The sequence below is a fragment of the Pseudomonas donghuensis genome (assembly GCF_000696345.2).
Taxonomy (GTDB): Bacteria; Pseudomonadota; Gammaproteobacteria; order Pseudomonadales; family Pseudomonadaceae; genus Aquipseudomonas; species Aquipseudomonas donghuensis.
In genome coordinates this window covers 2,713,513-2,928,537 of record NZ_CP071706.1, presented here as the reverse complement: position 1 = coordinate 2,928,537, position 215,025 = coordinate 2,713,513, and the positions used below count along the sequence as shown (strand labels likewise).

General features: G+C 60.9%; 252 protein-coding genes, 4 pseudogenes and 2 riboswitches (2 of these 258 cut by a window edge). Of the genes and pseudogenes, 126 read left to right on the top strand and 130 right to left on the bottom strand.

Features of this window, described 5'->3' with window-relative positions:
- Positions 1-166: the end of a quinoprotein ethanol dehydrogenase gene (gene exaA, locus BV82_RS13870; RefSeq protein WP_036995662.1), read on the top strand. 1,706 nt of this gene lie to the left of the window's left edge; the window shows 166 of its 1,872 coding nt (coding positions 1,707-1,872); its start codon lies off the left edge, out of view; it ends in the stop codon at positions 164-166.
- A gap of 111 nt (positions 167-277) precedes the next feature.
- Complete coding sequence (locus BV82_RS13865) at positions 278-916, top strand: pentapeptide repeat-containing protein (protein WP_010226524.1); 639 nt, start codon at positions 278-280, stop codon at positions 914-916.
- On the opposite strand, the gene BV82_RS13860 is transcribed toward BV82_RS13865, so the two are convergent.
- On the bottom strand, positions 913-1,539 hold the full coding sequence (locus BV82_RS13860) for a response regulator transcription factor (protein WP_010226522.1): 627 nt from the start codon (positions 1,537-1,539) through the stop codon (positions 913-915). The two genes, BV82_RS13865 and BV82_RS13860, sit on opposite strands and share 4 nt — an antisense overlap.
- Positions 1,540-1,701: 162 nt before the next feature.
- Here BV82_RS13860 and BV82_RS13855 point away from each other — a divergent pair, with 162 nt between their 5' ends.
- The 12 genes from BV82_RS13855 to BV82_RS13800 all read left to right on the top strand — a co-directional run bounded on the left by BV82_RS13855 (position 1,702) and on the right by BV82_RS13800 (position 15,150).
- Positions 1,702-2,367, top strand: coding sequence for a response regulator transcription factor (locus BV82_RS13855; protein ID WP_010226520.1), 666 nt, complete (start codon positions 1,702-1,704; stop codon positions 2,365-2,367).
- Between the two features lie 548 nt (positions 2,368-2,915).
- Positions 2,916-3,977 carry a 3-deoxy-7-phosphoheptulonate synthase gene (locus BV82_RS13850; RefSeq protein WP_036995664.1) on the top strand — a complete coding sequence of 354 codons (1,062 nt, stop codon included), beginning with the start codon at positions 2,916-2,918 and terminating at the stop codon, positions 3,975-3,977.
- A gap of 111 nt (positions 3,978-4,088) precedes the next feature.
- On the top strand, positions 4,089-4,370 hold the full coding sequence (locus BV82_RS13845; protein WP_010226518.1) for a peptidylprolyl isomerase: 282 nt from the start codon (positions 4,089-4,091) through the stop codon (positions 4,368-4,370).
- Between the two features lie 95 nt (positions 4,371-4,465).
- On the top strand, positions 4,466-6,319 hold the full coding sequence (locus tag BV82_RS13840) for an extracellular solute-binding protein (protein WP_036995666.1): 1,854 nt from the start codon (positions 4,466-4,468) through the stop codon (positions 6,317-6,319).
- Positions 6,316-7,374 carry a microcin C ABC transporter permease YejB gene (locus tag BV82_RS13835; protein ID WP_010226516.1) on the top strand — a complete coding sequence of 353 codons (1,059 nt, stop codon included), beginning with the start codon at positions 6,316-6,318 and terminating at the stop codon, positions 7,372-7,374. Before BV82_RS13840 ends, BV82_RS13835 begins: the two co-directional genes overlap by 4 nt.
- Complete coding sequence (locus BV82_RS13830; RefSeq protein ID WP_036995668.1) at positions 7,374-8,396, top strand: ABC transporter permease; 1,023 nt, start codon at positions 7,374-7,376, stop codon at positions 8,394-8,396. Before BV82_RS13835 ends, BV82_RS13830 begins: the two co-directional genes overlap by 1 nt.
- Positions 8,397-8,425: 29 nt before the next feature.
- Positions 8,426-9,817 (top strand): sigma-54 interaction domain-containing protein, encoded by a 1,392-nt coding sequence (locus BV82_RS13825; protein WP_010226514.1) that lies wholly within the window; start codon positions 8,426-8,428, stop codon positions 9,815-9,817.
- A 278-nt stretch (positions 9,818-10,095) separates the two neighbouring features.
- On the top strand, positions 10,096-11,487 hold the full coding sequence (locus BV82_RS13820) for a GntP family permease (RefSeq protein ID WP_036995669.1): 1,392 nt from the start codon (positions 10,096-10,098) through the stop codon (positions 11,485-11,487).
- Between the two features lie 10 nt (positions 11,488-11,497).
- Positions 11,498-12,268, top strand: a complete 771-nt coding sequence (gene hbdH / locus BV82_RS13815; protein WP_036995670.1) for a 3-hydroxybutyrate dehydrogenase — start codon at positions 11,498-11,500, stop codon at positions 12,266-12,268.
- A gap of 56 nt (positions 12,269-12,324) precedes the next feature.
- Entirely contained in the window at positions 12,325-12,804 is a 480-nt protein-coding gene (gene eco, locus BV82_RS13810) for a serine protease inhibitor ecotin (protein WP_010226508.1), read from the top strand.
- Between the two features lie 73 nt (positions 12,805-12,877).
- Positions 12,878-14,839, top strand: a complete 1,962-nt coding sequence (locus BV82_RS13805) for an acetoacetate--CoA ligase (RefSeq protein WP_036995671.1) — start codon at positions 12,878-12,880, stop codon at positions 14,837-14,839.
- 35 nt (positions 14,840-14,874) lie between these two features.
- Positions 14,875-15,150 (top strand): peptidylprolyl isomerase, encoded by a 276-nt coding sequence (locus tag BV82_RS13800; RefSeq protein WP_007932676.1) that lies wholly within the window; start codon positions 14,875-14,877, stop codon positions 15,148-15,150.
- On the opposite strand, the gene BV82_RS13795 is transcribed toward BV82_RS13800, so the two are convergent.
- Positions 15,147-15,407 (bottom strand): DUF1652 domain-containing protein, encoded by a 261-nt coding sequence (locus BV82_RS13795; RefSeq protein ID WP_036995672.1) that lies wholly within the window; start codon positions 15,405-15,407, stop codon positions 15,147-15,149. The two genes, BV82_RS13800 and BV82_RS13795, sit on opposite strands and share 4 nt — an antisense overlap.
- A gap of 274 nt (positions 15,408-15,681) precedes the next feature.
- On the opposite strand from BV82_RS13795, the gene BV82_RS13790 reads away from it, so the two are divergent.
- Complete coding sequence (locus BV82_RS13790; RefSeq protein WP_036995673.1) at positions 15,682-17,991, top strand: autotransporter family protein; 2,310 nt, start codon at positions 15,682-15,684, stop codon at positions 17,989-17,991.
- Here BV82_RS13790 and BV82_RS13785 read toward each other — a convergent pair.
- Positions 17,988-18,614 carry a LysE family translocator gene (locus BV82_RS13785; protein ID WP_036995674.1) on the bottom strand — a complete coding sequence of 209 codons (627 nt, stop codon included), beginning with the start codon at positions 18,612-18,614 and terminating at the stop codon, positions 17,988-17,990. The two genes, BV82_RS13790 and BV82_RS13785, sit on opposite strands and share 4 nt — an antisense overlap.
- A gap of 142 nt (positions 18,615-18,756) precedes the next feature.
- Here BV82_RS13785 and BV82_RS13780 point away from each other — a divergent pair, with 142 nt between their 5' ends.
- Positions 18,757-19,575 (top strand): AraC family transcriptional regulator, encoded by an 819-nt coding sequence (locus BV82_RS13780; RefSeq protein ID WP_036995675.1) that lies wholly within the window; start codon positions 18,757-18,759, stop codon positions 19,573-19,575.
- 79 nt (positions 19,576-19,654) lie between these two features.
- Positions 19,655-20,281, top strand: coding sequence for a LysE family translocator (locus tag BV82_RS13775; protein ID WP_036995677.1), 627 nt, complete (start codon positions 19,655-19,657; stop codon positions 20,279-20,281).
- Here the strand turns inward: BV82_RS13775 and BV82_RS13770 are convergent.
- On the bottom strand, positions 20,259-20,954 hold the full coding sequence (locus BV82_RS13770; RefSeq protein WP_010226490.1) for a metallophosphoesterase: 696 nt from the start codon (positions 20,952-20,954) through the stop codon (positions 20,259-20,261). The genes BV82_RS13775 and BV82_RS13770 overlap by 23 nt on opposite strands.
- Positions 20,955-21,039: 85 nt before the next feature.
- Here BV82_RS13770 and BV82_RS13765 point away from each other — a divergent pair, with 85 nt between their 5' ends.
- Positions 21,040-21,564: a DUF3016 domain-containing protein gene (locus BV82_RS13765; RefSeq protein WP_010226488.1), complete on the top strand. Its 525-nt coding sequence runs from the start codon at positions 21,040-21,042 to the stop codon at positions 21,562-21,564.
- A gap of 73 nt (positions 21,565-21,637) precedes the next feature.
- A complete protein-coding gene (locus BV82_RS13760) occupies positions 21,638-21,919 on the top strand; it encodes a hypothetical protein (protein WP_010226486.1) in 282 nt (93 codons plus the stop codon).
- Positions 21,920-21,929: 10 nt separating this feature from the next.
- Here BV82_RS13760 and BV82_RS13755 read toward each other — a convergent pair whose 3' ends face one another.
- The 7 genes from BV82_RS13755 to BV82_RS13725 form a co-directional block, all read right to left on the bottom strand.
- Positions 21,930-22,457: a DUF2867 domain-containing protein gene (locus tag BV82_RS13755; protein WP_036995678.1), complete on the bottom strand. Its 528-nt coding sequence runs from the start codon at positions 22,455-22,457 to the stop codon at positions 21,930-21,932.
- A gap of 12 nt (positions 22,458-22,469) precedes the next feature.
- Entirely contained in the window at positions 22,470-22,895 is a 426-nt protein-coding gene (locus tag BV82_RS13750) for a bleomycin resistance protein (RefSeq protein WP_010226483.1), read from the bottom strand.
- A gap of 137 nt (positions 22,896-23,032) precedes the next feature.
- Positions 23,033-24,025 (bottom strand): fimbrial protein, encoded by a 993-nt coding sequence (locus tag BV82_RS13745; protein ID WP_036995679.1) that lies wholly within the window; start codon positions 24,023-24,025, stop codon positions 23,033-23,035.
- A gap of 26 nt (positions 24,026-24,051) precedes the next feature.
- Positions 24,052-24,780, bottom strand: coding sequence for a fimbrial biogenesis chaperone (locus tag BV82_RS13740; protein ID WP_010226481.1), 729 nt, complete (start codon positions 24,778-24,780; stop codon positions 24,052-24,054).
- A gap of 114 nt (positions 24,781-24,894) precedes the next feature.
- Positions 24,895-25,101 (bottom strand): YceK/YidQ family lipoprotein, encoded by a 207-nt coding sequence (locus BV82_RS13735; protein WP_026001512.1) that lies wholly within the window; start codon positions 25,099-25,101, stop codon positions 24,895-24,897.
- A gap of 71 nt (positions 25,102-25,172) precedes the next feature.
- Positions 25,173-25,580 carry an acyl-CoA thioesterase gene (locus BV82_RS13730; RefSeq protein ID WP_010226479.1) on the bottom strand — a complete coding sequence of 136 codons (408 nt, stop codon included), beginning with the start codon at positions 25,578-25,580 and terminating at the stop codon, positions 25,173-25,175.
- Positions 25,581-25,584: 4 nt separating this feature from the next.
- Positions 25,585-26,490, bottom strand: a complete 906-nt coding sequence (locus tag BV82_RS13725; protein ID WP_036995680.1) for a LysR family transcriptional regulator — start codon at positions 26,488-26,490, stop codon at positions 25,585-25,587.
- A 116-nt stretch (positions 26,491-26,606) separates the two neighbouring features.
- Here BV82_RS13725 and BV82_RS13720 point away from each other — a divergent pair, with 116 nt between their 5' ends.
- The 4 genes from BV82_RS13720 to BV82_RS13705 all read left to right on the top strand — a co-directional run bounded on the left by BV82_RS13720 (position 26,607) and on the right by BV82_RS13705 (position 30,939).
- A complete protein-coding gene (locus BV82_RS13720; RefSeq protein ID WP_010226477.1) occupies positions 26,607-27,026 on the top strand; it encodes an ester cyclase in 420 nt (139 codons plus the stop codon).
- A gap of 3 nt (positions 27,027-27,029) precedes the next feature.
- Complete coding sequence (locus tag BV82_RS13715) at positions 27,030-28,073, top strand: SDR family oxidoreductase (protein WP_010226475.1); 1,044 nt, start codon at positions 27,030-27,032, stop codon at positions 28,071-28,073.
- Positions 28,074-28,387: 314 nt separating this feature from the next.
- Complete coding sequence (locus tag BV82_RS13710) at positions 28,388-29,764, top strand: pyridoxal-phosphate dependent enzyme (RefSeq protein WP_036995681.1); 1,377 nt, start codon at positions 28,388-28,390, stop codon at positions 29,762-29,764.
- A complete protein-coding gene (locus BV82_RS13705; protein WP_010226471.1) occupies positions 29,761-30,939 on the top strand; it encodes a cystathionine gamma-synthase in 1,179 nt (392 codons plus the stop codon). The genes BV82_RS13710 and BV82_RS13705 overlap by 4 nt, the downstream gene beginning before the upstream one ends.
- 51 nt (positions 30,940-30,990) lie before the next feature.
- On the opposite strand, the gene BV82_RS13700 is transcribed toward BV82_RS13705, so the two are convergent.
- Entirely contained in the window at positions 30,991-31,221 is a 231-nt protein-coding gene (locus BV82_RS13700) for a PLD nuclease N-terminal domain-containing protein (RefSeq protein ID WP_036995682.1), read from the bottom strand.
- A 195-nt stretch (positions 31,222-31,416) separates the two neighbouring features.
- Positions 31,417-31,830, bottom strand: coding sequence for a CBS domain-containing protein (locus BV82_RS13695; protein WP_036995683.1), 414 nt, complete (start codon positions 31,828-31,830; stop codon positions 31,417-31,419).
- Positions 31,831-32,432: 602 nt separating this feature from the next.
- Here BV82_RS13695 and BV82_RS13690 point away from each other — a divergent pair.
- Positions 32,433-32,798, top strand: a complete 366-nt coding sequence (locus BV82_RS13690; RefSeq protein ID WP_010226465.1) for a hypothetical protein — start codon at positions 32,433-32,435, stop codon at positions 32,796-32,798.
- Between the two features lie 109 nt (positions 32,799-32,907).
- Here BV82_RS13690 and BV82_RS13685 read toward each other — a convergent pair whose 3' ends face one another.
- The gene (locus BV82_RS13685) at positions 32,908-33,117 is read right to left on the bottom strand and encodes a DUF2158 domain-containing protein (RefSeq protein ID WP_010226463.1); all 210 of its coding nucleotides are present in this window, start codon (positions 33,115-33,117) and stop codon (positions 32,908-32,910) included.
- A gap of 176 nt (positions 33,118-33,293) precedes the next feature.
- On the opposite strand from BV82_RS13685, the gene BV82_RS13680 reads away from it, so the two are divergent.
- On the top strand, positions 33,294-33,722 hold the full coding sequence (locus BV82_RS13680) for a hypothetical protein (RefSeq protein ID WP_145997596.1): 429 nt from the start codon (positions 33,294-33,296) through the stop codon (positions 33,720-33,722).
- A 35-nt stretch (positions 33,723-33,757) separates the two neighbouring features.
- Here BV82_RS13680 and BV82_RS13675 read toward each other — a convergent pair whose 3' ends face one another.
- Complete coding sequence (locus tag BV82_RS13675) at positions 33,758-35,281, bottom strand: MFS transporter (RefSeq protein WP_036995687.1); 1,524 nt, start codon at positions 35,279-35,281, stop codon at positions 33,758-33,760.
- Between the two features lie 192 nt (positions 35,282-35,473).
- Between BV82_RS13675 and BV82_RS13670 the strand changes: the two genes are divergently transcribed.
- The 6 genes from BV82_RS13670 to BV82_RS26415 all read left to right on the top strand — a co-directional run bounded on the left by BV82_RS13670 (position 35,474) and on the right by BV82_RS26415 (position 39,393).
- Positions 35,474-36,355 (top strand): LysR family transcriptional regulator, encoded by an 882-nt coding sequence (locus BV82_RS13670; protein WP_036995688.1) that lies wholly within the window; start codon positions 35,474-35,476, stop codon positions 36,353-36,355.
- 133 nt (positions 36,356-36,488) lie between these two features.
- Positions 36,489-36,710 carry a hypothetical protein gene (locus BV82_RS13665; protein WP_010226457.1) on the top strand — a complete coding sequence of 74 codons (222 nt, stop codon included), beginning with the start codon at positions 36,489-36,491 and terminating at the stop codon, positions 36,708-36,710.
- 231 nt (positions 36,711-36,941) lie between these two features.
- On the top strand, positions 36,942-37,346 hold the full coding sequence (locus BV82_RS13660; RefSeq protein ID WP_036995689.1) for a hypothetical protein: 405 nt from the start codon (positions 36,942-36,944) through the stop codon (positions 37,344-37,346).
- A 91-nt stretch (positions 37,347-37,437) separates the two neighbouring features.
- A complete protein-coding gene (locus BV82_RS13655; protein WP_010226455.1) occupies positions 37,438-38,367 on the top strand; it encodes an AraC family transcriptional regulator in 930 nt (309 codons plus the stop codon).
- Positions 38,368-38,638: 271 nt separating this feature from the next.
- On the top strand, positions 38,639-39,217 hold the full coding sequence (locus BV82_RS26420; RefSeq protein WP_232531853.1) for a hypothetical protein: 579 nt from the start codon (positions 38,639-38,641) through the stop codon (positions 39,215-39,217).
- Positions 39,217-39,393 (top strand): fimbrial protein, encoded by a 177-nt coding sequence (locus tag BV82_RS26415; protein WP_232531852.1) that lies wholly within the window; start codon positions 39,217-39,219, stop codon positions 39,391-39,393. Before BV82_RS26420 ends, BV82_RS26415 begins: the two co-directional genes overlap by 1 nt.
- 79 nt (positions 39,394-39,472) lie before the next feature.
- Here BV82_RS26415 and BV82_RS13645 read toward each other — a convergent pair whose 3' ends face one another.
- Both BV82_RS13645 and BV82_RS13640 read right to left on the bottom strand, forming a co-directional pair.
- Positions 39,473-39,838, bottom strand: coding sequence for a hypothetical protein (locus BV82_RS13645; protein WP_100782734.1), 366 nt, complete (start codon positions 39,836-39,838; stop codon positions 39,473-39,475).
- A gap of 188 nt (positions 39,839-40,026) precedes the next feature.
- Positions 40,027-40,212, bottom strand: a complete 186-nt coding sequence (locus BV82_RS13640; RefSeq protein WP_036995693.1) for a hypothetical protein — start codon at positions 40,210-40,212, stop codon at positions 40,027-40,029.
- A 677-nt stretch (positions 40,213-40,889) separates the two neighbouring features.
- Between BV82_RS13640 and BV82_RS13635 the strand changes: the two genes are divergently transcribed.
- Positions 40,890-41,297, top strand: a complete 408-nt coding sequence (locus tag BV82_RS13635) for a hypothetical protein (RefSeq protein ID WP_026001487.1) — start codon at positions 40,890-40,892, stop codon at positions 41,295-41,297.
- A 196-nt stretch (positions 41,298-41,493) separates the two neighbouring features.
- Here the strand turns inward: BV82_RS13635 and BV82_RS13630 are convergent, their stop codons facing one another.
- A complete protein-coding gene (locus BV82_RS13630; protein ID WP_036995696.1) occupies positions 41,494-41,874 on the bottom strand; it encodes a hypothetical protein in 381 nt (126 codons plus the stop codon).
- Positions 41,875-42,451: 577 nt separating this feature from the next.
- Between BV82_RS13630 and BV82_RS13625 the strand changes: the two genes are divergently transcribed.
- Positions 42,452-43,018 (top strand): isochorismatase family protein, encoded by a 567-nt coding sequence (locus BV82_RS13625; protein ID WP_036995698.1) that lies wholly within the window; start codon positions 42,452-42,454, stop codon positions 43,016-43,018.
- Positions 43,019-43,067: 49 nt separating this feature from the next.
- Here the strand turns inward: BV82_RS13625 and BV82_RS13620 are convergent, their stop codons facing one another.
- Both BV82_RS13620 and BV82_RS13615 read right to left on the bottom strand, forming a co-directional pair.
- Positions 43,068-43,760 (bottom strand): formyl transferase, encoded by a 693-nt coding sequence (locus BV82_RS13620; protein ID WP_244993517.1) that lies wholly within the window; start codon positions 43,758-43,760, stop codon positions 43,068-43,070.
- Between the two features lie 137 nt (positions 43,761-43,897).
- The gene (locus BV82_RS13615; protein WP_162835462.1) at positions 43,898-44,041 is read right to left on the bottom strand and encodes a hypothetical protein; all 144 of its coding nucleotides are present in this window, start codon (positions 44,039-44,041) and stop codon (positions 43,898-43,900) included.
- Positions 44,042-44,248: 207 nt separating this feature from the next.
- Here BV82_RS13615 and BV82_RS13610 point away from each other — a divergent pair, with 207 nt between their 5' ends.
- Entirely contained in the window at positions 44,249-44,641 is a 393-nt protein-coding gene (locus BV82_RS13610) for a hypothetical protein (RefSeq protein WP_420831628.1), read from the top strand.
- Here BV82_RS13610 and BV82_RS13605 read toward each other — a convergent pair.
- From BV82_RS13605 to BV82_RS13590, 4 genes are all read right to left on the bottom strand, one after another.
- On the bottom strand, positions 44,621-45,028 hold the full coding sequence (locus BV82_RS13605) for a DUF3224 domain-containing protein (protein ID WP_036995700.1): 408 nt from the start codon (positions 45,026-45,028) through the stop codon (positions 44,621-44,623). The two genes, BV82_RS13610 and BV82_RS13605, sit on opposite strands and share 21 nt — an antisense overlap.
- A gap of 572 nt (positions 45,029-45,600) precedes the next feature.
- On the bottom strand, positions 45,601-45,990 hold the full coding sequence (locus tag BV82_RS13600) for a hypothetical protein (protein ID WP_145997597.1): 390 nt from the start codon (positions 45,988-45,990) through the stop codon (positions 45,601-45,603).
- Positions 45,991-46,349: 359 nt separating this feature from the next.
- On the bottom strand, positions 46,350-46,727 hold the full coding sequence (locus tag BV82_RS13595; protein WP_036995701.1) for a hypothetical protein: 378 nt from the start codon (positions 46,725-46,727) through the stop codon (positions 46,350-46,352).
- Positions 46,728-46,751: 24 nt separating this feature from the next.
- Positions 46,752-47,315: a hypothetical protein gene (locus BV82_RS13590; RefSeq protein WP_010226156.1), complete on the bottom strand. Its 564-nt coding sequence runs from the start codon at positions 47,313-47,315 to the stop codon at positions 46,752-46,754.
- 361 nt (positions 47,316-47,676) lie between these two features.
- Here BV82_RS13590 and BV82_RS13585 point away from each other — a divergent pair, with 361 nt between their 5' ends.
- The 3 genes from BV82_RS13585 (at position 47,677) to BV82_RS13575 (ending at position 49,636) form a co-directional block, all read left to right on the top strand.
- Positions 47,677-47,856, top strand: a complete 180-nt coding sequence (locus tag BV82_RS13585; RefSeq protein WP_036995702.1) for a hypothetical protein — start codon at positions 47,677-47,679, stop codon at positions 47,854-47,856.
- An 11-nt stretch (positions 47,857-47,867) separates the two neighbouring features.
- Entirely contained in the window at positions 47,868-49,046 is a 1,179-nt protein-coding gene (locus tag BV82_RS13580) for a tyrosine-type recombinase/integrase (protein ID WP_036995703.1), read from the top strand.
- 284 nt (positions 49,047-49,330) lie between these two features.
- Positions 49,331-49,636: a hypothetical protein gene (locus BV82_RS13575; protein WP_010226160.1), complete on the top strand. Its 306-nt coding sequence runs from the start codon at positions 49,331-49,333 to the stop codon at positions 49,634-49,636.
- Between the two features lie 3 nt (positions 49,637-49,639).
- Here the strand turns inward: BV82_RS13575 and BV82_RS13570 are convergent, their stop codons facing one another.
- Together BV82_RS13570 and BV82_RS13565 are read right to left on the bottom strand one after the other, a co-directional pair.
- Positions 49,640-49,849, bottom strand: coding sequence for a hypothetical protein (locus tag BV82_RS13570; protein ID WP_036995704.1), 210 nt, complete (start codon positions 49,847-49,849; stop codon positions 49,640-49,642).
- 370 nt (positions 49,850-50,219) lie between these two features.
- Positions 50,220-50,633, bottom strand: a complete 414-nt coding sequence (locus tag BV82_RS13565) for a hypothetical protein (RefSeq protein ID WP_145997598.1) — start codon at positions 50,631-50,633, stop codon at positions 50,220-50,222.
- Positions 50,634-51,239: 606 nt separating this feature from the next.
- Between BV82_RS13565 and BV82_RS13560 the strand changes: the two genes are divergently transcribed.
- Entirely contained in the window at positions 51,240-51,578 is a 339-nt protein-coding gene (locus BV82_RS13560) for a hypothetical protein (protein ID WP_036995705.1), read from the top strand.
- A gap of 58 nt (positions 51,579-51,636) precedes the next feature.
- Here BV82_RS13560 and BV82_RS13555 read toward each other — a convergent pair whose 3' ends face one another.
- Both BV82_RS13555 and BV82_RS13550 read right to left on the bottom strand, forming a co-directional pair.
- On the bottom strand, positions 51,637-51,846 hold the full coding sequence (locus tag BV82_RS13555; protein WP_036995706.1) for a hypothetical protein: 210 nt from the start codon (positions 51,844-51,846) through the stop codon (positions 51,637-51,639).
- Positions 51,847-51,999: 153 nt separating this feature from the next.
- Entirely contained in the window at positions 52,000-52,890 is an 891-nt protein-coding gene (locus tag BV82_RS13550) for a LysR family transcriptional regulator (protein ID WP_198421657.1), read from the bottom strand.
- Positions 52,891-52,982: 92 nt separating this feature from the next.
- Between BV82_RS13550 and BV82_RS13545 the strand changes: the two genes are divergently transcribed.
- Together BV82_RS13545 and BV82_RS13540 are read left to right on the top strand one after the other, a co-directional pair.
- Positions 52,983-53,591, top strand: a complete 609-nt coding sequence (locus BV82_RS13545) for a short chain dehydrogenase (protein ID WP_036995708.1) — start codon at positions 52,983-52,985, stop codon at positions 53,589-53,591.
- Positions 53,592-53,796: 205 nt separating this feature from the next.
- Entirely contained in the window at positions 53,797-54,012 is a 216-nt protein-coding gene (locus BV82_RS13540; protein ID WP_145997599.1) for a hypothetical protein, read from the top strand.
- 674 nt (positions 54,013-54,686) lie between these two features.
- Here BV82_RS13540 and BV82_RS13535 read toward each other — a convergent pair.
- The 5 genes and pseudogenes from BV82_RS13535 to BV82_RS13515 form a co-directional block, all read right to left on the bottom strand.
- Positions 54,687-55,298, bottom strand: coding sequence for an alpha/beta fold hydrolase (locus tag BV82_RS13535; RefSeq protein ID WP_036995710.1), 612 nt, complete (start codon positions 55,296-55,298; stop codon positions 54,687-54,689).
- A 113-nt stretch (positions 55,299-55,411) separates the two neighbouring features.
- A pseudogene (locus tag BV82_RS13530) lies at positions 55,412-55,561 on the bottom strand (lysis protein); the annotation flags it as partial.
- A 4-nt stretch (positions 55,562-55,565) separates the two neighbouring features.
- Positions 55,566-55,775, bottom strand: coding sequence for a hypothetical protein (locus BV82_RS13525; protein WP_036995711.1), 210 nt, complete (start codon positions 55,773-55,775; stop codon positions 55,566-55,568).
- Between the two features lie 248 nt (positions 55,776-56,023).
- Positions 56,024-57,160, bottom strand: a complete 1,137-nt coding sequence (locus BV82_RS13520; RefSeq protein ID WP_036995712.1) for a sensor histidine kinase — start codon at positions 57,158-57,160, stop codon at positions 56,024-56,026.
- A gap of 277 nt (positions 57,161-57,437) precedes the next feature.
- Entirely contained in the window at positions 57,438-57,647 is a 210-nt protein-coding gene (locus BV82_RS13515; protein ID WP_036995713.1) for a hypothetical protein, read from the bottom strand.
- A gap of 301 nt (positions 57,648-57,948) precedes the next feature.
- On the opposite strand from BV82_RS13515, the gene BV82_RS13510 reads away from it, so the two are divergent.
- Positions 57,949-59,403 (top strand): TrkH family potassium uptake protein, encoded by a 1,455-nt coding sequence (locus BV82_RS13510; RefSeq protein ID WP_036995715.1) that lies wholly within the window; start codon positions 57,949-57,951, stop codon positions 59,401-59,403.
- Between the two features lie 61 nt (positions 59,404-59,464).
- On the opposite strand, the pseudogene BV82_RS13505 reads toward BV82_RS13510, so the two are convergent.
- A pseudogene (locus BV82_RS13505) lies at positions 59,465-59,731 on the bottom strand (lysis system spanin subunit); the annotation flags it as partial.
- Here BV82_RS13505 and BV82_RS26410 point away from each other — a divergent pair.
- Positions 59,724-59,876: pseudogene (locus tag BV82_RS26410) on the top strand (DUF159 family protein); the annotation flags it as partial. The pseudogenes BV82_RS13505 and BV82_RS26410 sit on opposite strands and share 8 nt — an antisense overlap.
- Before the next feature lie 149 nt (positions 59,877-60,025).
- A complete protein-coding gene (locus BV82_RS13500; protein ID WP_338051123.1) occupies positions 60,026-60,343 on the top strand; it encodes a DUF2388 domain-containing protein in 318 nt (105 codons plus the stop codon).
- 17 nt (positions 60,344-60,360) lie between these two features.
- Here the strand turns inward: BV82_RS13500 and BV82_RS13495 are convergent, their stop codons facing one another.
- The 8 genes from BV82_RS13495 to BV82_RS13460 are packed head-to-tail and all read right to left on the bottom strand — an operon-like array spanning position 60,361 to position 68,375.
- Positions 60,361-60,837 (bottom strand): DUF2514 family protein, encoded by a 477-nt coding sequence (locus BV82_RS13495; RefSeq protein ID WP_103143296.1) that lies wholly within the window; start codon positions 60,835-60,837, stop codon positions 60,361-60,363.
- A gap of 26 nt (positions 60,838-60,863) precedes the next feature.
- Positions 60,864-61,487, bottom strand: a complete 624-nt coding sequence (locus BV82_RS13490) for a glycoside hydrolase family 19 protein (RefSeq protein WP_036995719.1) — start codon at positions 61,485-61,487, stop codon at positions 60,864-60,866.
- 58 nt (positions 61,488-61,545) lie between these two features.
- The gene (locus tag BV82_RS13485; protein ID WP_051636770.1) at positions 61,546-62,460 is read right to left on the bottom strand and encodes a phage tail fiber protein; all 915 of its coding nucleotides are present in this window, start codon (positions 62,458-62,460) and stop codon (positions 61,546-61,548) included.
- Positions 62,461-62,496: 36 nt separating this feature from the next.
- Complete coding sequence (locus tag BV82_RS13480; RefSeq protein ID WP_036995720.1) at positions 62,497-63,177, bottom strand: hypothetical protein; 681 nt, start codon at positions 63,175-63,177, stop codon at positions 62,497-62,499.
- Positions 63,177-63,488 carry a hypothetical protein gene (locus BV82_RS13475; RefSeq protein WP_036995721.1) on the bottom strand — a complete coding sequence of 104 codons (312 nt, stop codon included), beginning with the start codon at positions 63,486-63,488 and terminating at the stop codon, positions 63,177-63,179. Before BV82_RS13475 ends, BV82_RS13480 begins: the two co-directional genes overlap by 1 nt.
- An 11-nt stretch (positions 63,489-63,499) precedes the next feature.
- Positions 63,500-67,252, bottom strand: coding sequence for a TipJ family phage tail tip protein (locus BV82_RS13470; protein WP_036995723.1), 3,753 nt, complete (start codon positions 67,250-67,252; stop codon positions 63,500-63,502).
- Between the two features lie 56 nt (positions 67,253-67,308).
- Positions 67,309-67,911, bottom strand: coding sequence for a tail assembly protein (locus BV82_RS13465; protein ID WP_036995724.1), 603 nt, complete (start codon positions 67,909-67,911; stop codon positions 67,309-67,311).
- Positions 67,912-67,952: 41 nt separating this feature from the next.
- Entirely contained in the window at positions 67,953-68,375 is a 423-nt protein-coding gene (locus BV82_RS13460; RefSeq protein WP_036995725.1) for a hypothetical protein, read from the bottom strand.
- Between the two features lie 203 nt (positions 68,376-68,578).
- On the opposite strand from BV82_RS13460, the gene BV82_RS13455 reads away from it, so the two are divergent.
- On the top strand, positions 68,579-68,866 hold the full coding sequence (locus BV82_RS13455) for a hypothetical protein (RefSeq protein WP_036995726.1): 288 nt from the start codon (positions 68,579-68,581) through the stop codon (positions 68,864-68,866).
- A gap of 307 nt (positions 68,867-69,173) precedes the next feature.
- Here the strand turns inward: BV82_RS13455 and BV82_RS13450 are convergent, their stop codons facing one another.
- Positions 69,174-69,911 (bottom strand): DUF6338 family protein, encoded by a 738-nt coding sequence (locus BV82_RS13450; protein ID WP_244993516.1) that lies wholly within the window; start codon positions 69,909-69,911, stop codon positions 69,174-69,176.
- Between BV82_RS13450 and BV82_RS13445 the strand changes: the two genes are divergently transcribed.
- Positions 69,910-70,170 carry a hypothetical protein gene (locus BV82_RS13445; RefSeq protein WP_036995729.1) on the top strand — a complete coding sequence of 87 codons (261 nt, stop codon included), beginning with the start codon at positions 69,910-69,912 and terminating at the stop codon, positions 70,168-70,170. The two genes, BV82_RS13450 and BV82_RS13445, sit on opposite strands and share 2 nt — an antisense overlap.
- A gap of 69 nt (positions 70,171-70,239) precedes the next feature.
- Positions 70,240-70,482: a hypothetical protein gene (locus BV82_RS13440; RefSeq protein WP_036995731.1), complete on the top strand. Its 243-nt coding sequence runs from the start codon at positions 70,240-70,242 to the stop codon at positions 70,480-70,482.
- Between the two features lie 131 nt (positions 70,483-70,613).
- Here BV82_RS13440 and BV82_RS13435 read toward each other — a convergent pair whose 3' ends face one another.
- The 23 genes from BV82_RS13435 to BV82_RS13325 form a co-directional block, all read right to left on the bottom strand.
- A complete protein-coding gene (locus BV82_RS13435; protein ID WP_036995733.1) occupies positions 70,614-71,393 on the bottom strand; it encodes a C40 family peptidase in 780 nt (259 codons plus the stop codon).
- A gap of 2 nt (positions 71,394-71,395) precedes the next feature.
- On the bottom strand, positions 71,396-72,145 hold the full coding sequence (locus BV82_RS13430; RefSeq protein WP_036995735.1) for a phage minor tail protein L: 750 nt from the start codon (positions 72,143-72,145) through the stop codon (positions 71,396-71,398).
- A 9-nt stretch (positions 72,146-72,154) separates the two neighbouring features.
- Positions 72,155-72,493 (bottom strand): phage tail protein, encoded by a 339-nt coding sequence (locus BV82_RS13425; protein ID WP_036995736.1) that lies wholly within the window; start codon positions 72,491-72,493, stop codon positions 72,155-72,157.
- Positions 72,493-75,849 (bottom strand): phage tail tape measure protein, encoded by a 3,357-nt coding sequence (locus BV82_RS13420; RefSeq protein ID WP_036995737.1) that lies wholly within the window; start codon positions 75,847-75,849, stop codon positions 72,493-72,495. The genes BV82_RS13425 and BV82_RS13420 overlap by 1 nt, the downstream gene beginning before the upstream one ends.
- 70 nt (positions 75,850-75,919) lie before the next feature.
- Positions 75,920-76,363, bottom strand: coding sequence for a hypothetical protein (locus BV82_RS13415; RefSeq protein ID WP_145997601.1), 444 nt, complete (start codon positions 76,361-76,363; stop codon positions 75,920-75,922).
- A 186-nt stretch (positions 76,364-76,549) separates the two neighbouring features.
- Entirely contained in the window at positions 76,550-76,807 is a 258-nt protein-coding gene (locus tag BV82_RS13410; RefSeq protein ID WP_036995739.1) for a DUF1799 domain-containing protein, read from the bottom strand.
- Between the two features lie 56 nt (positions 76,808-76,863).
- A complete protein-coding gene (locus tag BV82_RS13405; RefSeq protein WP_036995740.1) occupies positions 76,864-77,247 on the bottom strand; it encodes a phage tail assembly chaperone in 384 nt (127 codons plus the stop codon).
- 9 nt (positions 77,248-77,256) lie between these two features.
- Positions 77,257-77,916, bottom strand: coding sequence for a phage tail protein (locus BV82_RS13400; protein WP_036995741.1), 660 nt, complete (start codon positions 77,914-77,916; stop codon positions 77,257-77,259).
- Positions 77,917-77,955: 39 nt separating this feature from the next.
- The gene (locus BV82_RS13395) at positions 77,956-78,384 is read right to left on the bottom strand and encodes a phage tail terminator-like protein (RefSeq protein WP_036995742.1); all 429 of its coding nucleotides are present in this window, start codon (positions 78,382-78,384) and stop codon (positions 77,956-77,958) included.
- Entirely contained in the window at positions 78,381-78,806 is a 426-nt protein-coding gene (locus tag BV82_RS13390) for an HK97 gp10 family phage protein (RefSeq protein WP_036995929.1), read from the bottom strand. Before BV82_RS13390 ends, BV82_RS13395 begins: the two co-directional genes overlap by 4 nt.
- Positions 78,807-78,826: 20 nt before the next feature.
- Positions 78,827-79,210, bottom strand: a complete 384-nt coding sequence (locus tag BV82_RS13385; RefSeq protein WP_036995743.1) for a hypothetical protein — start codon at positions 79,208-79,210, stop codon at positions 78,827-78,829.
- 1 nt (position 79,211) lies between these two features.
- A complete protein-coding gene (locus BV82_RS13380; RefSeq protein ID WP_036995744.1) occupies positions 79,212-79,580 on the bottom strand; it encodes a hypothetical protein in 369 nt (122 codons plus the stop codon).
- The gene (locus BV82_RS13375) at positions 79,580-79,936 is read right to left on the bottom strand and encodes a hypothetical protein (protein ID WP_036995745.1); all 357 of its coding nucleotides are present in this window, start codon (positions 79,934-79,936) and stop codon (positions 79,580-79,582) included. The genes BV82_RS13380 and BV82_RS13375 overlap by 1 nt, the downstream gene beginning before the upstream one ends.
- Before the next feature lie 49 nt (positions 79,937-79,985).
- On the bottom strand, positions 79,986-80,966 hold the full coding sequence (locus tag BV82_RS13370) for a major capsid protein (protein WP_036995746.1): 981 nt from the start codon (positions 80,964-80,966) through the stop codon (positions 79,986-79,988).
- Positions 80,967-81,068: 102 nt separating this feature from the next.
- Positions 81,069-81,857: a DUF6651 domain-containing protein gene (locus tag BV82_RS13365; RefSeq protein ID WP_036995747.1), complete on the bottom strand. Its 789-nt coding sequence runs from the start codon at positions 81,855-81,857 to the stop codon at positions 81,069-81,071.
- Positions 81,858-81,976: 119 nt separating this feature from the next.
- The gene (locus BV82_RS13360) at positions 81,977-82,243 is read right to left on the bottom strand and encodes a hypothetical protein (RefSeq protein ID WP_036995748.1); all 267 of its coding nucleotides are present in this window, start codon (positions 82,241-82,243) and stop codon (positions 81,977-81,979) included.
- 37 nt (positions 82,244-82,280) lie between these two features.
- Entirely contained in the window at positions 82,281-83,378 is a 1,098-nt protein-coding gene (locus BV82_RS13355) for a hypothetical protein (RefSeq protein ID WP_036995750.1), read from the bottom strand.
- The gene (locus BV82_RS13350) at positions 83,378-84,757 is read right to left on the bottom strand and encodes a DUF4055 domain-containing protein (protein WP_036995751.1); all 1,380 of its coding nucleotides are present in this window, start codon (positions 84,755-84,757) and stop codon (positions 83,378-83,380) included. The genes BV82_RS13355 and BV82_RS13350 overlap by 1 nt, the downstream gene beginning before the upstream one ends.
- A gap of 2 nt (positions 84,758-84,759) precedes the next feature.
- Complete coding sequence (locus BV82_RS13345; RefSeq protein ID WP_036995752.1) at positions 84,760-86,034, bottom strand: terminase large subunit domain-containing protein; 1,275 nt, start codon at positions 86,032-86,034, stop codon at positions 84,760-84,762.
- A complete protein-coding gene (locus BV82_RS13340; RefSeq protein ID WP_036995754.1) occupies positions 86,021-86,482 on the bottom strand; it encodes a DUF2280 domain-containing protein in 462 nt (153 codons plus the stop codon). Before BV82_RS13340 ends, BV82_RS13345 begins: the two co-directional genes overlap by 14 nt.
- 31 nt (positions 86,483-86,513) lie before the next feature.
- Positions 86,514-87,137 carry a putative metallopeptidase gene (locus BV82_RS13335; RefSeq protein ID WP_036995755.1) on the bottom strand — a complete coding sequence of 208 codons (624 nt, stop codon included), beginning with the start codon at positions 87,135-87,137 and terminating at the stop codon, positions 86,514-86,516.
- A 177-nt stretch (positions 87,138-87,314) separates the two neighbouring features.
- On the bottom strand, positions 87,315-87,548 hold the full coding sequence (locus BV82_RS13330) for a hypothetical protein (protein ID WP_036995756.1): 234 nt from the start codon (positions 87,546-87,548) through the stop codon (positions 87,315-87,317).
- A 68-nt stretch (positions 87,549-87,616) separates the two neighbouring features.
- Complete coding sequence (locus tag BV82_RS13325) at positions 87,617-87,805, bottom strand: hypothetical protein (protein WP_036995757.1); 189 nt, start codon at positions 87,803-87,805, stop codon at positions 87,617-87,619.
- Positions 87,806-87,917: 112 nt separating this feature from the next.
- Between BV82_RS13325 and BV82_RS26405 the strand changes: the two genes are divergently transcribed.
- Entirely contained in the window at positions 87,918-88,154 is a 237-nt protein-coding gene (locus BV82_RS26405; protein ID WP_081839662.1) for a hypothetical protein, read from the top strand.
- 39 nt (positions 88,155-88,193) lie between these two features.
- Here BV82_RS26405 and BV82_RS13320 read toward each other — a convergent pair whose 3' ends face one another.
- Positions 88,194-88,529: a phage holin, lambda family gene (locus tag BV82_RS13320; protein WP_036995758.1), complete on the bottom strand. Its 336-nt coding sequence runs from the start codon at positions 88,527-88,529 to the stop codon at positions 88,194-88,196.
- Positions 88,530-88,710: 181 nt separating this feature from the next.
- Between BV82_RS13320 and BV82_RS13315 the strand changes: the two genes are divergently transcribed.
- Positions 88,711-88,899 (top strand): ECs_2282 family putative zinc-binding protein, encoded by a 189-nt coding sequence (locus tag BV82_RS13315; protein WP_036995759.1) that lies wholly within the window; start codon positions 88,711-88,713, stop codon positions 88,897-88,899.
- A 380-nt stretch (positions 88,900-89,279) separates the two neighbouring features.
- Here the strand turns inward: BV82_RS13315 and BV82_RS13310 are convergent, their stop codons facing one another.
- From BV82_RS13310 to BV82_RS13265, 11 genes are all read right to left on the bottom strand, one after another.
- Positions 89,280-89,579: a hypothetical protein gene (locus BV82_RS13310; RefSeq protein ID WP_081839663.1), complete on the bottom strand. Its 300-nt coding sequence runs from the start codon at positions 89,577-89,579 to the stop codon at positions 89,280-89,282.
- Between the two features lie 546 nt (positions 89,580-90,125).
- Complete coding sequence (locus BV82_RS13305; protein WP_036995761.1) at positions 90,126-90,716, bottom strand: hypothetical protein; 591 nt, start codon at positions 90,714-90,716, stop codon at positions 90,126-90,128.
- Complete coding sequence (locus BV82_RS26530; protein ID WP_275959746.1) at positions 90,707-90,838, bottom strand: hypothetical protein; 132 nt, start codon at positions 90,836-90,838, stop codon at positions 90,707-90,709. Before BV82_RS26530 ends, BV82_RS13305 begins: the two co-directional genes overlap by 10 nt.
- Positions 90,835-91,434: a recombination protein NinG gene (locus BV82_RS13300; RefSeq protein ID WP_036995762.1), complete on the bottom strand. Its 600-nt coding sequence runs from the start codon at positions 91,432-91,434 to the stop codon at positions 90,835-90,837. Before BV82_RS13300 ends, BV82_RS26530 begins: the two co-directional genes overlap by 4 nt.
- Entirely contained in the window at positions 91,431-91,877 is a 447-nt protein-coding gene (locus BV82_RS13295) for a recombination protein NinB (RefSeq protein ID WP_036995764.1), read from the bottom strand. Before BV82_RS13295 ends, BV82_RS13300 begins: the two co-directional genes overlap by 4 nt.
- The gene (locus BV82_RS13290) at positions 91,870-92,211 is read right to left on the bottom strand and encodes a hypothetical protein (RefSeq protein ID WP_036995765.1); all 342 of its coding nucleotides are present in this window, start codon (positions 92,209-92,211) and stop codon (positions 91,870-91,872) included. Before BV82_RS13290 ends, BV82_RS13295 begins: the two co-directional genes overlap by 8 nt.
- The gene (locus BV82_RS13285) at positions 92,211-93,005 is read right to left on the bottom strand and encodes an ATP-binding protein (protein ID WP_036995766.1); all 795 of its coding nucleotides are present in this window, start codon (positions 93,003-93,005) and stop codon (positions 92,211-92,213) included. Before BV82_RS13285 ends, BV82_RS13290 begins: the two co-directional genes overlap by 1 nt.
- Positions 92,995-93,792, bottom strand: a complete 798-nt coding sequence (locus BV82_RS13280; RefSeq protein WP_036995930.1) for a hypothetical protein — start codon at positions 93,790-93,792, stop codon at positions 92,995-92,997. Before BV82_RS13280 ends, BV82_RS13285 begins: the two co-directional genes overlap by 11 nt.
- A complete protein-coding gene (locus tag BV82_RS13275; RefSeq protein ID WP_036995767.1) occupies positions 93,792-94,535 on the bottom strand; it encodes a phage antirepressor KilAC domain-containing protein in 744 nt (247 codons plus the stop codon). Before BV82_RS13275 ends, BV82_RS13280 begins: the two co-directional genes overlap by 1 nt.
- 188 nt (positions 94,536-94,723) lie before the next feature.
- Positions 94,724-95,146 (bottom strand): phage regulatory CII family protein, encoded by a 423-nt coding sequence (locus BV82_RS13270; protein WP_036995769.1) that lies wholly within the window; start codon positions 95,144-95,146, stop codon positions 94,724-94,726.
- A gap of 87 nt (positions 95,147-95,233) precedes the next feature.
- On the bottom strand, positions 95,234-95,437 hold the full coding sequence (locus BV82_RS13265) for a Cro/CI family transcriptional regulator (RefSeq protein WP_036995770.1): 204 nt from the start codon (positions 95,435-95,437) through the stop codon (positions 95,234-95,236).
- Positions 95,438-95,553: 116 nt separating this feature from the next.
- On the opposite strand from BV82_RS13265, the gene BV82_RS13260 reads away from it, so the two are divergent.
- The 4 genes from BV82_RS13260 to BV82_RS13245 all read left to right on the top strand — a co-directional run bounded on the left by BV82_RS13260 (position 95,554) and on the right by BV82_RS13245 (position 97,825).
- Positions 95,554-96,345: a LexA family transcriptional regulator gene (locus BV82_RS13260; RefSeq protein WP_036995771.1), complete on the top strand. Its 792-nt coding sequence runs from the start codon at positions 95,554-95,556 to the stop codon at positions 96,343-96,345.
- A gap of 19 nt (positions 96,346-96,364) precedes the next feature.
- Positions 96,365-96,601, top strand: coding sequence for a hypothetical protein (locus BV82_RS13255; RefSeq protein WP_036995772.1), 237 nt, complete (start codon positions 96,365-96,367; stop codon positions 96,599-96,601).
- A gap of 163 nt (positions 96,602-96,764) precedes the next feature.
- Positions 96,765-97,112 carry a hypothetical protein gene (locus BV82_RS13250; RefSeq protein ID WP_036995773.1) on the top strand — a complete coding sequence of 116 codons (348 nt, stop codon included), beginning with the start codon at positions 96,765-96,767 and terminating at the stop codon, positions 97,110-97,112.
- Between the two features lie 2 nt (positions 97,113-97,114).
- A complete protein-coding gene (locus tag BV82_RS13245; protein ID WP_036995774.1) occupies positions 97,115-97,825 on the top strand; it encodes a hypothetical protein in 711 nt (236 codons plus the stop codon).
- A gap of 148 nt (positions 97,826-97,973) precedes the next feature.
- On the opposite strand, the gene BV82_RS13240 is transcribed toward BV82_RS13245, so the two are convergent.
- Positions 97,974-98,408, bottom strand: coding sequence for a YceK/YidQ family lipoprotein (locus BV82_RS13240; protein ID WP_036995776.1), 435 nt, complete (start codon positions 98,406-98,408; stop codon positions 97,974-97,976).
- A 157-nt stretch (positions 98,409-98,565) separates the two neighbouring features.
- On the opposite strand from BV82_RS13240, the gene BV82_RS26400 reads away from it, so the two are divergent.
- Positions 98,566-98,982 (top strand): superinfection immunity protein, encoded by a 417-nt coding sequence (locus tag BV82_RS26400; protein ID WP_036995777.1) that lies wholly within the window; start codon positions 98,566-98,568, stop codon positions 98,980-98,982.
- A gap of 363 nt (positions 98,983-99,345) precedes the next feature.
- On the opposite strand, the gene BV82_RS13230 is transcribed toward BV82_RS26400, so the two are convergent.
- Complete coding sequence (locus tag BV82_RS13230) at positions 99,346-99,606, bottom strand: SPX domain-containing protein (protein WP_036995778.1); 261 nt, start codon at positions 99,604-99,606, stop codon at positions 99,346-99,348.
- Positions 99,607-100,417: 811 nt separating this feature from the next.
- On the opposite strand from BV82_RS13230, the gene BV82_RS13225 reads away from it, so the two are divergent.
- The 9 genes from BV82_RS13225 (at position 100,418) to BV82_RS13185 (ending at position 104,631) form a co-directional block, all read left to right on the top strand.
- On the top strand, positions 100,418-100,834 hold the full coding sequence (locus BV82_RS13225) for a hypothetical protein (protein ID WP_036995779.1): 417 nt from the start codon (positions 100,418-100,420) through the stop codon (positions 100,832-100,834).
- Positions 100,831-101,019: a hypothetical protein gene (locus tag BV82_RS13220; RefSeq protein ID WP_036995781.1), complete on the top strand. Its 189-nt coding sequence runs from the start codon at positions 100,831-100,833 to the stop codon at positions 101,017-101,019. The genes BV82_RS13225 and BV82_RS13220 overlap by 4 nt, the downstream gene beginning before the upstream one ends.
- Positions 101,016-101,237, top strand: coding sequence for a hypothetical protein (locus BV82_RS13215; protein WP_036995783.1), 222 nt, complete (start codon positions 101,016-101,018; stop codon positions 101,235-101,237). The genes BV82_RS13220 and BV82_RS13215 overlap by 4 nt, the downstream gene beginning before the upstream one ends.
- Complete coding sequence (locus tag BV82_RS13210; RefSeq protein ID WP_051636772.1) at positions 101,234-101,560, top strand: hypothetical protein; 327 nt, start codon at positions 101,234-101,236, stop codon at positions 101,558-101,560. The genes BV82_RS13215 and BV82_RS13210 overlap by 4 nt, the downstream gene beginning before the upstream one ends.
- Positions 101,561-101,717: 157 nt before the next feature.
- Complete coding sequence (locus tag BV82_RS13205) at positions 101,718-102,038, top strand: hypothetical protein (RefSeq protein ID WP_036995784.1); 321 nt, start codon at positions 101,718-101,720, stop codon at positions 102,036-102,038.
- A 180-nt stretch (positions 102,039-102,218) separates the two neighbouring features.
- Positions 102,219-102,959 carry a hypothetical protein gene (locus BV82_RS13200; RefSeq protein WP_036995785.1) on the top strand — a complete coding sequence of 247 codons (741 nt, stop codon included), beginning with the start codon at positions 102,219-102,221 and terminating at the stop codon, positions 102,957-102,959.
- A complete protein-coding gene (locus BV82_RS13195; protein WP_036995786.1) occupies positions 102,956-103,519 on the top strand; it encodes a siphovirus Gp157 family protein in 564 nt (187 codons plus the stop codon). The genes BV82_RS13200 and BV82_RS13195 overlap by 4 nt, the downstream gene beginning before the upstream one ends.
- 7 nt (positions 103,520-103,526) lie before the next feature.
- Complete coding sequence (locus BV82_RS13190; protein ID WP_051636773.1) at positions 103,527-104,075, top strand: hypothetical protein; 549 nt, start codon at positions 103,527-103,529, stop codon at positions 104,073-104,075.
- 244 nt (positions 104,076-104,319) lie between these two features.
- Positions 104,320-104,631, top strand: a complete 312-nt coding sequence (locus tag BV82_RS13185) for a hypothetical protein (protein ID WP_036995788.1) — start codon at positions 104,320-104,322, stop codon at positions 104,629-104,631.
- 12 nt (positions 104,632-104,643) lie between these two features.
- Here the strand turns inward: BV82_RS13185 and BV82_RS13180 are convergent, their stop codons facing one another.
- Positions 104,644-105,144, bottom strand: coding sequence for a hypothetical protein (locus BV82_RS13180; RefSeq protein ID WP_036995789.1), 501 nt, complete (start codon positions 105,142-105,144; stop codon positions 104,644-104,646).
- A gap of 66 nt (positions 105,145-105,210) precedes the next feature.
- Between BV82_RS13180 and BV82_RS13175 the strand changes: the two genes are divergently transcribed.
- The 8 genes from BV82_RS13175 (at position 105,211) to BV82_RS13140 (ending at position 110,194) form a co-directional block, all read left to right on the top strand.
- Positions 105,211-105,381, top strand: coding sequence for a hypothetical protein (locus tag BV82_RS13175; protein ID WP_158491192.1), 171 nt, complete (start codon positions 105,211-105,213; stop codon positions 105,379-105,381).
- 78 nt (positions 105,382-105,459) lie between these two features.
- Positions 105,460-105,825: a hypothetical protein gene (locus BV82_RS13170; RefSeq protein ID WP_036995790.1), complete on the top strand. Its 366-nt coding sequence runs from the start codon at positions 105,460-105,462 to the stop codon at positions 105,823-105,825.
- Between the two features lie 608 nt (positions 105,826-106,433).
- Positions 106,434-107,069: a hypothetical protein gene (locus BV82_RS13165; RefSeq protein WP_036995792.1), complete on the top strand. Its 636-nt coding sequence runs from the start codon at positions 106,434-106,436 to the stop codon at positions 107,067-107,069.
- A gap of 259 nt (positions 107,070-107,328) precedes the next feature.
- The gene (locus BV82_RS13160) at positions 107,329-108,108 is read left to right on the top strand and encodes a DUF2786 domain-containing protein (RefSeq protein ID WP_036995794.1); all 780 of its coding nucleotides are present in this window, start codon (positions 107,329-107,331) and stop codon (positions 108,106-108,108) included.
- 174 nt (positions 108,109-108,282) lie between these two features.
- On the top strand, positions 108,283-108,510 hold the full coding sequence (locus tag BV82_RS26395) for a hypothetical protein (RefSeq protein WP_051636774.1): 228 nt from the start codon (positions 108,283-108,285) through the stop codon (positions 108,508-108,510).
- A 348-nt stretch (positions 108,511-108,858) separates the two neighbouring features.
- Positions 108,859-109,362 (top strand): hypothetical protein, encoded by a 504-nt coding sequence (locus tag BV82_RS13150; protein WP_051636775.1) that lies wholly within the window; start codon positions 108,859-108,861, stop codon positions 109,360-109,362.
- Between the two features lie 92 nt (positions 109,363-109,454).
- Positions 109,455-109,949 (top strand): hypothetical protein, encoded by a 495-nt coding sequence (locus BV82_RS13145; RefSeq protein ID WP_036995796.1) that lies wholly within the window; start codon positions 109,455-109,457, stop codon positions 109,947-109,949.
- Positions 109,946-110,194 (top strand): hypothetical protein, encoded by a 249-nt coding sequence (locus BV82_RS13140; RefSeq protein ID WP_036995798.1) that lies wholly within the window; start codon positions 109,946-109,948, stop codon positions 110,192-110,194. The genes BV82_RS13145 and BV82_RS13140 overlap by 4 nt, the downstream gene beginning before the upstream one ends.
- A gap of 103 nt (positions 110,195-110,297) precedes the next feature.
- Here BV82_RS13140 and BV82_RS13135 read toward each other — a convergent pair whose 3' ends face one another.
- The gene (locus BV82_RS13135; protein ID WP_158491193.1) at positions 110,298-111,452 is read right to left on the bottom strand and encodes an HBL/NHE enterotoxin family protein; all 1,155 of its coding nucleotides are present in this window, start codon (positions 111,450-111,452) and stop codon (positions 110,298-110,300) included.
- Positions 111,453-111,741: 289 nt separating this feature from the next.
- Here BV82_RS13135 and BV82_RS13130 point away from each other — a divergent pair, with 289 nt between their 5' ends.
- Entirely contained in the window at positions 111,742-111,966 is a 225-nt protein-coding gene (locus BV82_RS13130; RefSeq protein ID WP_036995801.1) for a hypothetical protein, read from the top strand.
- Positions 111,963-112,151, top strand: a complete 189-nt coding sequence (locus BV82_RS13125) for a hypothetical protein (protein WP_036995803.1) — start codon at positions 111,963-111,965, stop codon at positions 112,149-112,151. Before BV82_RS13130 ends, BV82_RS13125 begins: the two co-directional genes overlap by 4 nt.
- A 19-nt stretch (positions 112,152-112,170) precedes the next feature.
- Here BV82_RS13125 and BV82_RS13120 read toward each other — a convergent pair whose 3' ends face one another.
- Positions 112,171-112,353 carry a hypothetical protein gene (locus BV82_RS13120; RefSeq protein WP_036995805.1) on the bottom strand — a complete coding sequence of 61 codons (183 nt, stop codon included), beginning with the start codon at positions 112,351-112,353 and terminating at the stop codon, positions 112,171-112,173.
- 67 nt (positions 112,354-112,420) lie between these two features.
- Here BV82_RS13120 and BV82_RS13115 point away from each other — a divergent pair, with 67 nt between their 5' ends.
- The 4 genes from BV82_RS13115 (at position 112,421) to BV82_RS13100 (ending at position 117,356) form a co-directional block, all read left to right on the top strand.
- Positions 112,421-112,924, top strand: a complete 504-nt coding sequence (locus BV82_RS13115) for a hypothetical protein (RefSeq protein ID WP_036995806.1) — start codon at positions 112,421-112,423, stop codon at positions 112,922-112,924.
- 257 nt (positions 112,925-113,181) lie between these two features.
- Complete coding sequence (locus BV82_RS13110) at positions 113,182-114,357, top strand: tyrosine-type recombinase/integrase (protein WP_036995808.1); 1,176 nt, start codon at positions 113,182-113,184, stop codon at positions 114,355-114,357.
- 71 nt (positions 114,358-114,428) lie between these two features.
- Positions 114,429-116,015 carry an ABC-F family ATPase gene (locus BV82_RS13105; protein WP_010226270.1) on the top strand — a complete coding sequence of 529 codons (1,587 nt, stop codon included), beginning with the start codon at positions 114,429-114,431 and terminating at the stop codon, positions 116,013-116,015.
- Positions 116,016-116,165: 150 nt separating this feature from the next.
- The gene (locus BV82_RS13100; protein ID WP_010222060.1) at positions 116,166-117,356 is read left to right on the top strand and encodes an MFS transporter; all 1,191 of its coding nucleotides are present in this window, start codon (positions 116,166-116,168) and stop codon (positions 117,354-117,356) included.
- Here the strand turns inward: BV82_RS13100 and BV82_RS13095 are convergent.
- Entirely contained in the window at positions 117,350-118,375 is a 1,026-nt protein-coding gene (locus BV82_RS13095) for an alpha/beta hydrolase family protein (RefSeq protein ID WP_036995811.1), read from the bottom strand. The genes BV82_RS13100 and BV82_RS13095 overlap by 7 nt on opposite strands.
- A gap of 140 nt (positions 118,376-118,515) precedes the next feature.
- Complete coding sequence (locus BV82_RS13090) at positions 118,516-119,127, bottom strand: FMN-dependent NADH-azoreductase (RefSeq protein WP_010222058.1); 612 nt, start codon at positions 119,125-119,127, stop codon at positions 118,516-118,518.
- Positions 119,128-119,255: 128 nt separating this feature from the next.
- Here BV82_RS13090 and BV82_RS13085 point away from each other — a divergent pair, with 128 nt between their 5' ends.
- Together BV82_RS13085 and BV82_RS13080 are read left to right on the top strand one after the other, a co-directional pair.
- The gene (locus BV82_RS13085; protein WP_036995812.1) at positions 119,256-120,164 is read left to right on the top strand and encodes a LysR substrate-binding domain-containing protein; all 909 of its coding nucleotides are present in this window, start codon (positions 119,256-119,258) and stop codon (positions 120,162-120,164) included.
- On the top strand, positions 120,157-120,516 hold the full coding sequence (locus BV82_RS13080; RefSeq protein WP_010222055.1) for an MmcQ/YjbR family DNA-binding protein: 360 nt from the start codon (positions 120,157-120,159) through the stop codon (positions 120,514-120,516). Before BV82_RS13085 ends, BV82_RS13080 begins: the two co-directional genes overlap by 8 nt.
- Here BV82_RS13080 and BV82_RS13075 read toward each other — a convergent pair.
- Together BV82_RS13075 and BV82_RS13070 are read right to left on the bottom strand one after the other, a co-directional pair.
- The gene (locus tag BV82_RS13075; RefSeq protein WP_036995814.1) at positions 120,509-120,955 is read right to left on the bottom strand and encodes a DUF1294 domain-containing protein; all 447 of its coding nucleotides are present in this window, start codon (positions 120,953-120,955) and stop codon (positions 120,509-120,511) included. The two genes, BV82_RS13080 and BV82_RS13075, sit on opposite strands and share 8 nt — an antisense overlap.
- A 1-nt stretch (position 120,956) precedes the next feature.
- On the bottom strand, positions 120,957-121,787 hold the full coding sequence (locus tag BV82_RS13070; protein ID WP_036995815.1) for an undecaprenyl-diphosphate phosphatase: 831 nt from the start codon (positions 121,785-121,787) through the stop codon (positions 120,957-120,959).
- A 302-nt stretch (positions 121,788-122,089) separates the two neighbouring features.
- Here BV82_RS13070 and BV82_RS26725 point away from each other — a divergent pair.
- Positions 122,090-122,866: pseudogene (locus BV82_RS26725) on the top strand (cache domain-containing protein); the annotation flags it as partial.
- A gap of 123 nt (positions 122,867-122,989) precedes the next feature.
- On the top strand, positions 122,990-123,724 hold the full coding sequence (locus tag BV82_RS26720; protein WP_374045277.1) for a methyl-accepting chemotaxis protein: 735 nt from the start codon (positions 122,990-122,992) through the stop codon (positions 123,722-123,724).
- 79 nt (positions 123,725-123,803) lie between these two features.
- Here the strand turns inward: BV82_RS26720 and BV82_RS26525 are convergent, their stop codons facing one another.
- A complete protein-coding gene (locus tag BV82_RS26525; RefSeq protein WP_258694540.1) occupies positions 123,804-123,938 on the bottom strand; it encodes a hypothetical protein in 135 nt (44 codons plus the stop codon).
- 236 nt (positions 123,939-124,174) lie between these two features.
- On the opposite strand from BV82_RS26525, the gene pnuC reads away from it, so the two are divergent.
- The 8 genes from pnuC to BV82_RS13025 all read left to right on the top strand — a co-directional run bounded on the left by pnuC (position 124,175) and on the right by BV82_RS13025 (position 131,063).
- Positions 124,175-124,741 carry a nicotinamide riboside transporter PnuC gene (gene pnuC / locus BV82_RS13060; RefSeq protein WP_036995817.1) on the top strand — a complete coding sequence of 189 codons (567 nt, stop codon included), beginning with the start codon at positions 124,175-124,177 and terminating at the stop codon, positions 124,739-124,741.
- Positions 124,738-125,262: an AAA family ATPase gene (locus BV82_RS13055; protein WP_036995818.1), complete on the top strand. Its 525-nt coding sequence runs from the start codon at positions 124,738-124,740 to the stop codon at positions 125,260-125,262. The genes pnuC and BV82_RS13055 overlap by 4 nt, the downstream gene beginning before the upstream one ends.
- Positions 125,263-125,587: 325 nt before the next feature.
- Entirely contained in the window at positions 125,588-126,025 is a 438-nt protein-coding gene (locus BV82_RS13050) for a hypothetical protein (RefSeq protein ID WP_010222048.1), read from the top strand.
- Between the two features lies 1 nt (position 126,026).
- Positions 126,027-126,599, top strand: a complete 573-nt coding sequence (locus BV82_RS13045; protein WP_010222047.1) for a hypothetical protein — start codon at positions 126,027-126,029, stop codon at positions 126,597-126,599.
- 52 nt (positions 126,600-126,651) lie between these two features.
- Complete coding sequence (locus BV82_RS13040) at positions 126,652-128,205, top strand: hypothetical protein (protein ID WP_036995819.1); 1,554 nt, start codon at positions 126,652-126,654, stop codon at positions 128,203-128,205.
- A 64-nt stretch (positions 128,206-128,269) separates the two neighbouring features.
- Positions 128,270-128,950 carry a C39 family peptidase gene (locus BV82_RS13035; RefSeq protein WP_036995820.1) on the top strand — a complete coding sequence of 227 codons (681 nt, stop codon included), beginning with the start codon at positions 128,270-128,272 and terminating at the stop codon, positions 128,948-128,950.
- 33 nt (positions 128,951-128,983) lie between these two features.
- Complete coding sequence (locus BV82_RS13030; protein ID WP_010222044.1) at positions 128,984-129,736, top strand: hypothetical protein; 753 nt, start codon at positions 128,984-128,986, stop codon at positions 129,734-129,736.
- Positions 129,737-129,782: 46 nt separating this feature from the next.
- Positions 129,783-131,063 carry a transporter gene (locus BV82_RS13025; RefSeq protein WP_010222043.1) on the top strand — a complete coding sequence of 427 codons (1,281 nt, stop codon included), beginning with the start codon at positions 129,783-129,785 and terminating at the stop codon, positions 131,061-131,063.
- A gap of 49 nt (positions 131,064-131,112) precedes the next feature.
- Here BV82_RS13025 and BV82_RS13020 read toward each other — a convergent pair whose 3' ends face one another.
- Positions 131,113-132,438 carry a sigma-54 dependent transcriptional regulator gene (locus BV82_RS13020; RefSeq protein WP_010222042.1) on the bottom strand — a complete coding sequence of 442 codons (1,326 nt, stop codon included), beginning with the start codon at positions 132,436-132,438 and terminating at the stop codon, positions 131,113-131,115.
- A 323-nt stretch (positions 132,439-132,761) separates the two neighbouring features.
- Between BV82_RS13020 and BV82_RS13015 the strand changes: the two genes are divergently transcribed.
- A complete protein-coding gene (locus tag BV82_RS13015; RefSeq protein WP_010222038.1) occupies positions 132,762-133,028 on the top strand; it encodes a hypothetical protein in 267 nt (88 codons plus the stop codon).
- Positions 133,029-133,139: 111 nt separating this feature from the next.
- Here the strand turns inward: BV82_RS13015 and BV82_RS13010 are convergent, their stop codons facing one another.
- Genes BV82_RS13010 through cobW form a run of 4 tightly spaced genes read right to left on the bottom strand, consistent with a single transcriptional unit; the run spans position 133,140 to position 139,640 of the window.
- Positions 133,140-133,880: a vWA domain-containing protein gene (locus BV82_RS13010; RefSeq protein WP_081839667.1), complete on the bottom strand. Its 741-nt coding sequence runs from the start codon at positions 133,878-133,880 to the stop codon at positions 133,140-133,142.
- The gene (locus BV82_RS13005; protein WP_036995822.1) at positions 133,805-134,806 is read right to left on the bottom strand and encodes a magnesium chelatase ATPase subunit I; all 1,002 of its coding nucleotides are present in this window, start codon (positions 134,804-134,806) and stop codon (positions 133,805-133,807) included. Before BV82_RS13005 ends, BV82_RS13010 begins: the two co-directional genes overlap by 76 nt.
- A gap of 1 nt (position 134,807) precedes the next feature.
- Positions 134,808-138,569, bottom strand: coding sequence for a cobaltochelatase subunit CobN (gene cobN / locus BV82_RS13000; RefSeq protein ID WP_036995823.1), 3,762 nt, complete (start codon positions 138,567-138,569; stop codon positions 134,808-134,810).
- A 3-nt stretch (positions 138,570-138,572) separates the two neighbouring features.
- The gene (cobW, locus tag BV82_RS12995; protein WP_036995937.1) at positions 138,573-139,640 is read right to left on the bottom strand and encodes a cobalamin biosynthesis protein CobW; all 1,068 of its coding nucleotides are present in this window, start codon (positions 139,638-139,640) and stop codon (positions 138,573-138,575) included.
- A gap of 96 nt (positions 139,641-139,736) precedes the next feature.
- Positions 139,737-139,934: riboswitch (cobalamin riboswitch) on the bottom strand.
- 59 nt (positions 139,935-139,993) lie between these two features.
- A riboswitch (cobalamin riboswitch) is annotated at positions 139,994-140,222 on the top strand.
- Between the two features lie 98 nt (positions 140,223-140,320).
- On the opposite strand from cobW, the gene BV82_RS12990 reads away from it, so the two are divergent.
- The 6 genes from BV82_RS12990 (at position 140,321) to BV82_RS12965 (ending at position 143,460) form a co-directional block, all read left to right on the top strand.
- Complete coding sequence (locus BV82_RS12990; protein ID WP_036995824.1) at positions 140,321-140,506, top strand: CbtB domain-containing protein; 186 nt, start codon at positions 140,321-140,323, stop codon at positions 140,504-140,506.
- A 12-nt stretch (positions 140,507-140,518) separates the two neighbouring features.
- The gene (locus tag BV82_RS12985; protein ID WP_036995825.1) at positions 140,519-141,211 is read left to right on the top strand and encodes a CbtA family protein; all 693 of its coding nucleotides are present in this window, start codon (positions 140,519-140,521) and stop codon (positions 141,209-141,211) included.
- Between the two features lie 2 nt (positions 141,212-141,213).
- Complete coding sequence (locus tag BV82_RS12980) at positions 141,214-141,615, top strand: cobalamin biosynthesis protein (RefSeq protein ID WP_036995826.1); 402 nt, start codon at positions 141,214-141,216, stop codon at positions 141,613-141,615.
- A 27-nt stretch (positions 141,616-141,642) separates the two neighbouring features.
- Positions 141,643-142,389, top strand: coding sequence for a precorrin-4 C(11)-methyltransferase (cobM, locus tag BV82_RS12975; protein WP_036995827.1), 747 nt, complete (start codon positions 141,643-141,645; stop codon positions 142,387-142,389).
- A gap of 43 nt (positions 142,390-142,432) precedes the next feature.
- Entirely contained in the window at positions 142,433-142,678 is a 246-nt protein-coding gene (locus BV82_RS12970) for a DUF1272 domain-containing protein (protein ID WP_036995828.1), read from the top strand.
- Between the two features lie 116 nt (positions 142,679-142,794).
- Complete coding sequence (locus tag BV82_RS12965) at positions 142,795-143,460, top strand: TenA family protein (RefSeq protein ID WP_010222026.1); 666 nt, start codon at positions 142,795-142,797, stop codon at positions 143,458-143,460.
- Positions 143,461-143,480: 20 nt separating this feature from the next.
- Here the strand turns inward: BV82_RS12965 and BV82_RS12960 are convergent, their stop codons facing one another.
- Positions 143,481-144,395: a site-specific integrase gene (locus tag BV82_RS12960; RefSeq protein WP_010222025.1), complete on the bottom strand. Its 915-nt coding sequence runs from the start codon at positions 144,393-144,395 to the stop codon at positions 143,481-143,483.
- 181 nt (positions 144,396-144,576) lie between these two features.
- A complete protein-coding gene (locus BV82_RS12955; RefSeq protein ID WP_145997602.1) occupies positions 144,577-145,380 on the bottom strand; it encodes a hypothetical protein in 804 nt (267 codons plus the stop codon).
- A gap of 120 nt (positions 145,381-145,500) precedes the next feature.
- On the opposite strand from BV82_RS12955, the gene BV82_RS12950 reads away from it, so the two are divergent.
- Positions 145,501-146,148 carry a DUF1345 domain-containing protein gene (locus tag BV82_RS12950; RefSeq protein WP_036995830.1) on the top strand — a complete coding sequence of 216 codons (648 nt, stop codon included), beginning with the start codon at positions 145,501-145,503 and terminating at the stop codon, positions 146,146-146,148.
- On the opposite strand, the gene BV82_RS12945 is transcribed toward BV82_RS12950, so the two are convergent.
- Positions 146,074-147,330: a pyridoxal phosphate-dependent aminotransferase gene (locus BV82_RS12945; RefSeq protein WP_010222022.1), complete on the bottom strand. Its 1,257-nt coding sequence runs from the start codon at positions 147,328-147,330 to the stop codon at positions 146,074-146,076. The genes BV82_RS12950 and BV82_RS12945 overlap by 75 nt on opposite strands.
- Positions 147,331-147,638: 308 nt before the next feature.
- Between BV82_RS12945 and BV82_RS12940 the strand changes: the two genes are divergently transcribed.
- The gene (locus BV82_RS12940) at positions 147,639-147,899 is read left to right on the top strand and encodes a DUF1652 domain-containing protein (protein ID WP_010222021.1); all 261 of its coding nucleotides are present in this window, start codon (positions 147,639-147,641) and stop codon (positions 147,897-147,899) included.
- Here BV82_RS12940 and BV82_RS12935 read toward each other — a convergent pair whose 3' ends face one another.
- The 9 genes from BV82_RS12935 to BV82_RS12895 all read right to left on the bottom strand — a co-directional run bounded on the left by BV82_RS12935 (position 147,900) and on the right by BV82_RS12895 (position 164,190).
- Positions 147,900-149,984, bottom strand: coding sequence for a putative bifunctional diguanylate cyclase/phosphodiesterase (locus BV82_RS12935; protein WP_036995832.1), 2,085 nt, complete (start codon positions 149,982-149,984; stop codon positions 147,900-147,902).
- A gap of 286 nt (positions 149,985-150,270) precedes the next feature.
- Positions 150,271-151,761 (bottom strand): efflux transporter outer membrane subunit, encoded by a 1,491-nt coding sequence (locus BV82_RS12930; RefSeq protein ID WP_036995834.1) that lies wholly within the window; start codon positions 151,759-151,761, stop codon positions 150,271-150,273.
- A complete protein-coding gene (locus BV82_RS12925; protein WP_036995836.1) occupies positions 151,758-154,865 on the bottom strand; it encodes an efflux RND transporter permease subunit in 3,108 nt (1,035 codons plus the stop codon). Before BV82_RS12925 ends, BV82_RS12930 begins: the two co-directional genes overlap by 4 nt.
- A gap of 118 nt (positions 154,866-154,983) precedes the next feature.
- Positions 154,984-158,079, bottom strand: a complete 3,096-nt coding sequence (locus BV82_RS12920; RefSeq protein ID WP_010222017.1) for an MdtB/MuxB family multidrug efflux RND transporter permease subunit — start codon at positions 158,077-158,079, stop codon at positions 154,984-154,986.
- Positions 158,076-159,359 (bottom strand): MdtA/MuxA family multidrug efflux RND transporter periplasmic adaptor subunit, encoded by a 1,284-nt coding sequence (locus tag BV82_RS12915; RefSeq protein WP_036995838.1) that lies wholly within the window; start codon positions 159,357-159,359, stop codon positions 158,076-158,078. The genes BV82_RS12920 and BV82_RS12915 overlap by 4 nt, the downstream gene beginning before the upstream one ends.
- A gap of 253 nt (positions 159,360-159,612) precedes the next feature.
- Entirely contained in the window at positions 159,613-160,113 is a 501-nt protein-coding gene (gene tpx, locus BV82_RS12910; RefSeq protein ID WP_010222015.1) for a thiol peroxidase, read from the bottom strand.
- Between the two features lie 160 nt (positions 160,114-160,273).
- Entirely contained in the window at positions 160,274-161,551 is a 1,278-nt protein-coding gene (locus tag BV82_RS12905) for a serine/threonine transporter (protein WP_036995839.1), read from the bottom strand.
- Positions 161,552-161,772: 221 nt separating this feature from the next.
- Positions 161,773-162,966 carry an amino acid aminotransferase gene (locus tag BV82_RS12900; protein ID WP_010222013.1) on the bottom strand — a complete coding sequence of 398 codons (1,194 nt, stop codon included), beginning with the start codon at positions 162,964-162,966 and terminating at the stop codon, positions 161,773-161,775.
- A gap of 198 nt (positions 162,967-163,164) precedes the next feature.
- Complete coding sequence (locus BV82_RS12895) at positions 163,165-164,190, bottom strand: Ldh family oxidoreductase (protein ID WP_036995840.1); 1,026 nt, start codon at positions 164,188-164,190, stop codon at positions 163,165-163,167.
- Positions 164,191-164,340: 150 nt separating this feature from the next.
- On the opposite strand from BV82_RS12895, the gene BV82_RS12890 reads away from it, so the two are divergent.
- From BV82_RS12890 to BV82_RS12860, 7 genes are all read left to right on the top strand, one after another.
- Positions 164,341-165,210: a MurR/RpiR family transcriptional regulator gene (locus tag BV82_RS12890; protein ID WP_010222011.1), complete on the top strand. Its 870-nt coding sequence runs from the start codon at positions 164,341-164,343 to the stop codon at positions 165,208-165,210.
- A gap of 31 nt (positions 165,211-165,241) precedes the next feature.
- Positions 165,242-166,000 (top strand): transporter substrate-binding domain-containing protein, encoded by a 759-nt coding sequence (locus BV82_RS12885; RefSeq protein WP_010222010.1) that lies wholly within the window; start codon positions 165,242-165,244, stop codon positions 165,998-166,000.
- Between the two features lie 104 nt (positions 166,001-166,104).
- Complete coding sequence (locus BV82_RS12880) at positions 166,105-166,824, top strand: ABC transporter permease (protein ID WP_010222009.1); 720 nt, start codon at positions 166,105-166,107, stop codon at positions 166,822-166,824.
- A complete protein-coding gene (locus tag BV82_RS12875) occupies positions 166,821-167,531 on the top strand; it encodes an ABC transporter permease (RefSeq protein ID WP_010222008.1) in 711 nt (236 codons plus the stop codon). Before BV82_RS12880 ends, BV82_RS12875 begins: the two co-directional genes overlap by 4 nt.
- Positions 167,532-167,556: 25 nt before the next feature.
- Entirely contained in the window at positions 167,557-168,798 is a 1,242-nt protein-coding gene (locus tag BV82_RS12870; protein WP_036995842.1) for an NAD(P)/FAD-dependent oxidoreductase, read from the top strand.
- 18 nt (positions 168,799-168,816) lie between these two features.
- On the top strand, positions 168,817-169,605 hold the full coding sequence (locus BV82_RS12865) for an amino acid ABC transporter ATP-binding protein (protein ID WP_036995844.1): 789 nt from the start codon (positions 168,817-168,819) through the stop codon (positions 169,603-169,605).
- Between the two features lie 198 nt (positions 169,606-169,803).
- Positions 169,804-170,958, top strand: coding sequence for an acetyltransferase domain-containing protein (locus tag BV82_RS12860; RefSeq protein WP_036995845.1), 1,155 nt, complete (start codon positions 169,804-169,806; stop codon positions 170,956-170,958).
- A gap of 38 nt (positions 170,959-170,996) precedes the next feature.
- Here BV82_RS12860 and BV82_RS12855 read toward each other — a convergent pair whose 3' ends face one another.
- Both BV82_RS12855 and hpaR read right to left on the bottom strand, forming a co-directional pair.
- Complete coding sequence (locus tag BV82_RS12855) at positions 170,997-171,290, bottom strand: hypothetical protein (protein ID WP_010222003.1); 294 nt, start codon at positions 171,288-171,290, stop codon at positions 170,997-170,999.
- A gap of 161 nt (positions 171,291-171,451) precedes the next feature.
- Complete coding sequence (gene hpaR / locus BV82_RS12850) at positions 171,452-171,874, bottom strand: homoprotocatechuate degradation operon regulator HpaR (RefSeq protein ID WP_010222002.1); 423 nt, start codon at positions 171,872-171,874, stop codon at positions 171,452-171,454.
- Positions 171,875-172,240: 366 nt separating this feature from the next.
- Between hpaR and BV82_RS12845 the strand changes: the two genes are divergently transcribed.
- A complete protein-coding gene (locus BV82_RS12845) occupies positions 172,241-173,056 on the top strand; it encodes a gamma-glutamyl-gamma-aminobutyrate hydrolase family protein (RefSeq protein WP_010222001.1) in 816 nt (271 codons plus the stop codon).
- Positions 173,057-173,140: 84 nt separating this feature from the next.
- On the opposite strand, the gene BV82_RS12840 is transcribed toward BV82_RS12845, so the two are convergent.
- A complete protein-coding gene (locus tag BV82_RS12840) occupies positions 173,141-173,845 on the bottom strand; it encodes an MOSC domain-containing protein (RefSeq protein ID WP_036995847.1) in 705 nt (234 codons plus the stop codon).
- Between the two features lie 144 nt (positions 173,846-173,989).
- Here BV82_RS12840 and BV82_RS12835 point away from each other — a divergent pair, with 144 nt between their 5' ends.
- Positions 173,990-174,376: a hypothetical protein gene (locus tag BV82_RS12835; protein ID WP_010221999.1), complete on the top strand. Its 387-nt coding sequence runs from the start codon at positions 173,990-173,992 to the stop codon at positions 174,374-174,376.
- Positions 174,377-174,406: 30 nt separating this feature from the next.
- Here the strand turns inward: BV82_RS12835 and BV82_RS12830 are convergent, their stop codons facing one another.
- Complete coding sequence (locus BV82_RS12830) at positions 174,407-175,351, bottom strand: DMT family transporter (protein ID WP_051636776.1); 945 nt, start codon at positions 175,349-175,351, stop codon at positions 174,407-174,409.
- A gap of 150 nt (positions 175,352-175,501) precedes the next feature.
- On the opposite strand from BV82_RS12830, the gene gcvA reads away from it, so the two are divergent.
- Positions 175,502-176,371 (top strand): transcriptional regulator GcvA, encoded by an 870-nt coding sequence (gene gcvA / locus BV82_RS12825; RefSeq protein WP_010221996.1) that lies wholly within the window; start codon positions 175,502-175,504, stop codon positions 176,369-176,371.
- A 39-nt stretch (positions 176,372-176,410) separates the two neighbouring features.
- Here the strand turns inward: gcvA and BV82_RS12820 are convergent, their stop codons facing one another.
- From BV82_RS12820 to BV82_RS12805, 4 genes are all read right to left on the bottom strand, one after another.
- Positions 176,411-178,852 carry a TonB-dependent siderophore receptor gene (locus BV82_RS12820; protein WP_036995939.1) on the bottom strand — a complete coding sequence of 814 codons (2,442 nt, stop codon included), beginning with the start codon at positions 178,850-178,852 and terminating at the stop codon, positions 176,411-176,413.
- A gap of 87 nt (positions 178,853-178,939) precedes the next feature.
- On the bottom strand, positions 178,940-179,914 hold the full coding sequence (locus BV82_RS12815; RefSeq protein ID WP_010221995.1) for a FecR domain-containing protein: 975 nt from the start codon (positions 179,912-179,914) through the stop codon (positions 178,940-178,942).
- Positions 179,911-180,417 carry a sigma-70 family RNA polymerase sigma factor gene (locus tag BV82_RS12810; RefSeq protein ID WP_026001245.1) on the bottom strand — a complete coding sequence of 169 codons (507 nt, stop codon included), beginning with the start codon at positions 180,415-180,417 and terminating at the stop codon, positions 179,911-179,913. Before BV82_RS12810 ends, BV82_RS12815 begins: the two co-directional genes overlap by 4 nt.
- Before the next feature lie 104 nt (positions 180,418-180,521).
- Complete coding sequence (locus BV82_RS12805; protein ID WP_010221992.1) at positions 180,522-181,883, bottom strand: M16 family metallopeptidase; 1,362 nt, start codon at positions 181,881-181,883, stop codon at positions 180,522-180,524.
- A gap of 201 nt (positions 181,884-182,084) precedes the next feature.
- On the opposite strand from BV82_RS12805, the gene BV82_RS12800 reads away from it, so the two are divergent.
- Entirely contained in the window at positions 182,085-182,363 is a 279-nt protein-coding gene (locus BV82_RS12800; protein ID WP_010221991.1) for a DUF7693 family protein, read from the top strand.
- Positions 182,364-182,436: 73 nt separating this feature from the next.
- Here the strand turns inward: BV82_RS12800 and BV82_RS12795 are convergent, their stop codons facing one another.
- The 3 genes from BV82_RS12795 to BV82_RS12785 form a co-directional block, all read right to left on the bottom strand.
- Positions 182,437-183,024 (bottom strand): hypothetical protein, encoded by a 588-nt coding sequence (locus BV82_RS12795; protein ID WP_010221990.1) that lies wholly within the window; start codon positions 183,022-183,024, stop codon positions 182,437-182,439.
- A 17-nt stretch (positions 183,025-183,041) separates the two neighbouring features.
- Complete coding sequence (locus tag BV82_RS12790) at positions 183,042-183,653, bottom strand: hypothetical protein (protein WP_010221989.1); 612 nt, start codon at positions 183,651-183,653, stop codon at positions 183,042-183,044.
- 85 nt (positions 183,654-183,738) lie between these two features.
- Positions 183,739-184,449 carry an SDR family oxidoreductase gene (locus tag BV82_RS12785; RefSeq protein WP_010221988.1) on the bottom strand — a complete coding sequence of 237 codons (711 nt, stop codon included), beginning with the start codon at positions 184,447-184,449 and terminating at the stop codon, positions 183,739-183,741.
- A 182-nt stretch (positions 184,450-184,631) separates the two neighbouring features.
- On the opposite strand from BV82_RS12785, the gene BV82_RS12780 reads away from it, so the two are divergent.
- Positions 184,632-185,219, top strand: coding sequence for a LysE family translocator (locus BV82_RS12780; protein ID WP_036995850.1), 588 nt, complete (start codon positions 184,632-184,634; stop codon positions 185,217-185,219).
- On the opposite strand, the gene BV82_RS12775 is transcribed toward BV82_RS12780, so the two are convergent.
- Positions 185,208-185,993: an AraC family transcriptional regulator gene (locus tag BV82_RS12775; protein ID WP_036995851.1), complete on the bottom strand. Its 786-nt coding sequence runs from the start codon at positions 185,991-185,993 to the stop codon at positions 185,208-185,210. The genes BV82_RS12780 and BV82_RS12775 overlap by 12 nt on opposite strands.
- 5 nt (positions 185,994-185,998) lie before the next feature.
- Positions 185,999-186,535 carry a helix-turn-helix domain-containing protein gene (locus BV82_RS12770; RefSeq protein ID WP_036995852.1) on the bottom strand — a complete coding sequence of 179 codons (537 nt, stop codon included), beginning with the start codon at positions 186,533-186,535 and terminating at the stop codon, positions 185,999-186,001.
- 159 nt (positions 186,536-186,694) lie between these two features.
- Between BV82_RS12770 and BV82_RS12765 the strand changes: the two genes are divergently transcribed.
- From BV82_RS12765 to BV82_RS12755, 3 genes are all read left to right on the top strand, one after another.
- Positions 186,695-187,477 (top strand): aldolase, encoded by a 783-nt coding sequence (locus tag BV82_RS12765; RefSeq protein WP_010221983.1) that lies wholly within the window; start codon positions 186,695-186,697, stop codon positions 187,475-187,477.
- 36 nt (positions 187,478-187,513) lie between these two features.
- On the top strand, positions 187,514-188,398 hold the full coding sequence (locus BV82_RS12760; protein ID WP_036995853.1) for a dihydrodipicolinate synthase family protein: 885 nt from the start codon (positions 187,514-187,516) through the stop codon (positions 188,396-188,398).
- Positions 188,399-188,558: 160 nt separating this feature from the next.
- On the top strand, positions 188,559-190,088 hold the full coding sequence (locus BV82_RS12755) for a catalase (protein WP_036995854.1): 1,530 nt from the start codon (positions 188,559-188,561) through the stop codon (positions 190,086-190,088).
- Here BV82_RS12755 and BV82_RS12750 read toward each other — a convergent pair.
- Positions 190,057-191,088, bottom strand: a complete 1,032-nt coding sequence (locus tag BV82_RS12750; protein ID WP_010221979.1) for an AraC family transcriptional regulator — start codon at positions 191,086-191,088, stop codon at positions 190,057-190,059. The two genes, BV82_RS12755 and BV82_RS12750, sit on opposite strands and share 32 nt — an antisense overlap.
- Before the next feature lie 170 nt (positions 191,089-191,258).
- Here BV82_RS12750 and BV82_RS12745 point away from each other — a divergent pair, with 170 nt between their 5' ends.
- Genes BV82_RS12745 through BV82_RS12735 form a run of 3 tightly spaced genes read left to right on the top strand, consistent with a single transcriptional unit; the run spans position 191,259 to position 193,911 of the window.
- The gene (locus BV82_RS12745) at positions 191,259-192,443 is read left to right on the top strand and encodes an acetyl-CoA C-acyltransferase family protein (RefSeq protein ID WP_036995856.1); all 1,185 of its coding nucleotides are present in this window, start codon (positions 191,259-191,261) and stop codon (positions 192,441-192,443) included.
- A gap of 14 nt (positions 192,444-192,457) precedes the next feature.
- Positions 192,458-193,306 (top strand): 3-hydroxybutyryl-CoA dehydrogenase, encoded by an 849-nt coding sequence (locus BV82_RS12740; protein ID WP_010221977.1) that lies wholly within the window; start codon positions 192,458-192,460, stop codon positions 193,304-193,306.
- A gap of 11 nt (positions 193,307-193,317) precedes the next feature.
- Entirely contained in the window at positions 193,318-193,911 is a 594-nt protein-coding gene (locus tag BV82_RS12735; protein ID WP_010221976.1) for a TetR/AcrR family transcriptional regulator, read from the top strand.
- A 1-nt stretch (position 193,912) separates the two neighbouring features.
- Here BV82_RS12735 and BV82_RS12730 read toward each other — a convergent pair whose 3' ends face one another.
- The 6 genes from BV82_RS12730 to BV82_RS12705 form a co-directional block, all read right to left on the bottom strand.
- Positions 193,913-194,161, bottom strand: coding sequence for a PAAR domain-containing protein (locus tag BV82_RS12730; protein WP_145997603.1), 249 nt, complete (start codon positions 194,159-194,161; stop codon positions 193,913-193,915).
- 81 nt (positions 194,162-194,242) lie between these two features.
- Complete coding sequence (locus BV82_RS12725; RefSeq protein ID WP_036995858.1) at positions 194,243-194,620, bottom strand: response regulator; 378 nt, start codon at positions 194,618-194,620, stop codon at positions 194,243-194,245.
- A gap of 53 nt (positions 194,621-194,673) precedes the next feature.
- Complete coding sequence (locus tag BV82_RS12720) at positions 194,674-195,900, bottom strand: hybrid sensor histidine kinase/response regulator (protein WP_010221974.1); 1,227 nt, start codon at positions 195,898-195,900, stop codon at positions 194,674-194,676.
- Positions 195,894-196,469 carry a chemotaxis protein CheB gene (locus tag BV82_RS12715; protein WP_036995859.1) on the bottom strand — a complete coding sequence of 192 codons (576 nt, stop codon included), beginning with the start codon at positions 196,467-196,469 and terminating at the stop codon, positions 195,894-195,896. Before BV82_RS12715 ends, BV82_RS12720 begins: the two co-directional genes overlap by 7 nt.
- Complete coding sequence (locus BV82_RS12710; protein WP_010221972.1) at positions 196,466-197,287, bottom strand: CheR family methyltransferase; 822 nt, start codon at positions 197,285-197,287, stop codon at positions 196,466-196,468. The genes BV82_RS12715 and BV82_RS12710 overlap by 4 nt, the downstream gene beginning before the upstream one ends.
- Positions 197,284-200,766 carry a response regulator gene (locus tag BV82_RS12705; RefSeq protein WP_036995860.1) on the bottom strand — a complete coding sequence of 1,161 codons (3,483 nt, stop codon included), beginning with the start codon at positions 200,764-200,766 and terminating at the stop codon, positions 197,284-197,286. The genes BV82_RS12710 and BV82_RS12705 overlap by 4 nt, the downstream gene beginning before the upstream one ends.
- 296 nt (positions 200,767-201,062) lie before the next feature.
- Between BV82_RS12705 and BV82_RS12700 the strand changes: the two genes are divergently transcribed.
- Positions 201,063-201,434, top strand: a complete 372-nt coding sequence (locus tag BV82_RS12700) for a response regulator (RefSeq protein WP_010221970.1) — start codon at positions 201,063-201,065, stop codon at positions 201,432-201,434.
- Positions 201,435-201,486: 52 nt separating this feature from the next.
- Positions 201,487-202,806, top strand: coding sequence for a glycosyltransferase (locus BV82_RS12695; RefSeq protein ID WP_036995861.1), 1,320 nt, complete (start codon positions 201,487-201,489; stop codon positions 202,804-202,806).
- Here BV82_RS12695 and cobF read toward each other — a convergent pair.
- Together cobF and BV82_RS12685 are read right to left on the bottom strand one after the other, a co-directional pair.
- A complete protein-coding gene (cobF, locus tag BV82_RS12690; RefSeq protein WP_010221968.1) occupies positions 202,772-203,521 on the bottom strand; it encodes a precorrin-6A synthase (deacetylating) in 750 nt (249 codons plus the stop codon). The two genes, BV82_RS12695 and cobF, sit on opposite strands and share 35 nt — an antisense overlap.
- Before the next feature lie 72 nt (positions 203,522-203,593).
- On the bottom strand, positions 203,594-204,883 hold the full coding sequence (locus BV82_RS12685) for an OprD family porin (protein ID WP_010221967.1): 1,290 nt from the start codon (positions 204,881-204,883) through the stop codon (positions 203,594-203,596).
- Positions 204,884-205,248: 365 nt separating this feature from the next.
- Between BV82_RS12685 and BV82_RS12680 the strand changes: the two genes are divergently transcribed.
- Both BV82_RS12680 and gloA read left to right on the top strand, forming a co-directional pair.
- Positions 205,249-205,608: a histone-like nucleoid-structuring protein, MvaT/MvaU family gene (locus BV82_RS12680; RefSeq protein ID WP_036995862.1), complete on the top strand. Its 360-nt coding sequence runs from the start codon at positions 205,249-205,251 to the stop codon at positions 205,606-205,608.
- 216 nt (positions 205,609-205,824) lie between these two features.
- Positions 205,825-206,346, top strand: a complete 522-nt coding sequence (gene gloA, locus BV82_RS12675) for a lactoylglutathione lyase (protein ID WP_010221965.1) — start codon at positions 205,825-205,827, stop codon at positions 206,344-206,346.
- A 143-nt stretch (positions 206,347-206,489) separates the two neighbouring features.
- Here the strand turns inward: gloA and BV82_RS12670 are convergent, their stop codons facing one another.
- A complete protein-coding gene (locus BV82_RS12670; protein WP_036995863.1) occupies positions 206,490-207,902 on the bottom strand; it encodes a purine-cytosine permease family protein in 1,413 nt (470 codons plus the stop codon).
- A 324-nt stretch (positions 207,903-208,226) separates the two neighbouring features.
- Here BV82_RS12670 and BV82_RS12665 point away from each other — a divergent pair, with 324 nt between their 5' ends.
- The 3 genes from BV82_RS12665 to BV82_RS12655 all read left to right on the top strand — a co-directional run bounded on the left by BV82_RS12665 (position 208,227) and on the right by BV82_RS12655 (position 210,204).
- The gene (locus BV82_RS12665; protein WP_036995864.1) at positions 208,227-208,712 is read left to right on the top strand and encodes a flavin reductase family protein; all 486 of its coding nucleotides are present in this window, start codon (positions 208,227-208,229) and stop codon (positions 208,710-208,712) included.
- Positions 208,713-208,806: 94 nt separating this feature from the next.
- Positions 208,807-209,850 carry an LLM class flavin-dependent oxidoreductase gene (locus tag BV82_RS12660; protein ID WP_010221962.1) on the top strand — a complete coding sequence of 348 codons (1,044 nt, stop codon included), beginning with the start codon at positions 208,807-208,809 and terminating at the stop codon, positions 209,848-209,850.
- Between the two features lie 105 nt (positions 209,851-209,955).
- Positions 209,956-210,204 (top strand): hypothetical protein, encoded by a 249-nt coding sequence (locus tag BV82_RS12655; protein WP_010221961.1) that lies wholly within the window; start codon positions 209,956-209,958, stop codon positions 210,202-210,204.
- A gap of 16 nt (positions 210,205-210,220) precedes the next feature.
- On the opposite strand, the gene BV82_RS12650 is transcribed toward BV82_RS12655, so the two are convergent.
- Complete coding sequence (locus tag BV82_RS12650; protein ID WP_010221960.1) at positions 210,221-210,436, bottom strand: DUF3079 domain-containing protein; 216 nt, start codon at positions 210,434-210,436, stop codon at positions 210,221-210,223.
- Positions 210,437-210,610: 174 nt separating this feature from the next.
- Between BV82_RS12650 and BV82_RS12645 the strand changes: the two genes are divergently transcribed.
- From BV82_RS12645 to BV82_RS12630, 4 genes are read left to right on the top strand one after another with little or no spacing between them, the layout of a single operon-like run.
- Complete coding sequence (locus BV82_RS12645; protein WP_010221959.1) at positions 210,611-211,141, top strand: iron transporter; 531 nt, start codon at positions 210,611-210,613, stop codon at positions 211,139-211,141.
- Complete coding sequence (locus BV82_RS12640; protein WP_036995865.1) at positions 211,142-211,462, top strand: cupredoxin domain-containing protein; 321 nt, start codon at positions 211,142-211,144, stop codon at positions 211,460-211,462.
- Positions 211,463-211,481: 19 nt separating this feature from the next.
- Positions 211,482-212,336, top strand: a complete 855-nt coding sequence (locus tag BV82_RS12635) for an FTR1 family iron permease (RefSeq protein WP_036995867.1) — start codon at positions 211,482-211,484, stop codon at positions 212,334-212,336.
- Positions 212,324-213,703, top strand: coding sequence for a 4Fe-4S binding protein (locus BV82_RS12630; RefSeq protein ID WP_036995868.1), 1,380 nt, complete (start codon positions 212,324-212,326; stop codon positions 213,701-213,703). The genes BV82_RS12635 and BV82_RS12630 overlap by 13 nt, the downstream gene beginning before the upstream one ends.
- Here the strand turns inward: BV82_RS12630 and BV82_RS12625 are convergent.
- Positions 213,700-215,025, bottom strand: the 3' portion of a protein-coding gene (locus tag BV82_RS12625) for a methyl-accepting chemotaxis protein (RefSeq protein ID WP_036995869.1). 294 nt of this gene lie beyond the right edge of the window; the window shows 1,326 of its 1,620 coding nt (coding positions 295-1,620); its start codon lies off the right edge, out of view; its stop codon occupies positions 213,700-213,702. The two genes, BV82_RS12630 and BV82_RS12625, sit on opposite strands and share 4 nt — an antisense overlap.

Sequence of the window (215,025 nt, the reverse complement as noted above, 5' to 3'; positions counted from 1 at the left end):
CTGGGAACAGGACGGTGAGCAATACATCGGCGTGACCGTCGGCTACGGCGGCGCGGTGCCGTTGTGGGGCGGCGACATGGCCGAGCTGACCAAGCCGGTGGCCCAGGGTGGCTCGTTCTGGGTGTTCAAGATCCCCGCCTGGGACACCAAGACGGCCCAGCGCTGATTTGACGCCCTCTCGCCGGCAAGGCCGGCTCCCACAGTGGATCGGTGCATACCAAACCCTGTGGGAGCTGGCTTGCCAGCGATTGCTATCGCCCAGCCCCAGGAGATCCCCATGAAATACCTCCCGCTACTGCTCACCCTGGCCTGCACCCCTGCCCTCGCCGACGACGACACGCCCTTGACCATCAACGGCTGCACCATCGCCCAGGAAAGCCAATGCCCCAATGCCAACCTGCGCAATGCCGACCTCAGCAACCAGGACCTGCGCAAGATGAACCTGGCCGGTGCCGACCTGCGCGGGGCGAACCTGCGCCATGCGCGCCTGGACCTGGCCAACCTGGAAAAAGCCCAATTGCAAGGCGCCAACCTCACCCGCGCGAGCCTGCAGCAAAGCAACCTGCGCCTGGCCGACCTGCGCGACGCCAAGCTGGTTGCGGTACAGGCCTGGGGCATGTTCGCCCAGGGCGCCAACTTCGAGAACGCCGACTTGAGCGCCGCCTACCTGGAATTCGCCCGCCTCTCCGGGGCCAAACTGCACCGCAGCAAGCTGCAGGCCGCCGACCTGGAAATGACCTGGTTGAGCAAGGCCGACCTCAAGGGCGCCAACCTTGCCGATGCCAACCTGCAAGAAGCCAAGTTCGGCGAAAGCAATCTGGAGCAGGCCGACCTGCGCGGCAGCCGCCAGCATTACGCCAACTTTCAGGACAGCAACATGGAAGGTTGCCAGGGTTGCCCGAAAACCTGGGACTAAGCGGCGATACGCAGCAGGCCCGCCTCAATCGCCAGGTGCACCATTTCGGCGTGTGAGGCGACCTGCAATTTGCTTTTGAGCAGGGTCAGGCAGTTGGATACGGTCTTGGCGCTGATGCACAACTGCTCGGCGATCAGCCGGGTCGGCATGCCCTTGGCCAGCATCAGGAAAATTTCGGTTTCGCGCAGGCTCAAGCCTTGCAGGCGCGTACTGCCCCCCTGGCAGGCCAGGTCGGTGGCCAGCGCCTGCTCGATGTAGGCATGCCCGGACAGCACCCGGCGTACCGCTTCAAGCAACACCGCAGGCCCCGCCGCCTTGGACAGAAAGCCACAGGCGCCCGCCGCCATGGCCTGACGTACCAGGCCAAGATCACTATGCTCGCTGAAAAACAGCACGCGCAGCTGCGGCCAGCGCTGGCGCAGGCGCCGGGTGGTTTCCAGGCCGCTGATGCCGGGCAGGCCGAAGTCCATCAGCACCAGCCCCGGCAACTGCTCGCCAACCTTGTGCAGGGCCTCTTCACCACTGGCCGCTTCGATGATCGGCATGCCGTCCAGGCCCTGTTGCAGCGTAGCGGCCAGCCCCAGGCGCAGCATGGGGTGATCGTCGACCAGCAAAATGGCCATGGCGTGGTGCTCCTGCAGTTTTATCCCATGCTAGAACGCACGCCTGGGCGCTCGACTACTACTTTGGTACTGTTTTACTTGTCGATGGTCGCATTCCCAAAGCGTTGCACCTGGCCTGTAATGAAGGGGTGCAGCACAACCACAACAATAAGGTGCAAAGCCATGTACAAGATTCTGATCGCCGACGACCACCCGTTGTTTCGCGAGGCCATCCACAATGTCATCAGCGATGGCTTTCCCGGCAGCGAGGTGATGGAAACCGCCGACCTCGACAGTGCCCTGGCGATCACCGGCGATCACGATGACCTCGACCTGATCCTGCTCGACCTGAACATGCCCGGCATGCACGGCCTGGGCGGGCTGATCAACCTGCGCAACGAGGCACCGACCATCCCGGTGGTGATCGTTTCGGCCGAACAGGACAAACAGGTGGTACTGCAGGCCATCACTTACGGCGCCGTCGGCTTTATCACCAAATCCTCGCCGCGCTCGCAGATGACCGAGGCCATCGAGCAGATCCTCAACGGCAACGTCTACCTGCCGCCAGACATCATCCGCACCCAGAAGAGCAGCCACCGGCGCAGCCAGGGCGAACACCAGGGCTTTGCCCCGGAACTGCTGCAGGCCCTGACCCGCAAGCAATTGCTGGTGCTCGAACGCATGACCAAGGGCGAGTCGAACAAGCAGATCGCCTACAACCTCGACATCGCCGAAACCACGGTCAAGGCTCACGTGTCGGCGATTCTGCGCAAGCTCAATGTGCACAACCGCGTGCAGGCGATCCTCAGTGCCGGCGACATCGACTTCACCGCCTACCTGCGGCGATAGCCCTGGCATATCGCATTCATGCAAATTAGCCATTGAAACCACGGTAACGCCTGAAGTAAGCTCGGGAACATCAACTGGAGAGTCACATGTCGCACACACCCCTCACTCACGCTTGCAGCACCGGTCGCTTGTCGCGCCCTGTGGCGGCTGTCGAGTGCGCGACGGCCTCACCGGCTCGATTTTATTTTGGGTATTGGTTTAGCCACAGGCGCCGCTGATACCCACACCGGCGCCCACACTCAAGGGGCCGCCGAACACGAGAATACTCAACCCCCGGTCGGCTCCCCGACCGGGGGTTTTGCGTTTCAGGCCCCCGGCAACTAGCGAATCACATTGAGGAACAGTACATGAACTACGTCACCTACCACCCTTACCCAAGCTTTAGCGCCTGGCGATTTAGCCAATCCCGTTCGGGCCAGCCTGCCGCCTCCGATCGGTCACTTGTTGGTGGCACGCACACACATGACGCCAATCCGGCCATCTGTCGAACACCTCGATAGGGCCGACAGCGCGGGCCAGACCCCGCCATCCGCCCAGGGAACCAGAACATGCAATCGTCCAACCTCGCTCTGCCGCTGTCCGAACCCACTGCTGCCAACAGCGCCGTCAGCCAACGCCTGCCGAGCCCGCTGCTGCTCAAGCAGCAAATGCCGCTTACCCCTGCCCTCACCGCCCAGGTCGAAGCCCATCGCCAGGCCGTACGTGCCATTCTCGATGGCGAAGATCAACGCCTGCTGGTGATCGTTGGCCCCTGCTCGCTCCATGACCCCCGTTCGGCCCGCGAATACGCCCAGCGCTTGGCGCGCCTGGCCATCGACGTCAGCGACCAGATGCTCCTGGTAATGCGCGCCTACGTCGAAAAGCCGCGCACCACCGTCGGCTGGAAAGGCCTGGCCTACGATCCGCACCTCGATGGCAGCGACGACATGCACGGCGGCATCGCCTTGTCCCGCGGCCTGATGCTGGCCATGCTCGAGCGCGGCCTGCCGGTTGCCACCGAGCTGCTGCACCCCATGGCCGCCGGTTACTTCGATGACCTGCTGAGCTGGGCGGCGATTGGCGCACGCACCACCGAATCGCAGATTCACCGCGAGATGGTCAGCGGCCTGGGCCTGCCGGTCGGCTTCAAGAACGGCACCGACGGCGGCGTTGGCATTGCCTGCGATGCGATCCGCAGCGCCGCGCACAGCCATCGGCATTTCGGCATGGACGTGCAAGGCTACCCGGCGATTGTCGAAACCCTGGGCAACCCTGACACCCACCTGGTGCTGCGCGGCGGCAACAAGGGCCCGAACTACGACCGCCAAAGCCTCGCCCTGGCCCGTCAGGGCCTGGCCAAGGCCGGTGTGTCGCCGCGGATCATGGTCGATTGCAGCCATGCCAACAGCGGCAAGGACCCATTGCGCCAACCGGCGGTGTTCAACGAAGTGCTCGAGCAGCGCCTGCAGGGCGACACCTCGCTGGTCGGCATGATGCTTGAAAGTCACTTGTTCGATGGCTGCCAGGCGCTGGGCGCGCAACCGCTCAAGTACGGTGTGTCGATTACCGATGGTTGCCTGGGCTGGGATTCGACCGAACGCTTGCTGCGTGAGGCGGCCGAGCGCTTGTGAGCCGCCCACAACGGTAGGAGCGGATTCATCCGCTCCCACTCCAGGCCGTCGGTGGTGCGGCGAAACCACATTTGCGTTAGGCTTGGGGTTTTACCCCAAGGAGCCACTCCCATGGCCAAAGCCACTGCCCGTCACATCCTGGTTGCCACCGAAGACAAGTGCAATGAACTGAAAGCCCAGATCGAAGCCGGCGCCGATTTCGCCGAGATCGCCAAGGCCAACTCCACCTGCCCGTCCAGCCGCCAGGGCGGTGACCTGGGCTCGTTCGGCCCGGGCCAGATGGTCAAGGAGTTCGATACCGTGGTGTTCAGCGCACCGGTCAACACCGTGCAAGGCCCGGTGAAGACCCAGTTCGGTTATCACCTGCTGGAAGTGACCAGCCGTCAGGACTGATCGCTGCTGTACAAACCGGCCCCCCCAGGGCCGGTTTGTTTGCCCAGGTGACCTGCTAAGCTTCAGCCACAGTCGTGGTTCAGGTGGTCAGGCGCATGCGAATTGCTCCCTTCCCCTTGCTGTTGTTGATCTTCGGCCTGGCCCTTGCCTGGTCGTGCGCTGCCACGTCAGCCCCTGGTCACGCCTTGACCGTCTATGATGAAGCGCCACGCTACCCGGCTGGCTTCCAGCACTTCAGCTACGCCAACCCCGACGCGCCCAAAGGCGGAAGCCTGCGCCGCTCGGCCATCGAGATCGGCCAGTTCGACCACCTCATTCCCTATATCGACAAGGGCATCGGCGTTGCCGAGGTCGATGGTTGGCTGTACTCGCCGCTGGCCGTGCGCTCGCAGGACGAGCCCTACACGGTGTATGGGCTGGTGGCGCAAAAGCTTGAGCGCGATCCCGACGGGTACTGGCTGCGCTTCTATCTTGACCCACGAGCGCGCTTTGCCGATGGCCAGCCGATCCGCGCCGAGGATGTGCGCTACACCTTCGAGCTGTTCATGCATGCGGGCAATCTCAGGTACCGTACCCAGTTCGCCGACGTTGATGGGGTCAAGGTAGAAAACCCGCGGCAGATCATCTTCCACTTCAAAAGCAACCAGAACCGTACCCTGGCCCTGGACCTGGCGACCTTGCCGGTACTGCCCGAACACTGGTGGAAAGACCGCGACTTTGCCAATGGCGCAGGCTTCGAAGCACCGCTGGGCAGCGGCCCGTACAAGGTCGGCCGGGTCGACAACGGCCGCAGCATCACCTTCGAGCGCGACAAAAGCTGGTGGGCCCGCGACCTGCCGGTCAACCGTGGCCGCTACAACTTCGACCAGTTGCGCATCGAGTACTTCGGCGACACCGAGGTGGCGCGTCAGGTGCTGCGCGGCGGCGGTTTCGATTACAACCGCGAGTTCTCCGCCACCGCCTATACCCTCGGCTACGCCAGCCCGGCGCTGGACGATGGCCGCCTGCAGCGCGCACACCTGGCCAAGGATGCACCGCAGACCGCCCAGGGTTTTGTCTTCAACCTGCAGCGGCCGGTGTTCAAGGACCGTCGGGTGCGTCAGGCGCTGGCCCTGCTGTGGGACTTCGAGTGGAGCAACCGGCAGATGATGCGCAACCTGTACATTCGCCAGCAGAGCTTTTTCGCCAACAGTGACCTGGCGGCGCGCAGCGTGCCCGATGTGCAGGAGCTCAAGTTGCTCGAACCGTTGCGCGGGCAGGTGCCCGACGAGGTCTTCAACCAGGTGTTCGAAGCGCCGCGCACCGACGGCTCGGGGCTGATTCGCGACAAGCAACTGCAAGCGCTGGCACTGCTCGAGGCGGCTGGCTGGAAACCCCAGGGCGATCAACTGGTCAACGCCCAGGGTGAACCGCTGACGTTCACCTTCCTCAATGGCCAGGCCGGTTTCGAACGCCTGCTGCTGCCGTGGAAGCGCAACCTGGCGCAGATCGGCATCACCCTGGAAATCCGCCGTATCGACGCCTCGCAGTACGTCAACCGCCTGATGGCCCGCGACTATGACCTGATCGTCAGCGGCTATCCGGTATCACCGTCGCCCGGGCTTGAGCTGTACAACTATTTTGGCTCGGCGGCGGCCAGCGACCCTGGCTCGAACAACTACATGGTCTTGCAGGACCCGGCCGTGGACCGTCTGCTCGACGGCCTGGTCAAGGCGGCGAGCAAGGCTGACATGCTGCGTCATGCCCATGCCCTGGACCGGGTGCTGAGCTGGAACTACTACTGGATTCCCAACTATTACCCACCTGGCTCATCCACCGTCTGGTGGAACCGCTTCGGCCTGCCCGAGGTGCAGCCGAGCTACGACGAAGGCCTGGACAGCTGGTGGGAAGTCAGCCCGACGCCGCTGACCAACGCACAGATGGCCGAGCGCCTGGGGAGCCCGCCGTGATCGGCTACATCCTGCGCCGTCTGCTGCTGATCATCCCGACCTTGTTGATCATCCTGCTGGTCAATTTCGTCATCGTCCAGGCCGCGCCGGGCGGCCCGGTCGAGCAGGCGGTTGCACGCCTGCAGGGGATCGGCGGCGGTGCGCCCGGGGCCAGCGCCGAAACCCTGCACACCAGCTCACGCGCCAGCCGCGGCCTGGACCCCAAACTGCTGGAAGACATCAAGCGCCAGTACGGCTTCGACAAGTCGGCGCCCGAGCGCTTATGGCTGATGCTCACGCAATACGCCCGGCTGGACTTCGGCGCCAGCTTCTTTCGCGGTGCCAAGGTCACCGATCTGATTCTGGAGAAGATGCCGGTGACCTTGTCGCTGGGCTTCTGGGCCACCCTGATCACCTACCTGGTGTCGATCCCCTTGGGGATTCGCAAGGCGGTGCGCCACGGCAGCGCCTTCGATGCCTGGAGCAGCAGCCTGATCGTCATCGGCTACGCCCTGCCCTCGTTCCTGTTCGCCCTGCTGCTGATCGTGCTGTTCGCTGGCGGCACTTCGCTGAACTGGTTTCCGGTGCGCGGGCTGGTCTCGGAAGACTTCGACCAGCTCAGCCTGCTGGGCAAGCTCGCCGACTACTTCTGGCACCTGGTGCTGCCGGTCGGCGCGCTGGTGATCGGCGGCTTTGCCACCCTGACCCTGCTGACCAAGAACGCCTTTCTCAACGAGATCACCCGCCAATACGTGATCACCGCACGGGCCAAGGGCCTGAGCGAGCAGCGAGTGCTGTACGGGCACGTGTTTCGCAATGCCATCCTGCTGGTGGTGGCCGGCATCCCCCAGGCCCTGATCAGCGTGTTCTTTGCCGGCTCCCTGCTGATCGAGGTGATCTTCTCCCTCGATGGCCTGGGGCGCATGAGCTACGAGGCGGCGGTGTCGCGGGATTATCCGGTGGTGTTCGGTTCACTGTTCATCTTCACCCTGTTTGGCCTGCTGGTACGGCTGATCGGTGACCTGTGCTACACCCTGGTCGACCCGCGTATCGATTTTGCCACGAGGGCACGCTGATGCTTCGCCTGTCGCCGGTTTCACTCAGGCGCCTGCAGCGTTTTCGGCGCAACCGTCGCGGCTGGATTTCGTTGTGGCTGTTCGGCCTGCTGTTGCTGGTGAGCCTGGGGGCCGAGCTGGTGGCCAACGACAAGCCGTTGCTGCTGGGTTATCAGGGGCAGCTGTATTTCCCGGCGTTCAAGCGCTATACCGAGCAACAGTTTGGCGGTCAGTTGCCGTTCCAGCCGGATTACCGCAGCCAGTACGTACGCCAACTGATCGAGGGCCAGAAGGGCTGGATGCTGTTTGCACCGGTGCCCTTTAGCGCCGATACGCCGAACTACGATTTGCTGGTACCCACGCCCAGCCCCCCGTCCACGGTCAATTGGCTGGGTACCGACGACCAGGCCCGGGATGTGCTGGCGCGAGTACTGTATGGCACCCGGGTGTCGATTCTGTTTGCCCTGGCGCTGACCGCCATCAGCACGCTGATCGGCATCGCCGCCGGCGCCTTGCAGGGCTATCACGGCGGTTGGGTCGACCTGATCGGCCAGCGCCTGCTGGAGGTCTGGTCGGGCCTGCCGGTGTTGTACCTGCTGATCATCCTCAGCGGTTTTGTCGAGCCGAACTTCTGGTGGCTGCTGGGGATCATGGCGCTGTTTTCCTGGCTGGCGCTGGTGGATGTGGTGCGCGCCGAGTTCCTCCGTGGGCGCAACCTCGAGTACGTGCTGGCCGCCCGCGCCCTGGGCCTGCCGGACCGCGGGGTGATCCTGCGGCACATTTTTCCCAACGCCATGAATGCCACCCTGACCTACCTGCCGTTCATTCTCACCGGTGCCATCACCACCCTCACCGCCCTGGATTTTCTCGGCTTCGGCATGCCCGCCGGCAGCGCTTCGCTGGGCGAGCTGGTCACCCAGGGCAAACAGCACCTGCAGGCCCCCTGGCTGGGCTTTACCGCGTTTTTTGCCCTGGCGCTGATCCTGTCGCTGCTGGTGTTCATTGGCGATGCCTTGCGCGAAGCCTTCGATCCACGGGCATAATCGCAGCTTTACCTCCGGCGGAGCGGCGCATGCAGGACAGTGACAGCCTCAAGGACTACCAGCAGGTGCGCCTGTTGGCGATTCGTTCGCTGTTCGAGATCATCGAGCAGTCCAGCGAAGGCACGATCATCGTCGACCGTGATGCGCGCATCGTCTGGATGAACGAGCGCTATGCCCGGCGCTTTGGCCTGGACGACGCCAGCAGTGCGATCGGCCAACCGTGCGAGAGTGTCATCCCCGGCAGCTTGATGCGCGAGGTGGTGAGCAACGGTCGGCCGATCCTGCTGGACATGCTCGACACCCCGAAAGAGCCGCTGGTGGTGATGCGCCTGCCGGTGCACGACAGCAGCGGCAAGCTGATCGGTGCCATCGGTTTTGCCCTGTTCGACGAATTGCGCAGCCTTTCGCCGCTGCTCAAGCGCTACGCCAGCATGCAGCAGGAGCTGGCCTCGACCCGCTCGTTGCTGCGCGCCCGCCAGGCCAAGTACAGCTTTGCCCAGTTCATCGGCACCAGCGCCGCCAGCCTTGAGGTCAAGCGCCGCGCCCGGCGTGGCGCCAGCAGTGATTCGCCGGTGTTGCTACTGGGTGAAACCGGCACCGGCAAAGAGCTGCTGGCCCATGCCATCCACGCGGCCTCGGCGCGGGCGCACAAAGCGTTTGTCAGCATCAACAGCGCGGCAATCCCCGAGACCCTGCTTGAAGCCGAATTTTTCGGCACCGCCCCGGGCGCCTTTACCGGCGCCGAGCGCAAGGGCCGCCCGGGCAAGTTGCAGATTGCCGAGGGCGGCACGCTGTTTCTCGACGAGATCGGCGACATGCCCTTGCCACTGCAGAGCAAACTGCTGCGCGTGTTGCAGGAGAAGGAGTACGAGCCGGTCGGTTCCAACCAGATGATCCACAGCGATGTGCGGATCATTGCCGCGACGTCCACCGACCTGCAGGCGGCGATGGCCCGTGGCGAGTTTCGTGCCGACCTGTACTACCGGCTCAATGTGCTGCCGATCCAGGTGCCGCCGTTGCGTGAGCGGCTGGACGACCTGCCGGCCTTGAGCGAGGCGATTCTTGAAGAACTGGGCAGCCAGCACGAACTGGAGGACCCGGCCCAGGCACTGCTGGCCCGGCATGCCTGGCCGGGCAATATCCGCGAGCTGCGCAATGTGCTGGAGCGGGCGACCTTGCTGGCGGATCAGCCGCGCTTGAGCGTGGGTGATGTACAGGCGGCGTTGGGCGACCTGGCGCCGCTGCAGGTCCAGCTGCCACAGCTGAGCTACAAGCAGGCCTGTGCCGATTTTGAGCGCCAGCTGCTGGAAAACACCCTGGCGCGCTGTGCCGGGAATGTGCCGGAGGCCGCGCGGCAGCTGGGGTTGGGGCGCTCGACGTTGTACAAGAAGTTGCTGGCGCTGGGCATAAAATCTCATTAAATAGAATTGTGTCTCCATATAGAGACTAACACCTCTCCCCATGGGAGCCGGCCTTGCCGGCGATGCAAGGCGCAGCCTTGCCAGGTTTTGGGCTGCTTTGCAGCCCATCGCCGGCAAGGCCGGCTCCCACAAGACCTGTCTCTATACAGAGACATACTTATTGAAACCCATTCAGAAATTAAATTTATACGTTTAAATTCAATAACTTATAAAAATGGCACGATTCCCGCTATCTCCTTCGCACCAACAAAAACAAGATGCACCCAAGGAGACACTCGATGAGTGTGATCATCGCCCTGGCAGCCCTGGCGCTGCTGATGCTGGCTGCCTACCGTGGTTATAGCGTTATCCTCTTCGCCCCCATTGCCGCCCTTGGCGCGGTGCTGTTGACCGACCCTGCGGCGGTCGCCCCGGCCTTTACCGGGGTGTTCATGGAAAAGATGGTCGGCTTTATCAAACTGTACTTTCCGGTGTTCCTGCTGGGCGCCGTGTTCGGCAAGCTGATCGAGCTGTCGGGCTTCTCGCGCTCGATCGTCGCCGCCGCGATCCGCCTGCTCGGCACCCGCCAGGCCATGCTGGTGATCGTGCTGGTCTGCGCGCTGCTCACCTACGGCGGCGTGTCGCTGTTCGTGGTGGTGTTTGCGGTGTACCCGTTTGCTGCCGAAATGTTCCGCCAGAGCAACATTCCCAAACGCCTGATCCCGGCGACCATCGCCCTGGGCGCGTTTTCCTTCACCATGGACGCCCTGCCCGGCACCCCGCAGATCCAGAACATCATCCCCAGCACCTTCTTCAACACCACCGCCTGGGCCGCGCCCTGGCTGGGCCTGATCGGCACCCTGTTCGTGTTCTGCACCGGCATGCTGTACCTGCAGCACCAGCGCAACAAGGCCCAGCGCACCGGTGAAGGCTATGGTTCGGCGCTACGCAACGAGCCGGAAACCGCCGCCGACCTGAAGCTGCCCAACCCATTGCTGGCGCTGTCGCCGCTGCTGTTGGTGGGGGTGATGAACCTGCTGTTCACCCACTGGATTCCGGCCTGGTACGGCAAGACCCATACCTTGAGCCTGGCGGGCATGAGCACGCCGGTGCAGACCGACATCGCCAAGCTCACGGCGATCTGGGCGGTGGAGGCGGCCTTGCTGCTGGGTATCCTGCTGGTGCTGGTGACAGGCTTTGGCGCGATCAGAAGCCGTCTGGCCGAAGGCAGCAGAAGCGCGGTCAGCGGCGCCTTGCTGGCAGCGATGAACACCGCCTCGGAATACGGCTTCGGTGCCGTCATCGCTTCACTGCCGGGTTTTCTCGTGCTCGCCGACGCCCTGCGCGCGATCCCCAACCCACTGGTTAACGAGGCGATTACCGTCACCCTGCTGGCCGGTATCACGGGTTCCGCCTCCGGCGGCATGAGCATTGCCCTGGCGGCGATGTCCGACAGCTTCATCGCCGCCGCCAATGCCGCCAACATTCCCCTTGAAGTGCTGCACCGGGTCGCGGCCATGGCCAGCGGCGGCATGGACACCCTGCCGCACAACGGTGCGGTGATCACCCTGCTGGCCGTCACCGGCCTGACCCACCGCGAAGCCTACAAGGATATTTTCGGCATTACCCTGATCAAGACCCTGGCGGTGTTCGTGGTGATTGCTACGTTCTATGCCACCGGTATCGTCTAAGGAGCACCCTATGCGTCTCAACGGCAAGACAGCAGTAGTCACCGGATCGACCAGCGGCATCGGCCTGGGCATTGCCCAGGCATTGGCCAAGGCCGGCGCCAACCTGATCCTCAACGGCTTTGGCGATGCCAGCGCGGCCATCGCCGAAGTGGCCCGCTTCGGTACCCGGGTCGGTCATCACCCGGCGGACCTTGGCGACGTTAAACAGCTCGAAGCGCTGTTCGCCTATGCCGAGCGCGAGTTCGGCGGCGTCGATATTCTCGTCAACAATGCCGGCATCCAGCATGTGGCGGCGGTTGAAGACTTCCCGGTGGAGCGCTGGGATTCGATCATCGCCGTCAACCTCTCGGCCGTGTTCCATGGCACCCGCCTGGTGCTGCCGGGCATGCGCGCGCGCAACTGGGGGCGGATCGTCAACATCGCGTCGGTGCACGGCCAGGTCGGCTCCACCGGCAAGGCCGCCTATGTCGCCGCCAAACACGGGGTGGTGGGCCTGACCAAGGTGGTGGGGCTGGAAACCGCCACCAGCAATGTCACCTGCAACGCCATCTGCCCGGGCTGGGTACTCACCCCGCTGGTGCAGAAACAGATCGATGACCGCGCCGCCAACGGTGTTGATCCGCAGCGGGCCCAGCATGATCTGCTGGCCGAGAAGCAGCCGTCGTTGGCCTTCGTCACTCCCGAACACCTGGGTGAGCTGGTATTGTTCCTCTGTAGCGAGGCTGGCAGTCAGGTTCGTGGCGCTGCCTGGAACATCGATGGCGGCTGGCTGGCCCAGTGAGGGGCAGCCTCAACACCTGGCTGCCGCATCGTCTTTTTTACCTGCAAGGAGGCCTTATGCGCCCACTCTCCCTCACCGCGTTGTTCACCCTGACCCTGGCTGCCGCTACTTCGCTACAGGCCGCCAGCCTCAAGGATGTTGCGCCCTACCCCGAGGCCGAAAAAGGCTTTACCCGCCAGGTGATCCAACTGCCAAAGCAGGCTGACGAGTCGGCCTACAAACTCGAAGTGCTGGCTGGCAAGCAACTGGAAGTCGACTGCAACCGTCAGCACCTGGGCGGTAACCTGGAAGAACAGACCCTGCAAGGCTGGGGCTACAACTACTACCGCCTGGAAAAAGTCTCGGGCCCGGCCTCGACCCTGATGGCCTGCCCTGACGGCAAGAAAAAACAGGCTTTCGTGCCCGTGGTCGGCGATGGCTTCCTGCTGCGTTACAACAGCAAGCTGCCGGTGGTGGTGTATGTGCCGGAAGGCGTTGAAGTGCGTTACCGCGTCTGGTCGGCTTCGAACAAAGTGAAAAAAGCTACAGTGGAATAAGGCACTGCTGATCGCTGGCAATGCCGGCGATGGGGTGCGCAGCAGCCCTGGCCAACCGCAAAAAGGAACGCCCATGAACGAAGTGCTCTGGCGCCCGAGCAAGGCGCGTATTCAGGCCAGTCGGATGGATGCCTTTCGCCGGCAGGTCAATCAGCAGTTTGGCCTGGCGCTGCGCAATTACGCCGACCTGCACCGCTGGAGCATCGAACAGCGTGCCGCGTTCTGGCAAACCCTTGCCGACTATTTCCAGGTGCGCTGGCAGCAGCCGGCCACTCAGGTGCTCGACGAAGGCCCGCAGATGCCCGATGCGCGCTGGTTCGCTGGCGCCACCCTGAACTTCGCCGAACACCTGCTACGGCGCCGCGACAACCATCCGGCGTTGATCGTGGTGCGCGAAGACGGCGAGCGACGGGTTATCAGCCATGGCGAACTGGCCGAACAGGTGGCCGGCCTGCAGCGCAGCTTCCAGGCCGCCGGCATCGGCGTCGGCGACCGGGTTGCCGCCTGCATGCCCAACACCTGGCAAACCCTGGTGGCGATGCTGGCCTGCACCAGCCTCGGCGCTATCTGGTCATGTTCTTCGCCGGAGTTCGGCACACACGGCATCATCGACCGCTTCGGCCAGATCGAGCCAAAGCTGTTGATCGTCTGTGCCGGTTACCCGTACGCCGGCAAACAGATCGACCAGGTCGACAAGATCAACCAGGTACTGGCACAACTGCCAAGCCTGCAACACCTGCTGGTGGTGCCTTACACCCGCACGCACACCGCCAGCGACGAATTCATCTGCCAGGCCCGGGTCAGCCTCTGGGACGATTTCTACCAACCCGGCGGCGAACCGCAGTTCACCCCGCTGGCGTTCAATCACCCGCTGTACATCCTCTATTCCAGCGGCACCACCGGCGTGCCCAAGTGCATCGTCCACGGCGCCGGCGGCGTATTGCTGCAGCACCTCAAGGAGCACGGCCTGCACAATGACCTGGGCTCGGACGACGTACTGTTCTACTACACCACCTGCGGCTGGATGATGTGGAACTGGCTGGCCAGCGGCCTGGCCGTGGGGGCCACCCTGGTGCTGTACGACGGCTCGCCTTTTCATCCGGGCCCCGAACGCCTGCTCGACCTGATCGACAGCGAGCGCATCAGCGCATTCGGCACCAGCGCCAAGTACCTGGCAGCCCTGGAGCAAGCCGACCTGCGCCCGCGCCTGAGCCATTCACTGGACTCGCTGAAATTGCTGCTGTCGACCGGCTCGCCGTTGTCGCCGGAAAGCTTCGACTACGTCTACCGCGAATTCAAGCGCGACCTGTGCCTGGCATCGATGTCGGGCGGTACCGATATCGTCTCCTGCTTCGTCATCGGCAACCCGCTGCTGCCGGTGCGCCGCGGCGAGATCCAGTGCAAGGGCCTGGGCATGGCCGTTGAGGTCTGGGATGACGATGGCCATGCGCTGATCGGTGAAAAAGGCGAGCTGGTCTGCACCCGGCACTTTCCGGCCATGCCCCTGGGCTTCTGGAATGACCCGCAGGGCGAGCGCTTCCAGGCGGCCTACTTCAGCCAGTTCCCCGGGGTCTGGGCCCAGGGTGATTACGCCGAGGAACGGGCCGAGGGCGGCATGCTGATCCACGGTCGCTCGGACGCGGTGCTCAACCCCGGCGGCGTGCGTATCGGCACGGCGGAAATCTACCGCCAGGTCGAGAAGGTGCATGAGGTGGTCGAAAGCGTCGCCATCGGCCAGCGCTGGCAGCATGATGTGCGGGTGGTGCTGTTCGTGCGCCTGCGCGACGGCCTGCAGCTGGACGACGCCTTGCAGGCGCGAATCCGCCAGGTGATCCGCAGCAACACCACGCCTCGGCATGTGCCGGCGGTGATCGCCGCGGTGACGGATATCCCGCGCACCATCAGCGGCAAGATCGTCGAGCTTGCGATTCGCAACGTGGTGCACGGGGAGCCGGTGAAAAATACCGACGCCCTGGCCAACCCCGAGGCCCTCGAGCAATTTCGCGACCGCCCGGAGTTGCGCAATCAGGCATAATGCGCGGTTTTAGCGCTTTACGAAGGTACGTTGAGATGAAAGCACAGGCCCGGCATATTCTGGTCAAGACCGCCGAAGAAGCCGAACAGCTCAAGCAGCGCATCGCCAAGGGCGAGGCGTTCGATGTGCTGGCCAAGAAATACTCCACCTGCCCGTCAGGCAAACGCGGCGGCGACCTGGGTGAAGTGCGCCCGGGGCAGATGGTCGGCGCCATCGACCAGGTGATTTTCAAAAAGCCGCTGCGCACCGTGCACGGCCCGATCAAGAGTAAATTCGGCTATCACCTGGTGCAGGTGTTCTACCGCGATTAAAGGCTGTCGCGGCGCCGCTGCGAGCGCAGGTTGCGCTGATCCTCCAGATCATTGCGCAGGCCGACGATCAGGTTGGAAATCGCCCGGCTGCTGGTCAGTTGCTCGGTGCTGATGCCGGTGACCAGCAGGTCGACCCGCTCGCAGCTGCGGTCGAACACCCGTACGGTCAGCGAACGGTCGGCCGCCAGGGTGCACTGGCAGCGGGTGGGTAAAAAACTGCTTTCTATGATGTTGCGCAACTCCAGGGTCGAGAGCATCGGTACGTCTCCTTGGCAGGTGGCGGACAGCGGTTCCTGTTGCCCGATCCAGCTCCAAGCCTAGGTCATATTCCTCAATTGAATCAGACCCTTTCACTATAAGCAGCGCAGGCTTTGGCCGGCCTCCGGGCAGTGGAAGCAAGTGGCCACCTAGCATTTTTGTCAGTTGTCGATATTTCTGATTGCTCTATACATCAGGGCACGACCCTCCAGTGCTCGCAGGAAAGCTGGAGCCGCAGTGGTCAATGCCCTGTATGGAAATGGAGCCCGCCTGATGCGCACCTCGCTTATCGTGGTACTCAGCGCCCTGCCTTTCACTGCCATTGCCCAGAACGTGGTGGTCGGGCCCGGCGATACCCTCGGCGCCGTGCTACAGACGCCGTTTATCGATGACTTCCTGATGACCGGCGGCACGCTGCAGTCCCTGGCCCAGGGCGATGCCCGCGATACATTCAACATGTCGGCGGGACGGATCATCGGTGCCTTCGAAGACGGTGACGTGGCGTACTTCTCCGGTGGCAGCATCGGCCGGGTCGACATGAAGCTGGACAACAACATTTTCAGCATGTCCGGCGGCACCATCGTCGGCAACCTGGTCACCGGCTTTGGCAACGACCAGATCTTCCTCAATGCCGGTACTATCGGCGGCAATATCAGCACCAGTGGCGGAACCGATGTTTTCGTGATTACCGGCGGTACGCTGCAAGGCAACCTGCTGGCCAGTTTCGGCAATGACTCGCTCAAATGGCAGGGCGGCGTTATTCGCGGCACTGTCGACATGGGCGGTGACGATGACGTGGCAGTGCTCAAAGACCTCGCCAGCCCGGTGCTGAACATCACCGTCAACGGCGGTGCCGGCGTCGACAGCCTGACCTTCGATAACAGCCAGCCGGTGGGTGGTGATCGCTATATCAACTGGGAAAGCGTCAACCTGATTAACGCCAGTGTGTTCAAGCTGGACAATAACCTGACCCTGGGCGATGCCAGCGCCGTTACCGCGCCCACCCGCCTGAACATCGACCCCAGCAGCTCGCTGGTCTCGCGCTCCGGGACGATCAGCCCCTTCACCGCCGGCCAGCCGCTGACTGTCAACAACAGCGGGCTTGTCGACCTCAGCAGTGGCGGCGACGCCCAAGGGCGGCTGACCATCAACGGCAGCTACGTAGGCAACGGCGGTACCCTGAAGCTCAACAGCGTACTGGCCGGCGACGGTGCAGCGTCCGATCGCCTGGTAGTCAGCCGGGGCACGATCTCCGGCAGCACCAACCTGCAGATCAGCAACTTCGCCGGTGCCGGTGCGGTGACCCGCCAGAACGGCATCCAAGTGGTTGAAGCAATCAACGGAGCGACCAGCAGCAACACGGCCTTCGTCCAGACCCAGACCTTGTCGGCCGGCGCTTTTGACTATCGTCTGTTCAAAGGCGGGGTGACTGCTGATAGCGTCAATAGCTGGTACTTGCGCTCCACGGTGATTGCCCCGGTACCACTGCCTGGGCCGCAGCCTGAGACGCCGGACCCGGTTACGCCTGTAGACCCGGTTGATCCTGTGGTCGCGATACCGCCCCCCACCCCGGGCCCAGCCCCCGGCCAGCCTGACTTGCCACCACCGGCGCCCGGCGTGAGTATCCCCCTGTACCGGCCGGAAGTTGCTGTTTACGCCGCCGCGCCACGGGCTGCGGCGTTGATTGCGCGCTCGGCGCTGGGCACCTTTCATCAACGCCAGGGCGACCAGAGCCTGCTGAGCGAAAACGGCGCGGTATCGGCCAGTTGGGGGCAAGCCTACGGCAACAGTTTCCATCAAAGCTGGTCGGGCACTGTCAGCCCCAGCCTGGATGGCAGCCTGTACGGCTTCAAGGTCGGCCAGGACCTGTGGGCCTGGCTCAACGATGACGGCCTGCGCCAGCATGTTGGCCTGTATGTCGGTCACAGCCGCTTGAACGGCGATGTAAAGGGCTTCGCCCTGGGCGTCGAGGACAGCAAGGTCGGCGACCTGAAACTCGACAGCGACAGCGTCGGCGCCTACTGGACCCTGATCGGCGCGCAGCAGTGGTATGTCGATGCCGTGCTGCAATACTCGGACCTCGACGGCCGGGCGAAATCCGATCGAGGCGACAAGCTCGACCTCAACGGCCACGCCTGGAGCGCGTCGCTGGAAACCGGCTACCCGATTGCCCTGTCGTCGCAATGGTTCCTGGAGCCCCAGGCACAGATCATCGCTCAGAGTGTCTCGCTGGACAGCGCCGAAGACAGCGTTGCCCATGTCAGCTACGACGCCCAGACCGAGTTGACCGGGCGCCTCGGCGTACGCCTGGAAGGCAACTTCAAATCAGGCGCAGTGCCGTTGCTGCCCTACCTGCAAGTCAATATCTGGCACGGTGACGGTGGTCGCGACACCCTGACCTTCGATGACCTTGACCAGATCAAGACCGACTACCGCTACACCTCGATGGACATCGGTACCGGCCTGGTCGCGCAGATCAACCGGAACTTCAGCGTGCATGCCGGTATCGACTACGCCAGCAACCTCGATGCCCACCAACAGGAGCGCGTCGGCGCCAACCTCGGGATACGCCTGAGCTACTAAGCCCGCCGTGCTGCCAGCAAGCCGACCCCGGCGCAGCCGAGCAGCGTGGCACTGACCCGATTGAACAGCCGCCGCGGGCCGGGCTGGTTGAACCAGCGCTGCAGGTAGGCGCCCAGCCAGCCGTAAATGGCAATGGCCAGCCATTCCAGCAACAGGAACATCCCGCCCAGCCAGGCGAACTGCTCGGCCACCGGCAACGGGCTGCCGACGCTGATGAACTGCGGCAAAAAAGCGGTGAAGATCAGAATCGCCTTGGGGTTGCCGGCCGCCACCCAGAACTCCTGGCGCGCCAGGCGCAGCGTACCGCGGCGACGCTCACTGAGCACGGCAGCCTCGGCCACTGGCGCCCGCCACAGCTGCCAGGCGATGTAGAACAGGTAGGCGGCCCCCAGCACCTTGATCACCAGGAACAGGTATTCGCTGGTGTGCAGCACCGCTGCCAGGCCCATGGCCGCCAGCACGATCATCCCGGCAAAGGCGAACAACCGGCCAATCCCCGCCACACAGGCCGTTCGCAGGCCATACCGGCTGGCATTGTTCAGCGACAACAGGTTGTTCGGCCCGGGGGCCATGTTCAGGGCAAAGCAGGCCGGGATGAACAGGGCCAGGGTGGTCAGGTCCATGGAGGCGCTCCGGTGGCGAAAAACCCAAGGTTCCCCTCGGCGCTGTACCCGCGTCAAGGTACAGCTGGGCGACAAAACTGTGCAGCCCTTGGCGGGCCGTGCAGTGATAGACTTCTGGCCACGTTTTCATCGGCCCCTGCACATGCCTCAGCCAACTGACGCCGCCCGTACAGCGTTCTGGCGCGACCCGGCCTTGCCCTATGTCGAAAGCCGCCGCGCCTGCGACAGCCGTGCCTGCTACAAGGCGCACAGCCATCCAACGTTCTCCATGGGTGCGGTCGATCAGGGCTGCAGTGTGTTCAGCGGTGCGAGCAAAGCGCAAACACGCCTTCACCCTGGCACCCTGGTGTTCGTTCCGGCGCACTGCGTGCATGCCTGCAACCCCGAACCCGGGCTGAGCTGGAGTTACCAGATGATCCATCTGGACGCCGCCTGGCTGCAGACCTTGCGCCTGGAATCGGCACTGCTGGCGCAGGTAGAGGGAACGCCGGCGCACGTCACGCGCAACCGGTCGACCTACGCCAGTTTTACCCGGCTCAACGATCTGTTGTTCTCTGCGGCCAGTACCCATGAGAAAGAAGCCGCCTTGATCGCGTTCATTGGCGATCACCACAACCCGCCAACCCAGACCTTGTCGCAGCCACCGCAACGCCTTGAGCGCAACCTTGAAACGTTGCTCCAACGGCTTGCACAGGACGACGCCGGCAGCCTGTCGCTGGGCGAGCTGGCGGACAGCGTCGGCCTAGGCCGTTATCAACTGATCCGCGCGTTCCGTGCCGCGACCGGCTTTACCCCTCATGCCTGGCAGTTGAACCAGCGCATCAACCGCGCGCGCCAGTGGTTGCGCAAGGGCCAGGACATGGCTGACATCGCCTATCGCCTGGGCTTTGCCGACCAGAGCCACTTCCAGCGCGTGTTCAAGGCCCACACCGGCGTAACGCCTGGGCTGTACCGCGGCTGACCCCGCAATTTTGTTCAATACAGGCTCCTTGCACGGCACCGACAATCAGCCCCCCTATCGCTGAAGAAGTCCGTCATTCATGGAGCAGTTTCTGATCGTGGCGGCAGCGCATTTTCTTGCCCTGCTGTCGCCTGGCCCTGATTTTTTCCTGGTTGCCCGTACGTCGATGAGCGCCGGCTGGCTCAAGGCGACCGGCGCCTGCCTGGGTATCGCCCTGGCCAACGGCGTGTTCATTGTTGCCGCCTTCAGCGGGGTCTCGGCGCTGCACCCGGACAGCGCGCTGTTCGTCGCCCTCCAGCTGGCCGGCTGCGCCTACCTGCTGTACATCGGTGTGCTGTTCATTCGCCATGCCGGCGCAAGTTCGCTGCCCCAGGTCAGCGTTCGGGCCAATGCCTTGAACAGTCCCTGGCTTCAGGGCCTGTTGATGGGCTTTCTGTCTGCAATCCTCAACCCAAAGAACGCCCTGTTCTATGTCAGCCTGGCCAGCATGGTCAGTGGTAGCCAGACCAGCGCAGGCTGGAAACTGACGTACGCAGTGTGGATGTTCAGTGCGGTGTTGCTGTGGGACATGCTGGTGGCCGCAGCCATCGGCAATCTGCACGTGCGCCGGCGCTTTGCGCGACTGCTGCCATGGCTTGAACGGGTTTCGGGCGCGGTGCTGATACTGTTGGCGCTGGGGGTGCTCACTCACCTGGCCTGGCGTTGAGCAGGCTCAGGCTGCCCAGGTCGAGCAGGCTGAACTGGCCGCTGGCCCAGCCGCCGGTGTCGATATGCCAGATGTTGCCCAGCACCCGCACCTCGCGCTGCGGGGTATGCCCGACGATCAACGCTCGCAGCCCCTCGACGGGCGTAGCATCGCCGCTGTACAAGCGCTGGCGCGACCATTGGCAAACCTCCTGGACCTCGCTCGGTGGCGTACTGGCCAGCAGCTCACGCAACTGCGCCCAGTGGCGAAACGGACAATCGGCATGCAACAGGCCGATCAGACCGTCCGCGGTTTCTACCTCCAGCGCCAGCGGCAGGCGCCGAAAGCGCTGGGCAAACCGCGCCTGTTCATCGGCGCTCAGGGCCAGGAACCAGCCGCCGCCAGCGGCGCGGTACTGGCCATAGTCGAGCATACCGCCGTCGACATGGGTGACCGCCAGGGCTTCATGGTTGCCTTGCACGGCATGGAACCAGGGTTTGTCCAGCCAATCCAGCGCCTGCGGGCACTCCGGGCCACGGTCGACCAGGTCGCCAACGCTGAACAGGCGATCTACCGCCGGATCGAAGCCTATCGCCGTCAGCCGCTCCTGCAGGCGCGAAAAATGCCCGTGGATGTCCCCCACGGCAATGTCCCGCCCATGCCGGTTGGCTGTAAATCGTTCGATCCTGCGCACTGCCGACTCCTCTGCTTTCAATCATCACAGGCGTACAATGAAGCCTGTGCAGCGAACTGCGCAAGGCTGCACCCGGAGGTGAATCATGCGCCCTGCCCTGACCCTGGCCACGCTCAGCCTGCTGGCATTCAACAGCCTGGCGCAAACGCCGGCCAGCCCCAACGTCGAAGTCACCTTCGACAAACCCGAGCACTTTCGCGACGCCAGCCTCGACAGCAACGGCTACCATCGCGGTGCCGACGCCTATGTGATGAAGGAACTGAGCGCCTACCTGGTCAAGCTCGGCCAGCGCTACCTGCCCGCCGGTCAACGCCTGCGCATCGACATCCGCAATATCGACCTGGCCGGCCAGTACGAACCGTGGCGGGCCAATGCTTACTCGGTACGGATCATGCGTGACGTTACCTGGCCCAGTATCGACCTGCACTATGCCTTGTCGCAACAAGGCCAGACCGTAAGCCAGGCTGATGCGCACCTGACGGACAAGTTTTACCTGCAACGCCCGGGGCGGCGCGCCGACACCGACCGCCTGTATGCCGAGAAAGCCATGCTTCAGGAGTGGTTTGGCAAGCAGTTCAGCGTACAACGGCAGACCTCGGCCCAGCCCTAGCGGCGAACCGAGCCCATGCCTGAGAGTCGAAGTCTTTAACAGGCTTGCCATCAACGGTGGCGAGGAGTATCCCATGGTCACCCACTACAGGACCGCCGGCCACCTGGCCTGCGGTCGCCACGGTAAAAACCTGATCGCCACCAGCGAGCTCAATCGGGTCAAATGCCGCAGCTGCCGCAACACCGAGGCGTTCAAGGCCGCACGCAAGGACCAGCGCAATGCCGCGCGGCGCGCGCGCAGGGCCAACACTCACCCCACCGGCAACGACTGGCGCAGCGCCTGGATCGAGCGCCTGAGCGCCCTGCCCGGCCGCCAGCGTTTGCCGCGCGGATTTTACGGCCAGGGCTTCGTATGAGCCCAGGCCTTTATCTGACGTTGATCAGGCGCTTGAGCGCATTCGGCGCGATGAATCGGTGAAATGGCGCGACCGGCAGCATGTACAAACGCCCGAGACGATTGTGGGTGTGCACCACCGTGGACACCACAATCTCGCGACGGTTGTCGGCGCCCAAGGGTAAGCGCAGCAGCGAGATATACACGTCCAGGTGCTTGTCGCGGTCGACCAACAGTACTTCATCCGGGCTATTGCTGATCAGGGTGAAAATACCGACCCGTTCATTGACCTGGTAAGACGCCTCGTCGCGCTGAAGGTCGATTCTCGACAAGCGCCCCAGGTCTTTCAGGCCAAACAGCTGCACCGCGCGATTGCGCAGCACCATCAGGTTGTCGATCCAGCGGGGCATGCTGCTCATCAGCAACAGAAAATGGCCGAGCGCCGAGCGTTCGGCGTTGATCACCGGCGCTCGGTGCGCATCGACGAAATCGGCACCGGCCAATTGCACATGGATCTGCGCACTGCCCGGTACCGCACAGCGTGTGATGAGGGTGTTCATCTGCAGGTTTCCTTACGAGCAGGGACGGACGCCGAGGTCTTCAAAGAAGCGCAGCAAGTAACCATCCGGGTCCTGGATGAGGAAGTTGCGCTGGCCTACTTGCTTTGCTTCGCTGCGGTACCAGTGGTCTTCCACCCCGCGGCGCAAGGGATAGCCTGCGGCCTCGAACGCACCGGCCAGCGCATTGGCATTTTCACACAGGATCTGCAGGTTCAGGCCACGCCCGAACGGCGCCTGCAGCGGGCCGACGCGCCATGGCGACTCGCTGTGCCAGTCCTGTTCGAGCATGATCTGGCTGTGGCCAAGCGAGAGGAATGCAAAGTTGTCCTCCGTGCGCTGGTACTCCACGGAAAAACCGCCCGTGGCGCAATAAAACCCCAGGCTGCGCTGCAGGTCGGTGACGATCAGTTCCGGCACCAGTGCGTTCATCTTGAACATAGGGATATCCATACAGGGTAACGACTGATCTCGCCTCGGTGCTCGCAACTGAGCACGTGGTCACCGTCAGGTCGATGACCGGCACATTCTTGCCATTGCAAGCTGGCAAGGCGCCGAGTCTACAACAGGGCGGCAACTTACTTGTAGAAAATATCCAGGGTCGCACCGGCGTTGAACTCGCCAAAGCTCGGCGTCGCGGTCATCCACTTCAGGCGCGCGAGGAAGTTGTGCGAGTTGGTGGTCGACGTGGTTTTTGGCGTCAACACGAATTCTTTCTTGAACAGCAAGGCGCGCTGGTCATCTTCGTTGATCAGGCTGATCCCCACCGATTTGTTATCGGTCGGGATCAGGGTGTCCTGGCTGCTGGACAGTGTACCTGTCAGCGGCTCCAGGTAACCGCCCAGCCCATAGGCGGCATTGCAGGTGCGCTGTTCGGTGATGGTGAACGGTACGTCCTTGATCGTCGCGCCGACTTTGGCGCCAGAGGTGCGGATCGCACCGAAATTGATCACGCTTGGCTGGATGTTGATCGACGATTCACACGGCAGGTAGCGGAACTTGTTCAGGCCCTTGACAGTGACGTTGTAACTCACCCCTGGGCGCACCCCGCCAACGCCGTCGAACTGGAACGCCCGGTAGTCACTCAGTGAGGTAATCGGCCCCTCCTTGTTATCACCGGCAGGCGACTTCTTCACGAAAAACAGCGAGTAAGTCATGGCCTTGCTTTCTTTTTGCCAGCCGCAGTTGTCGTTGGCCGGACAGCCGTTCACCCACCATCCGATATTGAGCTTGCCGCCGGTAAGCGAAGAATAGAGATAGTCCTTGCCTTCATAGGTGACACCGATTTCGATGTCCTTGCCCAGGTCCACCCGGTTCGGGTTCATGTAGAAGTAAATGTTCTCGCCGGGGCTACCCGGAATGTCCACCCAGCACTGGACATTGATGCGTTGCGTCGGTTGCCGCCAGAGGACCGTGCCGGCGGGCAATGAATTGGGAATGGCGGTGGTATCGGTAATGGTTGTGGTGTCATTGATCAGCCCCGAACTGGTCTGCTGGCATTTCAATGCATAGCTGTGGGGGATGCTCAGGAAGAACAGAAAACCGACAAAGAACAGCTTCTTGGTAAACATGACAATGCCTTCTGAGGTAATCAGGGTCACAAGTTGCTGCGCCGCGCATGGCTTAGCCCGGCGTCGCTGATAAATGCATAAGCCACTTGGCTGACAGGCCTGTCACAGCCTTTCACGTTCAATGAATAGGACGAAAACGGCGCGATCATCAGATGATCGATGGCCTGGCCGCAGGCGACGCCTGATTGATCAAGCAAAGCGACCTCGGTCAGCGTCAGGTAATAGGGCGAGTCGTTGCGGGCCCGATAACGGCCTGCAGCAGCCGGCGACCAGTGCAGTTGTTCAACGCCAGCACTGACTGAGCCTGGCAATGGCGGCCGGTAGAACAGCTTGAGGTTGTGCTGCAAGGCAATCGCCATGGCGTTGCTATCGACGGTTTTTTTCGGAATCTGCAGCACTTTCAACAACAGGAAGGACTCCCTGTCATCCGGCAGGCCCACCCCCTGGTAAAGGATGTCGGTCGATGCCTTGCTGTTGGCGGGAATCAGCAGCAATGGCTTGGAAACAGCCATGGGCAATTCACCGGTGCCCTGCTTGTCACCCCAGTCGAGCTTGACCTGGACCAGCGCCGGTTGGTTGCCCTGGTTGACGATAATCACCGGCAATTGCTTCTGCTTGCCCTCGAAGATAAAGCGCGTGAAACCGTCGAAGGTGATGTCGGCGCGTGCCGTTGTGCTGAACAGCAAGGCCAGGAGGATGCCGATGCCGGGCAGCAGCCGGCAACGAGTGTGGCGAACGCTAATGTCGAATTTCATTCGCCAATTCTGGCGTGGCCCAGGCCCGTCACCTATCAGACGATTCCTAAAGACTGGTACGCCAGAAACTGGAGCCCGGCAGCGTCAACGGCCTGGGCATCCAGCATTGATCGATTACAGGCATGCCGGAAGGGATAACGTGTCTGCCACCACGGTGAAGGGTAAGTCGAGAATGATGAACGGCCCAATCAACGGCATCATTTCCTTGAACTCAAGCTCTGTGCCTTCAAAGCAGGAAGCAGGCCCGTAAGAGTTTGCAACAAACCAGGCGCAGCCGCTCAACTGCGAAATGGCCAGGATCAACATGAGTTTACGTAGCACGTAATGTCCTTATTACTTTCCATTGTCTGCTGCATAGACGTTGGCACGAAAAAGCAAGTCACCCGCGGCGCTCAAGCCTGGAGTAGCGCCCTCAGCGGCTCAGGAACTTCAATAACGGCTCGGGTAACCGGTGAGATGCAAACCTGTGTGAGGCTGGCGGTAAAGGCCACAACCTCTGAGGCTAAACGACCTTCGACAAGAAATGTGAACGAGTGACGCCCGACACGGGCAACACTTACCTTCATGGAAAGTTCATCATCCCACGTGACCGGATGAAGAAACTCTAGCGAAAATGCCCTTGCCGGAGGCAGTAGATCAAAACCCAGCAGGGTTCTTAATCCAGGACCGGACAGCCAGACTGCAAGTGCCTCATGGACGGCCTCAATAACGAAATACGAAAACCTCGGGGTATAGACAATCCCCTCGGGATCACAGTCACCAAACAATACTGTTCTCTTGACAATCACTGCAGTCGGCACAAGATCAATCCTTAATAGTGAGAGGCACAGCGTTAACATCCCCGTTTTTAACGCCAAGGGTTTGTACCATCACCTGTTCCAGGATGGCATAAAAAGTTTTGATATGGATCTGCTTCAGGGCCTGCGGCCGCGTCACCATGTACACATCCATGTCGGGGATGTGCAGCTCAGGGAACAACTCGATCAAGCCGTTTGCCAACATCCGAGGCAGCACGGCCACGCCAATGCCTCGCCTCACCGCTTCGAGCTGCGCAGCGAAGGAACTTACGCTGACCTGCGCGCGGTCCAGGCTCGCCGCCTTCGCTGCACGCATCTGCGGCAACATGTCCAGCGGCGCAAGCAAGGCAATACTGTCGGCGATGGCCGGCGTCACGTGTGGAAATCGCTTCAGATAGCTTGCATCGGCAAAGACACCGTACGCGAGTTTGCCTACTGAGCGATAAATCAGCGACGGCTCGCCCAAATGAGCGGTGCGTACGGCAATGTCAGCCGCGCCGCGCACGATCTTGTGGAAATCGGCTGTGACCTGCAACTCCACGGAGCAACTCGGGTGCAAGGACGTGAAGCGCGCCACCGCCTCCATAATGCAAGAAGAGAACCCTTCTCCGGCGCTCACCAGTACCCGCCCGGATAACGCCGAACTCGACCCGGGCACAGTGACAGTCTTTCCCCTCAAGCCTGCTTCCGCGGCCAAGGCAACTTCCACCAGCGATTGTCCTCTGGAGGTCAACCAACAGCCTTCAACGCCCCTTTCGACCAGTGGTTCGCCCAGGGCGGCTTCAAGTTGGGTTAGTCGGCGTGACACGGTAGACGCCGCAAGCCCCAGCAACTGGCCTGCTTGAAGAAAGCTGCCACGCCGCGAAACGGCCAATAACAGACGAAGATCATCCCAATTTGCGTGCATCGCCATATGCCATCTCTTCCCTGTTTTGCATAAATGCAAAGCCATTATGCAGCAGTCGCTGTTTTTCGGTGGATACCTTGAGGGTATATCTGCAAGCCCTCCGAACAATTGGCATGGAACAAATGACTACAGGCCCTACCGAATACGCAGATCGAGCCGCTAATGCATTCAATCGCCGTGATGTAGAAGCGATGCTTGCGCTGGTTCACGAAGACTTCGTTTACCTTGATGCCATGGGGATACAAAAAGGCCGGGAGTCCATGCGCAGACGTGAAATCGCGCTTATCGACGCATTTGCTGATGCCCACGTGATCTTGACCCCATTCGTTGTCACTGAGGATCGCCTGGCGCTGACGGCCATACTGACCGGCACCTTCTCGGCCCCATTGGTACTGCCAGACCGGGTAATCCCAGCCCATGGCCGAGCCATCTGCGTGCACTACGCGGCGCACTTCACCTTCAAGGATCGACTGGCCATCCGCGAGGAGGTTTTTTTTGACACGGCGGTGTTGATGCCGTTTGCACAACAGGGCGAGGGTTGAACCATGCGCAGCGCATTCGTTACCGGCGCCACCGGTTTGTTGGGCAATAACCTGGTTCGCGAGTTGGTTGCACGTGGCTATGCGGTTAAAGCCCTGGTCCGCTCAAGAGCCAAAGGTCAACTGCAGTTCGCCGATCTGCCCTCTGTCGAGTTGGTCGTTGGGGATATGGCCGACGTCACGGCATTCGCGCCGTCGCTGCAAGGCTGCGATACGGTGTTTCATACAGCAGCGTTCTTTCGCGATAACTACAAGGGCGGCAGCCACTGGAAAACACTCGAAAAGATCAACGTCACGGGCACGCACGAGCTGATCCATCAGGCTTATCGTGCGGGCATACGGCGGTTCATCCATACGTCTTCAATTGCCGTGCTCGACGGCGCACCTGGCAGCCCCATCGATGAGACGTGCCTGCGGGCCGAGGCCGACGCGGATGACTACTACCGCAGCAAAATACTTGCTGATCGGGTTGTCCTGGCGTTTTTGCAAGCACATCCCGAGATGCATGCCTGCATGATCCTGCCAGGCTGGATGTGGGGGCCTGGCGACATAGGTCCGACCTCCTCGGGGCAATTGATCAAGGATGTTGTGAACAGAAAACTGCCCGGATTGATCCCGGGTACCTTCTCCGTGGTCGATGCCCGTGATGTGGCATTAGCGCATATAGTCGCGGCGGATAAAGGGCGCAGAGGCGAGCGCTATCTCGCGGCAGGTCGGAACATGACCATGCGCCAGCTGGTACCCATTCTTGGACGAGTCGCAGGCGTTAAGACGCCTGTTCGGCAACTCCCGCTGCCCGCGTTATACCTCCTGGCGACCGTGCAGGAGCTCTATGCGCGCCTTACCGGCAAACCCATTTTGCTGAGCATGGCGACATTGCGCCTATTGATTCGGGAGGAGCACCGTACCTGTTTTGACCATCGCAAGAGTGAGGAAGAGCTCGGCCTGACGTTTCGGGGAGTTGAGCGGACCATCACAGAGACCATAGCGTGGTACCGAGAACACGGCTGGATTGAAAAAAGCACCGCGCGCGAACCTCGCGAAACATAGTGGTCAACCGATCCCGGACGCCGTGTCAGGTTGTCCTCGGCCACGGCGGGCGCCAGCCCGCCGTTGCACTGACGCCAATCAGCGAGCGGTGGGATTCGGGCTTCGCTGCGGATCAGCCCGATCAGCGACGATCGCAACTGTCTACTTCCGGCCAGCATCAGCCATCTCGGCATCGCTACCGGCTGGCTGCGGACGGTTGCGGAGGGTGCAATCCAGGCCTATGTTCCAAGCGAGGCTTTCGCTGCGACTGACACGCAACGCTTCAGCGCAGGTTACCGTCCATCCAGTGCGAATTCCCGCAGCGAGGTGACGACATGCCGAACGACTCCCGCCCTGCCGTGCTCGAACTGATCGGCAATACGCCGCTGGTGCGCGTCAGCCGCTTCGATACCGGCCCCTGCACACTGTTCCTCAAGCTCGAATCGCAAAACCCCGGAGGTTCGATCAAGGATCGCATCGGCCTGGCGATGATCGACACCGCCGAGCGCGATGGCCGCCTGCGACCCGGCGGCACCATCGTCGAGGCCACCGCCGGCAACACCGGCCTGGGCCTGGCCCTGGTCGGCCGCGCCAAGGGTTACCGGGTGGTGTTGGTGGTGCCGGACAAGATGTCCACCGAGAAAGTCCTGCACCTCAAGGCGATGGGCGCCGAGGTGCACATCACCCGCTCTGACGTCGGCAAGGGCCATCCCGACTACTACCAGGATGTTGCTGCGCGGCTGGCGCAGGAGATTCCCGACGCCTTCTTCGCCGATCAGTTCAACAACCCGGCCAACCCGTTGGCCCACGAGTGCAGCACCGCTCCGGAGATCTGGGCGCAGACCCAGCATGATCTGGATGCCATCGTCGTCGGCGTCGGCTCGGCCGGCACGCTTACCGGGCTGACCCGCTTCTTTCGCCGCCTGCAGCCGAACCTGGCCATGGTGCTGGCTGATCCGATCGGGTCGGTGGTCGCCGAATACAGCCGCAGCGGCACCCTCGGTACGCCCGGTTCCTGGGCTGTGGAAGGCATCGGCGAAGACTTCATTCCGTCTATTGCCGACCTTTCCAGTGTGCGCCAGGCCTACTCCATCAGCGACGAGGAGAGCTTCGATCACGCCCGCCAACTGCTGCGCGCCGAAGGCATTCTCGGCGGCTCTTCGACCGGCACATTGCTGGCGGCGGCACTGCGCTACTGCCGCGAGCAAACCGAGCCCAAGCGGGTCGTCAGCTTCGTCTGCGACACCGGCACCCGCTACCTGTCGAAGGTCTACAACGACCAGTGGATGACCGATCAGGGCTTGCTTGCGCGCAAGCGTTATGGCGATCTGCGCGACCTGATTGCGCGGCGTTTCGAGGATGGCCGGGTGATCAGCGTGGGCCCGGACGACACGCTGCTCACCGCCTTTCAGCGCATGCGCCTGGCTGATGTGTCGCAACTGCCGGTACTGGTGAATGGACAGCGCCTGGTCGGCGTGATCGACGAGTCCGATATTCTGCTCGGCGTGCACCAGGACGCTTCGCACTTTCATCTGACCGTGGCCAGCGCGATGACCGACAAACTGGAAACCCTGCCGCCCAGCGCCAGCCTGGCCGAGCTGCAGGCTGAGCTCGACCGTGGGCTGGTGGCGATCATCGAAGACGCTTCGGGCTTCCACGGCGTGATTACCCGCGTCGACATGCTCAATCACTTACGCAGGTCCCTACCATGAGTCAGCACGATGAAACCGGCGCGCCACGCGCCTTCGCCACCCGAGTGATCCATGCTGGACAGGCGCCGGACCCTTCGACCGGGGCACTGATGCCGCCGATTTACGCCAACTCCACCTATGCGCAGCAAAGCCCCGGTGTGCACAAGGGCCTTGACTACGGGCGCTCGCACAACCCCACGCGCTGGGCGCTGGAGCGTTGCGTGGCGGACCTTGAGGCCGGAACCCAGGCCTTCGCCTTCGCCTCCGGGCTGGCGGCGATCGCCACTGTGCTCGAACTGCTCGACACAGGCTCCCACATCGTCTCTGGCAATGACCTGTACGGCGGTACTTTCCGGCTGTTCGAACGGGTGCGCCGGCGCAGCGCCGGGCATCGCTTCAGCTTCGTCGACCTGACTGACCTGGCCGCATTCGAAGCGGCGCTGCAGGACGACACGCGGATGGTCTGGGTCGAGACACCGAGCAATCCCTTGCTACGCCTCACTGACCTCGCCGCGGTCGCGCGCACCTGTCGCGAGCGAGGGATCATCTGTGTGGCTGACAACACCTTTGCCAGCCCGTGGATTCAGCGTCCGCTGGAGCTGGGCTTCGATATCGTGCTGCACTCGACGACCAAGTATCTGAACGGCCACTCCGACGTGATCGGCGGCATCGCGGTGGTCGGGCAGAACCTCGAGCTGGCCGAACGCCTGGGCTTTCTGCAGAACGCGGTGGGTGCTATCGCCGGGCCGTTCGACGCTTTCCTCACCCTGCGCGGCGTAAAGACCCTGGCACTGCGCATGGAGCGCCACTGCAGCAATGCGCTGGAGCTGGCGCAATGGCTTGCACGTCAGCCGCAGGTTGCGCGGGTCTATTATCCGGGCCTGGCGTCGCACCCGCAGCACTCACTGGCACAGCGGCAGATGCGCGGGTTCGGCGGGATGATTTCCGTTGACCTGAACAGCGACCTGGACGGCGCCAAACGCTTCCTCGAAGCGGTACAGATATTCGCCTTGGCCGAGAGCCTGGGCGGGGTCGAAAGCCTGATCGAACACCCGGCGATCATGACCCACGCCAGCATCCCCGCACCAACGCGCGCGCAACTGGGCATCGGTGATGCGCTGGTGCGTTTGTCAGTGGGTGTCGAAGATGTCGAAGACCTGCGCGCCGACCTGGCCCAGGCATTGGCGCGGATTTAAGCGGTGGGTCGATAGCTGCTCGTGGTCGGACAAGAGCACGTTTGCACGCTATCACTTGCTGTGCTCAGGCGATCCAGACCCTGACCCAGGCTTGATACCGCGGGGTCCGAACAGTCCCCAGACAATCAGGCCAAGCACAGGGAAGATCACAATCCCCAGAAGCCACAGGACCTTGACGCCATCACTCTTATCACTACCCAAGATGTTGATGATCGCCCAAAGGTCGACAAGAACGATGACCGCCGCGACGAACATCCAGAAATAGCTGACTGGATCTGACATGGCTGCTGCTCCCTAAAGGGTTCATACAGGGTTGGCAGCATACCTGCGGCAGGGTTCAAAATTTCGCGAGCACCTGTCCATTGCACCCACTCAGGCATGCGCAAAGGCCGAAGCACAACGCATGCTTCGAGCCTTTATTCACGCAGACTGGATTGATCGGAGTGGCGCTGGGTGAGGATCGCCATTTTTTTGAACTTAATGGGGTCTGGCCACGCCTTGAAGTACTTCACCACTTACGGTGTTTTGATGGGCGCTCGCTATATTGGCAAGCGAAACAATCCCCACCAAACGCTTCTGACTGTTTACAACGGGTAGTCGGCGCTTTTCTATGTCGGCCATATTACGTGCCACCGCTTCCAGCTCATCACTTTCCGTGCAGTAACAAACACTTTTTGACATGACATCACCGACCTGAGCATCCATTGACCGGCCTTCTGCAACAGCACGAAGAACGATATCGCGGTCAGTCACTATTCCTACCATTCGATCGTTTTCACCGACAACCACCGAACCAATATCCTCGGCTTGCATCATGCGCGCCACTTCTTGAAGTGTCGCCTGGGGGCGAACGGTTTTTACATCACGGCTCATAATTTCGGAGATTTTCATCTAAATTCCTCCATTCTATCCGAACAGGTCGCCGCCCAGTGTTTTCGGCGCTGGCGGCGAGGTCGCATTTATTCACGACTGGCTTCAGTCGTCACCGTGGCTTTGCGCTTATGGCTGTGTACGTAACAACTGACGCCAAACAACCCGAGGAGTTTTGTATACTCGACAAGCGGTGCTAAATTTCTCTCTTCATTACTTTTCGTGCAAACGATAGCTTGCGAAAAAATAAGGTTCTTCACGGAATTCCGGGGGCTGTGATCCTGAGGCTGGGATGGAGAGGTCAAGGTCGTGAATGGATAAACTCGCAGCCTCAACATCCCATCCCAAGGATCATAGTCCCCGAGCTTCCGTGAAGACCCCAAAATAAGACCTTAACCTTTTGCACGCAAAAAGTTCGAGCACACGATATTCAGATCATCACCGCCCCCCATCGATAACGGCCCACGCCTACCCAACGGGGGGCCGCTCTACATGGCCGGTTGATCTGAAAGGGCCGAGGCCGTACTTTTCGATACAGGGCAGCTCTTCGTCGCGTTTGAGCACAAGGGCGCTGAACACCTGACAGCACGGCTCAGCCGGGCACTGGATAATGGGTACACATCATGATGGACCGGGAATTGCTGGAGCTGGCGGCTAAGGCTGCTGGGTATGAACTCATCGAATGGACGGACTTGTGGCAAGGCGATCCTGGGCACCCGAGGGTCTGCGAAGAGGGCTTTCTAATGCTCGTTGACGAAAGTAGAGCGCTCTGGAATCCACTGGTAAATGATGGCGACGCGCTGCGCCTGGCGGTGAAGCTTGGTCTTCATATCGATTGCGCGTTTCTATGCGCAATGCCCAAAGATCTTTTTGGAAAGAACCCGGACGACTGGTCTGAGGGCGCGGATATCGATAGCGATGACGAGTGTGAATTGATGCGCCGCGCCATTGTCCATGCTGTCGCCAAGATCGGAAAATCTATCCCTTGATATCTACGACACCGGCCGTGCTGGTAGCTACGCCAGAGCGCCCCGGCCACCAGCGCCATCGACACGGCTGCGCCGATCGTGCATGGTGATCATCCCTATCCCGCTTGCCTCAAAGGGTTGAGCCTTTAAGCCGACCGTCCCCTTTTGCAATCATCTCAGCGTTAAATGTAGCCGTGTGATGCTGCTCTGCTTTATCAAACCAATCACAGGTCACTTGCACGCTGTAACCTTCGCTTATGTCATTATCAACATACCTGACAGTCATGACAGGGCCACCACTGTTCAAAACCACTAGATCGCCCTTCTCGAAATTCGACATGGCCTGGCTCCCTGGTTGGTTGACCCCCCTCATGGGTTGCGGCAAACCTAAGCGCAATTACCCTTGGAGAGCCATGATCTGCGTCTGCCTCAGTATATTCTCAAACCTACGATTTCACCCGCCGCAACCGCTTGCAGGGTGATTCCTCGCCGCCGGTTCAGTTCGTAAGGGTAAGCATGGATAGCATCATCAAACTCCGTATTGGCTTAATCATCGGAGCACTCTTCGGCCTGCTACCGATCACCGTTCTTTTCTCAGTGACCCTGGTGGCTATTTTCATCCATCCCCCTTTCGTTCCCGAGGTCCCTTCGCGCACCATTCCTTTCACGCTCATTGCTTCTGCAATCTCGATGTTCGGAATCTGGTCAGGCTGGAAAATCTTCAGCATTGCAATCTCGAGCACACCCGCACTGAAAAACAAGCCACTGCTCGTCGTTGGGGTAATTGTTACCACCCTATGGGGTCTAACAATCGCCGCCTCCTTCAAGGCGTTCATCCCGCAAATTTATTGCTTCTTTCTCACGCCAGGGATCACATCAACCGTGATGCTCGTGATCGCGTGCAAGAGAGCGGCACTGACCGCGAACGAAATACCAGGTCGATAGACCGGAGACCTTCGGATTACAGTCACAACTAAGGCTTAACGGGCTTTGCTCGAACGAAAGACCCAGTAGCTCGCCGCCACTAGCACCCATGCAGCAATACCGCCATACAGCATCACCCAGCCAAACCCATGCGCCAACGCTGCATTGGCGACATCGACCGCAATCGCAGTCCCTTGGCCAGCCTGCGCCAACTCGGCAGTGTTGCCGGCTGAAATTTCCTCCGCCAGCAACCTCAGTTGCACATCATCGGGTGCGCCAGATAACTGGTCGCGCAGGGAAGACAGGATGCCTTCCACCAAGATGAATCCCATCAGTGCGATATTAATTGCAAGGCTGATCATACGAGCGCTGATATCAATGCCCGATGCCATGCCAGCACGCTCACTGGGCACCGATCCGGTGGTGGTATTGGTAACAGGCGTATTGGTCAACCCGAGTCCAATCCCGGCGATCAGGCAGCCTGGAAGCATCGTCAGCCAGCTGGCATCCGTGACGCTGCTGCCCCAATTCATCAGCAGGAACCCCAGGCCTATGGTGAACAAGCCCGCCGGGATCACGACCTCCGGCCGATAGCGCAGCGCCAGCCGTTCGCCTAACGGGGGGACAACCAACGTCGGCAACGTGTAGGCCAGCAGTGCCAGGCCGGTGCCGACACTGGCGTAGCCTAGACCATTTTGAAAGTACAGAGGCAGGTAAATCATGAATGGCCAGAAGCTGAAGTTCATGCCGGCCGAGCCTAACAAGGCACCCGAGAAGCGGCGGATGCGCAATACAGAGAAATCGAACATGGGATCGGCATTGCGGCGCTGCGCGACGACAAAGACGATGAAGCTGACCATTGCCACAACCAGACTGGCCAGACTGGCGATGGCCAAAGCGTTGGAAAAACCTGGCGCCGCTCCCTGAGTGATGAACCAGGACAGGCCTAACACTGCCAGCGACAGCGAAGTAATGCCCAAAACATCCAACTTGCGACGCTGCGGATCGCGTGATTCATCGACACCGGCGATCACCAGCAGCAGCGCGAGCACGGCGATTGGCGCATGTACCAGGAACACCCATTGCCAATTCGACAACGCCACGATCATTGCGCCGATAATCGGACCGAACCCCAAACCGATACCAAACACGATCCCCCAAGCACTAAAAGCTTTGCCGCGTGCAGCGCCTGACTGGAATCGGTGAGACAGCACTGCCACCTGACAGATCAGCATGGCCCCGCCGGACATACCTTGCAGGAATCGGTTGACGATCAACACGCTGGCGCTTTGCGCCCATCCACAGCCCAGTGAGGTAATGCCGAAAAGCACCAGGCTAATGACGAACACACGCTTGCGCCCATACCGATCCGCCAGCGTGCCGGTGGCCATCAGCACCGTGGTGCAAGCGATGGTGTAGGCATTCATGATCCACTGCATCTCTTTGAAATCGCTGCGCAGAACCGATTCAAGCGTGGGCAGGATGGCCGGCACGCTTGAGATTTCCAGGCCGAACATCAGCGAGGCCAAGCAAACGGCGGCTATGGCGAACACATCTTTTTGCGAAGAAGAGAACTGCATTGTGATCTTCCAGATCAAGTTGATGGGGCCTGGCAAGACTGCTCTGAACGCTGTCAGGGGGCAGACGCAATAGCCTCGCCAGCGTCACCGGGCAAACGTCCAGGTGACCGCCCGCATTCTGGAAGTAATTAAAAAATGACAGAAATGATTTAATTTCGTAAGTTTTATGAGCCTCCGTCATGAGTTGACTTAATGGACTTCGACCCAGCGTTATTGCGTGCTTTTGTCGCGATCAAGGAAACCGGCAGTTTCACCCGTGCCGCAGAGCGGCAGCACGTGAGCCAGTCAGCGATCAGTCATCAGATCCGGCGTTTGGAAGAACAGGCCGGTACCAGACTGCTGGTACGCACCACCCGACGTTTGACACTGACAGAAGATGGCGAAGACTTTCTGCGCCATGCCGAACAAGTCCTCAGAGCGCAGGACGCCCTTTCCCGACGTTTCGAAGCGTCATCGATATCCGGGGCGGTGCGTTTCGGTGTACCCGAGAACTTTATCGGCGACGGCCTGCCGCCGTTACTGGCTCGGTTCGCCAGGCAATTTCCCGCAGTACGCCTGGATGTAACCGTTGGCACCTACCTCGATCTGCGCGCGCTGGTTGATAGCGATGGGCTCGATCTGGCCGTGGTCATGGCATTGCCGGACAGTCAGGCCGGCGGTACCGTGCTGCGCGAAACCCGGTTTGTCTGGGCTGCGGCGCACAGTTTCGACTTTGCCGGCGATGGCCCATTGCCGCTGGCGTTTGCCCCAGCACCCTGCGTGCACCGCCAGGTGGCCGTAGAGGCACTGGAGCGTTCCTCCGTCGAGTGGCGGGTCGCCTTTACCTCTCCTAGCCAGCAAGGGCTGCGGGCGGCGGTATTGGCGGGGCTTGCCGTCACCGCGCTACCGCTGGGCGATCTAGAGCCCGGTATGGTGGTGATTGACGGGCAACATGGCTTGCCAGCGCTGGTGGATGCTGATTTCAGACTGATATGGAGCGCCACGGGAAAGACGCCTGCGGCCAACGCATTTGGGCAACTGCTGGTGGAGATGTCTGAGTCGCCATCAATGCCGATTCCAACACTCAGCCCCTGAAGGCAAAGCGGTCCTGCAGCCATGAACAGCGCGAATTCGCCGGATTGGATGCTTGTCCTGGCCCGCGCATCAGCCCGCTTCGGCGGGCTTTTTGTTGCCTGCTATCCTGTCGTGACCTTTGGAGGATCAGCCCATGGTCACCGACAAACTCACTCTCGCCCTACTCTCCCGGCTGGCTGATGCGCAGCTTGCCTTGGCCACTTCCATGAAAGGGGTTACCCCGTCAAGCCAGGGCTATCCTGAAAAGCCCCTTCAAAGCATCGCCGAAGCCTTGGCGGTCATTGAGGCCGCCTTGGTGGAGATTGGGTTATTCAGCGATGGCGGCGATTCAAATGAGCACACCAAGCTACACTGAACTGGCCGAGAGCTCTCCCCTTTTACTGCGCTCGGCATCAGCCCGCTTCGGCGGGCTGTTCATGCGCAGCAGAACACTACCTCATTCCACGCCACTGTTCCCCTACGCGTGAGGAATACACCGCGCTCGCGTTTCAGCATAAGCGCTCACACCTTCCCTGTTTGCAACGGCTAGCGTTGTTGGTCAATCCCGATATCATGCAGGGTGTAGAACACGGATGTAGATACCGCTATGCCAAGATTGTCATTCGCCGTCAGAGTTTTGTTTGCCTGCTGTCTTCTCATCGCAACCGCTAATCATATTCGTGCAGACGTTGCACATGGATTGCTCTGGGACTATGGATACGGGCCTAGCGCTTACTTGGCTAGTCGGGTGTTCTGGGGGGCGCTTACGTTTCTGGACCCACTTGCAGCACTGCTGCTTTTCATCAAGCCAAGAGCCGGAATCGTGCTGACGGCAGCGATTATTTTGCTCGACGTAACCCACAACAGTTTTTACGTAGCATTGAAGCAACAGTGGCTGGAGCCGTTCTACCTGTCTCAGGTGGCATTCCTTATCGCCGTATTGCTACTCTCACCTATCGCTTGGAATGGCCTGGCGCTCACCCATCGTAAGCGCCTGTGCTCGAAATATTGAGCCTCTGCTTTTTGATATCTGAGAGTATTGTGTCTGCACCATGACGACCGAACCTACCGCTCACGCATCACGTGCTGAGTACACGCGGCGCATGAACCGTGTACTCAACTACATCGATGCTCACCTGGAGCATCCGTTGGAGGGCGCGGAATTAGCCGACGTCGCCAACTTCTCGCGCTTTCATTTTCATCGGATCTTCGCCGCCTGGATGGGCGAGACACTGGGCAGCTACGTCCGGCGAAGACGGCTCGAGAAAGCGGCACTCCGTCTGTCCTGCGGCAGCCATGAAACAGTACTTGAAACCGCCCTGGCCACCGGCTTCAACTCGGGTGAAGCATTCGCGCGGGCCTTCAAACTCAAGTTTGGATGCACGCCATCAGACTGGCGTGCCAATACGCCACAGCGACTGGCAGCGCTGGCGGCCGCCATCGGCCAGCGCCCTGGCAAGCAGGAGAGCAATCCTGATCAGGTCTTCGGCAATACCGATCAGGCACGCGAAACCGCGTTCGGTGACTCTGACGTCTCTTATCTATCGACGAAGGAGACCACCATGCATGTACGCATCATCGACTTACCCAAAACGCGAGTCGCCTACCAACGTTTGATCGGCCCGTACGGCCCTGCGATCGGCGAATTCTGGCGCAGTACAATGGCGCCATGGATGCACTCGAATGGCTTCAGCGAGGAAGCTTGCTACGGCATAGGTTATGACGATCCATCTATCACGCCAGCCAACAAGTGCCGCTATGACGCTTGCGTTGAAGTGCCAGCAGATTTTGTTGCCAGCGGTCAGGCAGACACTCAAACCCTACCGGGCGGCCGCTATGCGGTGTCGAGCTTCAAGGGGCGAGTAGAGAACATAGCTGACGCCTGGACGCGGCTGATGCGCGAATGGATGCCGTCCAACGGCCTGCAATGCGACGACCGGCCATGCTTTGAGATGTTTTATGCAGCGACGGCATTTAACCCTGAAACGGGTGAGTTCAGCTGCGATATCTGCATTCCTGTGAAAGCCCTGTAGTAGGACTTCCTTGCGGTTGGCGGAAATGTTCGGCCTATTCGACCCACAAAGAATAACCCCGCAGACGTTAATCTGCGGGGTTTTCATTAATGGAGGCCGAGGGCGGAGTCGAACCGGCGTAGACGGCGCAGCTGGGTGGTTGCTCGCCAATCTGGGGAGACATGCCGTCCAAGGCCTAGAGCCTGTGGCGACAATGAGAATCGTCTGATTCCGAATGGGGGGGGAGCAGAAGGTAACTTCAAATATTCCCTTCAGCCAGCATGAATCAGCAATGAACGATGAAGATAAAAAATTGGAATTAACGCCAAGCAAGCAGTTCGCCTGTGATACTTCTGCGCCCTCTTTGCCAACCTGTATCAACATCAAGACGGACGTTTCAAGAAAAAAGGGCCGTTTGTGCTCACTGCTGAGCATTGCTGCCGCGATGGCGCTTGTCTACTCGTCGGGCGCAATGGCTGCAAACTGCACTTTTACCTTTTCCGACTCCGGTAACAAACCCGCCACTCTGAATTTCGGCTCTAGATTGACCTCTGACAGCCTGACGATCCCGCAGGACGCCCCCATAGGCACAGTCATTTACGAAGAAAGCCTTCAAAAGGAAGAACTTATCTTTACCTGCACATCGTCGTTCCGCTACGGACTGGTCATGTCGCCTGCACTGGGCGTACCTTCCGGCAATACGTACCCCTTGGGCAAGGCCGGACTGTCATTCCGTATAAAGTCACCTAACCCGAATATCCCAGATATGCCGCCACCCTTCACCATTGACAAAGGTACTTACACAACCAGCGGAGGAACTTACACGCTTCAAATTTTCAAGTCCGCTGAATTATCAACAAATAGCAACTGATGGATGAGGCAGGTAACCCCATCGCGCTGGATACCACGTACCCGTTCAACGCTTTCAACACTACCGGTACCGACTTCTTCATACCGTTGTCCGCTGCTTATTACCGCCTGGCCGGCAATACACTTGAAGCAGGCACCGCGAACACCGAAGTGACGTTCATCATCAGTTACCTGTAACGAACCAGGAACCGATAGCAGCCACTGGTTTTTGTCCGCTGGGCCGCCCCGTCGCAGACTGGGAAGCGCGATGATTTACCTATGGATAGACTGGCGTGTCGACGCGCTCGTCAGTCTTCATATCCACAATTTTGAAGTCCCACCAGTCTTCACTCGGAACGTACTCCATGCCGTACTCTCGTCCGGCGACCAGGTTAACGTCCCGAAACATAGGTCGGGTCGCCCTGGTGCCAGTCCACTTCTTGACTTCCAACCGATGGGGGCCAGCAGTCAATCGATACTCTGTTCTCTGCGTGTAAAGCGCATACAGCGTGTCTTCCCCATCCACACTGGCAATTGTGAGCGCTTTTTCGATTGCCCGAATGCCAGCTGTCTCGGAGTTCGGCAGCCCTTGCGCACCTTTCTCCGTGTAGGACTTACAACCAGCGGCGACAGCAAACAGCATCGCTACACCACAAATTCGAAGACCCCGTATCAACTGCATACCCTGCCCCTGCTTCCCTCTACAAGATCACGCCACTCAACCCCAAAACATCAAATTGCCACCATACCATACCCGGCCACGGCGTCGATGGCTGCCCAGGCTAGGGCGAATGATCCATGGAGAGCGGCTGAACGGTGATCGATAGCCGCTTAAGACTCATCCGCGAGCCGGAAGCGGAACTGCGCGGGAGCTCCCGGCGCCTTGAAATAGGATTCCTCGACATGCAAGGCGCCACAAAGTTGGCAGTTGAAAACTTGCCAGTCGGTTTTGCTGTCGTGACGTAACTGAACTTCGGTTTCCTTGCCGCACTTTTTACACGTCAATTTTTGATTCATCGCATCGCTCCTGCTCCCCATCCCTTAACTGTAGCCGCGTCTTTCTCAAGCGCAGAACAGATGGTCAGCGTGCCGCTCCATCGCAGCTACGAAGTGCGAGCCGCAATGCTCCTGGCATTCAACACCCGCAAACGGGAAAGTAGCGACCCAGATGAGGAAGCGTCAAAGGCCTGGATCGCAGAGCAGCAGCTCAAAGTGCAGGACGGTGGCCGGCGCCAGCACTCCACGTACGAAAAATACAACATCAGGACACCAGCAAAGGCGCCAGCGCCATGGAAGGAAGGCAGGTATTTGCTATGAAAGCACTTTCAATTCGCCAACTCTGGAGTTGGCTCATCATCCACGGCGGCAAGGATATCGAGAACCGCAGCTGGCACACGAAATTCCGGGGGAGTTCTGCGTGCATGCTTCACAGGGCATGAAGCGCACCGACTACGCCTGGGTGGCGCGGTACGCCGCTGGTCGATGGCGTCGAAACCACCTATCGAGGTGTCTGGAATTAGTTGACCACTACACCCGGCGCCAGCTTGTGCAATCGGTTTAGTGACACAAGGCCTGATACCCGGACGGCTATGCAGCAGAGACACCCATGCTTCGTATAGAAAGGTTCGTATACCCCCCCTATAATCCGCGACTGCGCCCATTCCTCCAGGAGCAACTTCACTATGGAAGCAACCATGCCTCAGCCTTGGTACAGCACACGTCCCGTCCCGGTCTTCATGACTGTCTTTTACTGCTTCATCGTCTTGATTCAAGCAGGCCTTTGGATGGTCAACGAAGGATTTGAACAAACCCGACAAGGGGATATTTCGATCCTGGTGCTGCTCAATGTTTGCACCGTAGCACTTCTGATGTGCGTAGGCGGGTTGATGCTACTGGGCAGGAAAAAGAGCAGCTCGTTGTGCTTTATTCTAGCCCTGGCATTAGGCGTGACTTTCTCCCTCAGCCAGATGCGCAGCGGATCTATCGTGCACCTGCTGACGCTCCCGATGTTTAAGGAGTACGCCCTGGTTTTCGGGATCTGGGTATACAGTCTGCAACTGCGTAGCGGCAGTTATTTCTATCCAGCGCGGTCTGCTAGCTAGTCCCACAACCAAACGAGCTGGCATAAGCGAAAAGCCGGATTGAACCCAGGGACGCTCCCAGACGCCACCCCGCTGATGCGTTCTCTGCCGGCCAAATGGTGTCCACTTAAATGTAAGTGGACACCATCGCCTCAAGCGAAAGTGTCAGAAAGGTGCGTTGGCCTGACGTTTACGGCGTGGAGTTGAATAGTTGCGATTATTTGATGGAAGTTGGGGGCGTCGAGTCAATGTAATCCAAAATGCATTTTCGTCTGGACACATTCACAAACGCCTTAAGCTCCTCCGTCTTTTCATTCTCGGACTCACGCACGGCATAGGACTTTGCTGCCGCTAATAGCCTAAGGCGAGCCTCCTCCCGGGCTTGATTAGGAGCTTCATCCTCATCCAGGTAGTCCACCGGAAGGTTCCACTGCCGCGAGACCATTACTGCCGCCGCGTCGAGCGCCAATGTCTCGCAATGGCTGATCTCCTCCGTCTGAAGCTGTATTCGTCCATTTACCTTTGTCCACGCGGCGGCGGTGGAGGTGCCCAAAAGACAGAAACAAGCAAGTGCAGTCGGAATTACCTTGTCGATCATAGTGATCCATCACAAAAAGACGGGAGCCTACCACTACCCTGTCCACCCATCCAGCGTGGATGGAAAGCCAGTACCACGCCATCATCGCGCATAGTGGCGTTGTACCTCCAACGAACGGCCCCAGTCCGTTACCAATCATGTGGCAGTAGTGAACATCGACCCCAGCGGCCAGCAATCTTGGGCGTGCCGCCGAATTCACCTTGGAGGCCGCGCGCGAGGTTTGCCGACCCGCCGCCGGGCGCCGGAAGGCTTGGTCAGCCGACTGCATCGAAACCATCCGCCGGCGCCTTGTGCACCGGCACGACGTCGATCTCAAGCAGGCCCTGCGCGGCACCGGCATCAAGCTGGCCAAACCGAAGCGGTCGCGAATGCGCACGAGTATCCAGAACTGCGGCGGCTGTGGCCGTTTCGTGCCATCCCCCTGCTATGACGACTGCCGCAATTGCGGCCACGACAACCGCCCTTAGTACCCCCGCGCGGCCCGCCAGCGCCTCTCCACTTCAACGAATCCAGTTGCTGGTAAAGGTTCGTTGCAGAATACTCAGCCTACTGCCCCACCTAAAGGAGATGAAATCACATGAAGGATCAACCCAGCCCTATCCCCCTTGTTATCCTTGACGTTCAGGATGCCATTGATCGCCCAATTTGGGATGGTAAAAGTAATCCTGGGTATTTGGCGGTGATCCAACGTCTTCTCGACCTTTGGCGATCAAACGGCTGGCCAGTTCTTCACGTGAAGCACGATGAACAGACGCCTACATCCAGCTATTACGTCCATGGCCCGTGGAATGGCATCAAGAAAGACGTTGCCCCGATAAGGGGAGAAACCGTCATCATCAAACAGGAAAACTGCGCCTTCATCGGCACCGAATTGGACGCCATTCTAAAAAGTATGCAGGTAAGGCGTTTGGTGCTGACGGGCGTTGTCATTCATAACAGCATGGACGCCACAGTCCGTGCGGGAAAAGCACTCGGATACAGCATCATCCTTCCCTCAGACGCCACAACAGCCGTACCCGTCGTCGCGGCGCATGGAAAGTCCTGGGACGCCACAACCGTTCATGAACTGACGTTGGCAATACTCGGTGATGAATATGCCGAAGTCATGTCATCGGACGAAGTGATCGCACAGCTCACCCTTTGAAGCTATGAAGGTACCTGGGTAATTGCACAGACTTGCCGCCGTTCAGCTCTCAAGGAGCGCTTATCCGCAACGGAAATCCGTACGATTCGAAAAGATCCCAAACGTCCTCGCGATCGAAGAGCCGCCACCCCAGTGTCGTGAACTGCATCAGGTCTTCCTCGCCGGGAAAGGAGTAGTAGGCCCCGGCAGATGGATCTTGAGACGTCCCCGTCATGGGCTCATCGCGCTCCAAGCGCCTGATCGCGTTCATGATGAGACGCGCACCTGGTTGATAAAGTGAAAGGATGTGCCACAGCAAGGAGCGCTCCTTTTCGACTGCCACACGCGCAGTCTCAATGATGCGACCAACATCAATGCCGGGACTGTCGATCCAATGAAGAGTACAACCGATCTCCGGGTCCCCGTTCAGCAGCGCCCGGAAGGTCGCGAGAACACCTCGATATTGAGGCAAGAGGCCAGAGTGAAGATTAAGGACGCCGCGTGGCGGAATTGCCAACGCTTCATTCTTCAGGATTTGACCAAAGCGGATTGAGATGAACAGATCCGCTCCCACATCCTGCAGCATTTGCAGGCCCGCAGGATCCCTCAAGCTGGGCAATACCCGCACAGGAACCGCAAAGCGTTGCTGCAGTTCTGCAAAACCGAATCGATGCCCGCTGCTGACCTGGTCGCTCGATCCGATTAACCCAGGGGTCAAGGCATTGAAGAGGTCCTGCTCGATCAATGCCAGTTGTCCGAGCATGCGTGGCACCTTCCTGCCCGATCCCACTCTCTCCGAGAGGAATATTCCCACTGTGCTCTCGTGAATCTCGGGCAACAGGAAATTGAGAGCGAGATTGCTCTCCACGTCCCGGTTCACCAGAAAAGCGATTCGCAACTTCAGACCTCCTCCGGCAGACCTGCCTTGAGATGCAGCAACGGCCAAATCAACACAAGCGGATCGATCCCATTCCCATTGTTTTGCCACGACGTATGGACGGAAGGCCCGATCTGCTCAATCAATTCCGGCATCAGACCTAGCATAGTTGCTCTTTCGTCATTGCTACGTCCCCCAGCAGCTCCTGGCCGCTCTCTGCCGATCATGGTTACAAAGCGTGCTGGTGAAATCCGATGCCATCGGGTGGTCAAGAGGAGTGCAATTGCGCAGTACCCACTGATGCGGAAGCAGTTGACCTAATTCACTAGCCCGCTGCGTCGTCAGGCGTGCCGGCCTGCATCGGTCGCCGCGTGATGGCATATAGCAAGCCGGGCACCATCACCCGCGACTGCGGACATTACCTCGGAGTCCTCCTCGACAGCGAATCTAAGAAGCGCATCCGCAACTACCACCCGACCTGGGAGATGCAGTACGGCGAGATGGCCGAAGAGCTGCCGCTGAAACAATTCGAGGGACTCACCAACGGCATGTATGACTGGGATGATGTGAAGTACATGCTCGGCGATGCGCGTCATTACGTACGACGCGTATGGGCGGCCACTCGCACCAGGCCAAGTATCGGGCCTATCAAGAGCTGGACGAGTGTTTCGAAGACGCCACAGCGATGCTCACCTTTAAAGTCCGCGCGGCCTGATCTTCCCGCGCTGCCCGCCAGCCAACAAAAATCAGATTTGATGATCTGGTAGCGCGTAGTCAAATTTGTATGAGTGCTGCCCATCGGTGATCGTGATGACCATGCTACCAATTAGCCCGGAAAGCGCGTCAGTACCGGAATCAGGTACGACGGTGATGGACTGAACGGGTGTCCCACGATTCATCGTCGAACTGTGTTGAAGTACGAAGCTACCGCTGCGACCGTGCAAGGTTCCATGCACAGTTTCCATGGCAACGTAGCCGGCAGAACCTTGAGTGCTGCTGCGAAAAGACAACATCTCACCCTGACTGGTGGCTTCTAGGTCACCCTGAAACTGCTTGTCCAAAGACAATCGACCGAGGCCGGTTTCTTCAGCAGCGCTGCTCAAAGCTTCCGGATTAAGTGTGATGTCGAACGGCCCTATGGCGGTGTGATGCATTTCAAGTTCCTTTTGACCCGGCCCCATGCCGGTAACCCGTAATACCCCATCCTACCTGAGTGTATGGAGCTCGACACCATACCGGGCCGATCACCAATACCCCACTTCAACCAATCACGCCACCCCGGCGAGGGCGGCGCCTGCACGAAAGGACCACAACATGACCCAGCAGCACCGCATCCTGATGGGAGTCGAAGGAGTACAGCGAGCTGGTCGAGCAGTACGACCAGAAGCTGATCGAGCTGAACAACCGCCTGCCGCTGGCAGGTTGAGGGAAAACGCCATGACCCGCACTCCTAAAAGCCTTTGGCGGAACGAATCGCAGAAGCTGACGCTTTGGCTACATGCGCGAAACAACAGGCTGAAAAGAAGCGAGCCGGGCGGATGCTTTAACATCCAGCCCGGCTCCCGAACGGTTAACTCGTTGATCTACTTAATTTTGCTTTGTCCAATGGTTCCGGGGCTTTTAGATTAACGAACTACCCATTCGGGACACTAGCCGAGGAAGGTACGGCCCTGCTTACTATTGATCTCAAAGGCTAACTTGACCTTTACTTACCGGTCTCCGCCTCTTAGCTCGAGCGTGACTTTGTGCAAAAACTTTTGAGGATATGGTAGTTATGAGGTAAATGGTCACCGTAATACGAGACTACTTCTCCAACGACCATAAACGGTGTAAATCCTTCATAGCCACCTTCTGCGCCTTTATAATTCACATAGCCACAGACTCCTTCATAGCTTTTACCGCTAGCGAAACGCCCCTTGAATTTGTAAATAGTTTCAAATTTCGCTGACTCGGGGTCTGAAATATGTCTGAGCAGCTTCCTTTTTGCATCGGCGATTTCGGTCTTGCTTGCAATAGAGTGCTCGACGGTGGGGGGAGCGGGTGGCGCTGGGGGAGGGAGAAGCCCGCAACCTGTAAGTGCAAGAGTGAAACCAAGTATGGTTAGTTTCTTTAACATTTTCCAAAATCCTTTTTCAAGTGACTGCGACAAGAGTCAAGATTTTTTTTGTTCCTGGTCAGTCGCCGAAGCGCATGGCCGACTGTATCACGATGGTATTGACGTAGAAGTCTCTTACGAGCTGCTGCCAGAGCACTGCGGAAAAGTACGAGCAATGCCCAAGCCCAGCACCTATGACCATGAAGCCCGTTGCCCTGACAGTAGCTGATCACGAGGCCCTGGCTGAACTGCCGGTGTCTGACTGGTTCGATGTGGCGTTTGCCCCAATCAACCGCCCCTCGTACCGCTGCCAGCGCCTTTCCAAGCGAAATGGATGATGTGCATATTCGTGAAATCTGTCCTCGCCAGTGGCCCATGCGTTACCCTGCCGGCGCCATCTCGACCGCTACACAACGCCCTTTCGTCCGCACCTTCTGCACCAGTCGCGCTCTGTTGACGAACACATTGATCTCGCAACTGCCTGAGTGCTGTACGTCTTCCCAGTATTCTGCGTGCACAAGTTGCCCGTTCTGTGGCCCCGTGTAAGTACCCGCTGCTTCACGTGAGACATAGCTACTGTCACGTACATACCTAAGCACTACCATATCTTCCTCCGGCGCCAACATGATCTGTCTTGGCACACCGAAGAAGTCGATCAGTTCGCCCACCGGGCGATCTTTCCAGGCACTGCTGGCCGATAATGATGCGCAGCCACTGAGCAAGGTGGCGAGCAGGGCCAACATAAGCAATCGGTTCATAAGGTCTTCTCCCTGAAGATCGCGTTACTTAGCAGACATCTGCGTGAACCCTTCATCTATCTTCTGCATGATGGCCGTCTTGGCGGCCTCGCGGTTCAATATCTGGAAGAACTGCGGCCCTGACTTGCTCATTTGCGACGCGGACATCACACCCAAGTGCTCCATCTTCTTGGCCTGGCGTTCAGTCGGCTTACAGACAAAGTCACGGCTTTGCGCCAGCCAGGCGTCAGGTTTGCTCTGCCATTGGCTGGAATACTTCGCGTTGCGAAGCTCATTGAACACGCTGCGGAAATCCGCTGCACCCATGATGCGCACGCGGTTCTTCGCACAGTCGATTTCGACATCGTAAGCGGTGAAGTTGGGTTTACCGGGCTCTTCGTAAAGTTGATAGACGCCCAATGATTTCGCGCCACCTGGGCGATTGACGATGTGATTGGGGTCACCGTCGGCGATGAACACCTGATTCTTGCCCAAGGCACCCTGGTAGTGAACGACCCAGAAGTCGCCCATCAGCACTTCGCTCGCATGGGCACCGAGGGCACTACACAGTAATGCGGCAGGCAAAAGCTGCCTTGTAAAAGCGATCATGGGGCCGGTCCTTTACCATTTTTTTTAGAAAATAGCTTCACACACCGAACATGAGGCAAAGGGCCATCTAGCACATTCGTCCTAAGCGTACGACCTTTTCCATTTTCTCTATCAACCTTTCATGGGGCATCACCACGAACCCAACCAGTTACGACGAAGCCCAGAAGGAAGCCTGCTGGCTCAATCAGCAGCGGGACGCCCCCTTCGACCGCTGCGCTTATGTGGTGGTCGAGATCGATGGCCGCGAGCACCTTCCCCGGCGCCTGACTTGGCGCGAACGCCTCACCGGCAAGATTCAGTAACCCCTCCCCCTACAACAACTCAAGCCTGCCAGTAGACGTGGGCATGGAGCACTACTGCCATGAACAACGACATTGCGCCTGGAGACGTCGACAAGGTCACCGAGCAACGCATGGCTGAATTACTCGGCTGCACCAAACGAGCACTTGAAGGCCGGCGCCTACGCGGCGTACTCCCCGAAGGCATCTGGATAAAGCACCACGGCCGCATCATTTATAGCAAGAAGAGGTATGACGAATAACTGGAAAACCAATGGATTTACCCCCAGGGATCGACATCAACCACGGATCGCTCCGCCTCCGTTTCATGTGGGAAGGTACTCGACGCACCGAAACCCTTCCCTACCCCACGACATCGAAAGGCCTCAAAGCTGCATCCCAACTTCGCGATAAGGTAATCGGACTGATCCGGCTAGGACTTCTGGATCAAGACAAATATGCGGAGCTGTTCCCCAGCTCCGCAACAGTGGTCGGAGGCATACCGTGCTTCGGGGAGTACGCCCAGATTTGGCTCGACAGTCGTGAAATCGTTCAGGGGACCCGGAACGGCTACAAAAGCGCACTAAATCTGTACTGGATGCCGCACTTGGCATTGGTTCGCATAGATTTTCTCAACACCACCATGCTGCGCAGGCTTGTAAGCTCGATCACCTGGACATCTCCGGCCGTCAAGCGCAATGCCCTGGTCAAGCTGTCGACCATCCTGAAATCAGCTGTCGCTGATGGGCTCATCAACCGGAACCCAGCCGAACCCGTGCAGTTGCCTAAGCGCTCAAAGAAAGAGATCGACCCATTCAGGCTCGACGAGGCGAATCTGATCATCGCCAGGCTTTACGACCATTCGCACTGGATCAGCAGGATCTATGCGGCTTTTTTCGAGTTTGTGTTCTTTACCGGAGTGCGTTTATCCGAGGGCCTAGCCGTGCAGTGGCAGGACATCTACAGGGAAAAGAAGGTGGTGCGGATCCGCAGGACTATTGCCCTGGGCGAAGTGGCGGAGCGAACCAAAACCGGCCAAGAGCGGGTGGTGTTGCTCAATGAGAGGGCCTTGCAAGCCATCGACTATGCAGAGAAGTACGCCGAGCGGCGCAGGCAAGGAAAGGGACGAGTAACCGAAACGCCGTTCGTGTTCCCGCCATCGAAGAATGGAGAGTTTGTGAAACAAACTTCGGACCTTCACCATCAATGGCGACCAGTCCTCAGAGAAATGGGGGTTCGGTATCGACCACCATACAACTGCCGTCACACCTATGCGACAATATGCTTAATGTCTGGCCTCAACCCCGCATTTATCGCCCAACAGCTCGGGCATAGCGTGCAGATGCTCTTATCGACTTATGCACGTTGGATCAACTCGACCTCGGATTGGCAGGAGCTTGAAAAGCTCCAGATTGGTCTCAAATTGGTCTCAGGCTGTGAAAGCGTCACATAAGTTATTGATAGGTAAGCCCTTTGATCTCCACCGCTAACATCACCATGCGATGATTTTAGCGTTTTTAGGCGGTCTCAAGTGCAATGTTTTCGGGGGTTTCAGCCTCTCAAGCACGCACCAAAACGCATACATTGGCCCAAGAATTGGCCCAAGCTCATACCCTCCTCCGGCGTCCTGTCGACCGAACACAATCCCCCTCTCCTCCTACAGCTCGTCACCCTGAGCTGGTCAGAATTACCCTACCTCGATTACTGTATATCCAAACAGTACCGGCAGACCGCACCGTGATCATCGAAGACGACAGCTTCGCGCTGGGCATGCCCACGCCTGTTCAAATGTTGCGCCAGCATGCGCGCCTGGTCGAAGCCGAGTGCGAGCAGTTGCGGCACGAGCTCGACCGGGCTCGGGAAAACATCGAGAAGCTGGTGGCCATCCACCAGGCCCAGGCCGCCGAGATCACCAAGCTGACCGCCAGGATCGAGCGCATGACCTGGGAGCTATCCGACGCTCTGGTAGAAAACACCGAACTGAAGAATCGACATATTAGGGGCTGCCCGGCCACCTGGGGTGCAATGCCGCCGAAGGGTTAGCGCTCAGTGCAGCGTGCGTGCAGGTCCGCCAAACGACCGCAGCTGATACTCAGTGACAGCCTGATAGAGTGATTCGGCCTCCAGGCGCAGGCGTTCGATTTCTGCCGCTGGTTCGCCGGCGTCCTGGGCAGCTTGGTAGCGCCGCTGCGCATCGATGGCCTGCTGAATCAGCGGCTCGCCAGCCTCAACAACTCCCGTCAGGGTCTTCTTCACGCTACTGCTCCGCCTGCTTGATCAGCGCAGTATAGGACCTATTGCGGTGCCACCGTTCGAGTTCGACCCAGGGGGGGCTCAAGTGAGGGGCACCTATTGTTAGATGCCCGACGCCAGTTCCTTACTGCTTTGGTGGTGGGCAATCAGCCTGCAGAAAGGTCATCGAGTAGGTGAAGTGCCTGTCGAAAGAAAGAGGCGGAGTGCCAGGGGCGGTCCATTCCGAATAGTTGCCAGTCATGGTGGTAGGGTTATCCAGCTTGCCCATCGCCATGCTCGCAACGTTACCAACCTGTGCATTGGTTCAGTGACCGCCTAGGCGGTCACTTTTGAGCCAGAACACTTAAAACTTGAGTCTATCAATCGAGTTGAGTCAATGTAATTCCCAACTTATTACTACATTTTTAGCATCAAAACTAAATGACAAAACATTTCCAGATAACTCTGCATTGCCAGAAGCCTTGTTTGAGATGCTAGTTATTGCCTCTGCATTATTTTGGGCAATACCAGCCGAGCTAAGCACGCTACCTGCTCCCGGTATAAAGCTTGATAGCGAATCAAGGGATTTATACCCATCTCGCTTACGATACACCCATGAGGATCCAGTATTGCTTCCGGCAAACTGCTCGTCAGGGGTTCCGTAAATTGATTGTATTTCCGACTTTGTTGTTTTGTTTTCAATTACGTGGGATCGTATATATTTTTCGCTATATTTATCTTCCCCAACAGAGGCACAAGATGCTATGGTAGTCGCCATCATGGCTAACAGTATGATTTTTTTAATCACTTCATTTCCCTCAAGGCATTATTAATAAATAGTTTTGTGCTTATACGACGCTCGCACTTATGCCGCCTAACAAAACAGCCTTCAATAATTATACAATTTTGCTAATTCACTACAACATGTGTTTCCCGTATCGCCTGGGACGGGTTCGCCGCAAACTGGGCGGCAGTCAGGTAGAACCGACAACATGGCCCAATCTGGGCACGGTGTGGATAGGATTTCCAGGATCAGCAGCCACCTAGCGGAGGGGAAGGGTATCGCCATGATATTTCGTTCCTTGAGGGATATTGTCCCCGGCCGCGTAGGGCCGTTCAGACAAATAGGATGGGTGTGGCCTGCTGCAGCGTCAATATAGGACGGATGTGCTAATGGCTCATTGCTATTATTGATTAGGGCCGCGAAAGTTACCGTGGGCCATCAAAAAGGGCACCCCCTCGCCCAGGTTTACCCCCCGATTACACATATAGGCTGGGAACACATCAACCTGACTGGCGGTTACGTCTGGCGGCAGGGCCGCAAGCTGGAAGACGGGAAATTCAGGCCGTTACGACAGGTCGGAAAACCTTAGCGTATGATTTTTTCCGAATTCTCTAGGCTCCCCATACAGGTTTGAAAGGGAACTACATCGTCGAAGTCACACTGGCCGGCTCAAGGCTGGAAAAGCTAAACGTCTTGGGCAGTGCTGAAGGTCTGAACCAGTTAAGCGATTTGCTGGTGGCAAAGTACGGAGAGCCGAGAAGCCGAGAGCTGATCCGACTCGAGACAAAAACCGGTTACTCGTTCGTGAGCGAAGTGATGGGCTGGACAGGCAATGCTTTCTCGATGACTCTGCGGCGTAGTGACGACGACACCAGCGCATACTCGCTGACCCTCACCAACTTAAAGCTGTCTCCTCCGGCCTTGTCCAAAGCGGCTCCAGAGGCAGTCGGAGAGGCCGCAGAGCTATAAGACGTTCCACCTGTAAAGCCTCACTCCCCCCGCTTACATTGAGGCGAGTTTAAGAAATTCAGTGACGTGTCGCGCCCTCGCCTCCAAGAGACCGTAGCTGGTACTCGGTGACAGCCTGGTACAGCGATTCAGCCTCCAGCCGCAGGCGCTCGACGTCCTTCTCTGGTTGACCAGAATCCTGGGCTGCATGGTAGCGGCGCAGCGCATCGATGGCCTGTTGAATCAGCGGCTCGCCAGCCTCAACAACTCCCGTCAGGGTCTTCTTCACGCTGCTGCTCCGGCTATTTGATCAGAGCAGTATAGGTCAACGGCCATTCGGGCTTCGCTACGGATCAACCAGATCAGCGACGACCACCAATGTCACCTTCCGGCCAAAAGCAGTCATCGAGCATGCACAAAATCAGGGGTTTCTCACTTTGAGCTAACGCGGCGCGTGTAATTCTGCAATAACCTGGACAAGCCAATCTCTGGATGCACTGCCCGAAGCTCTTCTATGCCATCCCACAACCACATTGAAGTTTAGGGAAGACATATCTATGTCAATCACTTGGAAGCCACCGGTGGCAGCAATGGCCGAGGGTACGAAAGCCACCGTATCATTCACGTGCATAAACGCTTGCAGAGACGTGTAGCAGGGCAAAGTGGCAATCACTGTGCGGCTGACCTCCTGCGCACTAAGGAAGTCATCCACTCGACTCCCCAGATTGCCTACTCCACTAGCGAAATCCACATGAGGATGTAAGGACACATCTGCAAGCACCTGTATCTGCCGAGGCAACAGCGAACCTTGCCGAGCGACGCAGCAGTAGTGGTCGCTTCTCAGTCTATTCCGCACTAATCCCGGATCAACGTAGTCAGAAAAACCAATCACTAGGTCAGCCTCTCCTTGCGCCAGCGTCTTGACATGCTGATCGGGATTGAAGTCAATGACTTCAAGCTTCACCCCGGGCGCGCGTTCGCGCATGAGCAGCGAAAGCGACGGGATGATAGACAGTTGCGCATATTCATTTGCGATCACCCTGAATGCGTACTCACTCGTTGCCGGATCGAATGGGAATGAATTGAAGATGCCGTCGATCTCTTCAACTATTTTCTCGAATTTAGCTGCGAGGTCGTACGCATAGTCGGTCGGCTGTAGGCCTGCGCTCTGGCGCAGGAACAGCTCATTGGGAAACACTTCACGCATGCGCTTGAGGTAGTTGCTAACCGCCTGTTGTGATATCTCAAGCCGCTCGGCAACGCGAGAAACGTTTTTCTCGCGCACGAGATGCAGTAAAACCCGCATGTGCCGGACATCGATCTTCTCAATCATTTTTGTTGTATCTCATACAAGCTTGTCGTGATTTCCATTGTATCACTGGGCGCCTAGAGTATCGCCTCCTTAAGATTTTACGAGGCATTACTATGAAAACCGTAATTTTGATTGGTGCCCAAGGGCACATGGGCCAAGCCGCTATGACCGGTCTCAAGAAACACAACGTCATCACCGCCAGCCGCTCCGGCACAGGCTGCGACCACACGGTAGATATCACCAGCAAGGCGTCGATCAAGGCGCTGTTCGAAAAGGTTGGGCCGTTCGATGCTGTCGTTAATACAGTTGGTTACTGCGAATACGCTAACTTCAGCGAAATGACAGATGAGCAGTGGGACACAACTATCCAAAGCAAGATGGTCGGCCAGATCAATCTGGTAAATGTGGGCCTGAACTACATCAACGATGGCGGTTCGTTTACGTTGATTTCGGGCATTCTCAATGTCAAACCTATTCCTGTGGCAATTGCTGACGCCACCACCAGCGGCGCCATCGACACCTTCGTACAGTGCGTAGCGCACGAGCTTCCACGCCAGGTTCGCATCAACGTGGTCAACCCTACAGTTCTGGAAGAGGCGTGGGACGTGTATGGGGAAATGATGCCAGGCTTCCAGCCTGTCCCTGGCGCGCTGGTAGGCAAAGCCTTCGAGCGTTCGGTTGATGGCTTCATCACCGGAAAGGTTATATTCGTCGACGCTTGAAGAAGAGTCCATCTGCACTGAAAGTAAGTTACTGAAATTTAAGATGGCGCCGACTTGGAAGTTAATCAGGTCGGATGCCCCTCAAGCTACATGCATCTATATTAAGTTAATTTATGACCCTAATTAAAAGACTCAACCTTTATCCGTTTGCGCGGTTTTCATGCGCGCCTAGAAAATCATCACTTAAACTGACGAGATCTATATCATGAAGATTTTAAATGGCTTTATTGTCACGCTTTTGCTTGTCGCTGGCTACACACAGGTACATGCCGAAGACGGTCATGATCGCTCTATGAAGAGGCATGCACAATTTAGAACTGAACAAAAAATTATTCACGGATATGAAGTTGAAAAGAAGGAGTTGAAGTCTGAGGCTGTCAGCCATGATAAAGCCAATTGCAAAAGATCTAGCGCAAGCTAGTCTCAGCTCTTGGGGTGCACTCATCTGAGATTTTCAAATATCTTGTCGGTTGTCCGAAACGCTTACCATCTTGGGCACCACTAAGTTGCAAGCTTTCGGGATTTTTCACCTATGGCTCCAACAGTGCTGGTCGTAGAAGCTGATGAAATATTGCGCTCCCTAACGGTTGAGGCGATTTCGCTTCTGGGTGTATGTGTGATTGATTGTGCCTCTGCAGATGACGCTCTCGCCATGCTGGATGACTCGACTTCAATTGCGCTAGTCATTACTGATCTGCATACCTGGCAAGATGGATGGGCTGGAGTTCGTGAATGTGATTTGGTCGCGTTGGCCATGCTTGCCTGTCATCGTGACGTCTGGCAATACATTGGCTCCAAACGGGCTGTGGCCCTCCCAGTCAATGCTCATGAGTAAGCCATGGTCACTGGATGCGTTGTATAAAGCGGTCAGGACGTATCTGTCGGTTTAGTAACAGCATGCTAACGGCTCTATGTTCGCGCCAGAAAAGTCTCATCACCTGATGCAAGATGACTGGCCGTTGCGTGGACTAAGCGACCGACCGCATGTGGCCGTTTACTGCCCTTCGCAACAGGCAGCAAACGACCCGGAGCAGACACTGAGTGAGACGGAAAATGAATCACGTGACCTGGGCATTCAAGCCTGATCCGACACCATCAAATGCCAAGATGCTTGTCGATTAGCTGCGCGACAGCCTCGGCATGAGTATGGCCGAGATCATGACCTGCCTCGGGGAACAACTCCAGCCTGGCATCGGGTATCAGTTTCGCCAGCCGTTGGCCAACCGAGACTGGGCTTATTGGGTCCGCGCCTCCCCACAACAGCAGTACTGGAAGTTGTAGTTCAGGTAGACGGCCAGAAAGCTCGGTGCGATCGTCCAAGAACCAGCGTGGGAGGGTTGGGTTATCTGACTCGAACGCCGCGCGCCAGTTCTCTGCACCCAACGCTGGAACATTCAAACCTCCCGACGTGACGGCCAGGATCAGGTGGGTGACCAAGTCAGGGCGCTCAAGCGCAATCTGCACCGCGACAACTCCGCCCATAGATTGCGCCACCAAGGCCACGGGCCTGTCGATCTCTGCAATCGCAAGAGTAGCGAGATGCTCCAGACAGGTTATCTGCGGATTTGCTGGCGAATCGCCAAAACCGGGCCAGCCCATGTGTTGCACAGCAATTGACGTTTCGAGGGCTTCGGCGACCGGTTTCCAAAATTGATTGTTGCCGGAGGCGCCGGGGAGGAAAAGAATTTTTTGGGGAGAGGTAGTCACGGCTCGGTCCTTGAGTCAGGGTTGCAGCAACTTACGGGCATTCGCAGCCATGCGCAAATGATATGCGCGCAGGAGAGATATCTGCTGCCGCTAGCGGCTTGGTTTTTTCCAGATCACTGCTCGATGCCTCGGACGTAGGCCTGGCACGCCCGCAAGGCAATCAATCCTTGGTCGCCGGCATCGGTGACTGCGACAATTCGTTGAGCAGCCGCTGGGTCAAGTTCGCCTCGCGCGGCTCCATGAACCACGCCGCAGGTGTCGGACTATTCAATGGAGTGAGCGCGCAGGCCCGCCAAGCGACCGCAGCTGATACTTAGTGACAGCCTGGTACAGCGACTCAGCCTCCTGCCGCAGGCGTTCGACCTCCTTTGCTGGCTGGCCGGCGTCCTGGGCGGCGTGGTATCGACGCTGCGCATCGATGGCCTGCTGAATCAGCGGCTCACCAGCCTCGATAACTCCCACCAGGGTCTGCTTCACGACGCTACTGCTCCGGCTATTTGATCAGAGCAGCATTGACCAAGGGGAATTGGGGCTTGGCTGCGGGTCAACCAGATCAGCGACGACCACCAACGGCTACGTCTGGCATCAGTGATTGCTGCTGATAAGCATTACTCCGAAATTCTTCCATAAGCGTTCTGCGAATACACCCTGCGTAGTTAAACGGGAGCCAACTTATGCGCAGCAACTCCGTAGTCTCATCGTTCGCTGCGTCGGCAGGCGCGTTACTAACAGGAAGACTTGAGAATAGGTAACGATACGCGGAAAATCGTACCCTGTTCCAGCGTCGACTCCACCTCTATCTTTCCACCGTGTCCCGCCACTATCTCAGCGGCTATAAATAATCCCAAGCCCAAGCCAACAGTCTCTCCTCGATTATCGTTCGAGTATCTGGAATAACGGCCTTCAGGGCTGAAGAGAATTGGTATTGCGGCGGGAGGAATCGGTTCGCCAAAATTTAGCACATTGAAAAAAGCTGAGGTTGCATTCCCTTTCAAAGTGACGTGGATGGGCTGGTGCAAATCGCCATGTCGCACCGCATTGCCGATCAGATTAGAGAAAACCTGGGCCATCCGTGCTGGATCAAACCGCCCAACGATTTTTCCAGTGTCGTTGAATACAATCTGCGCTTGAGGATGACCAGCGCGGATTTCGTTTACGGTGTCTTGGCATATGGAGTGCAACTCAGTGACTTCTCCCTTGATCGTGAGTCCTGTCCCGAGGTTACAGCGCGCCAAGTCGAGTAAATCGCTGACCATCTGATTGGCACCGCGAACACTGGTAGCAATCTGGGCTGCAATCATTTTTTCGCGGTCGGGCAGTTGTTTCGATTTGCGCAACAGGTCGGCGCCCATCAGCACGGCACTCAACGGCGTGCGTAAATCATGGCCCAACACGCCCAAGACCATTTTTCTGGTCGTTTCTACAGCGTCCCCATAGGCTGCGATCGACTCGACCAGCGCTTGATCAATCGCTTCATTGAAGCGAACCATATCCGCAACATGGTAGCCGTCCCCCGTATATTCTTGCTCCAACCATAATCTGAGTACGCTCGACCTGAGGGCTCGATACTCGGAGACCATCTGATCTAGAGTGAAACCGGCCATCAAGCGATTGACTGTGTGGCTTTGAGCCGGTGTCTCGTCTTCGCTGACAGGGCCTTGGCCAAGGGACTTGTCAATCTGTTGCTGCTCGGTTTGACAGGTTCGCATGTCGAGCGCGACAGTTCTCAAGATCAGTTGCGCATGGTTTCTCAGACCTTTGGCGTCGAGATCTGGCATCGGGGTTTCCACAGACCTCGCGAAGTCTTCCCACGCTTGCAGAATATGCTTCATGTTGACGAAGATGAAATCTGACAGTCGCATGGCCGACCTCATTAAGCATCTTTTTTAGAATCATGATATGAGCATATCAGCCCTACCGCATGTGGAAAGGCAGCACAGCGCGTGCACGCAACCGTTCGTCAGACATGTGAAAGGCGCCTCAGAACTAGCTCCCAAATCTTAGAACGGCCCCTAGATGCTAGCTATGTCGGCCACTGTTTTGGTCGTAGGGGACGACAAAATATGGCGCAGCCCGATGCCTGAAGAGGCTTTCCCTGCTCAATGCCGCCGGCGCCAGATGGCCGGAGGTGAGTCGAGTTCAGTGCAGTGAGCGCGCAGGCCCGCCGAGTGACCGCAGTTGGTACTCGGTGACAGCCTGGTACAGCGACTCAGCCTCCAGACGCAGGCGTTCGACTTCCTTCGCGGGCTGGCCGGCGTCCTGGGCTTCGTGATAGCGGCGCTGCGCATCGATCGCCTGCTGAATCAGCGGCTCGCCAGCCTCGATAACTCCCGCCAGGGTCTTCTTCACGCGCTGCCGCTCCAGTAATTTGATCAAGTAGCATAGGCCAATGGCGATTCAGGCTTTGCTGCTGGGCGGCCAGATCAGCGACGATTACCAATGTCTGCTTCCGGCCAGAAGCGGACATAATTAGAGGACGAGTTGTATGACAGTCTTTGGCGGGCCCTAGGCGGCCGTGCAACTCCCGGGCTGAAGGTCTGACTCATGCTCCTGCGAAGTGGGCACTTATACCTGCTTTTTACACAAAATTTACGGAAGACCGAAGTTGAGCATAGGATATTGCACGGCGTTAATTTCGTAGGCTAACCGTATGTCTCTCGCAGCAATGCGGCTTGTCGGCTTCATCTTAGGAGTTTTCCTGATCACCCTGGCAGTAAGCATGGTTATTCCCATGGTTACGTTGGTAGTGTATGAGCGAGTCGATGAGCTCGGCGCTTTTCTGTGGTCTAGCCTAATTACGTTGATCTGTGGGCTAGCGCTTATTGGGCGCAGGCGCCCAGACGCATCACAGCTGCGCCCAAGGGATATGTATTTCTTGACAACGGCGAGCTGGGTTGTGGTTTGCACCTTCGCGGCCCTCCCGATGGTGTTCATCCACCACATCAGTTACACCGACGCGTTTTTTGAAACGATGTCAGGGATCACAACGACAGGCTCGACTGTCCTCACTGGCTTGGATACCGCATCTCCCGGCTTGCTGATCTGGCGCTCCATGCTGCACTGGTTGGGAGGCATAGGCTTCATCGGCATGGCTGTAGCCATCCTTCCGTTGTTGCGAGTTGGTGGCATGCGCCTCTTCCAGACAGAGTCTTCAGACTGGTCGGAGAAAGTAACGCCGCGATCCCATGTGGCAGCCAAATACATCCTTGTGCTCTATCTGGGGCTCACGGGTGCTGGAGCGCTAGCACTTTGGCTCGTTGGAATGACACCGTTTGAAGCGATCAACCACGCAATGTCATTGATTTCTACGGGTGGATTCTCAACGTCGGACTCCTCACTCGGGCATTGGACGCAGCCCGCGATTCATTGGGTTGCGGTGGTCGTCATGATCTTGGGTAGCCTGCCATTCACCTTATACGTCGCGACATTGCGCGGCAATCGGCGTGCGTTACTGATGGATCACCAAGTACGAGGGTTTCTCGGGTTCTTGACTGTCACTTCGCTGGCTGTGGGTACGTGGTTATGCTTTCACAGCGAGTATGACTGGTGGGACGCCGTTCGGATCGTGGCGGTCAACGTGACTTCCGTCGTCACGACCACCGGAATTGCGGTTGGTGACTACACACTATGGGGCAGTTTTGCCGTTCTGTTGTTCTTCTACCTAACCTTTGTCGGTGGGTGCTCAGGCTCGACGGCAGGCGGTCTTAAAATCTTCCGCTTTCAAGTGGCTGCTGCCCTGCTTGTTAGTAATTTGAAGCAACTGATTCATCCACGCGCGGTCATTCAGAAAAAATACAATGGACATCCCATTGACGAGGAGATCGTGCGCTCGCTTTTGACTTTCTCGTTTTTCTTCACAATCACCATTGCCCTGATTGCGTTAGGACTGGCTCTAATTGGGCTGGACTGGACGACTGCTCTGAGTGGTGCCGCCACTGCTGTTTGCAACGTTGGGCCAGGCGTGGGCACAATCATCGGGCCTGCCGGTAACTTCTCATCATTACCTGATGCAGCAAAGTGGCTGTTGACCATTGGTATGCTCCTGGGACGACTTGAAATCCTGACGGTGCTAGTGATGGTAACCCCGGTATTCTGGAGGTATTAGCTGTCCACTGCAAAGGGCAGCTATGGATCGATAGCAACCGTCTGGGCTGCCTTTTTCCAGCTCACCGCTCGATCTCTCGGACGTGGGCCTGGCACGCCCGCAGGGCAATCAATCCTTGGTCGCCGGCATCGGTGATGGCGACAATTCGTTGAGCAGCCGCTGGGTCAAGTTCGCCTCGCGGGGCTCCATGAACCACGCCGCCGGCGCCGGTGGTGGCTGGCACCCCACAGCCACTACCCTGGGCTGGGGCGGCGAGCAGGACTGACAGCCGGAGATCAGAAGTAGCGAGGTGATCGCGAAGGCTAGCCTGGGTTGCTTGAGCATTGGAGTGGATGGCGACGGGAATGCCGAGCGAGCAGGTTGAGCAGATGGTACTCAACCAGGGAGAGCCGGCCGAGGCCTTCGAGTGGTTTAAGGTAAACACCGCCCTCGGCAACGTCATGAATCGCGGAGCGGAACTGATAGGGCCATGACCAAGCCCACTGGTGGTGATGCGGCAAACAACGGCTGATCACTGACAAGCCTCCCCTCCAAGCCCGGGCTTCTTGTGTCAGCCCTCCCTTTTCCCTGCTATGGTTGCGCCCTTCAACCAGATGGTAGGAAGTAGTCAGGAATGGATTCAATGAAAACACTGGGTGTGATCTTACTGGCATTGGCCAGCACTACAGTTGTGGCGCACGAGAATAATGATCCAATCGAAAAAGCGATGTTCATCACGACGATTGTTCCCCTCCTTGTTGTTAGCGGAACCACTGCACTAACGGTCTATGGCCCTGCGAATATGAAATCGGCAAAGGCTGACGCGCTTGCGTTCATCGGCTCAGATGGCGAGATTCGCGGCGCTCAATTTGAGCAAGCAGTTCGGTACTACCACTCGGCCTATGGCCAGCCGCACATGAGCGATGAACAGCTGGCCCTGGCAATCGCAACTTCGCTCTAAAGGCTGCCTTCCTAGTATCATCCCCCGAGTCCATCATAGGCCTGCTCACACGTCACTCCCCTGCTCCGGCTTTGATCAGCATCTGCCGCCAGGTCTCCCGCTCGCTGCTCAACGCGCTTGAACAAGTCGGCAAACACCAGGGCGGTGCGGGTTGCTGCCTGGCTTGCGGCGGCAGTGCAGGAATTGCTGCGGCCTTGGGCTGCGAGACGGCCGGCAAGGTCGTCGACTGTACGCTGCAGGCTCCCAGCAGTAGCGCGAGCGTTAACAGCATCAGCTGCAACTTGATCGATTTTCCGTTGGCCATCTTGCACTGCCTTGTTGATTGAGTTCTGCCGGGTCTGCTCTTTTTCACGCTCGGCTTCCTCGGCCAGGGCCCAGGCCTGTTTGTCGCCGCCGTCACGGACAGCCCAGCGCGCCTGCCACTCGGCATCCATGGTCGAGCGGCCGTGCTCATAGGCACCCCAGAACGCCCAGACCACCAGCGCCAGCGACATGGCCGCGCCGATCGTGCGCGCGCTGATCACGCCAGCACCTTCAGTGCACGGTCATACAGCGCTTTCCGCTCAGCGGCGCCATGGGGCACTCGGCCAGGCTTGCCGGTGTTGATCACGCTGCCGATATCCTGGAAGCGGCCGGCGTCGGCCAGCTCGTTCAGGCCGTGGGTCGACCACCACCAGGCGGCGGACATTGCAGCGTGCTCGGGCTGCTCGAGCAGTTCAGGCTTCTCTTCCAGCGGCAGGGCCAGGCCGGCGCCCGCGGCAGCGTAGTTCGCCCGACCAGTGAGCTGGATCAGGCCGCGCCCACGGAACCGCCAGCCGTCACCTGGGCGAGTGTTTCCCATGCGCCCGCTGTATACGGTGTTGGCGATCTTCTCCGGCTGTCGAGCGCAGGCGGCCGCCGACTCCGGAGTGAACCGGCTGGGCCAGGTGCGCACCAGCGCCTCAACGCTGTAGTTCAGGTTCTCCACCAGGTTGCGCAGCTGACCCGACTCATGGCCGACCTGGGCCAGGAACGCAGCCACGCGCACCGGGCTATCGATCTTGTAGCGGGCCATGGCCCGGTTCAGCGCAGGCAAAAAAATGCCCGCGACTGGGCGGGCGTTCGGGAGGATCTGCAGCAACTGCTGCTCGGTCAAAGGGGGCATGTGTTTCTCCAGGCAAAAATAAACCCGCTCGATGGCGGGTGCTGATACTGCTCGGGCTTCAGGCTTCGGTCTGGGCCTCTGCCGGCGGCGCGGCTGGCATATCCAGGCGAACGTCGATCCAGCTTTCTGCCGGGACATCCATCAGGGCGCCGGCCACCTGCTCCAGCTCGCCGTCATCGTTCAGGGCGTACTTGATCTTGCGCAGCTCCACAACGACGCTGCCGTCTTCGTTGGTGGTGCCAGTGGCAATGCCGAGCTGCCGGCCGCCGTTGCGGTCAGTTGGGCTACCCACTTGCCAGCCGGAAGCGGCAAGGCCGAGTGAGCCGGTGACCTGGTAGCGGCCAGTGTCCAGGCGCGTGACCTCGATTCCGTTGGCCTCCTCGTTGTAGGCGCCCCACTCGCCCGAGGCGTTGAAGCTGTCCAGCAGATCAGCCCGGGAAGAACCCGCCACATCAGCGATGCGCGCGATCGGCGATGCCCGCTTGATGAAACCCGATGCATCCACGGTGGTGTTGGCCGAGGTCCAGAGCTCCGCCCAGGTCGTGAAGCCAGAAGATGCGTTGTAGGCCCGGTACGCCAGTCGGCTCGCGTTGATGCTCATCGCCAAGGAGCCGAAGCTGCCATCGGCATGGGAGGTGACCAAGGCCGTCCCGAAAGAACCGATAGGGCTGGGGTTGGTGGGAAGCGCATAGTAGAACAGCCCCCCGCAAGTGAGACCATCCATGTTTTGGATGATCGGGGCAGCATTGGCTGATCCGTAGCTACCGATCCCTGCGTAGCCGGCAGTAACCACGCGACCAACCGTTCCATCGGTTTTCGAGCTGACGAGGTTCGCTTTCGACGCGGTACCAAGCCCGGCAATTGCGGTGTAAAGCTCGTCAAAGTTGCTTTGCGCCTTGGTGAACGCGCTCCGCGGGGTGTCTCCACCGACACCGGTAGGAGCGGCGCCGAGATTTATCGTCTGCTTGGCCATGCAAAATTCCTGAATTGGTTGAATGAGGTCTCGCCTTCACGCACTCATCTTGGCGAACACCGCCGGAAGGAAAAACGCGACGGGGTTTGAGGCCGCTATGGTGATTGCGTACAGCGTGTTGTTCGGGAAGTCCCACCAGCAGTAGAGGTTCCGAGGGATGCTGCTACCGGCGGTCATGTTCATGCCGAAGTTGTTCAGCAGCAGGAATTCGTTCTGTGGGAAGTTGAATGGCACTGTGTAGTAGATTCGGATCAGCCCTTGCGGATCGAGGTCATACTTGACGTAGGTCCAGTTCTGGAAAGCCCGAGTGAATGTCGCGTTTGGTGTCCCGGAGTCGAACAAAAGCTCACCGCTCCCGTCCCACAGACGCATTCCGTACTGCGCCACCGGTTGGGCCGCAAAGGAGGCAACAAAATAGCGCCCATTCGGCTGCGCCGTATTCACGCTATAGGCGCGCACGTAGAATCCCGTCCAGTTGCCGGCCGACCCAATCAAGCGCATTTGGCAGAGCCCCGCCACGCCATTTACCGTGTCTGGACGCACAAACACCAGTGGCGGCTCCTGAGAGGTGACCGGCCTGGCAAAGTACGTCGTGGACCCCATACCTGATTCTTCTGTTGGAGCAAACCGGCCTGAAGAAATGACCACCAGCCTGGCGAATTCAGAGTCGAGCGTCACCACGTTACTGTTGTTGGTGAATTGAACTCCATATGCCATCAGCTCCACCTCATCACGATCAAGCGCATCGTCCCGGAAGACCTAAAACTGGAAGCATAAGTGCGGGTGTGGTTATAGACCCGAGCAACGCCATCCAGCATTTCTGTTTCGAATTGCGTTTGCGAGGCGCTATAGGGGCCTATCGGTATCACTATCGCAGTGCCGTTTCCGGGGCCCACGCCAGGAACCGCAAAATCCTGGCTACCCTTAGCGGCACCGGCTTCAAAGGTCACCAGCGTCGAAAGCGCGACTCGGATCGTGAACGAGTTTTCATCGATCTGAAGGGCGCCATCGGCGCCCCAAATCCTCATTCCATAATTGCTCATGCGGCCAAGTTCCCCCATTGATATCGTTTGACGCCGTTCTCATCGAACACCTTGCCGCCGTTGTTGTTGATGGTCTGGCGGGCTCCTCCGCCGAGCGGGCTGTTGAGCTCAAAGTTTCCGGCCTTGTCGATGCGCCATCCTTGAACACCGGGGATGTAGTTGTCGGACTGGATGAAAGAGCCGATCTTGGCATTAACAATCGATCCATCTTTCACCAAGAGGGAGTTGATAAACACCTGCCCGCCCTCCACAGCGAACGGCACAGTAATCGCGCCGCCAGCGATGGTGTTGACGACGGCAAACCGATCAGCGCTGACCAGAAACTGGCTTTGCAGTCCGGCTGGCCCGTTCTCAATCCCCAGGCCCACGCCTGCAGCGACGTATTGCCCCTGGGCGTTAACCTCCATTTTCACAGCCCACATCGTGCTGGCCTTGCCGTCCAGCGTGGCAAGTGCCTGGCTGGTCTGTTGCACCGCAGCCGTGTTGCTATTGACGGTCACCTGAACCGTGTCGATTCGCTTGGCCGTGGCTACGCCGTCCTCGATCCTGGCTGACTGCTCGGACCAGACACCGATGTAAACCTCGTCTGACCCAGCAAAGCCAGCTGTGTCCCCGGCCAAGGCCGGATTGACCTGAACATAAACACCATCAAGCTTGGTGGCCTGAGCGTTCACCTTGTCATCGACACCAGTCAGCTTGGTATCAAGCTGGCTGATTGCCCCCGCCTGCGCTGCGACCTTTCCTTCAGCGGTCTGCAGGCGTGTGTCGATCCCGGATATGGCATGCCCCTGCGCGGTGATCGTGCTTCCTTGCTGGCTAACCGTTCCGCTCAGGGTGTTCAACGCCGAAACGCTGGCCTTGTTGTCCAGCTCCGACTTAACCCCCTGAATCTGCTGAGCGTTCGCGGTTATTTTCCCGTCCTGCTCCGTTACCTTGGTTTCGACAATCTGAACCCGGGCAGCAGTGCCATTCTCCGTCCTGGCGACCTGGCCGATATCGAGCCAGTACAACGGGTTAGGAGGCGCATTGCCGCCGCCGGCCGCCGCCGGTACATCTTGGGTCGCCACGTACAGGCGCTGCCCCTGCCGCACGTTCTCCCCTTGCGTGTAGGGCTTGGAAGGGTCGTACTCGAGAGCATCAACAATGTCGTCGATCTCGCCCTGCAGCTCCCCAAGGCGCTCATTCACGGAGCCAGGACCGTTGCCGTCGATGAGATCGATTCGCTCATTGAGGTGCTGCCCCAGTTCTGTCTCACTGATCTTGCCGGCGATCAGCTCAAGGATGGGGCCAGCGTCCGAACTGGACTGACCCATTACGCCATTCACCACCGGATACCACGGGCCGATGTTGCCTGTCCGATCGACCAGTCGCGCCCAGAAGAAGAACGACACACCGGCAGCCAGGCCCTGCAACTTATAGTCGCTCTGCGGGTAGGCCAGGTCGGTCAGTTTGGTAGCGTCCTCCAGGCTATTGGCTGGGCCGTACCAGATCTCCGTGCGCTGGGTGTCCTCGGCGCCCGGAGGAAAGTCCCACTTCAGGCCTATGGCGAACAGTTCGCTGGTGGCGTTGAGGAACGTCACCGCCGGCGGCAAACCAGCCTTACCGGTCAGCTGCGTGAGGCTGGAGCTCTTCCAGATCGACGAGATATCGAAGGCACTCACCGCCCGCACACGGGCCAGGTAGGCGCCGGCATAGATGCCGGTCACGTCGACCGAGGTCGAGCCCGTGCGCTGCAGCTTGATCCAGTTGCCGTTGTCCTTGCGCCACTCCACGTCATAGGCCACGGCGCCGTTCACGGCCGGCCAGGCGATGGTCATGGTGCTGACCGCGATACCCTGGTCCACGGCGTAGTTCGAGGTCAGGGTCACGCTCGCCGGCGGCGGAACGACCGTGATCGGAATAACGCTGATTGGCCGCTCCTCCAGGCGGGCGCCGGTGTCGATGTGGGCGAACTTGCTCGGGTTGAACTCGAGCGCAGTGATCTCGTAGTCGCCCTCAGTGGCGCGCGCTGTCCTGAGTACGCGGAACAGCTGGATGGCCAGGTCGTCAGCGTCGATTGCCCACTGTAGCTCCGGCTCCGGCGCAACGCTGTAGGCCGTGGTTACAGTGACAGCACGATCACTGACCGATTCGACTGTGCGGCCCTGGGCGCGGCCGTTGGGCAGGTTAATGATCAGACGGTCGCCAGCCTTGATCTGCGTATCGCGGTCGAGCGTGACGACTCTGCCCGCTGCAGCGGCGATCCGGCCGCCGTTCGGGCGCCCTGCGATCAATTCGTCAGCCACAGGAATCACGTAACCTGGCAGTGGGATCCGCCCCTCCATCCCAGTCCTGAAGGTCACGGTACGGTCTTGGCTGTTGCTCAGAAGGATCCACTTACCGCGGCGCTGAGCTTCCGATGCCCGAGTGCAGCCGATTGCAGAGATCTCGATCGGCCGGTCACGGTACCGGCGCTGCAAGGCCAGGTCGGTGACCGGGATTACGTCGGTGTCATAGTTGTTGGACGGGTTGTCGTAGCTGACCAGCGCCCGACTGTAGTGGGTGTTCTTCTCGGCGCCACCGTAGGTGAACTCGCCATCGATCACGTTGAAACGGGTGAACACGTAGTCGATGTCCTGCGCGCGCGGCATGTCGGCCTGCATGAACAGTGAACCCTGGGCCCAGTAGACCATCCCCCGGTAGATTGCCGACAGATCGCGCAGTAGCGTCCAGGCTTCCGCCCGCCCCTGCAGGTTCATGTCGCACAGGAAACGTGGTTCCTGTCCACCAATGCCGTCGGGCACCAACTGGTCACAGTACTGGGCGATGCGGTACATCTCCCACTTGTCGACCATCCACGGCTTGATACGCTTGCCCAGGCCGAAGCGATCTTCCACGCACAGACCATAGGTGACGAACGCCGGGTTGTTGGTCCAAGCCTGCTTGAAGCTGCCGTCCCAAACCCCGGTGTAGGTCCGGGTCAATGGGTCGTAGTTCGCCGGCACCGGCCACTTCCGGGCCTTGCACTTCACCGTGACGGCCGGGATGTTCTGGAACTGCTGGGCGTCGAACTCGATGTAGAGCAACGCGGTGTTCGGGTAGCGCAGTTTGCGGTCGATGATTTCGGTGTAGCCCGCGACGGTCATCGTGTCAGCGATGGTGCCCGAGTTCTGGTTCGGGGTGATCCGGCGAACGCGGATCATCCAGCCGCTGGTGGCTTTCGGCAGGTCCACCCGCACGGAGCGCTGGTAACCGTTGGTGGTCTTACCGTCCACGGCTCCCAGCTGCACCTGCTGGTAGGATCCGCCGTCGGTGGCCACATCAATTGCATACTCGATGCGGTAGCCGTTGGTGTTGCCGCCTTCGTCCTGACTGGCCAGGCGCGGCCAACTGAAGCGCAGACGCACGGCTGACAGTTGGATATTGCTCAGCGCCCGGGACCACGGGTTATCGCTGCGCAGCTCGACATTGACGGTGGTCTCGTTCTCAATCGCCGGGATACCTGGGATGTAGGTCTGCTCGATGCTGCCAGGCCGCCAGTCCCACTTCACGCTCGGGAAGTTGATGTTGCCGCTGGAGTCCTGAATAGGCGTGTTGTCGAGGTAGATGTCCTGGGCAGTGGGCGTGCCTTCAAACTCCCCCTCACCTACGGCAATCAGGATCTTCGCCAAGTTCGTCGACTGCAGACTGTCCGGCGCTTCGGTCGGCTGCTTCGGCTTGCTGCCGCCGCCCTTGGCGCCGCAGATATCCAGTTGTTGTGCTGCGCCCATGCTTTCCTCCAGGCAATAAAAAGCCGCCCGAAGGCGGCCTGCTCTACTCGTTCACGCTATGCTTTGTCTTCGGCGTAGATGGATGCCGAGATGATTGCGCCGCCCCATCGGCGCTCACCGATGCAGATCGGAACCGGGTTGCCGCTGGCCGTGGTGTTTCGGGCGCTGCCGAAGGCGTAGGACGGCAGGTTTTCTGGAGCGCCGCTTTGTGAAAGGCCTTTGGCCTGGGGGCTGAGCATCTGGATTACCCCGCCAGCAACCATGCCAATACCTGCGCCAACCAAGGGAGCGCCAAATGGAGTGGCTGAGAGGAACACCCCGGCAACGATCATTATCGCTCCAACGATGGTCTGCAGGATCCCGCCACGCTTGCTACCAGCAACCACTGGGACGATCCTGAGCTCACGAGTACCTCCTCGCTCGAAGTCGCCAACCCCAACATTCCGGCGGTTCCTGAAGACCGCGAAACTCATCCCAAGTCGGTCAAGGCGCTGAATCTCTTCTTCAAAACCTGGAAGCGTAGCCTTGAGAGCCTTGAACACCTCCCATGACTTGCCGGTATCAAGTAGTCGTCGATGTATCCGGCCAAATTTTCTCGCGAGGGTTCCCGAGAGTTTGATTGTAGTGAACGGCTCATAATGTGCTGCTGTAGCGGCCATGCTTTCTCCAGGCGCAAAAAAGCCGCCCGGAGGCGGCTTGATCAGTTGTAATTGACGTAAGGGCCTATGTAGATGCCGCCCATGTCTCCGCTAATTCTGTAAATACTCTCTTTTCCGTTTTGCACGTTTCCGACGATCGTGCGCACCGCCATGCCGCCGCAAAGCCCGGAGTTCGCCAACCCTATACCAATGCTGGGCTGGCCCGGTGGTAGGTGGAAACTGGCTCGCTGGCCCGTACCCAGCTTGGCGGCTCTTTTGCCATCAATGAACACAACCACATCGCAACCAGAGCCTACCGCCCCTGAGTCCCGAAGAACGACAACGGTGCCGCTATCCCCTCGAGGCTTTACCTGAAACGCGTAAAGTTCATCTCGCGGGACCGGCGTTGCCTCGCGGACGGAGATCGCAGATGACGCACACCCCGCCAACAGCGCCACCGCCACCGCCCCAATCAGAATTCGCATGTGATCCCTCCTTGTTGATGGCAGGAATCTAACACTATCCATAGAATGTGCCCAAGCCGGCCAAGCACCGGGCTTTTCATAAGCCTCACTGCGGATAGCAACCAAGGAAGAACAATGCGAATACTGCGAAGTCACAAGATTCTCGATGGAGACAAAGCAAAGGAAGCCAAGGAACAGGTCACCTTTATCTACTGGAGCGATCGATGAACCACATCAAAGCCCGCATCGAGGCGCTCCGAAAGCTCGTCGACGAAATAAAAAATGCCGAAACCATCTTCGAGCGCGCCGCACTGTTCGCCGGCATACGCGGTCTCGCTGACAACCTCATAGATGACGAGAGTCTCAATGATTTTGCCAAGGAGAAGGCCGATAACATCCGTTACCACTCTGCCGCCGCCCTTGGGTTAGACTTCGCCGGCGACCACGATGCCGAAGCACATCTGGTATGGGTTTACGGAGATATGGACACCCTAGAGTCCGCTTACGACTGACCCCAAGCCCGGCCTGGCGCCGGGCTTTTTCATGGTATTTGATGTGGCTGGCTCGGCGGCGAAGCGGGCAGGCATTCGACAGACAGATTCCACCATGGGGATCATCACCACAGTTGGTATCGCCATATGCAAAAAGCCCAGCGCGGGGCTGGGCTTGAGCCAAATCAGTCCTTCTTGGGCGCCGGCGCTGGTGGAGGTGCTTTGGGCGGCTGCGGTGGCAGCACGCTTCTCGTCCGCTCAGGATTAACGTTCATTCCATCGTTAACGTGCTTACGCTCTATGATGAGATGCCTGGTGTTCTGATCATTCATTTCGCACTCTCCTGTGGTTCAAGAAATTCCACCCATTGGACATCACTGTTGGCGACCATGAGATAGGTCACACCATCCTGTGGCACTGCGCCGTCCTCAGTGATCCAGGTCGGGAACTCCATTACGAAGTGCCCACCTTCTGGCTCCGCTGGCCACGCCAAGGGATACCCCATCAGCCGGCGACCGTCTTTGAAATTCAACACCACCCCACGGTCGGGAAAACGCAAAAATGCATATCGCCACTCACCAACTGAGGCTCGCGATGTGAGACCGACTTTCCTCGCTAACTTGTACAAAACGTCATGCTGCGAGAGATACGCCAACGCGAGACCGAATCCGACCGCAAAAACCAAAGACCAGGCAGTTGCAACGTTGTCGGTCCACAACCCAACCGCAAACCAGCTTCCAATCCAAATCGCTAATACTGATATGCCATCCACAAGGAGCTTGATCAGGCCGGTACAAATAAGAGCCTGAATGACATGCTCGAACTGAGTTGGCTTCTTCGCGTCCGCGAGCCAGTAGAAGACAATCATCATCACGAAACCGGGCAGCAGCGCCTGCAGAATGGGCATCAGCTCCCCTGCAATCTCTCCCATACAAACCACCAAGCCCGAAAATGGATCCAGAGTAACCGGATCCTGGCCGGGTATCCAGTGTGGATGGAAAGCCAGTGGCGGGATTGGATCCACAAATAGTAGCGTTGTGCCTCCTACACCGGAGAGTTTCGACATGGCGCAAGTTGCTATAGACACCAAGAAATACCTTAGCCTGACAGACAAGCCTAGCGAGGATCACTGGCAGAAAGTTTACGGAATTGGCAGTAAAGTCCCTGCATCTGGGATCTATCGCTGCACAACGTGCGGCGATGAAATCACCTCAAACAAAGGCGACCAATTCCCTCCGCAAAATAAAACTCAGCATCCCTGCCAAGACGAAAAAATCTACTGGGAACTGATCGTTATGACTCAGACAAAAGGCTCTGGCCGCTAAACAATAAACTGTCCCAGTCCGTTGCCGGAAAGCCCATGGACTGGGGTATTGATGACCTAGGAGGTCAATGTGAGCGAAGATCCCAAGTTCTCCCCGTACGAGCGCCATGACGCAGCAATCCTTGGATTGGCGCATGTGGTCAAAATCCTTGCAGCCGCTGTCTATGTTGACAGCCCGCACAAGCATTTCATTGATGAGGAGCTGAAGGCCGCTATGGCCGATGAAAAACCTGCAGGTGTGCCGCCGTCAAAGCTGGAGCTATACAGATCCACTTTCAGCGGCGTGATCAAGGCGATCAACAGTGTGAAGTAGCACGCAGTTGGATAGCGCGTGAATCAGCGTCTTTTCGCCCTCGTCGATGAGCTCTTCACGACCGTCGTCGAGGCGCGGCGACGAGGCACGACCAGGTCCAATATCTTCCGATACTTCTGTTTGTCTACGACTCATATAATTCTCCAGTTACTAACTGAACTCGCGTCCCGATGACGCAACACAAGGCGTGTCCGGGCAAGCCAAGGCCCGCCGAACACGATGATTTCTGATGGCCTGCCGTACAAGTGGTGCAGCAGGAATGGGCCCTGGCCGAACACTTGGCCCTGCTCGTCCGGCAGTTGCGGGTCAGTACCCAGGTAAATCCCGGCATGGTTCGGGTGCACCGTTCGCCCCACCTCTATGATGATCATGTCGCCGCGCTGTGGCCGGTCGACCTGGTAAAAGCCCGCCGCCTCATAGGCCTGCTCGTACAAGCTGGGCCCGGCGGCCTGCTCCCACCAACCGTCCTCCCGGGCGTAGGCCGGGAACTCCAACCCCCACTCCCGCTGATACCAGTCCGCGCAGGCCTGCCAGCAGTCCCAGGCGCCATGCACGAATGGCCGGCCCAGCAGCGGCGTGCTGCCGCTTGGGGTGATGGTGCGCAGGTCGCCTTCAGGCCAGGACAGGATGTGCCAGGGCAGAGCCGTAGCCTCGCACATGGCCAGGTCGCGCGGCGACGGCCTGCTGGTGGCGTCCGGATGTGAGTGTACGATGCCGATCACCTGACCCTGGTCTTCAACTGCCGCGTATTCCTCAGGCGCGATCCGGAACTCTTCGCCCGGGTCGCTCGCGGTGTTGTTGCAGGGCACATAGACCTGCTTACGGCCTACGGCCAGGATCAGTCCGCAACACTCGCGCGGGTACTCAGCCGCGGCGTGCGCTTGCACGGCGGCTAGGATGTGTTTGCGCATGGTCAGCTCCGTGCAATGAGAGAAACGCCGGGGAATCCCACGAACGGAAGCTCGTTCTCGGCGCCCCAGCGCGCTTCGCAGCCAGTTCCAAGGCACCCACTGCACACATCCTTAGCCGGATCGTCGGTTGGGTTGCCCTCTTCATCGAAGTAGGGGCCGGTGTAGCCACAGACAGGCCCACGATAGCCGCCGGTCATTGCCTCATGGCACAACGTTGTCATCTGGCGCCCGATCGTCTCGCCGCCGACATCCCCCGGACTGGCCAGCTCCCACGCCACCATGGTGCCGTTCTCGCTGATCTTCTGGTCGATGTACCAGACCTCGATTGCCTCCTCAGTAGGGTCAGCCTCGGAGTTGCCACCGGAAAAATTCTCGGCGTCCAAGTACCGGCCCAGTGTTTGCCGGATGGTGAGCTTGAACTCAACGAGGTTTTCGAAGGCCAGGCAAAGCGCGGTAATGCGACCGTTGACGTTACCAACCGACAGCACAGGCCGTACCGCCGTGCCATCCGAGTTGGCTTCGATGCCTTCGATCTGCATCGGCCAGGCGCCATACTCGTTGCCCTGCCACCAGATTGGCTTAGCTGACAGCTGGTCAGCATCGACGCCAGCAGCCATCAACTCTTCAGGAGAGTGTGGGATCGCATGCCCATGAAAGCGGAGGATGTCAGCACCGAAGTCCGAGCCGTCCAATTCGAACAGCAGTACTTCACTGCCAGGCGCAAGCGTCTGGATATCGCTGATAAGTGACATAGTGATTCCCTACGGGTGGAATGACCGCTCGAATGTGGCTGTGATCTTGAAGAGCCCGCCGCCTATGGGGACGGGAGCGGGGTCATTGCAAGTGAATAAGCCCAACTGCCCCATAGGCGTGGTCCAAAGGAATGCCTTTGCACCGGCGTGGCGATCAAAGAACTCCATTACTTTCAAAGCTTTCTGCTTGCGCGCGGTGATCGTCACCGGGTAGGAGTCTTCCTTGTTGTTTGGTCCATCGCCGACGGTTTGCTTGTACCCTCCGCCGAATCGCGACTCCCTTACCCGGTATTTGATCTCGGGCTTCTCACCCCGCTCAGTCGCCCAGCTGAAAGTCTCGATAGCCATCAGCGCCTCCCGTTTGCATTTCGATAGCTGATGCCGCCAGGACGCCAGGACTCGGCCACAGCGCGCTCTGCAGCGGTCTTCATCTGCTTCTGCATGTTCTGCTGCAGCAGTTCTTGATCCAGCTCCATGCCTTCGCTGCTGCGGTCTGGAACAACGACGCTCACCGGTGCGTTGATCTGGATTGACGACCCGCCACCCGCTCCTGCTGCTGCGGCGGATACCGGCCCGGCTCCCAGTGGTGTGATCGTGCCGCCCTCAGCGCCCATCATCAGGTAGGTCTTCCCTCCCTGATTCAGCAGCTCTGGGCCCAGCTCGTTCACCTGGTAGAGCGAGTTCGCCGCTACCGGGCCGCCGGCGGCACGTTGACCAGAGACGAAGTTATCCATGATCTCCGGGCTGTAGCCGGCCTGGGTGGAACCCGCCGAGGTCGGCGCACTGCCGCCGCTGAACCAAGCGCCCAGCGCGCTGCCGGCAATGCTCGACAGCAACCCTGAGGCAGCCTGCCGGGTGGCAATCCGCGCCATGTCCGCCAGGATCGACTTGGTGAAGTCAGCAAACGAGAACTTGCCGGATATGGCGAAGTTCGCGACGGCGTCTTCCATCGAGCTGAAGGCATTGGTGAACAGGCTCTTGGTCTGCCCGGCGACATCTCGGGCCGACTCCAGGTAGTTCTGGAAGGCCGACGACGCGCCGGCGCTCCAACTGCCCTGGGCAGCGGTCATGTCGTTGTAGTTGGCGATCGCAGTTTCCTGCAGGTCGCGCTGAGTTTTATCGAGCGCCGCCAGCTTCTGGTTGTACTCGTCGAGGCTCATGCCGCGGGAGCCATCACCGTACTGGTTGGCCAGGTCCAGCTTCTGCTGGTTGATCCGGTCGGCGATACCGTTCTGCTGGTCCTGCAGGCCGCGTTGCCGGTCGCCCAAGCCGAGGCCTTCGGCAGATCGCTGCCCTTGCAAGCGCAGAGCCTTCACCTGCTGGTCTAGCGCGCTGGTGTAGGTTTGCACCGCCTGGGCCTGCTTGCGCAGCCGACCCTCCTCGTTCGTGGCCAGCACCGCCAGCTCCGAATCAGCGTCCTTCTGCGCCTTGACCATGTTGGCCCGAGCATCGGCGATCTTCTGGTCCAGCTGGATCTGCTGGGCGGCCGAGGTGCCGGCCTTGCCCTTGGCAGCTTCGAGCGCCGCGATCTCCGCCTGATAGGCGTTGGTCACCTCGTCCTTTTGCTGCTCGACGATGGCCGCGCGTTGGGCTGCGTACGACTCCTGGGAGATGATGCCGGCCTTCTGGGCTGCATCCAGCTCCTTCTGGTTGTTTTTGTACTCAGCCAGGATGGAGTTGAGAGCGTTCTTCTGTGTATTGAAGCCAGAGAGGTCCACGGCACCGGTGCGCCCTGCTGGATCCTTGTACTGCTCGGCGATGTTACTGCGGACCCTTGCGACAGCCTCAGGATTGAGTCGCGCGTCGGATGGATCCTTCTTCCTGATGATATCCAGCGACCGCTCGTACTCCTTGAGCGCCTCGCTACGTTTCTTGGAGTTTGTCCAGGCGGACTTCTCCAAGGCGTCGACCTTGGCCATGGCCTTGATGGTCTTCTCGTTGGCGTCCGCCTCCTGGCGGTCGAATGCAGCGATTTCCTCCTGGGCTGCTTTCTTGTCCTTCAAGAACTGGAGCTGGTCGGTATAGAAGGTGACCATTTCCTTTTGATTCTGGAAGGCACCCACGTCGCCGCGCTCGGCACCGGCCAAGTTGAGCTCGGCCTGGCGAATATCGTCGTCGATGCTCTCTCGACCAATGTTTTTCAACTGATCGGCAGCCTTGGCGACCGCGTTGTAACCGCGTTCCCACCAGCTCAGATTCTCGATGATCTTCGGGGTGCGCTCGTTGATGGCGTCTGCGAAGGCTTCGGTGGCGAGCTTGACGGCGTCCGCGTGCCTCCCTTGCTGCTCAAGAGCGGCAATCTGCGAGTAGACCGAGCTCGTCAAGTAGTTGTACTGCGTGTTCAGCGCGACCGAGGCTTTCACTGGGTCGTCCGCCAGCTTGACGAACTCGGCAATGGTCTCGGAAACCGCCCGGCCTGCGGCCTCCTCCATCGATACGGCTGCTTGCGCCACATCCATGAAGCTGTCGCCGGCGATCTTGCCGCTGCCGGCCAGGCTCGCCAGAACCGAAGCGGCTGCCCCGGTCGTGCCAACAGTCGCACTCACCTGCTTGGCCATGCTGCCCAGCTGATCTGAAGTCAGCCCGGCGGAATTAGCCGTCAGGATCAGCGCATTGCCGTAGGCGTCTGCCTCTTCAGAGCCTTTGTAGAAGGCGTACCCCAGCGTCACTGCGGCAGCAGCCGAGACGGTAAATGGATTGATCAGGCCCAGGATGTAGCCGCCCAAGGCACGCGCTGCTGGGCCAAGCCCGCCAAACATATCCTTGAGCTGACCGCCCTGCTGTAGGGCAACCATCATGATCGGCTGGCCAGCGACGATCGACGTGAAGATATCAGTGAACTGAGCGGGAACGCCGCGCAACGCCGCAGCGGTAGCCTTCGCGGTCATGCCAGTGCTGCTCAGTGCGGCATCTGCATTACCCAGGGCCGCCCTTGCCTGGTCAACCTTCTTCTTGTACTCGGCGAAGGTTTCAGGATCGAGAGCGCCGCTGGCTTTGAAGCCCTGCAGCTTCTGCTCCATCTGATCCAGACGGCTCATGGCTGCGACCGTAGGGTCGATTTTACCGAGCAGGTCGTCGAGAGCCTGGCCCTGATCGCGCTGGGCGGCGGCTGCGGTCTTGGCGGATCCGGCCAGGCGCTCTTCTGTTGCCAGCAAAGCTTGAGCGCGGGTATTGATGGCGGCCTGCCGGCTGGCGTTGTCCGAAAGGACGGCATTCGCCTGACTGGTAACTTCGGCGGTTTGAGCGGTTGCACGGTTCAGCGATTGAACGTACTCACTCGCCTCCAGCGATGCCCTGGCCATGGTCGCCAGCCGAGCCTGCTGCTCATCAGCAGTTTCAGCAGCACGGCGGCTTGCCTGGGTGCCTGCGTCAGTAGCAGTCGTCAGCGCGGCCTGGGCTTGCCCGGCCTGCTCAGCCCCGGCTTTGAATGCAGTCATGCCCGCCGCGGCGGTAGTCACGGCACGGCCGACCGTGATCATCTGCTGTGCTAGCTCAGCCTGCTTGGCGTTGAGAGCTTGCAGCTCCTGAACAATCTGCCGGGTATCACCGTGCATCCCGCTCAGCGCTGATTCCCAGGCGCGCCCGGTCTTGCCCGCCGATTCCTCGCTACGCTTGCCTGCGTCTGCCAGCTTGTCGAGGTCGTTTGCAGCCTCGACAGCATCGCCGGAGTCGATCCGCAGGCCAAGGGAGGCAATCGTTGTCATGATCTGCTCCAGGCAGGTAACAAAAAGCCCGCACTAGGCGGGCTTAGGTATGGTTTGAGAACTGCATGAGTTAAGAGGGCTGAAATCTGGTACCGCAGGAATGGCACATCCAAGTACGGCGCCACTCTTCCAACTTGTCATACTGAGCGACGTTGAACTTCCAGTGACGCACAAACCCGACCACACCAATGGCGATGAATGTCACGCCAATGAAGAACCTGCTCCAATCGACGCCCCAATACGAGTTCATCAGCTTGAGGCCGTCGTACAGGATAATAGCGCCAACCCCTGTGAGGATTACGGGTCCCAGCAAGCGCTTACCTGGGGGTGGACCGACGCTAGCGGCCAAATCGGTCTGATGCCGGCCGGTGGTCTCGACAGTTACGCGCGGTCCGATTCCGGATTGCGCTTGGTGAGTTGTATGAATGCGGGAAGTCCCAGCGGCATGGATGACGGACAAGAGCTGTACCTGCTGACCCTGGCATTGCGGGCAGCAGATGGCGTTGTTGCTCACCACGATTTCATTCCTTTGAGAGGCGGGAAACATGCATTCTAAGATAAGGAGAATCAATTCTGCACCTATGTATGCCCAGAAATGCTCCTTGGGAACTTACCAAGCCGTGATTGGCGCCGTCAGCTTTTACTTCGCCCAACTGCTCACGTAACAACCTCCTGCCATCTCGCCGCATCATCCGCTGCCCTACGCCACTGACTCAGCCATGACGGCCAGAGCCTCGGCCTCCATTACACGGAGATCGGGAAAAATGTCTGGAAGGTCGCAGCGCTTGATGCCGAGCATCGAGGCGGTGGTCGGGATGATTGAGTAATCCAGGCCCGAAGCACCGCCCATGCCCGTCCGCCATTGGGTGGACATTGCCTCGAACAAGCGAAAGGCTGGCCAAGCTTCCGGCCAGACCTCTATCTCTTCCTCATCGATGTCGTCTGGCGTAAGCCCCAAGGCCGCTAGCTGCTCGGCGGATTGGGCGCGCTCATAGCAGGCGCGGGCCGCCGCCCTCAGTTTCCCAAGCGTGCCGGGCTGTAGGCGTTCTGGAAGGCGTCGATGACAGCTTTTGGCGCACCAGTGCAGGTTTGTACCAGGTCGAGGATGGCGTCGTCGCTGAACTTGTCGTCGAGATCCCAGCCAACCACGATGTCCTTCAGCTGCTCAGCCTGAAGCTCGATCTCGGCGGTGGTGGCGTCCTTCCAGCTGACACCCTCTTCCTTCGCCTTCTCCGCCCAGGCGTCTCGCGCCTTGTTCCAGCGATCGAACATCTCGGACAGCGCGATACGGTCCAAGTAGCGAAACTCGAACCCAACCTCCACCGGATCGGAGCCCACTCGTGGAAGCTGCACAGCTGCGCCGAACGTTGGGTTCTGCGCGATTTTGATCTTTGCCATGGGAACTCCTTACGCGCCAGCCAGGTAACGAAGCGAACGAGCAGACAGACCGACGCTGATGGTTCGGGTCATGACGTTGTTCCGCTCCATGGTCGGATCAGGGGTGATGCTGACGTAGCCTGGGTACAGGATCTGGTCACCGTTGCGTAGCTTCATACGGATCACCGCGAGTTCTTTGGAGGTGTCGTAACCCTCAACAGCCTGCACGTAAGGCGCAGTAGGTTGGTCCTCCACCACGATCGACAAGGTGGTCGGGTTGCGGTTGGTAGGGAACTGCTTGTCGTCGTCATCTTCCAGATAGCCAACGGTCGCATACTGCTGCTCACCACCGGCCGAGTTGAACGACGTGACCTTCGAGATCTGAACCCAGTCGGAAACCGGATACACGGAACCCACGCCCGCGCCTGCGGTGAATTTTTCTGCGTCGCTGGTATCGAGACCAGCCAGGGAGAATGCGTCATCGGCAACGTTGGATGCCTTGACGGCGCGATCGCTGATGAGTGCCCAACCGGAGTTGACCAGCAAAACGTCACCGTTCTGGATAGTGTGACCGGCAGCTGTCGCCACCGGAGGCTTTGCATTGGTCAGTGCAGTGAAAGGGATTGCAGCGCCAATGACTCTGGCGATCTCGAGCGTAGCTCCGTTCGGCAGCGGGAAGCGTGCGGCCATGGTGTCTTTCCTCATTGATGCCCGCCGGGCGGCGGTTGGTTATGCCCCAGCGGGCGGTTGGTCTGCGACACCCTGGTAGGTGAAGCTGGCCGGGACCGTGTAGGTCACCGGCTCGGTGATGGTGGGCCCCTGCTCCAGCGGCTCGACGATCAAGCCTTCGAAGCCGCTGCGGCTGAGTTCGGTGTCGGCGCGGAACAGATTGCTCAGCTCGTCGACCAGGGCGTCAGCAGTAGCGAGGGCCTGGCCCGCCGGGCACACGATGCTGATCTGGTAGATACCCCGGTACTCCAAGGCCTCAGCAGCTAAGTAGCGGGTCGTGGTGCTGGCCGGCAGTAGGAAGGCCCGGAGGTAGGTCTCGCCCGGAGCGGCCTCGAAGTCCTCCTCCATGTGTGCGACACGGATCGGGCGCGCAGCCGCCCAGGCGGCCAGCTTGATCTCAATGGCCTGGCGTGCGCGTGCGTGGCTCATACCTGGTTGTTCCTGATGGCCTCCAGCACGATCTGCTGAAAGCGAGCGACGGTGATCCTGACCATTCCGCCCGGGGCCTGGTCGGAGTGACCGAACTCCAGCGGTATGGCATAGGGCAGATTGTTGACGATGAAGGCTGATTCGCCGGCGCGGAAAGCGATGGAGTCACCAATCAAGCGCGCTGTGGCTGCGGATCCTGAAGGGTCCGCCTCGTCAAGCGTGCCGCTGGCCGGCGTGTCGACGCTGAACTGCCAGTTGCCCCGGAATCGCCCGGTATCGACCGGCGACATCCGGATCAGCGAACCGCCCAGCTCGATGACGATCTCACGCAAGCTCGCGTCGATAGCCTCGGTGGCCTGCTGGGCAAACTCGGCGAGGCTAAGAGCGAAACTGCCGGACTGTCCGCCGTACCGCTCTTTCATGTGCGATCCGCGCGCCATGGTCACTTCCTCAGCTGAATGGTCCAGGTAGCCTTGGTGGCGTCCTGGCCGACGTTGACCACGCGGTAGCCGCTGATGCGGTCGTTGATGGCCGGTACCGCGGCGATAGCTGTGACCACCCCGCCCTCTTGCATGAACAGTTCGTTCTGGAGGGCCTTGAGGCGAACGTCCGAAGCCAGAATGCGCGCTCCGTCGATCTCCCTGGCCTTGTACTGCCCAAACACGCCGCGCCCGGTGTAGAAGACAGTTGTCCCTGGGGCGCCACCAATTGCGGGGTCGTAGTCACCCTTCACCGCCCTGCTGCCTTCTACCGCACTAACAGCATCAGCCAGGTCAGTGTTAAAGGCCTCTGCCATGTCGGCCTGCAGCTCGTCTCGAAGCCCCATATCAGCCCCTCACTATCTTGGCCTGGCCGGTACCCAGGTATTGGCTCAGCAGCGCCAAGGCGAATGACTCACCGGCGCTGATCTTTCGGGCGGACGCCGAGTAGGTTTTGCTGCTGGAAACTCCGTCGGCATCCACCGACTTGCTCAGCACCCCGGTTTCCTTGGCCGCAAATATGTTGCCAGCGGCAGCCTCCCGGGCAATCTCTGCGCCAGCCTGGACCACATCGTCAGGCACTGGGTCGAACGCAGGCAGCCCCAGGTTGGTCAGCCAGGTGTTGGCCATCAGCACCGCGCGCGGCTTCTTTTCATCGGGCGCCCAGTCGGCTCCCAGCAGGGCATCCACCTGTTCGATGCTGACGTAGGCAGTCATCACACGGCCTCGCCCAGCAGCTTCTGCAGATCTTCCAGACTGGCGTCAAGCTCGAACTGGATACCCTTCTCAGTCAGACTGGCCTTGAGCCCCTCGACCTTGATGGCGTCGTCGAGCAGCTTCTGCAGGGCAGCAGCTCCGGCACGCCCGTCGTACTTGATGCCCTTCTCGTCCAAGGCCTTTTTCAAGGCATCGAGAGATGGTTTATCGCTGGGCTTGGCGACCTTGATCGGCTCAGGATTCTCGTAGTCGGCCGGCGCAAAGCTCACATCAATGATCTTGTAGCCCTTCCGACGCAGGTCGGCTTTGCGCTCGGCTGTCACCGGATGGCGCTCGTAAATGATCTTTTCGGACATGTCAGTCTCCGAGGTAGGCGGCCCCGAAAGGCCGCATCATTTTGATTGATCAGGCCTGGCCGATAGCCATGACGCCAGCAGTGTGCTTGATGCTGGTCGCGACCTTGTCCCAGTTCGCGCCGGTGGCGAGAGCCGCGTCATCAGGCGAGGCACCGCCGTTGGCAACGTCCCAGGCATAACCGCGGAGACCGACGCCGAAGCTGTAGTCGATCTGCAGGGTGGTCTCAATACGCTCCTTGCCGTTACTGGTCTCGATGTTCGAGATCAGGTCGCGGGCATCGTGGACAGTGGCTGCCCCCTGGGCCAGGGATAGCACTCGACGCTTGGCCGGCGCGGCCGGATCGGCCACAGCAGCGCTGTAGAGTGCAGGAGCATCGGTCACCACAACCAAGCGACCCAGGATGTCGACAACGCGGACGGCATCAGACTTGAACAGCTGCTCGGCGTTGGTAAGGTTCTGGCCCACGAAGGCATGGAACTGGGCGCCATCCATCACTTGGGCGATCAGTTGGCTGGAGTGATCGCCGAACAGCGCATGGCTGTCGTTCACTGCGATGTAGTCCACCTTCTTGGTGCCCGACACGTCGACGACCGCGGCAGCGCCCTGGTTGCCGATGCCTGCCACCAACGCGGCGATGGCAGTGTTCAGCTGGTCCTGCAGCAGGGATTCGGCGAAGTAGCGGGACGCCACTTCTACGCCCTCGGCAGTTGGTTTGCGTAGCCAGGTCATCTGGGATGGCTCATAACGCACCGGGCCGAAGCCGCCCGCGACCTTGACGGTGTTGTGCTTGAGCTGGGTCAGGTCGACCGCGTTCACGTTGCCGTTGTTGCCGTAACGGTTCACGCGACGACGCGCGCCCGCCAGGCCAGCGTAGAAGCTGGTCTGCAGGAAGTCGCCGTCAAAGCCGTCGGTGGTCAGTAGAATCGCGCCACCGGATGCGGCGTTGAACCGCTCGACCATTTGCGCCAGCGTCTCGATGGTCGCAGGCATGAAGTAGGTGTTGAAAACTTCCATATCGGAAAGCGCCATGTTGGAGCTCCTATAGCTGTTGCCCGGATGGGCTCAATGAATGGTTGTCGGGCATCCGCCCTGGTGCGCCGTACCCCATCCGGGATGACAGCTAGGGTCTGATCAGGGCTGGGCTAGATCAGGGAATTGGGATTTGATTGCTTGCAGGCGGTCTTCTTTGTTGCCGCCAAAGTTGCCCTTACCTGCAGGTGGCTTGCCGCCAGTGTGGCTGCCGTTAGGTGCGCCGCCGCCATTTGCACCGGAGCTTTTGAGTATCTGGTCTTTGTAGGGATATTGATCGACAAGGGCTTCGAGCGCTTCGTCGAAGTCCGCCACCTCGCCTGGGCGGGCGCGACTGAAAATCTTGTTGCCGGCCTGGTCGTAGGCGACCACCTTGCCCTCTTCGATCTTGAACGCCTGACCGAAGCGGGCCTGAACCAGGTCACCTGGAATCGCGAACTTCTCCGAGATCAGTTTCGACCGACTGAAGCTGCCTCCGATGAGTTCGCCATGCAGTTGGCCTTGCAGTTTTTCCAAGTCGCCTTGCAACGTCTTCTCGCGCTCTGCGGCCGCTTTGGCAGCTGCTGCAACTTGCTCTTCAGCAGCGCGCTTGGCGGCAGACTTGATCTCTTCGACCTTGCCGGCAGTGACCAGATCACCCTCCTTGAGGTTCTTGACGGTCTCCAGCGCTTTGATCGCGGCCTCGGCATCCTCGATACCTTCGAACAGCTTGGCGCGGGCCTCAGCTGCCTCTTTGGCCTCGCGATGCCCCTGGGCCTCACGGTTCAATGCCGAGATTTTGATAACGGCAGCAGCAGCGTCGAATGGAGCCTCTTTGCCGTCATCGTGAACATAGACCGGCTGGCCGTTCTGTAGGACCACATTGCCGTTGTCGTCAAGTTTGAGCTTCATGGATCGTTCTCCGGGCATCCGCCCATTGGCAGGCCTTCCGGCCCAATTGCGCCCCGTCCATCCGAACCGCAGGCAAAAAAAAGCCCCAGCGAATGCCGGGGCCTTGTGTAAAACATGATTCAGCTGGATTTTTCTTGCTCAGCTAGGAGGCTTTCCCGTCCGTAGGCAAACATTACAAGCGCTTGGTACATAGCGGTGTTGTTACCCTCCTCACTCCAATAGGTGTAACCCACGTACTGGTACTTGCCAATGTCTATAACTGCCTCGAAATCGTCGACATGTGGGTTCAGAGCGTCACCCTGAAGGATGATGTCTCTTCCCTGTAGTGCCTTGACATCGCCCTTTATGTAACGTCGCAAGAAGTCAGCGTTCTCTTGATGGCTCATCGTGTGTCCTTGCACCGGTTATGATCAAGCCAATACATCAGGATTTCTGGGCAGCCGCAAGTTTCAACCTGTCATGAAGTTCGTCGAGGATTAGGAACTTGCCCTTGTCGTTGTAGAAATCATCCAGTTTCAGCTTGCCCTGACGCATCAGCCGAGCCCGCTCAGGACCGAGGATCTCGTCCTGCCGCGCTGCCGACTGCTGTGCGAGCCACGCGGCGTAAGTCGTGGACTGCGGCACCTGGCCGTCCATACTGGCCCGCGTGGCGCTGTCGCTGAATCCAAGCCTTGATGCACTCTTCAGGATCGGCAGCTTTGTCGACCGGCAGCAGAAGTGAATCCGTCCAGGCCCGGCCAGCCATGGGATCTTGTGCCCGATCGGCTTGTAGGTTCCCAAGCTGTACGGCAGACGGTCCCTGATGCGGCAATCGGTCGATGTGCGCGTGTCCAGCGTGCTGAGCCATTCAACATGGCTGATGATGTCGCTGTTGGCCTCGTAGGCGGCGTCACTGGCCGTTTCAGCAGTGTGCGATATGGCGGACCTGACGACCGCCTCAACCTCGCGCCTGGACTTCTGCAGGATGCCATCGGCGTAGTTCTGTGCCCGGGTACCCATGACGGTGCGGACGATATCGGCAGTCGTGCGCCCCTCAACCACGCCAGCGCGGACGGCATCGCGAACGGCAGCGGCGCGGGTCGCCTCAATGCCGGCCATCCACTCCCTGAGCAGACGCCCTTGGAATGGCCTGGCCTGAGCTATTGCTTTGACCCGGCTGAACACTGGCGCAACGACGGGGAAAGCCTCCTGCACCACCGCAGGCAGAACTGCTCGCAGCGCGCCCTGCTGGAAGGCGAGTTCGTAGCTGATCAGGCTGTCGCTGGCCTGGTCCAGCGCCTGGTGGATCTCGACGAACGTGGCCTGGTTAAGGCGAAGTACTTCAGCCAGCGCCCTATCCACTGCCGGCGCAGATAGATCGGTACCGAGATTGTCGATCGCCTCAATCAGCGCAGCCCGCAGCTCGGCGTCCTTGCTGTTCAGGATCTTGATGATCGCTCTGACCTGGCCATTGCTCAGCCTGGAAAGGTCAACCTCATGCCCGATCAGCTCATCCAGCAACCTCTCGTTGGCCGTCTTCATCACAGCGCACCGAGCGCGGGACCTTGGCCCTCGATTTTCTCGAGCTCTTCGGGCCAGTTGTATTCGTCACTGATCACGCCGCGGCGCTGCATCTCGGTGAACAGCGTTTCCTTGGAGATCATGCCAGCGTTAGCCATGGCCACCAGGGTCGGAAGCGACACCTCCGGCATGTAGTCCACGTCGAAGTTGCCGCGCATCTCGACCGCACCACCCTCACCGAGGCCGCGATACTCGGCCATGTACTGCAGCAGCTGCGCCAGGCAGTCGCCGAAGTGGTTCGCCATGCGCGCCAGCGGGGAAAGCTCTTGCGCAGCCTCCTCTTCGGCTTGGGTGGCAGTCTTGGTCGCAGCCTTTTCAGGAGTCAGCAGCTTGGCCCCGGCCATGCGCATCTCGCCTATCAGGTCCTGCAGCGCTGTCCGGCCAGCTTCTACAGCCTGCCCAGTGTGCTCGACGTACTTTAGGTCGCCGGTGGATGGCAGATCGGTTAGAGAACCGGTGCCGACCTTGAACTCTGGCGGCACCGGCTGGCCCTGGTCGTTGAACATCGGCTGCACGCCGATCCGTACCAGAATCGGCACGCGGATTACATGCAGGATGTTGTCCTGGTCGCTCTGGCTCTGCCAGTGCTTGACGTTGAGGTGAGCCAGTTCCAGCAGGGGCGGCTTGGCAGTCATGAAGCCAGTTCGCCCGGTGTAGAACGTCACCCAAGGGATTCTGGTCAGGCTGTTGGTGCCCTCGTCATGCAGCGCCCATGCACCGCCCTTCTCGGCACGGCGGTAGGTCCGCCACTTGCCTGGCTCCAACACGCGGACCTGCTCGACGCACTTGGCGCCGAAGTCGCCGTCTTCCTCCTCGACCACTTCGATATAGCGGATCATGGTGAGCACCCCGCCCGTGGAGCGCCAGCCCAGAACCTGTTCAGGCTTCACAAGGACGACGTAGGGTCGCACACCGGCAGCCTGCTCATCTGCTTGGGTGCGAACACCCTCAGCAGGCGGGTGATCAACGAACGCATGGCACACACCATGGCTCAGGCCTTCGCGGAAGAACTCCACCGACCAGGAGTTGAGGTCGTTACCGGCCATGTCGATGTCCTTGGCCATCACCTGGATAGCTTCAGGCACATCGTCACCGACCTGCAGCGGCTCGGCGAACACCCGGGAGGTCATATTGCCAACCGTCTCGGAATAGGCCGGCAGCAGTGTCGAGAGGCGCAGACGCTCCTTGTAGGAATCGCCATCCTCGGCCGGATACTGCGGCAACAGGGTCTTGCCCGCCGATCGCATGGCCATCGTTCCGCCCATGAGCGGCGTGATAACGGCCCAGTAGGCGCGCATGGCGTCGACCGCGGGCAGCGTGATGCTTGGGTTATCGCTCATGGTCACATTCTCAGGGATTGGGTCGTCGTCATCGGTTTGGAAATCGGGAACAGGAACGCTAGTGGATAGCCGCCTGCGTCGTTCAGGTGGTCCACGCCGCTGGATTTGTCCGGCATACCGTTCTTGTCGTATGCCTGCTGTTCCAGGCCGTCGGTGAGGTGCGGGCACCTGTTCGTGTTGATCTTCAGTCGTCGTTCGCCTTGCCCATTGAGGATCAGGGAATTCACGGCGTTCACTCGGTCGGCGATGGCGGGGTTCGTGCTGTTCACGCGAATGGAGAAGCCCGCCTGCTGCAGGATGCTCAAATCCGACTCGCTGGCGTTCTTGCTGCTGGAGTTGGCGCCCGAGGCATCCGGGAATATCTGGATCGGGTGGCCCTTGCTCGCGTACTGGCGCTTGAGCAGGTCGGCCATGTACGGCGTGTCACGCCCATCGGTGACTTCGGCCACGGCAATCGGCCAGCCGCCCCGGAGCACATACACCACGGCGCTCATCTTCAGCCGGTTAAAGTCCATGCCGATCAACAGCGGCTCCCGCTCCCGCTCAACCTCGTTGCTGTGATTCAGCCTACGGTCGAAGTCGGGATAGACGGCGCCGGAAGTGAGGTTGACGAACTGGCCACGCAAATAAGCCCTGATCAGCTGCGGCGGATAGGAGTCCTCCAGGGACGAGATATAGTCGTCCGGCAGGTTCGCCTCATTGTCATAGGTGCTGGCCTGGACCAGGCCGTACAGCGTCTTCAGCTCTGGCTTTTCGCTGATCTGCTTCACGAACTGCTGGTAGGTGAACTTGAACCCTTCAGGTGTCGTGGCAACATCTACGCCGTTCTTCAGCCCATGCACCTTGTAACGCATCCGCGCGATGATCTTCCGCCAGGCCTGCTCAGCCTTGAGCTTGGCCATTACATCCAGCTCGTCGACCAGGGCGTGGCCGATCTTGAAGCCGACGATGGTCGCGGGCTTCTCCATCGACCGGCAGATCACGGTGCTGCGGTACTGACCGCCGCTGTAGAAGTCGACCTCTTTGTCCGACTCCTTGATCTTGATGCGCAGCCCCCAGTCGAAGGCTACCTCTTCGATCGTTGGGAAGAAGATGTCCCGGATCTGCGGGTACGTTGGCGCAAAGTAGCCGGCGTTGATCCGGGGCCATTCCCAAACGTGCTGGCAGAGCCCAGAGCAACCTACCCAAGTCTTCCCTGAGCCGAACCCTGCAACGAAGCCGCGGAACTTGTGAGGCATGGCAAGAAACTGCGCCTGGGGCACATTAAGCGTCGGCATCCCGCTTCCTCGCGTCGACCACCTCTACTCGTACAGAGGTTGGTGATACTGAATTCAATGAGTCGTCGACCTTGGCGGCCCGGTTCACGTACACGTCTCCGACCTCCTTGGCGGCCTGCTCAAGGATTTGAAGGGTCAGGCCGTAGTTGCGCATCCCTTCAACCTTTTCGACCAGCCTGCTCAGTGTGCGGAGGCGGTAGGCGCGGTTAGCGATCGGGATGTCAGCGGTCTCCTCGCGGAAACGCTTCCGGGTGTCTTCGAACAGGGTAACCCAGCGCTTGGCCAGGTTGCGCCCCTGCCGCTTTGTGGGGTCATGGCTTTCCGCCGTCTGGCGGCTGATCTCAATACCAAATTCTTTGTTGACGGCCTCTGCCACCTGAGACGGTGTATCGAAGCAGGCCAACGCCTGAACGATGAAGGCCTTCACCTCGTTGCTCAGGGCTGCCATAGATTGTTTTCCGTCAAGCGCCTGTCAAACATCAAGCCGACTTAAGCAGGCAGGTTCCACAGGCCCTCGCAATGTTGATCTTGGCCACCTCAGGCGGCCGGCTTGCAGCGTCAATCAGCTGCTGTACGTCTTCCCCTGCCCCATAGCGACGAACCACACCGACGAACTCTTCAACGTCGTGTCCACGCATCTGTAGCTTGGGGAGACCTTCTTGGGTGAACTTGGGCGCGCCGTACTGATCGGTAGCCTGGGCGATGTGGTAGAGCTCGTGGTCGACCAGGGCGCAGAACTCGGCATCGGTGCATTGGGCGCAGTAGTCAGCGGCCAGGGTGATCAGGTAGTTCGGCACTTCGCCAAACCAGTCCCGCATCTGCTGCTCTTGGCGAGCCTTCTGCCAGCCGCCAGCGCGGAACATGACCTGCTCCGCCTGACCCAGCACCACCCTTCCCTGCTTGCCGAATCCAGAGGATGCCCAGAGCACGCCGATGTTAGCGTCGATCAGGTGGGCGTGGTCTTCGTTGTGGATGCTACCGGTGGTGGAGAGGATCTCGGCCTCAAGCCAACTCCATACCTCAGGGGCTGGAGCCAGTCGAATACCAAAGCCGGATAGTTCGGACAACTCAGTCAGTGACAATGGAGGGAACGGCCTATCCATGGGTCACCTTGTTCTCGAAATGGTGGTGTATTGCAGGTACGGCAGGAGTTGATTCGATGCTGGAGGCAGTGCTTCGCCTGAAGTCTGAAGCTCAGCGCAGGCTAGGCATGATCATTGATTAATGCGACCTACCACGCGGCGCTCTCATTCAAGTGCTCGCATGACAGACCGACTTTTCTAGCTTTGAGTATCATGCACAGTGACCCTCACTCCCGTGGCCACAATCTCGAACTCAGTCTCAGAAATCTTTTTCACGTCACCGCCGAATTGCATTTCGAAATGCTTCAGGCCTTCATGTCGAACCATTCCGTGTGATGAGCGCTCAACCGTCTCGTCCTGATAAATATTAATCACGTACTCCACGTTATCTGTGCCCACACCCATGATCTTTCCAACATATTTATCTGCCATGTCCGTACTCCTTGCGTGAAGCCTCAAAGTAGCTGGTGCAGACATATCATTCCACTACCTTGAACGGTTTAGATCACCATGATGCTGGTCTGTGCATATGCATGCCCGTGCAGGAGGCTCACGATTAGTCCTTGGGGAAGGCCAGCAGCCTTCGCAGCATCGATCGCTTTGGCAATGGTGCTATCCAGGTCCACGACAACCTCTTTGATAGCATTGCTCAGCGGCAGAGCGTGGTGAATACGCGTGACGTTAGTCATGGGCTCTCCTCACTCTCAGATTGCATACCTTCTGTCGGCTCACTCTGAGCTTCCTGGCAGCCATCCAAATGAGTGGCTAATAGTTAAATCTCTGCCTGGGGAGGCACAAAAAATGCAACCAAGATTCGTTATCGTTCCAGCTGTTCCAATAGCAACGGAGTCGTTTCATTCGGGTGGGCGTTACTACGCCACTACTCTGTCGGGCGGCTTTGATATTTACGATAACCAGGAAAAAATGCGACTCAAACTAAGTTACACGAGCAAAGGCCTGGCGGGTGCAGCATGTGCGAAGATGAACTTGGAGTCGGGCTGCCCCACTGAGCTAATCCCCCGATTGAGGAATGAGTGACCCGCCACGAAACGGCGCACCTTGAATTTGTGGCGCGGATTACGGCTCGGGATTACGCCCCGGCAGCTTGAACCCAGTGAAGCGGTCTGCGTAGGCGCGGATCTTGTCCACGCCTAACAGGCCAATCATCCCGCCGACAATTCCGGCGGCAGACTGGGGTATGCCCAGCAGCTCAAGCCCGGAAAGCATCGCCAGGGTGATGCAGCCACACAGCAGGCTTTCGAGGAAGGCCGCCTTTTTGGTGCCGCCGCCATAAATAATTCGCAGTGCCGAGATCGACACGGCCAGGCCGGCCGCATAGAGCGCGGGTGCATGCTGGCTGAGCCAGGCAAATACGATAAGCCAGGTGTCTGGTTTGTCTGGCATATGGTTCATTCCGGTTCCTCCCTTTCGGGGAGCGAGTTTGATTCGGCCCCAGCAGCACTCCCAGCTCGGAGCGATGGGTGTGGCGGAGCCGAAAACGAAAAAGCCCCGACAAATTCCGAGGCTCAATAGAGGAAGACGACTACATGCTATCGTTCAATTTCCACACCAAACGAACCATGGAGCATCAGGGATGAAGGTAAACGTTAAGTGTAAGAGTTGCGGCAGTGACAAGTTCCAGATTCCGCCCAGGCCAAACAACAACTCGAAGGTTACATGCGGCAAGTGCGGCGCCGTCGAGACCTACGGAAACATCATGAAGGCTGTTGGTGACAAGGTCACCGAAGACCTGAAGCGGGAATTCGGGAAGCTGTTCAAGTGACCACATGGCATCATTCAGTGGGCGTAGCAGGGCTTAACCGCCCTCTACGCTCACGTCGAGATCGAGCTTTTCCATAAGATCTCCTGAAACGGAAAAGTCCAGGCCTATACCTGGGCCTCGGGGTGATTTGCGTGTCTTCCCACGCCGCCCGCCAAAGACCATCACGACGCTGGCACCCTACTGTACCAGTCTCGCCGATCCAGCCTCGCACCACCCATGAAGCGTACGGAGCATGGGCGCGCGGGCTGCCGGTGTTATTCCGTAGCACTGTACTACCGGCTTATCAGTGTCCAGGCCTCCCGAAGGCTACCCTGGCTGCAGGTAAGATAGAGGGCACAAAAAAGCCCGCACTGAGCAGGCCTTCAGAATATTTAGAAGAATCAGGCGCCCGATTCAGGGTCGCTCGCGGGTACGCCGCGTGGTTCTTTAGCGTCATCGCCCTGATCGTTCATCTGCGGATCGACGCCTGGGGTACCACCACTCCCTGATTCCGGATGCTCGCTTGATACCGAGTTGTTGGCTTCCACGTCAGAAAGCTCTTCCTCGACAGGTGCTTCATCATCCGGAGGTAGAGGGACCTCAGATTCTTCACGTCGAGGGTCATGACCGGTTTCGTTATCCGTCGCACGGGTCACGACCTGCTGCGATCTGTTACCAGGTGCATTCTCGTCAATTTCCATGCTAGCTCTCCGCTCTCATGCGCGGGACACCCACGCTTAAAACTGAGAGGCGATAAAGCAGTGGGAAGTGCCGGGTATTGGACGAACGGACGCCAACAAAAAACCCGGCGCAAATGCCGGGTTCTTCACATCAACGCCTGTCATCCGATAATGGCGTTTGTTCATCCGCCTCAGGCGTTACTCTTTCAGCAGGGTCGTCCCAATCTACTGGACGCTCCTTATCAGGGGTTTTCAACGGATCGTATTTGTTTGGATCATTAGGATCCAGCCTCGGTTCATCTGTGCCTGGCTCAGGCTTGGATGGAGTCGAGCCCTGCGCTTGGTCTTCAAAACTCGAATCGGTAGACATACGCACCTCACCAATGAGGTCCAGCTTATCTGGGCCGTAATCATTTGAAGCTCTCGGATTCGCTGAGTGCATTCGAGTAGATGAGCGGCAATAAAAAACCCGACGCGATGGCCGGGCTCTTTTGCGATCTTCGCCAAAGGCGAAATTATCACGATGGGGAAACTATGCCACCACACGTGCGGGAACGCAATAGGCCCTCAAGCGGCCTCCTTCATTTCGTACAAAACAGCCCCAATTGGTGACAGAGCCTTCTTGTCGATGTCCTCGCAGACCTCGAAGCAGATCTCCACAAAAGGCTCCCAGTCCCTGGCCCATGCACACGATGGCAGGCTCACGCCGTAGACATCATCGATCCACTTTTTGAACCACTCAGGGCTTGCGAAGGGATCTTCACAGGAAGACTGCCCGCCCTGGTGCATGCGGCGGTACCGGAACATGACACCTTTGGCCACGTATTCGCACCGCTCACGTTTCGCCGCCGTCATCCGACCAGATCTTGCCAGCGCGTTATTAAACACAACCTCTTCAGCGGTCTCGCGATCGTCGTCACTGCAGGCCGGTGCGTACATGAAGTTGCCGAAGGCGCGAACCTGGCTGTGCAGCTTGCCGATCGCCGACTGTACCCGCCCTGCCAGCGCCTGGTGCACTGCATTACTCGCACTGCGCTGCTTTTCAGTGGTCTGCACCATGGCGCCCAGTAGGCCCAGTTGCTCTATGAAGGCGCCTTGGCTATCCCAGGCCGTGTACAGGCAGTCATGCCATGCTTGGCGTGCACTGTTCAGTTGCATGGGCCGCCCTCCTCGCGCTTGCGCCTCATTGCGATCAGCTGGCCGCGTCCGAGGCACCAGGTGGATGAAATAACCATAATCAGCAGCAACATGCCGGCCGTATCAATGATGCTCCATGTCATGCTGCAGCCTCCTTCAGCTGTTTGATCTTTGCCCGGTACTCGGCCTTGATGGCCTTCAGGTCTTCGATGGTGTACTTGCTGGCCTGATGAGGCCCTTCCAGCCAGGCCACCCGGTCGGCACCGATGCGCTGTACCAGCCGGATGCGGTACTCGACCGCGTTACCGGACAGGTTGCGATTGCACTTCACGCATTGGCGGTGCACGTTGAGCTGCTCGAAGCGCAGTTCCGGGCAGGCGCCAACAGAGCGGTAATGGCCGGCGTCCCAGCGGCTGCCGGTGATCAGGTCGTGATCGCTGGGCAGTGAGTCGCAGCTGATGCATGGCCGGTGCTGGTCGCGCAGGCGGATGTAGGTGTTGAACTCGGTCTGCGCCTCGCGCATGTAGTCGCCGCGGGTCTTGAGCTTCTCCTTGCGAACCTTGATCTCGCGGCGCTTGCGCTGGTCGATGGCCTTTCGGGCTTTGTCGTGATTCGCCGGCGCCATGGCCAGGGCACACTTCACGCTGCAGGCTTTCTGCGTCGACAACGATGGCCGGAACTTCCCGCCGCAAGCCTTGCAGGTCTTCTGCTTCACTTCCTTGAGGGCAGTTCGCGTCATGCAGCCCTCCCGCGGCGCTCGCCGTAGATCGCCATCATCAGGTCCTCTGGATGCGGCAGGAGCAGCTGTAAGCTCTCGGCGCAGTAAGCGTCCAGCAGCTCGAGGTATTGGGTCATCTGCTGGGTGCTGAACTTACGAGTCTTGGCTCGACCAACGCGGTACCGGGTGCCGTCGGGTAGCTCCACCGGGTGAACCTCGGCCGGCCACAGCTTGGCAACCAGGATCTCGTGCCATTCCTCGCCACTCGCCACCTGGCCGTAGGAGTCGCGCAGATGATCTTGAATCAGGCCGTTCCACATCCACAGCAGACGGTTCTGGGCGTCGCTGCGCTTGTTCCGAACCTCGACAATGGTCAGGCGACGCGGCTTGGCTAGGTCCAGGCCGGTGAGGTATCTGATCAGGCGGGCGCGGTCTTGCTCAGTACGGAGCATCAGGTCAGCCATGGGATGCCTCCTTAGCCATGGCCTCATCAACGACAGCATCCGCAATTGCCGAAAACAAAGGCATCCGGCCCTCTTGCCAAATCGCCAAAGACGAACCGGTTCCGATGGGACTGCGCACGAAGCGCCAGCGTTGAGCGTCTTTGCGAAGCGCCTCGTTCTCGGCCTCAAGCAGCTCGAGCTCGGCAAGCAGTTCCAGAGCAACCTCCTCCACCGTTGACTCGCCCAAGAACTCGTCGAGCGCGTCAGTGTGCACCTGCAGGTCCTGGTCGCCGGCCCCCCAGGCGCCTACCACTGCCCACAGCAGGGGCTGCAATCTCTCCTTGTCGATGGGCATCAGAACCCCTCCTTGCCGCGCTGAGACTCCCAATTGAACGGGAGCACAATCACACCACCCTCGCGGAGGCGGTCGGCAGATCGCTCTCCCATCGCCGAAGGGAGCTCGCGAACATCCAGGTTGGAAATCACGATGGTCGGCAGCATCCGCTCGTAGCGGCCGTTGATGATCGAGAACAGGCGGCTCAGCTCGAAGTCGCTTGGTGCCTCCTTGCTGGCACCGACTTCGTCCAGCACAAGCAACGTGGGGCGCACCAGCGCGTCGAGGATGCTGCCTTCGGTCTGGCTGGAACTGCCGTCGAAGGTTGCACGGATGGACTGCAGAATTCCGCCCAGTGTGCGGTAGGCAGCGGTGTGCTCGGTGGCGGACATGACGGCCTGGGCCATGGAAACGCCGAGGTGAGTCTTCCCGGTACCGGGGTGACCGACCAGAATCATGCAGCGCCCAGCCGCAAGGTTCTGCTCGAACTGCTCGACGTACTGTCGACACTTCATCAAGGCCTTGGCCTGGCCCGGGTTCACAGCCTGATAGCTGTCGAAGGTCTTGCCCTTGAAGCGCTTGGGCACCAGCGCATCACCGAGCTTCCAGGCCAGCTCGTGGCGCTGACGCTCGACAGCTTCCGCCTTCTCCTTCGCGACCAGAGCAGCCTTGCAGTGCGGGCATGGCGAACGGAACGTGCGGCTCAGCACCCGGGCAACAGTGGCCTGGTACTCGCCGTGCTCCTCGCAGACAGCGATCGATGCGACTTGAGGGCTAGCCATGCTGGACAAGTGAACCACTTTCTCAGAACGCATAGGTGCCATCCTCCCGCGGGATCAGCCCGGCGGTGTAGTCACGCTCAGCGAAACCGTGGTGACGACTGGTTGGCAGATGGTGGACGTTTGCTGGCACCGGCAACTCATCCTCCCAGCGCTTGCCGTTTAGCCAGGTAGCCGGGTGCGGAATGAACTGGCCGCCATCCTTCGTCCAATCAGCAGACACACTCCAGGCAGCCAACGCGGCGGCCATGCGGTCGAACAGCGCCGAGTGGACCTTTAGCTTGGCCCAGGCCTTCTGCGCATTCGCCTTACCCACCTTCCGCGGGTAGAGCTTCCAGAACCGATCGAACAAGTCCTCCGGCGACTCGCTCGACGGAGTGAGGGAATCAGGAATCAGGTTAAGGGAATCAAGAGAGAGGGAATCAGCAGGGAAAGAACTGTTCTCGCCCGGTGCTTGTCCGGTGCTTTCACCATGCTCACCCTGAACAGGTTGATGCTGGCCTTCTGCTGGAATGGTGCTTGCCGCCTCTTTTACGTGGGGGTTCTGGTGCTTGGACCAGTTCACCACCTGGATTGCCTTGACGCCCGAGGTTTCGTAGCGGCGAATGAAGCCCTTCAGCTCCAGCGCATCAAGCATGCCGTCGATATCGATATTGTCTGCCGGAAACAGAGCCATCTTCAGGCGCTTTGGACGATCTTCCAGGCGCCCTTCCCGGTCGGCTTCGGTCCACATGCCGATGAACAGGAGGCGCGCGGCGAAGTCCAGGTCTGCCAGGTCTTCGTTGGAGAAGAAGCCCGGTTTGATATTTCTCGATCTGGCCATCATTGGGCCTCCAGGTTGTACTGAGCCCACAGGCCGGCCACCCAGGTGACGCCCTTCGGGGTAAATTTGGTTTGGTTGAATGCATGGCCGCCGTCAGTAGTGCCGGTCTTGATATCGAACCGGCCGGCGTCGATGTGCTGCTGGTACGCCTGCCACTCCCCGCCCATGCGGTACATGATCTTCTTGTCGAGCAGGAACTCGCGGAAGCGGGCCTCATTTGCCCGCAGCAGCTTGGCGGTCTGGCGAAAGCCCTTCAGGCCTGTGGCGTCCACATAACGATCGACGAACTCAACTTTGGGCGCCGCAACGGCTAGGGCCTGGTTGGCGGCCTGCTGCAGCTCGTACTGCTCAGCCCAGGCGCGGGCGGCGGCTGCCGGGCTGGAGAAGTCGGGCAGTGTCGCAATCACCCGGGCGCCACCCTCTTCCAGTTCGCGCCAGCGCCTGATGACAGCCATGCGCATGATTGCGCTGTAGCCGGTCAGCAGGCATTCCGTGTGCTCGCGGTCGAGCAGGTATTCGGTCTGGCTTCGGTTCTGCCCGTCTAAGTAGGTGCATCCAAAGTTGGATGGATCTTCCTGAAGATCGGCAAGCATGCGCTCGATGTCGCGCTTGACGTGGAAGTGCTGCTTGCCAGTCAGATCGGCGATTTCCCGAGACGACATCGTGCGCGCCACGTTTTCATGGTTTGCAAATCGTGGCGCGGGCTTGCTCAAGGTATTGCTTGAAAGGGTTTGGCTCTGCATAATCAGCCTCACATTGTGTTATCGAATCAGCCGACCTCGACCGTCGGCTTTTTTGTGCCTGTCGGGTCCGCATACCTACTAGTGGGTTTGCGAAGGGCCCGATTTGGAGGGTCACGGTTAGCTCAATCTGGAAAACGGGCTAAAAACGTCTGCCCTCCTCCCTCTGTTTTCCGCGCATGCGCGGAAAGTCAGGCGACCTTCACCGAGGCATCCATCACATCCAGGCTTTGGCGGACGTGGTCGATCTCCTGGCGGATCAGGGCCTTCTCAAATTGGTTGACGTGGTTGTCTTGCAGGGCCTGGTGCACAGCGATTGTCAGATCAGCCACCTCTTTGCCAACGCTGATCAGTGATGCGGTCAGCGCCTGTGGCGCCGGAGAAACCTTTGCTACCAGGTCAAAGCCGAATTCATTGGCCAACGCCGCCAACGGCCGCATGTCGCCGGAATGCAACAGAATCCCGAACAGATGTTCGACGGTCAGGTGGTGAGCATCGTTGTCAGGGTTCGCGCGCTGCAGCAGGCTCACATGGGGAACGCCCATCTTTGCCGCCAGCGTCTTGGCCTCGTTGTCCAGAACAGCGCTCTGGCAGGCCCGCAGAAAATCTTCCATTCGTAAAACCTCAAATTTGTTTCCGTGGTGCCCTGCCAGAGCCTGGGCGATCATTTGCTCGGCGGACCGCTCCGACAGTCAGTTGCGTCAAGCTGCGGATCTCTTGGGGCGCGCCGGGATCGGGCGAATCTCGCTTGCCTCAAGATGGCCGTCAGCAAAAATGGTGATTTCAATGCTTCTTCCGGACCGGACCATTTGCGAAATTGCGCTTTGGTTCACGCCGAGAGCAGCAGCAAGCACGGCCTGGGTGCCGTGCTCTTCTAGGTATTTGCTCAAAGGAATTTTTTTCATGGAATTTCCACGGCTCGTTATCTGTCATGGATAGTAGCAGTGCTGCTTTTTATCGGCAACACAATACTAGCAGCGCTGTTTGCGATGATATTAGGTCTACTAATACTCTTGTAGGCATGAAAATACGCCGCCCACTCACCCCCGAAGAAGTCGCCGAAAGCGCCAGGCTCAAGGCTATCTATGAACAGCGAAAGGCTGCTGCCAAGGCCGCCGGGCGTAGCCTCACCCAAGCGGATGTAGCCGAGGCTTGCGGGTGGTCTGGGCAAAGCGCTTTTAGTCAGTACGCCACCGGCAAGGTGCCACTGAACGTTGAGGCACTTTTGAAGCTGGCCAAGGCTCTCGACTTCAACGCCAGTGAAGTGAGCTCGCGCTTAATGTCCACAGTTGCGAGCGTTCAGCCGCGTGAGCGCATCCAGCCAAGCGTTTCGATGTCTGACATTCAGCCCTGGGATGATTCGACGCCCCTCGACGACGATGAGGTCTACGTCCCCTTCCTACGCGAGGTCGAATTAGCTGCCGGCTCCGGTCGGTTCGTGATTGAAGAAAGCGATCAGGCACGGCTGCGCTTCTTCAAGAAGGATCTGCGCCACAACAGCGTCCAGTTCAGCAGCGCCAAATGCGTAGTAGTTCGAGGGAACAGCATGCTCCCGGTGCTGCGGGACGGCGCGACGGTCGGCGTGAACACCGGCAAAAACTCGCTCGGCGACATCGTCGATGGCGACCTATACGCCATCAATCACAATGGGCAGTTGCGAGTGAAACAGGTGTATCGCCTCCCCAGCGGAATCAGGCTGCGCAGCTTCAACCGCGATGAGCACCCTGATGAGGACTACACATTTCACCAGATGCAGGAAGAGCAAATCGCGATCCTGGGGCACGTTTTCTGGTGGGGCATGTTTGCCCGCTGATTAGCAGGAGGCAAAAGCGATGTCCCTAACCAAGCCCAACCAAGAGCTGCGCCGCGATCTGAAAGAAGCAGCTGCTGCCCTCAAGTGGTCGGGCGTGGATCTGTTCGTTTTTGCCAAGAAATTGCTTGCTTCCGGCGATGAAGACGGAGCAAACGAGCTTATGCAGATTGCTCTGCGCTTCCAGGATGTCGAGGACAAGCTGGAGGGGTATGCCGAAGAGGTGAAGGCGGGCCGAGTGAAAAGGACAAAGGAATGAGCCCGGGCAAGCCCAACCAAGAGCTGCGCCGAGACCTCCAGGGCCTGGCCTATAGGATGAAAGGCTGGCACGGACTGATGGGGCTTTGAGGGCGTAGGCGTCGATGATACACCCTGCAGTCGGATCGAATTAAACTCTTAAAATACTCTCGCGAGAGACCACCATGACTATGAATGAAATCAAAGCAGGCTACGTAATCAAGCACACCAAAGCCATCAACTACATTTCCGAGCAAGTTGACCAAGCAAACATTGGTGTGATGCAGTCGAGCACCGGCGCAACCAAGATAGCGATGATTTTCAGCCGCGATATCATAGAAATCTCACATGAGACGCTGGTCGAAGTGCCAAGCGTACCAGGAGGCTTGCAACCCCAAGTGCAGCACGATGCTCTTTCCACTTCGCGAGTTCAGTACGCTAACCTAACCATGACAATCGAAGCTGCGGAATCTCTAATCCTGGGCCTTCGGCAAACGCTCGACGGATTGAAAGCACAGTCGTCTGAGTCATAATCATGCAAGAGAGGGTAGTCAAGCTAGTCGCGCTGGAGCATAGCGAAACAAACAGAGCCCTTGTCGAATTCGCGCTAAGCCAAGGTGGCTACACGGTGCCAAGCGCTGGCCGCATCAGCTCTACAGCATCGTTCTCCGCTGCGTCCGCGACTAGCGCACTTGGTAGCGATGAAAATGACAAGGACGAACAGAGCGACCATACTGTGGCCATGAACGAAATGAGCATGGATCAATTGGACCGAAAACTATCCGCCATTGAAGAGCGGATGGATAGACGCATCCAGAAGATGGCGGATGAGCTACAGCGCGAAATGAAATTGCGCGAACGATCAGCGCGCAGAGAGGCCATAGCGCATAATGCGGCCCTGAAAGCACATGTTGAGTCAAATGACAAGGCGGTCTCTGCCACCCTGGCTGCACTCCAGCGAACTGAAAAAGAGTTCGGCACGGTGAAGCAAGCTAACAAAGAGCAGCGTTATTGGATGGCTGGTATTGGCGTGGCGATCGTTCTCGGAATTATGGGCGCGAACGCAACGATCTTTGGGGGAGGCAAGACGTTCTTCGATGGCGGCAAGGACTCCGTTACCAATCAACAGAGGGTCGAGCTGCTCATTCAAGAGGCCAAAACACAATCAGACGCCAATAGCGCCTTGCTGAAACAAATTCAGAATCAGCAAGATTCACCGGCGACACCAGGCCCAGTAAAACCATAGCTTTTGATCGAATGACTAAAGCCCGCCTAGGCGGGCTTTTTCATGCCTTCACGAAATTTTCACCCCGGCGCAGGCATGGTGAATTCTCATCCGTGAAACACTTAGCCCGCCCTGCCCCAGGCGGGCTTTTCTTCGCCTGCGTGATGGCCTAGTTCACAGATGCCTGAGCAGGAGCCAAAGGTATCGGGTTGCTCGTCACGTCATCTGGCAGCGTGTACATAGCGCCAGTCAGTGGGTCGACGATGAGCATTCCGATCAAGCCGCCGATCAGAATATTTCCCCAATACCAACCACTCACTGTAGGCCGCAGGACGTGCACGTCGTCAGGGAAACCATCGCGATGAAAGGTTACGGTGTAGGTCTCTCGCTTGAAGTACCCTCTCCCCGTCTCCAGTATCACTTGGTTGGGTGTTTGGCCTTTGTGCACTACGCGGCCAGCGCTATTGGTGACAGTGAAGGACGTGACGCGCGGTACCGCATACACGCCGACCTTAGGCTTGCTGTCACTCACAATGCTCGCGCAGCCGCTGAGCGCAACCAATCCAGCCAGTACCGCACCACCTATCACCTTGGAAACCTGCATCCCACTACTCCATGTCGCCGTCATTGGCCTGGCCGGATATCGACCGCCGGCGATTGTATCGGAATGATGGCGAATAGACAGCAACCCCGCTGAACGGTCGAATGATGGCGCTGGGTCAAGGTGGTAGAATTCTACCCTTTCGCAAGGAGAGCATCATATGAAGGTTCTAGGCTTGCTGATCCTCTCAGCAGTTTGCTTGGTCAGCTATCTGATTGGCAGCGGAACGAACGGTTTCGCCATGTTGGCAACAATCGTTTTCTTTCCCTGCGCTCTGGCACTCTACTTCTACCCTACGATTTGTGCTGCTGGCGAGCATCCAAAGACCACGCCAATATTTGCGCTCAACCTGCTAGCGGGCTGGACTTTCATTGGCTGGATCGCCGCTTTTATTTGGGCCCTGAGTAAGCCAACCCCTATTGAGTTTGCGCGGGCATCCGGAATCCCGGAAGCGCCTCCCGGTGATGCCAGCACTTCTAGTGAGATGAAGGACTGCCCTTACTGCGCGGAAACCATCAAGGTGGCTGCTATCAAGTGCCGGTACTGCGGATCAGACCTGGATCAACAAACGACCTGATCAACTCCCCCCCCCAGCAGCCCGCCATTGAGCGGGCTTTTTTTCGTCTCATGTATTTTTATTAGCACAGCTATTTACTTTAAATAGCAGCACTGCTACTTTTATTTCCAGGCCGAGCAGCACTGGCCCAGCAGCGAAAGCCGCGCCGCTCTTTAGCGACACACCTTGCCGGATCGATACCGGCCCAGATTCAAAGGCAGCGATGGACAGGCCTCAACAGTCCAGAGGGTTGGCAACTGACCCAGGCGTGCAGCGTAAAGCGCGAAATCAGTTATCCAGCGGGCGAGTGCCGCGGCTGGAAGAACAACAGATCACGGACTCAGGCCGACGCCAGTAGCGGGCCTGAATTCGAAACAGAAGGACTCAGCCAGGTCGCTTGCCGCTGCCGTAGCTTCCCGAAACCTTGTAGTGGCGAACCTGGCTGTACTTCGAGAGGGCGTGAACCTGCTCGATACGCAGCTGCTCTTGAAGCTCACGTATCTGCCTGGTGTAGCTGCCCTGCTGACGATCGGAGGCCTCGGGCATCAACGCCTCCAGATCAGCAATCCTTTTTTCTAGTTTCGCGATGCGTTCCTTTGTGGTTGGAGCGCGCTTTTTGACTTTTTTATTTGCCTTCTCAGCCATCACTCATCCCGTGTGCGGATCACCGACCGCAAGTCCATTTCAAAAGGCCATCACGATGTCTTACCTCGAGCACATTACAGAAGAAGCCGACCAATTCGAAGACCGAAAGGTGTTCCACCTTGGCTGGTCAGAACGCAACTGGCGCCACCTGATGAAGCTTTATCGATACATCAACCGGTCCCGGGGCATGCGATCTAACCAGCACCCAGACAGTCGCTGTAGCTTCGTACCGACCAAGCGCAAGCGAAAGCGAGCCCAGCAGTAACAACCAGCGCCACGTCAGCCTGACGTTAACTGCCCGATCCCTTGAAAGAGGCTGCATCGGAATGTCGGCGGGTCATGAAAAAAGCATCTCCAGAGCAATCGGATTGCGGCGAATACCCGGACGTCGATTGCAAAAAATGGTGTGGACCGACATTCCAATGCAGCTTCGATAGGTGGCCACTGCCTTTCCAGTGAGCGAGCAACGGAGGATCGAGCCATGAAGTAAGCCAGCGCTTCACCCTGCTCGGCGCAGCAAGCCTGAAGGCTGCGCCCAACACCTGACAGGCAGCGGACAGCAGGGTCGACGATGTCACCGCGCATCAGCCTCCGGGTAGGCCCAACCGAAACGAAGACGTGTACCGCAGGCGAGTCCGAGGGCATCAGCTGGCCAGACTCGACGCATCCCGGGCAGCGCCGGGCGCCTGCATCCCCTTCCCTTCAAATCGACCGCATCGGCAGGTGCCAGGCCAGTCTCAAGGCTGGGTTTGGTCACCCGCGCCTGGCATCTGGCCAATGCGATCGAATCACCGCCAACTTGGAGTCGACCATGTCAGCACTACGCAAAGCCCAGTGGCTCTACGACAACGCCGAGCCTGAAGACGATTCAGAGCATCAAGAAACGATCCAGGCATGGATTGAAGACAAGGCCGAGCAGTTGATCGGTGGTGCTGACGTTCTGGTCCGCCAACGCTCTGGCGCACCGGTGGGCATCCGCCAAGAGCAGTTCGTTGCCAAGGTCGCCGAGCACCTCAGGGCACTGCAGGAGGCCGAGCAAGACGACCTCAACGCCTTGGCCCTCCTCCTGCTTCAAGCGGAAACAGGCGGCACCGTGAAGAACATGGTCGGGGAAGTCGTCGGCCAGAGCAACCACAGCCGCGGCAAGCTCTACGAAATCGCCGAGTCGATCCTTGAGCAGTATGCGCAGGCCGGGGTCGAGGCGGATGCAGAGGATGCCGAGCTATGAGCCCGCACGTTCTCATCGGTGAAGCTATTTCTCAGCTGGAGCAGTGCTACACGCTCCGCGCAGATAAGCGGCTCGAGGCGCTGATCGTGAATCACTTCACCGCCGGCACTCTCGATTCCGACGAGTTCAAACACTACTGCGAGCGCGTTCGCCGGGTTGCCGAGCGACGCAAGGAGGTCGCGTGACTACTCCCGTTTTTCCAAGCCTGATTGACGAGCAGGTTGCCGAACTTCCATCCAGCCAATGCCTGCCACCTGATCGCGTCCTGATGCTGTTCAAGGGGCCGACTTTCGCCGCGGCAGTGCATGAAGCCAAGCTAGCCAGCATCGAGAACCCCGCCGCCTGGAACTGCCGGGCCTGCATCTGCGGTGAGTGGACGGTTGGGTATGAGGTGCGAGCATGAGCTATTCGAGAGCTGACTACTACACCGAAGGGCTGTCGGAAGCCTTCGACGAGCATGGCGTTACCGCCACGCCTGAGCAGATCCGTGCTATCGCCGAAGATGTTGTCGGCTGGGCGGAGAACATCGGCATGGCTTTCCACGCGCCAGACAGCGATCCGCGTGAGAGCGAACTGGAAACCCTGCGCAAGCAACTGCAGCGCGAGCGCAACAAGGTCGCCTGCAGGACTTGCAAAGGCTCAGGCACATTGCACTTCTCCGGCCCCTATCACGGCTCGACGACCAACTGTCACAAGTGCAACGGCGAAGGCAGGCACGACCCATGACCTGCTACCGGCGCGCCAAGCGCGTCGCCTTCTGGCGCGGCTCTGCCCTCACCCTTCTCGCCTGCACCGGCTTCATGCTAGCCAGCTCGCTGGCCGGCGCCATCACTCAGTAACCCTTTCATCAGCGCCCACCGCAGGGATGGCGCGGGAGATTCGTATGCCTGAACAAAAGCACACACCCGGCCCATGGGTCGCTCGCCAAGTTGGCGGACTGGGCTTCCCTGGGCAAATCGGCTACGCGATCGACTTCAACGAAGATCAGGAGCAGGTAGTCGATTTCGTCTACGAGGAGGCCGATGCAAAGCTTATTGCCCAGGCACCGAACCTTCTGGCGGACCTGATCACTGCCGCTGGCACGCTGCGGCATTACGAAGCGCTGCACCGAGCCAAGAACACAGACGACAGCCTCAAGAAGGCTGAGGTCAACGCCGAACTGGCATCCCGCTTCGAGCGCACGATCGCCAAAGCCACTTTCTGAATCACGCACCCGAGCACGGCGGGCCCTACGGGGATAACCGTATCCCTGAGTGGATCGTAAGCCGGTAAGAGCGCGCAACCATCACCGGCAGCCAGGGCGTCAACCGTACCTCCATGGCGTGACCTGGCATTCCCCTATTCCAACTGACGGCGCCGCTATGAGCTGCGCATGGAGCTATCAATGTCCAGTACCAACATGCGCATCTGGGACCAGGTCGACACTACCGACCCCAGCGCCACAAAAAACTTCACGGGCATGGGCGGCTTCAAGGGCACCGCCATCAAACCAACCTACCTGATGCGCAAGGCGACTGAAGTGTTCGGGCCTTGCGGTGAGGGCTGGGGCTGGACCGTGCTTGAGGATCGCTTCGATGAAGGCGCCCCACTCCAAGCACCGACAAAAGAATGGCCGGACGCTCCCCGCATCAACGCGAAGCTGCACACATTGAAGATCGAACTCTGGTACCTGGGAAAAGAGGGCCAGAAGTGCACTGTTCAGCACTACGGTCACACGCCATTCGTCCTGCTTCAGCAAGGCAAGATCATCACCGACTGGGAGGCGGCCAAAAAGTCGCTCACTGATGCCATAGGTAAGTGCCTGCAGCCTCTCGGCTTCTCTGCAGACATCCACATGGGATTGTTCGACGATGCTGCCTACGTAGATGCCGTACGCGATGAGGTAGCAATCATCAAAGCCGAAGACAAAGTTGCTGAGGAGGATCGCCAGAAGCAGGAGCGTCTGGATTACATCAGGTCGGTAGTTGAAACGATGCAAGGCGCCCAGTCTTTGCAAGAGGTCAAGAAGCTTCACGATCATGCAGTGCGCCGCCTGACCGCCCGCAATGACGATACCGCAATCAAGCGAATTGCAAAGGAGCTGCGCGACCTCGCGCCTAAATTCACACAGGAGACCGCGGCATGAGCAGTCTCTACCCGCTCACCAAGCAGATGATGGAGTTGGCCGCCATGGCCGACACCGACGACGAAGGCCTGAAGCAGGCCATCCAAGACACCATGGATGGAATCGAGGGCGAGTTCGGCGACAAGGCGGACAACATCGTCATGCTGCGCCGCAACATCGACGGCGAAGTCCTGGCTATTGAATCCGAGATCGAGCGCCTTACCGAACTCAAGAGAATCAAGGAGAACGCTGTCTCGAAGATTGGCGACTACCTGCGCCAAAACATGGAGGCGGCCAACATCAAGTCGATCAAGCGCCCGCTGTTCACTATCACGCTCGCCGCGGCACCTGAGAAGGTGATCGTCGACAAGCCGGACGACCTTCCCGATGACTTGGTCCGCGTGAAGGTGACGCAGGACCCAGACAAGAAGGCTATCGCTGCCAAGCTAAAGGCCGACCGCGAGCACAACGAAGCCGTCCGTAAGCGCATGGCCGCTGGCGAAGACTGCGAACACGAACTCATCCCTGACCCAGCCTGGGCCCACCTGGAGCGCGGAGAAAGCTCCATTCGGATCAAGTGAGGACGCCATGATCGACAATCAAATCCTCGTCGGCGCCCAGCGCCAGGCAGAACTGGAGGCAGCGAAAGCTGCCTTCTTCGCATCTGGAGGCCAGGCCGTCGAACTGGCCGGCTTCACCTACAAGCCTCTGCCCTTCCGGCGGCACCCAGAGCCAGCCCAGAAGATCCCGAAGGGAGTTCAGCAAGGCGCGAGACAACAACGCTCCAAAGAGCGCGCAGCCCTGATCGCCGAAATGGCCAAAACGATGACCTGCCGGGAAGTCTCCCAGAAGCTTGGCATCCCACAGAACACCCTGTGGACGATGTCGCAGCGGGAAGACTTCACGTTTGCCCCGGGCTGCCAGGGTAAGCGGAAGACGCCATACACCGACGCAGCGGCAGACGCGAAGCTGGCAGAACGAATCACCGCCCTTCGGGATGTCGGCCTGACTCGCCACCAGGTGGAGAAGAGGATCGGTATCGGCAACGGGACGCTGGTTCGAATCCTTGAGGCCTTTCAGATCGATTTCCCGAAACGCGGTGAGCGACGCGAAGCCTCCAGCCGAGAAGCATCATGAAGGCTCGACGGCTCCGCCTCCTCTACCCCGCGGCCTATTACCAGGGCCGGGCTTGCCGCCAAGACGGAAAGTGCCGCCTCTCCCAGCCCTACGGAAACATGACCGTAGACGGCGGGTGGTGGCTTGCAGGCTGGCACGACACCGATATGGAGCTCACCCATGAAACTCAAACGAATGGCCCTGCAGCGCCACCAGCGCCGGGCACAGTTCCACTTGCCGCCTAGCGGATTGAAGGAGGTGGTCTATGGCGATGGATCAGCAGCAGCGCGACGAGCGCCGCCGAGAGAAGGCAGCCAGGATGCAGGAAGAAGACCTGCGCTTGAAGGTTCGACCAGGGACTAAGCAGGCCCTGCTGGAGCTGATGGAGTGGGCTGGGATCGAGGAACAAGGCGAGGCGATGACGCTGATGATTCATCATTTGCATGGGCTGGGCCCAGGCGGCGCGCTGCCGCTACTTGAGCCGCCGCGCCACGAAATCACGGTGTCACCGACTGTGGTGCGGAAGCTTCAGCAGTTCAGGGAGCGCAAAGCGCTACGGATCTGCCACGAAGAGTGAACAGCCGTTGACTCAGGCAAACAAGCAGCCAGGGAATCGATTGCGAGAAATGACTTTCTCTTTGCCTGCAACGACGCCTTTGCGCCCCGAGGCATTGGTGTAGGCCCGCATGCTCTTCCCTTCCGGAACGGTCACCAGCACCTGGTAAACCTCCTCCTCCTGACCCGCGGATTTGATCCTGGCCTGAAGCATTTCAGTCATCTGCTCCATGTCGATGCAGCAGATCTCCTGGTCCTCCACGCAAACGAGACCGATGAAGATCTTCTTGTAGAACTCAGTGGAAAGCTCAATGGAGTCGAGTACATCCGACGAAAAGGTGAATTTGTACTCCTTCGCCCCTCCCTTAGGCTCCTGGCTGTACTTCAAGAACAGGCAAGTATCTGCGTTGATTAGAAACGCGTTGTTGATTTTCTCGCCTTTGAGGCGAAGAGGATTGATTGCGGTGAAGTTGTCGTCCTCAGCAATCTGCATGAGGGCCGCGCCCAGGTTCTGATGTTCCGTACGAATTTTCATTGAAACTCCCTAGCCCGGCCCCATGCCGGTCACCCGTAATACCCCATCCCAAACCAAATTGCCACCATGCCGTTCTGGCCACAGAGGGCGGCGCACTGCCAACAGATCAAGGCCCTGGCCGGTACCGGCATCACCCGGAACAAAGCCGCGCAACAGATCGGCATCAGTTACAGCTACCTGGTTCGGCTGTTAACGGCTCACGGTATCGACTTCCCAGTCAGGGGCAGCCCGAAGTGAAACGCATGAACCGCGTCCGGCACGGCCGGCGCCAGCAATGGATCAACCTGCCGCCCAGCGGCTTGAGAGGTATCGGCAATGGCCGAGAAGAAGACAGGGGCAGCCAAGCACTCAGCGGACTACCGCGGCAGGAAGAAGGCCGAAGCAGAACGCTTTGGCATCGAGCGGATGCAGGTGGAGATGGCCGCCGGAACGCGGGAGGGAATGGCCGGAGCAATGAAGGCGCACGGCTACACCCAGTTGCAGGAGCTGCTACAGAACCTGCATCGGTCGTTCCTGGCAGCTTCGCCGGAAGAGCAGGCGCGCCGGCTGCAACAACCTAGCGCGCCAGCTTTTGAGATATCGCCAAAGCTAGCGCGACAGCTTGAACAAGCCAGCCGGGTCGAGCTGAAGCGTGATCCGGGGGATGAGATCATTCCTCCGGATGGGGCCCGGTGTATATAGCGTGCTCCGGAACACTTGAATGAATTATAAGTAACGACTTCATCCTGGACTGAATATCAGGATCGTTGGCAACCGAGCCTGCCCACCTATCCACAGCGTCAGCCATCTCAAGGCAAAAAAGATCCACTTGGAGCTGAAGAGTGTTGTCTATCAAGTTCTTGTGAACCACAGAGCCTGGGATCGGAGAAACAAAGTGGAAATTGTCCAGCGCCTTTTGCGCAGCCTGACCGGAGATATCACTACCTCCTTCATGAAGGTAGCTGCACCTTAGTGCGTAGCAGTCATCTCCACTCAGGAAGCAACGGACACCTCTAGACATTTCAAAGGTGTAGGCCGGAGCCAGCCACTGCTGAAACCATGCTGGATAACGAACAGAGCTCTTCTTTTCTGGGGTTGCCAGCCTGCCGCACACATCTGGGAGGGTAAGCGCCGATGTTAGGGCGGTGTACCAATCTCGATTACGAACTGACGAGCGCAGGCTTTCCGTAAATCGCTTCATTCATTAGCTCCCCCGGCCCCATGCCGGTCACCCGTAATACCCCATCCAAAACCAAATTGCCACCATGCCGCATCCGGCCACGGAGGGCGGCGCATGCATGGAGAAAGCCATGAGCCAGTTCTACCTGCAGGACAGTCGCAGCCACGTCGGCGACGGCCTGACCTTCTGGGCCAAAGAGGGGCGCGGCTACGTGACGAACCTGGACCAGGCCGAGGTATTTAGCTTTGAGCAAGCCACCCGGCACCGCGACACCGACATCCCATGGCCGAAGGAGCACATCGACGAGCACGCTCACTGGGGAGTCGACTGCCAGCTCATGAACGAGAAGGTCAACGCTGCGGTGCTGATTCCTGGGTGCTTCGTGCACGTACAATTCCCGGGCGAATGGAACGGCAACGACGTCTACTGGATCGGTGACGAAGGTCAGCTGACAACGAATGTCGGCGCTGCAGCCAGGCTGATCCTTGAGCAGGCCGCCGAGCGCTATGCCGAGGCCATCAAGGCAGACGCCGGAATACTCTGGGCGGCCGACTACATCGACACGATCCGCCGGCGCCTGGTGCACCGACGGAACGTCAACCACAAGGTGGCCCTACGCGCTGCCGGTGTCGAGTTGCCGAAGCCTCCCAAGATACGCAAGCGCCGCGAGCCCCCGTTGAACTGCCACGGCTGCGGTCGCTTTGTCAGCTGGGACGGCCGATTCCTAGATGACTGCCGCAACTGCGGAGCGAATAACTGCCCATGATTCATGCGCCGACTCCAGGCATTAAGAGCAGCATCACCATAGGTGTGACATTGCGGCAAACAATGGACAGCTTAACCAGCGCGTCCAAGATGAAAGTGATTATTTGCATAGCGAAGGTTCTCCATACTTACTGTCTTTGTATGAGACCTATCCTCCGCTAGCCCCCTGCCCACGATCCTCTTGTGGGTTTTCCACTCTCCCCACTTCAACGAATCACGCCACCCCGGCGAGGGCGGCGCCTGCACGCAAGGACCACAAAATGACCGAGCAACAGCACGACGAAAGCAAACTCGAACGGGTCATCCGCAAGATCAAACGCTGCCTTGCCCTTTCGAAAAGTTCGAACGAGAACGAGGCGGCCACGGCCATGCGTCAGGCACAGGCGCTGATGCGCGAATACCGCCTGACCGAAATGGACGTGCACCTGAGTGATGTGGGCGAAGTCGAGTCGGAGAAAGCCAGAGCCAGGCGCAGGCCAACTTGGGACCTGCATCTGGGCTCAATCGTTGGAGAAGCATTCGGAGTTCGGTCGTTCTCCAGGCGCAGTTGGTGCAAATCGACAAGCCGCGTTATGGACCGCGAATTGTTCGTTGGAGTGAGCCCGGCCCCACAGATCGCGATGTACGCCTACGAAGCACTGCTGACCAAGCTAACCCAGGCCCGGCGTGAGTATGTGTCGCAAGTGCGAGCTGGCAAGCAACGCAGTTCCTATTCACCTGAAACTGCTGGAGATCATTTTGCGCTGGCCTGGGTGTCGGCAGTGCACGACAAAATTCACGAACTGGTGCCCCAGGGTGAAGAAGATCTCGCCATCGGCCAGCACTCCAATGGTCGCGAACTGGTGGCGGTCGAAGCGCAAGACAAAGCCCTGATCGAGCAGTACCTGTCAGGGAGAGAGATTGGCAAGGCCAGGAAAGCCCGCGAGATCGAACTGGACCTGGATGCCCAGATTGCCGGGCTACTCGCTGGTCAGCGCGTGGAGCTCAATCCGGGGCTGGCCACTGGCGGCCAGGAGGCCCTACAGATCGGCATGACCTGACAAGGAGATCACCATGAGCACATTCGCAGTCTTCGGTATGACCGCCGACGTAGCGCTGGCTGAGGCCAGGAAGACCACCAAGACGACCAGGCCAAGCGGGAAAGCTGGCTGCCCCCCCTGGAGCTGACCCAGGCTGAGTGGAATCTGGCCGTTGAACAGCAGGCAGCCAAGATCATGGCCGGCGAGAAAGTAAAACAGCTGAGCCAGATGTTCGACGCACCGCAGTACGCCCAGCAGTTCATGGAGCTTGCGAGGAAGACCGGCAAGTGCCGCGACCTGCGTATCAGGGCCAAGTGTGAGATCACCGATGCACAGGGTAAACCGGTGATTAATCAGAAAACCAAGGTGGCTAAAATTGGGTGGACGGACTACAGGCTTTCTACATCCACCCATGCCACTTGATAGCTACTTCAGTGGAAGCGGGTCCTCACGGTATATCTCTTTAATACGGTCATCGTCGTCCAGAAAAATTGTTATCCGCCCTGGTTCCACTTTGGGATTGACGCTATCCCCTGCTTTAACAATCCTGCACTTTTTACCAACCAACTCATTAACGACCTTCGACCCCAGCGCCCTAGATATAGGCCATGGCGTGTAGTCGCCGCTCAGTTTATCGAAAGGCCAAGGTACGTCCCCACCCCCAGATCCGCCTCCGGTTCTACCCATATCGCACCTCCTGTACTGACAGCGTTGTCGACCATGTAAGGAATAGCTCAACAAACCAAAACAACCAAATGCTGAGGTATCCCCATGCCCACAGAAAACCGATCCAGCAACACCGAACCGATGGTCAGCGAACTGCTGCCTTGCCCTTTCTGCAAAGCCGCCATGCGCATCGAGAGCAATCGCGACTGGCACCGCGTAATGGGCGATCACGACGAAGAGTGCGTATTTCTCGACCCTGAAACCATGATGGTTCCCGCGGTGGACGAGCAGCGCGACCTGATCGTTCGGGATTGGAACCGTCGTGCCCTGCCAGCCGCCCAGTACCAGGGCGAACCGATCGGAGAGGTGGTCACCGACCACCGTGGCGACTTCGCCGTCCAGCTGTACTACGGCCCAGTCAATAACGCCACGGTCAATGTCGGCGATAAGGTCTACCGCCACCCACCAACCTCCGACGGCTTCAGCGCCGAGCAGATGACAGCCCAGGCCGCTGATGGGTACCGGAACGGGATCAAGGCAGCCGCCGAGCTCGCCGAGGTCTACCCAGAGTTGGCCAAGGCAATCCGCGCTTTGCCGCTGCCGCAGTAGCTCTCGACCCATGGAGTACATTTGTACTCCACCCAGCTTTAACCCCTCTCCCCTCTATTGAACAGCCGCGATATGGCGGCCAAGGATTCCCCATGCTCGATACAAACATCCACGAAAACCTGAGCACGCTCACTGCAAGCCAACTGGCCAAGCTGCTTGTCATGCGCAAAGGGCTTGAGTTCGGCTACACCTACTCGTTCACCGACGATGATGGACAGGATATCGACATCGACCTGGCTTTTCTGGCCGCGGCGCCCGGCGATCTGCTTGAGACTATGTTCGATGAAAACGAGCATGACGACGCGATCAATGAAGTTCGCTACGAGGCCGATGCTGTGAGCGGCATTCCGGAATGGTGCCATTACAGCTGGGGCAGGAACTACGAAGTCGACGTAAAGGCTTTCATCCTGCCCGATGGTCGCGCCCTCGCCTTCTGCGAGATGAGCGGAGGGGGCAAACACGGCGAACCAGACGCCTACCCCTGGGTGGAAGAGGCGAAGTTCATCAGGGTTTCCGGAAAGACTGAGCGCGTCATCATTGAGTATCAGTTCGAGGAAATTCCAGAAGCCCCTGAGGCTCAGCCATGACCCGCCTCGCCCTCTGCCTCCTGCTGCTGGCCACCGGCGCCAGCGCAACCGAGAACGTCATCGACGTGCAGCACGACAGCCAGCGCGGCGTCACCTGCTACCTGCTGAACGGGGTCGGCATCAGCTGCAACCCCGATAGACAGTTGCAGGCCGGCAACGAGCGCCAGCTCTCCCCGCACGAACAAGACACCCCCATCCCTGCAAAGGCGCCAGTGCGCTGGAATGAAGAGAGGTATGAGCTGTGACGGAAGCAATTGATAAAAAGCAGAAAAGGGTGGAATCTCTTTATTAGCGGGTCGACATAGAACGTCAGAAGGAGGCCCGGTCATGAGCCTCCTTGATTTAGAATCAATCAAATAGATCGCCAACACTAATCATCTGAGCAGTCTCCACAGCCGACTGCACCTGCGCTGAAGACATGCCAAACTTAAGATTAGCGGCACTATACTTTAAATTTATATTCATTAAGCTCGCTTGCCCCTGGACTTTACGCCATTCGGCCTGAGCGTCGACCAAATCTTGGTGAACCAGATCATAGCGACGACCCTGCGACTCTTTTTGAGAATTTTTAATATCACTTATCTCATTAGCTAAATCACTAGCCAGAAGCGCCCATGCTGCCTGCACTTCAAACAACTTATCTTTGGCCTGTTCCGACTGAGCAGCTAGATCCTCATAAAGCTTAGTAGAAATCTGCAAGTTTGCGATATCAATCGTATAACCATCCATGCTATTTGTTATAGATTCGATTTGCTTGTTGCAGGATTTTATTTTTTCCGAATCAAGCGCAATATAAACCCCAGCCACAACCGCTGCCGGCGCAAGAACAATCCACGTTATGAGTCCGAATGGGCCAGCTACACCAACCGCAGCCGCTCCAACTCCGAAAAGGGCCGCTTCAGCGCCGCCAAGCCCAACAATATCTCGTGTCAAACTAGCGATTTCCTGCTCTAAATCAGAGATACTGCGTTGAAGCTCATCAATTTTACCCTGATCGTACTTAACACCCTCTTCACAATCAAATGCAGCATCTTTCAACTGAACTGCAATTAGCGGCAAATTATTTTTTGTATCCTCAAGTAGCTCGAGAGTACCCTGAACCTGATTAGATTCATGATTAAAAATATGCAAAAGCTGCGCAAGGCTGTCATCAAGATTTTCAGGAGCATATTTGTCGTTAGGATTTTCAATCAGCTTATTAGTCGCCTCTACCGCATCATCAAAAGCCGAGCTCACTCGACTGCTATCATGAAGTATATTGCCAGGCACGCTAATCAACTCATCCATAACATTTTCATTCCACTGTTTCGCCTCCCCCCTTGCTTCGCGCAAAGTACTATTAAACGCCTCCTGATTACTAAGCGGATTAATATAGTCAGGCGGAAACTGCTTTGAAACAGTCATCATATAGCTACTAACAGATTCAACACTAGACCTATAAGACTCCTGCGCCTCAGAAAGCCTCTTTGAATTTTTTCTAATTGAGTTTGCAAGTGATGACATTTCGTTAACTCCATTTATGAAAAACATCCATCAGAATGAAAGTACACAGAGAAAAACGCAGCGTCAAGCCATGCACAAGAAATTCAAAAAACTCAAATAGACCACTAACAAAACAACTAATCCAAACAAATTAATCTTGAAACAAGCAACATCATAAAACGTGCGAGCTCCGCTACAAGCTACGTAATACAGAAACCAGTATTTATTAAGAAATTAGCTCAGCCAAACATTCTAAAAGAACTGATTTTGCCCCAGTCAAGCCTGCCCTAACGGCGGGACGGAGAGGCACATGTCTGAAGAATATGTCTTGATCCAGCTAGCCGAAGCCGCGTGCGGTGCAAACGGCATGCTCTGGCAACAGGCCTACCATTGCTCGGTGAGAGTGACGCAGAGAACATCCAAACAGTGGATCAACGATCCAAGCTCTTTCGGTCAAAATGAGCAGCACCATTTCCTACCCATCGCCGCCCCGCTCTACATGGCCTGGATGATCTGGAAGGGGCCGAGGCCGTGATTCCGCGCAACGGCTATCTCCGGCGCAAGCTTGAGGCTGCGCTGATCCGCCTGGCGATCGCCATCCTGATGGGTCGCAACGTCACCCGGTCCCCGGTCGTCAGCCGCCGCGACAACAACGAAATGTGGCACATGGCCGAGGAACTGGAAGGCATCGCCGACCGCATCGCCCGCGGCTACCCGTAACCCCTCCCCCTACAACAACTCAAGCCTGCCGGCGTTTCGACCAAATTCCGGTCGCGATCAATGCAACACCTGGAATGAGCAAGCCCACAGCGGTGTAACCGAATGCTGGTTGCCCAGACGCACCAACTGCAGCGAAAGCGATTCCCAAGGCAGTCATTGGACCACCAGCGACAGTGAACGTGTTCTTGGCTGTCTTGCTCATATCAATCCTCCTTGTTGACTTCCCATTTAACCATATGCGCCTGCCGGTAGGCGGGCAAGGATGAGCTATGTCCAATCCACATCACCACATACGCGAAGCGATCATCAACGCACTGCCTGATATTGCCGCGCACCTGCCCTTGGACTGCGATCTGTTCGTCATCGCGTGCCGACCTGGCAAAGACGATTTCGACCTGGTGCTGCCGTCGCCTGAGGCGAACCTTAACAATGCTCTGGATGCCCTCCGCCGCCAGGGCCTCACCATCGACGGCGCCAACGCTTACAAGCGGGCCGTGTGCGACCTGGTCGTCGGCGCCCTCGCCTTCGGCAAGCAGAACAACAATCCACCGCCCAAGGGCCACTGGGGTCAGGAGTTCTGGGATATCGGCCGTGCCGAGGGCGAGCGGCAGGAAGAGCTGACGAAAGCTCTGGCCCAGGTGCGCGAACAGCGGGATGCCCTGCTCGGCGCGGCACAAGAGGCCCTGAGGGTAATTGATCGAATCAAACCAGCGGGCCATGGGAACGGAACCCAGGTTCGCCTCGCAGCGGCCATCGACAAAGCCACCGCCTAACCCCCCCCCACCTCTGCCGCCATGCGCGGCGTGGAGACAATCATGCAAACCATTAGGAAAAAGCCCGGCGATGAACACGCCGAGCAGGAACAGGCCGTCGCCCAAGGAATGGACAAGGTCACGGAAGAGAAGATGGCCGAACTGCTGGGGATCACGCTGCGAGCGCTCCAGACCAGGCGCCAGCGGGGAAAGATCCCTGAAGGCATCTGGAACCGAAACGGCCGCAGCATCATTTACAGCAGATGGAGATATGAGGAATGGCTCGAAAGCCTGTGGGTTTGCCCCCTGGAGTTGAAATCAGAGGGGACGCGCTCCGGATCCGTTTCACTTGGAACGGTGAGCGCCGCGGGGAAACACTTGCCCATCCCCCGACAGCGCAAGGGATCAAGGCGGCCAGCCGTCTACGTGATCAAGTAGTCAACCTCATCAAGCACGGCCTGCTGGATGAAGAGAAGTACGCCGATCTGTTCCCTGGGTCGGACCTGGCGCTCTCGGCGCAGGCCGCGATACCGAGCTTTGGCGAATACGCTCAGCTTTGGCTGGACAGCCGGCACATCGTTGGCGGCACCCGCAACAATTACAAGAGCAGCTTCAACCTCTATTGGATGCCGTACCTGGGTCTGCGCCGGATCGACATGATCACGCCGACCATGCTGCGCGGGATCATCGCCAACATTGAGTGGTCCTCCACCGGCGTGAAGCGCAATGCAATCATCAAGCTCGCCAGCGTGTTCAAGACAGCGGTGCTGGATGGACTGATCGCCAAGAACCCCACCTCATCGCTCGACAAGCCAAAAGCAGTGAAGAAGGTGGTTGACCCCTACACCAGGGATGAAGCCGAGCGGATTATTGCCCACCTATATAAGACGCTGCACAAGTACTCGCAGATCTATGCGCCCTTCTTCGAGTTCGCTTTCTTCACGGGGCTGCGACCAGGTGAGGCCATGGGCCTGCAGTGGGATGACATTGACCTGGAGGCGAGAACCGCGAACATCCGGCGCATTATCGTCGATGGCCAACCGGAAGACCGGACCAAGACGAAGCATCACCGGGTCATCCTGCTCAATGAGCGCGCACTTCACGCCCTGCGCCAGGCCCAGCGCCTGGCCGATCTGCGTCGGATCGCTTCGAAGTCCGCGACTCCCACCAGCCCATTTGTGTTCCAACCGGGCAAAGGCGGGATGTGGATCAGAGAGCCAAGTGTTACAATCAAGCACTTCAAGCTCGCGCTCAAGGCGCTGGGCATCCGTGAACGTCGGCAGTACGACACGCGCCACACCTACGCAACCATGTGTCTAATGGCTGGGATGAACCCCGCGTTCATCGCGAACCAGCTCGGCCATAGCGTCGAGATGTTGCTCTCTACTTACGCAAAATGGATCAGCTCCTCCTCGGATTGGAGGGAGCTGGAGAAGCTGCCGGCTAGAGTCTGATTGGCCCAAAATTGGCCCAAATCAGGCGACGGCACCTAAACACACCTCTGGAACCCCCGCAGGATAAGCACTTGATTTCTACCGCTAACATCACCATGCAGTTCGGCGCCAAGCCCTTGTTCGAGAACGTCTCGGTCAAGTTCAACAACGGCAACCGCTACGGCCTGATCGGCGCCAACGGCTGCGGCAAGTCGACCTTCATGAAAATCCTCGGCAACGATCTGGAGCCGTCCGCCGGCCAGGTCATGCTCGAGCCGAACGTGCGCCTGGGTAAACTGCGCCAGGATCAGTTCGCCTACGAAGAATTCACCGTGATCGACACCGTGATCATGGGCCACGAAGAGTTGTGGAAGGTCAAGGCAGAGCGCGATCGCATCTATTCGCTGCCGGAAATGACCGAAGAAGACGGCATGGCCGTCGCCGAGCTGGAAACCGAGTTCGCCGAGATGGACGGCTACACCGCCGAATCCCGCGCCGGTGAGCTGCTGCTGGGCCTGGGTATCCCGCTGGAACAGCATTTCGGCCCGATGACCGAAGTCGCTCCAGGCTGGAAGCTGCGCGTGCTGCTGGCCCAGGCGCTGTTCTCGGACCCGGAAGTGTTGCTGCTCGACGAGCCAACCAACCACCTGGACATCAACACCATCCGCTGGCTGGAAAACATTCTCACGGCGCGTAACAGCACCATGATCATCATTTCCCACGACCGGCACTTCCTCAACAGCGTCTGCACGCACATGGCCGACCTGGACTACGGCGAGCTGCGCCTGTTCCCGGGCAACTACGACGAGTACATGACCGCCGCGACCCAGTCGCGCGAGCAATTGCTGTCGGACAACGCCAAGAAGAAAGCCCAGATCGCCGAGCTGCAGACCTTCGTCAGCCGCTTCTCGGCCAACGCCTCGAAAGCCAAGCAGGCCACCTCGCGCGCCAAGCAGATCGACAAGATCCAGCTGGCCGAGGTCAAGCCTTCGAGCCGGGTCAGCCCGTTCATCCGCTTCGAGCAGACCAAAAAGCTGCACCGCCAGGCCGTGACCATCGAGAAGATGTCCAAGGGTTTCGACGGCAAGACCCTGTTCGAGAACTTCAGCTTCACCGTTGAAGCGGGCGAACGTGTGGCGATCATCGGCCCCAACGGTATCGGCAAGACCACCCTGCTACGCACCCTGGTCGGTGAACTGAGCCCGGATGCCGGTGCGGTGAAATGGACCGAAAGCGCCGAGCTTGGCTACTACGCCCAGGACCACGCCCACGACTTTGAAGAAGACCTCAGCCTGTTCGACTGGATGGGCCAGTGGACCCAGGGCGAGCAAGTGATCCGCGGCACCCTGGGGCGCATGCTGTTCTCCAACGACGAGATCCTCAAGTCGGTCAAGGTGATCTCCGGTGGTGAGCAAGGCCGCATGCTGTTCGGCAAGCTGATCCTGCAAAAGCCCAACGTACTGGTGATGGACGAACCGACCAACCACCTGGACATGGAATCGATCGAGGCGCTGAACCTGGCGCTGGAAAACTACCCGGGCACGCTGATCTTCGTCAGCCACGACCGTGAGTTCGTGTCGTCGCTGGCCACCCGCATCATCGAGCTGAGCCCGAGCGGTGTGGTGGACTTCAGCGGCACCTACGATGACTACCTGCGCAGCCAGGGTGTGGTGATCTGATCCAGACCTGATCGCGGGGCAAGCCCGCTCCTACAATCCTGTAGGAGCGGGCTTGCCCCGCGATGCTTGAAATCCCGTTAGCCTGCTTTCTTTTCTCCTCGCACCCGGCGATCATGGGCCCTCTCCCACCGCCCGCCAGCGAACGAGCTCATGTCCGCGCAACAACCCGCTCCCGTCGACACCGGGTCGATCACCCGGCAAATCCTTTCAGTTGTCTTCTACACCTTCATCGCCTTCCTCTGCATCGGCCTGCCGATCGCGGTGCTGCCCGGCTACGTGCACGATCAACTGGGCTTCAGTGCGGTCATTGCCGGCATCACCATCGGCCTGCAATACCTCGCCACCCTGCTCAGCCGGCCGTTTGCCGGGCGCGCGGCCGACAGCCTGGGCAGCAAGCGGGCAATTATCTATGGGCTGCTGGGGATCGCCGCCAGTGGCGTGCTGACCGTTGCCTCAGCGTTGACGGTGAGCCTGCCGCTGCTGAGCCTGCTGGTACTACTGGCAGGTCGCGTGCTGCTGGGGATCGCCCAGGGGTTGATTGGCGTGGGCACGTTGAGCTGGGGGATCGGCTCGCTCGGCGCCGAACAGACCGCGCGGGTGATTTCCTGGAACGGTATCGCCTCCTATGGCGCCATCGCCATCGGCGCGCCGCTCGGGGTCATGCTGGTTGCCGAGATCAACTTCGCCACCTTGGGCCTGGCCTTGAGTGCGCTGGCGCTGCTGGCGTTGCTGGTGATCCGCAACAAGCCCTCAACACCGATAGTGCGTGGCGAACGCCTGCCCTTCTGGGCCGCATTCGGCCGCGTGGCGCCGTGCGGCGTCAGCCTGACCCTGGCATCGATCGGCTATGGCACCCTGACCACCTTCGTCACCCTGTTCTATCTGGAACAAGGCTGGAGCGGCGCCGCCTGGTGCTTGAGTGCCTTTGGCGTGTGCTTCATTGCTTCGCGGCTGCTGTTCGTCAACGCCGTCAACCGCTTTGGCGGTTACCCGGTGGCGATGGCCTGCATGGCCACCGAAGCCCTGGGCCTGGCCTTGCTGTGGCTGGCGCCCAGCCCACTGCTGGCACTGGTAGGCGCAGGGCTTGCCGGTTTCGGTCTGTCGCTGGTGTACCCGGCGCTGGGCGTGGAGGCGATCAAACAGGTGCCCAGCTCCAGCCGTGGTGCCGGCCTGGGCGCTTATGCGGTGTTCTTCGACCTGGCCCTGGCAATTGCCGGGCCGTTGATGGGCGCGGTGGCCCTGCACCTGGGCTATGCCTGGATCTTCTGTGTGGCGGCCTTGCTGGCGCTGCTGGGTGTCGGCTTGACCCTGCTGCTGTCACGGCGCCCCCGCGCTTACTGATCAGCCATGTGCAGCCCGCTTTGTTGCCGGGTAGCCAAGGTGTGGTTGAAAAAACGCGCGGCCTCGGCCTGCAAGGACAGGTGAATATCCTCACGATCGACGCCGTCCGGGTCGTTGCACAAGGCCGCCATCTTCTGCCGCTGTTCGTCGTCGCAGGGCGCCATGAAGACGAAATGCCCGGCACCCGCGAGCAGTGTGTAGTTGGGCGTGAGCGGCAGCTTGCGCGCCAGGGCCTGGGCGTTTTTGTCGATGGCCAGCAACTGGTCCTTGTCGCCACTATAGATAAGCGCCGGGACCCTGACCTCGGCCAGGGCGTGGCGGCCGAACATCAGGCTCAAGGGCGCCATCAACAGCAACGCCTTGACCCGTGGATCAGGCGCGGCGCGCAGGTCGGCGCGATCAGCGATCAGCACCCCCTTGGTCTTGCAGGCATCGGCATCCTGCGGCCGCTCCTGGCAGTAGCGCCGCAGACGCTCCAGGTCCGGTTGCGCGCCCGACAGGATCAGCGCCGTCTCGCCACCGGCCGAATAGCCAATCACGCCCACCTGCGGGCCGTTGATGTACGGGGCGAGAAACCCATCGTCGAGGCTGATCGCCGCGCTGATCTGCAAGGGGCGGCCGTAAAGATTGCTCAGGGTTCCCAGGCGGCTGTGGTCACGGGCGTTGTCACCCGGATGGGTCACGGCGACAACGATAAAACCGCGCCGCGCCAGGGCCGTGGCCAGATCGTGCAAGGCCAGGGGCGTGCCGGTGTTGCCGTGGGAAAGCAGCAACAGCGGATAACGGCCCATGACCATGGGCGCGCCTTCCCAGGCCTGGACCCGATAGCCGTCGATACGGCTGCTGCGCTCGGGTCCGCTGGACGGATAGAACGCCAGTGCCTGCACCGGTTGCGCATCCAGCGGGTCGGCGAAGCTCAGCCGGCGCACACCGACACTCCAGTGCGCAGCCGGCTCGGCGTGCACCGTCAGCGGGCCGCCCAGCAGCACAAGCAGGAATAACGCGCCAAGACGCCGCATCGTTTTGCACCTTACCCAACGCTGTCGATCAATGCTGACAGTGCGCAGCATAGAACGGGCCGGATCGGCGCAGATGAAGACTCCATGAAAAAACCGACTGCAGGCCATGCCTGCAGTCGGTCTGGGTGACGCTAGCGCTATCAGGCCGCGGCGAACAGGTCGTTGCTGATCTGCAGTTGCGCGGCGTTCAGGGCCTTGACCCGGTGCTCATCGCCATAGGCCAGGCCATGGGCGCGGACGATTTCCAGGTCGGTGATGCCGATGAAACCGAGGAACACCTTGAGGAACTCTTCATGGCCGACCGCCGTTGGCTGGCCAGCGTGCAGGCCGCCTGCGGTCGATACCAGGATCACTTTTTTGTCGCCGCACAGGCCTTCGGGGCCGGCTTCGGTATAGCGGAAAGTCTTGCCGGCAACTGCGACGCGGTCGATCCAGGCCTTGAGCTGGGTCGGCACGGTGAAGTTGTACATCGGTGCGGCCAGTACCACGGCGTCGGCGTCGAGGAACTCCTGCAGGGTTTCGGCGCTGAGCTTGGCTTCATGCTGTTGCGCGGCATCGCGCAGTTCTTCCGGGGTGCCCGCAGCGACCAGGGTCGCGGCCGAAAAGTGGCTGATGGCGTCGCCTGCCAGGTCACGGTAAGTCACTTGCAGCGACGGGTCGGCGGCTTTCCAGGCTTCAACCACGCTGCGGCTCAGTTGGCGGGAGGCGGAATTGTCGCCCAGGATGCTCGAATCGATATGCAACAGTTTCATGGGACTCTCCTGAATGAAGACCGCGAGTGGGCGATCACGATGGAGAGAATCCTACCCGGGTGACGAATAGCTGATAAGTCAGCAAAAATGCGTTAGTTTGTCCTACTGGCAGGACAATGGTGACGCGCATGCAAGACCTCAACGACCTTTTCTACTTTGCCCGAGTGGTCGAAGCCGGCGGTTTCGCCGCCGCTGGCCGCTTGCTCGGCATCCCTAAATCACGCCTGTCGCGGCGTATCGCCGAGCTGGAAGAACGTCTGGGCACGCGCCTGCTGCAACGCACCACCCGGCAATTGAAGCTGACGGCCGTGGGCGAGCGGTACCTGCGCCACTGCCAGGCGATGCTGCTGGAGGCGGAAATGGCTGACGAAGCGGTCGCCAGCATGACCAGCGAACCACGCGGGCGCTTGCGGGTGTCGTGCCCGGTGGGCCTGGCCCATGAATTTCTGCCCGATGTGATCAGCCGCTTCCTGCAGCAATACCCGCAGGTGCAACTGGACATGATCCTGCTCAACCGCCGGGTCGACCTGATTACCGAAGGCGTCGATGTTGCCCTGCGCGTGCGTGACCTGGGTGATGAAGACCCAGCCCTGGTCACCCGCCGCCTGCGTCAGGCGCAGATGTTCCTGGTGGCCTCGCCGCAATTCGCCGCCGCGCAAGCGCTCGATCATCCGCAAGACCTGGCCAGCCTGCCGGTGCTCGGCGCGGTGGATGCCGACCGCCTGGTCCACCTGCGCCTGCTCGATGCCCAGGGCCATAAGCATGAACTGGCGCTGGAGGCGCGCCTGGCCATCGACGACTTTGTGGTGCGCAAGGCCGCCGCCGTTGCAGGCCTGGGCTTTACCGCGCTGCCGATCATGCACTGCGAAGCGGAACTTGCCCGTGGCGAGTTGGTGCGCGTGCTGCCAGACTGGTCGTTGCCTGGCGGTTATCTGCAGGCGGTCTACCCCCATCGGCGTGGGCTATTGCCGGCGGTACGGGTATGGATCGATCATCTGGTGGCAGAATTCGCCCAATGCGGGGAGCGTTATGTCTGAAGGGAAAATCACCGAAACCCAGGTCGCGGCCTTCTGCCTGAGCCTGCCGGGTGCGCGGGAAGACTACAAATGGGGCGGCGTGCGGGTGTTCTCGGTGGCCGGCAATAAGATGTTCGCGGTGCTTGACCTGGCCGGTGCCGGGCTTTCGTTCAAGGTCGATAACGAGCTGTTTCTGGGCTATGCCGACCGCCCCGGCGTGCGCCCGGCGCCCTACCTGGCGCGGGCCCACTGGATCAGCATGGCGCCGCCCTACCCCATGGGCCGGGCTGAACTGACCGAGCTGCTGCAGCGCTCGCACCAACTGGTGGTGCGGCGTCTGCCCAAGCGCCTGCAGCCGGGGCTGCTTATCTGAGCACGGGCGCCAACGCCGCCCCCAGCCAGCGGCCACCCAGCAGCAGGTGGTCGACCCAGAACAGCTGGTGCACAGCGACAATGGCCCAAAAACTCAGCTGGAACGACAGCTTGCGGGTCTTGTGCCGAAAGCGTTGCTGGGCCAGCAAGGCGCCCGGCCAGCCGCCACACAGCTCACTGGCGTGCAAAACCTTCTCCGGCGTGCGCCAGGCCTGATTGCGGGCCTGCTGCTTGTCGCGCCAATACAGCACAAAGCTCACCAGGCTGGCCAGCGGGTAGGCCAACGCCGGCACCCACGACTGGCCGCTGAGCAGCATCTGCAGGGCCCCACCCACGGGCAGCAGGCACAGGGCGACAAAAACCAGCAGCTTGCCGCGCGGGTTTTGGATCGCGCCGCTGGCAGAGGCTGCGCGGCGCTGTTGGCTCTGGCTACGGCTCATCTCAACCGTGCGCCGTGGTCCAGTCGACCCAACCGAACAGCCAGGTGCCGAGAATGATCAGGCCGAACCCGATGCGGTACCAGGCGAAGGCCGCGTAGCTGTGGTTGGCGATGAACTTGAGCAGGCCGCGCACGGCGATCATGGCGAAAATGAACGACACCACGAAGCCGATGGCAAATACCGGGAAGTCGTCGGGCTGGAACAGCTCGCGGTATTTGTAGCCCGAGTACACGGCGGCACCGACCATGGTCGGCATGGCCAGGAAGAACGAAAATTCGGTGGCCGCCTTGCGCGACAGGCCGAACAGCAAGCCGCCGATGATGGTCGAGCCGGAACGCGAAGTGCCCGGGATCATCGCCAGGCACTGGGCGCAACCAATCTTCAGGGCGTCGGTCCAGCGCATGTCATCGACCTGGTCAACGCGGATCACATGCTGGCGGCGCTCGGCCCAGAGCATGATCACGCCACCGACCACCAGGGCGGCGGCCACGGTGATGGGGTTGAACAGGTATTCATGGATCAGGTCGGCGAACAGCACGCCGAGCACCACGGCCGGCATGAAGGCGATCAGCAGGTTGACGGTGAAGCGTTGTGCTTCGCGCTGACGCGGCAGCCCCACTACCACGTCGAAGATCTTGCGACGAAATTCCCAGACCACCGCCAGGATCGCGCCCAGCTGGATGATGATGTTGAAGGCCATGGCCCGCTCACCACCGAAGTTGATCAGATCGGCGACGACGATCTGGTGGCCGGTACTGGAGATCGGCAAGAACTCCGTCAAGCCTTCGACAATACCTAGAATGACAGCCTGCAGGCCGGTCCAAAGATCCATGCTTCCCCCGTGAGGCAATGCCTGCGGCATGCCCCTTTATAGTCTTTTAGTTGCCAATGGCTGTTCAGCGCCTGGCCGTTTTACAGCGACAGTTGGTCGCAAAGCCAGCAGAAAAGTTCACGCGGCCTTCAGGTTTATCCCGTCGAGGCCGAAATCCTATCAGACCTCTCGGATAAACGCTGCTGGGACGACGCAACAGACCTCAACGAATCAAGCACTTAGTCCTTGGTCGAGTAGGTGGCGGGAGGCAAAGCATGCTTGGATGTGGGCAACAATAAAAAAGAACTCGAGGTAAGCATTCCATGAAGACTCTTCGCAGTATGTCGATCAGCCGGCGCTTGTGGCTGATCCTGGTAGTGGCAGTGGTGATGCTGGTAACCCTCGGTTTGCTGATGCTGCGCCAGATTCATGGTGACCTGTACCAGGCCAAGGCGGAAAAAACCCGCCATGTGGTAGAAACCGCCGCCGGCGTGCTGGCGTATTACCAGGGGCTGGAAGCAGCCGGCACATTGAGCCGCGACGCGGCCCAGCAACAGGCCCTGAGCGCCGTGCGCGGCCTGCGTTACGACCAGAATGACTATTTCTGGATCAACGACCTGGGGCCGAAGATGATCATGCATCCGACCAACCCCAAGCTCGACGGCCAGGACCTGTCGGCGATTCGCGACCCGGACGGCTTTGCCCTGTTCAACGAAATGGCCGCCCTGGCCAAGGCCAAGGGTGCCGGCAGCATCGATTACCGCTGGCCGAAGCCGGGTGCCAGCGAGCCGGTGAAAAAAACCTCCTACGTTCAGCTGTTCAAGCCGTGGGGCTGGGTGATCGGCTCGGGCGTCTACATCGACGACATGCAGGCCGAGTTCATCCGCCAGTTGCGCGATGCCTCGATTCTCGGCCTGGGCATCGCCCTGGTGATGACCCTGCTGGTGGTGCTGATCGCCCGCAGCATTGCCCGGCCGCTGCAGGAAGCGGTCGACGCGATGGCCACCATCGCCAGTGGCGAAAGTGACCTGACCCGGCGCCTGGATACCCATGGCAGCGATGAAGTCACTCAGTTGGGCAGCCACTTCAACAGCTTCACCGGCAAATTGCAGGGCGTGGTCAGCCAGTTGCAGGGCGCGGTGCATGCCTTGGGGCAATCGGCCACCGATGTTGGCAACAACGCCGGCCAGGCCCAGCAACGCAGCGAGCAGCAGTCGCAGCAAATGGAACAGGTGGCCACGGCGATCAACGAAGTCACCTATGCGGTGCAGGATGTGGCCAAGAATGCCGAACAGGCTTCCAGCGAGATGCGCGATGCCCAGTTGCGCGCCGAACAAGGCCAGCAGAGTATCCATGGCAGCCTGCAACGTATCGACCAGCTGTCGGCGACCATCGATGAAGCCGTGCAGGTCATTCGCGCCCTGGCCGGCCAAAGCACACGCATTGGCAGCGTGCTTGAGGTGATTCGCTCGATTGCCGAGCAGACCAACCTGCTGGCCCTCAACGCGGCCATCGAAGCGGCCCGCGCCGGCGAACAAGGTCGAGGGTTTGCCGTGGTGGCCGACGAAGTGCGCCTGCTGGCCCAGCGCACCCAGCAGTCCACCGCCGAAATCCAGAGCATGATCGAACACCTGCAGGGCCAGTCCGAAGCGGCCGTCAAGGCCATCGACGCCAGCAGCGAGGCCTCGCGCCAGACCGTCGAGCAGGCCAGCGAAGCCGGGTTGAGCCTGGATGCCATCAGCCAGGCACTGCACAACCTGACCGCGCTCAATGCCTCGATTGCCAGCGCCACCTTGCAGCAGTCCCATGTGGTCGAAGAGATCAACCGCAACGTCACCGAAACGGCGGACCTGTCGCAGCAAACCGCCCTGGCGGCGCAGCACTCCAGCGACTCGGGCAAAGCGCTTACACGGTTGAGCACGCAGCTTGAGCAACTGCTGCGGCAATTCCGGGTTTAACGCAAATCATGTAAAACTTCTGCCAATAGACTGCCTGACGAAATTGCCCCTAAGGTAAAGCCTCCCCCATGGAAGGAGGCTACACCCATGCACAAGTACCCCTTGGCACGCCCGCGTCATAGCCGCTGACCGGCGTCACCGAGGCGAACAGCGACAGCGCAGGCAGCTCGCTGGTGGTCGTGGATTCGATGGTATCGGTTTGCAAGTCATTCATGGCAGACAGCCTCGGTAGCAGGGGGGAACAGCGTTTCGGCCCTGCGTGCATACCGCCATGAAAAAGGGCCGACCTGGTTAAAGTCGCCCCTTATTCAATACCTCGTTATCGAGGCCAACAACTGACAAAAATGCTAGGTGGCAGTCCAAACCTCATGCCTGTGCGTCCCTCGCGTATGCTAGAAGTAGCGCCAACAGGTACAATCGCGCCTTTGCGCACACTACCAAGGAACGCCGATGTCCGGCCTCGAACTGTTCGCCGCCGTGCTCGGCGTTATCGCCGTCTGGCTCACTGCCAAGCAGAACCCCTGGTGCTGGCCGATTGGCCTGGTGATGGTGCTGCTCTACACCTGGGTCTTCTATGACGTGAAGCTGTATTCGGACATGCTTCTGCAACTGGTCTATGCCGTGCTGCAACTCTATGGCTGGTGGCAATGGACGCGTCCGGACAGCGTGCGCGAGGCGCGCCAGGTCAGCCTGTTGCCGGCGCATTCGGTTGCTTTTGGCCTGGGTATCGGCTTGCTCGGCAGCCTGGGCCTGGGTGCGGCCATGGCCACCTGGACCGACGCCGCCCACCCATGGCTGGACGCCGCCCTGACCGGTTTCAGCCTGGTCGCGCAACTGTGGATGGCGCAAAAGCGTCTGCAGTGCTGGCCGCTGTGGATCGTCCTTGATGTGATTTTCGTTGGCCTGTTCCTGTACAAGGCCATGTACCTGACTGCCGCGCTCTACGCGCTGTTCACCCTGATCGCGGTGCAGGGCTGGCGCGATTGGCGGCGTGACCCGGCGTTGGCCTACGCATGAAGGTCTTGGTACTCACGGGCCCTGAATCCAGCGGCAAAAGCTGGCTCAGCCATGAAATCCAGGCGCACTTCGGTGGCGAGCTGGTGGGCGAGTTCGTACGTCACTTCATTGAAGAACAGGCACGCGATACCTGCTATGCCGACATCCCGACCATCGCCCGCGGGCAGTTGGCCTGGGAAGACGCGGCCCGCGCCCGGCAGCCGCATCTGCTGATTCTCGATACCCATCTGTTGAGCAACATGCTCTGGAGCCGCACGTTGTTTGGCGATTGCCCGGCGTGGCTTGAAGCGGCCTTGTTGGCGCGCCATTATGACGTGCACTTACTGCTCAGCCCCGAGTCAATCGCCTGGCACGACGACGGGCAACGCTGCCAGCCGCAACTGGCCGAACGCCAGGCGTTTTTCCAGGCTACCGCTGACTGGTTGGCGCTGCACCAGCTGCCATATCAGGTGGTGCAAGGCGACTGGGAGCAGCGCCGGTGCGCGGCATTTGCAGCGGTAGAGCGCTTGCTCAAGGCCTGAATGGCCGCCCTCTGCCGCCAAATGTCCATTCCTGAAACACTGGTCACTGCGCAAACCCGCGATCTAAAGCGGCCCCAGTGCGCGTACGCAACAGTGTTAAACACCTGAAACAGCCACCGTCCGGGCCCCTTGATGAGCGCAGGCGCGCGCTGGATCCATGTTTGTACGCCATCTGCGTCTCAATGGCGTTACACGAAATTTTCACAATTGCGCTCAGTAAACTCAAACCGTTGTTTTTCCGCGACAAATAGAAACCGGCACACCTTCTGCTCTCTTCCTCGCACCGCTAAGTACGGCCTGCGCACTCGAAGAAGGAATTGCCATCGTGGGAAAGATTGATAAGGGTATTTATCGCCTCCTGCTGGTCGGATGTGCATTGGGGTCAAGCTTGAGCTGGCCTGTCCAGGCCGAGAACGGGATCATCGTGATTACCCGCGATGTGCAACCGCGCAACGCCATGCGTCCCCCCCTGGCTCCCGACCCCTACCCGACCACCGTCAATACCAACCCGTCGGCACACGTTCTCAAGCAAACCAACGAGTTGAGCGATGGCGACTTTGCCTCGATCAGCAGCGGTGCCGGCATCAATGTCCTGGTCACGCAACAGACCAATAACCTGGGCGGCAACATCAACAACCAGACCCAACTGCCCAACCTGGCCGGCGGACGTTCCGGCAACGCCGGCAACGGCATCTCCAACATGGTCAATTCAAATGTGCAAAAAGGCCTGGCGCCCCTGCAGATCCTGACCGGAGGCCAATGAGATGAAGCACTCGCTGCTGATTCTGGCCATGTTTTGCAGTGCCCCGGCCTTCGCCCAGCCCCCAGTGATCAACAACGCCACCATCGACAGTTCCGGCACGCATTACCAAGGCAACCTCACAGTCAACCAGGCTGCCGGCGATCAACAGCAACAGGCCAACGCCCGGGCCTTCGCCATTGGCCATGGCGCCAGCGCAAACACCCAGATACGTCAACGCCTGCGCAGCCCTGGCGACCCCGCGATCGCAGCCCAAGCCAACATCCAGGGCAATGCCTTCAGCCAGGGCAGCGGCGCACTGGGGGTCAACCAGAGCGCCGGTGCCAGTACCCAGCAAGCCAACGCACTGCGTATCAGCATCAGTGCGCAGCCACAAAGTATCGACGACAGCGTCCTCATGCAGCAGAACGTGGCGCTGCTCAACAACTCCGATCCAGCTGACGCTGCACCCGGCTATCGCCAGGTCACCACCAGTGACCAGGCCTTCACCGGTAGCCGTGGGGTGATTCAGTTGAATCAGAGTGCAGGGGTGGGAAACCGAACGGCCAACACCCTGAGCATACGGGTCGCGGACTGACCCAAATAGTTAGGAACAACACTTAACCTAAAATAAAGTACGGAGAATCACCATGAAACCCTCGATGGCACTCAAGCCTCTGGTGTTCGCAATTGCTGCGGTCATGGCTGTTGCTGTACAAGCTGGGCAGAATGATCGGCGTGGCAATGACCATCATCACAATGGTCACCACAACAACGGTCACCACACCCCTCCTCCAACCAAGATCCCTGTCTATGCGACTGCCAATGCCAATGATAGCCAGCGCAGCACCGGCAACCGCATCCACAACGAAGGGACCGAGAACTCAGCCGAGATGACCGATTCCGCCGAAGGCTCGAGCGGCAACGTCGGTGTCAACGTGGCGGCCGGTAACGGCAACCAACAAGACAACGCCGCGGCCATCGCCAACGCTCAATCCGAATCGAGCGTTGACAACACCTTCGTCTTCGGTACTGCCGAAGCTACCGCCCGCGTCACGCAATACAGCAACAACAACAAGGTCAACAACTGGTCGACGCAAAACTCTGCGGTCATGAGCGGATCTGCCAGTGGTGCCAACGGCAACGTCGGTATCAACATTGCGGGTGGCGACCTTAACCAACAGAAAAACACCATGGCCATTGCCAATACCAATGCGCCACTCGGTAACGCAAGAGCCACCGCCTCTGCCAATCAAAACGGTCCTGGCCTGACTGTCAACAACTACGCCGATCGGGAAACCCGTCTGGATACGCTGACCTTTACCAAAACCATCAGCGGTTCGTCTTCTCGCGAAGGCACCTTCGACGCCAGTGTTGATAAGAGCGCTTCGTCGAGCTCCAGTGCCAGCGGTTCGCGCAGCTCTGAGGCCAGCGGTTCGAAGAGCTGGAGTGCCAGCGGTTCCAACAGCATGACTGCCAGCGGTTCCAACAGCTCGAGTGCCAGCGGCTCCAACAGCTCGAGTGCCAGCGGTTCGGGCAGCTCGAGTGCCAGTGGTTCCCACAGCTCGAATGCCAGTGGTTCCAACAGCCGCGATACCAGCGCAACCAGCAGTGCTTCTCTGGACGTCGCACTGAACGCCGCCGCCGAGGCTGCCCGGTCCGTTACCACGGATGATGGCCGTCGCGAACGCACCCGCAGCCAAGAAGCCAGTGCATCGCTTGATGTAACGCTTAATGCATCGTTCGATGCATCGCGCGAAACTTCGTTCGACTCTTCGTTCGACAGATCGCGCGACTCGTCGTGGGATAAATCGCGTGACTATGCGTACGACAAATCGCGTGATTCTTCCTACGATAGATCCCGTGATTCTTCTTACGATAAGTCCCGTGACTCTTCTTACGATAAGTCCCGTGAATCTTCGTACGATAAATCGTCGTCCTCCTCGTTCGAGAAAGCCTACGAAAAAGCTTCTGAGTCTTCGAGCTCCATCTCGAAAAGCTACAGCGAAGCCGACTCGTTTGAGCTGAGCAACAGTGTTTCCTTCCAAGTGCTGACTCCAATTGGCTGGGCAAACCCTGTGACCAACACTGCAACCCTGAACGGTTCGGTTAATGGTGGCAGTGGCAACCTGGGCGTCAACGTAGCTGCTGGTGTGGGCAACCAACAAAGCAACTCGCTGGCCATCTCCAACACCTCGATGTAATTGCCGTGGCCTGGAGGCCCCCTTCGGGGGGCCTTTTTTCACTACCAGCAGGGGGGTGTCGAACATGCGCATTATCGTCTTGGCGTTTTTTCTTTGCCTGGCCAGTCTGAGTGAAGCTGCACAAATGCCACTTTCCGTGTTGCCGGGTGGTGCGGTGATATTCAAGTCCATCCAAAGCGTACGCGAGCGCAAATTCGCCGACCTTGTGCAACAGAAAACCGACTTCAGTTGCGGCGCCGCTGCCCTGGCGACCATATTGCGCCAGGCCTATTGGCTGGACGTGAATGAAGAACAGATTATCGAAGGCATGCTGGCCCACGCCGATCAGGACCTGGTCCGTGTCCAGGGCTTCTCCATGCTCGACATGAAGCGTTATGTCGAAAGCCTGGGCATGCGTGCCCGCGGTTACCGGGTAGCCGTCGAGACCTTGCACACCATCCGCATTCCGGTGGTGGTGCTGATGGACATCCGTGGCTACAAGCATTTTGTGGTCATGCAAAAAGTTCACAACGGCTGGGTATACATCGGTGATCCGGTGCTTGGCCATAAGCGCTTCAAAGTCGACGACTTTGTCAAAGGCTGGAACGGCATCATCTTTGCCATCATCGGCCAGGGTTACGACAAGACCAATGCCCTGCTCGACCCGCCGCTACCGCTTACCGCCAAGAACCGCATCAACACCTTCACTCCGGTGCAAGACGCCGAGCTGATGGATTTCGGATTCATCCCAAGCGACTTCTTCTAATGACAAGGGAGCACGAAGCTCCGGGAGCATCCAATGAAGACTTCAATCTGGCTCGCCGTGCTTTGCCTGGCCACCAGCCTGCCAACCCAGGCGCAGACGCTCAAACCCATTGAACTGAAGGATCAGGAACTGGCAAACCTGCGAGGCCGCTTTGTCATGCCGGGGCGGATCATCAGCTTTGGCATTGTCATGAGCAGCACCTGGCAAAATGCCAATGGTGAAGTCATCGGCGCAACGTCCTCGATGCACATTCAACAGTCGACCATCACGCCACAATTCTATGTGTCAATGATCGACGAAAAAGGCACGGGCTCGGCGCGTTCGCAAAACACCGGGACCGGCACCGTCACCGGTGGCAGCGGCCTCAGCAGCACCGAAGGCGTGACGCAGATCGTGCGTGCTGCCGGTGACAACAACAGCGCCTACAACAACGTTGATATCAACGTCACCAGGGCCAACCAGGCGCCAGCAACCGCAACCCAACCACAAGGCCAGGCACTGGCCGCAGGCTCGACGCTGGTCGGCGCCAACGGCGCAGGCTCGCTGAGCATTTCGTCCACCGGCAGCGGTGTGCAACTGAACATCGTCGCCAGCAACAACCAGGGCAGCACCGTGCAGCGCCTGGCTCAGGGCGGGCTGATGCAGAACACCACCTTGCTCGGCGCTGGCAACCAGGTCAGCAACCTCACCTCTCTGAATGTCGTGCTACGTGACAACGTGCCGACCGCCGGGGCGCTGAACGGCAACCTCGACCAGCTCAAAGGCCTTCGCACGCTCGGATTCTGATCTACGCTCAGTCTCACCATCCGAATGCAGAAGGGACGGCTAACCCATGCACCGATCGATGACGTTCAGGGCTATCGTCTGTTTGAGTAGCCTGGCTCCAGCCACATTGCTCTACGCAGCCGCCGACCCCCAGGTCGAAGCACTAAAACAAGAACTCATGGAGTTGAAACAGCGTTACGAGGCACAGCAGCAAGCGCTGATGGTCCTCGAACAACGCGTTCGCCAGGTTGAAGAAGCACCTGCCACACCTGCCCCCAAACGCCTGACCAGGTCCCCTGCCGAGACGGTCAAGGGTGGCCAGACCGTGGCATCCGGTGCGCCGGGTACCACCGGCAGCTCCTACGGCCAGTCGCTCAAAGACGATTCGGAGCCTGCACAAAGCGTTTCCAACCTGTATGACGAAGCCAGCGGCTTTTTCGGTGGCGGCAAGTTCAGCGTCGAAACCGGCCTGACCTACACCCACTACGATACTCGGGCATTGGTCCTCAACGGTTTTCTGGCACTGGACTCGATTTTCCTCGGCAACATCAACCTCGACCGCATCAAAGCGGACAACTGGACCCTGGACCTGACGGCCCGCTACAACCTGGATCAGCGTTGGCAGTTCGACATCAACGTCCCCGTGGTCTACCGCGAATCCACCTACTCCTCTGGCGGCGCAGGTGGCGCCGGCCCGGTTTCATCCGAAGCGACCGTCAGACGCGATCCCACCATTGGCGATGTCAACTTCGGCGTTGCCTACAAGTTTCTGGATGAATCGGAAAACCTGCCCGACGCAGTCGTCACCCTGCGGGTCAAGGCCCCCACCGGCAAGGAGCCTTATGGCATCAAGCTGGTCAACGACCCCACCAACGACAACTTGTCGGTGCCCGAAAGCCTCCCCACCGGCAATGGTGTCTGGGCGATCACACCAGGTATTTCGCTGGTCAAGACCTTCGACCCTGCCGTGCTCTTCGGCAGCCTGTCCTACACCTACAACATGCAAGACTCGTTCAGCGATATCAGCCCGACGATCAACACCAAAGTCCCGGGTGACGTGAAGCTTGGCGACTCCTGGCAGATCGGTGCCGGTATTGCCTTTGCCTTGAACGAGAAAATGAGTATGTCGTTTTCGTTCTCCGACCAGTTTGCCAGCAAAAGCAAGATCAAACCCGATGGCGGCGACTGGCAGTCGGTTCCCAGCAGCGACTACAACGCGGCAAACTTCAACATCGGCATGACCCTTGCCGCTACCGACAACCTGACCATCGTCCCCAACCTGTCCATTGGACTGACCGACGACGCGCCAGACTTCTCCTTCAGTCTGAAGTTTCCGTACTACTTCTAATCCTCGCGCCCACGAAAAAGCCCGCTTCAGCGGGCTTTTCCAGCGCTGCTCAACGAATTTGATGCTTATGCAACAGCCGGTAGAACGTAGGCCGGGAAACCCCCAGTACCTTGGCGGCAATACTCAAGTTGTCGCTGTGCCGGTTGAGCACATCGCATAAAGCCTGGCGCTCAGCCCGGTGCTTGTAGTCTTCAAGGGTGCCCATGCTCGGGACGAAAGCATGCGGGCTGAGCAGCCCCAGGTCCTGAGCCTCGATCTGCCGGCCCTCGGCCAAAACCAGACCTCGCCGGACCCGATTGGCCAGTTCACGTACATTGCCCGGCCAATCGTGCTTGCCCATCGCCACCAAGGCATCCTCGCTGAAGCTGCGCGGGCGTCGCCCGGTTTCCAGGCTGTAGAAATGCGAAAAATGGCTGGCCAGCATCGACAGATCGCCGTGGCGGTCTCGCAGCGGCGCGGTGACGACCTGCAGCACATTGAGGCGGTAATACAAGTCTTCGCGAAAGCGCCCGCTGTCGATGGCCTTTTCCAGGTCGACATGGGTGGCGGCCAAAACCCGCACGTCCACGGCAATCGGCTGGCTGCCGCCCACCCGCTCGATATGCTTCTCCTGCAAAAAACGCAGCAGGTTGGCCTGCAGCTCCAGTGGCAGATCGCCGATTTCATCGAGAAACAGGGTGCCGCCGTTGGCCGCTTCAATACGGCCGATCTTGCGTTGATGGGCGCCGGTAAAGGCGCCTTTCTCATGGCCGAACAGTTCGGACTGGATCAGGTGTTCGGGGATGGCGCCGCAATTGATCGCCACGAAGGGCTTGTCGTGGCGCTGGGACTGGCGATGCAGGGTCCGCGCCACCAACTCCTTGCCGGTACCGCTTTCGCCGCGGATCAGCACCGGTGACTCGGTGGGCGCCAGCTTGCTCAGCAGCTTGCGCAGCTCGCGGATCGGATGGCTATCGCCCAACAGTTCATGCTCGGTCTCGTCGACATGCACGTTGCCCTTGCCTCGCAGGCGCGCCATGCCAAAGGCCCGGCCGAGAGTGACCTGCACCCGCGAGACATCGAACGGCAAGGTATGAAAGTCAAAAAACCATTCGCAGACAAAATCGCCGACATTCTGCGCCCGCAGCTCTTCGGCGCTCAAGACCGCGATCCATTCGGTGTTGCTGCGGCTGATCAGGTCCTTGACCGCATCCGGGGGCTGCAGGTGCGAAGCCTGCAAGCGCAACAGGCCTACGTCGCAGGGATGCTCAAGGGCCGAAGACAAGGTACAGCTATGCACATCCCAGCCCACACTGCGCAAGCCTGGCAACAGGCGATGACAGTCATCGCACGGATCGACGATCAGCAGGCGGCGGTTGGATGCAGGCTCTAGCATGACCTTTTCCTTGGCGCCAATAGTTGGAATTTTAAGCAGAAACAGTGTGTTGGCAGGCCCGTTTTAACAGTAGCAACGATGCGTCAATATCCCACTACCGTCTGTCTGCAAAGCATCGTTAGTTGCCTAAGGGTCGGGAATTTTTCTGCGCTTTCAACGTCTGAAGCGGCGACACTTGGTCGCGTTGTGTCACTGTGGTTAAATAATTTTCAATAGAGATGTGACTCACCTTGGTGCTGCGTGCATCAGTACAAGTAACTCACCGCGGCGCAAACAGGCGCGCGGGTTTATTCCATGTTTGGGCCCACAGAGAGACCGAACCCATGAACGCCCCGCTGCGTGTCAACGAAGCCCTGCTGATTGCCGACCACGCCTTTGAACCTTTCCAGTGTGTTGCCTGGGATGTACCCAACGGTACCGGCGAGTTGAGCCTGGCAGTCATCGACCGGACCAGCACCCGCATTGGCAGCAAGCAAGTTCCTTGCAGCACCTACTCCGACCCTGCGCAACTGGCTCATTTGATTGAAGAAGTTCGTGCCGAGTTGAGCGAGAAAGGTTATACGCTGCAGCCTTGGTCGATGCCCAAGTAAAGAGCGTTTAATTGCCAAAGGCGCTGTATTCGCGCACGCCTTTGGCAACGTTGCTATAACTCGCTGGACAAACTGCGACACGTGGCCGCAATTGTTTTTATTGATGCCAGGTTATCCACCGAGCACCGCCAGTGTCTCCAGGTGCTGGTAATCGGCATGCAGTTGTTGCGCAAGTAACTGTGCCCTTCCCAGCTTGACCGGCGAACTTTCGATATCCACCAACAGCGATTGGCAAGGCAGCGGCTGCAGCGCCTGCCAAGCCTTGAGCCGGCCATCCGTCACGATCAGACATCGCTGCAGTTCTGCCGGATAGCGTCGTTGACGCGCCTGCAGCCAGTCCCGTGCCTGCTCCAGTGCCGCCAGCAATGGCGTACCGCCGCCCGCCCCCAACGCCTCCAGCCACGGCTGCAAGCTCGCCGATGCTTTCAGCCCGTGGCGTTGCCAACGCGGCGCGTTACCGCTGGCGGTGAGCAGGGTCAGCCGCGCACGACGGCGGTAGGCCTGATCAAAAAACTCGCCAAGCATGCCCTTGGCCCGGCTCAGCGCCTGGTGGCGGCGGGTTGACGCCGACGCATCGACAATCACCAGCCACAGCTCTTGGGCGCTGGCCGTGCGCTGCTGCCAGCACAGGTTGTTGCGCGTGCGCGGGCGTCCCTTGAGCAAGGTCGCCGGCCAGGCCACCGCGCCGGATGCCGCCTGTTTGCCGCGCCCACGCGGGCCTGCGGCAAGTGCTCCGGGTCGGGGTTTGGCATCCGCGCTGCTGCGGCGGCGGATGCTCAGGGCTTTTTTGCCCAGCTCGGTACCTCGCGCCGGGCGCCGCTCGGGGTGGCTTGTGGCGCCAGTTCGCCCCATTGACCCTGGCCTTGCTGGCCGACCGATGGCGGCATCGCCGCACCGTTGTCTGGCGCTTGCGGTTGTGGCGCGGGGGCTTCACGGCGGCGATGGCGCAAGGCGAATTCGGCCACGGCATCGATATCCTCGGCTTCGATCGCCAGCGCACCACGCCAGGCCGCGTGGGCCCGGGCCGCCCGCAGCCAGACCAGGTCGGCGCGCAAGCCATCGACGCCAGCGGCAAAGCAGCGCTCGGTAATCTGCGCCAGGGCCTGGTCATCCAGGGCAATCTGCGTCAAACGTTCGCGAGCACCGTGACAACGCTCGCGCAGGGCCGCCTGAGCGGGCGCCCACTGGGCACAGAACGCCTCGGGATCACTGTCGAAATCAAGGCGCCTGCGAATGATCTGGCCACGGGCTTCGGGCAACGGCTGGCCTTCGAGCACGACATTAAGGCCGAAGCGGTCGAGCAGTTGCGGGCGCAACTCGCCCTCCTCCGGGTTCATGGTGCCTATCAGCACGAAACGGGCGCTGTGGCGGTGGGAAATACCGTCGCGCTCGACCCGGTTGGTGCCACTGGCAGCCACGTCCAGCAACAGGTCGACCAGGTGATCCGCCAGAAGATTGACTTCATCCACATAAAGCACGCCGCCGTCGGCCTTGGCCAGCACACCGGGGGAGAATTGCGCCTTGCCTTGGCCCAGTGCCGCATCCAGGTCAAGTGTGCCAACCAGGCGCTCCTCACTGGCGCCCAAGGGCAAGGTCACGAACGGCCCCTCGCCGAGCAAATCGGCCAGGCCCCGGGCCAGGGTGCTCTTGGCCATGCCGCGCGGCCCTTCGATCAGCACGCCGCCGATCTTCGGGTCGATGGCGGTCAGGCACAACGCCAGCTTCAGCTGATCGGCGCCAACCACGGCGGCCAGGGGGAAGTGTGCAGGTTCGCTCATCTCAATTCTCTTCTTCGCCGTCCAGCAGCTGTTCTTCCAGGGCTTCGCGGTACTCGCCGGGCTCCTGCCAGAGCCCGCGCTGCTGGGCTTCGAGCAGGCGCTCGGTGATGTCGCGCAGCGCCTCGGGGTTGTGCTGGCGGATAAAGTCGCGGGTCGGGCCATCGAGCACATAGGCGTCGGCCAGCGACTGGTAATGGTGGTCGTCGATCAGGTGCGTGGTGGCATCGAACGCGAACAGGTTATCGACGGTGGCGGCCAGCTCGAAGGCACCTTTGTAGCCGTGGCGCTTGGCCCCGTCGATCCACTTGGGGTTCAGCGCCCGGGCACGGATCACCCGGTTGAGCTCTTCCTTGAGGGTGCGGATGCGTGGCCGGTCGGGCTGGCTGTGATCGCCGTGGTAGCTGGCAACGTTGTTGCCGCTCAGGCTTTCCACGGCGGCGAGCATGCCACCCTGAAACTGGTAGTAGTCGTTGGAGTCGAGCAGGTCGTGCTCGTGGTTGTCCTGGTTCTGCACCACCGCCTGCACCTGGCTCAGGCGCCGGGCAAAATGCGCGCGCGCCGGCGTGCCGTCATCGGCTGCACCATAGGCATAGCCACCGTGATTGAGGTAGACCTCGGCCAGGTCCTGGCGCTCGTTCCACAGGCGCCCGTCGATGGCATTCTGCACACCCGCGCCATAGGCGCCCGGCTTGGCCCCGAACACCCGCCAGCCGGCCTGACGGCCCGCCTGTTCGGCGTCCAGGCCCTGGGCCAGCAACTCGGCGCGCTCGCTGCGCACCTTGGCCGCCAGGGGGTTGAGGTCATCCGGCTCATCCAGCGCCGCCACCGCCTGCACAGCAGCATCGAACAGTTTGATCAGGTTGCCGAAGGCATCGCGGAAGAACCCCGACACCCGCAAGGTGACGTCCACCCGGGGGCGGTCGAGCAGGCTCAAGGGCAGGATCTCGAAATCGTCGACGCGCTGGCTGCCGCTGGCCCATACCGGCCGCACGCCAAGCAGGGCCATGGCCTGGGCAATATCGTCGCCGCCGGTGCGCATGGTCGCCGTGCCCCACACTGACAGGCCCAGCTGGCGCAGGTGATCGCCATGGTCCTGCAGGTGACGCTCGAGAATCAGGTTGGCCGAGGCAAAGCCGATGCGCCAGGCGGTGGTGGTCGGCAGGTTGCGCACATCGACGGTATAAAAGTTGCGCCCGGTCGGCAGCACGTCCAGGCGCCCGCGGCTTGGCGCGCCACTCGGGCCAGCGGGCACGAAGCGCCCGTCCAGGGCCGCGAGCAGGCCATGCATTTCTGCCGGGCCACAGCCATCCAGTTGCGGTGCGACCTGATGCTCCAGCGCCTCGACAATGGCCTGCACCTGCACCCATTCGGGGCCGCCGGCAAGCTGCACGCTGCCATCGAGGGTCTGCTCGATCAGCTGGCTGGCATACCGCTCCAGGCGCTCGCGGGTATCGCCTGCGGTACGCCACAACGCCGCATCGAGGTCGGCCAGCAGCGCCGGGCGCGGGCCCTGCCAGGGCTGGCCAAGGTCGCAATCGAGCGGATCGAAGCCCAGCTTCAGCGCCCTGGCCAAGGCCCGCAACAGGCTACCGTTGGCCCCGCGCCCATCGCCCCGCTCAACCCGCAACAGGGCCAGCAAGGTGTCGATGCGCAGGCGTCCGCTCGGGGACTCGCCGAACACATGCAGGCCATCGCGGATCTGCGACTCCTTGAGGTCGCACAGGTAGGTGTCCAGGCGTGGCAGCCACACCGCCGCGTCGTCCAGCGCGCCTTCGATCTGCAGTTCACGGTCGATATGGTTGTCGCGTACCAGCGCGAGGATATCGCGCTGCAACTCCCGAGCCCGGCGCGGGTCGAGCAGTTGCGCCTCGTAGTACTCGTCGGCCAGCAGCTCCAGGTTGCGCAATGGCCCGTAGGTTTCGGCGCGGGTCAGCGGCGGCATCAGGTGGTCGATGATCACCGCCTGGGTGCGGCGCTTGGCCTGGGCACCCTCGCCCGGATCATTGACGATAAACGGGTAGATGTTCGGCAGCGGCCCGAGCAAGGCGTCCGGCCAACATCTGTCGGACAGGCCGACGCCTTTGCCGGGCAGCCATTCCAGGTTGCCGTGCTTGCCGACATGGATCAGCGCATCGGCGGCAAAGCCGTGACGCAGCCAGAAGTAGAACGCCAGGTAGCCGTGCGGCGGCACCAGGTCGGGGTCGTGGTAGACCGCGCTCTGGTCCAACTGGTAACCCCGTGCCGGCTGGATGCCGACGAAGGTCAGGCCGTAGCGCAGACCGGCGATCATCATCCGCCCGCTGCGGAACATCGGGTCCTGGCTTGGCTCGCCCCAGCGCTCGCGCACAGCCATCTGGTTGGCCTCGGGCAAAGCGGCAAAAGCCGCCAGGTAATCGTCCAGGGCCATGCTCTGCATGCACGGGCGCAGGTCAAGGCTGTCCAGGTCGTTGCTGACGCCGCCGAGCAGGGCCTGGATCAGCGCCGTGCCGCTGTCGGGCAAGGGTGCCACGGGATAGCCCTGAGCCTGCAAGGCGCGCAGGATGTTCAGCGCGGCGGCCGGGGTGTCGAGACCCACGCCGTTGCCAATGCGGCCATCGCGGGTCGGGTAGTTGGCGAGGATCAGCGCCACGCGTTTCTGCGCGTTGGGTAGCTGTGCCAGGTCGCACCAACGCCGCGCAAGCTCGGCGACAAAGTCCATGCGCTCGGGCTGGGCCCGGTAGCAAACCACATCGGACTGGCTGCGCTCGCTGCGCCAGGCCAGGTCCTTGAAGCTGATCGGCCGGGTGATGATGCGCCCGTCCAGCTCCGGCAAGGCGATGTGCATGGCCAGGTCGCGGGCACCCAGGCCCTGCTCGCTGGCCTGCCAGGCCGGCTCGTTGTCCTGGGCGCAGATCGCTTGCAACACCGGGATATCGCGGCGGAACGGGCGCAGGTGCGGCTGCTCGGGGCTGGACTGGGCAAAGCCTGTGGTGTTGATGATCAGCGCCGCGTCAACCTGGTCCAGCCAATCCTCGACCTGTTGCAGGCAACCTGCCTCCTTGAGGCTGGCCACGGCAATCGGCAAGGGGTTGAGGCCGGCCCGTTGCAAGCGCTGGCAAAAGGTATCGATAAAGGCAGTGTTGGCCGCCTGCAGGTGCGAGCGGTAGAACAGGATCGGCACCACCGGCTGCTCGACCTGCCACTCGTCGAACCAGTCCTCCAGCACCGCAGCGGCCTTGCGCGGGTGATACACCGCAGTGCGCGGCAGCTGCTGCGGCTCGCTCCAGGGGTAGTCGCCCTGCAGGTACTGGCTGGCCAGGCAGTTGAACAGGTTCAAGGCGTTGGCCTTGCCGCCCTGGCGCAAAAAGTGCCAGAGCCGTTCGGCCTGCTCGGCCGGCACCGTGCTCAGGCGGGTCAGTTCCGGGTCCGGCCGGTCGTCGCCCGGCACCAGGATCAGTTGCACGCCACGGGCGGTCAGTTCCAGCAGTTGCTCGACACCATAGCGCCAGTAACCGACGCCGCCGTGCAGCGACACCAGGATGACCTTGGCATGGCGTAGCACCTGGTCGACATACAGGTCGACCGAGGCGTGATTCTGGACCTGCATCGGGTTGGCCAGACGCAGGCTGGGGAACGCTTCGGGCAGCTGCTGGGCGGTTTCGGCCAGCAGCGCCAGGTGCGAGTCACCGCTGCAGAGGATTACCAGCTCGGCCGGGGTCTGGCCGAGGTCGGCAATACTGTCGTCCGGTACAAAGCCACCGGGCTGGGTCCGCAGCAGGTGCATGGGTCAAGCGCCCAGAGCGGCGCGCAGGCGCGCTTCCAGTTGTGCCGCATCCAGTTCCTGGCCGATCAGCACCAGGCGTGTGGTGCGTGGCTCTTCGCTGCGCCAGGCGCGGTCGAAGTGCCTGTCGAAACGGGTCCCCACGCCCTGGATCAGCAGGCGCATCGGCTTGCCCGGGATCGCCGCGAAGCCCTTGACCCGTAGGATGCCGTGCTGCACGACCAACTGGGTCAGGGCATCGAGCAACAGGCTTTCGTCGGCTTGCGGCAGCTCGATGGAGATCGAGTCGAAGGCGTCGTGGTCATGGTCGTCGTGATCGTCGCCATCGTGGTGCGAATCATGGTGAGTACGGCGGCCATCGATGTGCGCCTCGGACTCGGCGCCCAGACCCAGCAGCACCTCCAGCGGCAGGCGGCCGCTGCTGGCTTCGATCACCTTGACTGCCGGTGGCAGCTCTTCTTCGACTTCGGCGCGCACCTTGGCCAGGTCGTCGGCGGCAATCAGGTCGGCCTTGTTCAGCACCACCAGGTCGGCGCTGGCCAATTGGTCGGCGAACAGCTCATGCAACGGCGATTCATGGTCCAGGTTGGGGTCGAGCTTGCGCTGGGCATCGACCTGCTCCGGGTAGGCGGCAAAGGTGCCTGCGGCGACGGCCGGGCTGTCGACCACGGTGATCACCGCGTCGACGGTGCAGGCGTTGCGAATCTCCGGCCACTGGAAGGCTTGCACCAAGGGCTTGGGCAGGGCCAGGCCGCTGGTTTCGATGAGGATATGGTCCAGATCGCCACGGCGGGCCACCAGCTCGCGCATCACCGGGAAGAATTCTTCCTGCACGGTGCAGCACAGGCAGCCGTTGGCCAGCTCATAGACGCGGCCGTTGGCTTCTTCTTCGGTGCAGCCGATGCTGCACTGCTTGAGGATTTCGCCGTCGATGCCCAGTTCGCCAAACTCGTTGACGATCACCGCGATACGCCGCCCCTGGGCGTTGTCGAGCATATGCCGCAGCAGCGTGGTCTTGCCCGAGCCGAGGAAGCCGGTAACGATGGTGACGGGGAGTTTGGCCAGTGTTTTCATGTCGATGCCCTTGGCAGGATGGCGGGCATGCGGGACGAGCGCCAACGGTGTCACGCACCTGGCCTGTTCGCCACCGGATCACCCCGCCCGGTTGAATGTCGGAAACTGTCCGAGGTAGGTCTCCTGGCTTGCATTGCACCGGCGCCCGGGCCAGTCGAACGACGCCTTCCCGCAGGGTTGCAGTGGCTGTGTCGAACGCTTCAATGCTTACAGTTGCGGGGGCAGCCGCGGCTTGAACCGCGTTCCCGTCTTAGCTTCGGCCAGCGCCGAAGAACCTCGAAGCGGCTAGGCTACGCAGTGCCCGGTGAGCGGTCAACTGCTGTCACGATTGACGCCTGCCCGCGCCCGTGATTTGCTAACGCCATTCGTTTGGGTGCCCCTTGAGGGTGAAACTGGGAAACCGGTGCGTCATATGCTTCTTTATTGAGGTGCATGACAAGTCCGGTGCTGCCCCCGCAACGGTAAGTGAGAAAAGCGTCAGAACCACTGTGCCCGCTGTTTGGCATGGGAAGGTGACGCCTGTGGTGTGGCCACCTGCCCACCCTCACCAGCCCGGAGACCGGCCCAACGCTTGACTGAACAAACCCGCGGTGGGCGGGCGCTGTTGCAACCCCTGGGCGAACCTCGTGCAGGGGTTTGCTGCGCTTGCCTGTTGCCGACAACACCAAGAGGAAAGCGCCATGCGTACCAGTACCGCCATTAACCAAGCCGTTACCCCGTCAAGCCTCAGCCAACGCCTGCTGGTTGCTGTCGGCGCCTCGCTGCTGGGCCTGTGCCTGGTGTACTTCGCCGGTTTCTCGCACATCGAAGCGGTGCACAACGCTGCCCACGATACCCGCCACAGCGCTGCCTTCCCTTGCCACTGAGTGCTGCCCCCGATGATCAAGCGTATTGCCAGTACCGCAGGCTTTACCGGCCTGCTGGCCGCCCTGCTGCTGACCCTGCTGCAAAGCTTCTGGGTCGCGCCGCTGATTCTCCAGGCGGAAACCTATGAAAGCGCCGCGCCTGCGGTCGAGGCGCCCCATGAACATGCCGCCGGCACCGCCGAGCATCATCACGACAGTGAAGCCTGGTCGCCGCAAGACGGCTGGCAGCGTGTGCTGTCGACCACCGGCGGCAACCTGGTGGTGGCGGTTGGTTTCGCCCTGATCCTCGCCGCGCTCTACACCCTGCGCGCACCGAAGAGCGTAATCAGCGGCGCGCTCTGGGGCCTGGGCGGCTTTGCCGTGTTCTGCCTGGCGCCGACCCTGGGCCTGCCGCCGGAGCTGCCGGGCACCGCTGCCGCCGATCTGGCCCAGCGCCAGACCTGGTGGGTCGGCACCGCCGCCGCCACCGCCGTCGGTCTCGCCTTGATCGTGTTCGCCCACAACTGGCTGCTGAAGATAGTCGGCGCAGTGTTGCTGGTAATCCCGCATGTGCTTGGCGCGCCACAGCCCGAAGTCCACCAGATGCTCGCCCCAGAAGCCCTGGAAGCCGAGTTCAAGGTCGCCTCGCTGCTGACCAACGCCGCGTTCTGGCTGGCCCTGGGCCTGATCAGCGCCTGGCTGTATCGCCGTTCGAGCCAGCCCTGAGGATGCAGCTGTACCTCGGCCTGGGTTGCCGTCGCGGCTGCCCGGTCGACGCCCTGAGCGCCCTGCTCACGCGTACCCTGCTCGCCCATGACCTGCCGCCCGGCGCGGTCGTGGGCCTGGCCAGCATTGACCTCAAGCGCGACGAACCCGGCCTGCATGAACTGGCCCGGCGCCTGGACGTGCCGCTGGTGTTTTTCAGCGCGGCGCAACTGGCCGCCTTCGAACAGCGCCTGAGCCACCGCTCGGCCGTGGCCTACCAGCACAGCGGTTGTTACGGCGTGGCCGAGAGCGCCGCCCTGGCCCTGGCCGAACAGCTCGGCGGCCCGGCCCGCCTGCGGGTACCGCGCAGCCTGCAGGCCGACGCCAGCCTGGCATTGGCCTGCGCCACCGATTTTCGCCGATAATCGGCACTTTCCCAGCAAGGACTCTCCATGACCGTCTATTTCATCGGCGCCGGCCCCGGCGATCCGGAGCTGATCACTGTCAAGGGCCAGCGCCTGATCCATCGCTGCCCGGTGATCATCTACGCCGGCTCCCTGGTCCCGGCCGCAGTGCTGGAAGGCCACCGCGCCGAGACGCTCATCAACAGCGCCGAACTGCACCTGGCGCAGATCATCGACGCGATCAAGCGCGCCCATGACCAGGGCCAGGACGTGGCCCGGGTGCACAGCGGCGACCCGAGCCTGTATGGCGCGATCGGCGAGCAGATCCGCTACCTGCGCGAGCTGGGCATTCCCTACGAGATTGTCCCCGGCGTCACCGCCGCCGCGGCCAGCGCCGCCCTGCTCGGCTGCGAACTGACCTTGCCGGGCATCGCCCAGAGCGTGATCCTCACCCGCTACGCCGACAAGTCACCGATGCCGGCCGGCGAGCAACTGGCCGATCTTGCCCGCCACCAGACCACCCTGGCGGTGCACCTGGGGGTCAAACACCTGGCGAGGATCGTCGAAGAACTGCGCCCGCACTACGGCGATGACTGCCCGATCGCCGTGGTGCACCGGGCGACCTGGCCGGACCAGGACTGGGTGCTGGGCACCCTGGAGACAATTGTCGAGTTGGCGGCGGCCAAGGGTTTTCGCCGTACCGCGCTGATTCTGGTAGGCCGGGTGCTGGGCAACGATACCTTCTCGGAGTCGGCGCTGTACCGCGCCGGCCACGCCCACCTGTATCGGCCCTGAGCGTATACACTGACGATTTCCCCCTGCCTGCGAGGACCTGAGCATGCTCGAACTGCGCCCGAACTGTGAATGCTGTGGCTCTGATTTACCCGGCGATAGCCCGGATGCGTTGATCTGCTCGTTCGAATGTACCTTCTGCCGTGATTGCGACGAGCGTCAGCTCAAGGGCCAGTGCCCCAATTGCGGCGGTGAACTGGTCAAGCGCCCGGCCCGCTCGGCGGCCAAACTGGTGAACAACCCGGCGTCGACCCAGCGCATCGTCAAGGAACAGGGCTGCCCGACACATTGAGGTGAGCCTGATTGGCAAGGCATGGCCTTGTATCGCCGGCAAGGCCGGCTCCCACAGGATCGGCAAGCACCGACGTCCTGGCCTTGCTGTATGGATTCGACCACCAGGGGTAAACCATGGATATCTTCGAGCGCCTGAAACAGGCCGCCAGCGCCGATTGGCACAGCTATGTCGAGCACGACTTCGTTCGCCAGATGGGTGCCGGCACCCTGGCGCAGCCAGCGTTTCGCACGTACCTGGTGCAGGATTACCTGTTCCTGATCCAGTTCGCCCGCTCCTGGGCCCTGGCCGCCTACAAGAGCCGCACCCTCGCCGATATCCGCGCCGCCCAGGCAGGGCTGGCGGCGATCCTCGACGAAACCGAGCTGCACGTGCGCCTGTGCGAGCGCTGGGGGCTGTCGCCCGCGGACCTCGCGGCGACCCCAGAGCACCAGGCCACGGTAGCCTATACCCGCTTCGTGCTGGACTGCGGCGCCGCCGGCGACCTTCTAGACCTGCACATAGCCTTGGCGCCGTGCGTGATCGGCTACGCCGAGATTGGCCGCAACCTGACGCCGAACGGTGTCCAGGCGCTGGGCGATCATCCTTATCGCGAATGGATTGGCGAGTACGCCGGTGCCGGTTACCAGGGCGTGGCCACCGCTGCCCGCGCGCATCTGGATGAGCTGGCGGCCCGGACCATGACCGAACGGCGATTCGAGGAACTGGTCAAGGTCTTCGCCCAGGCCTCGCGGCTGGAAGCGGACTTCTGGCAGATGGGGCTGGAGGCGGCTGGGCAGTAATCTAGAAGCAACTCCACAGGTCAGTAATCGTAGCGATCCACCGCCCTGCGCCGCTCGTTGTCATCGCGCATGTCGTAGTTGGCGGTGGTCTGGATGTTGGTGTGGTGGGCAAGCTTTTGCGCGATCGACAGGTCATGCTCCTCGATCACCCGGGTGATGAACGAGCGGCGAAAATCGTGGGGCATGATCTTTACCCCGACCTGGGTGCCGCGCTGGCGGGCAATGTAGTAGATCGCGTGCTTGGTGATGCGCTCGCGGGTAATGTGGCTGCCACGGCGGATCCGGTTGAACAGGAACTCATCGTCGGCCTGCCCTTCAGGCAACTGCTCGCGGCGAAACGCCAGCCAGGCGTTGAGCTTTTCAAAGGCCCAGGGCGGTGCGTACTTGATCAGTTGCTTGTTGCCCTTGCCCAGCACCTGCAGGCTGCGCTCATCAAAGTCCACCTGGCTCAAGGTCAGGTTGACCGACTCGGACTTGCGCATGCCGGTGCCATACAACAAGGCAATCACCGCCGCATCGCGCAGGCCCTGGGGCCGCGGGTCGGCGGCGCAGGCGTCCATCAGTTCGCGGATCAGGCTGCGCTTGAGGTTGCGCCCGACCGGCAATCGAGCGCCTTGGGTTGGCTTGACCGTGCGGATCTTGAGCAATTGCTCCTGGCTGATCAGGCTCAGGCGCCAGGCCTCGTTCATCACCCCGCGCACCGCGTTGACGTAAAGCGACGAGGTGTTCGGCGCATAGCCGTCGGCGCGCAAGGCCGCTACCAGCGCGGTGACATGCCCGGGCTCAAGCTGGTGCCAGGGCACCTCGGCGATGTCGCAATCCTCGAAGCCCAGGCGGTCGGCGGCATCCTGGAGGATGTACTTCATGGTCAGCTGGCTGGACGGCGCCAGGCGGGCGAGGTATTGCAGCAAGGGGTTTTGCAGTGAATCGGACAAACCGGGAATCCTGTAGAGCGCAACAGAGGTCAGGGGCTTGCAACGGGCCAGTCTGACTCGTGACAGCGCCGCGGCCACTGACCTGCATCACGATCAGGTCTTTGATTGGCAAGTCTTTTTGGCCACGGCAAGAATCCCGATAGTACCTCATCGACGCCCTTGGAATCGATTGAGGGCAATTTCATGGCACCGGCTCATCCAGGTACAACTGCACGGTCTCCGGGGTCAGCGACAGGACTTCATGGGTCAAGCCGTCGTAATCGGTCTCGCCCCGCTCCAGGTAGCCATCGCGGCGCTTGACGATGTACGGCACATAGCCGCGCGGTTTACCGGTGTCGGTATCGATCATCTGCAGACGCTTGCCGTACAGCGGCACAGGCTCGATCTGCGGTACCAGGGGCGGACGACCGGCATCCACCTGGTAGGGAACCCACTCCGGCAGCCGGTCGCGGTGCTTGGCCACTTCGCTGAGCACCTGGGCGACCGGCAGTTGCATGGTTTTCGAGTAGTAGGCGTTGTAGGGGAAGGCGGTGATGCTCAGCTTGCAGGGGATGCTGGTCTTGCCCGCCAGCAGGCGATGGATTGCCGGCTTGAGCAGCGCCGTCTCGGTGCTGCGGTCCGGGGTGGTCTTGTTGAAACGTGCCCAGACCACATAGTTGTAGCCCCGGACTTCGGAGATGCCCTCGAAGTCCACCCCGCCGCCCAGGTTGTAGATCATGGCATGACCGACGGTGAAGTCCTGGTCGTCATCCAGGGCGCACTTGAGCCACTCACCGATCTGCCCGTCGCCGGTGTGCCGTTTGAACAGGCTGACAATCTCTTCATCGCTGCGAAAGCGCAGATAGTAGGAGCCGTCGTGATAGGTGAACGAACTGAATTCCAGCGGCATCGATTCGATGCCATGGCTGCAACCGCCGAGCGACAGGGCAGCGCCCAGGGCGCAAGCGGCCAGGCGTAGAGAGGGGGCAAACAAAGGCGGCGTCATCCATGAGCATACAAGGCGCGCAAGAATGCCCAAGGCCACGCCTGCCAGCAAGCATTTCCGTGTCCGGTGGCCGAGGCGATGGGCTACAGTTGCCCAGATACCCTCCCGACCTGAGGCCCCATGGCTTTCCATCGACTGACCCGCACCCACCCGCGCCTGAGTTTTTCTGCCGTTGTCGGCAGCCTGAGCGGCTGGCTGATCCCGGCCGATGGCCTGGTTCAGCACATCCTCACCGGCTGGAACATCGGGGTCTGGCTGTACCTGCTGCTGGTGCTGTGGCTGACGCTGCGCGCAAGCCCCGAGAAGGTGCGCGAAGTGGCCTGCATCGAGGATGAAAACGCGGGGCTGGTGCTGTTCACCGTCAGCATCGCGGCAATCGCCAGCCTCGCCGCAGTGACCCTGCAACTGGCCGCCAGCCGTGGTCTTGTCGGCGGCTCGCAGATGCTGCACTACGTTTATACCGGCTTCACCGTCGCCGGCTCCTGGCTGATGATCGGCATGATTTTCAGCCTGCACTACGCCAGGCTGTTCTACACCGCCGGCAGCAAGGAGCCGCTACTGCGCTTTGCCGATGGCGAGCTGAACCCCGATTACTGGGATTTTCATTACTTCTCCTTCACCCTCAACGTCGCCGTGCAAACCTCGGACGTGGGCGTGGCCGACCGGCAGATGCGCCGCATCGTCCTGGCCCATTCACTGGTAGGTTTTGTTTTCAACACCGCGATTCTGGGTTTTACCATCAATATTGCCGCCGGCCTGCTGAACTGACGGCACGCCTTCGAGCACCTCGGCGGCGCAGCGGGCAATGCGCTGGCAGGCCTGCTCCAGGCGCTCGCTGTCGAGCACCAGGCCAAAACGCAGGTGCCCGGCGGCGCTGGGGCCGAAGGCATCGCCGGCCAGCACCGATACCCCATGTTCCTCCAGCAGGCGCTCGGCAAAAGCCTGGGCACCCATGCCGGTCTCGCGGATATCGACCATCACGAACATGCCGCCATCGGGCTTGTGCACGCGGATGCCCGGGCAGCCTTCAAGGCTGGCACAGACCCGGTCACGCCGCTCACGGTAGGTGTCGCGCATTTGCCGCACCTCGGGCAGGTCTTGCTCAAGGGCCACCTGGGCGGCGTTCTGGATAAAGTCCGGCAGGCCATAGAGCATGCACAGGGCCAGGTTACTCAAGTGCTCGGTCAACAGCTGCGGGCCGATTACCCAACCGACCCGCCAACCGGACATGGCATGAGACTTGGACAGGCTGTTGATGGTCGCGCTGCGCTCGGCCATGCCCGGCAGGCTGGCCGGGCTGAAATGCTTGCCCTCAAACAGCAGCTCGCTGTAGACCTCATCGGAGATCAGCCACAAGTCATGTTTGATGCACAGGTGCGCCAGGCGCTGCCAGGTGGCCTTGGGCAGGCTGGCGCCGGAGGGGTTGTGCGGGCTGTTGAGCAGCAAGGCGCGCGTGCGCGGGGTAATCAGCCGAGCGACATCATCGGCGTCGACCCGAAAGCCCTGCTCCGGGCGCACCGGCACCGGTACCACCCTGGCTGCGCAGGCGCCAAACACCGCCTCGTAGGTCACGTACATGGGCTCGGCGACGATCACCTCATCGCCCGGGTCGAACAGGCACTGGGCCACGCCATACAGCGCACATTGCGCCCCGGCCAGCACCACCACTTCCAGCGGGTCGACCGGCTGCCCGCTATGTCGGGTGTGGTGAGCGGCAATGGCACTGCGCAAGGCTTCGCTGCCGCGCACATCGGAATAATGGGTATGGCCGGCGCGCAGGCTGTCGATGGCGGCATCGACAATCGGCTGAGGGGTATCGAAATCCGGGTCGCCAATCGACAGCAGGATGATGTCCCGGCCCTGGCCTTGCAGTTCGACGGCACGGTAGTGGATGTTCCAGGCTGCAGCACCGTCACCGGCGATACGTTGGGTGAGCGCGGAATAACGCATGGACGGTCTCCTTGACTGAACCCGGACGCGCCATTGGTCTGAAACTCCCTGGCAAGCATCCCAGCCGACTGCCGGTAAAAATAGCAGAACAGCGCGACAGCACGCGGTGAAATATTGCCGGCAAACGTTTGCCGGGAAAGGGAAAGTGTCCGCCCTGCCCTCCAGTGAGCGTGACCTGGGTCAAACAATCGGAAAACCGTCATGATCGGCGCCGGACACTGGCGCCAGTGATGCTATGTTTAGGTTTCCCGTCGGGTCCCACCGACCCGCCCACTCTTGCGTGAGGTTCACCGTACACGGAGGCCGGCATGAACAAGCTGACGTTCCCCAACGCCTGCCAGATGATGCGCTGGCATTTTCATCCGCTGGGCTTCGAGGCCAGCATGGACGCCCCGCGCAGCATGGTGGCGCGCCTGTTCGACCGGGCCACCGGCGAAACCTTGCTGGCGGTTGCCGGCATTCCCTGTGCCACGCTGATGCCTGCGGCTGACGTCGAACGCATCATCGAGGCGGTGGAGGCGGAACTCGACGCCTTCCAGACCTCCTGCAACCTGCGCGCCGCCGGCTGATCAGCTGGCGGCCAGGGGCTCGCGCCCTCGCTCGATATCGGCAATGAAGCGCTCGGCCGGCTGTGGCTGGCCGAGCAGATACCCTTGCAACGAGTCACACCCCAGCCGGGTCAGGAAACTCTGCTGGCGATCGGTCTCGACCCCTTCGGCAACAATCCGCAAGCCCAATGCCTGGCCCAGGGCGACGATTGCCGAGACGATGGCGGCATCGTCGCTGTCCTGCTCCAGGTCGCGAACAAAGCCTCGGTCGATCTTCAGCTCGTTGGCCGGCAGGCGCTTGAGGTACATCAGGCTCGAATAGCCGGTACCAAAGTCGTCAATGGACAGGTCCACGCCCATGTCCGATAGCCGCTGCAGCACCTGCATGCTGGCATCGGCGTCGCGCATGGCGGTGGTTTCGGTGATTTCCAGGGTCAGGCTGTTGGCCGGCAACTGATGCCGCGCCAGCACCTTGGCCACACTCTCGACCAGCCCTGTGTGACAGAACTGGATGGCCGAGAGGTTCACCGCGATGCGCCAGTTGCTGTGGCCTTGATCGATCCAGATGCGCATCTGCCGGCAGGCCTCGTCCAGCACCCATTCGCCGATCGGGATGATCAGCCCGGTCTTCTCCGCCTGGACGATAAAGCGGTCCGGCAGCATCAGGCCATGCTGCGGGTGCTCCCAGCGCAGCAGTGCCTCGGCGCCGATCGGCTGGCAGTTGTGGGCATCGAACTTGGGCTGGTAATACAGGCAGAACTGCCCCTGCTCCAGGGCCACGCGCAAATCCTGCAGCAGTTGCAGTTGCAGGCGCGCGTTGCTGTTCATCGACACGTCGAAGAAGCTGTAGCCGTTCTTGCCGGCGCTCTTGGCGTGGTACATGGCCGCGTCGGCGTTGCGCAGCAGCTCATGCTGGTCGATGCCATTGCCCGGGTACAGGACGATACCGATGCTCGCCGAAATCTGCAGGCTCTGCTCGGCGACGCGAAAGCTGCGCGAAATCAGGTTGACCTGCTTGGCCGCCACACCCACGGCGTCATCGGCTTCCTGCAAGTCGACCAGCAGCACGAACTCATCGCCGCCGATTCGCGCCAGGGTATCCTGGCTGTGCAGATGGCCGCGCAGGCGCAGGGCGACTTCCTTGAGCAACTGGTCGCCCATATGGTGGCCGAAGGCGTCGTTGACCGGCTTGAAGCCGTCCAGGTCGATGAACATCAGGGCGAAACAACCACCCTGCTCGGCCACCTTGCTGATCGCCTGCTCGATACGGTCGGCCAGCAGCGTACGGTTCGGCAGGCCGGTGAGCGTGTCATGCAGGGCCAGTTGGGTCAGTTCCTGGTTGGCCAGGGTCAGCGAGCGCGCAAGTTCGGCTGTACGGGCTTCCAGGCGGGCATCCAGTACCGAGGTCAGCAAGGCTGCGGCCAGCACCGCCAGGGTAGTGATCAGCACCAGGTAATCCAGGCCGTTGCCACTCAGGCCCTTGCCCAGCGCTGCGCAGTAGCTGCCTTCAGGGAAGTTCGCCGCGGCCATGCCGGTGTAATGCATGCCGACGATCGCCATGCCCATGATGATCGCCGCGCCGCCACGAATCTGCCGCACGTACAGGGTTTGCTGGCGCAGGCGGAAGGCGATCCACAACGCTGCCGCCGAAGCACCGACTGCAATCAGCAACGAGGCGCTGAACAGCGTGGGGTCGTAGTCGATGCCCGGCGCCATGCGCAGCGCCGCCATCCCGGTGTAGTGCATGCTGCTGATGCCGCTGCCCATGATCAGCGCACCGAACCCCAGTTGCAGCCAGGGCAAGGTCGGCTGGCTGACCAGCCACAGGGCAAAGCCCGACGACAGCCCGGCGATCAGCAGCGACAACAGGGTCAGGGTAATGTCATAGCCCAGCTCGATCGGCAGGCTCAGGGCGAGCATGCCGATAAAGTGCATCGACCAGATTCCGGTCCCCATGGCCAGGGCCCCGCCGCAGATCCACAGGTACACCGCACGGCCCTTGGCGGTGGTGATCCGGCCGGTCAGGTCCAGGGCGGTATACGAAGCAAGGATGGCCACACACAGCGAAATCAATACCAGCGAAGAGGAATAACTACCGATCAGCATGAGGCCTTCCACAACCCGTAGGCCGGGCACTGGCAAGGCCCGGGTAAAAGCCGATGATTGTACTCAACCTTTGGCGAAACGCACGGAGTTTTCGGTGGAAGATGGCAATAGCGAATCATCGCCATCTCAGGCAATTTCTAGAATATAAACTCCATATAAAACAATGTCTTAATAGATATAGTTAAAGTCATATAACGATAAACAGTGCAATCTGCACCGGAGGCTTCTAATCCGAATAGATAACCTTAACAAAGCTATCTATCCACTTGTTTTATAACACTTTATATCAATCACTTTGTTCAGAAAACGCTGCCTGTGAGTCCCACCCACCGCCCAACGCCGCGATCAACTGCACGCTGGCCACCAGCCGTCCCTGCAGCAGGTTGAGCACGCTGCGCTCGTTGCTCAGGGCGGTGGTCTGCACGTTGACCACGTCCAGGTAGGCAATCAGCCCGGCCTTGTACTGGTTGTTGGTCAGGCGCAGGGATTCGCGGGCCGAGGCCAGGGCTTCGCTGCGCACCCGCGCTTCGTCCTCAAAGACCTTGAGCTGCACCAGGTAGTTTTCCACTTCCTTGAAGCCGTCGAGCACAGTCTGGCGGTACTGGGCCACGGTCTGGTCGTAGACCGCTTCGCTGCGATCGACTTCGGCGGCGCGCTGGCCGCCGTCAAACAGGGTCATGGCCAGTTGCGGGCCGACCGACCAGAAGCGGTTCGGCAGGCTGATCCAGTCGCTGAAACTGCTGCTGCTGTAGCCGCCGCTCATGCTCAGGGTCAGGTCCGGAAAGTAGGCGGCGCGGGCCACGCCGATGCTGGTGTTGGCCGACATCACGTTGCGCTCGGCCTTGGCGATGTCCGGGCGGCGCTCAAGCAACTGCGAGGGCAAGGCCACTGGCACCTGCGGCAGCACCGGGATGGCCTTGCTGTCGGCCAGGGCGAACTCGGCCGGCGCCTTGCCCAGCAGCACGGCGATGGCGTTTTCCAGTTGCGCGCGCTGCCACACCAGGTCGATCAGGTCGGCCTGGGTGCTTTTCAGCTGGGTCTGCGCCTGGGCTACCGCGTCCTTGCCCGAGACCCCGGCACGGTACTGGTTCTCGGTCATCTTCAGCGAACGCTCGTAAGCCTCGACCGTCGCCTCGAGCAGGCGTTTCTGCTCGTCGATCACCCGCAACTGCAGGTAATTCTGCACCAGCTCCGATTGCAGGCTCAGGCGGATCGCCGCCATGTCGGCGAGGCTGGCCTCGGCGCTGGCCTGGTTGGCGGCCAGGCCGTCACGCAGCTTGCCCCACAGGTCGGCTTCCCAGCTCACCCCCAACTGGGTGCTGTAGGTGTTGCGGATGCCGCTGCTGTTATTGCTCAGGCTCGAGCTTGAGCTGCCGGTGCCCTGGCTGGAGCGGGTCTTGCCGGCCGACAGGTCGAGGCTTGGGAACAGTGCGCCACGGGCGCTGCGCACCAGGGCCTGGGCCTGACGGTACTGGGCGGCATATTGGGCGACGGTCTGGTTGCTGGCATTGAGCTGCTCGACCAGGCCATTGAGCTGGGCATCGCCGTACAACTCCCACCAGGCACCGCGGGCGATGGCGTCCGAGGGGTTGGCTTGGGTCCAGCCTTCGGCGTGCTTGAACGCTACCGGCGCCGGGGTTTCCGGCCGGTGGTAGTCCGGGCTCAGGGTGCAGGCGCTGAGCATTGCCAGGCTCAGCGCGCAGGCCAGCAGGCGCGAGCCGCGGGCGGCCAGCAACGGCTGCAGCGAACGGTCGGAAAGAAACGGACGTCGGGTCATAGCGGGGTTTCCAAAGCAGCATCGGTACGCACGCCGCGCCAGTGGTTGAAGCGATGGCGCAGGCGGTCCAGATAGAGGTAGACCACCGGGGTGGTGTAAAGCGTGAGGATCTGGCTGAAGACCAGCCCGCCGATGATGGTCAGGCCCAGCGGTTGACGCATCTCGGCGCCCTCGGCATGGCTGAGCAGCAGCGGCAAGGCGCCAAGGATGGCCGCCAGGGTGGTCATCAGGATCGGCCGCAGACGCAGCAGGCAGGCGCGGCGGATCGATGCCTCCGGGCTCAGCTGCTCATGGCGCTCCAGCTGCAGGGCCAGGTCGATCATCATGATTGCGTTCTTTTTCACCACGCCGATCAGCAGGAACAGCCCGAGCAGGGAAATCAGACTGAACTCGCTGCCGACCACGTAGAGCGTGAGCAAGGCCCCTACCCCGGCCGATGGCAAGGTCGAGAGGATGGTCAGGGGGTGAATGTAGCTTTCGTAGAGAATGCCCAGCACCAGGTATACCGCCAGCAAGGCACCGAGAATCATGAACGGCTGGCCCTTCTGACTTTCGGCGAAGGCGTCACCGGTGCCGCCGAGCTTGGCGATCACGTCCTCGGGCAGGCCGACCTTGGCCACCGCCCGCTCGACCGCGGCCATGGCCTGGTCCTGGCTGTAGCCTTCGGCGATGTCGAAGTTGATGCTCTCGGAGGCGAACTGGCCCTCGTGGCTGACGCGGTCGTCGGCCAGGCTGTTCTCGTAATGGGCGAAGGTGGCCAGCGGCACCCGGGTGCCGTCGGCGGTAATCACCTGCACCTGCTCCAGGGTCCGCGGGTCCTGGGCGTACTTGGGGTTGATCTCCATCACCACCTGGTACTGGTTGAGGCTGTCGTAGATGGTCGAGATCTGCCGCTGGCTGTAGGCGTTGTTGAGCACCGAGGTGACCATGCTCATGTCGATGCCCAGGCGCTTGGCCTGTTCGCGGTCGACCACCAGGGTGATCTGCTGGGTACCGCCGCCCTCGCGGGCGTCGATGGCGGTCAGCTCCGGCAGGGCCTTGAACGCAGCGACCACCTTCGGGTACCACTCACGCAGGGCCGACAGCTCGCTGCTTTGCAGGGTGTAGAGGAACTGCGAGCTGCTCTGGTCGCGGCCACCGCCGAACTGCAGGTCCTGGTCGGCCATCAGGAACAGCCGTCCGCCGGGCACCTTGGGCAGCTCTTTGCGCAGGCGCTCGATGATCTTCTGCGCCGACACCTTGCGCTCGCCGATCGGCTTGAGGCGCACCAGCACCATGGCGTTGTTGGTGCCGCTGTTGCCGCCGATGAAGCCGGCCACGCTTTGCACCGCAGGGTCGGCGAGCAAGGCGCGGCGGTAGATTTCCATCTTCGGCTGCATCACCTGGAACGACAGGCCGTCGTCACCACGGACAAAGCCTATCAACTGGCCGGTGTCCTGCTGCGGCAGGAAGGTCTTGGGCACCATCACATACAGGGCGATGTTGACCGCGATGGTCACCAACAGGCTCAGCAGGGTCAGGCGCCGATGGCGCATGACCCAGTCCAGGCTGCGCCCATAACCGGCCATCATGCGTTGGTTGAGCTGCTCGCTCCAGCGTTGCAGGCGGGTCTGCTCGCCCTCCGGCTGGGCCTTGAGCCAGCGCGCGCAGAGCATCGGCGTGAGGGTCAGGGACACCAGCAACGACACCAGGATCGCCACCGCCAGGGTGATGGAGAATTCGCGAAACAGCGAACCGACGATGCCGCCCATGAACAGGATCGAGACAAACACCACCACCAGCGACAGGTTCATCGACAGCAGGGTGAAGCCGACTTCCTTGGAGCCCAGGTACGCGGCGCGCATCGGCGGCACGCCCTCGTCGATATGCCGGGAGATGTTCTCCAGCACCACGATGGCATCGTCGACCACCAGGCCCGTGGCGAGGATCAGGGCCATCAGCGACAGGTTGTTCAGCGAGAAGCCGCACAAGTACATGACCGCGAAGGTGCCAACCAGCGACACCGGCACCGCCAGGGTCGGGATCAGCGAGGCGCGCAGGTTGCCAAGGAACAGGAACACCACCAGGATCACCAGCACCACGGCGATGATCAGGGTGTGCTCGGCTTCCTTGAGGGTCGCCTTGATCACCGGCGAGCGGTCCATGGCCACGTCCAGCTTGACGCTGGCGGGCATCAGCGACTCCAGGGCCGGCAGTTGCTCCTTGATCCTGTTCACGGTCTCGATGATATTGGCGCCGGTCTGGCGGTTGATCACCAGCAACACCGCGTCCTGGTCATTGAAAAAGCCGCTGTTGTAGCGGTTCTCCACCGCGTCGCTGACCTTGGCCACATGGCTCAGGCGCAGCACCGCGCCGTCCTGGTAGCGAATCACCAGGGGTTCGTAGTCCTTGGCCTTCTCCAGTTGGTCGTTGGCCTGCACCTGCCAGTTGCGCTGGCCGTCCTCGATAAAGCCCTTGGGCCGGCGCTGGTTGGCATTGGCGATGGTCTGACGCACGTCATCGAGGGCCACGCCATACTGGTTGAGCAACTGCGGTTCGAGCTCGACGCGCACCGCTGGCAGCGAACTGCCGCCGATCTGCACCTCCCCTACCCCCGGCACCTGGGACAGGCTCTGGGACAGGATGGTCGAGGCGAGATCGTACAACTGGCCCTTTTGCAGCACGCTGGACGTCAGCGCCAGGACCATGATCGGCGCTTGCGACGGATTGTATTTCTTGTAGGTCGGCATGCTGCGCATGCCGCTGGGCAGCAGGTTGCGCGAGGCATTGATCGCCGCTTGCACTTCACGCGCCGCCGCGTCGATGTCACGGCCCTGGTCGAAGCCGAGGATCACCCGGGTCGAGCCCTGGCTAGAGCTGCTGGTCAGGGTGTTGACCCCGGAGATGGCGCCCATGGAGCGTTCCAGCGGCGTGGCCACGGTCGAGGCCATGACCTCGGGGCTGGCGCCCGGCAGGTTGGCCTGGACGACGATGACCGGGAATTCGATCTGCGGCAACGGCGCCACCGGCAACAGGCCGAAACTGACGCCACCGAGCAGCATGATTGCCAGGCTCAGCAGCATCGTCGCCACTGGGCGGGCGATGAAAGGCGCGGACAGGTTCATGGGCGGTAGCTCCAAGCTGCAAGCTTCAAGCTGCAAGCAGTTTGAGGTGACCTCTGCAACTGCGGTCCTACACCAGACCACTTGCAGCTTGTAGCTTGCAGCTTGTAGCTGGCGCCGATCACACCAAGTCTCCAGTCAGGCCACGGGAGCGAAGGCGCCTCGACAACCGATCAAAGTACAAGTAGATGACAGGCGTCGTGAACAGCGTCAGCACCTGGCTGACCAGCAGCCCACCGACCATGACCAGGCCCAGCGGCTGGCGCAGTTCGGCGCCGGAACCGGTGGCAAGCATCAGCGGGATGGCGCCGAACAGCGCCGCCAGGGTGGTCATCAGGATCGGCCGGAAGCGCAGCAGCGCCGCCTGGTAGATCGCCGCTTCAGGGGCCATGCCCTGGTTGCGCTCGGCCTCCAGGGCGAAGTCGATCATCATGATCGCGTTCTTCTTGACGATACCGATAAGCAAAATGATGCCGATGATGGCGATCATGCCCAGGTCGTTGCCGGAGAGGATCAACGCCAGCAAGGCGCCCACCGCCGCCGACGGCAGGGTCGAGAGGATGGTCACCGGGTGGATGTAGCTCTCGTACAGCACACCAAGCACGATGTACATGGTCACCACCGCCGCCAGGATCAGCAGCAAGGTGCTCGACAGCGAGGCCTGGAAGGCTTCGGCCGCGCCCTGGAAGCGGGTTTGCACGCCCACCGGCATGCCAATGTCCTGCTGCACCTGCTCGATGACCTTGACCGCTTCACCGAGGGCCACACCCTGGCCCAGGTTGAACGACATCATCACCGCCGGGAACTGACCGATATGGGCAATCGCCAGTTGCGCCTGGCGCTGCTCGATGCGCGCCAGGCTCGACAGCCGCACCTGGCCGCCGTCGCTGGCCTTGACGTGAATCTGCTCAAGCACTTGCGGGCCGATGCTCGACGCCGCCTCGGCCTGCAGCACCACGCGGTACTGGCTGGCCTGGGTGTAGATGGTCGAAATCTGCCGCTGGCCGAAGGCGTCATACAGGGCATTGGTGATGTCGGCGACGTTGATGCCCAAGCGGCTGGCGGCGTCGCGGTCGATCACCAGAAACACCTGCAGGCCTTTGTCCTGCAGGTCGCTGGCAACATCGGCAAGCTCCGGGCGCTGCTGCAGGGCATCGACCAGTTTGCCGCTCCACTGCGCCAGCAACTCGGCATCGGGCGATGACAGGCTGAACTGATACTGGGTGCGGCTGACCCGGTCCTCGATGCTCAAGTCCTGCACCGGCTGCATGAACAGGCGGATGCCGAGCAGTTTGTCGACCTGCGGCTGCAGCCGGGCAATCACCTGGGCAGCGGTAAGGTCTCGCTCGCCATGCGGCTTGAGGTTGATCAGCAGGCGGCCACTGTTGAGGGTGGCGTTGTCGCCATCGACGCCGATGTAGGACGACAGGCTCTGTACCGCCGGATCTTTGAGGATCACCGCGCTGAGCTCCTGCTGACGCTGGCTCATGGCGGTGAACGACACCGACTGCGGCGCCTCGGAAATGCCCTGGATCACCCCGGTGTCCTGCACCGGGAAGAAGCCCTTGGGCACCACCAGGTACAACAGCACGGTCAGACCCAGGGTTGCCACCGCCACCAGCAGGGTCAACGGCTGGTGCTTGAGCACCCACTGCAGGCCACGGCCATAGTAGTCAATCATCCAGTCGATCCAGGCGCCGCTGGCCCGGTAGAAACGGCCCTGCGCCTCGATCGCCGGCTCGCGTTTGAGCAAGCGTGCACACATCATCGGCGTCAGGGTCAGCGACACCACCAGGGAAATCAGGATCGCCACCGCCAGGGTAATGGCGAACTCGCGAAACAGCCGGCCGACCACGTCAGCCATGAATAGCAGCGGGATCAGCACCGCAATCAGCGAGAAGGTCAGCGAGATCAGGGTGAAGCCGATTTGCCGGGCGCCCTTGAGCGCGGCCTGCATCGGCGTCTCGCCCTCCTCGATATGCCGCGAGATGTTCTCCAGCATGACGATGGCATCGTCGACCACAAAGCCGGTGGCGATGGTCAGGGCCATCAGGGTCAGGTTGTTGATCGAAAAGCCAGCCAGGTGCATGACCGCAAAGGTGCCGATCAGCGACAGCGGCACGGCCACCGACGGAATGATGGTAGCGCTGAAGCGGCGCAGGAACACGAAAGTGACCATGACCACCAGGGCAATGGCGATCAACAGCTCGTGGCGTACGTCCTTGACCGAGGCGCGGATGGTCTGGGTGCGGTCGGTGAGCACGCTGACGTCCAGGCCCGCCGGCAGGTTGTCGGTGATCGACGGCAGCATGGCCTTGATCCGGTCGACCACTTCGATGACGTTGGCCCCGGGCTGGCGCTGGATGTTCAACAGTACCGCCTGGTTCTGGTTGGCCCAGGCGGCCAGGCGCTCGTTCTCGGCGCCGTCGACGATCTCGGCGACGTCCTTCAGGCGCAGCGGCGCACCGTTTTTGTAGGCGAGGATGAGGTTGGCGTATTCCTCGGGCGAACGCAGCTGGTCGTTGGCGTCGAGCATCGAGACCCGGGTCGGGCCGTCGAAGTTGCCTTTGGGTTGGTTGACGTTGGAGGCGCCGATCAGGGTGCGCACGTCGGCCAGGTTCAGCCCGGCCGAGGCCAGGGCGTCGGGGTTGACCTTGATTCGCACCGCCTGGCGCTGGCCACCGGCGATGCTGACCATGCCGACGCCGCCGATCTGGGCAATCTTCTGCGCCACCCGGGTGTCGACCAGGTCGTTGAGCTTGGGCAGCGGCATGGTTTTCGACGAAATCGCCAGGGTCAGCACCGGGGTGTCGGCCGGGTTGACCTTGTTGTACACCGGCGGCGCCGGCAGGTCGTTGGGCAGCAGGTTGCTGGCGGCGTTGATCGCCGCCTGGACCTGTTGCTCGGCGACGTCCATGTTCATGTCCAGGCTAAAGCGCAGGGTCAGCACCGAGGCACCGCCGGAGCTGGTCGAGGCCATCTGGGTCAGGCCGGGCATCTGCCCGAATTGACGCTCAAGGGGTGCGGTGACCGCGCTGGTCATCACCTGGGGGCTGGCGCCGGGATAAAGGGTCATGACCCGGATGGTCGGGTAATCGACCTGGGGCAATGCCGCCACTGGCAGCATCTTGTAAGCCATCAGGCCGGCCAGAACGATGGCCAGCATGCTCAGGGTGGTCGCCACCGGGCGCAGGATGAACAGCCGCGAGAGGTTCATGCGCCGGCCTTGCCCTGAGCGCCGGTCGCGGCGGAAGCGTCTTTGTTGTCCTGGCCCTGCAGGTGCTGGCCTGGGGTGACGGGAACGTCGGCGCTGTCGTTAACCACTTCGACGTCGCTGCCATCGCGCAGGCGGTCGGTGCCTTCGAGCACCACCCGCTCGCCTTTGGCCAGGCCTTCGGTGACCACGGTGAGGTCGCCGTCACTGGCACCCAGCTTGAGCTGGCGGATGCGCACCTTGTTGTCGCCTTCCATGACATAGACGAACGAGCCGTCGGTACCGAACTGGATTGCCGCCGAAGGCGCCAGCACCACGCCCTTCAAGGTGTCGGCCAGCAGCCGCACATTGACGAACTGGTTGGGGAACAGCGCTTCGTCCTGGTTCTCGAAGAAGGCCTTGAACTTCAGGGTGCCGGTGGTGGTGTCGATCTGGTTGTCGAGGCTGCGCAGTACACCAACCGCCTGCTGCTTGGCATCGCTGCGGTCCCAGGCCTCGACCGGTAATTGTGCGCCACTGCGGTAGCGCGCCAGCACCGTGTTGAGCTCCGATTCGGGCAAGGTGAAAGCCACGCTGATTGGCTGAGTCTGGGTGATGACCACCAGCGCGGTGGTGTCGTTGGCCGCCACCAGGTTGCCGACGTCGAGCTGGCGCAGCCCCAGACGGCCATTGATCGGCGCGCGGATGCGGGTGAATTCGAGGTTGAGTTTGGCGTCACCTACCGCCGCCTGGTTGGTCTTGATCGTCCCCTGGTACTGGCCGACCAGCGCCGCCTGGGTGTCCAGGGTCTGCTTGGCGATGCTGTCTTCGGCGTACAGGCCTTGATAGCGCTGCAGGTCGATCTGGGCGTTTTTCAGTTGCGCCTGGTTCTGCGCCAGGGTGCCTTCGGCCTGTTGCAGGGCGATCTGGTAGCTGCGCGGGTCGATCTCGGCCAGCAGGTCTCCGGCCTTGACCTTCTGCCCTTCCTGGAAGTTGACCTTGACCAGCTCGCCACCGACCCGGCTGCGCACGTTGACCGTGTTGGTCGCCGTCACCGTGCCCAGGGCCTTGAGGTACACCGGGAAGTCGCCAACCGTCGCCGGCTCGACCCGCACCGGCACCGGACCTGCGAACGCGCCAAAGCCCGGCCGCCCACCCTTGCCACCCGGCGCAGCAGCGGCCTTTTGCGCGACCGGCGACGGCCACAGCCACCAGCCGAGGCCAGCGACCAGCAGCAGGATCAGCAGGCCGACAAGCCAGCGACGGGAGGAACGGGAACGAGAAAGCATGGGTTGATCGACCATTGTGCGGGAAAGAATTCTTTTGAGGAGGCTGAACGATAAGCACTGAAGACGGATAAGCAAAGCGCCTTTACCGGCACTTTACTTTGAGCTTACGTAGCTAAAGTAATGAACTATAAATAAAAACGGCCTGGACGAGGGCCAGGCCGCAACAACTCTTAGCAATTATTAACAATAATCGCGTCGCCCTCGCCGCTCCTTGTGGGAGCTGGCGTTGCCAGCGATGGGCTGCGCAGCAGCCCCGGCAGGGTCGCTATTACTTCAGGACTGCCAGAGCAGCCTCATAGTTCGGCTCTTCAGCGATTTCGCCGACCAGCTCGCTGTGCAGCACCTTGTCGTTCTCGTCCAGCACCACCACGGCACGGGCAGTCAGGCCGGCCAGCGGGCCGTCGGCGATAGCTACGCCGTAGTGTTCCTTGAACTCGGCGCCGCGCAGCAGCGACAGGTTCTGCACGTTCTCCAGGCCTTCAGCGCCGCAGAAGCGCGCTTGCGCGAACGGCAGGTCAGCGGAGATGCACAGTACGACGGTGTTGTTCAGCGTGCTGGCTTGCGCGTTGAACTTGCGCACCGAAGTAGCGCAGGTCGGGGTGTCGACGCTTGGGAAGATGTTCAGCACTTTGCGCTTGCCGGCCAGGGAGGCCAGGGTCACGTCGGCCAGGCCAGCACCAACCAGGGAAAACGCAGGCGCCTTGGCGCCGACTTTCGGCAGTTCGCCTTTGACCTGAACCGGGTTGCCTTTAAGAGTCACTTGAGCCATGAACGAAGTCCTTATGCGGGGGATGAGTAAAGGACCAGAGTTAAGCATGAAAGTGCCCGTCTACCTATGGGCCGATGTTAAATTGTTGAATTGCCAGACAACTTTTGTGGACAATTTTTAGTCATTCGGGAGCCGATTGCCGGCTCCCGAATCCATAGGTTCAGTTCAGCAGCGAGTAAACCAGCGCCGAGATGGCCACCAGGCCCACGGCGACGACGAAGACGTTGGACATCTGCCCGCGGTACTTGCTCATGGCCGGCACCTTGCGGATGGCGTACATCGGCATCAGGAACAGGATCGCAGCGATCACCGGGCCACCAAGGGTCTCGATCATGCCGAGAATGCTCGGGTTGAGGGTGGCGACAATCCAGCAGATCACCAGCATGAAGGCCGCGGTCATGCGGTCCAGGGCCTTGGCGCCCGGACGCTTGCCGGTCTTGACGATCAGGCCCTTGAGGCCTTCGCTGGCACCGATGTAGTGGCCCAGGAACGACTTGGCGATGGCGATGAAGGCAATCAGCGGCGCGGCAAAGGCGATGGTCGGGTTGCTGAAGTGGTTGGCCAGGTACGACAGGATCGACAGGTTCTGTGCCTTGGCTTCGGCCAGTTGCGCCGGGGTCAAGGTCAGTACGCAGCTGAACACGAAGAACATCACCATGGCCACCATCAGCAGGTGGGCGCGGCACAGGATCTGCCCGCTGCGCTCGTCGGCGTGCACGCCATAGCGACGTTTCTGGTCAACGGCGAACGCCGAAATGATTGGCGAATGGTTGAACGAGAAGACCATCACCGGGATCGCCAGCCACAGGGTGTGCAGGAACGCCGAACCCGAAGGCACTTCAGTGGCGGTAGTGAGGATGCCGCCGCTCCAGTGCGGGATCAGGAACACCGCCAGGAACGCCAGGGCAACGATGAACGGATAGACCAGCCAGCTCATGACCTTGACCGTGGCCTGCTCGCCGCAGCGCACGATGGCCAGCAACCCGAGGATCAGCACGAAGGACAGCACCGCGCGCGGTGGCGGCTCGATGTGCAGCTGGTGTTCCATGAAACTGCCGACCGTGTTGGTCAGCGCCACGCTGTAGATCAGCAGGATCGGGAAGATGGCGAAGAAATACAGCAGCGTGATCAGGGCACCGGCGCTGAGGCCGAAATGCTCTTCGACCACGTCGGTGATGTCGGCGCCATCGCGCCCGGAGAGCACGAAGCGGGTCAGGCCGCGGTGCGCATAGTACGTCATCGGAAAAGCCAGCAGCGCCAGGACCAGCAGTGGCCAGAAGCCGCCAAGGCCGGCGTTGATCGGCAGGAACAGGGTCCCGGCGCCAATCGCCGTGCCAAACAGGCCCAGCATCCAGGTGGTGTCCTGACGGGCCCAGCTGCCGAGGGCGGCGGGGGTTGATTCAAAGCGCTGTTCAACGCTTGGGGCCTGCTCATTCATCCGGGTGCAACTCCACTCGCAAGACTGCAACAGGGCTGAGAGTGGCGAAACAGAGGCCTCGCCTCTCTCAACCATATAAAGAGGGGCGCGATTGTGCGCCGTTTGGTTGCACTTGCAAAGCCCTGGCCGAGGAGTGGTTGCACCTTGGGCTAAAAGCATCGCGGGTCAAGCCCGCTCCTACGAATGGTGTAGGAGCGGGCTTGACCCGCGATAGGTTTTGCTTACTGAACCGCAGCGAAGGCCTTGGCCACCTGCTGCAGGTTGTCCGGACGCAAGCCGGCCATGCACACCCGGCCACTGTCGATCAGGTACACACCGAACTCGTCACGCAAGCGGCGCACCTGCTCGACGCTGAAGCCGGTGTAGCTGAACATGCCGCGCTGGCGCAGGAAGAACTGGAAGTCCTGGCCCGGCAGCAGTTTGGCCAGGGCATCGACCAGGGCCTGGCGCATGTCGAGGATACGCAGGCGCATCTGCTCGACTTCCGCTTGCCATTGGGCGTTGAGCTCGGCATCACCGAGCACCGCCGCCACCAGTTGGGCACCGAAGCTTGGCGGGCTGGAGTAGTTGCGGCGCACGGTGGCCTTGAGCTGGCCGAGCACGCTTTGCGCGGTATCGGCGTCATCACAGACCACCGACAGGCCGCCAACCCGCTCGCCATACAGCGAGAAGATCTTCGAGAACGAATTGCTCACCAGGCACGGCACACCGGCACGGGCGGCTTCGCGGATGGCATAGGCGTCTTCGGCCAGGCCTTCGCCAAAGCCCTGGTAGGCGATGTCGAGGAACGGGATCAGGTTGCGCGCCTTGACCACTTCGATCACCTGTTGCCACTGCGCCTGGCTCAGGTCGACCCCGGTAGGGTTGTGACAGCACGGGTGCAGCAGGACGATGCTGTTGCTCGGCAGGCCCTGCAGGGCGCTGAGCATGCCGTCGAAATCGACGCCACGGCTGGCCTGGTCGAAGTACGGGTAGGTGTTGACCTTGAAGCCTGCGCCTTCGAAGATCGCCCGATGGTTGTCCCAGGTCGGATCGCTGACCCACACCTGCGACTCGGGGAAGTAGCGCTTGAGGAAGTCGGCACCGACTTTCAGCGCACCGGAGCCACCGACGGTCTGCACGGTGGCCACACGGCCGCTCTCGACAGCAGGATGCGCGGCGCCAAACAGCAGTGCCTGGATCGCCTGGCGGTAGCTGTTCAGACCTTCCATCGGCAGGTACATCGAGGCTTCGTGAGGCTGGGCGGCAAAGCGTTGCTCGGCCTCGCGCACCGCAGCCAGCTGTGGCACCACGCCTGCGGCATCGTAATACAGACCGATACTCAGGTTGACCTTGGCGGCACGCGGATCGGCCTTGAAGGTCTCCATCAGGGAGAGAATCGGATCGCCGGCATAGGCATCGACATGTTTGAACACAGCGCACAGCTCCTTGGGTCAGGACAATTCGGACTAAAAGCTGTGTCGAGGATACCTGTACTGTGGGCCAAGGAACATTACCCTTGGTGCAACTGATCAGTGCATGTGTGCACAGTAATCGCTGGCAAGCCAGCGCCCACAATGATCAGCTAAAACCCTGTGGGAGCTGGCTTGCCAGCGATAGCGTGCTCAAGTTCACTATTGGGCCAAACTCTGCAACTGCTCAAGTTCCGCCACTGTCAGCGTCACGCCCTGCTTTGCCGACTGTTCACGCTCGCGGAACCGGCGCTCGCCCGGCAGGCGCTGCAAGCCCACTGCCTGCATCTGCCGCACCAGGTCGCGGCTGCGTTCGGCAAAGCGATTACCCACCGACTTGGCCGGGTCGATGACGATGATCAACTGGCCGGTCCAGGGCGTTTTCGCACCCGGGTGCTGTGACCAGTCGAACTCGAACGAGAAGTTGCCGCCGGTCAGTGCCGCCGCCAGCAGCTCGACCATCATCGACAGCGCCGAGCCCTTGTGCCCTCCGAACGGCAGCAAGGCACCGCCATCGAGAATCGCTTGCGGGTCGCGGGTCGGTTGGCCCTGGTTGTCGACGCCCATGCCTTCAGGCAGCAGTTCGCCCTTGCGCGCAGCAATCTGCACATCGCCGTGGGCGATGGCGCTGGTGGCCATGTCGAAGACAATCGGGTCGCTACCGGCGCACGGTGCGGCGAAGGCAATCGGGTTGGTGCCGAACAACGGCTGCTGGGCGCCATGGGGCACCACGCAGGTCATGCTGTTGACCACGCTCAGGGCCACCAGGCCTTCATCGGCAAACGGCTCGACGTCCGGCCACAAGGCCGCGAAATGGTGCGAGTTATGGATCGCCAGCACGGCAATACCGGCGCTGCGGGCCTTTTCTACCAGCAGCGCACGGGCCGCCGCCAGGGCCGGCTGGGCAAAGCCGCCGTTGGCATCGACGCGCACAAAACCGCTGGCAACGTCTTCGACGTAGGGCACAGCCTGGCCATTGACCCAGCCACTGGCCAGGGTCGAAACATACCCGGGGATACGGAACACACCGTGGCTGTGAGCGCCATCGCGCTGGGCGCTGGCGCAGTTGAAGGCCAGGGCCTGGGCCACCGCTGCGCTGCAACCATGACCGAGGAAAATTCGCTGCAACAAGGCCTGCAGGTCGGCAAAGGCAATCTGCGCGACAGCAGTGTCGGGACGTGCGGACATCTGTAGCTCCCTTATTGGATTTGGAATGGGCGACAGCGATGGGCAATGGCCAGACTTTCCCCCAGTGACAGCAAACTGTCAAATATTGACTTGATGACAGAAAACATTCATTTTCTGTTTCAACGTGTCGCCGCCTTCGAGAGTCGCCCTGTGAGCCAACCGATCAAACAGCGCCTGGAACACAGCCTGCACAACGCCGCAGCGTCCGGGCGCAAGATCGCCAGCTACATGCTCGCCCACCTCACCGACCTGCCCTTCGAAACCTCCGCCAGCCTTGCGGCCAAAATCGGCGTCAGCGAGTCGAGTGTCGGGCGCTTCTGCCGCTCGCTGGGCTACGAGCACCTCAAGGCTCTCAAACATGACCTCAAGGACGATCTGGGTGAAGGCCCGTGGCTGGTCGGTGATCGTCTGCAAGAATTTCGCCAGCAGCACGGCAAGGATGCCGCCGGCCTTGCGCGCAGCCTTGAACAGGAAGTTGGCGCGCTGGTGCGGGTTTACGAATACAGCCGCACCCCGGCGTGGGACACCGTCAGCCAGCGTCTGGCACAGCGACGCAAGGTATTCGTCGCCGGCTTTCAGACCGAGCGCGGCATCGCCCAGTGCATGGCCCACCTGCTGCAATACCTGCGCGATGGCGTGCAGGTGGTCGATGGCAGTGCCGGGCATTTTGGCGAGGTACTGCTCAGCGCTCCGGCCGATTGCGCCCTGGTGGTGTTCGAGGCGCGCCGCTATTCCCGCCATGCCCTGACCCTGTGCCGCAAGGCGTATGCGGCAGGCATTCCGGTAACCCTGGTTACCGACACTTTTTGTGACTGGGCCGATGCCAACGCCAGTGAGGTGTTTCGCATCCCCACCGAATTCAATCTGTTCTGGGAGTCCACCGCGACGATGCTGTCGTGGGTACACCTGATGGTCAACGAGGTCTGCAAGAAGCTAGGACCGGATGTTGAAAAACGCTTGGAAGCAACTGCAGCTCTACACAACGAATTCGTTGGCTACACGTCAACGAGCAAACAATAGCAAGAGTGCAAACAACAGATCGAGGTGTGTCATGAAACCCGTTATCCGCTTCGCAGGGGCTTGCGCCCTGCTGCTCGCCGGCTCGACCATGGCCCAGGCCGAAACCCTGAAGATCGCCACCGAAGGCGCATATCCACCGTTCAACTACGTCGATTCGGATAACAAGCTGCACGGCTTCGACGTCGACATCACCCACGCCCTGTGTGAGCAGATGAAGGTCGAATGCACCCTGGTGGCCCAGGACTGGGAAGGCATCATCCCGGCCTTGATGGCGAAGAAATACGACGCGGTGGTGGCGTCGATGATCAATACCGAAGAACGGCGCAAGAAGATCGCCTTCACCAACCACTACTACAAGACCCCGTTGTCGGTGGCCGTGGCCAAGGACAGTGAAATCACCGACGCGCAAACCGACTTCAAAGGCTACACGGTCGGCGCGCAATCTTCCTCGACCCAGGCTATCTATGCCGAGGACGTCTACGGCAAGGCCGGCGCCGACGTCAAACTCTACCCGACCCTCGATGAAGCCAACGCCGACCTCGCCGCCGGGCGCCTGGACGGGGTGATTGCCGACAAGTTCCCGCTGACCGAATGGCTGGGCAAGGCCGGCAAGGACTGCTGCAAGATCCTTGGCGACGTCAACGGCACCAAGGCCGACGCCTCGATTGCCGTGCGCAAGGAAGATGAAGCCCTGCGCGAGCGCCTGAACAAGGCCCTGGACGCAATCGTCGCCAACGGTACCTACCAGAAGATCGCCAGTCGTTACTTCGACTTCGATATCTATCAGTGACTGATCGCGGGTCAAGCCCGCTCCCACAAACTCTGTGGGAGCGGGCTTGACCCGCGAAGAGGCCCTCCAAAGCACCATCACTCTTGAACCGAGAGGGTTCGCCCATGCTCGAACAACTGTCACTGCTTTCCTTCGCCAGCGGCGGCTGGGGCCAGGCATTACTGGCCGGCGCCCTGGTGACCATCTCCCTGGCCCTGGCCTGCCTGCCCATCGGCTTGCCACTGGGCCTGGGCGTGGCCCTCGCCGCGCGCTCCTCCAAGCGCTTCCCGCGCGCCGCGGCGACGGTGTTCTCCACGGTGTTCCGTGGCCTGCCGGAATTGCTCACCCTGCTGATCATCTACTACGGCTGCCAGATCGCCGCGCAGAAAATCCTCCTGGCCATGGGCTATGAAGGCGAGGTGCTGATCAACACCTTCCTGGCGGCGATGATCGCCTTCAGCCTGGTGTTCGCCGCATTCTCCAGCGAAATCTGGCTGGCCGCGTTCAAAACGGTCGCCAAAGGCCAATACGAAGCATCGGCCGCGCTGGGCCTGAGCAAGGCCACCACCTTTCGCAAGGTGGTGTTCCCGCAACTGGTGCGCATTGCCCTGCCGGGCCTGTCGAACAACTGGCTGTCGCTGCTCAAGGACACCTCGCTGGTGTCGACCATTTCCCTGGTCGACCTGATGCGCCAGACCAATCTTGCGGTCAGCGTCACCAAGGAGCCGATGTTCTTCTACGGCGTCGCCTGCCTGGGCTACCTGCTGTTCTCGGCGCTGTCGGGACGGGTGTTCACTTTCATCGAGCGGTACTTCAGCCGCCATCTGCGGGGGGCACGGACATGAGTTTCGATCAATTGCTGGCGCTGGTGCTCGACCCCGACCTGCTGGAACGCTACGGCCCGCGCTTTATCGACGGCCTGCTGGTAACCGGCAAGCTGGTGGCGCTGTCGTTCACCCTCGGCGCCCTGCTCGGCATGCTCCTGGCCCTGGCCAGGTTGTCGAACAACCTGATGCTGCAACGTCTGAGCGCTGGCTACATCTACTTCTTCCGTGGCTCGCCACTGCTGGCCCAGCTGTTCTTGCTGTACTACGGCCTGGGTTCGCTCAAGGGTTTCTGGCAGGACGTCGGCCTCTGGTGGTTCTTCCGCGACGCCTGGTACTGCACGGTCCTGGCTTTCACCCTCAACACCGCCGCTTACCAGGCGGAGATCTTCCGTGGCAGCCTGCTGGCGGTCGCTCCCGGCCAGTACGAGGCCGCCAAGGCCCTGAGCCTGAAGCGCTCGACCACGTTCTTCAAGGTAATCCTGCCGCAATCCTTGATCGTTGCCATCGGGCCGTTGGGCAACGAGTTGATCCTGATGATCAAGGCCAGCGCCATTGCCTCACTGGTGACCATCTACGACCTGATGGGGGTCACCAAGCTTGCGTTCTCGCGCAGCTTCGACTTCCAGATCTACCTGTGGGCCGCCGTGCTCTACCTGCTGATCGTCGAGATCGTGCGTCGCAGCCTGAAACACATAGAAGCCCGCCTGGGCCGCCACCTGCGCTGATTGCCTGCTTGTGAGGACCGTTCCAATGCATTGTCAAACCATCGTTCTGGGTGCCGGCATCGTCGGCGTCTGCACGGCCCTTCATTTGCAGGCACGCGGGCGCAAGGTGATCCTCATCGATCACCAAGAGCCTGGCAGCGGCACCAGCCACGGCAACGCCGGGCTGATCGAGCGCTCCAGCGTCATCCCCTATGCCTTCCCCCACGAGTTGTCGAGCCTTTTGCGCTATGGCCTGAACCGCCAGCCCGACGTGCGCTACAGCTTCACCCACCTGCCGAAGATCAGCCCATGGCTGTTCAAGTACTGGAAAAACTCTTCGCCAGCGGGCCTGGCCGTGGCCACCCAGGCCATGCTGCCGCTGGTACAGCGCTGCGTCGAAGAGCACGACGCGCTGATCGAAGCAGCGGGCCTCGGCGAGCTGGTCAAGGCCAGCGGCTGGATCGAGGTGTACCGCAATGAAGACGCCTACCAAAAAGCCGTGGCCGACGCCCATGCGCTGCAAGCCTATGGCTTGAAGTACGAAATCCTCGATCGCCAGCAACTGCACGCACGCGAAGTGGACCTCAGCGGCAACGTGGTCGGCGGCATTCACTGGCTCGACCCCAAGACCGTCAGCAACCCCGGCGGCCTGACCCGCGGCTATGCGGCGCTGTTCGTCCAGCGTGGCGGCCAGTTCATCCACGGCGACGCCCGCACCCTGCGCCAGATCGGCAGCGAGTGGCAGGTCGACAGCCGCCAGGGGCCAATCACCGCACCCGAGGCGGTGGTCGCCCTCGGGCCACAGTCGGCCGAGCTGTTCAAGCCGCTGGGTTATCGCATTCCGCTGGAGATCAAGCGCGGCTATCACATGCATTACCGCGCCCGTGACGGCGCCGAGCTCAAGCATTCGATCTGCGATGCCCAGGGCGGTTACGTGCTCGCGCCCATGGCCATGGGCATCCGCCTGACCACCGGCATCGAGTTCGCCGCCAGCACCGATGCCGCCAACCAGATCCAGCTGCAGCGCTGCGAAGCCTTGGCGCGCAAGGTCTTCCCGCTGGGTGAGCGGGTCGATGCCGAGCCCTGGCTGGGCCGCCGCCCGTGCCTGCCGGACATGCGCCCGGTGATCGGCCCGGCCGCTCGCCACAAGGGCCTGTGGTTCAACTTCGGCCATGCCCACCACGGCCTGACCCTGGGCCCGGTGACCGGACGCCTGCTGGCGGAGCTGATCACCGGCGAAACGCCATTTACCGATCCTGCGCCTTATCGCGCGGACCGCTTCAACTGATCGCGGGAGAATAACAACATGACCGCTTCACTGAGCCTTGCTACCCCAACCCCTGCCCCTCAGGCCGACCCGCGCAAGGTCGTGGTGACCATCGAGGGCCTGAACAAGCACTACGGCGCCTTCCATGTGCTACGCGACATCAACCTCAACGTGCGCGAGGGTGAGCGCATCGTCCTGTGCGGCCCTTCCGGTTCAGGCAAATCGACGCTGATCCGCTGCATCAACCGCCTGGAAATTGCCGAACAGGGCAACATCCGCGTCAACGACACCGACCTTTCCCTGACCACCCGCCAGGCCGCCGAAGTGCGCAGCGAAATCGGCATGGTGTTCCAGCACTTCAACCTGTTCCCGCACATGAGCGTGCTCGACAACTGCACCCTGGCGCCCATGAGCGTACGCGGCCTGTCGCGCAAGGAGGCCGAAGAACGCGCGCGCTTCTACCTGAACAAGGTGGGCATCGAAAGCCAGGCCGCCAAGTACCCCAGCCAACTGTCCGGCGGCCAGCAACAACGGGTAGCGATTGCCCGGGCGCTGTGCATGAAGCCGAAGATCATGCTGTTCGACGAACCGACCTCGGCGCTGGACCCGGAGATGGTCGCCGAAGTGCTGGACGTGCTGGTGAAACTGGCTGACACCGGCATGACCATGCTCTGCGTCACCCACGAGATGGGCTTTGCCCGCCAGGTGGCCGAGCGGGTGCTGTTTCTCGATGGCGGCCAGATCATTGAAGACGCCAGCCCCGAGGCGTTCTTCAACAACCCGCAGAGCGCACGGGCCAAGGGCTTCCTGGCGCAGATACTGCACTGAGGCCTTTGGGCAAGGCTTCGCCTTGCATCGCTGGCAAAGCCAGCTCCCACAAGTTCTGAGCAGTTCCCAAGGCCAGCGCCAATCCTGTGGGAGCTGGCCTTGCCGGCGATGGGCTGCGCAGCAGCCCTTGTTCATTGCCTGGCATATTGGTTATGTTATAACGCATAACTTAGCAATCCCACGCCAGCGACCTCACCCATGCCAACCGCCCCACCCGCCAACCAACGCCTGCTCTGCATCGACGCCCTGCGCGGCCTGGTCATCGTCTTCATGCTGCTCGACCATGTGCGCGAAACCTTCTTCCTGCACCGCCAGGTCAGCGACCCGATGGACGTCGCCAGCACCGACCCCTGGCTGTTTCTCAGCCGTACCCTCGCCCATTTGTGTGCGCCGGTGTTCGTCCTGCTCACCGGCCTGTCGGCCTACCTGTACGGCGAAAAGCATCAGGGCAAAGCCGCGGTCTCGGCCTTCCTGTTCAAACGTGGCCTGGTGCTGGTGTTGCTGGAATTCACCCTGGTCAGCCTGGCCTGGACCCTGGAGTTGCCGCCGAAGGTGATCTACCTGCAAGTGATCTGGGCCATCGGCCTGAGCATGATCGCCCTGGCCGGCCTGGTGTGGTTGCCGCGGCCGCTGCTGGTGGTGCTCGGTGCGCTGATCGTCGTTGGCCACAACCTGCTCGATCCGCTGCACTTCGCGCCAGGTTCAGCGCTGCACCTCCCGTGGGCCGTGCTGCATGATCGTGGCTGGATCGACCTGTCGGGCAGCCTGCGCCTGCGCACTTCCTACCCCCTACTGCCATGGATCGGCGTGATTGCCCTGGGTTATGCCATGGGCCCTTGGTTTGGCCGTGATGCCAACGCGCGGGCCCGCCAACGCAAGCTACTGCTCAGTGGCACTGGCGCCCTCGTGGGCTTCCTGCTGCTACGCCTGCTCAATGGCTACGGTGAGGCGCCGTGGCAAGTGGCGCAAACCACGCTGCGCACCCTGATGAGCTTTTTCAACATTACCAAGTACCCACCTTCGCTGCTGTTTCTGGCCCTGACCCTGGGCGTCGGCCTGTTGCTGCTGCGCAGGTTTGAGCAACTGCAAGACAGCCATGCGATCCAGGTGCTGAGCGTGTTCGGCGCCGCGCCGATGTTCTTCTACCTGCTGCATTTATATGTGCTGAAGCTGCTGTACCTGATCGCCGTCACCTGCTTTGGCCTGAACCAGGGCAGCTACTTTGGTTTCGACGGGGTCTGGGCAGTGTGGCTGACAGCAATCGTCCTGAGCGTTGCGCTCTATCGGCCGGTGCGCTGGTTCGCCGCGCTCAAGGCGCGGCGCCGCGATATCAGCTGGCTGAAGTACTTCTGAACAGGCCTGCCCCTGCCAGCAGGGGCAGGCCGGGTATATTACTGAGGGTGCATTTTCGACTTGATCAGGCCGGCGATGAAGGTGAGCACCGCGCCCCCCGCACCGCCACCGACAATACTGCTGATCAGTGCCGGCAGGTCCAGCGAACCGCCCGCGGCCACCGCCGCACCGGGTTCACCGGTAAAGGCTGCGAGTATCTGCCCGACAATCACCCCACCCACTCCACCGAAGATCGAGTTGAGTAACGGGCCCATGCTCTGCTTGCTCATACCGGCTGCGTTGCCGCCCACCACACCGGCAACAATCTGAATGATCAGACTGACAATATCCATGATCCAACCCCTTTGTAGCGTTATGAATTGACGACTCGCGTCCTGCTACTTCAGAAAGTCACGACCACGGGAACAGAGACGCCTGGCTCCAGTCAACGACGGCACGCTGTTGCGGATGGGCACAGTATAGGTAGCAAGCGGCCAGTGCGCCAAAACGGCGCTCAGGGCTTGATGTTTTTCAGGCTGTTGAGCAGGCCCAACAGTGCTTGCAGTTTGTCTTCGCCGAACTGTTCGAGGATGCGCTGATAGTTGTGTTCCATGTCTTCGCTCATGTCGACGAAGCATTGCTGGCCCTGTTCGGTCAGGCCCACGAACACCCGGCGCTGGTCCTGGGTCGACTTCTTGCGCCGCACCAGGCCGTCACGCTCCAGACGCGCCAGCACGCCGGTCATGCTTGGCTTGAGGATGCAGGCCTGCTCGGCCAGTTGATGGCTTTCCAGTTCGCCTTGCTGGCGCAGGATGCGGATCACCCGCCATTGTTGTTCGGTCAGGCCATGGGCATTGAGCGAGGGGCGGAAGAAGGCCATGGCGGCTTCGCGGGCTTGCAGCAGGGTCAGGGTCAGGGACGGTCTTGGAGTGGGCATGGTTCAGGCTGGTAGTCATCGGTGACAGCCAGCTTAAGAGAAACCGCGCGATGCAGCAAAGCCGCGCAGGCGCTGCTTCGGCCATTCACCGGACCTTGTTAAATATAATGAACTGGCCGCACCAGGCGCCATGCCAGTTACCGGGGCCTGCAGGCCGATAATTGCATCCAGGCAATCTCAAGCTTCGCCCATGCAATCTGAAGTCGTTTGACATATTAAACGGCTCTGGCAAGCTATATGACAGGTTTCGACCGGATACAGCCCCTTGCTTGGCGTACCGGCAGTGCTCGAAACCTCAGGCAGCGCAAAGGTTTCAGCAGCGCGCCTGCACAATAATGACAGGCTGCGCCTGTCCCAAGGTGACATATGCCCAACAGCAACATTGGCAATAAGAATCAAACCCCTCGCAAACCCGTCGTGCTGATGACCATGGGCTCCCAGGAGCGCAAAGGCCACGACTATCAAGTCATGACCCACAAATACATCGTACCGCTGGTTGAACACGCCGGTTGCGTACCTGTGCTGGTGCCAACCTGCTGCGGCACCGACGACCTCGAAGCCTACCTGGACATGGCCGACGGTGTTTACCTGACCGGCGCCGGCAGCAACATCGACCCGGCCCTGTACGGCCAGGAGAACGAAACCCCGGGCAAGGCCCAGGACCGCGACCGCGACCTGTTCGACCTGCCGCTGGTACAACTGGCTATCGCCCGTGGCCTGCCGATCTTCGGCATTTGCCGTGGCATGCAGGAAATCAACGTCGCCCTGGGTGGCGACATCTACCAGAAGGTCTACGCCGAGCCAGGCTTCAACGACCACCGGGAAAACCCGGACGATCCGGTCGATGTGCAGTACAGCGCGGTTCACAGCGTCAAACTGGAGCAAGGCAGCTGGCTGCACAAGCTGCTGCAGAGCGATGAAATCCGCGTCAACTCGCTGCACGGCCAGGGCCTGAAAAACCTCGGCGAAGGCATCGAGCCCCTGGCCCGCGCCGAAGACGGCCTGGTCGAAGCCATCCACGCCCCGAGCCTGTCGCCTTTCCTCTTCGCGGTGCAATGGCACCCGGAATGGCAAGCGGCGAAAAACCCGGACTCGGTAAAGATGTTCCAGGCCTTTGGCGACGCGTGCCGCAAGCAGGCCGTCAAGGGTCAGGTGGTGAAGCAGCTGGGTACGGCTGCCTGATTGCGATCGCCGGGCAAGCCCGCTCCTGCCTTGTAGGAGCGGGCTTGCCCAGCGATGGCCGACTGACTAGTTGCCCAACCCCTTTCAAGATCTTTCGACGCCCGGCCCTTGCAGCCGCGGTGCCCAGTCCTCGACTACGGCCTTTTCCAGACGCCGCGAAAGCGTCCGGCGCCAAGAGGCAGCCAACGGCAGTTCCAGGCACTGGCGAATGACCTCGAGATCGACCTGCTTGTCGAACAGCACTGACGACAAGCGCGCCACCGACCACTGCGGATGCGGCCGAGCGATCAGCTCGATACTCATCCCGGCGGCCAGCACGCCCTCCTCCAGCACCCGGTAGTACCAGCCGGTGCGACCGCTTTGCTGCACCCGCAGGGACATGTCCCCGACCCCGAAACGGTCGTTGAGCTTCCAGCACGGCATGCGCCCCTGGGAGATCTCCAGCAAGGCCGTGCCGGCGCGAAAACGGTCGCCCAGGCATACGCTCTGCTCGGTCCAGCCACAGGTGCTGAGGTTTTCGCCGAAAGCACCCGGTGCCTGCAGCAGGGGATGTTCGCCCAGCTCCGCCGCCCAGGCAGCATAGTGTTCACGTGGATAGTGATGGATGGCCTTTTCGATCCCGCCATGCACCCGCAAGTCGCCTTGCTCGTCGCCGGCCAGGCCCAGTTCGGTCACGGCCACCTCGCCGTCGCGTGGGGCCTTGGCGATGGCGCTGGCTGAACCCGGGCGGGTAAAAGGCACGGCGCGGCCGGTCAATACACTTTGCAGTTGCAGTTGCTGTCCCAGCATGAGCGATTCACTCCTCTACACATTCGGCCAGCTCAAACACGTCCGGCGGCCTCAAGGTGGCGAGCGTATCGGATAAATACGCTACCGACAAAGCGCTGCACCGAGCCCATGGCAGAGGGCGCTGGATTCGCTATGCTGCAAGGCATGAACGCCACCCTGCCCACCCGCACCCCCTGCCCGCCCGGCGCCTGTGATTGCGGCCGCGAGACGCTGCAGGACCCGCGCATCCTGCTGCTGACGCGCCAGGAAGAAAAGCGCCTGCTCGAGCGCCTGGAGAACCTGCAGAGCCTGTCGGAGCTGGAGCACATGCAACGACGCTTGTATGAGCAGTTGGGCATTCGCGTGCAGATCACTCCGAGCTTCAATGAAGTGCGGACCATGCGCGGCATCAACATTCAGATCGAGGACCTGCCGGGCTTGTGTCGCAAGACCCGGCAGAATATTCCGGCGGCGATCCGCCGGGCGCTGGAGAAGCAGCCGCAGATTGCCTACCGGCTGCTCGATGCCCATGACCTGTTGCGCGATGCCTGACACAGCAGCGCAGGGCAAGCTGACTGCGACCTAAATATCCCGGCCGATAAAACTGTCCGGATCCTCCGCCGCCACCCGCCGCCACTTCAGCAAGCGCCCGTCGATCGCCGCCAACCCCAGGGCAATCAGCCCCATGCCGATAAAGTGCCTGGTCTCCAGACGCTCCCCCAGCACCAACACGCCAAGCACGATGGCACTGAGCGGAATCAGGAAGGTCACCAGCATCAGGTTGGTCGCCCCGGCCGTGGCCAGGATACGAAAGAACACCACATAGGCCAGCGCGGTGGAAAGCAACACCAAACCGGCCACCGCCGCCCAGGTTGTCAGGCTTGGCGCGGCCAGCGTCCAGGGTAGGTCGATCAGCAACGCCAGCGGCACCAACAAGATGGCCGACGCACTGATCTGTCCGGTGGCAGTGATCAGCGGCGCCACCCCCATGACCTTGAAGCGCCGCCCGTAAACCCCGGCCACGGCGTATGACAAGGCCGCCGCCAACACCGCCAGTTGTGCCCACAGGTTGCCGTCCAAGCCGGACCAGGCCGCCGAGCCGATCATGATCGCCACGCCGACAAAGCCCAGCGCAACACCGGCCAACTTGTTGACGCTGATGTTTTCGTCCTCGGTCAGCAGGTGCGCAACGATCACCGCAAACAGCGGCGTGGTGGCATTGAGGATCGAGGCCAGGCCGCTGCCGATGCGGGCCTGGCCCCAGACGATCAAGCAGAATGGCAGCAGGTTGTTGAGCAGCCCCATGGCCAAAAACGCCCGCCAGATCCGCCACTCGCGCGGCATGTACAGCCCCAGTAGCCGTACCAGCGCAAGCAGTACCAGCGCCGCCAGCCCCACGCGCAGCATCACCAGGGTGAAAGGCGGCAGTTCCTTCACGGCAATACCATTGAAGAAGAACGAACCGCCCCACAGTATCGACAGGGCAATCAACAGGCCCCACTCCCTCAGGCTCATGACTTTGTTCATCGTGGCTAACTCCTCAAACGGGCGATCGAGATTGAGCTCTGCTAAGGTCAATCGGCAGCCTCTGGAGCTCTTCAATGCCAGTATTCATGGGCACCAGCACCACGACAAACGAGCATTTTTCGCCAGATAATTGAGGTGAATTAAAGCATCATGACCCTACCCTCACTCAGCGCCTTGCGCGCCTTCGAAGCCGCCGCCCGGCATGTCAGTATCACCCTTGCCGCCCGCGAGTTGTGCGTCACTCCCGGTGCGGTCAGCCTGCAGATCAAGGAACTGGAAGCGGCCCTGGGCGTGCAGTTGTTCGTCCGCCGCCCGCGCAGCCTCAGCCTCACCCCGGAGGGCGAGGACTATTTCGCGACCCTGCGCAGCGCCTTTCGCATGATTCGTGAGGCCACCAGTGCCCTCACTACGCGCGCCAGACAGCAGGTACTGACGCTCAGTTGCACACCCGGCTTTGCCGTACAGTGGCTGCTGCCACGGCTAGGCGGTTTCGAGGCGCAGCAGAGCGGTGTAGATGTACGCATCAGCGCCTGCAAGCGCCTGGTGGATTTCGCCCGCGACGGCATCGACCTGGCGGTGCGTCATGGCTATGGCCGCTATGACGGGCTGGTCGCCGAACGCTTGCTGGATGATGATCTGGTGCCGGTGTGCAGCCCGCACTTGCGCAACATCCACGCCCTGCACCAACCCAACGACCTTGCCAGCGTGCACCTGCTGCACGATGAGCACCGCCACGACTGGCGGATGTGGCTGGATGCAGCCGGGGCGCCACAGGTGGAGGCCAGTGGCGGTACCTTGTTCGTAGACAGCAACGGCGCGATTGAAGCGGCCAAGGCGGGGCTGGGCGTGGCGCTGGTGCGCCGCGGCTTCGTGCAGCGGGAGCTGGATGAAGGCATGCTGGTGACGCCCTTTGCACAGGGCATCGCCAGTGAACTGGCGTATTACCTGGTGTACCCGGCGACGGCACTGGAACGGCCGCAGGTGGCCGGGTTTCGTCAGTGGTTGCTGGCTTGTCGCTAGCAGGGATTGCTTTGCAGCCCATCGCCGGGCAAGTCGGTCTTACCAGTTATAGGTCAGGTCAGTGGTAATGGTCCGCCCTTCGCCGTAGTAGCAATCCACGTCGCTGGTGCAACGGCTGACATACACCTTGTCTTCCAGGTTCTGCAGATTGACCTGCAACTTCACCCCTTTCAGGCGCAATGGCGACTGCTGCAAGTCGTAGGAGACCATGCCGTCGTACACGGTATAGGACGGGATGCTGAAGTGGCCATCGGCAAAATCGGTGCCGTCACTGCCGCGCACATAACGTGCACCCAAACCCATGCCCAGGCCGGCAATCGGGGTATCACCGGTGAAGTGATAGTCCAGCCACAGCGATGCGGTCATCGGCGGGGTGCCCGACGGATGACGACCTTCACGGCCATCGTTGTCCTTGGTGTAAACCACGTCGTTGCGCGATACCGAAGCGATCAGGCCCAGGTTATCGGTGAGGTTGGCCTTGCCTTCAAGCTCGACGCCGCGCGAGCGCAGTTCGCCGACCTGGCTGTTGAAGCCGGGGTTGCCGACGTCGGCGGTGAGGATGTTCTGCTGGTTGATCTCGTACACCGACAACTGAATGAAGCTGTCCTGGCCAGGCGGTTGGTACTTGATACCCGCCTCGACCTGCTTGCCGGTGGACGGCTCGAACGCCTTGCCCGCGTAGTCGGCACCGCTCAGCGGCAGGAACGACTCGGAGTAGCTGACATAAGGCGTCACGCCATTGTCGAAGGCATAGCCAAGCCCCGCGCGGCCGGTGAACTTCTCGTCCTTGACGGTGGTATGGGTGCCAGCGATCGGCTCCTTGTTATCGGCCTCGGCCCAGTCGTAGCGGCCACCGAGGGTCAGGAACCAGTTGTCCCACTTGAGCTGATCCTGCACGTACAGGCCGGTCTGATTGATGGTGCGGTCCCACTTGAACGGCTGGCCGAAGTTCATTGGCTTGCCGTACACCGGGTTGTACAGGTCGATGACCGGCGGATTGCGGTCGTACAGGCCGAGGAATTTGGAGTTGGAGTGGTAGTAATCAACGCCGATCAACAGGGTGTGGGCGACGTCGAAAGTGTTGAACTTGGCCTGGGCCATGTTATCGATGCCAAACACCTTGTTGCGCTGGGCCCAGTCGACCCCGAAGCGGGTCATGGCGCTCTGGTCGTCGGCCCCGGTGACCGGGTTGGGCACGAAGGCGTAGCCGTGCAGCGGCGCCCGGTATTTGTCATCGACGTAGGCGTAGCGGGTGTTCTGCTTGAGGGTCCAGACGTCGTCCAGCTCATGACTGACTTCATAGCCAAAGGTGTACTGCTCGCGATCGTAGGAGTTGACCCCCGGCTCGCCGATGAAACGGCTGCGCTTGATCCGCCCATTGGGGCTGGCAAACACCGTGCCCACCGCCGGCAGGCCCTGGGCTTCCGGCATGCCGTTGTCGCGCTGGTAGTGGCCGTAAACGGTCAGGCGCGTCTGCTCGTTGGGGCTCCAGGTCAGGCTCGGGGCGATCATGTAGCGCTGCTGTTCGACGTAGTCGGCCTCGCCGTTCTTGTCCAGGCCCATGCCGGTCACGCGGTACTGGTACTCACCCTGGTCATCCACCGGGCCGGCAAAGTCGAACGCGCCGTAACGCCGGTCCTGGCTGCCGCCACCGAGTTTGACTTCATGCAGCGGCGTCGCGGTCGGGCGCTTGGAGACCATGTTGATCAGGCCACCTGGCTGGTTCTGGCCATAGAGCACCGAGGCCGGGCCCTTCATCACCTCGATACGTTCCAGCGCGTACGGATCGATCTGCAGCGCACCGCCAGTACTGCCGCCGCCATAAGGCAGGTGCAGGCCGTCCAGGTACAGCGGCGTCGGGCTGAAGCCGCGGGAGGTCGGCTCGTCGAAAATCCCGACCCGGTCGGAGAAACCACCGCCGGTGATACCCGGGGTGTAGCGCAGGGCCTGGGTGACCGTCTGCGAGCCGAGCGCCTTGATTTCATCCTGGGTGATGACGTTGATGGTCTGCGGTACTTCCAGCACCGAGGTGTCGGTCTTGGTCGCAGTGCCGGTGCGCTTGGCCACATAGCCCTGAACCGGCCCCCAGGCATCTTCGCCGGCGTTGGAAACGATCTGGGTCAGGCCCAGTTCCAGCGCCCCGCTCTGCTCGGCCGGCACCAGGTTCCAGGTGCCGCCGGCGGTGATGTTGAGATTAAGGCCGCTGCCATTGAGGGCCTGGGTCGCCGCTTGCTCGGGAGTGAACTGACCGCTGACCGCTGCCGAGCGCTTGCCCTGCAACAGTGCCGGCTTGACCGACAGCACTCGGCCGGACTGGCGGGCAATGTGGCTCAAGGCTTCGCCCAGGTCCCCGGCCGGGATATCAAAACGCTGGCTGGCGCTGACGCTGCTGTCGGTTTGCGCCTGCGCGTACAGCGGCGCACTGCTGCCCAGGGCGATGGCAAGGGCCAGCAGGCTGGGGCGGATCATGGAGTCGGGCATGGAGGTGTTGGCTCGTTCGAGGTTGTTGTCCATAACGAGGACACGCCAGTAACCGAACCCCCTCAGCGAAATCTTAATTATTTTTATTCAGATCACATCGATACGGGTCAGCCAGCCGCCAAAGCTGTCGACCCGGATCGGCAGGGTCTCGGCCAGGGAGCGCAAGGTACGCTCGCTGTCATCCAGCGGGAAGCTGCCGTAGACGCGCACCTGCGCGGCCTGCGGGCTGATGCGCAACAGCCCGGCGCGGTACGGGCGCAAGGCCTCGATCAGCTCGCCCAGTGGCTCGTCGCGGACATCGATGCGGCCATCGGCCCAGCTCGCACGGGTGTGTAGTGAGGCCGCCACAGGCTGGCTGCCGTGGCCATCAAAACGGAAGGCCTGGCCCTCTTCCACGCGCTGGGCTGGCGCACTGCCGCTGCTGAGCATGACGCTGTGCTGTTGTACCGAAACCAGGCTCTGGCGCTCTTCCTGGCGCACGCTAAAGCGCGTACCCAGGGCTTGCACCTGGCCTTCGCGGGTAGCGACGATAAAGGGTCGGCCCGGTTCTGCGGCCACATTGGCTTGCAGCTCACCGTCGCGCAGCAGCACCAACCGCTGCCCGGCGCTGAAACGCACATCCACCGCGCTGCGCGCGTTCAGGCACAGGCGCGAACCATCGGCCAGGGTGAAGGTACGCCGTTCACCGGTGCCGGTGCGCAGGTCGGCAAGCAAATCGCCCAGCGGCGCCACCCGATTACCAATTGCACCGGCGCCCAGTCCCAGCAACAACATCGCCAGACCGCCGCCCAGCGCTTTGCGCCGCGACGGCGAAGGCAAGGCACGCAAACTGCGGCTGGCCATGGCCAACTGGCCGGGGTTGCGCTGTTCGGCTTGCTGCAGATCGGCCAGGGGTTCGCCAAGCAAGGCATTGACCCGCTGCCAAGCGGCCTGGTGGCCGGGAGACTGCTCGAGCCAGCTGTTGAACGCCACCAGCAACGGGCTCCCGGCAGGAACATTCTCCAGCTTGAGCAGCCAGTCCACTGCTTCGTGGGTGGCGCGGTCCAGTGGTGTGTTGCTCATTCCGGCCTCGCGCTCAGGCAATGCACGAAGGCCCGGCGCAGGTCGCGCTCGACCGTGGCCAGCGACACCCCCAGATGCTCGGCAATGCTCGGCTGGTTCATGCCTTCGAGGCGATGCAGGATAAAGGCGTGACGCACCCGCACCGGCAGGCCATCGAGCACGCGGTCGATTTCGGCCAGCGCTTCACGCACCAGCACCACGTCTTCGGCCGAGGGCATGCAGTGTTCGGGCAGGCACGCCAGCTCGTCGAGGTAGGCCTGCTCCAGCGCACGACGGCGGAACAAGTTGCTCAGCAGGCGGCGGGCGACGGTGGCGAGAAAGGCGCGGGGTTCTTCAAGGGCGGGCAAGGCGCTGCTGGTCATGGCCCGGACGAAGGTGTCCTGGGCCAGGTCCGCCGCATCGTGCGGGCAGTTCAGCCGGCGGTACAGCCAGGCGCGCAACCAGCGATGATGGTCGCTATAGAGGTGGGCGACGATAGCCTTGGAGTCGACAGAGCTCGGCACGAGGGTGATCACACATTAATGGTAATTACTCTCATTATCATGATGCGTGGGAAATTTCACAATCCCCTTTTCGCGGGGCAAGTCGGATCGCCGCACCGCCGCTCCTACAGATCTTGCCCCGCCACTACGGTCGCCAGCTTCTGTGGCTGAACGACGCGTTTGAACGCCGCCTTGACTTGCGCAGGCGTCACCGCCTCAAGCTGTTGGCGCCAGGTCACCAGGGTATCGTCCGGCAAGCCGTTCAAGGCGATCTGCGCGACATGCTCAAGCAGGCGGTGGCGGCTGGTGCCGGCAAAAAGCTCGAGTAGCCGCGCCTTGGCCTCAGCCAGTTCCTCGGCGCTCGGGCCCTCGCTGACAAAGCGCGTCAACGCCTGATGGGCCGCCTTCTGTGCCTGCTCCTGATGCCCGGCAGGGACTTCCAGCGAGATCACGAAGGCCCCGGCCTGTTGGCCCATGGCGAAGTAGCTGGCCGATTCCCAACTGACATCGCCGCCAAGCTCAGCGCCCACGGCCCGATTGAGCCGCGTCGGCCAGTGCTCGCCACCGAGAATGTCGCTGCCCAGCAGCAACGGGAAAAAGTCCGGGTCGCTGCGTGGCACTGCCGGCTGGCCGATCTGTATCCAGATCGTACCCTGCTGCGGTTCCAGTTGCTGGCGGCTGGCCTGGCTCAACGCCTGCACTTTGGGCAGCGCTGGCAACGCTGGGCAATGACCGCTCGGCAAGCGCCCAAGCACTGCATTGGCCACGGCATCGGCCTGAGCCCGGTCAAGATTGCCGACCAGGCTGACCGTGGCCCGGCATGGCAGCATCATTGCACTGTAATGCGTGCGCAAATCTTCCATGCGGGTGCGCTCGACCATGGCCGGGGTCAGGGCATAGCCGAACGGCAGCGCGTACTCGTCCAGGTCGATCTGCTTGTTGCGCTGCAGTCCCGGGCGGGTCAGCTCGCGGCCATAGGGGTGGTCGCCATACACCGCCTGGGCAAAGCGTTGCCCTACCCCGGCAAAACGCCGGGTGGTTTCGCCGTTGACCTGGCGAATGTAATACGGCTTGGCCCGGAACCAGATGCTGCCGGCAAAGGCCGGTTCGGCAATCTGCCGACCTAGCAACGCCGTGGCCTCGGCCTGGCGCTGGGCACTGGTGTCGGTGATTTTCAGGATGTAGCTGAAGCGGTCGGCATCGACCTGGGTATTCAGTTCACTGTCCAGGCGCATCCAGGCCATTCGCAGCGCGTTGCCGTTCAGCTCCGGGGCATCGCCCTGGGCATGGACACCTTCCACCGCAAGCGCTGCGCCGAGCACCGCCAGGCCCGGTTGATCCAGTGGGTCGCGGCGGCTGCCGGCATCGAAGTCAACCTGGATCTGCAGGTCGCTGGCCTGGCTTTGAGGCAACAGGTAGACCCGCGCGCCGCTGGGCTGGGTCCAGTGTTGAATAGCCAGGTTGTCGGCAGCCAGGGCCGGGGCCATTGCGCTCAATCCAAACGCGCAGGTGAAGAGTCGTTCCATCAGGGTCATAACCGATACTCAAAAGACCAAGGTGCGCACGCTACCCACTAGGCCGCTGCAGATCAAGCCTGGACAACGGCTGACAGCGGCGCCGGCACGCACTATGCTCAGCGTCCTCGCGACCCCGTCGCCCAGGCCATGTACCTTGAGAGCGAGAAATAGATGCCAGCCCTGAGTGCCCGTGAGGTGTGCCAGCAACTGCGTGATGCCGCCCTCGGCGTTCGTCCGTTGCGGCGTGTCGGCGTTGAGGTCGATATCGACGGCTGGCGCCTGAGCCTGGATTTCGACGGAACCCACCTGCACCATTGCCTCACGTGCCGCAGCAGCGACGGCCGCGAAGGCACGCTCGAGTGCTGGCAATGGGGCACCGATCCGGTGAGTTTGCTCAGCACCTGGGAGCTGGCGCAGGTCGAGCGATTGTTGTGCGGGGCTACTGCGTAGCCCATCGCCGGCAAGGCCGGCTCCCACAGGGTTGGTGCAGGGCCTGTAGGCGTTGGCTTGCAGCAATGAGGCCTTACAACAACTGACGCTTGACCGCCTCGTCCAGCGTGCTTTGGGTCAACTGGCGGACCAGTTCGCTGGTGTCCTGCTGGAAGGGAATCCCGACGATCAGCACCAGGTGCATCCAGGTGCGTACCGACTCGCTCTTGCTGATGCGCCCCAGTTCCTTGCCGTCCTTGTCCTTGAACACCGTATCAAGGGTGAAGGTGTTGCGCGCCGTGGACGGGATGATGAAGAAGGTCGCCCCGGTGATGATCGCCGACGCCACGTTGTACTGTTCGTGGTTGGTCAGGGTCGATTCGGCGTAGATATCCGCCGTGACCTTTTCCGTGCTCACCCGGGCAAAGCGCCCGGACTGCTTGTAGGTGTCGACCAGTGCCTGCTCCCAGGCCTCGGCCGGCTTGCCGGCGGTGGCATTGGGCTGGCCGCGATTGACCTGGTATTGCGCGGTGGTGCGCACATAGGCGGTCGGTTTCACCGCCTGGGCTTGCGCCTGTGGCGGCCAGCTCTGCACTGGCGCCAGTTCGTGTTGCGAATAGGAGACGCAGCCGGTCAGCAGCACAGCGCCGAGCAGCAGGTTGGCTTTGATGATACGCAGCATGGGAATCGTCCTTGTCGTTACTGTTTGGCCAGTTTCAGCGTGGCGTCGTCGAGCAGCTTGGCAACCACTTCATTGAGCTGCGGTGCCCCCAGGGTCGGCGCCCAGTATTCACGGCGGTAGAGGCCGACGTTGCGCTCAAGCTTGAGTTCCTGGCGGGAGCTGGCCAGGGCCTTGCCGTTACGGTCCTCGATCACCAGGTCACCGGCGACATCGAAGGTGTCGACGTAGATCGGGCCGTTGACCCAGATCCACACGGTCAGGGTCAGCAACGCGCCCGGCACATAGCCCGGATGGGGGCCGCGATGGCCCTTGAGCGAGGTCATGTTGAATTTGAGCATGACGTCCTGCTCATCCAGGCGTGTCGGGTATTGGCTGACCTGTTTGAAGTACTTGCCGGCCTCGACGTACTGGTCGAGTTGCGCAGTCAGCGAACGGCTGATGGCCTTGCGCGTGGCCTCGTCGATGCCTGGTGCCGAGACCGCCACGTCAGCGACCTGCGCCGTACGTGGGCTGGTGGTGGCGGCTGGATGTTGCGGAGCGCCCAGAGGGCCGGTGACGTTGTAGGACACACAGCCGGTCATCGACAGGGTGGCGATGATCGCGGTGGCCTGGAGCAGCTTTTTCAACATGGGATGTCCTGGTATATGGCACAGTGCCATATTGCTTCGGCAGCAGGTCGTGAAACTTGAGCACGACCTGCGCCCGCTCATCGGCTCACAGCAGCCCACCGCCGTCGATATCGACAATGCTGCCGGTCATGAAGCCGTTCTCCATGGCCAGGATAAAGCCCGCGGCGACCTCATCGGCTTGCCCCACCCGCCCAACCGGCAGCCCGGCCGCGGCGCGGTCAAACATCGCCACACGCTGCGCGGTATCCATCGCCGCGTACGCTTCGGTATCGGTCAGCCCGGGGCTGATGACGTTGACGCGACGCGGCGCAAGCTCCTTGGCCAGTTGCTTGCCCAGGGCCTCGAGAGCGGCGTTGAGCGTGGTCTTGATCAACTGCCCGGGGACGAACTTGCGCGACAGCAACCCCGACGTCAGGCTGATGCTGGCGCGTGGCGAAAGGTAGGGCAGCGCCGCCTGGACCGTCTGCAAGGCGCCCCAGAACTTGACCTCGAAGGCCTCGCGGGCCTGTTGCAGGTCGCTTTGCGCCAGGGGCTTGGCCTGTACCGCAGGCCCGGCGCTGATCACCAGGTGATCGACCGTGCCAATGTCGGCAAACAGGGCGTGCAACGCCCCGGTATCGGTGATATCGAGCGTAACTGCTTCGATACCTTCGCCAACCGGACCTGGCTGGCGACTGGCGACAATGACCCGTGCGCCACGGTCTCGGGCCTGGCGCGCGACTGCCGCACCGATACCGCTGGCACCGCCGAGCACGACGACGGTCTGGTTCAATAAGGACGGATGAGGGTTGTGCATGACGATCACTGCCTGTGGTTGAAAGTGATTGCATGCTGATCGGTTATCAATAAAAGAAAAACAGCGAACCCGGCACAACACCTGTAATTTTTACTTGAAAATAATCAGGGTAATTTTCTTCAATACGCGCCCGCTCCCGCCCCTTAGTCTGTGCCGGTTCCCCACTACCGGATACTGATCCCATGAGCCTGATGCTATCGATGGCCGCCTTCGCGCTGGCCGCTTCCATTTCCCCTGGCCCGGTCAATATCATTGCCCTGGGCGCTGGCGCCCGCCATGGCCTGCGCGCCAGCCTGCGGCATGTCGGCGGTGCAACCCTGGGCTTTGGCGTGCTGCTGGTGCTGATCGGCCTCGGCCTGCACGAGCTGTTGCGCTATTGGCCGGCACTGACTCAGGTGCTGCATTGGGCTGGCGTGGCATTCCTGCTGTACCTGGCCTGGAAACTGGCCAGCGACGGCGGTGAGCTGGCCGCAGCCGGCAACCAGAATGCACCGTCGATGCTTGCCGGCGCCGCCCTACAATGGCTCAACCCCAAGGCCTGGCTGGCCTGTGTGGCCGGGATCGGCGCCTATGTCGACAACGGTGAATCCCGTCTGCTATGGCAGTTCACCGGCATCTACCTGGTTATCTGCTATCTCTCGATCGCCACCTGGGCCTGGGCTGGCAGCAGGATCAGCCAGCACCTGGGCAATCCACGGCGCATGCGGCTGTTCAATCGCAGCCTGGCGTTCATATTGCTGGCCAGCGCCCTCTACCTGCTACTGGCCTGAACGGTAATGCCCCGGGGTCGCAGCCAGATGCTGTTTGAAGGCGCGTTGCAAATGCGCCTGATCGGCAAAACCGGCCTCCAGCGCCACCTCGGCAATCAAGCGCCCGCGCCGCAACTGGGCACGGGCATATTGCACACGCTGGTCGAGCAGATAACCATGAGGGGTGAGACCGAACTGCTGCTTGAAGGCCCTGATCAGGTAGGACGTCGACAACCCGGCGGCCCGGCTGATGGCCTCAAGGCGCAAAGGCTCGGTGCAATGCTCGCGAATAAAGGCCGCAGCCGCCAGCAAGCGCGGGTCAGGTTGCTGCGCCGAGCACTCGAAACCGCCAAGGCGCTGGCTGAGCCCGGCGAAAAACAACCGCAGTGCGGTCTCTTTGCGCGCGGCCGGGTATTGCGCATCCAACAACACGTCAAACAGCCTGAGCACCTCGTCGAACAACGACGCCGAAGTACTGCTGATCGCCGCCAGTGGCGAGAAGCCCAACGCCTGTAACCACGGCCAGTCGACATAGAGCATCAGGTACGACCAGGGCTGACCGTCGATGGGATTGCAGGTATGCACCACACCAGGATTGATCAAGACCACGGTGCCAGCCGCCACCTGCTGGTGGCGCTCGCCGCTGACATAGGTACTGCGTCCGCCAGTGATCGCGCCAAGGGAGAAGCTCTCGTGCGAATGCGCCGCATAACAGACCTTGCGGCCATCGGCGACGCGACGTGCTTCGATGAAGGGTAGCGCCGGGTCACGCCAGAAGCGGGAGTGTGCATCCATGGGGATCAGCTCTCGGTGTCGTGCACCACGACTAGCAACTGGGCCTGCAACTCGCCCAGCGAACGCAGGCGGTGTGGCGTCTGGGCGTTGAAATACAGCGCATCGCCACGTTCGAGAATGACCCGTTCATTGCCAAAGTCGACCTCCACCTGGCCTTCATGGACGAACAGGAACTCTTCGCCCAGATGCTCCTTGAACGAGGCATCGTTGAATTCCGGCGGCGGGCTGATGATGAAAGGCAACAGGCTGCGGCTGCCGATCTGCTTGGCCAGCACCGTATAACCCGGCGCCTGCCCCACCACCGCCTGGCGCTCGCCGCTGCGCACCAGGCTGTAGCGCGCATGGCCTGGCTGGTCTTCGGCAAACAGTTCCTCGACATTGACATTCAAGGCGCGCGCCAGCTTCAACGCGGCGGCAATCGAGGGGGTATTCAATCCGCGCTCGACCTTGGACAGGTAACTCTTGGTCATGCCGGAGCTTTCAGCCAGCGCATCCAGGGTGATACCCAGTTTTTTTCTTAACAATTTCAATCGAATAGACATGCGACGCGGTTTTCCCAATGCCATGGGCAAGTTTTTTCTTGCTAATGACACTTTGTGTCATATAGCCTTGATTGTGTCATCAACTTGACCGCCCCGTCACCTTCCAAGCAACCGGGGTGGTCAGCCGTGACAACCCATCACGCCACCGAGGATAGCCCCATGGCCAAGACAATGGCACTCCCCAAGGACCAGCTGATTCAGCAGGCCCTTAAGCAGATGCAAGGCTCGCTTGCCGATAATACGTGGACTGTGCGCGAAAAGCTGGCATTGACCTGCCGGATTCTGTTCGACAACGGCCACGACTCCGGCCTTGCCGGGCAAATCAGCGCCCGCGGTCCGCAACCGGGCACCTTCTACACCCAGCAACTGGGCCTGGGCTTCGACGAAATCACTGCCAGCAACCTGTTGCTGGTCAACGAAGACCTGGAAGTGCTCGAAGGCCAGGGCATGCCCAACCCGGCCAACCGCTTCCACAGCTGGGTGTACCGCGCGCGGCCGGATGTGAACTGCATCATCCACACCCACCCGACCCACGTCGCCGCCCTGTCGATGCTGGAAGTGCCGCTTGAGGTGTCGCACATGGACCTCTGCCCGCTGTACGACGATTGCGCGTTTCTCGAAGCCTGGCCCGGCGTGCCGGTGGGCAACGAAGAAGGCGAGATCATCAGTGCAGCCCTGGGCGACAAGCGCGCCATCCTGCTCTCGCACCACGGCCAGTTGTCGACCGGCGCCAGCATCGAGGAAGCCTGCGTGATTGCCCAGTTGATCGAGCGCGCCGCCAAGCTGCAACTGCTGGCCATGGCCGCCGGCAGCATCAAGCCGATTGCCCCTGAGCTGGGCCGTGAAGCCCATGACTGGATCTCCCGGCCCAAACGCCACAGCGCTGCCTTCAACTACTATGCGCGCCAGTGCCTGCGGGTGCATGGCGACTGCCTGAACTGATCCGAGCTTTTTTACTTACCTTGCGGAGTAGATTTCATGTCCAAGACTTTTCACGGCATCATCGGCTACACCATCACCCCGTTCAGTGCCGACGGCGAGCAGCTTGACCTCGACGCCCTCGGCCGCTCGATCGACCGCCTGATCGACGGCGGCGTGCATGCCATCGCCCCCCTCGGCAGCACCGGCGAAGGCGCCTACCTGAGCGACCTGGAATGGCAACAGGTGGCCGCGTTCAGCCTGCGCCACATTGCCGGGCGGGTACCGACCATCGTCAGCGTCTCCGACCTGACCACTGCCGGCGCCATTCGCCGTGCGCGCTTTGCCCAGGAACACGGCGCCGATGCGGTGATGGTGCTGCCGGCGGCCTACTGGAAGCTCACCGAAGCGGAGATTTTCGAGCACTACCGAGCCATTGGCGCCAGCATCAAGCTGCCGATCATGCTCTACAACAACCCGGCCACCAGCGGTACCGACATGTCGGTGGATCTGATCCTGCGCATCGTGCGCGAGGTCGAAAACGTGACCATGGTCAAGGAGAGCACCGGCGACATCCAGCGCATGCACAAGCTGCAGTTGCTCGGCGAGGGCAAGGTACCGTTCTACAACGGTTGCAACCCGTTGGCCCTGGAGGCATTCGTGGCCGGCGCCAGCGGCTGGTGCACCGCCGCACCGAACCTGATCCCCGCGCTGAACCAGCAGCTGTACCAGGCCGTGCAGGCCAACGACCTGAACGCGGCCAAGGCGGTGTTCTACCGTCAACTGCCACTGTTGGAGTTCATCCTCAAGGGTGGCCTGCCGGCGACCATCAAGGCCGGGCTGGGCATGACCGGCTTGCCGGTGGGTGAACCGCGGCGGCCGGTATTCGCCCTCGACACTGCAGGCCAGGCGCGCTTGCAGCAGTTGCTCAAGCAAATGCCGTAGAGGCGCTGCAGCAACCCGGCACTGAGGCAGTGTCGGGTCCCCCCCATAGTCGCCAGCGAGTTCCGGAGAAGTCTGACGCCGCGTAATGAAAACCCATCTGGGTACACTGTCCCGTCGTTTCTATCATCGGCTGCTCCCCTTCCATGACAGGACAGTCATCATGAGCACCCGCAGTTTTTCAGGCTACACATTGGGCATACTCGCCTCAGCCGTGCTGATTGCCAGCAGCGCCCTCGCCGCTCCGCTGACCCGCGACAATGGCGCCCCGGTTGGCGACAACCAGAACTCGCAGACTGCCGGCGGCACTGGCCCCGCCCTCCTGCAGGATGTGCAGTTGATCCAGAAGCTTCAGCGCTTCGACCGCGAGCGCATACCTGAGCGTGTCGTTCATGCCCGCGGTACCGGTGCCCATGGCGAGTTCATCGCCTCCAGCGACATTTCTGAGCTGACCCGGGCCAAGGTGTTCACCCCTGGCGAGCGTACCCCGGTATTCGTGCGTTTCTCTTCGGTAGTACACGGCCTGCATTCACCGGAAACCCTGCGCGACCCGCGCGGCTTCGCCACGCGGTTCTACACCGCCGATGGCAACTGGGACCTGGTCGGCAACAACTTCCCGACCTTCTTCATCCGCGATGCGATCAAGTTCCCCGACATGGTCCACGCCTTCAAGCCCGACCCACGCACCAATCTGGGCAACGACGCGCGGCGCTTCGACCTGCTCTCGCACATGCCCGAAGCCACCCGCACCCTGACCCTGCTGTATTCCAACGAAGGCACGCCACTGAGCTATCGACACATGGACGGCAACAGCGTGCATGCCTACAAGTTCGTCAACAGGGACGGTGAAACCACCTACGTGAAGTTCCGCTGGAAAACCTTGCAAGGCCAGAAGAACCTCACCCCTGGCGAGGTGGCCAAGATTCAGGGGCATGATTTCAGCCACATGACCAGCGACTTGGTCAATGCCATCAACCGCGGCGACCATCCGAAGTGGGAGCTGTACATCCAGACCCTCAAACCCGAGCAACTGGCGGGTTTTGACTTCGACCCCCTGGACCCGACCAAGATCTGGCCAGGGGTACCTGAACGAAAAGTCGGGCAGATGGTGCTCAACCGCAACGTCAGCAACTTCTTCCAGGAAACCGAACAGGTGGCGCTCGCGCCTTCCAACCTGATTCCGGGCATCGAGCCCTCGGAGGATCGCCTGCTGCAGGGCCGGCTGTTCTCTTATGCCGACACCCAGATGTACCGGGTTGGCGCCAATGCTGGCGGCCTGCCGATCAACCAGCCCAGGGTCAAGGTCAACAACGCCAACCAGGATGGCGCCCTGAATGCCTCACGCACGGTTGGCGGGGTCAACTACGAACCCAGCCGCCTGATGCCGCGCCCCTCGACCGAGTCGGCGCGCTACAGCCGGCTACCCTTGAGCGGCAGCACCCAACAACAGGGCATCGAGCGCCAGCAGAACTTCAAGCAAGCCGGTGAACTGTTCCGTTCTTACGACAAGAAAGACCGCCGCGACCTGATCAACAGCTTCGGCCAGTCATTGGCCAGCAGCGATGACGACAGCAAGCACATCATGCTGTCGTACCTGTACAAGGCCGATCCTGAATATGGCAAGGGCGTGGCCAAGGTAGCCGGTGGCGACCTGGTCAGGGTCAAGCAACTGGCGGCGCGGCTGCAGGACTGAGCATGCGCTGACGATAGCTGCCGGGGCTTTCGCCAGTCCACTTCTTGAACGCCCGGTGAAACGCACTGGGCTCCTGGAAGCCCGTGTGCTCGGCGACTTCGGCAATACTCAGGTGCGGCTGGCGCAGGCATTCAAAAGCCATGGCCCGACGCACCTCGTCCTTGATCTGCTGGTACGAGCGGCCTTCACGCTCCAGTTGGCGGCGAAAGCTGCTGGGGCTCAAACCCTGGCGCTCGGCCATGGCCAGCAGGGTCGGCCACTGGCCGTACTGGCGGGCACGCAGGTAGCGATACACCTGGGCCACCTGGCCATTCTGGTTGCGGTAGCGGATTACCAACCATTGCGGGGCGCTGCGCAGGAAGGTCTTCAATGCCGTCAGGTCCTGGACCACCGGCAAGCGCAGGTATTCAGCAGCAAATTCGATCTCGGTGTGGCCACTGCCCAGTTGCACGTTGGCGCCCCAGAGTAACGGATCATCCTCCTGGGCCGGGCGCCTGTCGGTCAGCGCCGTGCGGTCAATCACGATTCGCCGCCCCGCCAGCCAGCACAGCAGGCTGATCACCAGCGCGAGGAAGGTTTCTTCGGCATACACCCGTGTCAGCGGGTCGTCGATGGCGGTGCGCAGGCTGATCACCGCGCGTGCGCCCCTGACCGTCAATTGCCCGCGAATATCGCGCAAGAACAGCGCAAAGTTGTTCAGGCACTGGCGCAGGGCCTTTTCCAAGGTTGGCTCCTGGATCAGGCCGCGGCAGATCAGGGCAAAACTGCCCTGCGGCATGCCATGGCTGTCGAGGTTGAAAAACTCATCGTTCAGGGCCTCGATCAGTAACAACCACAAGCGCGCAAAGGTCGGCGCCGGCACACGCGCGGCGGGCGCTTGCAGCACTGCCGGATCGATACCGGCTTCGACCAGCAGCGCGACGGCCCGCTCAGGCTGGGCGCGCAGGGCATGGAGCATGGTATGGACGAAGTAAACGGCGACTGTATCGTTTTCCCGCATGGCGGTTTCCGCAAGGGTGTGGCAAAAAATACCAGTGTCACTGGACAGTTATGGCATAGGCCCGCCCGCAGGCTTTGCCTAGACTCAAAGCCAACCTGAAGGTGGCCGTGGGCAGCATTCTGGCAGACGCCAGCCCCGCCACGCCACGCTTTCGCACACTGGAGTCGATCATGAATACCCCGGACATCTACGTAGTCAGCGCCGTACGCTCGGCCATCGGCAGCTTCGGCGGCGCCCTCAAGGACCTGCCCCTGGCGGATCTGGCCAGCAGCGTGACCCGCGCCGCCATCGAGCGCGCCGGTGTGGCACCCGAACAGATCGGCCATGTGGTCATGGGCAACGTCATTCCGACCGAGGCGCGCGACGCTTACCTGGCCCGGGTCGCGGCGATGAACGCCGGTATTCCCAAGGAAACCCCGGCCTTCAATGTCAACCGTCTGTGCGGCTCGGGCCTGCAGGCCATCGTTTCAGCCGCGCAAAGCCTGCTGCTGGGCGATGCCGAAGCGGTTGTCGCCGCTGGCGCCGAATCCATGAGCCGCGGCCCTTACCTGCTGCCGCAAGCCCGCTGGGGTGCGCGCATGGGTGATCTGCAGGGCGTCGACTATATGCTCGGCATCCTCCACGACCCGTTCGCCGGCTTTCATATGGGCATCACCGCCGAGAACGTTGCCGAGCGCAATGGCATCACCCGCCAGATGCAGGATGAACTGGCCCTGACCAGCCAGCGCCGCGCCGCCCGCGCCATCGCCGAAGGCCGCTTCGCCAGCCAGATCGTGCCGATCGAGATTCCCAGCCGCAAAGGCCCGGTACGCTTCGAGGTCGACGAGCATGTACGCGGCGAAGTAACCGCCGAGCAGCTCGCTGGCATGAAGGCCGTGTTCAAGAAAGACGGTACCGTCACCGCTGGCAACGCCAGTGGCCTGAACGACGGTGCTGGGGCACTGGTGCTGGCTACCGGTGACTTCGTCAAACGCCATAACTTGCAGCCTTTGGCGCGCCTGGTAGCCTACGCCCACGCTGGCGTCGAGCCCGAACTGATGGGCCTGGGCCCGGTACCGGCAACCCGCAAGGTGCTGGACAAGGCCGGCCTCAGCGTCGCCGACCTCGATGTGATCGAGTCCAACGAAGCCTTCGCCGCACAGGCCTGTGCAGTCGCCGGTGAACTGGGCTTCGACCCGGAAAAGGTCAACCCCAACGGTTCGGGCATTTCCCTGGGGCACCCGGTCGGCGCCACGGGCGCTATCATCGCCACCAAGGCCATCCATGAACTGCAGCGCATTCAGGGCCGCTACGCGCTGGCAACCATGTGCATCGGTGGCGGCCAGGGCATCGCCATCGTCTTCGAACGCGTTTGAGCAAGGAGTTTAAGTTGAGTATTGAAAATATTGCCGTGATCGGCGCCGGCACCATGGGCAACGGTATTGCCCAGGTCTGTGCGCTGGCCGGTTACCAGGTCACCCTGATCGATGTGACCGACGCGGCCCTGGAGCGCGGCGTCGCCACCTTGCGCAAGAACCTCGAGCGCCAGGTCAGCAAGCAGACCCTCACCGCTGAAGACGCCGAAGCGGCGCTGGTGCGGATTCGCACCAGCACCGACTACGGGCAGCTGCAGCAGGCCGGGCTGGTCATTGAGGCCGCCACTGAAAACCTCGAGCTCAAGCTGCGCATCCTTAAGCAGATCGCCGCCAGCGTCAGCGACCAGTGCGTGATTGCCACCAACACCTCGTCGCTGTCGATCACCCAACTGGGCGCGGCGGTCGGCCTGCCTGAGCGCTTTATTGGCGTGCACTTCTTCAACCCGGTGCCGATGATGGCCCTGGTCGAGATCATTCGCGGCCTGCAAACCAGTGATGCCACCTACGCCAAGGCTCTGGCCCTGACCGAGAAAGTCGGCAAGACGCCGATCAGTGCCGGCAACCGCCCGGGCTTTGTGGTCAATCGCATCCTGGTGCCGATGATCAACGAAGCGATCTTCGTCCTCCAGGAAGGCCTGGCCAGCGCCGAAGACATCGACACCGGCATGCGCCTGGGCTGCAACCAGCCGATCGGCCCGCTGGCCCTGGCCGACCTGATCGGCCTGGACACCCTGCTGGCGATCATCGAAGCCTTCCACGAAGGCTACAACGACAGCAAATACCGCCCTGCTCCGCTGCTCAAGGAAATGGTTGCCGCCGGCTACCTGGGGCGCAAGAGCGGTCGCGGTTTCTTCACCTACTAGGGAGCCCTGCCATGGACGCCGCTTTGCGCTGTGCGAACTTTGAAGAGCGGCGTGACAAGGCCCTGGAGTTGTTCGCCGAGAAGGGGTTCGGCCAGGTCAGCATGCGTGAACTGGCCGCGCACCTGGGGCTGACGGCAGGCTCCTTGTACCACCACTTTCCGAGCAAACAGCACTTGCTGTTCGATCTGATCGAAGAGCTGTTCGAGGAGTTGTTGGCCACGCTCAACCCGGGACGTCGAGCCCAGCAGCAGACCTTGGGCGAGGTGATTGCCGCCCACTGGGGCCTGCATGCCGAGCGGCCGCTGCAGTTTCGTCTGGCCGAGCGTGACCTGTGCTGCCTGAGTGCTGAGCAACAGGTTCACATCGGCCAATTGCGTCAACAGTATGAAAGCGCTCTGCTGCGTCTGTTAGTGCCCAAGGCAACCTTGCGCGGCAAGGCACTTGAAGTCACTGCCCATGTCATCGCCAACTTGCTCAACAGCCTGCCTGGCTGGCTGCAAGCCTCGCAACTGCCCCAGGCCCAGGGCCTGGCGCTGATGGAAAGCATGCTGTTGGGCGGGATCGAGCGGACCTTGCGCGGTGAAAGCCTGAATTCGATGGCATGAGTCACCAGGCGCTGTAGGGAATGCCATGGGCGTCGATGCAGGCTTGGGACTCGGGTTCCAGTGGCAGGTAGCTGTCTCCCGATGGCACGATGCGACCGACAGCGCGGGCAATAGACGGGTCGCCGATTCGTGCAATGGCCCGACCACCTAGCGGATGTTGTGTACAACCACCACGTGCCTCACCACCGGTATTGGTGGCGTCCCCCTGCCGGACGATAAAGCGCAGCGCCTGTTCCCTGTGGCGATTCACAAGGTAGCTATCGGACGCTTTTTGCACGGTGAGGGAAATCAGCCACCTGTGAGGGATAGCGTGGGAAGTGTCACCAGGACACTAGCGCAACAGCTCCTGAATCTGGTCACGCAGGCTGTCCAGGTCAAACGGCTTGGCCAGGATTGGCGCCGTGAAGGCGATCGGGCTGCCTGATTCGCGGATTTCTGCCGGGTAACCGCTGATGAAGATCACCTTCAAGTCCGGCCTCAGTTTGACGGCGGGCTCGGCGATCTGTACCCCGCAGATCCCGCCCGGCAAACGCATGTCAGTGACGATCAGGTCCAGGTGCGGCTTGCGCGCCAGAATATCAAAGGCCTGCTTGCCGTCTTGCGCCACCAGCACGTGATAACCCTCACCCTTGAGGTAGTCCTCGAGAATCATGCGAATCACCGGCTCGTCTTCGACCACCAGTACGACGTCCTGCGCATCTTCACTCATGCCAATGCCTTGCTCTCTAAAATGCTCGATAACATCGCCATACGACCCTGGCCTCAGGCAGAGGTTGCCTGCGACCGGCCATTTTCACGCAATGCCTGCGGCAGCGGCAGACGCACGGTAAAGGTCGCGCCCTCACCCTCGACGCTGTGCACGCCGATGCTGCCGCCATGGGCCAGGACGATCTGCTCGGAAATATACAGGCCAAGGCCCAGCCCCGCGCTGCTCTGGCTGGAGGCGACCCGTTCGAACTGCTGGAAGATCCGCTGCTGGTTGTGCTCACTGATGCCGATGCCATGGTCGCGCACCTCCACACAGGCCATGCCGCCCTGCTCGAAGGTGCGCACCTGCACCGGTTTTTTCGCCCCGTAGCGCAGGGCGTTGGTCAGCAGGTTGGCGACCACCTGCTCGATCCGGAACTCATCCCACATCCCCGCCAGCGTGACACCCGCGTTGAATTCGAGCTGCGACTCGGCGGCCACGGCCTGGGCCTGGAAGTTTTCGATCAAGCCGCCGACCAATTGCCCCAGGTCGAACTGGCCAGGGCGTATGGAGAGCTTGCCGGTGCGGATCCGCGAGACGTCGAGCATGTCTTCAATCAAGCGGATCAGGCTGTTGATCTGCCGCTCGTCACGCTCGACCATGGCGCGCAGCTTGTCCAGGGTGAAGGCATCGGCGTTGCCCTTGGCCAAGTGCAACTTACGCAGCTGGGTTTCCAGGATCAGGCCGTTCAACGGCGTGCGCACTTCATGGGAGACGATCGACATGAAGTCATCGCGCATGCGCACAGCATGTTCGAGCTCGCGGCGGGTGACCTGCAACTGCGCCAGCAGCTGTTCCTGCTCCTCGCGGCTGCGCTGCAGGGCTTCCAGTTGCTGACCAAGGGCCTTGCGCTGGCGGAACAGGTCGACGAACACCGTCACCTTGCTTTTGACCGCCAGGCTGTCCAGGGGCTTGTGCAGAAAATCCACCGCGCCACTTTCATACCCTTTGAAGGCGTAGTTCATCTCGCGCCCGGCGGCGCTGACAAAGACAATGGGAATGTTCTTGGTCTTCTCGGTGCCGCGCATCAGCTCGGCCAGTTCGAAGCCGTTCATTCCGGGCATTTGCACATCAAGGATCGCCAGGGCGAACTCGTGTTCGAGCAACAGCGCCAGGGCCTGGTCGGCAGACTGGGCCTGGTGCACCTCGCGGTCTTCGCCTTTGATCAATGCCTCCAGGGCCAGCAGGTTCTCTGGCAGGTCATCGACGATCAGCAGTTTTGCTTGTATGTGCCTTAGCATTCAGGGGCTTCCAGGCTGGCGAGCAATTGCCCGATGCCATTCAAGGGGAGTATGTAGTCGGGCTGGTGCAACGCCAGCGCCGCACGCGGCATGGTCGACGCTTGCGCCTGTGAGGGGTCCTGCACGACAGTGCGCCCGCCCTGTTGCTTGATCCGTGCCAGGCCGTGGGCACCGTCTTCATTGGCGCCGGTCAGGAGCACCCCGAGCAGGCCCGGGCCGTAGGCGTCGGCCGCCGACTCGAACAACACGTCGATCGACGGCCGGGAAAAATGCACGCGTTCTTCCTGGCTCAACGACAGGCTGTGGTCGCGTTCCACTGACAGGTGATACCCCGGCCCGGCGACGTAGAGGGTGCCGGGAGCGATGTCCTCCTTGTCACGGGCTTCATGCACCGGGCATTTGAGCCTTCGGCCAAGAACCTCGGCCAGGTGGCTATGGCGGTCGTCCGGCAGGTGCAGCACACATAGCATCGGAATGCGAAACGCTGGCGGCAAGGCGTGCAACACCGTGAGCAAGGCAGTGACGCCCCCTGCCGAGGCGCCAAGGGCAATCGCCTGGACCCCGTTCATGATTTGCGGTAGATCCGTTCGGGCTTGACCAGCGCCTCGAACTTGTCGGAATAGGCCGAGAAGTCCAGTGTTTCCTTGCTGCCCAGCACCAGGAAGCCGCGATGACACAGCGACTCGTGGAACAGGCCGAAGGCGCGGTCCTGGAGGGTCTTGTTGAAGTAGATCAGCACGTTGCGGCAGGAGATCAACTGGGTTTCGGAGAACACGCTGTCGGTCGCCAGGCTATGGTCGGCGAAGGTCACGTTGTCGCGCAGGCTGCTGTCGACGATGGCGTTGCCATAGGCCGCGGTGTAGTAGTCGCTGAGCTCGCCCCGCCCGCCTGCCTTGCGGTAGTTTTCGGCATACAGGCGCATGTTCTGCATGCTGTAGATGCCCTGCTTGGCTTTCTCCAGGGAGCTGGGGTTGATGTCGGTGGCATAGATGATGGTGCGTTCCAGCAAGCCCTCCTCACGCAGCAGGATGGCCATCGAATAGACCTCCTCGCCGGTACTGCAGCCGGCGATCCAGATCTTGATCGACGGCCAGGTGCGCAGCAGCGGCACCACTTCCTGGCGTACCGCGAGCAAATGCTCGGGGTCGCGGAACATCTCGCTGACCGGGATGGTCAGGAACTGCAGCAACTGCATGAACATGCTCGGATCGTGCAGCACCCGCTCCTGCAGGGCCGAGACGGTCTTGCAGTCGAACTGACGCAAGGCGTACTGGATCCGGCGCTTGATCGAGGCGCCGGAGTAATCGCGAAAGTCGTAGCTGTACTTGAGGTAGATCGCCTCGATCAACAGCCGGATTTCAATATCGGTGTTGCGTTCAATACTCAAATTCGCTCCAGTTGCGGCAGCCAGACACGGATCAGCGAGAACAGGCGGTCCAGGTCGATGGGCTTGGCCAGGTAGTCGTTGGCCCCGGCTTGCAGGCAACGCTCCTGGTCATCCTTCATCGCCTTGGCGGTGACGGCGATGATCGGCAGCTTGCGCCAGCGCGGGTCCTTGCGGATCAGGCGGGTGGCTTCATAGCCGTCCATCTCCGGCATCATCACATCCATCAGCACCAGGTCGATGTCCTCGTGCAGTTCCAGGCGCTCGATGGCTTCGCGGCCATTGCGCCCGATCTCGACAATCGCCCCCTTGTGCTCCAGGGCGCTGGTCAGGGCAAAGATGTTACGTACGTCGTCATCCACCACCAGCAGCTTGCGCCCTTCGAAGACCTTGTCGCGGCTGCGCGCGGTCTTGAGCATGCGCTGTCGCTCATGGGACAACGTGGATTCGACTTTGTGCAGAAACAGCGTCACTTCATCGAGCAGGCGCTCAGGCGAGCGCGCGCCCTTGATGATGATCGAGCGCGAGTACTTGAGCAGGTCGGCCTCTTCTTCGCGGGTCAGGTTGCGCCCGGTGTAGACGATCACCGGCGGGAACGCGCGGATGTCGTCGTCGGACATGCGCTTGAGCAATTCGTTGCCGAGCATGTCCGGCAGCTTGAGGTCGATGATCATGCAGTCGTAGATATTCTCGCGCAGCAGGTCCAGGGCTTGCTGGGCCATGCCCACGGCGGTGATCTCGATGTCTTCGTCGCCGATCAGGCGGGCGATGCTCTCGCGCTGCAGGTCGTCATCCTCGACCAGCAGGATGTGCTTGAGCTTTTGGGTCAGCTTGGCTTCAAGGCGGGCGAACACCTGCTTGAGTTCTTCACGGGTGGCCGGTTTTACCGCGTAGCCAATGGCGCCCATGTGCAGCGCTGCCTCGACCCGGTCCTCGACCGAGATCACATGCACCGGAATGTGCCGGGTACTGGCCTGCTCCTTGAGCCGCTGCAGCACGGTCAGCCCGGAATGATCCGGCAGGCGCATGTCCAGCAACACCGCGTCGGGGATGAAGCTTGCCGCCAGCTCAAAGCCCTCGTCGGCAGCCTGGGCGACCAGGCAGCTGTAGCCCAGCTCATGGGCCAGGTCGTAGAGGATGCGGGCAAAATTCGGCTCGTCCTCGATCACCAGGATGCAGCGGTTGCTGAACGGCGCCTGGTCGCGGTCGTCGGCAAAACCCGGCGCCTGGCATGGCGCTGGCTCAACTTCAGGCGCGGGGGCGGCGACCACCACGGCTGGCTGATGCACGATCACCGCCGGGCCTTGATCAACAATCGGCTCGTAACGCTCCGGCAGGGTCAAGCTGAACACGCTGCCCTTGCCCAGGCTGCTGTCGACGCTGATCTGGCCGCCAAGCAGCTGCGCCAGGTCCCGTGAAATGGACAAGCCGAGGCCGGTGCCGCCATAGCGGCGGTTGGTGGTGCCGTCGGCCTGGTGGAACGCTTCGAAAATGCTCTGCTGCTGATCGGCGGCAATCCCGATGCCGCTGTCGCGCACCGAGAAAACGATACCCGCGCCGGCCTGCCAGCCAACGCTCAGGCTCACCTCGCCGCGCTCGGTGAACTTCACGGCGTTGGACAGCAGGTTCTTGAGGATCTGCTCCAGGCGCTGGCGGTCGGTGTACAGGGTCGGCGGCACCTGCGGCTCGACCGAGACGGTGAAGCCCAGCTGCTTCTCATTGGCCAGCGGCTCGAACAGCGTGCGCAAGCCTTCGGTCAGTCGCGCCACGTGGGTGGTTTCCGGACGCACTTCAAGCTTGCCGGCCTCGACCTTGGCGATATCGAGGATGTCATTGATCAGGTTGAGCAGGTCATTGCCCGCCGAATAGATCGACTCGGCAAACTTGACCTGCTCGTCGGTCAGATTCTCTTCGGCGTTCTCGGCCAGCAACTTGGCCAGGATCAGTGAACTGTTGAGCGGCGTACGCAGCTCGTGGGACATGTTGGCGAGGAACTCGGACTTGTACTTGCTTGAGCGCTGCAGCTCTTCGGCGCGCTCCTGCAGCTCGACCTGGGCCTCGTTCAGCTCGCCGTTCTTGCGATCCAGGACATCCCGCTGTTCGGCCAGCGCTTCGGTGCGCTCGGCCAGTTGCTCGTTGGTCTGTTCAAGCTCGGCCTGTTGGATTTCCAAGTGGGCCTGGGACTCCTTGAGTACCCGCGACTGTTCTTCAAGCTCCTCGTTGGCCGTTTTCAGCTCTTCCTGCTGGACCTGCAACTCTTCGTTGAGCTGCTGGGTTTCAGCCAGCACCTCTTGCAGGCGCTGGCGGTAGCGCGCGCTTTCGATCGAGGTGCCCAGGTTGCCGGCAACCAGCTCGAGGAACTCCAGCTCGCGCTCATCCAGGCTGCGCAAAAAGCCCAGTTCGACCACGCCATTGACTTGCCCGTCGTTGCGGGTCGGGATCACCAGCACGCTACGCGGCAAACCCTCGCCCAGGCCACTGCTGACCTTGAAATAGTCAGCCGGCAGATCGTCCAGGCGCAGCAGGCGCTCCTGAATCACTGCCTGGGCCAGAATACCTTCCTGGCTGCCGACGACCTGATCCTGCGCAGCCTGTTCGGCTGACAGCCCGTAGCTGGCCATCCGGCGCAACCCACCGTGCTCGTCGCGGACATACAGGGCACCCACGGCGCTGCCCAGGTAACCGGCAAAGAAGCGCAGGATATTGTTGCCGAGCATCGGCAGGGTCAACTGTCCCAGTACCTGGCCGGCCAGCTCGGTCTGCCCGGTACGCAACCAGGCCTGGCGCTCCAGGCGCTGGTTGGCACGTTGCTGCGACTCAAGGCTGCTGGCATAGCGGCTGGACAGCGCCAACAGGTCGCGGCGGCCCAGGTAGGCCAGCAGGGCGCTGAGCAGGATGACAAACACCAGGTACACGGAGATCGACACCAGGGTGGTGGTATTGACCTTGTCGTTGCGTGCCACCCGCAACTGTTGCTCCATGGCAATGAACGCGTCGAATTCCTTGCGGATCTGATCAGTCAGGCGCTTGCCCCGCCCCGAACCGATAGCCTGGCGATAATTGCCGTTGTCACGGCGCAGGCTGATCATCGTGTTGGCGAAGGCGTTCCATTCTTCCTGCAGGCCCAGCACACGTTCCAGGCGATCGACCTGTTGCGGGTTGTCAGCCACCAGTAGCTCCAGGCCTTTGATCCCGACCATCACCTGCGGCTTGGCCACTGCATAGGGGTCCAGGAAGCGCTCTTCGCCGGTGAGCAGGAAGCCGCGCATGCCGGTTTCCATGTCGATCGAGAGCTTGATCGTCTCGTTGGCATTGTTGATCACCCGGTCGGTATGCTCGACCCGTTGGATGGCCGACAACAGGTAACTGATGATGGTCACGAACACCACGGCACTGAGCAGTCCAACCCCCAGGGGCAGGCCGATGTTGCGGGCCAACAGTTTACGGAAGCTACGCTGATCGATTGAGGCTGGTTGAATCATCTCAAGACGCCCGAGCAAAGGAAGCAAACGAAAGAGTGTGGTGGATTTTCGAGTGATCGTTCTGTTTTCCGCTGGAGAGGCCACTCTGCCAGCCTTTCCTACTCCGAGTCTAAACGCCTTTGGCCATTCTGGTAGGGCATTTAGCCAGCATTTGAGCGGTACTTTGCGCAAACGTTCCCTGCTTTCTGATAGACCGCTATGCTGCTCATTCGGGAAGCTTTATCCAGCGTAGAGGGAACCTCAAGGCGTGCCCGGCTTACAGATAATGCACAGACTTTTTGTACAGGAAACCCACCATGGCGCAGACACCCCAGCCCCTGCTCGTCGTCGAAGATGACGCTATCGTGCGCATGCTGACGGTCGAGGTGCTGGTAGAGCTTGGCTATCAGGTGCTCGAAGCTGCCGATGCTCAAGCGGCACTGAAGACATTGAAAGATCTGCAACAACCGTTGGCGTTGCTGATGACCGATGTCGGCCTGCCGGACATGGACGGCAAGGCCTTGGCCGTCGAGGCCCGGAAGTTGCGCCCGGCATTGCCGGTGCTGTTTGCCAGTGGCTATGGCGACAACCTGGAGGTGCCGGCTGGCATGCACCAGATCGCCAAGCCGTTCAGCATTGATCAGTTGCGTGACACAGTGCAGGGCATTCTCCCGGCAGTTCAAGGATAAGTGGAGGTGGAATCTGCTTTAATACGCGCTTTTGCCAAGGTCCCCGATCGCCATGCTTACCCGCGCCCTCAACGTCCTGGTCATTGGCTACGTCTGGCCCGAGCCACGCTCATCAGCTGCCGGCTCGCACATGATGCAGATCCTTGAAAGCTTCGTGCAGCGCGGCTGGCGCATTACCTTCAGCAGCCCCGCAGCCATCGGCGAGCACAAGGCCGACCTGGCCAGCCTGGGCATTGCCGAACAGGCCATCGCCCTCAACGACAGCAGCTTCGACCGCTTTGTCAGCGAACTGGCACCGGACGTGGTGCTATTCGACCGTTTCATGATGGAAGAGCAGTTCGGCTGGCGCGTCGAAAAACACTGCCCCAACGCCCTGCGCGTGCTGGAAACCTCCGACCTGCAAAGCCTGCGCGATGCCCGTCAGCAATTGCTGCGCAGGCGCCTGGTCGAGGGCCTGGACCCGAATGACTTTCGCGCGCTATTCAACACGTCCGGCCCCGACCTCTATCGGCAGATGGCCAGCGCCGACCTGACCTTGCGCGAACTCGCCGCCATCTACCGCAGCGATCTGAGCCTGATGATCTCCGATGTCGAGATCGACCTGCTGCTCAATGGCTTCGGCGTGCCCGAGCACCTGCTGCACTGGTGCCCGTTGATGCTCGATGCGCCCAGCGAGCCGTTCAAACCATTCGCCGAGCGTGCGCATTTCCTCAGCATCGGCAACTTTCGCCATGCACCGAACTGGGATGCCGTGCTGTGGATGAAGAACAGCCTGTGGCCGATGATCCGTCGGCGCCTGCCGCAAGCGCAGTTGCATATCTACGGCGCCTACACTCCGCCCAAGGCCACCGCCCTGCATAAACCGGGCGAAGGCTTTCACATCATGAACTGGGCCGAAGACGCCCTGCAAGTGATGAGCAACGCGCGCATCTGCCTGGCACCGCTGCGCTTTGGCGCCGGGATCAAGGGCAAGCTTACCGATGCCATGCAATGCGGCACGCCCAGCGTCACCACCCCCATCGGCGCCGAAGCCATGCATGGCGCCCTGCCCTGGCCTGGGGCGATCGCCGACACCGCCGAAGGCCTGACCGAAGCCGCGGCAACGCTGTACAGCGATGAAACGCGCTGGAACCAGGCTCAGCAGGACGCGCGCCGCTTGCTCAGCGCACGCTACGACCGACGCCAGCACGCCAGCGCCCTGGTCGAACGGATCGAATACGCCCTGGCCGACCTCGACCAGCACCGGCTGTTCAACTTCACCGGCGCCATGCTCCGTCACCACCAGCACAAGAGCACCCAGTACATGGCCCAGTGGATCGAGGCCAAGAACCGCCTGGCTACAGCGGCCGACGCAGCAGATAAGTGTCCATGATCCAGCCCTTGCGCGCCCGCGCCTGTTCTCGGGCGGCGAGGATCTGCGCCTTGACCGCAAGCAACGGCCCGGCAATCAGGATCTGGTCGGCGGTGCCCAGGTAAGCGCCCCAGTAGATGTGCAACTGCGGGTCATCCAGCGCCGCAAAGGCACACTGGCCATCGAGCATGACCACCAGGTTGTCGATGCGTGGCTGTTCAGCCAGGCGCCGCCCGGGCAGCACGGTCAGGGGTTCACCAATACGGTTCAAGGGGATGCGGTGAGCGGCGGCCAGGGCCTGGACGCTGCTGATGCCGGGGATCACTTCAAGGCTCAGCGGCAAGCCTGCGGCCTGTACCAACTCAAGAATGCGCAGGGTGCTGTCATACAGCGTCGGCTCGCCCCAGAGCAGGAAAGCGCCGCATTCGCCGTCAGCCAGTTCGTTGTCGATCAGGTTGGCATACAGCGCTGCACGCTGCTGGTGCCACGCCTGCACCGCGCCGACATAGTCGCTGGCCGCGCCATCGCGCAGCGGGTCGTCGACCTGCACCAGGCGGTACCCGGGCCGATCGACAAAACGCTCAAGGATGTTTTTGCGCAGTTGCAGCAACTCATCCTTGACCGCGCCCTTGTCGAGCACGAAGAACACCTGGGCACGGTTGAGCCCGTCGATGGCTTCAAGGGTGATCTGGCGCGGATTGCCCGGCCCGATCCCAATCAACAGCAGTTGTTTCATCGCACGTCGTTTCCATGGCCCGGCCAGCCCCTATAGTCGGCTGGCCGGCGCGCAATGGCAACGTACTGTTGGTTAGAAGATCGAGAAGTTGTAGCTGACGATCACCCGGGTTTCGTCCATGTCACGGGCATACTTCTCGTAGTTGCTGCGGTAGGTCGAGTTACGCAGGCGTACGCTGACATCCTTGAAGGTGCCGCTCTGGATCTGGTACTTGAGCTCGCTGTCGCGTTCCCACTCCTTGCCCTCGGCCAGGCTGCCCGGGACCTTGATATGGTCGCCGTTGATGTAGCGGGTAAAGAAGCTCAGGCCCGGTACACCCATGGCCTTGAAGTCGTAATCGTAGCGCAGCTGCCAGGAACGCTCCTGGGCCGCAGCGAAGTCGTTGACCTGGGCATAGTTGACCAGGTACGGGTTGCTGCCATCCAGGTATGGCATGGCATTCTCGCCGTACATGCGCTGCCAGCCGGCGCTGATCTTGTGCCCGCCCAGGCTATAACCGAGCATGCCGCTGAAGGCGCGGTGATCGATATCGCCGGCACGCGCGCGGCCGATGTCATCGCTCTTGATCAAGCGCAGGTCTGCCGACAGGCTGCCGACACTCAGCGGCTGGCTGGCGACCAGGCCAAAGAAGTGCTGACGGTAGATGTTTTCAAGTTTGGCCACCTGATACTGCGCACTCAGGCGATCGTTGAACTTGTAGTCGACGCCGGCCATGTCGAAATGATCGGCCGTGGTATCGCAGGCGTAGCGTTTGTTCTTGCAGTGAACACGAATGTCCTGGCGGTCGGTAGAGTCCCGGGCGGTGTACTTGTCCAGGCGCGCCACGGTGAACTTCAGGTCCTTGAACTCTTCCGAGGTCAGCATCGCGCCCTGGAACATGGTCGGCAGCAAACGGCCGTCGTTGTACTTGAGCAACGGCATGTCCGGCAACATCGAACCGACCTTGAGCACGGTCTGCGAGTAACGCATCTTGCCGGCCACACCCATCTTCGCGTACTGGTCTACCGAACGACGCGGATCGTGCCCGCTGGACGGCAACAGACCACTGTTACTGTCGGCCGGGCTGGAGTCGAGTTTAAACCCGAGCATACCCAATGCATCAACACCAAATCCTACAGTGCCTTCGGTATAGCCGGACTGTACATTCAGAATAAAGCCCTGGGCCCACTCTTCACGTTTTGATCCGCCCTGATTGGAACTGGTATGACCATCACGGAAGTCACGGTTGAAGTAGACGTTGCGTGCTTCGACTTTGGCGCTGCTGTCTTCTAGAAAACCAGCGGCCTGAGTCGAGACAGCAGCAAACATCGCGAGCAGGCCAACAAGGCTGCGCCCGGGCGCGAGAGGGTATGGGGCAAACATGAGAAGCGAAATCCGAAAGAAAGGCAAAAAACAGCCGGCGCAGATCCCGGCGCCGACAATGCTCCCAGCGCCGACGACAGTCGACGTTGACCGTTCATCATCTCGCAACCGCTCTGGAACGGGCCACTGGACCATGGTCTAAGGCACCAACCCCAGCACCCACTAGTTCTTTACGCGGGGAGGAGGTGTAATTAAGAAAGTTCCATAACCAGCAATATAAAAGTTTAATGTTTACCCGCTGCGCACCGACTACTACACTCTTAATTAGTGCGATGTTGTGCCCAACCCGGTGGCGGCTGCGTTATACAGAATGTTGCTGATCTTCACGCATGCCGGGCCACTGCAGACTTAAAGGAGTGATGACAGTGTCCAGACTTGCAGAGTTCCGCGCAGCCGAAAAGGCCCTTCAGGAACAAATGGCGCAATTGGAGGCGCTGAAAAAGGACGCCGGCCTCAAGCGTGAAATCGAGTTCGAGAAAAAACTTGTCGACCTGATGAAACACTACGACAAGGGCCTGCGCGATATTATTGCCATCCTCGACCCCAAAGCCGCCCATAAAGGCTCGGTCAGCGCGCCCAAACAGCGCCGCGCACGGGTGGTAAAGGTCTATGAAAACCCGCACACCGGCGAGCTGATCGAGACCAAAGGCGGCAACCACCGCGGGCTGAAAGCCTGGAAGGAACAGTACGGTGCCAAGACAGTCGACAGCTGGTTGCGCAAGTAGAAAACACCTTCACACATTTTTCACATCGACTGGATCAGGATGAAGGCTGCTAACGGACTAGCGCCCCATACGCCCGCTTCGGCGGGCTTCTAATTCTTGCGCCCCGCCCCACAAAGTCGGGGCGCAAATCGTTTGCGCAATCGCTTCAGTTCCGTATCATGACGCCCTGACTGTTTTGCTGGCAGCGCTGTTGCCAGCCTCAAATGCGGAGAGCCCATGAGCCTGAACCATCTCGACACCCTCCCCGGTGTCACCGCGCAACCGGATGCCGCGACCCACAACTTCGTTTTCAACCACACCATGCTGCGAGTCAAGGACGTTGCCAAGTCCCTGGACTTCTACACCCGCGTCCTGGGCTTCAGCCTGGTGGAGAAGCGCGACTTCCCGCAAGCCGAGTTCAGCCTGTACTTCCTCGCCCTGGTCGACAAGGCGCAGATTCCGGCGGATGCTGCCAAGCGCACCGAGTGGATGAAGTCGATCCCTGGCATCCTCGAGCTGACCCACAACCACGGTACCGAGAACGATGCCGACTTTGCCTACCACAACGGCAACACCGACCCGCGCGGTTTCGGCCATATCTGCATCTCGGTGCCGGATATCCGTGCAGCGTGCGAGCGTTTCGAGCAACTGGGCGTCGCCTTCCAGAAGCGCCTGAGCGACGGCCGCATGAAGCACCTGGCATTTATCAAGGACCCGGATGATTACTGGGTCGAGATCATTCAGCCGACCGAGTTCTGATCAAGGCCTTTCGATACTAGCTCCCACAGGTCTTGTATCCATCCAGAGAACAGCACCGACCCTGTAGGAGCGGGCCTTGCCCCGCGATCGAGCGCGCAGCGGTCGCAATCCAGGCAACACTTGATGTGCTGGCTGTATTGGCCTCATCGCGGGTCTAGCCCGCTCCTGCATTGGATCTGTACCAGCTGACCCCGCCCCCGGGTCGCCAGGCAGTAATACAACGGGCACGTCACCAGCAGCCCGATCAGCCACGACAAGTCCGCACCCTCCACCAGATTGGCATACGGCCCGACATACAACGACGTATTGGCAAACGGCAGTTGCACCACAATCCCGCAGGCATACGCGATGATCGCATGGGCATTGAAGCGCCCGTAGACTCCACCATCGGCACGAAAGATCGAGGCAATGTCATAGTTGCCGCGCTTGATCAGGTAGAAGTCGATGAGGTTGATCGACGCCCAGGGCACCAGTACCAGCAGTAGTGCCAGGATCAGGCCGATGAACTGGCCGATGAAGTCCGCCGAGGCGCTCAACGCTACCAGGCAGCAACCCAGCAAAATCACACTGGCCAGCACCACTCGCAGTTTGATGCTCGGCGTCCAGCGGCTGGCAAAGGTCTGGATCGAGGTCACGATCGACAGCACCGCGCCATACAGGTTAAGGGCGTTGTGGCTGATGATGTTGAGCAGGAACAACACCATCAGGATCGGCCCCAACCAACCGGTGGCCTGCTCCACCGCCGCCATCGCCTCGGTCCCCTCTGGCACGGCCAGCACAGCAACGACACCAAAGCCGAACGACAGGATGGTGCCCAGGGTCGCGCCAAAATAGGTAGCCCAGAACGGCCGTGCGATGCCCACTTCACGCGGCAGGTAACGTGAATAGTCGGACACGTAAGGGGAAAAGCTGATCTGCCAGATCACCCCCAGCGACAGGGTTGCGACCCAGCCCGACAGGTTGAAACCGCCACGGCTGAAGAAGTCGGCCGGCAGCTCCTGGGCGAAGATCATCAAAAAGCCCGCCAGCAATGCCGAGCCCATCACCCAGGTACCGATGCGGTTGAGGGTATGTATGAAGCGATAGCCGATCACACCGATGGCCGTGGCACTCAGCGCGCCGATGACGATTGCCGCCGGCATCGGCACGCTCGGGGCAATGCCGTGGATCGACTTGCCAGCCAGGACGATGTTGGAAATAAAGAAACCGACATAGATGATGGCGGCAAAGAACACAATCAGCAGCGCGCCATAGCGGCCGAACTGCCCGCGGCTCTGAACCATTTGCGGGATGCCCATCTGCGGCCCCTGGGCCGACGCCAGGGCGATGACGATGCCCCCGAGCAGATGCCCCAGCACGATCGCCAGCATTCCCCAGAAAAAGTCGAGCTGGAACACCTGGACCACCATCGCCCCGGTGACAATCGGCAGCGGCGCGATGTTGGTGCTGAACCACAGGGTGAATAGATCGCGCGCCTTGCCGTGGCGCTCGGTGGGCGGTACGTAATCGACCGTATGGTTTTCGATCAACTGATGTTGCGAAGACGGCTGGGACATGGGCAATAAGCTCGAAAGGTTCTGTTTTTATCTTTGTAGGAAACCGCTTGCGGAGTGTTCGAAACGGCCTCTCAGCTGCGAACCATATTATGGTATTCCATCTTTTCCACAAGACTGATCCGGCTATTTTGCCTGCAACTGATCTGATCTTGACCTCGCCATTTTCCTTTGAAAAACGCTGTAAGCCCCGTGTTTACTGGCCTTTAGCGTAATCCTGGGCCACTCGTCGCGACTTAAAATTCCACTTGCAAATAAGGTATTACGGTATACCATCAGACACATCAAACAAAAACGCGGACCACCGCTGCTTCCGAGGACCACGCCATGATCGACGCAACCGTCTACAAGAACGTCCTGGGCTCCTTCCCGTCCGGCGTCACGGTGATAACCACCCTGGACGACGACGGCCAGGTCGTCGGCCTGACCGCCAGCGCCTTCAGCTCGCTGTCCATGGAGCCGCCGCTGGTGCTGTTCTGCCCCAACTACAGCTCCGACTCCTACCCGGTGCTGATCCGCAACAAGCGCTTCGCCATCCACTTGCTGTCCGGTGCCCAACAGGCCGAAGCCTATGCCTTTGCGCGCAAAGGCAAAGACAAGGCCCAGGGCATCGACTGGACCCTGAGCGCACTGGGCAATCCATTGCTGGCCAACGCCACGGCAATCATCGAATGCGAGCTGTGGCGCGAATATGAAGGCGGCGACCACGCGATCATGGTCGGCGCGGTGAAAAACCTCATCGTCCCCGAGCAAGCCCCCAGCCCGCTGGTGTACTGCCGCGGCAAGATGGCCGAACTGCCAGCCTTCGCCTGAGCCGCACTATTCTTACGACAGGCGCAGGGCGCAGGTCGAGAGTCATGCCGCCTGATCCGACAGGCGACCTACAACAAGATCCGAGGAATGCGTTATGAAATTTTCGTTGTTCGTACACATGGAACGTTGGGATGAACAGGTCAGCCACCGCCAGCTGTTCGAAGACCTCACCGAACTGACCCTGATGGCCGAAGACGGCGGTTTCAGCACCGTATGGATCGGCGAACACCACGCCATGGAATACACCATCTCGCCCAGCCCCATGCCGCTGCTGGCCTACCTGGCGGCGCGCACCAGCACCATTCACCTGGGTGCCGGGACCATCATTGCGCCGTTCTGGCACCCGTTGCGGGTGGCCGGTGAATGCGCCCTGCTTGATGTGATCAGCAACGGGCGCATGGAAGTGGGCCTGGCCCGCGGCGCCTACCAGTTCGAATTCGACCGCATGGCCGCTGGCATGCCGGCGTCCGAAGGCGGCCAGGCCCTGCGGGAGATGGTGCCGGTGGTGCGCGCCTTGTGGCAAGGCGACTACGCCCACGATGGCGAGATCTGGAAATTCCCCACCTCGACCTGCGTGCCCAAGCCGATCCAGCAGCCCATGCCTGCGATGTGGATCGCCGCGCGCGATCCGGACTCGCACAACTTCGCAGTCAAGCACGGCTGCAACGTCATGGTCACGCCATTGATGAAAGGCGATGAAGAAGTCCTGGACCTTACGAACAAGTTCGAGGCAGCCCTGGCCAACAACCCCGAGGTACCGCGCCCGCAATTGATGGTGCTACGCCACACCCACGTGCATGCCGCGGATGACGCCGACGGCTGGAAAGTCGGCGCCCAGGCCATCTCGCGTTTCTACCGGACCTTCGATGCCTGGTTCGGCAACAAGCAGGTACCCAACAACGGCTTCCTGGCACCAAGCCCGGAAGAGAAATTCAAGGAACGTCCGGAGTTCGAACTGGACAACATCCGCAAGAACACCATGATCGGCACCCCGGCAGAAATCATCGCGCGCATCCGCTACTACCAGGAGCTGGGGGTCGACGAGTTCAGCTTCTGGTGCGACAACAGCCTGCCCCATGCCGAAAAGAAAAAGTCCCTGGAACTGTTCATCAACGAAGTGGTGCCGGCGTTCCGCTGACGGTCACGTTCGTCGGCCCGGATCCAGCCGAACGGCTGCTGTGGTATACCCGAAAAAGCGCCCTGACTGGTGCGCTTTGGATACCACAGCAGCGAGGTAAGGACGATGAAGACCCTTCAATGCGTGCATCGCAACCACACCATCACCGCCAGCGTCGAAACCCACCCGGGCATCCCCACGCCCTACAACGCCGGATGCCTGATTACCGATCCCGAGGGCCACACCAGCCGGCGCTTGTCGCTGCCGGTGAAGATGGCCTACCTGGCCGACCTTGATAACGCCCAGCACGCATCACTGGCGCACGGCAAATGGCTGGTCGACCAGCAACTGGATAAGCGTCAACAGCTGTTTTGACTGAACAACAGAGCACCTATGTGGCCCCCTGATCCTGAGCGGGGCCCTGCTGCTCCGGCAACGCCAGCCCGTAATCACCTTGCTCGTTCCAGTCCTCACCGAACACTTCCGCCGGGTGCATGGTGCGGTCGGCGCCGTTACCGCAGGCCAGGGCGTTGGCCGCGCAGTAGCGATCGCACCCCCAGCAGATGCGCTCGGGGTGCTTGGGGCTGATGGGAAAGGGCTTGGCCATGAAATGCCTCAGGCAGGCAATGGGCGAGCCTCCACGCTACTGCGCGGGTCAGGCATTGCCCTTGATGCAGATCAAGGACGCTGACCGATATCCCGTAAAATTGATAATAATCATTATTGTTCGCACAGAAGCTTCCTAGACTCGGGCTCCCATTGCTCAGCCCTGGACGTCATCATGCGTAGCGCCCTTTCGCTCCCTCTTGCCTTGCTCCTGATCGCCCCGCTTGCCCACGCCAAGGAATACCCCATTGGCGAGCCGCAATTGTGCCCGGGCCTTGAGGTCGGTGCGGTGTACCTGCAGCCGATCGAAATGGCCCCGGCCGGGATGATGCGCGCCACCGCCGATTCCGACATCCACCTGGAAGCCGATGTACGGGCCACCGAAAACAATCGCCAGGGCTTTCAGGAAGGCAGTTTCGTGCCCTACCTGAACGTCGCCTTCAGCCTGCAAAAGCAAGGCAGCGACACACCCATCCGCGGCGATTTCCACGCCATGGTCGCCAACGACGGGCCGCACTATGGCGACAACGTCAAGCTCCAGGGCCCGGGCAAGTACCGGCTGACCTTCACCCTGCTGCCACCGGCTGGCCATGGTGCATTGGGCCGCCATACCGACAAGGAAACCGGGGTCGAGCCGTGGTTCGAACGCTGTGAACTGCACTACGAGTTCGTCTATGCCGGGATCGGCAAGAAAGGCGGTTACTGAATGAAAGCCCTGGCCCTGTTGCTCGCCTGTGCGGCCTTGCCGCTGAGCGCCGCGCCGTTGCCGAGCTTCGAGCTGATCCTGCGCGACGGCCACTTCACCCCCGCCCTGCTCGAAGTGCCAGCCGGGCAGCGTTTCAAGATCGTCCTGAAGAACCTCGGCGAAGGCCCGGCGGAATTCGAAAGCACGCCGCTGCGGGTCGAGAAAGTACTGTCGCCCGGGGTGACCAGCTTTGTCGTCATCCACCCGCTGCGCCCCGGCCACTATCCGTTTTTCGACGAGTTCAATCCGCAGTTGCCCGAAGGCGGCATCCTGGCCAAATAACCCGCGTGCAGGAGGCTTCATGAATCAAGCACTGTTCATCGTCTGGCGCGAAAGCGTCGAGGCCTTGCTGGTGATCGGCATTCTCCAGGCCTGGGCCGGCCAGCAACAAGGTGCCCGGCGCCTGTTCAATTTTCTCTGGGTGGGCGTGGCCCTGGGCGTGCTGCTCTCGGGCCTGCTGGCGGTGCTGATCCTGTACGCCGGCGAGACCATGAGCGGCGCCGCCAACGAATGGTTCCAGGCCGGCCTGGCGCTGGTCGCGAGCCTGCTGATGGTGCAGATGGTCGGCTGGATGCATCGCCATGGGCGTACGCTCAAGGGCCAGTTGCAGCGCCAGGCCGACCGGCAACTGACGCGTCAGGGCGGCCTCGGCCTGTTGCTGCTGGCAATGCTTGCGGTCAGCCGCGAAGGCAGCGAAACCGTGGTCTTCCTGTATGGCGCTGGCGCCCGTCTGCAGGGGCCACAACTGGGCCTGTTTGCTATTGGCGGCATTGCCGGGCTGGTGCTCTCGGGCCTGACCATCGCCCTGTTGCAGGGCAGTCGCCGATGGATGTCCTGGCAACGCTTCTTTGCCCTCAGCGAGGGCGTTCTGCTGTTGCTCGCCGCCGCCTTGCTGGTCAGTGCCAGCGAACGCATCAGCGGCCAGTTACTGGCCATGGACCTGCCGGAAATGGCCTATACCCTGGTCGGTGATGCGCTCTGGGACAGCAGCCTGTGGCTCAGCGACAGCCATGGTGTCGGCGGTTTTCTCGCAGGTATAGCCGGCTACCGGGCCAGCCCCAGCGCCCTCACCCTGCTGGTGCTCTGCGGCTACTGGCTGAGTGTCGGCTGCTGGCTGCTGCAACGCAGAACAGGCGCCCAAGCATGTCCGGCCTGAGCCTGGGCAACCGCTGGCTGCAGCGCCTGGGCGATGGCATGCGGCGCAACGCCGGGGTGATTCGTACGCTGCAATGGACGGTAGTGCTGTTCTATGCCCTGCTGCTGGTGCTGCCGGCGCTGCTGCCCTTGCCGGATCGCCAGGCGCGGATGCTGGACAACCTGACGCTGTTCGCCCAGTTCCTGTTCTGGGGTATCTGGTGGCCATTCGTGCTGCTGTCGATCGTGCTGTTCGGCAGGCTTTGGTGCGGCGTGCTCTGCCCGGAAGGCGCGCTCAGCGAATGGGCCAGCCAGTATGGCAAGGGCATGGGCGTACCGCGCTGGGTGCGCTGGGGCGGCTGGCCCACCCTGGCGTTCTGCCTGACCACCCTCTACGGCCAATTGATCAGCGTCTATGACTACGCCCAGGCGGCGCTGCTGATTCTCGGTGGCTCGACCCTGGGGGCGGTGCTGGTCGGTGTGCTGTTCGTGCGCGGCAAGCGCATCTGGTGCCGTTACCTGTGCCCGGTCAGCGGCGTCTTCGCCCTGTTGGCGCGGCTGGCGCCGGTGCACTTTCAGGTCGATGAACAGCGCTGGCAAGCCAACGCCGGGCCACGCCTGCCACCGCCCAACTGCGCCCCGCTGCTGGACATCCGGCGGATGCGCGGCGCCCGTGATTGCCATGCCTGTGGCCGCTGCAGCGGGCAACGCGGCGCGGTGCAGCTGATCGCCCGTTCCAGCAACCAGGAGATACTTGAAGCGGCCACCCACACCCCCTCGCCCTGGGACACCCGCTTGCTGCTGTTCGGGGTGATCGGCCTGGCCATGGGCGCCTTCCAATGGACAGTCAGCCCCTGGTTCATCACCCTCAAGCAATGGCTGGCCAACTGGCTGGTGGAGCATGAGCTGCTCTGGCCGCTACAGGACAACGCGCCCTGGTGGCTGCTGACCCATTACCCGCAACTCAACGACAGTTTCAGCTGGCTCGACGGTTTCAGCATCGTCACGTACCTGTGTGGCAGTGCCCTGCTGCTCGGCGGCGGGCTGCTGATCCTGCTGCGCCTGGCCGCGCGGCTGGCGGGCAATCCTGCCCTGTATTGGCCCCTGAGCCTGTGCCTGACGCCCCTGGGTGGTGCGGGGCTGTTCCTTGGCTTGTCGGCCACCACGGTGAAGTTGCTGCGCTTTGAGGGCTTACTGCTGGAGTGGGTACAGCCGGCCAGGGCCACGTTGTTGATCGCGGCCATGGGCTGGAGCCTGCTGTTGGCGAGCAAGCTGCTGGCCGCGCAACGCATCCGTGGCTGGCGCCGTTGCGGCGCCAGCGCTTGCCTGCTGTTGGCCATCGCCGCAGTGGGCCATGGCTGGTGGTTGCAGTTCTGGGGCTGGAGCTAGACCTTGAAGCGCGCCACGGTCTGGCTCAGGCTGCCGGCCATCTGCGCCAGGTCATGGCCGGCGGTGTCGGTGTGTTGCGCACCGAGCAGCACCTGTTCGGACAGGTTGCGAATGCCCACCAGGTTGCGGTCCACCTCGCGGGCCACCAGGGCCTGCTCTTCGGTGGCGCTGGCGATCATCATGTTGCGCTCGTTGATCTGCGAGATCGACTGGGTGATCGCCTCCAGCGCTTCACCGGCACGCTGCGCCACCTCCAGGGTGCTGTGTACCAACTCGCTGCTGCTGAGCATGGCGGTCACCGCCTGGCCGGTGTCCTGACGAATATTGCCGATCATCTGCTCGATCTCCTGGGTCGAGACCTGGGTGCGATGGGCCAGGGCCCGCACCTCGTCGGCGACCACGGCAAAACCGCGCCCGGCATCGCCGGCGCGGGCCGCTTCGATGGCGGCGTTGAGCGCCAGCAGGTTGGTCTGCTCGGCGATGCTGCGGATCACATCCAGCACCGTGCTGATGTCCTGCACGCGCCCGGCCAGTTGCTGGATGCGCCCGGAGGTATCGTTGACGCCGTCGGCCAGCGCGGTGATCGAGGCGACCGTCTCGCGCACCTGCTCACGGCCACGCTGGGCGGTTTGCTCGGATACTTTCGAGGCCTCGCTGGTGCTCACCGCGTTGCGCGCCACCTCGTCCACTGCGGCGGTCATCTCGTTGACCGCCGCAGCCGCCTGTTCGATTTCCAGGCCCTGCAACTGCAGGCTGCTGCTGGTCTGGCTGCTGACCGCGCTGAGCTCTTCGGAGGAGCTGGCCACCCGCTCCACCGAGGCGGCGATATGCTTGACCATGCTGTTCAGGCTCTGCTGCATGTGGTGCATGTTGAGCATCACGCTGCCGTCGGCGCTGGCGTGGGTCGGCACCTCGATGGTCAGGTCGCCCTGGGCGATCTGGCTGAGCACCCGCGCGGCGGTATCCGGCTCGCCGCCCAGTGGCCGGGTAACGCTGCGGGTCACCAGCAACGCGGCGGCGATCACCGCCAGCAGGCACAGCACGAACAGCCCGAGCATGTTCAGCCGGGCATCGTTGTACAGGGACTGGGCGGCCTGCTCGCGCTCGACGAAGATCTGCCCCTGCAGGGCCATCAGGCTTTCCAGGTTCTTGTAGACCTCATGCTCGGCGGGCACCACCTGCTGCTTGAGCTGGGCCATTGCCGCCTGCGCGTCGCCCTGGCGAATCAGCGTCTGCACCTGGGTGAACGCCGCGACATAGGCTTCGCGGCTGGCTTTCAAGGCGGCATAGGCGGCCTTGCCTTCGGGCAGGTAGAACAACGG

What these genes read in the sequence shown, in the direction of transcription:
- cobM (WP_036995827.1), top strand. Translation starts at nt 141,643, where the DNA reads ATGACCGTCTATTTCATCGGCGCCGGCCCCGGCGATCCGGAGCTGATC.
- BV82_RS12840 (WP_036995847.1), bottom strand. Translation starts at nt 173,845, where the DNA reads ATGCTGGGACAGCAACTGCAACTGCAAAGTGTATTGACCGGCCGCGCC.
- BV82_RS13500 (WP_338051123.1), top strand. Translation starts at nt 60,026, where the DNA reads ATGAAAACACTGGGTGTGATCTTACTGGCATTGGCCAGCACTACAGTT.
- BV82_RS13690 (WP_010226465.1), top strand. Translation starts at nt 32,433, where the DNA reads ATGATGGACCGGGAATTGCTGGAGCTGGCGGCTAAGGCTGCTGGGTAT.
- BV82_RS13345 (WP_036995752.1), bottom strand. Translation starts at nt 86,034, where the DNA reads ATGCCGACGCTTAATGTGCCCCAGGCGCAGTTTCTTGCCATGCCTCAC.
- BV82_RS13350 (WP_036995751.1), bottom strand. Translation starts at nt 84,757, where the DNA reads ATGAGCGATAACCCAAGCATCACGCTGCCCGCGGTCGACGCCATGCGC.
- BV82_RS13175 (WP_158491192.1), top strand. Translation starts at nt 105,211, where the DNA reads ATGCCGTTCTGGCCACAGAGGGCGGCGCACTGCCAACAGATCAAGGCC.
- hbdH (WP_036995670.1), top strand. Translation starts at nt 11,498, where the DNA reads ATGCGTCTCAACGGCAAGACAGCAGTAGTCACCGGATCGACCAGCGGC.
- BV82_RS13615 (WP_162835462.1), bottom strand. Translation starts at nt 44,041, where the DNA reads ATGCTAGGTCTGATGCCGGAATTGATTGAGCAGATCGGGCCTTCCGTC.
- BV82_RS12725 (WP_036995858.1), bottom strand. Translation starts at nt 194,620, where the DNA reads ATGAGTGAAGATGCGCAGGACGTCGTACTGGTGGTCGAAGACGAGCCG.
- BV82_RS13035 (WP_036995820.1), top strand. Translation starts at nt 128,270, where the DNA reads ATGCGCATTATCGTCTTGGCGTTTTTTCTTTGCCTGGCCAGTCTGAGT.
- BV82_RS12770 (WP_036995852.1), bottom strand. Translation starts at nt 186,535, where the DNA reads ATGTCTATTCGATTGAAATTGTTAAGAAAAAAACTGGGTATCACCCTG.
- BV82_RS13580 (WP_036995703.1), top strand. Translation starts at nt 47,868, where the DNA reads ATGGATTTACCCCCAGGGATCGACATCAACCACGGATCGCTCCGCCTC.
- BV82_RS12915 (WP_036995838.1), bottom strand. Translation starts at nt 159,359, where the DNA reads ATGGTCGATCAACCCATGCTTTCTCGTTCCCGTTCCTCCCGTCGCTGG.
- BV82_RS13095 (WP_036995811.1), bottom strand. Translation starts at nt 118,375, where the DNA reads ATGCGGCGTCTTGGCGCGTTATTCCTGCTTGTGCTGCTGGGCGGCCCG.
- BV82_RS13080 (WP_010222055.1), top strand. Translation starts at nt 120,157, where the DNA reads ATGTCTGAAGGGAAAATCACCGAAACCCAGGTCGCGGCCTTCTGCCTG.
- BV82_RS13275 (WP_036995767.1), bottom strand. Translation starts at nt 94,535, where the DNA reads ATGCAGAGCCAAACCCTTTCAAGCAATACCTTGAGCAAGCCCGCGCCA.
- BV82_RS13185 (WP_036995788.1), top strand. Translation starts at nt 104,320, where the DNA reads ATGGCGATGGATCAGCAGCAGCGCGACGAGCGCCGCCGAGAGAAGGCA.
- BV82_RS13595 (WP_036995701.1), bottom strand. Translation starts at nt 46,727, where the DNA reads ATGAACCGATTGCTTATGTTGGCCCTGCTCGCCACCTTGCTCAGTGGC.
- BV82_RS12920 (WP_010222017.1), bottom strand. Translation starts at nt 158,079, where the DNA reads ATGAACCTCTCGCGGCTGTTCATCCTGCGCCCGGTGGCGACCACCCTG.
- BV82_RS12860 (WP_036995845.1), top strand. Translation starts at nt 169,804, where the DNA reads ATGCCAACCGCCCCACCCGCCAACCAACGCCTGCTCTGCATCGACGCC.
- BV82_RS13310 (WP_081839663.1), bottom strand. Translation starts at nt 89,579, where the DNA reads ATGGAAATTGACGAGAATGCACCTGGTAACAGATCGCAGCAGGTCGTG.
- BV82_RS13370 (WP_036995746.1), bottom strand. Translation starts at nt 80,966, where the DNA reads ATGGCGCTTTCCGATATGGAAGTTTTCAACACCTACTTCATGCCTGCG.
- BV82_RS13670 (WP_036995688.1), top strand. Translation starts at nt 35,474, where the DNA reads ATGGACTTCGACCCAGCGTTATTGCGTGCTTTTGTCGCGATCAAGGAA.
- cobF (WP_010221968.1), bottom strand. Translation starts at nt 203,521, where the DNA reads ATGAAACAACTGCTGTTGATTGGGATCGGGCCGGGCAATCCGCGCCAG.
- BV82_RS13245 (WP_036995774.1), top strand. Translation starts at nt 97,115, where the DNA reads ATGCAAGAGAGGGTAGTCAAGCTAGTCGCGCTGGAGCATAGCGAAACA.
- BV82_RS13550 (WP_198421657.1), bottom strand. Translation starts at nt 52,890, where the DNA reads ATGATTGAGAAGATCGATGTCCGGCACATGCGGGTTTTACTGCATCTC.
- BV82_RS13590 (WP_010226156.1), bottom strand. Translation starts at nt 47,315, where the DNA reads ATGATCGCTTTTACAAGGCAGCTTTTGCCTGCCGCATTACTGTGTAGT.
- BV82_RS13845 (WP_010226518.1), top strand. Translation starts at nt 4,089, where the DNA reads ATGGCCAAAGCCACTGCCCGTCACATCCTGGTTGCCACCGAAGACAAG.
- BV82_RS13285 (WP_036995766.1), bottom strand. Translation starts at nt 93,005, where the DNA reads ATGCGTTCTGAGAAAGTGGTTCACTTGTCCAGCATGGCTAGCCCTCAA.
- BV82_RS13230 (WP_036995778.1), bottom strand. Translation starts at nt 99,606, where the DNA reads ATGGCTGAGAAGGCAAATAAAAAAGTCAAAAAGCGCGCTCCAACCACA.
- BV82_RS12735 (WP_010221976.1), top strand. Translation starts at nt 193,318, where the DNA reads ATGGACGCCGCTTTGCGCTGTGCGAACTTTGAAGAGCGGCGTGACAAG.
- BV82_RS12700 (WP_010221970.1), top strand. Translation starts at nt 201,063, where the DNA reads ATGGCGCAGACACCCCAGCCCCTGCTCGTCGTCGAAGATGACGCTATC.
- BV82_RS12780 (WP_036995850.1), top strand. Translation starts at nt 184,632, where the DNA reads ATGAGCCTGATGCTATCGATGGCCGCCTTCGCGCTGGCCGCTTCCATT.
- BV82_RS13240 (WP_036995776.1), bottom strand. Translation starts at nt 98,408, where the DNA reads ATGCAGGTTTCCAAGGTGATAGGTGGTGCGGTACTGGCTGGATTGGTT.
- gloA (WP_010221965.1), top strand. Translation starts at nt 205,825, where the DNA reads ATGAGCCTGAACCATCTCGACACCCTCCCCGGTGTCACCGCGCAACCG.
- BV82_RS12670 (WP_036995863.1), bottom strand. Translation starts at nt 207,902, where the DNA reads ATGTCCCAGCCGTCTTCGCAACATCAGTTGATCGAAAACCATACGGTC.
- BV82_RS13085 (WP_036995812.1), top strand. Translation starts at nt 119,256, where the DNA reads ATGCAAGACCTCAACGACCTTTTCTACTTTGCCCGAGTGGTCGAAGCC.
- BV82_RS13030 (WP_010222044.1), top strand. Translation starts at nt 128,984, where the DNA reads ATGAAGACTTCAATCTGGCTCGCCGTGCTTTGCCTGGCCACCAGCCTG.
- BV82_RS13040 (WP_036995819.1), top strand. Translation starts at nt 126,652, where the DNA reads ATGAAACCCTCGATGGCACTCAAGCCTCTGGTGTTCGCAATTGCTGCG.
- BV82_RS13460 (WP_036995725.1), bottom strand. Translation starts at nt 68,375, where the DNA reads ATGCGAATTCTGATTGGGGCGGTGGCGGTGGCGCTGTTGGCGGGGTGT.
- BV82_RS13455 (WP_036995726.1), top strand. Translation starts at nt 68,579, where the DNA reads ATGAACCACATCAAAGCCCGCATCGAGGCGCTCCGAAAGCTCGTCGAC.
- BV82_RS12865 (WP_036995844.1), top strand. Translation starts at nt 168,817, where the DNA reads ATGACCGCTTCACTGAGCCTTGCTACCCCAACCCCTGCCCCTCAGGCC.
- BV82_RS13760 (WP_010226486.1), top strand. Translation starts at nt 21,638, where the DNA reads ATGGTCACCCACTACAGGACCGCCGGCCACCTGGCCTGCGGTCGCCAC.
- BV82_RS13485 (WP_051636770.1), bottom strand. Translation starts at nt 62,460, where the DNA reads ATGGCCAAGCAGACGATAAATCTCGGCGCCGCTCCTACCGGTGTCGGT.
- BV82_RS13200 (WP_036995785.1), top strand. Translation starts at nt 102,219, where the DNA reads ATGTCCAGTACCAACATGCGCATCTGGGACCAGGTCGACACTACCGAC.
- BV82_RS13665 (WP_010226457.1), top strand. Translation starts at nt 36,489, where the DNA reads ATGGTCACCGACAAACTCACTCTCGCCCTACTCTCCCGGCTGGCTGAT.
- BV82_RS13450 (WP_244993516.1), bottom strand. Translation starts at nt 69,911, where the DNA reads ATGTCGAAACTCTCCGGTGTAGGAGGCACAACGCTACTATTTGTGGAT.
- cobN (WP_036995823.1), bottom strand. Translation starts at nt 138,569, where the DNA reads ATGCACCTGCTGCGGACCCAGCCCGGTGGCTTTGTACCGGACGACAGT.
- BV82_RS13395 (WP_036995742.1), bottom strand. Translation starts at nt 78,384, where the DNA reads ATGAGCCACGCACGCGCACGCCAGGCCATTGAGATCAAGCTGGCCGCC.
- BV82_RS13210 (WP_051636772.1), top strand. Translation starts at nt 101,234, where the DNA reads ATGAGCTATTCGAGAGCTGACTACTACACCGAAGGGCTGTCGGAAGCC.
- BV82_RS13765 (WP_010226488.1), top strand. Translation starts at nt 21,040, where the DNA reads ATGCGCCCTGCCCTGACCCTGGCCACGCTCAGCCTGCTGGCATTCAAC.
- BV82_RS13010 (WP_081839667.1), bottom strand. Translation starts at nt 133,880, where the DNA reads ATGGGGCGAACTGGCGCCACAAGCCACCCCGAGCGGCGCCCGGCGCGA.
- BV82_RS13635 (WP_026001487.1), top strand. Translation starts at nt 40,890, where the DNA reads ATGCCTCAGCCTTGGTACAGCACACGTCCCGTCCCGGTCTTCATGACT.
- BV82_RS26720 (WP_374045277.1), top strand. Translation starts at nt 122,990, where the DNA reads ATGGAACAGGTGGCCACGGCGATCAACGAAGTCACCTATGCGGTGCAG.
- BV82_RS13435 (WP_036995733.1), bottom strand. Translation starts at nt 71,393, where the DNA reads ATGCGCAAACACATCCTAGCCGCCGTGCAAGCGCACGCCGCGGCTGAG.
- BV82_RS13070 (WP_036995815.1), bottom strand. Translation starts at nt 121,787, where the DNA reads ATGGATCTTTGGACCGGCCTGCAGGCTGTCATTCTAGGTATTGTCGAA.
- BV82_RS13115 (WP_036995806.1), top strand. Translation starts at nt 112,421, where the DNA reads ATGTCCAATCCACATCACCACATACGCGAAGCGATCATCAACGCACTG.
- BV82_RS13780 (WP_036995675.1), top strand. Translation starts at nt 18,757, where the DNA reads ATGCCTCAGCCAACTGACGCCGCCCGTACAGCGTTCTGGCGCGACCCG.
- BV82_RS13130 (WP_036995801.1), top strand. Translation starts at nt 111,742, where the DNA reads ATGTCTGAAGAATATGTCTTGATCCAGCTAGCCGAAGCCGCGTGCGGT.
- BV82_RS13855 (WP_010226520.1), top strand. Translation starts at nt 1,702, where the DNA reads ATGTACAAGATTCTGATCGCCGACGACCACCCGTTGTTTCGCGAGGCC.
- BV82_RS13335 (WP_036995755.1), bottom strand. Translation starts at nt 87,137, where the DNA reads ATGGATAGGCCGTTCCCTCCATTGTCACTGACTGAGTTGTCCGAACTA.
- BV82_RS13425 (WP_036995736.1), bottom strand. Translation starts at nt 72,493, where the DNA reads ATGGCTATCGAGACTTTCAGCTGGGCGACTGAGCGGGGTGAGAAGCCC.
- BV82_RS12745 (WP_036995856.1), top strand. Translation starts at nt 191,259, where the DNA reads ATGAATACCCCGGACATCTACGTAGTCAGCGCCGTACGCTCGGCCATC.
- BV82_RS26420 (WP_232531853.1), top strand. Translation starts at nt 38,639, where the DNA reads ATGAACGATGAAGATAAAAAATTGGAATTAACGCCAAGCAAGCAGTTC.
- BV82_RS13840 (WP_036995666.1), top strand. Translation starts at nt 4,466, where the DNA reads ATGCGAATTGCTCCCTTCCCCTTGCTGTTGTTGATCTTCGGCCTGGCC.
- BV82_RS13445 (WP_036995729.1), top strand. Translation starts at nt 69,910, where the DNA reads ATGGCGCAAGTTGCTATAGACACCAAGAAATACCTTAGCCTGACAGAC.
- BV82_RS12930 (WP_036995834.1), bottom strand. Translation starts at nt 151,761, where the DNA reads ATGACCCGACGTCCGTTTCTTTCCGACCGTTCGCTGCAGCCGTTGCTG.
- cobW (WP_036995937.1), bottom strand. Translation starts at nt 139,640, where the DNA reads ATGAAAACACTGGCCAAACTCCCCGTCACCATCGTTACCGGCTTCCTC.
- BV82_RS12950 (WP_036995830.1), top strand. Translation starts at nt 145,501, where the DNA reads ATGGCTTTCCATCGACTGACCCGCACCCACCCGCGCCTGAGTTTTTCT.
- pnuC (WP_036995817.1), top strand. Translation starts at nt 124,175, where the DNA reads ATGTCCGGCCTCGAACTGTTCGCCGCCGTGCTCGGCGTTATCGCCGTC.
- BV82_RS13145 (WP_036995796.1), top strand. Translation starts at nt 109,455, where the DNA reads ATGCTCGATACAAACATCCACGAAAACCTGAGCACGCTCACTGCAAGC.
- BV82_RS12660 (WP_010221962.1), top strand. Translation starts at nt 208,807, where the DNA reads ATGAAATTTTCGTTGTTCGTACACATGGAACGTTGGGATGAACAGGTC.
- BV82_RS12635 (WP_036995867.1), top strand. Translation starts at nt 211,482, where the DNA reads ATGAATCAAGCACTGTTCATCGTCTGGCGCGAAAGCGTCGAGGCCTTG.
- BV82_RS13075 (WP_036995814.1), bottom strand. Translation starts at nt 120,955, where the DNA reads ATGAGCCGTAGCCAGAGCCAACAGCGCCGCGCAGCCTCTGCCAGCGGC.
- BV82_RS12695 (WP_036995861.1), top strand. Translation starts at nt 201,487, where the DNA reads ATGCTTACCCGCGCCCTCAACGTCCTGGTCATTGGCTACGTCTGGCCC.
- BV82_RS13305 (WP_036995761.1), bottom strand. Translation starts at nt 90,716, where the DNA reads ATGCAACTGAACAGTGCACGCCAAGCATGGCATGACTGCCTGTACACG.
- BV82_RS13630 (WP_036995696.1), bottom strand. Translation starts at nt 41,874, where the DNA reads ATGATCGACAAGGTAATTCCGACTGCACTTGCTTGTTTCTGTCTTTTG.
- BV82_RS13775 (WP_036995677.1), top strand. Translation starts at nt 19,655, where the DNA reads ATGGAGCAGTTTCTGATCGTGGCGGCAGCGCATTTTCTTGCCCTGCTG.
- hpaR (WP_010222002.1), bottom strand. Translation starts at nt 171,874, where the DNA reads ATGCCCACTCCAAGACCGTCCCTGACCCTGACCCTGCTGCAAGCCCGC.
- BV82_RS26395 (WP_051636774.1), top strand. Translation starts at nt 108,283, where the DNA reads ATGGCCGGCGAGAAAGTAAAACAGCTGAGCCAGATGTTCGACGCACCG.
- BV82_RS13705 (WP_010226471.1), top strand. Translation starts at nt 29,761, where the DNA reads ATGAGTCAGCACGATGAAACCGGCGCGCCACGCGCCTTCGCCACCCGA.
- BV82_RS13380 (WP_036995744.1), bottom strand. Translation starts at nt 79,580, where the DNA reads ATGACTGCCTACGTCAGCATCGAACAGGTGGATGCCCTGCTGGGAGCC.
- BV82_RS13340 (WP_036995754.1), bottom strand. Translation starts at nt 86,482, where the DNA reads ATGGCAGCCCTGAGCAACGAGGTGAAGGCCTTCATCGTTCAGGCGTTG.
- BV82_RS13180 (WP_036995789.1), bottom strand. Translation starts at nt 105,144, where the DNA reads ATGAAAATTCGTACGGAACATCAGAACCTGGGCGCGGCCCTCATGCAG.
- gcvA (WP_010221996.1), top strand. Translation starts at nt 175,502, where the DNA reads ATGACCCTACCCTCACTCAGCGCCTTGCGCGCCTTCGAAGCCGCCGCC.
- BV82_RS13510 (WP_036995715.1), top strand. Translation starts at nt 57,949, where the DNA reads ATGTCTCTCGCAGCAATGCGGCTTGTCGGCTTCATCTTAGGAGTTTTC.
- BV82_RS26415 (WP_232531852.1), top strand. Translation starts at nt 39,217, where the DNA reads ATGGATGAGGCAGGTAACCCCATCGCGCTGGATACCACGTACCCGTTC.
- BV82_RS12870 (WP_036995842.1), top strand. Translation starts at nt 167,557, where the DNA reads ATGCATTGTCAAACCATCGTTCTGGGTGCCGGCATCGTCGGCGTCTGC.
- BV82_RS13640 (WP_036995693.1), bottom strand. Translation starts at nt 40,212, where the DNA reads ATGAATCAAAAATTGACGTGTAAAAAGTGCGGCAAGGAAACCGAAGTT.
- BV82_RS13205 (WP_036995784.1), top strand. Translation starts at nt 101,718, where the DNA reads ATGCCTGAACAAAAGCACACACCCGGCCCATGGGTCGCTCGCCAAGTT.
- BV82_RS13610 (WP_420831628.1), top strand. Translation starts at nt 44,249, where the DNA reads ATGGCATATAGCAAGCCGGGCACCATCACCCGCGACTGCGGACATTAC.
- BV82_RS12750 (WP_010221979.1), bottom strand. Translation starts at nt 191,088, where the DNA reads ATGCGGGAAAACGATACAGTCGCCGTTTACTTCGTCCATACCATGCTC.
- BV82_RS12645 (WP_010221959.1), top strand. Translation starts at nt 210,611, where the DNA reads ATGCGTAGCGCCCTTTCGCTCCCTCTTGCCTTGCTCCTGATCGCCCCG.
- BV82_RS12955 (WP_145997602.1), bottom strand. Translation starts at nt 145,380, where the DNA reads ATGACGCCGCCTTTGTTTGCCCCCTCTCTACGCCTGGCCGCTTGCGCC.
- BV82_RS13695 (WP_036995683.1), bottom strand. Translation starts at nt 31,830, where the DNA reads ATGAAAATCTCCGAAATTATGAGCCGTGATGTAAAAACCGTTCGCCCC.
- BV82_RS26530 (WP_275959746.1), bottom strand. Translation starts at nt 90,838, where the DNA reads ATGACATGGAGCATCATTGATACGGCCGGCATGTTGCTGCTGATTATG.
- BV82_RS13420 (WP_036995737.1), bottom strand. Translation starts at nt 75,849, where the DNA reads ATGACAACGATTGCCTCCCTTGGCCTGCGGATCGACTCCGGCGATGCT.
- BV82_RS13265 (WP_036995770.1), bottom strand. Translation starts at nt 95,437, where the DNA reads ATGAAAAAAATTCCTTTGAGCAAATACCTAGAAGAGCACGGCACCCAG.
- BV82_RS13795 (WP_036995672.1), bottom strand. Translation starts at nt 15,407, where the DNA reads ATGCTCTCGACCCTGGAGTTGCGCAACATCATAGAAAGCAGTTTTTTA.
- BV82_RS13710 (WP_036995681.1), top strand. Translation starts at nt 28,388, where the DNA reads ATGCCGAACGACTCCCGCCCTGCCGTGCTCGAACTGATCGGCAATACG.
- BV82_RS12715 (WP_036995859.1), bottom strand. Translation starts at nt 196,469, where the DNA reads ATGAACGGGGTCCAGGCGATTGCCCTTGGCGCCTCGGCAGGGGGCGTC.
- BV82_RS13790 (WP_036995673.1), top strand. Translation starts at nt 15,682, where the DNA reads ATGCGCACCTCGCTTATCGTGGTACTCAGCGCCCTGCCTTTCACTGCC.
- BV82_RS13270 (WP_036995769.1), bottom strand. Translation starts at nt 95,146, where the DNA reads ATGGAAGATTTTCTGCGGGCCTGCCAGAGCGCTGTTCTGGACAACGAG.
- BV82_RS13355 (WP_036995750.1), bottom strand. Translation starts at nt 83,378, where the DNA reads ATGAAGACGGCCAACGAGAGGTTGCTGGATGAGCTGATCGGGCATGAG.
- BV82_RS26400 (WP_036995777.1), top strand. Translation starts at nt 98,566, where the DNA reads ATGAAGGTTCTAGGCTTGCTGATCCTCTCAGCAGTTTGCTTGGTCAGC.
- BV82_RS13605 (WP_036995700.1), bottom strand. Translation starts at nt 45,028, where the DNA reads ATGCATCACACCGCCATAGGGCCGTTCGACATCACACTTAATCCGGAA.
- BV82_RS13465 (WP_036995724.1), bottom strand. Translation starts at nt 67,911, where the DNA reads ATGGCCGCTACAGCAGCACATTATGAGCCGTTCACTACAATCAAACTC.
- BV82_RS13475 (WP_036995721.1), bottom strand. Translation starts at nt 63,488, where the DNA reads ATGAGGATTTGGGGCGCCGATGGCGCCCTTCAGATCGATGAAAACTCG.
- BV82_RS13160 (WP_036995794.1), top strand. Translation starts at nt 107,329, where the DNA reads ATGACCGAGCAACAGCACGACGAAAGCAAACTCGAACGGGTCATCCGC.
- BV82_RS13110 (WP_036995808.1), top strand. Translation starts at nt 113,182, where the DNA reads ATGGCTCGAAAGCCTGTGGGTTTGCCCCCTGGAGTTGAAATCAGAGGG.
- BV82_RS12905 (WP_036995839.1), bottom strand. Translation starts at nt 161,551, where the DNA reads ATGAATGAGCAGGCCCCAAGCGTTGAACAGCGCTTTGAATCAACCCCC.
- BV82_RS13820 (WP_036995669.1), top strand. Translation starts at nt 10,096, where the DNA reads ATGAGTGTGATCATCGCCCTGGCAGCCCTGGCGCTGCTGATGCTGGCT.
- BV82_RS13545 (WP_036995708.1), top strand. Translation starts at nt 52,983, where the DNA reads ATGAAAACCGTAATTTTGATTGGTGCCCAAGGGCACATGGGCCAAGCC.
- BV82_RS13715 (WP_010226475.1), top strand. Translation starts at nt 27,030, where the DNA reads ATGCGCAGCGCATTCGTTACCGGCGCCACCGGTTTGTTGGGCAATAAC.
- BV82_RS12815 (WP_010221995.1), bottom strand. Translation starts at nt 179,914, where the DNA reads ATGAGCAACACACCACTGGACCGCGCCACCCACGAAGCAGTGGACTGG.
- BV82_RS13225 (WP_036995779.1), top strand. Translation starts at nt 100,418, where the DNA reads ATGTCAGCACTACGCAAAGCCCAGTGGCTCTACGACAACGCCGAGCCT.
- BV82_RS13390 (WP_036995929.1), bottom strand. Translation starts at nt 78,806, where the DNA reads ATGAAAGAGCGGTACGGCGGACAGTCCGGCAGTTTCGCTCTTAGCCTC.
- BV82_RS12935 (WP_036995832.1), bottom strand. Translation starts at nt 149,984, where the DNA reads ATGCTGATCGGTAGTTATTCCTCTTCGCTGGTATTGATTTCGCTGTGT.
- BV82_RS12805 (WP_010221992.1), bottom strand. Translation starts at nt 181,883, where the DNA reads ATGGCCCCGGCCCTGGCTGCCGACAACCTGGCTATTCAACACTGGACC.
- BV82_RS12855 (WP_010222003.1), bottom strand. Translation starts at nt 171,290, where the DNA reads ATGGATATTGTCAGTCTGATCATTCAGATTGTTGCCGGTGTGGTGGGC.
- BV82_RS12800 (WP_010221991.1), top strand. Translation starts at nt 182,085, where the DNA reads ATGCCAGCCCTGAGTGCCCGTGAGGTGTGCCAGCAACTGCGTGATGCC.
- BV82_RS13020 (WP_010222042.1), bottom strand. Translation starts at nt 132,438, where the DNA reads ATGCTAGAGCCTGCATCCAACCGCCGCCTGCTGATCGTCGATCCGTGC.
- BV82_RS13055 (WP_036995818.1), top strand. Translation starts at nt 124,738, where the DNA reads ATGAAGGTCTTGGTACTCACGGGCCCTGAATCCAGCGGCAAAAGCTGG.
- BV82_RS12760 (WP_036995853.1), top strand. Translation starts at nt 187,514, where the DNA reads ATGTCCAAGACTTTTCACGGCATCATCGGCTACACCATCACCCCGTTC.
- BV82_RS13100 (WP_010222060.1), top strand. Translation starts at nt 116,166, where the DNA reads ATGTCCGCGCAACAACCCGCTCCCGTCGACACCGGGTCGATCACCCGG.
- BV82_RS13540 (WP_145997599.1), top strand. Translation starts at nt 53,797, where the DNA reads ATGAAGATTTTAAATGGCTTTATTGTCACGCTTTTGCTTGTCGCTGGC.
- BV82_RS13800 (WP_007932676.1), top strand. Translation starts at nt 14,875, where the DNA reads ATGAAAGCACAGGCCCGGCATATTCTGGTCAAGACCGCCGAAGAAGCC.
- BV82_RS13300 (WP_036995762.1), bottom strand. Translation starts at nt 91,434, where the DNA reads ATGACGCGAACTGCCCTCAAGGAAGTGAAGCAGAAGACCTGCAAGGCT.
- BV82_RS26405 (WP_081839662.1), top strand. Translation starts at nt 87,918, where the DNA reads ATGCAACCAAGATTCGTTATCGTTCCAGCTGTTCCAATAGCAACGGAG.
- BV82_RS13315 (WP_036995759.1), top strand. Translation starts at nt 88,711, where the DNA reads ATGAAGGTAAACGTTAAGTGTAAGAGTTGCGGCAGTGACAAGTTCCAG.
- BV82_RS13250 (WP_036995773.1), top strand. Translation starts at nt 96,765, where the DNA reads ATGACTATGAATGAAATCAAAGCAGGCTACGTAATCAAGCACACCAAA.
- BV82_RS13360 (WP_036995748.1), bottom strand. Translation starts at nt 82,243, where the DNA reads ATGAGCCATCAAGAGAACGCTGACTTCTTGCGACGTTACATAAAGGGC.
- BV82_RS13015 (WP_010222038.1), top strand. Translation starts at nt 132,762, where the DNA reads ATGAACGCCCCGCTGCGTGTCAACGAAGCCCTGCTGATTGCCGACCAC.
- BV82_RS12830 (WP_051636776.1), bottom strand. Translation starts at nt 175,351, where the DNA reads ATGAACAAAGTCATGAGCCTGAGGGAGTGGGGCCTGTTGATTGCCCTG.
- BV82_RS13725 (WP_036995680.1), bottom strand. Translation starts at nt 26,490, where the DNA reads ATGGCGATGCACGCAAATTGGGATGATCTTCGTCTGTTATTGGCCGTT.
- BV82_RS13480 (WP_036995720.1), bottom strand. Translation starts at nt 63,177, where the DNA reads ATGGCATATGGAGTTCAATTCACCAACAACAGTAACGTGGTGACGCTC.
- BV82_RS12655 (WP_010221961.1), top strand. Translation starts at nt 209,956, where the DNA reads ATGAAGACCCTTCAATGCGTGCATCGCAACCACACCATCACCGCCAGC.
- tpx (WP_010222015.1), bottom strand. Translation starts at nt 160,113, where the DNA reads ATGGCTCAAGTGACTCTTAAAGGCAACCCGGTTCAGGTCAAAGGCGAA.
- BV82_RS12940 (WP_010222021.1), top strand. Translation starts at nt 147,639, where the DNA reads ATGAACAAGCTGACGTTCCCCAACGCCTGCCAGATGATGCGCTGGCAT.
- BV82_RS13490 (WP_036995719.1), bottom strand. Translation starts at nt 61,487, where the DNA reads ATGCCCCCTTTGACCGAGCAGCAGTTGCTGCAGATCCTCCCGAACGCC.
- BV82_RS12835 (WP_010221999.1), top strand. Translation starts at nt 173,990, where the DNA reads ATGAACGCCACCCTGCCCACCCGCACCCCCTGCCCGCCCGGCGCCTGT.
- BV82_RS13330 (WP_036995756.1), bottom strand. Translation starts at nt 87,548, where the DNA reads ATGGCAGATAAATATGTTGGAAAGATCATGGGTGTGGGCACAGATAAC.
- BV82_RS13660 (WP_036995689.1), top strand. Translation starts at nt 36,942, where the DNA reads ATGCCAAGATTGTCATTCGCCGTCAGAGTTTTGTTTGCCTGCTGTCTT.
- BV82_RS13700 (WP_036995682.1), bottom strand. Translation starts at nt 31,221, where the DNA reads ATGTCAGATCCAGTCAGCTATTTCTGGATGTTCGTCGCGGCGGTCATC.
- BV82_RS12875 (WP_010222008.1), top strand. Translation starts at nt 166,821, where the DNA reads ATGAGTTTCGATCAATTGCTGGCGCTGGTGCTCGACCCCGACCTGCTG.
- BV82_RS13385 (WP_036995743.1), bottom strand. Translation starts at nt 79,210, where the DNA reads ATGGGGCTTCGAGACGAGCTGCAGGCCGACATGGCAGAGGCCTTTAAC.
- BV82_RS13825 (WP_010226514.1), top strand. Translation starts at nt 8,426, where the DNA reads ATGCAGGACAGTGACAGCCTCAAGGACTACCAGCAGGTGCGCCTGTTG.
- BV82_RS13220 (WP_036995781.1), top strand. Translation starts at nt 100,831, where the DNA reads ATGAGCCCGCACGTTCTCATCGGTGAAGCTATTTCTCAGCTGGAGCAG.
- BV82_RS12630 (WP_036995868.1), top strand. Translation starts at nt 212,324, where the DNA reads ATGTCCGGCCTGAGCCTGGGCAACCGCTGGCTGCAGCGCCTGGGCGAT.
- BV82_RS12790 (WP_010221989.1), bottom strand. Translation starts at nt 183,653, where the DNA reads ATGTTGAAAAAGCTGCTCCAGGCCACCGCGATCATCGCCACCCTGTCG.
- BV82_RS12650 (WP_010221960.1), bottom strand. Translation starts at nt 210,436, where the DNA reads ATGGCCAAGCCCTTTCCCATCAGCCCCAAGCACCCCGAGCGCATCTGC.
- BV82_RS13645 (WP_100782734.1), bottom strand. Translation starts at nt 39,838, where the DNA reads ATGCTGTTTGCTGTCGCCGCTGGTTGTAAGTCCTACACGGAGAAAGGT.
- BV82_RS13655 (WP_010226455.1), top strand. Translation starts at nt 37,438, where the DNA reads ATGAACCGTGTACTCAACTACATCGATGCTCACCTGGAGCATCCGTTG.
- BV82_RS13750 (WP_010226483.1), bottom strand. Translation starts at nt 22,895, where the DNA reads ATGTTCAAGATGAACGCACTGGTGCCGGAACTGATCGTCACCGACCTG.
- BV82_RS13685 (WP_010226463.1), bottom strand. Translation starts at nt 33,117, where the DNA reads ATGTCGAATTTCGAGAAGGGCGATCTAGTGGTTTTGAACAGTGGTGGC.
- eco (WP_010226508.1), top strand. Translation starts at nt 12,325, where the DNA reads ATGCGCCCACTCTCCCTCACCGCGTTGTTCACCCTGACCCTGGCTGCC.
- BV82_RS12720 (WP_010221974.1), bottom strand. Translation starts at nt 195,900, where the DNA reads ATGCTAAGGCACATACAAGCAAAACTGCTGATCGTCGATGACCTGCCA.
- BV82_RS13170 (WP_036995790.1), top strand. Translation starts at nt 105,460, where the DNA reads ATGGCCGAGAAGAAGACAGGGGCAGCCAAGCACTCAGCGGACTACCGC.
- BV82_RS13830 (WP_036995668.1), top strand. Translation starts at nt 7,374, where the DNA reads ATGCTTCGCCTGTCGCCGGTTTCACTCAGGCGCCTGCAGCGTTTTCGG.
- BV82_RS12925 (WP_036995836.1), bottom strand. Translation starts at nt 154,865, where the DNA reads ATGAACCTGTCCGCGCCTTTCATCGCCCGCCCAGTGGCGACGATGCTG.
- BV82_RS13470 (WP_036995723.1), bottom strand. Translation starts at nt 67,252, where the DNA reads ATGGGCGCAGCACAACAACTGGATATCTGCGGCGCCAAGGGCGGCGGC.
- BV82_RS13045 (WP_010222047.1), top strand. Translation starts at nt 126,027, where the DNA reads ATGAAGCACTCGCTGCTGATTCTGGCCATGTTTTGCAGTGCCCCGGCC.
- BV82_RS13680 (WP_145997596.1), top strand. Translation starts at nt 33,294, where the DNA reads ATGGATAGCATCATCAAACTCCGTATTGGCTTAATCATCGGAGCACTC.
- BV82_RS13720 (WP_010226477.1), top strand. Translation starts at nt 26,607, where the DNA reads ATGACTACAGGCCCTACCGAATACGCAGATCGAGCCGCTAATGCATTC.
- BV82_RS13675 (WP_036995687.1), bottom strand. Translation starts at nt 35,281, where the DNA reads ATGCAGTTCTCTTCTTCGCAAAAAGATGTGTTCGCCATAGCCGCCGTT.
- BV82_RS26525 (WP_258694540.1), bottom strand. Translation starts at nt 123,938, where the DNA reads ATGAATGACTTGCAAACCGATACCATCGAATCCACGACCACCAGCGAG.
- BV82_RS13860 (WP_010226522.1), bottom strand. Translation starts at nt 1,539, where the DNA reads ATGGCCATTTTGCTGGTCGACGATCACCCCATGCTGCGCCTGGGGCTG.
- BV82_RS13375 (WP_036995745.1), bottom strand. Translation starts at nt 79,936, where the DNA reads ATGTCCGAAAAGATCATTTACGAGCGCCATCCGGTGACAGCCGAGCGC.
- BV82_RS13785 (WP_036995674.1), bottom strand. Translation starts at nt 18,614, where the DNA reads ATGGACCTGACCACCCTGGCCCTGTTCATCCCGGCCTGCTTTGCCCTG.
- BV82_RS12685 (WP_010221967.1), bottom strand. Translation starts at nt 204,883, where the DNA reads ATGTTTGCCCCATACCCTCTCGCGCCCGGGCGCAGCCTTGTTGGCCTG.
- BV82_RS13325 (WP_036995757.1), bottom strand. Translation starts at nt 87,805, where the DNA reads ATGACTAACGTCACGCGTATTCACCACGCTCTGCCGCTGAGCAATGCT.
- BV82_RS12795 (WP_010221990.1), bottom strand. Translation starts at nt 183,024, where the DNA reads ATGCTGCGTATCATCAAAGCCAACCTGCTGCTCGGCGCTGTGCTGCTG.
- BV82_RS13295 (WP_036995764.1), bottom strand. Translation starts at nt 91,877, where the DNA reads ATGGCTGACCTGATGCTCCGTACTGAGCAAGACCGCGCCCGCCTGATC.
- BV82_RS12705 (WP_036995860.1), bottom strand. Translation starts at nt 200,766, where the DNA reads ATGATTCAACCAGCCTCAATCGATCAGCGTAGCTTCCGTAAACTGTTG.
- BV82_RS13120 (WP_036995805.1), bottom strand. Translation starts at nt 112,353, where the DNA reads ATGAGCAAGACAGCCAAGAACACGTTCACTGTCGCTGGTGGTCCAATG.
- BV82_RS13405 (WP_036995740.1), bottom strand. Translation starts at nt 77,247, where the DNA reads ATGGCAAAGATCAAAATCGCGCAGAACCCAACGTTCGGCGCAGCTGTG.
- BV82_RS12885 (WP_010222010.1), top strand. Translation starts at nt 165,242, where the DNA reads ATGAAACCCGTTATCCGCTTCGCAGGGGCTTGCGCCCTGCTGCTCGCC.
- BV82_RS13090 (WP_010222058.1), bottom strand. Translation starts at nt 119,127, where the DNA reads ATGAAACTGTTGCATATCGATTCGAGCATCCTGGGCGACAATTCCGCC.
- BV82_RS13165 (WP_036995792.1), top strand. Translation starts at nt 106,434, where the DNA reads ATGAGCCAGTTCTACCTGCAGGACAGTCGCAGCCACGTCGGCGACGGC.
- BV82_RS13625 (WP_036995698.1), top strand. Translation starts at nt 42,452, where the DNA reads ATGAAGGATCAACCCAGCCCTATCCCCCTTGTTATCCTTGACGTTCAG.
- BV82_RS13255 (WP_036995772.1), top strand. Translation starts at nt 96,365, where the DNA reads ATGTCCCTAACCAAGCCCAACCAAGAGCTGCGCCGCGATCTGAAAGAA.
- BV82_RS12895 (WP_036995840.1), bottom strand. Translation starts at nt 164,190, where the DNA reads ATGTCCGCACGTCCCGACACTGCTGTCGCGCAGATTGCCTTTGCCGAC.
- BV82_RS13600 (WP_145997597.1), bottom strand. Translation starts at nt 45,990, where the DNA reads ATGTTAAAGAAACTAACCATACTTGGTTTCACTCTTGCACTTACAGGT.
- BV82_RS13865 (WP_010226524.1), top strand. Translation starts at nt 278, where the DNA reads ATGAAATACCTCCCGCTACTGCTCACCCTGGCCTGCACCCCTGCCCTC.
- BV82_RS12990 (WP_036995824.1), top strand. Translation starts at nt 140,321, where the DNA reads ATGCGTACCAGTACCGCCATTAACCAAGCCGTTACCCCGTCAAGCCTC.
- BV82_RS13150 (WP_051636775.1), top strand. Translation starts at nt 108,859, where the DNA reads ATGCCCACAGAAAACCGATCCAGCAACACCGAACCGATGGTCAGCGAA.
- BV82_RS12785 (WP_010221988.1), bottom strand. Translation starts at nt 184,449, where the DNA reads ATGCACAACCCTCATCCGTCCTTATTGAACCAGACCGTCGTCGTGCTC.
- BV82_RS13430 (WP_036995735.1), bottom strand. Translation starts at nt 72,145, where the DNA reads ATGTCACTTATCAGCGATATCCAGACGCTTGCGCCTGGCAGTGAAGTA.
- BV82_RS13520 (WP_036995712.1), bottom strand. Translation starts at nt 57,160, where the DNA reads ATGCGACTGTCAGATTTCATCTTCGTCAACATGAAGCATATTCTGCAA.
- BV82_RS12665 (WP_036995864.1), top strand. Translation starts at nt 208,227, where the DNA reads ATGATCGACGCAACCGTCTACAAGAACGTCCTGGGCTCCTTCCCGTCC.
- BV82_RS13755 (WP_036995678.1), bottom strand. Translation starts at nt 22,457, where the DNA reads ATGAACACCCTCATCACACGCTGTGCGGTACCGGGCAGTGCGCAGATC.
- BV82_RS13745 (WP_036995679.1), bottom strand. Translation starts at nt 24,025, where the DNA reads ATGTTTACCAAGAAGCTGTTCTTTGTCGGTTTTCTGTTCTTCCTGAGC.
- BV82_RS13805 (WP_036995671.1), top strand. Translation starts at nt 12,878, where the DNA reads ATGAACGAAGTGCTCTGGCGCCCGAGCAAGGCGCGTATTCAGGCCAGT.
- BV82_RS13850 (WP_036995664.1), top strand. Translation starts at nt 2,916, where the DNA reads ATGCAATCGTCCAACCTCGCTCTGCCGCTGTCCGAACCCACTGCTGCC.
- BV82_RS13320 (WP_036995758.1), bottom strand. Translation starts at nt 88,529, where the DNA reads ATGAACCATATGCCAGACAAACCAGACACCTGGCTTATCGTATTTGCC.
- BV82_RS12640 (WP_036995865.1), top strand. Translation starts at nt 211,142, where the DNA reads ATGAAAGCCCTGGCCCTGTTGCTCGCCTGTGCGGCCTTGCCGCTGAGC.
- BV82_RS13400 (WP_036995741.1), bottom strand. Translation starts at nt 77,916, where the DNA reads ATGGCCGCACGCTTCCCGCTGCCGAACGGAGCTACGCTCGAGATCGCC.
- BV82_RS12965 (WP_010222026.1), top strand. Translation starts at nt 142,795, where the DNA reads ATGGATATCTTCGAGCGCCTGAAACAGGCCGCCAGCGCCGATTGGCAC.
- BV82_RS12980 (WP_036995826.1), top strand. Translation starts at nt 141,214, where the DNA reads ATGCAGCTGTACCTCGGCCTGGGTTGCCGTCGCGGCTGCCCGGTCGAC.
- BV82_RS12945 (WP_010222022.1), bottom strand. Translation starts at nt 147,330, where the DNA reads ATGCGTTATTCCGCGCTCACCCAACGTATCGCCGGTGACGGTGCTGCA.
- BV82_RS13195 (WP_036995786.1), top strand. Translation starts at nt 102,956, where the DNA reads ATGAGCAGTCTCTACCCGCTCACCAAGCAGATGATGGAGTTGGCCGCC.
- BV82_RS12755 (WP_036995854.1), top strand. Translation starts at nt 188,559, where the DNA reads ATGAGCACCCGCAGTTTTTCAGGCTACACATTGGGCATACTCGCCTCA.
- BV82_RS12765 (WP_010221983.1), top strand. Translation starts at nt 186,695, where the DNA reads ATGGCCAAGACAATGGCACTCCCCAAGGACCAGCTGATTCAGCAGGCC.
- BV82_RS13495 (WP_103143296.1), bottom strand. Translation starts at nt 60,837, where the DNA reads ATGTCGCTGGCGCTGGTGGTCTGGGCGTTCTGGGGTGCCTATGAGCAC.
- BV82_RS13135 (WP_158491193.1), bottom strand. Translation starts at nt 111,452, where the DNA reads ATGTCATCACTTGCAAACTCAATTAGAAAAAATTCAAAGAGGCTTTCT.
- BV82_RS12820 (WP_036995939.1), bottom strand. Translation starts at nt 178,852, where the DNA reads ATGCCCGACTCCATGATCCGCCCCAGCCTGCTGGCCCTTGCCATCGCC.
- BV82_RS13280 (WP_036995930.1), bottom strand. Translation starts at nt 93,792, where the DNA reads ATGGCCAGATCGAGAAATATCAAACCGGGCTTCTTCTCCAACGAAGAC.
- BV82_RS12985 (WP_036995825.1), top strand. Translation starts at nt 140,519, where the DNA reads ATGATCAAGCGTATTGCCAGTACCGCAGGCTTTACCGGCCTGCTGGCC.
- BV82_RS12970 (WP_036995828.1), top strand. Translation starts at nt 142,433, where the DNA reads ATGCTCGAACTGCGCCCGAACTGTGAATGCTGTGGCTCTGATTTACCC.
- BV82_RS13005 (WP_036995822.1), bottom strand. Translation starts at nt 134,806, where the DNA reads ATGAGCGAACCTGCACACTTCCCCCTGGCCGCCGTGGTTGGCGCCGAT.
- BV82_RS13620 (WP_244993517.1), bottom strand. Translation starts at nt 43,760, where the DNA reads ATGCTCGGACAACTGGCATTGATCGAGCAGGACCTCTTCAATGCCTTG.
- BV82_RS13585 (WP_036995702.1), top strand. Translation starts at nt 47,677, where the DNA reads ATGAACAACGACATTGCGCCTGGAGACGTCGACAAGGTCACCGAGCAA.
- BV82_RS13260 (WP_036995771.1), top strand. Translation starts at nt 95,554, where the DNA reads ATGAAAATACGCCGCCCACTCACCCCCGAAGAAGTCGCCGAAAGCGCC.
- BV82_RS12845 (WP_010222001.1), top strand. Translation starts at nt 172,241, where the DNA reads ATGCCCAACAGCAACATTGGCAATAAGAATCAAACCCCTCGCAAACCC.
- BV82_RS13740 (WP_010226481.1), bottom strand. Translation starts at nt 24,780, where the DNA reads ATGAAATTCGACATTAGCGTTCGCCACACTCGTTGCCGGCTGCTGCCC.
- BV82_RS13290 (WP_036995765.1), bottom strand. Translation starts at nt 92,211, where the DNA reads ATGCCCATCGACAAGGAGAGATTGCAGCCCCTGCTGTGGGCAGTGGTA.
- BV82_RS13190 (WP_051636773.1), top strand. Translation starts at nt 103,527, where the DNA reads ATGATCGACAATCAAATCCTCGTCGGCGCCCAGCGCCAGGCAGAACTG.
- BV82_RS13140 (WP_036995798.1), top strand. Translation starts at nt 109,946, where the DNA reads ATGACCCGCCTCGCCCTCTGCCTCCTGCTGCTGGCCACCGGCGCCAGC.
- BV82_RS13365 (WP_036995747.1), bottom strand. Translation starts at nt 81,857, where the DNA reads ATGAAGCTCAAACTTGACGACAACGGCAATGTGGTCCTACAGAACGGC.
- BV82_RS13025 (WP_010222043.1), top strand. Translation starts at nt 129,783, where the DNA reads ATGCACCGATCGATGACGTTCAGGGCTATCGTCTGTTTGAGTAGCCTG.
- BV82_RS12880 (WP_010222009.1), top strand. Translation starts at nt 166,105, where the DNA reads ATGCTCGAACAACTGTCACTGCTTTCCTTCGCCAGCGGCGGCTGGGGC.
- BV82_RS12775 (WP_036995851.1), bottom strand. Translation starts at nt 185,993, where the DNA reads ATGGATGCACACTCCCGCTTCTGGCGTGACCCGGCGCTACCCTTCATC.